This window comes from Rhodococcus sp. ARP2 (assembly GCF_001029585.1).
Classification (GTDB): domain Bacteria; phylum Actinomycetota; class Actinomycetes; order Mycobacteriales; family Mycobacteriaceae; genus Rhodococcus_F; species Rhodococcus_F erythropolis.
This window is the reverse complement of the sequence record NZ_LEKE01000089.1, coordinates 1-223521: the sequence shown is the minus strand read 5'-3', so window position 1 is coordinate 223521 and position 223521 is coordinate 1. Positions and strand designations below refer to the sequence as shown.

Genomic DNA, 223521 nt, shown 5'->3' with positions numbered 1-223521 from the left:
CGGCCGCGCTCGGCATGATGGTGCTCAGTAAATCGTTCTCGGTACTCAAGAGTGCGGTGACACCACGCGTCCTACCACCGGAAATAGACCTGGTGCGCGTCAATTCGCGTCTAACGGTCTTCGGGTTGATCGGCGGAACGATCGGCGCCGGCGCCGTCGCGGGTGCGCTCGCGCTCGCTTTCGGTTCCACCGGAGCCTTGTGGTTCGCCGTCGCCGTCACCGTCTTCGGCGCATATCTGAGCATGCGAATCCCGTCGTGGGTCGAAGTCACCGAGGGTGAGGTTCCCGCGACCATCACCTACCACCCGGACGAGGCGCACCACGCCGGCAGCGCCCCACCACAGCCGAACGCGAAACCGGCCAAGGTCCGACAGCCTCTCGGACGCGCCGTGATCATCGGACTCTGGGGCAACGGCACCATTCGCGTGCTCACCGGCTTCCTGACGCTCTACATCGCGTTCGTCGCCAAATCACGCACCGATCACGAGCCGCTCCAGCAGGCCATGATGCTCGGCCTGGTCGGCGCAGCGGCCGGTCTGGGAAACTTCGCCGGAAATGCCACGGGTGCGCGCCTCAAGCTCGGCCGGCCCGCACTGATCGTGCTCCGGTGCACTGCGTCGGTCTGGATCATCGCGGTGATCGCAGCGCTGACGGACAACCTGATGACCGCTGCGCTGGCCACACTCGTAGCCTCCGCAGCCAGCGCACTCGCAAAGGTCTCACTCGACGCGTCACTCCAGCACGACCTGCCCGAGGAATCGATCGCGTCCGGATTCGGCAGATCCGAGACGGTTCTGCAGTTGAGCTGGGTACTCGGCGGCGCATTGGGGGTTCTGCTTCCGACCGAATACTGGATCGGGTTCACTGTTGTATCGGTGTTCCTGACGATCGGGCTTCTACAGACCTTCCTGAGCTACCGAGGAAGCAGCCTCCTGCCCGGCCTCGGCGGGAAGCGACCCGATCTGGCCGAACAAGAAGTGACCGAAGTGATTTACACCGGTAAATCCAACCGAGGACAAGGAAGTACTCCGCAGTGATGATGCGCTCGAGAACAAAGAAGATCGTGGCAGCGATCAGTGTCCTGATGGTGGTGGCACTAGTTGCTTACGTCTCCGTTCTTTTCGTGATCATCAAGAACATCAACGACGACCCCGAAAAGCTACCGGTCATCACTGCATACGCACACGGCAAGACGATCGAGACGAACCCTGCCGGGTTCTGCACCATCGATCTGTCCCAGTGCGCCCAGGTGGGCGACATCTATGCCCTCGACGTTCCCGCGGGCTACCCGCTGCAGCTGTCGTTGTCGACGGACGTCTCCGATGCGCAGTGGGCCCTGCTGGCGGTCTACGAGGATGCCGACGGCAACCAGACCGGCGAACCCCGAGTCTTCGAGCCCGGCGAGGCCCTGGCAGTGACGGTCGAATCTTCGAGCGATCCCGTCAAGCAACTCGTCGGCGTCGAAATCCACCTCGCCGTCGGTGAGGGAAGCGAACAAGGACTACTGATCTGGTCGATCAAGACCGCCTGATCCCCGGAAGAACGAAAATGCCCTGCACACCGATTGGTGTGCAGGGCATTTTGTTTCGAAGCCGTGTACGGCAGCTCGAATCGAGCGATCAGGTATCGAGCTCGCGAGCGACGGCTCGGACGACCTCGGAGATCCGCTGAGCGGTCTTGCGGTCCGGGTACTTGCCGTTGCGCAGATCCGGCTGGACCTTCGCCTCGAGCAACGTGATCATGTCCTCGACCATGCCGTGCAGCTGGTCAGGGGTGTGCTTACGCTCGACGGGCTCACGACGCGTCGCCGTAGCGCCCCGCAACGACGGCGCCGGCTCCAGCACCTTCAGGCTCAGCGCCTGCGGACCGCGGCGGCCCGCAGCCATGCCGAACTCGACGCGCTGGCCGGCCTTCAAGCCTTCGACGCCCTCGGGGAGAGCGGAAGCACGGACGTAGACGTCCTCGCCCTCTTCCTGCGACAGAAAGCCGAAACCCTTTTCGACGTCGTACCACTTCACCTTGCCGGTCGGCACCGCGTTCACCTGCTCATCACTCGACTGGGGCATCTGCCCCAATGTGCTCGGGAGGCTCTCGGAAGAGCCTCATGGCCTTGCTCGCATCGCTTCCGGTGGAAGAATGCAAAAGAACGCGCCCCACACTTGCTTCAGCGGGGCGCGCAGTCTGTTAACAGTCTACCTGTGACGAACCCGGGTCGGCACCCAGGTTTACAGGCACTATCCTCGTAGGTGTGGACCCTCAACCGAACCCGCGCACTTCCGGCACCGGAAACGGTCTGTTCCGTACGGCGATGGCACTGTTCATCGTCGGATTCCTGGCGATCGTGGCCATCTTCGCAGTCCACATCTTCAGCGACACCCCGCCCGGCCTGGCGTTGTACCTGGTGGCACTCGCGTGCCCGATCGGCTTCCTTCTGGCCATCGTCTACACGCTCAGATCCGGTCGACGCGTGCGCTGATCACTCCCGCCTCCAACCGAAAGGTCACTGACCATGAGAATCCTCCTGAACGTGATCTGGCTGGTGTTCGGCGGCTTCTGGCTGGCGTTGGGCTACTTCGCCGCAGGCATCATCTGCTGCATCCTCATCATCACGATTCCCTTCGGAATCGCGGCATTCCGCATCGGCATCTACGCACTGTGGCCGTTCGGTAAGACCGTCGTCGACAAGCCGACCGCTGGCGTCGGTTCGATGATCGGCAATGTCATCTGGGTGATCATCGCCGGTATCTGGTTGGCGATCGGACACATCGTCACCGCCGTCGCGATGGCGATCACGATCATCGGAATTCCGCTCGCGGTCGCGAACCTGAAGATGATTCCGATCTCGCTGATGCCGCTCGGCAAGGAGATCGTCGACGTGGACCGCGTCAATTACGCATAGCCGTGGACCGCGTCAATTACGCATAGCCGTGGACCGGGTGAATTACGCGTAAGCGGGCCCGGAGACAGAAGAACCCGACCACAGCAGGTGCTGTGGTCGGGTTCTCTCGTATCAGGTCGGATCAGCGGCCGAGGCTACCGAGTCCGGGGAGGTTACCGAGCGAACCGGTACCCGTTCCCGGGTTGCCCGGATCAACGGGGCCGACCGGACCCTCGGAGACCACGATGGTCACACTCGAAGCGCGCGAAAGCACGCTCTTCGCAGTGATCTCGACGGTGACGCTGCCGACGGCCGTGGGGGTTCCCGAGATGGTGCCGTCCTGTGCGAGGGACAGTCCGCCGGGCAGAGTGCCGTTGGTGAGCGCAAAGGCTGCCCGGGTATCAGCGGCAGTGAGCTTCTGCGAATACGCCTTACCGACCTGAGCGGCAGGCAGTTCGACGGTCGCGGGTAGCGGGTACGCAGCAACGACGGTCACCTTGCCCCCGTTGGTCGTCGACGCGATGGCGCCGGTCGAGGTGTCGAGCGCGAGGTTTTTGACCTTCTCCAGTGCCGGAACCTTGGTATCGGTCAGAGCGGTGGTGGCGCGGGTCGTCAGATCGACCGACCACAGGTGTCCGTTCATGACGTCCGCGACATATGCAATGCCTGCAGCAGCGTCGACGACCACGCCGTTGGGAATCGCGGTCGGAGACAGCGTGGTCTTCGACAGAACCGCGCCGGCCGGGGTGATCGCCCACAGGTTGGTTGCCCGGGTGTCGGTCATGTAGATGTTGCCGGTCTTCGTGTCGACATCGACGTCGACCGGGTAGAGGTTGTCGGCACGCACGATCGACTTGAGTGCTCCGCCCTTGCGTACGTCCGCCTGCCACAGCGTGCGGCCGTAATTCTCGTCGAAGAAGTTGGTGTCCGCGATGTAGAGGAAGCCGCGGACACTGTCGAAGGCGAGCTTGGTCGGCGTTGCCGACTTGTCGACCAGAATGCTCGACACGGCGTCGGCGGCGTTGGGGTCGACGACTCGGATGTTGCCGGACTTGTAGTCCGAGAAGTACGCGCGGTGTGTTGTGGGGTCGACGACGACATCGTTGATCTGCGGCCGCGAGCCGTCGGGGTTCTTCTCGCTCAGCGTGACCGTCTTTTCGACCTTGCCGGTCTTCGTGTCGACAATCGAGATCGCGCCGCCGTAGGAGGAGGACACGTATGCGCGTCCGAGGTCCGAGTCCACGGCAAGTGCCGACGGGTAACCGACGACACCGTCGATGGTGCCGACGGACTTGCCGGTCTTCGTGTCGACGACGGACAACGAGCTGGTCGGTCCGCCGTACTGCGTGATGTATCCGCGGTGGGTTGCCGAGTCGACGACGATGTCACCGGGCTGGGTTGCGGAATAGCTTCCGACAACACCGTGTGTCGGATCCTCGGGTGAGGCGTGTGCAGCGGGAGCAGTGACGGCCAGGCCGACAGCAGCAGCGGCGACGGCGAGTGACGCGGTGACCGCACGCCGACGGTATTGCAGTTTCATGAGGGGTGCCCTACTTCTTTGGAAGACTCTGCGAACCCTGCCCATTCGGGGCAAGTCAGGCAAACCTAACCTAAGTTTCAATCTCGATGTTGAGATGCAGGACACATCTTCGACCTGGATCGGCACACCTCTCACTCGGCCGGAATTCCATTTCCACATAACGTGTGACCTTGCTCACATTACGGATGGATAACGGAACGGACACAACCGGACATTCACTCAGGCACCCCCACCTACCTGGGAAGAGTCTCCTGCGCTTTGTGTGACGCGTTGTACGTCCTTCGCCACGCCGCGTTATCAAATGGTGACACGAGAGACTCGAGCCGTTACCGTCGTTTTCGGCCGGGAAACTCGGCCACCTCCGGCCCGCCGCGCCAAGCCTTGTCCCGCGGGTACCGGACTTCCGACAGAGCATTCCAGGGACGAGGACGGGGGACCCAAAGTCCTCTGTGAGAACAGAAAAGTTCTCCAGTGGACACCGGTTCGATCGCAAGACCGAATCTTGGGGTGAAGCCAGACCCTTTCCAGCCAGGAAAGGCGAGGCCGGGCGACCTCTCAGCCCGAACCCGACAGCTGACCTCGCAGGCGCGTGTGGAGAGGATTTCGACCATCATGAGCGGACGCCATCGCAAGCCCACCACCACCGGTCGCACTGTCGCCAAGGTCGCCGTCACCGGCGCCATCATGGGCGTAGCAGGAATTGCAGCCACCGGAACCGCAAGCGCTGCCCCCGACTCCGACTGGGATCGTCTCGCCCAGTGTGAGGCCGGCGGAAACTGGGCCATCAACACCGGCAACGGTTACCAGGGCGGACTGCAGTTCTCCCCCAGCACGTGGAACGCACACGGCGGCGGACAGTACGCAGCCACCGCAAACCAGGCCACCCGCGAGCAGCAGATCGTTGTTGCCGAGCGTGTTCTCGCAAACCAGGGTTGGGGCGCATGGCCGTCCTGCTCCTCCAGCCTCGGACTGAGCAGCGGCGCCACCGAGCGTTCCGCTCCGGCCACCACGGCTCCTCAGGCAGCTCCGGCTCCGGCACAGCAGGTCGCTCAGACCGTTGCACACCCGGTCGCTGACGCCATCGATCAGGCAATCGCGTTCGCCAAGGCCAACGGCATCCCGGTCGACCCGCAGATCCTCGCAGTCGCCGACACCGCGAAGACGTTCCTCAAGTAACACCGGTAAGACTGTCCGCTCGGACGCTCGAACATCAAGAAGGCCCGCACCGAATCGGTGCGGGCCTTCTTCGTGTCGAGTTGTTATCGGTTGATGACGGTGTGCGGGTGTACGTAAGGAAGTGACTCCACCGGAACCGGAAAGGTGGTGTCCTCGCCGAAGGGTGAAAGTCCACCTGCGCGGGTCGATGACAATTCGGTCACTGCGTGATCTCCGTCTGCAGTTTCCGGCCATCCTGGATCTACATAGTGTTGCTTCGAATTGTTGGCCACGAAGTCATTTTGACAGGACGCCGTTACGCCGTACAGACCAGGTCTCTAATCTGATACCTGATGACCGAAACACGTGGCACCCCGGCGGGCAGTTCCGCAGCCGAAAGTCTGACCGATTGGCTCTCGGCGCGCAGTGACGCCGAGTTGACGGAGTTGCTGCGTCTGCGCCCCGATCTGGCCGTACCGCCGCCGAGCACGATGGTGGTTCTCAGTGGTCGGGCGCAGCAACGCGCGTCGGTCAGCCGAGCGGCGGACGAACTCGACACCCTGGATTTCGGTCTTCTCGAATTGTTGGCACTGGCCGGCGCCGAGGAAACTCCGATGACGCGGGCGGAGCTCAACAGTGCAATCGCCGAACGCGCCCTGACCGGCAAGGGCAAGGTCACCAAGAAGGCCGTCGACAAGTCACTGTCGAAGATGCGTGAGTCCGCCCTCGTCTGGGGTGTCGATCCCATCAGCGTCGTCCCGGCAGTCATCGGGATGATTCCGTGGCGTGTGGGGCGAGCCCTCGAACCTGCCGAGGCGATGACCGAGACCGAGATCTCGGCAGCCCTCGACGCTCTGGACACCCGCGAGCGGGATCTCCTCGAGACTCTCGCCAACTCCAGCCCGATCGGTCGCACCCGCGACGCCGCCCCCGGAACGCCGCCTGAGCGCCCGGTTCAGCGACTGCTGGCGGCCGGTCTGCTGCGGTGGCTCGACGAGCAGACCGTCGAGCTTCCGGCGACGGTTCGTCAGGTCATCCGCGGCGAGCCGGTATTCGATCCGACGACGCTGACCGCACCCGTCATCGGGGGCGACAAACTCAAACCCGCGGACGTGAACGCCGCAGCGGCCGGCGAGGCACTCGAGTTGGTACGCCAATGCGAGAGCGTGATCGCTGTTCTGGGCGCAGCACCGGCCCCAGCACTGCGAGCCGGTGGACTCGGTGTTCGAGAACTACGACGCGTGGCCAAGACGGCCGATCTCGACGAAGCGCGAGTGAGCCTGCTCGTCGAATTGCTCTCGGCAGCCGGACTCATCGCCAGTGGAACGCCCGACCCGGCGCCGGTCTCGGACAACGCGGACGAATACTGGACGCCCACACTCGCCGTCGACGGCTGGCTCAACGCGTCCACAGCGCGTCGGTGGGAGGTGCTGGCGTCCGCCTGGGTCGACGTACCGCGAGTTCCGTGGATGATCGGGCTGAGGGATTCCACCGACAAGCCCATCGCGGCGCTGTCCGAGGAAGGCCGGGCCCCGGCGGCTCCGCGCGATCGCCAGGCCATTCTGGGACTACTCTCCGAACTCGACAGTGGCCAGACTGCATCGGCCGTCGAGGTAAGTCGACTACTGGCGTGGCGACGCCCGCGATGGAGCGGGCGCCTACGGACGTTCGCAATCGAGCGGACTCTGGACGAGGCCGCCGCGCTCGGGCTGGTGGCCCGCGGCGCGTTGTCGTCACCTGGACGAGCTTTGCTGCACGGCGGGGACGCCGAAGCCGAAATGCAGTCCGCCCTACCCGAGCCCATCGACTACATCCTGGTCCAGGCAGATCTGACTCTGGTTGCGCCCGGCCCGCTCGTACCGGACCTGCTCGAGCAGGTGAGCCTGGTCGCGGACATCGAGTCGGCAGGATCGGCGTCCATGTACCGCATCAGCGAGGACAGCGTGCGGCGTGCGCTCGACGCCGGTCTGACGGCCACCGAACTGCATGCGATGTTCGCCTCGAAATCGAAGACGCCTGTTCCCCAATCACTTTCGTATCTGATCGACGATGTCGCCCGTCGACACGGGCGACTGCGTGCCGGAGTGGCAGCGTCGTTCATTCGGTGTGAGGACGCGTCACTGCTGGCGGAGGTCCTCGCTTCGGCGGTGGCGGAGCCCCTGGCATTGCGCGCCTTGGCTCCCACAGTCGCGATTTCGCAGGCCCCACTGCGCGAGGTCCTGGCCGAGCTGCGCGCAGCCGGATTCGCGCCGGCAGGTGAGGACTCCTCGGGCACGTTGGTCGATCTCCGCCCACGCGGGGCGCGTGTACCGAACCGTCGCAGCCGACCGCAGTCGCGAATGCCCGCAAGCCCGTCGGCGGATCAATTGGCGTCGTTGGTACGCACGATGCGAGCAGGTGACCGCGCTTCCGCCCCGGGCCGTGGTGGTGTCCGGACGGACGGTTCGAGGGAGAACAATGCCGCCACCATCGCATTACTGGCCACAGCGGCCCGGGACAATTCGAGCGTCAACATCGGCTATGTCGACGCTCAGGGGGTAGCGACTCATCGCATCGTCGACCCCGTCAGCGTGGGCGGCGGACAGCTGGACGCCTTCGACCCGGCAAGTGGTGCCGTACGCCGTTTCACGTTGCACCGCATTACTTCCGTCAGCCCCGTCGACTCCGGAAAAAAGTAGCAGAAAAGAAGCAACTGGCTTTTTTCTGTAAATGAAGTATGGTCGAGGTCAGTTTGTGATTGCCACTTCGAAAAATGAGGAGCGACAATGGCTGACAAGGCGCCGGGAAAGAACATGAAGAAACCCGCTCAGTCGATCAAGGAACGCCGCGCGGAAAAGCGGGCGAAAACTACGGAGTCTTCCGAGTTCATTCGTAAGCGGAAGCGGAGCTGACAGCACAGTCCAGAGGAAGACGAGCTGACTGCGAAGCTGACCAATGCCTGCCTCCACCGACACCCTCGTGCACCTGCACGAAACATTCAACCTGTTCAAGTCACGTAGTCGAGGAACTGATGCACGCTCGCGCGGCTACGCAGCGGGCATGACCCTGGCTTCACTGTGTGTCCTCGACGAACACGCTCGGCAATCCGGAATACTTCTTTCGGATTTACCGCAGAAAGAGAATCAACCATCGTGAAAAGAACAATCCACACCCTGGACCGTATTCAAACGAGACTCGAATCGGAGCTTGATTCCACTCCGGGTGATTCCGAAAAGAATATCGGCTATAGATCCGGAATTTCCGAAGCTATTACTCATGTAATGGAAATGCGGAAGTCAGTGGTCGCGCAGAAATAGGAGGCGTATCAATTAGGCGCTCATCCCAATAACTGCCGCACTCCACCCACCAGAAAGACGACCTGGTCCTCGTAGAAGTCGGCAAGTCGCTCCGGCGTGAGCGGCTTGCTGCTTCCGCTCCAATCGTCCGCCCGGCTCAACGCCTGGAGGAAGCCCATCAAGGCAACCGCCCAGCGAGTCTCGAGCCTTTCGGGATCGGTAGCAGGAAAGGTACGACGGACCTGGTCGAGAAGATGATCACGAAGGTGCATCTCGGTCGCCTCGAGGGCTGGATGGCCCGGTCGTGACATCTGCGGCTGCGAAATCTGCGTGACGATTCTGATCCATCGCATTCCCCGCGTGCGATGGCGAAGAAGCAGTGTCTTGTATGGCGCCGTGACGGCCCGCACCAACGCTTCGACCGTCGGCGGCTCCTTGTCGGCGGCTAGGGCGTCCACGTTCGCGCTGATCTGATCTCGCACCGACGTTCCCATGTCCAACAGCACCGCGGCGACCAGATCCTCCTTGGTGCCGAAATGGTAGTGGACGGACGACGGTCCGAGACCGGCCGCCGCGTTGACCGCGCGCAGCGAAACTGCATCCAATCCCTCTGTCGCGAAAAGCCGTTCAGCAGTTTTGAGCAAACGCAGACGTGTCACGTCGCCTTGACGGTTCTGCCGGGAGTCGGTCATACGAACGAGCTTCGCACGGGCTCGCCGAACTTCTCCGAAGCGCTGACCGCGGAGTCAGAGTGATTCACGGTGTGCTCGCACCCTGTTGTCGCGATCGACCCAGCCGTGGGCGCGCGCGTAGTCCACCATCGCGGAGAACTTCTGCTTCCACTGCGCGTTTCCGACCTGGGTCGCGACGGCTTGTTCCAGGTGAGCAATGTCGAGCCAGACATGATCGTCCTCGAGTTCCCCCCACGGTTCCAATGCCCGACTCAGAGTCTCGGATTGATCGTCGCCGCCTACGACGACCGAGAGACTGGTGAAGTCGTCGACCCCGTTCAGTTCGACGGTCGAGGAGGTGGGGGTGATTGTGACGTCCAGTCGCATGACCTCTTCAACGCTCCTTCTCAAAATGCCTGGTTCAGTTGATCGACTTGAAACAACCTTAGACGACATGACTGCGCCAGATAGCGTTGAGCTACAAGTGATTACAAACCTCCCACTGTGCGGGAGGCTCAACTTATTGGATCAGTTGATCCATGTTAGACATCTCCATCAGAGAGAGTGATCCAAATCACTCCCCTGTCGACAGGAGATGTCATCGTGTGGTCCGCATCGTCCATCCGCTTCGGAGCCTTCCTCGCCCCGTACCATCCGCTCGACGCCGATCCCGCCCTGCAACTCAGACGCGATATCGACCTCATGACACACCTGGACCACCTCGGATTCGAAGAAGCGTGGATGGGTGAGCATCATTCGACCGGCGCCGAGATCGTGCCTGCCCCGGACATGTTCATCGCGGCCGCCGCAGAGCGAACCGAGCGCATCCAGTTCGGCACAGGCGTGACGTCCCTGCCCTATCACCACCCGCTGATCACGGCCGACCGCATCACTCAGCTCGATCTGCAGACCCGCGGACGGCTCATCTTCGGCACCGGCCCGGGCAAGATCCCCCTCGATGCACACATGATGGGCATCAACCCGTCGGACCAGCGTCGTCGCCAGGGCGAAGCGCTCGAGGCCATTCTCGCGTTGCTCCGCGGCGAGGTCGTCAACATGGAAACCGACTGGTTCACGTTGCGTGACGCACGCGCACAGCTGCCCACATACCGTGCGGACGGCATCGAGACCGTGACAGCGTCGACGATTTCCCCCAACGGTTCGGTGCTCGCCGGCAAGAACGGGCTCTCCCTGCTCTCACTCGCGGCGAGTTCACCCAGCGGATTCGACGCACTGGACCGCAACTGGGATGTGTACGAGAAGGTCTCGGCCGAGCACGGCCACCACGCCGACCGGGCGACGTGGCGTGTGGTCAATCCGATGTTCATCGCCGAGACCCGAGCCGAGGCCGAGCGCGCCGTGAGCCGACGGATCGGATCGATGGCCTCCTACGTGAATCGACAGACCGGCCAGAACCCGGCCTGGGCAGATACACCTGCCGGAATCATCGACCAGTGGCGCAACGACACGCTCGGCGAGTTCGGTCAGGCGATCATCGGTACGCCCGAAGATGCGATTGCTCAGATCGAGCGTCTGATCGAGAAGACAGGAGGGTTCGGCACGTTCCTGATCCTTCACGTGGACATGGCGAGCTGGGAGGACACCAAACGCAGCTACGAATTGTTCGCCTCCGAGGTGGTCCCGCACTTCCGGAAGCGGAATGTCGGACGTCAGGCGAGCATGCAGTTCGCCGAGGACAACCGCGAATACCTGATCGGCGGGCTGGTCGGAGCGATCACCAAAGCCCATACCGACTACTACGGCCAACCGGCCGAGACGGGAGCCGTGCGCGCATGAGGGCCGTCCGATTTCAACAGGGAGAATTCGCCGTCGCCGAGATGGCCGACGCGCCGCCGTTGGCACCCCATCAGATCCGCATCGACGTCGTCGCCTGCGGAATCTGCGGCAGCGACCTGAGCATGTCGAAGGACCCGTGCCGATTCGTCGAGGTCGCACACAACGGTGGCTACCCGCTCGCCACCTTCGATCCAGACGCACCCGTGGTGCTGGGCCACGAATACGCGGGTATCGTCGCCGAGACCGGTTCGGCAGTAGACGATTTCATGATCGGTGATCGGGTGGCCGGCATCGGCTTGGCCACCGACACGGCTACCGGGATCCCGACGATCATCGGTTACTCGAACGAATACCACGGTGCGTTCGGCGATCACATCGTTGTCGACGCATTCTGGGTCCGCAAGGTTCCCGACCATCTGTCACTCGAGCACGCCACACTGGCCGAACCTCTACACGTCGGCGAGATGCATCTCCAGCAGTCCGGCCTCACCTCGGCCGATTCAGCGCTCGTCGTCGGTTGCGGGACGATCGGACTGGGTGCCATCGTCGCGGCGAAAGCGAGAGGGGCACAGATCGTCATCGCGTCCGAACCCTCCCCCAAACGCCGCGAGCTCGCCAAGAAGATGGGCGCGGACATCGTCGTCGACCCCTTCACACAGGATCCGATCGAACTGTGGAATCAGATGGTCGCCGAAGGCAACCCGCTCGTGGGCCAGGCCGCGAACGGCATCCTGATCGCCTACGAATGCAGCGGCCGGGCGGGGGTCATCGGCGAACTGATGCGCACCCTGCCGTTCAACTCGCGGATTCAGGTCCTGGCTGCGCCGTTCGGCGACGAGACCATCGTTCCCGTCATCGGGCAGTTCCGAAGGATCTCGATCAACTTCGGTCATGGCCCCTACGAGAACGCGTACGACATCACCCTTGCTCGGTTGGCCGCCGGCGAGATCGACGCCGAAGCGATCATTACCGGCCGTGTCGGGCTCGACGGAGTTTCGGACGCTTTTGCGGCTCTTCGCGCACCCGACGAGCACGTGAAGATCCTCGTCCTGCCCGCTGCAGGTCGTCCGGAATAGCGGTTGGTCCTGCTCTGTTGACGTAGGGGTGCCCGAACTCGGGCACCTCTACTTCTGGCTGTGCGAGCGTCGCCTGTTGGCGTATGCGCTCCGATACCAGGACAATGGCAGGGTTGGCGTCAGCCGACAACGCGGTGCAACGCTCTGTGGCTGCTGCGTTTGTTTCACTAGGAGGCTTCCGTGACCGACGGACCGTTGATCGTCCAATCCGACAAGACGCTGCTGTTGGAGGTCGACCACGAGCGCGCCGGCGATGCCAGGCAGGCAATCGCCCCCTTCGCGGAACTCGAACGCGCCCCCGAGCACGTCCACACGTATCGCATCACTCCCCTGGCCTTGTGGAATGCCCGCGCCGCCGGTCACGACGCCGAGCAGGTTGTCGACGCTCTGGTTTCGTTCTCACGATTCGCTGTTCCGCAACCGCTGCTGGTCGACATCGTCGACACGATGGCCAGGTACGGACGCTTGCAGCTGGTCAAGAGCCCGGTGCACGGCCTCATCCTGGTCAGCCTCGACCGGGCAGTCCTCACCGAGGTGATGCGACACAAGAAGATCTCACCGATGCTCGGTGAGAAGGTCGACGACGACACGGTGATCGTCCACCCGAGCGAACGCGGCCGCCTCAAGCAGATGTTGCTCAAGGTGGGCTGGCCGGCCGAGGACCTCGCCGGCTATGTGGACGGCGAAGCGCACCCGATCGATCTCGCTTTCGAAGAGGGCCACTGGGAACTGCGCGACTACCAGCAGATGGCAGCGGATTCGTTCTGGGCCGGCGGCTCGGGCGTCGTCGTGCTGCCATGTGGCGCCGGCAAGACGATGGTGGGCGCAGCAGCCATGGCAAAGGCCAAAGCCACCACACTCATCCTCGTCACCAATACCGTCGCCGGTCGTCAGTGGAAGCGTGAGCTCATCGCCCGCACGTCGTTGACCGAGGAAGAAATCGGCGAATACTCCGGCGAGCGCAAGGAGATTCGGCCGGTCACGATCGCGACCTACCAGGTGATCACGCGTCGTACGAAGGGCGAGTACAAGCATCTCGAACTCTTCGACTCCCGCGACTGGGGACTGGTGATCTACGACGAGGTCCACTTGCTGCCCGCGCCCGTCTTCCGGATGACGGCAGACCTGCAGTCGCGCCGCCGTCTCGGCCTGACCGCAACGCTGGTTCGTGAGGACGGCCGCGAAGGCGACGTCTTCTCGCTCATCGGGCCCAAGCGCTACGACGCTCCGTGGAAGGACATCGAAGCGCAGGGCTGGATCGCGCCGGCAGACTGCGTCGAGGTGCGAGTGACGATGACGGACGCCGAGCGCATGTCCTATGCCGTCGCCGAACCGGAGGAGCGCTACAAACTGTGCTCCACGGCGCACACCAAAATTGCTGTCGTGAAGTCCATTCTGGCGAAGCACCCCGATTCCCCGACCTTGGTGATCGGTGCGTATCTCGATCAGCTCGACGAACTCGGCGAAGCCCTGAACGCGCCGGTGATCAAGGGATCCACCAAGAACAAGGAACGTGAGATCCTGTTCGATCAGTTCCGTAACGGTGAGATCCAGACGCTGGTGGTGAGTAAGGTCGCGAACTTCTCGATCGACCTTCCGGAGGCGTCTGTCGCCGTGCAGGTTTCGGGAACCTTCGGATCGAGACAGGAAGAAGCTCAGCGGCTCGGACGACTGTTGCGACCCAAGCACGACGGCGGTCAGGCCCACTTCTATTCGGTGGTTTCCCGCGACACTCTCGATGCGGAATACGCGGCACATCGTCAGCGATTCCTCGCCGAACAGGGCTACGCCTACCGGATCACCGACGCCGATGACCTGCTCGGACCTGCAATCGGCTGAGCATTTCTGCAACACGTTGCAGAATCAAATGGACATACGTCCAGTTACCTGTAGAGTGTCCCCTGTCACAGTCGTGTCCATCGGCCGGGGGTCACCAGCACCATGCGCTCAGTTCCACGTCTACGGGGTCGGCTCGCCGGAACCATCTCGCTGCTGACTGCCGCCGTCGTCGTCGCCACGACAGGCGTCAGCGCCGCGGCACCGAGTCCTGCTCCTACCGCGCAGAACTCGGTGTACGCACTTGCGAACGGTTGCTTCGCGCTGCGCACCGAGTCTGGTGATTTCGTCCGTCGTGACGGGTCGGCGTACCTCACCGACGTAACGAAAGCCGCAGACGCCGAACCGTTCCGGCTACATGCGGCCCAGTTGGGTCGTTTCATGCTGTACGGCCCGGACGGGTCGATGCTCTCGCACGACGGCGCGGACTCGGTACTCGCCACTTCCGAAGCAACTCCCTCCACCGACTGGACCGTGATGTCCACCGGTGAATCGTTCGTTCTGACCGCGACCTCGAACGGCCGTCAACTGATCTCGCGAGATTTGATGCTCACGATGTCCGATCCCGGTGACGTTCCCGAATCTGCGTTCACGCTGATCCCGCGCGACGGCTGCGCCGACTTCCCCGAAGCGGAGGTGGGCGCAAACGGCGTTCCAGCAGAAATCGGACCGAACGGTGAAGTCACCGGATTCATCGACACACACGTGCACATGAACGCTTCCGAGTTCATGGGCGGAAACCTGCACTGCGGCCGACCTTTCGACCCTCAGGGCGTCACCGCAGCGCTCGTCGACTGCCCGGACCATCAACCCGACGGGATACCTGCGCTCCTCGAAAACGTTCTGTCGTACGGCAATCCCTTCGAAACTCACGACACCACCGGCTGGCCGAGTTTCGCCGACTGGCCGTCGCACGATTCACTGACACACGAGCAGACGTACTACAAGTGGGTCGAGCGTGCCTGGCGTGGTGGTCTGCGAATCTTCACCAATCTCTTTGTCGCCAACCGTGTGCTGTGCGAGCTGTATCCGAGTAAGCGAAATCCCTGTGACGAGATGGAGACCGTCCGGATCCAGGCGCAGCAGACACGCGAACTCCAGGACTACATCGACGCCCAGTACGGCGGTCCCGGCCGGGGTTGGTTCCGCATCGTGAGCTCCCCTGAACAGGCCAGGCAGGTGGCCGCCGATGGAAAGCTGGCCGTCACCCTCGGGGTGGAGGTGTCCGAACCCTTCGGTTGCTCTGTGCGCAACGGTATTCCGCAGTGCACCGAGGACGACATCGACCGCGGCCTGGACGAGTTGTACGACCTCGGTGTTCGGCAGATGATCGTCACGCACAAGTTCGACAACGCCCTTGGCGGTGCCCGTTTCGACGGCGGCGTCACCGGAGTGGCCGTCAATATCGGCAACTACCTGGGCACCGGGGAGTTCTGGCAGTCGGAACCATGCACCGGCGTTGCCGAGGACAATGTGCTGCCCACCAAGGTCGACGGCGCACAGAATCTTCTCGCGGTACTCCCACCCGGAGTGATGCTTCCGGTGTACCCCTCTGGTCCGCAATGCAATTCGCACGGCCTGACCGACCTCGGCGCATACACGATCCGAGGTTTGATGGACCGAGGGATGATCGTGGACATCGATCACATGAGCGTCAAGACCGCCGAAGAAGCCCTCGACATTCTCGAAGCAGCGAACTATTCCGGTGTTGTTTCCAGTCACAGCTGGAGCGACCCGAGCCTCTACAAGCGGATCTACGCGCTCGGCGGATTTGTCGCCCTGTACGCCGGGCAACTGGACGCATCGGACGACAAGCCCGAGGAGCGTGGGTTCATCGACCAGTGGCGCGACGCACGGGCAATGCGAAGCGAGAACTACTACTTCGGTTTCGGCTACGGCGCAGACACCAACGGCTTCGGGCCGCAGGCCGCACCGCGCGGTGACGCCGCCGAAAATCCGCTCCAATATCCGTACACCGCCTTCGACGGCACCGTCATGGACCAGCAGCGCGCCGGCACCAGGGTTTTCGACGTGAACACCGACGGTGTTGCCCAGTACGGGATGATTCCCGACTGGATCGCGGACATGCGTATTGCTGCGGGCGCCGACGGTGACACGATCATCGAGGACATGAGCCGTGGCGCCGAGGCTTACCTGCAGATGTGGGAGCGCGCGCGAAACTAGCTACGCTGGTGGACGGCTCCCGGGAGATCGGGGGCCGGTCCTAGATCGTCCGGCACCACCCGAAGGATTTTTTCGTGGCTGACTTCCAGTTCACCGTCGACAAGGCCCACGCCAAGTCGGTCAACGACACACTGGCCGACGTACGCCGCCTGCAGATTTCTGCGGTGATTTTCGCGATCGTCCTCGCCGCGGTCGGAGCCTGGCTGATCAGCATGGGTGAGGTGTGGTCCATCATCATCGGCGCGGTCCTCGCCATCGGTGCGGCCAGTTCACTGTGGGTCGCCTTGTGGGCACCTCGCAAGGTGGGAAGCGTCGAATCTCTGTATGCGGACAACCCACTGGTTCCCGCGATCGTCACCGAGGTTCACCCTCGAGCGGCGACCCTGACGGCACTGATCGACATCGCGAAGCCGGCGGCCGGAGCACCGAAGTACGCGCTCGTCAGCCGCAATGTTCGACTCAATCCGAAGTGGCGAGTCGGCGACCGCATTCCGTCGGTGGCACTGCGTTCGGATCGTTCCACCCGCAGCAAGGCTGACACGTGGCAGATGGTCAGCCCCATGCCGATCGAGTGGGGAACCAAGGACTCGGCAGTGCTGGCACGCGCGATCGCAGCTGTCAGTGCGAGCGAGTGGAACTTCCTGCAGAGCCGGATCCCCGACTCCGAAGAAGTTCGCACCCACCCCGATCGCCGGGTTCTGATCAACCCGGCCGATCTTCCTGACTCCCTGCGCTAGCCCTAACGGTTACGCAAGCGCGGGCAGCACTTCCTTCTCGAACATCTCGATTCCCGACGTGTCGTACGCGGCCTCGGGGAAGTAGAAGATTCCGTACTCGAGTCCCTGCGCCTTGAGCGCCGACAGGTTCTCGATGATCTGCTCGGGTGTACCGACGGCAGGCATTCCGCGGAACGCATCGAGCGACGCATCGGCGGCAGCTTCGCCGACCAACGGCGTCAGTCTGTCCTTCAGTGTCTCCAACCGCTGAGCCACCTCGGATTCCGTCGCGCCGATGGCCACGTTGTAGTTGGCCGAACGGACGATGGCGTCGAAATCGGTACCGACGGTGTCGCAGTGCTTCTTCAGGATCTCGGACTTGTGCGCGAAGCCGGCCGGGGTGCCGTCGAAGTTTGTGTACTGCGCGTACTTGGCCGCGATCTTGAGTGTGACCTTCTCGCCGCCACCGGCAACCCAGATGGGAATTCCGCCCTCTTGCAACGGAAGTGGACGGCACAGCGCTCCGTCGACCTGGTAGTACTTGCCGTCGAGCGTCGAGCTGCCGGTCGACCACGCCTGCTGCATGATCTGGATTCCTTCGTCGAGGCGGCCCAGACGCTCACCGGCAGAGGGGAAACCGTAGCCGTACGCGCGCCACTCCTGCTCGTACCAACCGCCGCCGATGCCCATCTCGACGCGTCCACCCGTGATCAGGTCGGTGGTCGCGGCGACCTTGGCGAGGTACGCCGGGTTTCGGTAACTCATGGCGGTACACATCTGGCCCAGTCGGATACGCGAGGTCGACGCACCGAGTGCGGCCATCAACGTCCACGCCTCGTGAGTCGCTTCTTCCGTCGGTTGGGGAACGGTGTGAAAGTGGTCGTAGACCCACACCGACTCCCACGGCCCTGCCTCCGCGCGCAGCGTGAAGTCTCGCATCACCTCCCACTGCTTCGCGGGGTCGATGCCGACCAGGTCCAGACGCCAGCCTTGAGGTACGAACAGTCCGAATCGCATGTAGCGAGCCTACCTACAGTTTCCCGACGCGCGACCGGGGTGACACCCGCGGAGAATAGACCGGAATGAAGCGGAACATCATCGCCGCGCCGGCGAACGAAGTCGCGCCCAGTGCGGCAAATGCCCACCCGAGCGGGAACACCGCGGCGAGAAGACCGATCGCGAGCGGCCCACCGAACATGCCCGTGTCGTGCGTCAATCGCCATGCAGCGAGGAACTCGGCGCGCTCTTCGGGCGGGGCGATATCAGCGCCGAGAGTCATGATCACGCCGTTGCCCAGTCCGTTGCCGATCCCCATCACGACAGCGACCACGGTCAATCCCACTGCACCCGTCGAAAACGGCAACATCAGGTACGACACACCGATCACCGTCAGCGAAGGCACCGCGACCAACCTACGGCCGTATCGGTCCATGATGTGTCCGGCCGGATACGAGCACAGCAGGTCCACGGCCGCACCGATACCGAAGATCACACTCACCTGGGCTGCATCCAACCCGAGGTGCAATGCCCACAATGGAAGAACGGCCTCACGCGAAGCGCGGGCGGCGCCCATCAGAAGGGAGCCTGTCCCGAGCGTCGACAGAGCGGCACGATGACGGCGAAGGATCTCCGGGAGGGTGACGTGCCCGTGATCGCTGTTGCCCGCCTGCACCTTTCGTGGCGGGTCGGGAACGCGGGCCATCAGCGCCCCGGCGAGCACGACGCCCACCAACTGGACGAGGAATCCTCCGCGCGCTCCCACCAGGAGAATCACGCCGGCACCGATGAGCGGTCCCAGGAAGAAACCCAACCGCCACATCGCGGCGAACGACGACATTGCTCGGGCCCGAAGACCGAGTGGCACGGTCTCGGCGAGGTAGCTCTGCCGCGCAAGGCCCCACACCGCATTCGCCAGTCCGGTCAACAGTGCGCCGATACCGAGCATCCACGGAGTCTGTGCAAGCAGACAGATCACCACTCCTGTTGCACCCAAAGAACTTCCGCCGATGATCGACCTGCGCTCACCGAAACGCGACACTATCCGGCCGGCAGGGAGGTCACCGAGTACGGCACCCAAGCCACCGAGCGCAACGATCAGGCCGGCGACGGCGACCGATGCACCCAGGTCGCGCGCGGTGACGGCCATGATGGGGGCAGCCGCACCCTGACCGATCCCGAAGATGGCCGCCGGCACGAAAACCGTTGTGACCAGTGGCTTGAGTCCGGCAATCGCCGGCTGTTCCTTGGGCAGTGTTTCCGTCACGCGCTCACTTCTGCCGCGTCAGCGGCCCGCGAGAACCGGTTCGCCGGACGATCGAGGCCGTAGTGGCCCCGCAGGGTCGATTCGGTGTACTCGGTTCGGAAGAGCCCACGCGCCTGCAGAATCGGCACGACCCGGTCGACGAACACCTCGAGCCCTCCGGGCAGATAGGGCGGCATGATGTTGAAGCCGTCCGCTGCGCCCTTGTCGAACCATTCGGTCAACTCGTCCGCGACCTGCTCCGGCGTCCCGGCAAAAGTCCGATGCCCACGGCCACCGCCGAGTTTGCCGATCAATTCACGGACGGTGAGGTTTTCGCTCTCTGCAAGATCTTTGACGAGCTGGTATCGACTCTTGTTCCCTTGGATGCGATCGATGTCCGGCAACGGTGGCAGCGGGGCATCCAGAGAATGCTCGGTGAGATCGACACCCACCATGTTCGAGAGCTGGCGCAGCGAATACTCCGGAGAGATCAGGTCCGTGAATGACTGCTCCAGAGCCTTCGCTTCTTCTTCCGTATCCGCGATGAAGGGCACGATGCCCGGCAGCACCTTGATCTCGTCGGGACTACGCCCGTACTTGATCAGCCGCGCTTTGAGATCGTTGTAGAAATCCTGCCCCTGCTCGAGGGTTCGTTGAGCGGTGAACACGGCTTCGGCATACCTCGCCGCGAAATCCTTACCGCTCTCGGAGGAACCGGCCTGTACAAGCAGCGGACGTCCCTGTGGAGACCTCGGCGAATTGAGCGGGCCAGCCACCGTGAATCGTTGACCGTCATGGTCGATGCGATGGACACGATCAGGATCGGCGAAGATTCCGGTCTCTTCGTCCAGGACAACTGCCCCCTCTTCCCAGCTGTCCCAGAGTCCGAGCGTCACGTCGAGAAACTCCTCGGCGCGCTCGTAACGACCGCTGTGCGTCGGTACCGCATCGAGGCCGAAGTTCGCGGCCTCGTCGGCGCCGGCCGACGTCACGATGTTCCACCCGCCTCGTCCGCCACTGATGTGATCGAGGGAAGCGAACTTCCTTGCAAGAGTGTACGGATCGCTGTAACTGGTCGACGCGGTTGCAATCAACCCCACCTTCTCGGTGGCCGCAGCGATCGCCGACAGCAAGGTGACGGGTTCGAAGATCGCCTGAGTGTTGTATTTGACCCGCGGGCCGACTGCTAGACCGTCGGCGAAGAACACCGAGTCCAACCTTCCACGCTCGGCGATTCTCCCCAGTTCCTGGAAGTGCTTGACGTCCAGAAGGTTGGCCGCATTTGTGCGTGGGTGGCGCCACGCCGCCTCATGATGGCCGACGCCCATCAGGAAGGCGTTCAGATGAAATTGTCGTTCGGACATGAGTTCGCAGAATCTTTCCGTGAAAGTGTGGTCAGGTGGTGACGCGCCAGCGCGAGAGCCGACGTTCGATCAGGACCAGAATCGCGTTGATTGTCAGACCCAACAACGAGATCGCGACGATGCCCGCATACATGTTCGGGATCTGGAAGTTGAGTTGGGAAGCGGTGATCAGATACCCGAGACCGGCTTTGGCCCCGACCATTTCGGCGGCGATCAGCACGAGAATCGACGACGCGGCGGCCATGCGGATACCCGTGAAGATCGTGGGAACCGCGGCGGGCAGAACCACCTTCTGGAACAGCCGAATCGAGGAGAACCCCAGCGAGGCAGCGGACTTGATCAGCAGGGGGTCCACTGTCCGCACACCGGAGATCGTGTTGAGCAGAATCGGGAAGGTGCAGGCGTAGATCACCAGGGCGATCTTCGATTCCTCACCGATTCCGAGAATCAGCACGAAGACGGGAAGCAGAGCCAAGGCTGCTGTGTTGCGGAACAATTCGAGAATCGGGTTGAGGAAGTCGGAGACCGGGCGGTACCAGGCGATCGCGATTCCCAACGGAATCGCGATCGCGATGGCCACGAAGAATCCGGTCAGCGCACGCGTCAGACTGGCCGAAACATGCTCTTGCAATTGTCCGTTCTCGGCGAGAGTGAAGAATGCGGACACAACTTCGGTGAAGGGCGGGAGGAAGACCTTGTCCACCAGCCCGAGCCGAGGTGCCGCTTCCCAGATACCGAGGAAGATCGCGATCGCAATCGACGGCTTGGCAATCCGCCAGGCGGTGGAACCAATGTAGCGCGCCGCCTTGCCGCCGGCCTGGCTCCGCTGCGCAATGTCAGGTGTTTTGTCGGCCAACGGTTTCGGGGTGGCGACCACCTCCGGCGTCGCCAATGCGCTAGACATGTGCAACCTCCTTGGCAGGATCGAGTTCGCCGGCCCGAGCGCGCTCGACTTCACCGTGCAGCAGCGTCCAGATCCGGTGCCTGAACACTCGGAACTCCTCACCTGATCGCACGTCGTCGCCGGACCGGTCGATGTCGATGTCGACGATCGTCTTGACGCGCCCCGGGCGCGAAGTCAGTACTGCGACACGTTGCCCGAGGTAGATGGCCTCGTCGATTCCGTGGGTGATGAACAGGATGGTCTTGCCGGTGGCCTTCCAGATGCGCAGAAGCTCGTCCTGCAGCGACTCTCGCGTCTGTGCGTCCAGCGCAGCAAATGGTTCGTCCATCAGCAACACTTCGGGATCGAAGGCCAAGCTGCGGGCGATCGCGACTCGCTGCTTCATTCCACCGGACAACTCGTGCGGATAGCGATCCGCGAAACCTTGCAGACCGACCAGTTCGAGGTAATGCTCGGCGAGTTCGCGTCGCTCGCTCTTCTTCACGCCCTTCGCCTCGAGTCCGAACTCGATATTGTGACGTGCAGTTCGCCATGGAAGTAACGCGTATTGCTGGAAGACGATTCCCCGATCCAAGCCTGGGCCCGTGATCTGCTTGCCGTCCAGAAGGATTCGACCGGAAGTGGGTGAACTGAGTCCTCCGAGGAGGTCCAGCAGAGTCGACTTGCCGCAACCACTCGGCCCGACGAGGACCAGGAACTCCCCCGGCGCCACGTCGATGTTGATGTCCTCGACCGCGGTGAAAACTTCGTCGGTCCCACGAATGTCGAACTGTTTGGTGACGTGCTCGAGCCGTAGTTTCGGTTCTGTGCTCATTTTGCTGCCTCCAGTGCCTGTCCGTCAGCGCCGCTGTCGGGTGAATACGTTCCGTTGGCGTACGGGTTGAATTCGTTGGTGTAGATGTCCGACGGCTTCAACTTTCCTTCTTCGAGTTCACCGTTACGGGTGAGCCAGTCGATCCACGTGCTGATCTCGGTATCGGTGATCGTTCCGCCGGGACCGGCAACTCCTGGGCTCTTCCAGTAGCTGATGAGCTTGGTGTCCTCGTTGCGTCCGCGGCTGTTGATGATCGACGTCAGCTTCGCGATCACTTCTTCTCGTGGGTGCGTCTGGGTCCAGCGAATGGCCCGCGCTGTTCCCTGTACGAAATCGGCGACCGCCTCCTTGTTCTGCGCGATGTAGTCGTCACGGAACACCAACGTGCCGTAGGTGAACGAGCCGAACAGCGATTCGTCGGTGAACAGCTCGCGAAGACCACCGCGTTCGAGCGCTGAGTCACGGAAGACCGAGCCGAGGGTGGCGACATCGATCTGTCCCTGCCGCAGCGCCTGTTCCGTGTTGACCGGCGGAACGACGATCAATTCAACCTGCTTGATCTCGTCAGGCGTAAGTCCCTGCCGCGCAAGCCATTCACGGACGACGAACTCGTGGTGCGCACCGAGGGTGTTCATCCCGACCTTCTTGCCGATCAAGTCCTTCGCCGACTTGATCGGACTGTCGTCGAGTACGTAGTACCCGTTGAAGCTCTCCTTGTCGGAGCCGTAGTACCCGATGACCGAGGTGATCGGCGAACCCGCGGAAGCCAACTTCACCACCGCACCGTTGAACGCTCCGCCGAACTCGGTTTGACCGGTCGCTGCGTTCTGAATGCTCTGAGGGCCGCTGGTCGTATCGCCGATCCAGTTGAGCTCCACGTCGTTGAAGTAGCCGAGGTCAGCGGCCAGTTCGGGGTAGATGACCTGTCCGGTGCTGCCCTCGTACCGCAGGACGGTCTTGCCGTCGGCGGTCTTGACGACTTCGTCGGAGGAGCCCGAGCAGGCAACGGCAAGGCTGGACAGAGTGACAAAGGCGACGGCCGCGGCTACCGAGCGCGCGAAACGAGGGCGAATCATGAAGTTGCTTCCTGTAGAAGATGATTGGTTCAGTTCTCGGCTACACCTGTCCGGAGCGCCGTGTGCGGCACTCGGCACAGGCAGGTGTGGGGAATGTCAGTTCAACGACAACAGTTGAGCGACATGAGCGGGAAAGACCGAAACACGTGAGACTCCAATGAATGTGAAGACAGAATCGAGCCGTTAGCAGTGCCGAAACCATACGTCGGCACCCACTACCTGGGTCAACGGTTACATTCATGCCGGATTTAATGTGTGAGGTCCGTATCATGAGGGCATGCTTTCGCCGACGACTGCGCAGGACTTCGAGCAACACCGTGGCCACCTGACGTCGGTGGCCTACCGTCTCACCGGAAGTTTCAGCGACGCTCAGGATGCGGTGCAGGAGGCATGGATACGCTTGCAAGTCGCACAATCGAGACAAGGAAGCGACCTCGAGATCCGGGAGCTGCGCGGATGGCTCACCACTGTTGTCGGTCGGATCTGCCTCGATCATCTCAAATCGGCCGCAGTCAGAAGAGAAAGCTATGTCGGACAGTGGCTTCCGGAGCCGATCGTCACGCCCGTCGACGCCACCGCGGGCACACCCTCAGCGACACCCGATCCGCTGGAGTACGTCGTGACGCAGGAACAGAATCGTTTTGCGGCCCTCGTCGTCCTGGACACCCTTACTCCCGCTCAGCGCGTTGCCTTCGTCCTGCATGACGGCTTCGACGTGCCCTTCGCCGAGGTTGCACGCATCCTCGACATCGAAGTAGCCACTGCCCGTCAGTTGGCCTCGCGGGCCCGTAAAGCCGCAGCGTCGGCGCCGGTCCCGGTCAGTAGCGAGGAGCATGCTGCCGCCGTCGAGCGATTGGTGACGGCTATCGCGAGTGGAGATCTGAACGCCGTGATCGATGCACTCGATCCCGATGCCGTCCTGATCGGTGACGCAGGCGGAACGACCCGCACGGCTGTCAACATTGTGCGCGGCAGCGATCGTGTGGCGCGGTTCTACCTGGGATTGGCCCGCAAGTACGGACCGGCAGCGGTGTTCTCGATGTCACCGGTTCTCGTCAACGGACGGCTCGGCGGTGTATTCGCCGGCTCACCAGGGGATGACCAGTACCCGCAGTTCGCCGCTCGCGTTGCCGGCTTCACTGTCCGCGACGGAGTTGTGTGCGCAGCCTACGATATTGCGAATCCAGCCAAGTTCAGCGCTGTGCCGATGCTCGATCACACCGAACCCGAACGCAAGTAACGAGACTCCCATTCCTCGAGGTGTGATCTGGACACCTGCGTTCCGAACCACAGTCGGTGCAGTACATCCGATCCCAGATGATGCAATTCGGTGTGCGTCCTCCACTGCTGCGACGCCCACTCGGGTTCGTTGTGGGCGGCGTCGATCCCGGCCATCGCGCTACCTCGCAGTTCGAAGTCCAGGTCCCGTCGAAGCTCCGAAAGCTCCGACCAATTCGCCTGTGGTGCATAGTGCCTCGCGCGGATTTCGGTCAGCAGCTTGAACAGGACGCTACTCGCCCGTTCGTCGACCCAGATCAGAGTGCGTCGATGCGCACCGCGCCCCACCGTCCACAGGACCACCAACGCCACGACGACGCCGATTGCCGTCTCGAGCATGCGGCTGAGGATCAGATGTTGGACGGTCCCGTGCGCACCACCGGCCGCGCCGAGGAGAATCGCGAGGGCGGTGATGAAGATGACGGCTATCCCGTAATTCCGCACCAGGAACAGCTCGATCCCGGCCATCAGGACTGCAAGTACCGCCACCAACCACAGACCGGTCGGACTCCAGGCGTAGATGGCACCCAACAGAATCAACCCGAGGACGGTTCCGCCGATGCGGTGAATTCCGCGATAGGTGCCCAGTATTCGATCCGGTCCTTGATGAAGGACCATCGCCGCGGCGATCACCGCCCAGTCCGGGCGATCGATGCCGAGCAGGACGGTGAGGGTTCCCGCGGCCATGCAGGCAATGGACAGCCGAAGTGCCGTGACCGACGCTCGGCTGGACGGATTGCAGGCGCGGAGGAACCGATATCGGATCGTCGGATCGGGCAGAGGCGGGTGAGCCCCGACCTCGTCGACGTCGAACGCGGGGTCCGCCATGAGCTCCGGATCGTGGTCGTCGGAGATCGCTCTGGCCATCGAGATCTGCGCTCGTTCGAGTTCACGGGTCAACGGGTGGTCTTTCCCGACGATTGCGCCGCGGTAAAGGCACTGCCACGCGTCGTGCAGCCGAAGTGCTGCAGCGTGGCGTTTGTCTCGTGTGAGTTCGGGTGGGGCGTACGCCGCCTGAGCGTCCGTGTACTCCGCAACGGCCGATACGGCTGCCTGTACAGCGCTGCGTTCGACAGCTCTCGGTGCCCACACGATTCCCGTCATCGAGACGACCACCGCGCTGATCCCACCGATTGCCGTCCACATCGCGACCTCGACCGGCGGCTGGCCGGGAGTGGCGATCACGGAGCTGATCTCGGTGGTGAGCAACAGAAAGAACGCGCCCGGTGGACCCAATCGAAGCGCGTCGACGGTGAAGGCGCAGGTCGACACCACGACGGCCATGATCAGCACGACAAAGACGAGCAGCACCGTCGGCGCTCCCTCGGCGATGGCTCGGTGGACGGGCTCACCCACTGATGCCCCGATGAAGGACAGGATCGTCAGCGCCGTCGCGGCGATACCGACTGCCTTCCACCTGCTCCGGTACGGACGACCCTCACCGTAGATCGATGCAAATGCACCGAGGCCGACCAGGAGCGAAGCAGACCCGAATCCGAGCAGTGTGGCGATGGCCGCCGGAATCGCCAGGGCGAGGGCGACGCGAACCGCTCCGGGGTACCTGTTTCCCACCGGCGGCAATCCGAACAGGACGCTGCGCGCCGGCCGCGGAGCCGGGAGGTTGGACTCGTGACCCGCTGATGTTTCTTCGGGGTCCACTGCCCATCCTTCGCGCCGGCCTGTTCGTGTCTGTGTCCTCCCATTCTTGCGGGCGGCCGACGTGGAATTCGAGGCGGGTCCGGAGGTCGATTCGACCACCCTGTTATTGACACTCTGTCAACAGTGTGGATGATAGGTGGAGTCGGATCCGCTCGCGGGTCGCACTTCATCGATCGGGAGAATCACGATGACGCAAGGATCTACCGCAACCCGAACCACCGAACGCCGGTCCCCGTGGATGGACGACGAATTGGAGGCCGTGGCCGACCTGGCAAGGAACTTCTTCGCCAAACACGTCACACCGCATCAGAAACGCTTCGCGTCCCAGGGTTTTCCCGACAAATCCGCATATCGGGAACTCGGGACGCTCGGGCTCGCCGGCATGTCGATCCCCACCGAGTACGGCGGCGGAGGAGGAACGTTTGCGCACGACGCCGTGCTGTTCCACGAGCAGGTCATGGCGGGCGATCATTCACTCCAACTCGGCGTGCACTCGGGAATCGTGCCGCACTACCTCAATGCCTACGCCGATCACGAGCACAAACTGCGCTGGCTACCGAAGCTGGTGAGTGGCGAGTGGGTGGGCGCAATCGCCATGACCGAGCCCGGCACCGGATCCGACTTGCAGAACATCACCACCCGCGCCGTCCGCGACGGTGACGACTACCTGATCAGCGGCGCAAAGACATTCATCTCGAACGGTCGCAATTGTGATCTGGTGATCATTGCCGCCAAGACCGATCCCGGTCTCGGAGCGCGTGGAGTGTCGCTCATCGTGGCCGAGGTCGATGACAACACACCGGGTTTCGAGCGCGGGCGAATACTCGAGAAGGTCGGACAGAAGGGCCAGGACACCACCGAGCTGTTCTTCGACCGCTTGCGGGTGCCTGCAACAAACCTGCTCGGGGACCGCGAAGGCACAGGGTTTGCCCAGCTGATGCAGCAGCTACTGCCCGAACGATTGATCTGTGGGGTTGCAGCCACTGCGGCAATGGAGCGTGCCGTCGCCCTCACCGTCGAGTACACCAAATCCCGAAACATGTTCGGACAAATGCTCTTCGATCTGCAGAACACCCGCTTCGAACTTGCCGAGTGTGCGTCCATCGCTCGTATCTCACGAACGTTCATCGACGACTGCATCGTCAAATATCTTGCCGGGCAACTCGATGCGACTACCGCCGCGATGGCCAAGTACTGGCTCACCGATCAGCAGTGCGCCGTGATCGACCGCTGCGTGCAACTACACGGCGGGTACGGCTACATACTCGAATATCCCATCGCTCAGATGTACGCCGACGCTCGTATTCAGCGAATCTACGCCGGATCGAACGAAGTCATGAAGGACCTCGTGGCGAGATCACTCTGAGCAATCAGGAATCCGCCTCGCACGCCGGCAGAACGTCACGCACGATGGCGAGCAAACTGCGTACCAGCAGAAGGTGCACCTGTTCGCGGTCGAGCGCTCCCGTCACCAACCACTGCTTACTGGCGGCCTTCGCCAATCCTCCGTACGCCACGATCATCGAATGAACAGCAGCCTCGCTGCCTTCACTCGGTCGAATCTCGAGCGCATCCATCATCCGTCGCGCAGCAACGTCGTCAGCGTCCTGCAGGATCCGGTCCATCTCGGGATCACGGCGGAGGTCGTCGGACATGACTGTCGAGATCCACATGTCTCGATGACGCCAGGCGACGTCGAGCCACCGATCGATCACGGCGCCGATCCGCTTCTCCTGGCTCGCCGATCGCGGAATGCGGTCCACCGCCACTTCGGGAATGAAGACGAATCGCCGCACGACGTCGAGGTACAACTCCCGCTTGGAGCCGAAGTAATGATTGAGCAGCGGACGACCGACCCCGGCCGCCTTGGCCAACTCGGTCATCGAGACGTCGGCAAAAGACTTCTCCTCGAAAACCTTTGCCGCGCTGACAATGATCTGCTCACGTCGGTCTTCGGGACCGAGACGCTTTCCGCCTGTGGCCGACGCGGACGTCATTCTTTTCTCGCGGGCGTGCTGTTGACCGTCGCCTGCGCTTCGACCATGAGCGAAATGTGTTCCACCAAACGCTTTCGAGAGATCTTGGAGGACGGGGTGTGCGCCTGATAGATGAACGCGAGGGCACCGAACAGCCCCACCGAATTGAGTTCGGAGTTCGCGGAGTCGGTTGCCTCGCCGCCGTACATCAGCTCGAGCGACGCGGAGATCGGATTGGTGAACTCCGCCATCAATTCTCGCCCTCGATCCCACAGCGCAGGTTCCGCCTGGGATTCGACGAACATGATGCGTCCACGGCGCGGATCCTTGAATACGTAGGTGGTGAAGGCCTTCACCACGTGACGGATCAGCGCCGACGGTTCGGAAGGTGCCGCCTCGAGAGCGTCCAGAATAGTGTCACGCGCCCCGAGAACGACCTCGTCGAGCACGGCGACCAGCAGTTCGTCACGATTGGCGAAGCTCTCGTAGAAGTACCGTTCGGTCAGCGCAGCCTCGCGGCAGGTCGCACGCATGGTCGCGGCGGCCGCACCCTCGGTGCCCATGATCTGCAGCCCGGCTTCGATCAGCTGTGCCCGGCGCGCGGCGCGGCGATCTTCTGGTTCCTGCCCACGCCACCTGCGCGGGCCGGTGCGCCGAGCCTCGGTATCCGTCATCTCCCCATGTTCTCACTGACCGGCAGTGCTCTCGACCTCAGGTTATCGCGGCGACCTCGGCAAGCGAACTGACATCGCACGATGTCAATCAATTCAATTCTGACATCAATCGCTGTTGACATCACTTGATGTCAGACTTACTCTTCGTTCAGTTGTTCACGCACCAATCAGGAGGCGTCACACATGGTCGACATCGACCCAACCTCGGGGCCATCGGCCGGTGACGAGGAAACTCGAACTCGCCGAACACGAGTCGTCGTCATCGGAGCCGGTTTCGGCGGCATCGGAACGGCTGTCCGCTTGAAGCAGTCCGGGATCGACGACTTCGTCGTTCTGGAACGTGCCGCGGAGCCCGGGGGGACCTGGCAGGTCAATACCTACCCCGGTGCACAGTGCGACATCCCGTCGATTCTGTACTCGTTCTCGTTTGCGCCCAATCCGAACTGGACGCGGCTGTATCCGCTACAGCCCGAGATCTACGACTATCTCCGGGATTGCGTCCATCGCTTCGGACTGGCCGGTCATTTCCACTGCAACCAGGACGTGACAGAAGCTTCGTGGGACGAGCAAGCCCAGATCTGGCGAGTACACACTGCGGAAACCGTCTGGGAGGCACAGTTCCTGGTCGCGGCCACCGGCCCGTTCAGTGCCCCCGCCACACCCGACCTTCCCGGGCTCGAATCGTTTCGTGGTCAGATGTTCCACACCGCGGACTGGAACCACGACCACGACCTTCGCGGTGAGCGGATAGCCGTGGTCGGCACCGGCGCCTCTGCGGTGCAGATCATCCCCAGACTGCAACCGCTCGCGGACACGTTGACCGTGTTCCAACGGACACCGACGTGGATCCTGCCGCATCCGGATCAGCCGATGACCGGCTGGCCAAGCGCTCTCTTCGAGCGGGTGCCGCTCACCCAACGACTGGCACGCAAGGGACTCGACCTGCTTCAAGAAGCCCTGGTACCCGGATTCGTGTACAAGCCGTCACTTCTCAAAGGGCTGGCCGCACTCGGCCGAGCACACCTTCGCCGGCAGGTGCGGGACCCGGAGCTTCGCGCAAAGCTGCTCCCCCACTACGCATTCGGATGCAAGCGTCCGACGTTCTCGAACACCTACTATCCCGCGCTGGCGTCACCCAATGTGGAGGTGGTGACGGACGGAATCGTCGAGGTGCAGGAGCGCGGAGTTCTCACCGCGGACGGAACCTTCCGGGAAGTCGACACCATAGTCATGGGAACCGGCTTTCGGATGGGAGACAACCCGTCTTTCGACATCATCCGAGGCCAGGACGGCCGCAGCCTCGCACAGACGTGGAACGGCAGTGCCGAGGCCTTCCTCGGCACCACTATCAGCGGTTTTCCGAACTTCTTCATGATCCTCGGCCCCAATTCCGTGGTCTACACCTCGCAGGTCGTCACGATCGAAGCCCAGGTCGAGTACATCGTGAGCTGCATTCTTCAAATGGACGAGCGCGGCATCGGCAGCATCGACGTCCGCGCAGACGTGCAACGCGAGTTCGTACGCGCAACAGACCGCCGACTCGCCACCAGCGTGTGGAACGCCGGGGGGTGCAGTAGTTACTACCTCGTCGACGGCGGCCGCAACTACACCTTCTATCCCGGATTCAACCGATCATTCCGCGCCAGGACCAAACGAGCCGACCTCGCTCACTACGCGCAGGTACAACCCGTCTCGTCCGCAGCACTCACCACTGCTCGAGAAACCGTGAGGAGCCGATAATGCTCGGCATCAACGCCTTTCGAGGCACACCCGTCGTCGCACCGTCCGGCGCTCGCCGCTACACCGACGAAGCACATGCGATCGCCGCCCGTGACGTCGATTTCGACTGGGACGGCGTACCACTGCATTACGTGCCGAACGAACCGATGGTCACCCACGTCATCAACTTCATGCATCTCGTGTTACCCGAGGGAGAGCGGGCCATGTCCGCAACGCTCGCCGAAGCACTCCCGCTCATCGAGGACACCCGCCTGCACGAAGAGGTGGTGGGATTCGTCGGCCAGGAAGCAACACACGCGTCGTCGCACAAAGGTGCACGCGAGCATCTTGCGGACCTCGGCATGGACATGAAACCGATGTCACGCCGGATGGACTGGCTCGTGGACAAGATATTGGGCGACAAAGGATTGACCGGAAAAGCCAAGCACGCCTGGCTCTGTGAACGTCTCGGCTTGTTTGCCGCCATGGAGCACTACACGGCAGTGGTCGGGGAATGGCTGCTCACCGATCCCGCCCTCGAAGATGCCGGCATGCACCCGATGATGCTCGACATGGTCAAGTGGCACGGCGCCGAGGAAGTCGAACACCGCAACGTAGCCTTCGACGCCTACATGTACGTGGACGGCAGCTACGCCAGACGCGTTCGCACGGCGCTGCTGGCCAGCTTCACGTTGTTCGTGCTGTTCATCGCCTCGATGAACTACCTGTTCCGACAGGACCCGTCCACGACGAAAGGCCGACTGTGGCCTCTCCAACTGATAAGCGCCACCCGTCGTGGCCTGGTACCCAACATGAAATTCCTGATCACCGAGATTCCTCCGTATCTGCGGCCGAGCTTCCATCCTTCCCAGATCGGGGACATGGACATCGCCATGCGTTACCTCGCTCGCTCGCCTGCTGCCAATCGTTCTTCCGAAGCGAGCGCAGGATGAACAAGACGACTGCCGACAGTTCCCACGACGCACCCGACTTCACACCGACCCGGTCGTTGAGGTTTGCCGCGCAAGCCACCGGCGCATACCGCCGAATCTTTGCAGCAAGTCCAGCAGCGCACATACTTTCGCGCCCCAGCCCGGTCCGCTACAGCGGGTTCGACATGACTCTGGACGTGAAGTCCGTCCGGTCAGAGTGCGACGACGTCCTGAGTGTCACCTTGACCCCGAGGGAAGGAATCACCCTTCCGTCGTGGATTCCCGGCGCCCACCTCGACATCTTTCTCCCCTCGGGAAGGCAACGACAGTATTCGCTGTGCGGCGACCCCGACGACTTGTCCTCGTATCGGATCGCCGTCCGGAGGATCGACGAGGGTGGGGGCGGCTCGCGCGAGATACACGAGTCGCTGAAACCCGGCATGGTTGTGGACGTTCGAGGGCCACGCAATGCATTTCCGTTTGTCGCTGCTCCGTCGTACCTCTTCGTTGCGGGCGGAATCGGGATCACTCCGCTCCTTCCCATGGTGCAACGTTGTCACCGCCGCGGAATCCCGTGGCGTTTGGATTATCTCGGACGAACTCGGACGGCCATGCCATTTCTCGACGAGATCGAGGAATACTCCAGCGGCCGGGTAACCATCCGACCGGACGACGAGTTGGGCCCGACGGATATCGAAACACTGGTCGCTGCTGCGGATCCCGGTGCCGCGGTGTACACGTGCGGACCGGCGCCGCTGATGAACATGGTGCGCGCGGCGACCTTCGCCGGCAATCCGACCGGATCGGTGCACAGCGAGAGGTTCTCCCCACTCCCGGTAGTCGACGGCAAGGAGTTCACGGTGCATCTGGCGCGCACCGGTCTCACCGTCGATGTGGGCGAGTCCGAAAGTGCTTTGGCTGCGATACGACGTGCACTTCCCGGAGTCGCTTATTCCTGCCAACAGGGCTTCTGCGGTACGTGCAAGGTTCGGGTGCTCTCAGGGAGCGTCGATCATCGAGACACCTTGCTCACCGAATCCGAACGTACAGATTCGATGTTGACCTGTCGATCACGTTCCACCGGTGCATCTTTGGTGGTGGACCTGTGAGGGGAGAATTCTCTCTTGCGGCCGCCGACGCAGACTTCGTCCGATCCGCGCCGCTGGTGATCACTCACCGGATCGAATCCGAAGCGACGTGCGAAAGCTTATGGCAGACGTTGACCTCGGACGGAGCGCTCACGTCGTGGGCGCGCGGGATCACCGGCGCCGACTGGACCTCGGCCAGACCATTCGGCATCGGGACTACGCGAACCGTGCGCGCCGGCGCTTTTGCTGCACTGAACGAGAGATTCTTCCGCTGGGACGAGGGGCACCGGATGACGTTCTACGTGGAGTCGGCGTCACTGCCGGGGTTCAAACGCTTCGCCGAAGATCTGGTGCTGGAACCGACTTCGACTGGCAGCCGCCTCACCTGGACGTTCGCTGTACAAGCGCAGCCGTGGTTCGCCCCGATTCTGGCTCTGTCCCGACCGATCCTCGAACGCGTCACTCGCAGCTGGGCCGACGGCGCCGTCCACCACACACTTCAAGGAACTCCACAATGACGGCGACCGAGATCGACACGACCACACAGGCGTCCGACGACACGGTGACACAGGCAGTGCGCGACGCCCGAACTGCTTCCGAGTGGTGGGCAGAACTGACATTCGAGCAACGCGCTCGTCGACTGGATCGGTGGCGTGGAATCATCGCTCGTCGAGCATCCGAACTCGCCGACGTCGTGCACCGGGACATGGGCAAGCCGCACCCTGACGCGATGCTCGAAATCGCCATGGCACTCGAACATCTCGCGTGGGCGTCGAAGAATGCCCGAAAGGTATTGGGCAGGCGCAGCGTCCGCTCCAGTTTGTTGACGATCAATCAGGCCGCCTCGGTGGAGTATCGACCTCTCGGGGTGATCGGTGTGATCGGTCCGTGGAACTATCCGGTCTTCACCCCACTCGGTTCGCTCTCGTTCTCGCTGGCTGCAGGCAACGCCGTGGTCTACAAGCCGAGTGAGTTCGCGCCGGCAGTCGGGCAATGGTTGGTCCGAGCGTTTGCCGAGGTCGTCCCTGAACATCCTGTGCTGCAAGTTGTCACAGGCGACGGTTCGGTCGGCGCGGCACTGTGCCTGGCCGGTGTCGACAAGATCGGGTTCACCGGATCGACCGCGACGGGCAAGAAAGTCATGGCAGCGTGCGCCGAGACCCTCACACCGGTGTTGATGGAATGTGGCGGTAAGGACGCGCTCATCCTTGATGCCGACGGAAATGTTGGTGCCGCCGCGGATGCTGCGGTGTGGGGCGCATTGTCCAACTCCGGTCAAACCTGTCTGGGCGTCGAGCGTGTATACGTGCACGAACAGGTCTACGACGAGTTTATCGACAAGACAATCACTTTGGCTGCCCGAGTTCATGCGGGTCCGGGGGCCGAAGACAAGATCGGTCCGATCACCATGCCCGCGCAAGTGGCTGTAATCCGGCGCCACATCGACGACGCGGTGTCTCGAGGTGGACGTGTCGTTCTCGGAGGGCTCGGCTCGATCTCCGGCCAGTATGTGCAACCGACCATCATGGTCGACGTCCCCGAAGACAGCCTCGCCGTCACGGAGGAAACTTTCGGCCCGACGATGACGATCACCAAGGTCGCCTCGATGGACGAGGCGGTGGAGTTGGTCAATGCGTCGCCATATGCATTGGGAGCAAGCGTGTTCGGCAAGGATGGAGTGGCTGTTGCCGATCGGCTCCGATCCGGAGGAGCGTCGGTGAACTCTTACGTGATGTATGCCGCGGTTCCCAACCTGCCACTGGGTGGGGTCGGAGCATCTGGTTTCGGACGCGTTCACGGCCCAGATGGTCTGAAGGAGTTCACCTATGCCCGGTCGATGACCAGGCAACGATTCCGTTCGCCCCTACCACTGACGACGTTTCGACGGACCGCCCGAATCGACTGGCTGGTCAAGGTTCTCATCCGCGCTCTACACGGAAGGCACTGAAGCAATGACGGGACGCATGTCCGCAATTGCGGGAACAGTCCGCGATCTGGGCATTCCACTGCCCGGACGCCGAATCGACTACGACGTCGCCGGAAAGGTCGTGCTGATCACCGGCGGAGGCGACGGTATCGGTTCCGCGCTGGCGCGCACTCTCCACCGGCGTGGGGCCACCGTGGCGCTGGTCGACGTCAACGAAAGTTCATTGGCAACGGCCGAGCGCTCATTCGAGTCACAGCGAGTCGTGACGGTGACGGCCGATGTCCGAGATCGGGACGGCATGACCGCAGCCGTGCAAACGATCATCGAGCAGCTGGGCAGAATCGACGTCGTGGTGGCCAACGCCGGAATCACCCCTCCCCCGGCAACATTGCGCCAGATCGATCCCGACGCCTTCGATCGTGTGCTCGACGTCAATCTCACCGGCGTCTTCAACACCGTGCATCCGACCATCGACGAGGTGATCCGCAACAGTGGGCACATCGTCGTCGTGTCATCGGCGGCGTCGTTCGCCCCCGGTTTGGGCGGCGCTTCGTACATGATCAGCAAGGCTGGGGTCGAAGCGCTCGGCCGGGCGCTGCGTCTCGAGATTGCCGGCTACGGCGCCACTGCCGGCATCGCGTACTTCGGGATGGTGGATACACAACTTGCACGCGCCACACTCGACGACGACGAGATCGGGCGCAAACTCGACGCTCGACTACCCGGTCCCCTCCGTCATCGAATCTCCCCGGACCGTGCCGCCACGGTGATCGCAGACGCGATCGCGCGCCGCGCCGCGCGGACCCTTGCCCCCGCTGCCTGGGAACCCTGGGCGTGGGGACGCGGATTCATCAATGTCCTGGCCGACGGCTATCTGGCCAGGGACAAACAGGCACACGACCTGATCCGCGAACTCGAAGACAGAACCACCGCTGCGGCCCCGACGAATGCATCAGCCCTGACAAAGGCATCCAGGAGAACATCATGACCACGTTGTGTGCAGCCTTCCAGCGAGTGTCGGCGGTAGCGCCCGACGCGGTGGCCCTGCGAGACATCGGCGATGCGCGAACACTGACGTGGCGCGAGTACGCCGAACAGGTCCGCGAGGTTGCCGCGGGATTGGCCGGAATCGGCGTGGGACACGGCGATACGGTTGCCCTGATGATGAGTAACCGCATCGAGTTCTATCCGATCGACGTCGGTGCCCAACATCTCGGCGCGACGTCCTTCTCCATCTACAACACGTCGGCACCCGAAGCCATCCGTTACATCCTCGCCAATTCCGGTGCACGGGTTCTCGTCTGCGAAGACCGGTACGTGGATACGGTCCGCCGCTCGGGCGCCACACTCGAGACGATCGTCGTCGTCGACGCGCAATCGCATGTCCACCAGCCCTGCACCGTGACCCTGGGGCAGATGAAGAATTCTGCCGCATCGGATTTCGATTTCGAGGGCACCTGGCGTGCGGTGAAACCGAACGACGTCGCCACGTTGATCTACACCTCCGGCACGACCGGCAACCCCAAGGGCGTCGAGACGACTCATGCATGCCTGTTGTTCGAAACCAACGCCGTAAGCGCTGTACTCCCCGTCGAATTCGGTGACCGCATCACCTCGTACATGCCGTCGGCGCACATCGCCGATCGGCTCACCTGCCTGTACATGCAAATGGTGTTCGGCACCCAGATCACTGTCGTACCGGATCCGAGCCAGGTAGCGGCCGCGCTTCCGGACTGTCGCCCCACGATCTGGGGCAGCGTCCCCCGTGTGTGGGAAAAGCTGAAAGTTGCAGTCGAATCGGCTGTCGCCAACGAACCGGACGACGCGCGGCGAGCGGCGTTGCAGTGGGCACTCGACGTCGGTCGCACTCGTCTCGCACACTTGCGAGCCGGTGAAACAGTCCCCGTCGAACTGGAAGCGGACTACGCCCGAGCCGATACGATGGTCCTGTCCGCTCTGCGTGCGAAACTCGGCTTTGCCGAACTGAAGTGGGCCATCTCTGGCGCCGCACCGATTCCGCCGGACACGTTGGCATTCTTTGCGGCCCTGGGAGTTCCGATCTCGGAGATCTGGGGAATGTCCGAGCTGACATGCATCGCGAGCACCGCGCCGGCCGAGCCGACCAAGCTCGGAACGGTCGGAAAGTTACTCCCAGGCATGGAAATGCGCATCGAGGCGGACGGCGAGCTACTGGTTCGAGGCCCGTTGGTCATGAAGGGGTACCGCGGCGAACCGGCAAAAACGGCCGAAGCGATCAGTGCAGACGGGTGGCTCTCGACCGGAGATGTCGTCACCGCCGACGCGGACGGCTACCTCACGGTGATCGATCGCAAGAAGGAGTTGATCATCAACGCGTCGGGAAAGAACATGTCACCGGCCGCCATCGAGACGGCAGTGAAGACGTCGTCGTCGTTGATCGGTGAGGTCGTGACGATCGGAGACGGCCGAAAGTTCAACACAGCGTTGATCACACTCAGCGCCGACGCCGCGGTCGGAGCGGCACGCTCACTGGGACTTGCGGCCGAGGCCGCGGTACTCGCCAAGGACGCTCGGATCGTCGACATCGTTGCAACTGCTGTCTCCGAGGGAAACTCGCGTCTGTCGAGGGCCGAGCAGATCAAGCGGTTTCACGTACTCACCATGTTCTGGGAGCCAGGCGGCGACGAGCTGACACCGACGATGAAGCTCAGGCGCAAGCCGATAGCCGAGAAGTACGCATCCGAAATTGCAGCCCTCTATGCGGATTCGGTCGTAGAGGACGTCTACGAGCCTGCGCCCTGCGCATAGATCAGCGTCTCGGTGGCCTTGACCACAAACGTAGCGGCCGATCCCGGAACCAGATCGAGTTCGGCCGCTGCGCTCGCCGTGATGTCGGCAGACAAGCCCGGCTGGCCGGCTTCGTCCTCCGCTCGCACTCGGACGACATCGCCTCGGTTTTCGATCTCCGCGATCGTGACCGCAAACGCATTTCGTGGGCTGCCGTGCGGCGGATCCAGGTAGACCGACACTGCTCGCGGCTCGAAGACCGCCACGGCGGCACTGCCGGCCGGTAGGTCGGTCTCCGTCTGGCCCGCGATATCCACCCCGACCGGACTTCTGAGCACTCCGTCTCCGGCCATCGTGCCGCTGCGCAAGTTGATCCCGGCGATCCGTGCTGCAAATGCACTACGCGGGCGGGTCAGAACTGTTCGTACGTCACCACGTTCGACGACCCGGCCACCGTCGATGACGACAACCGTGTCGGCCAGCGCAAGTGCGTCCAGAGCGTCGTGCGTGACGAGTACGGCAGTGCGATCGCCGGTCCTGAGCACTCGGCGCAGTAACGACCGCAGCGCGGGGGCGGAGACGACATCGAGCGCGGACATCGGTTCGTCGAGCAGAAGCAGTTCGGGTTCAGCAGCCAATGCCCTCGCCACTGCAACCCGTTGCGCTTGGCCGCCGGAGAGCTGTGAAGGCCTGCGGTCAGCCAAATCGCCGGCGTCGACTGCCTCCAGCCAATGGCGCGCGGACTCGGCGGAATCGCGACGCGACCGCCCTGCACTGCGCGGCGCGAACGCCACGTTCGCAGCCGCACTGAGATGGGGAAAGAGAAGTGCCTCTTGCGCGAGTAGGGCAGTGCCGCGCCGATGGGGTGCCAACACGACTCCCCTACGGGTATCGGTGAGAACGCGGGAATTGAGTTCGATCAATCCGCGCCGCGGATGATGCAGTCCGGCAACCGCCGCCAGTACCGTCGACTTGCCGGCGCCGTTCGGCCCGAGGATGGCGGTCACCTCGCCCGCCGCGACGTCGAACGTCGCAACGACGTCGCGCTCCGGAATCTCGATGTCGACGTGGAGGCCACTCACAACGAACCCGCCGATCCGCGTCCGCGCACCGCAACCACGATGACCACCGCGACTACGACCAACACCAGCGAAAGCGCTACCGCTGCATCCGGATCGGTCTCGCGCTGGAGATAGATTTCCAGCGGCAGGGTACGCGTCACCCCTTGCAGACTCCCCGCGAAGGTCAGCGTCGCACCGAATTCCCCCAGTGCGCGAGCGAAAGCCAGAACTGCCCCTGACACCAGACCGGGAAGCACCAGCGGCAGAGTCACCCGGCGAAGCACGGTGGTCGGGCGGGCTCCGAGCGTCGAGGCAACGGCCTCGTATCTTGTACCCGCAGTGCGTAGTGCACCTTCGAGGCTGACGACGAGGAACGGTAGCGCAACAAACGTCTGCGCCAGGACCACCGCGGTTGTCGAGAATGCTATCTGGATGCCGAGCACTTCCAACTGCTCACCGATCAACCCTTTGCGCCCGAACGTGTACAGCAACGCGATACCGCCCACCACGGGCGGCAGAACCAGCGGGAGCAGAATCAAGGATCGAAGAACGGACAGTCCCCGAAAATGACTGCGCGCCAACACCGCGGCCATCGGTACCCCGAACAGGATGCACAGCAGCGTGCTCATTGCCGCTGTCTTCAAACTCAGTTTCAACGCGGCAACCGACGATTCGGAAGTCACGAGTTCCCAGAACTGCGACCACGGCACGGTGGCCAGCATCGCCGCCAAGGGCGCGATGACAAACGCTCCGCCGATCAGCGCCGGAAGGTAAATCCATACCGGCAACCCGAGCGGAGCCCGGGCTGCCGGTCTTAGGTGTGTCACGGGGCAGCGAATCCCGCGTCACTCAGAACTGCCAGGCCCTTGGGCCCCTTCACGAGATCGACGAATTTGGTTGCCGTTTCCGAATTCTTCGAATCTTTCAGCACCGCAATCTGGTACAGGTTGACCACCGTGGTGGCTTCCGGGAACGCGACCGTCTGCACCTTGTCACCCGCGGACTTCGCGTCGGTGACGTAAACGATGCCGGCATCGGCCTGCCCGGACGTCACCTTGTTGAGAACGTCCGTCACCGACGATTCCTCACTGACGGGCGAGAGGGTCTCACCTGTGGCCGTCTCGACCTTCTTCGTAGCCGCGCCGCACGGGACCTGCGGAGCGCAGATCACCAGTTGTGTCCCCTCCTTTGCCAGATCTGCGAAGGACGCGATGCCCTTCGGATTGCCAGGCGGTACAACGATCGTCAAGGTATTGCTCGCGAAATCCGAGGGCGACCCCGCGACGACACCGGCATCGGTGGCCTTGGTCATGTTGGCGGCGTCAGCCGAGGCGAACACGTCAGCCGGTGCGCCCTGGGTGATCTGGGCGACGAGATCCGAGGACCCGGCAAAGCTGAATGTGACCGATGAACCGGGGTTCTCGGACTCGAACTCCTTGCCGAGTTCGGTGAAGCTGTTCTTGAGTGACGCCGCCGCGAAGACGGTGATGCTTCCCGTGGCACTGTCACTGGAAGTGGTCGTGGTCGGAGCGGCCGACGACGTCTCCGACGACGAATTGTCGGAGGAACTACAACCGGTCACCAGGGCAAGCGAAAAGGCACCTGCTGCAACAAGTCCGACTACACGCTTCACGAATTTCCTCCAGTATGTTCAGAACTACGGCGTTTCCACGATGACCGTGGTGGCCTTCACGATTGCGACTCCGATACTCCCGACCTCGAGTCCGAGCTCCCGAACCGCGTCGGTACTCATCAACGAGACGACAGTGAAGGGCCCACACTGCATTTCGACCTGGGCCATCACCTTGTCGGTGACGACCTTGGTGACGAGGCCGGCGAACCGGTTGCGGGCCGAACTCGCACCCGTGAGCGGATCGGCCGGTGCGGGTCCGGCGTTGGACCGGGCGAAGCCCGCCAACTCGGCACCGTCGATGACCTTGCGGCCGGAGTCGTCCGTCGTCGCGGTGAGAAGCCCACCGTCGACCCACCGTCGAACGGTGTCGTCACTGACACCGAGCAGACCGGCAGCTTCGCGGATTCGAATGTTGGGCACCAGGTGATCGTAGGTCGCAAGTGCGGACCTAACAAGCCGAAATACTCCGCAGATGCGTGAACTAGTCAATCATGATCACGTATCTGCGGAGCATTGTCGATAGTTGCCGTAGACGAGTCAGCGCATCATTCTTCGGCCCAGGGCACGCGGCAGGAGTCGGTGCTGAACCCTTGCTCGGTGATCCCCAACGCCGAATACATCCGGGCGCGCATGTTTTCGAGCCCGATCTGATAGGTCAGTTCCACGACGCCCGCTCGCCCGAACCTGCGCTCGAGATCCGCGACCTGCTCGTCCGTCACCCCGTTCTCCCCGTGCGGGTCACCGGTCATGGCATCGGCGTAGGCGATCGCGGCCCGCTCGTCCTCGCTGTACTTCGGTGAATCCCGGTAATTCGCGATCCCTTTCAGCTTGTCGATGTCCAAACCGTCCAGGCGCGAGAGCATCGTCCCGAAGTCGACACACCACGAGCAGCCGACAGTCCAGGCGACGCGATAGACGGCCAGTTCACGAATGCTCGACGGCAGCACCTTCGACGCCTTCTGCACCGCCATCTCGTGACGGGCAGCCGCGACGAACAATTTCCGATGGTTGGCCAGGACGGCAAAGGGCTCGGGGACTTCGTCGTACTGCCTGGCGGCGAATTTGTATGCCACTTTGATCAACGGACTGGCTTCTGACGGTGTCACTGCGGGAATGCGAGTCATGGCAAGCCTCCGTATGTTCTGGGGCACCGGATTCGATGCTCTCTACAGAGTTGGACGATGGCGGCGATTCAAACGTGACAAGCACCGCGTCCGAGCGGATGTGAGGATGCGGTGTCAGCCGACTAAGCTGCAAAGATGCCTTCGACGCCCCGCAACCGCACCGTCTCGCGTCTGCAGCCGTTCGCATCCACGATCTTCGCCGAGATGACAGCGTTGGCCACACTTCACGACGCGGTCAACCTCGGTCAAGGCTTTCCGGATACCGACGGTCCCGCGGCCATGCTCGAAGTAGCGCGTCGAGCCATCGCCGAAGGCGTCAATCAATACCCGCCCGGTCCGGGCATGCCCGTCTTGCGCCAAGCCATCGCGGAGGATCGGCGCATCCGCTACGGACTCGACAGCGATCCCGACTCCGAAGTTCTGGTCACCGTCGGCGCCACCGAGGCGATCAGTGCTGCAATTCTCGGACTGGTCGAACCCGGCGAAGAAGTAGTGCTGATCGAGCCGTACTACGACTCCTACGCTGCATCCGTCGCATTGGCAGGCGCTGTGCGTCGGACTGTTCCGCTGGTCGCCGCCGGAGACGGATTCGCGGTCGATCTCGATGCATTGCGCGGCGCGATCACCGCCAAGACGAAGATGATGATCGTCAACAGTCCTCACAACCCCACCGGCACCGTATTCACCGATCACGAACTTCGAGCGATCGCCGAACTCGCGTGCGAACGCGACCTGATCGTGTTGAGTGACGAGGTCTACGAGCACTTGGTCTTCGACGGCCTCACCCACACACCGATGGCGTCGCTCCCGGGCATGCGTGAGCGCACCGTCACTGTGTCCAGTGCCGCAAAGACTTTCAATGTCACCGGCTGGAAGACCGGCTGGGCGATCGGCCCCCGAGAACTCATCGACGGAGTCCGTGCCGCCAAGCAGTTCATGTCATTTGTTGCCGGTGCACCATTCCAACCGGCCGTTGCCTACGCGCTGACCAACGAACAGCCGTGGGTCGTCGAACTTCGACAGAGCTTGCAAGGCAAACGGGACGTACTCGGAAAAGCTCTGACCGAGGCCGGTTTCACGGTGCATTCCGGCGGCGGCACGTACTTCCTCCTTGCCGACATCAGACCGTTGGGTGAAACCGACGCGGGAGATTTCTGTCGCGCCCTACCCGAGCGTATCGGCGTCGCGGCCGTACCGGTCGACGTGTTCGCGGACAACCGCGACGATTGGAAGCACCTGGTGCGCTTCGCCTTCTGCAAGCAGGACCACATTCTTTCCGAAGCTGCACGCCGTCTCCACCTGCTCCAAGGAGCAGCGCACCCATGACAGCGCGGACCATCCCGACCGCATTCGTCCACCGCTACCTCGCGTTCTCGCCGGACAACGACGTCGATTTGTCTGGTGCACTGCGAGCTGCTGGGATCGACCTGGAGACATTGTCGGACGCTCGCGCGCGGCTGACCCCAACTCAGGTCACCACCTTCATTCAAACCACCTGGCAGATCACCGACGACGAATTGTTCGGCCTCGGATCCGCCCCGGTCCCCCGTGGCACTTTCCGATTGATCTGCCTGACGTTGATCCATTGCCCCGACCTCGGATCAGCGTTCGCTCGAATGTCCGACGTGATCCGTGCGCTACCGGCTCTGGCCCCACTGGCGATCGAAAAGGGCGAGGAAAGCACGCGGGTGAGCTTCGCAGTCCGAGCTCGCGAAGGCGTCGCCGAACCTGATGTCGCAGAACGTGTCACAACCGATTTTGTCCTGATCTTGCTGCACCGATTTTCCGCGTGGTTGATCGGAAAGCGCGTCCGACTTCGGGCAGTCGAATTTCCGTACTCGGCACCGGATGCGCGGTTGGCGCAGGACTACGACTACATCTTCGGAGCGCCGGTCACCTTCGGCGCGCAGCGAGCGGCACTGGAGTTCGACAACTCGGCCATGCGCGCACCGATCATCCAAACCGAGGAGACGTTGGAGGAGTACCTCCGAGAATCTCCGATTCAGCTCATGTCCGAACGCGATTACGACAGCACTGCGTCGGCGCAGGTGCGACGGGTCCTGGAACTTGGGGTGAAGGGGCGAACCTCCACGGCCGAGGAGATCGCCGAGATGCTCTCGATCAGCGTTCCCCATCTGCGTCGACTGCTGCGGCGTGACGGAACATCACTGAATCAACTACGCGAGGAAGTGCTCCGCGACGTAGCCATCGCTGGTTTGCGGCGCGGAGAATCCGTCGAAGTACTCTCGGCGCGATTGGGGTTCTCCGAGCCCAGCGCCTTCCGTCGGGCCTTCAAACGATGGACCGGCGACACTCCGAGTTCGTACCGCTAGCTGACGCAGAACTCGTTTCCTTCGGGATCGGTCATCGTGATCCACACGCTCGGCCCCTGCGCTCCCCGGTGCAGGATCGTCGCCCCCACCGTCTCGAGGTGCGCTGCGACATCCTCGCGCTTGTCGCCCACTCGTATGTCGAAATGGAGCCGGTTCTTCACCGTCTTCGATTCCGGAACCAGTTGGAACAGAACGCGGGGACGTTCGGGATGCTCCGGATCGCTGATGGCTGCACCTTCGCGCCAGACGAGAACTCCCTCGAAGGTCGTGGTGTCAGATTCCTTGGCGTGACCAGCAGCGACGAGGCCCCTGATGAAGTCTTCGTCGCTGGGCTCCGCTGCCCACCCGAGTGCTGCGGCCCACCACTTCGCCTGTTCGTGCGGATGTGCCGAATCTACTGTGACTTGAAATTCGTATCCCATGTTCCGACGTTAACGCCGACCACCGACACCTAGTGAAGGTTCAGCCGAGCCCGGGCATCAGTCGACACTCTTGATGGTCTTCATGGTGATCAGCGATGTCACCCGCGAGACAGCCGGAAGCCCGCTGAGCTTGGTGACCATGAAGTTCTCGTACGTCGCGAGATCTTTCACCGCGACCCGAATGAAGTAGTCGGGAATTCCGAACAACCGCCGACATTCGATCACTTCGTCGAAGGCGGCGACCTGGGATTCGAAGTCCTCGATGGTCGCCTGGTCGTTGACTCCGATCTCGGCGGTGACGATCACTTGAAATCCTCGGCCAAGCGCTTCCTGACTGACGATCGCGCGGTACCCGGTGATGATTCCGTCGGCTTCGAGCTTTTTCACGCGGCGCAGGCAAGGGGACGGTGTCAGACCCACCAGATCCGCCAATTCCGTGTTCGTCAGACTCGAGTCCTGACGGAGGTGAAACAAAATTGCGTCATCCATGGCATCCATCGCACTATTATTGCGCACTGTTCAATATGTAGGCTTTCTGAGCAATCGATCACCTCGATCTTTGTTATAGATTTGCGTCGTGATCGAACCAGCATCGTCGACGGCCGCGCCTGCCGTCGAACTCTCGCCGCGAACCCCGGCGTGGCGGCATGCCTTCCAACTGTCGCTGCCGGTCGGATTCGGCCTGCTCCCACTCGGGATAGCCCTGGGCGTTCTTGTGGTCCAACAGGGCCTCAACCCTTGGTGGGCAGTCGCTTTCACCTCGCTGATCTACGCCGGATCGCTGGAGTTTCTCGCCGTCGGAATGGTCGCGGCCATGACACCACTGCCGTACGTCGCTCTGACCGCACTGCTGGTCAACTTTCGACATGTGTTCTACGCCTTGAGTTTTCCGCTGGAAAAGATTCGCAACCCCTTCGCCCGCTTCTACAGCATGTTCGCGCTGACCGACGAGGCCTATGCGATGTCGGTAACTGCCGATCCCAAGGCACTCACCGGACGCGTCATCGTCTACTCCCAGCTGTACCTCCACGGCTACTGGATCGGTGGCGCGATCCTGGGCGCGACGGCAGGACAGTGGATTCCAGATTCGATAGTCGGTCTCGACTTCGCTCTGACCGCACTGTTCGTCGTCCTCTCGATCGAGGCAATTCGCGCACAAAACGGATTCGCGGTGCCGGTCGCTGCGGTCACCTGCGCTCTGGTCGCCCGGCTCGCAGCCCCGGATCACATGCTGCCAATTGCAATGGGCGCCTTCGTGCTCTTCCTGATCGGCCGCTTTGTCTACGACTCACGAAAGGCGAAGATCGATGCCTGACACCTCGTACATCTTTGCGGCGGTCGCAGTCATGGCCGTGGTCACCTTCGCGCTGCGCGCAATCCCCTTCGCCGCGCTCATGCCGCTGCGCTCCTCCGCCCTGGTCGGCTACCTCGGCATCTACATGCCGGCCGGCGTCATGCTGATCCTCGTGATGTATTCACTCAAAGGGGTGTCGATCACCGCCCCGTCTCACGGCCTCCCCGAACTGATTGCAGTGTGTGCCACAATCGCCGCGCACCTGTGGCGAAAGAATGCCGTCCTGAGCATCGTTGTCGGAACGACGATCTACGTCGCGCTGGTCAATACCGTGTTTGCCTGAGCGTTTCCCATCCGGGAGCAAAGCAGTTTTACTACCGGATGGGTGATTTGTAACCTCCAGGCGCTTATCTGAACAGTTGAACACTTATACGATTTCAGTAGGGTGGCCGCCGGCCGCGACTGAAAGATCGGTGAGGTTCGATGTCCACGACAATGACCACGACGGGCACCCGAATCGCCGGCGCTTGGCACAGTCTGGATCGAGGCCAGCGTCGAAGCATCATCGGAATGACCGTCACCGTCGTAGCACTCAACGTCGTCGGGTGGGCAGTTCTGCTCGGTCTGGTTGTCCCCGGCCACTACACGATCGAAGGCAGTGTCTTCGGCATCGGACTCGGTGTCACGGCGTACACGCTCGGCATGCGCCATGCTTTCGACGCCGATCACATCGCCGCCATCGACAACACCACTCGGAAGTTGGTGGCGGACGGCAAGAAACCGATGTCCGTCGGTTTCTGGTTTTCACTCGGACACTCCACCATCGTCTTTGTTCTCGTCGCACTTCTGGCGTTGGGTGTGCGGCAACTTGCCACCAGCCTTTCCGACGACAACTCCGATCTGGAAAAGTGGACCGGCTTGTTCGGCACCACCATTTCCGGAACGTTCCTGATCTTGATCGGCCTCCTGAATCTTTTCTCTCTCATCGGGATTCATCGGGTGTACACGAAGTACAAGGCCGGAACCTTCGACGAGGAGCAACTCGAGAAGGAACTCGACAGCCGCGGCGCCCTCAACAAGATCCTGGGCCCGGTGATGAAGATGGTTCGCAAGCCCTGGCATATGTACCCGGTCGGCCTACTGTTCGGACTGGGATTCGACACCGTCACCGAAGTGGGACTGTTGGTGATCGCCGGCGGCGCGGCAGCGACAGGGCTCCCGTGGTATTCGATCCTCGTTCTACCGATACTCTTCTGCGCCGGGATGTCTCTGTTCGACTCGATCGACGGATCGTTCATGAACTTCGCTTACGGTTGGGCATTTGCCCAGCCGGTACGAAAGATCTACTACAACATGGTGATCACCGGACTCTCGGTGGCAGTGGCACTGCTGATCGGGACCCAGGAAATCATCTCGATCTTCACCGACAAACTCGACATCCACGACGGGATTCTCGGCGCCATCGGGAACTTGGATCTCGGCGCGATGGGCTTCATCATCGTCGGACTCTTCGTCGTCACATGGATGATCGCCCTCCTCGTGTGGCGGTACGGCCGCATCGAAGAACGGTGGCAAGCGCAGTCCGGTGCAGCAGTAGCACGACGAGCGACAGCAGACGAAGCGATGTGAGTTCGACTCGGCCTACGCAGAATCATGGGCCACCCGAAAGCGAATAGCTGATGTACGTCTCGCCCCATTTCAGGTACGCGCTCGACGTCGCCTGGCCGCGGATCTGGTCGTTCTGCCACTGGTAGACAGCGCGCCACGGAAATACGGAACTCACTTGTTCCAAGGTGTACTGCTCACGGTGGCCTTGCGCGTATCGCTGTTCGAGGTCTTCACGAGTGCGCGGCGGGAAATTACTGATCAGATAGGTCCGGCCGAGAGACTCGATGCGTCCTGGCGGCGCAAAGACATCAGCGCTGCGATAAGTGAAGGCCGCATACAGGTAGGCCGCCACCACAATCGTTGCCAGCGCTACCGCGCCGATCTTGAATGCACGTCGAAGCAGGGTCGGCATGGCTCACAGTACAACGACTGCGTCCCGATCTGATGCGGGTCGGCGGCAGCTGCACCTCCCGATTTCCTCGAGCCCAGACCACCTTCCGACTAGTACGGTGAGATCACCGGCAACCGATCTACGGCAACGATGGCGGACTCGCTCGACAACCCAGCGCCCTCTGCCACAGGTGAGGGCACATCGCGGCCAATCATTGCGGGCACCACGCACCAGTGCGGTCCATACGAGGGTCCCCCATGGGAAATCAGTTTCCGTCGCACAGCCTCCACGACCGAAGCCTTCCGCCCCTGCGTCTGGTCGCTATGAGCCAACCCGCTGCGAAAGCTCGACGAGCCGGTTCGAGAATCCCCATTCGTTGTCGTACCAGGCGAAAACCTTCACTTGTTCGCCGACGACCTGTGTGAGGGGCGCATCGAAGATTGCCGAGTGGGGATTGCCGACTATGTCGGCAGAGACAAGTGGCGCCTCCGAATAGGCAAGGTAAGACGAGAGTTCGGGAGTCTGCGATGCGACGCGAAACGCTTCGTTGATCTCCACGACAGTCGCCGGTCGTGAGAGATGGGCAGTGAGGTCGGTGATAGAACCGACTGGCACGGGGACGCGCAGCGAGAGTCCGGTCAATTTTCCGTCCAGCTCTGGGATGATCCGCCCGATGGTGGCGGCGGCGCCGGAGGAAGTCGGGATCGTAGACAATGCCGCGGCGCGGGCGCGCCGGAGATCGCTGTGAGGAGCATCGTGGAGGCGCTGGTCGCTGGTGTAGGCGTGGATCGTCGTCATCAGTCCGGACTCGATGCCGAACGCCTCGTGCAGCACCTTAACCATCGGTGCGAGGCAGTTGGTCGTGCAGGATCCGTTCGAGAATACGTCCTCCGACATGTCGAGGACGTCGTCGTTTACTCCGAGTACAACTGCAGGGACATCACTGTCGGCGGGAGCCGAAATGATCACCTTTCGCGCTCCCGCTGTCAGGTGTTGGCGAGCGTTGACCGAGTCCGTGAATCGGCCGGTCGACTCTATGACGACATCGACGCGTTCGGCTCTCCAGGGGATGAGGGACGGCTCGCGCTCAGAGGTGACGCGAATGCGCTTTCCTGCAACGAGAATCGCGTCCCCGTCGACCTCGACGCCGTCCAGATGACCGGACACCGAGTCCCACTCCAGGAGCGAAGCGAGGGTTGCGGCGTCGGCGATGTCGTTGATCGCGACGATCTCGACATCCGCATCGCTGCGTAGCGCAGCCCGCAGGTAGCTGCGACCGATACGGCCGAAGCCGTTGATTCCGATACGAACGGACATTGATTTCTCTTTCTCGAGTTGGTCAGTGATCGGTGCTGAGAGCGGACTGGGCGGCGTCGAGCAGGGAAATGGCTCCACGAACCGCCGCGTCCATCGGGCCCTGTTCACCCTGCGCGCGGGCAAGTACATAGCCGCCCTGCAGGACGGCTGCCAGCGTTCGCGCGAGATCCGCCGGGACGATGCTCGTCGGAAGTTCTCCTGCAGCAATCGCGGCAGTGATCGCCCGCTCCCAATGGTTCAGCATGGTGTCGAAGGCATTCGCAACGACTGCGATCAGTTCTGCATCCGTGACCACTTCCGGGTCCTGGGTCATCCGACCCACCCGGCACCCCCGAGTACCCGGCCGCGGCAACGAAAGGTAGCGCTTCATCTGTTCGAGGGGCGAGCCTTCTCCACCCAACGGAGATGACTCGCCCGTCATTTCTCGGGTAACTGCAGACAGCGCCTCTACCGCGAGTTCGTGCTTTCCACTGAAATGGTGATACATGCTGCCCTGGCCAACCCCGGCACGTGTCATCACGTCGCGTGGGCTCGTCGCTGCATAGCCGCGCTCCCACAACAGCTCTGCCATCGCACCCGTCAGCTGGTCCTTTGAGTTCACCAATCGACTGTAACAACTAGTATGTACAACCTCAACGTAGGTTCGACCAACAGGCCGGCCGGGCGATTGTGCGGTGATCGACCAGAGCATCGTTGCCGTTCTGGACGTGGCATCTGCAAGACTCCTGAAATGAAGCACGTCGGGCGCGAGGCAGCGGCACTGCTCAACGGGGCCGGGATCGAACTCAGCGAGGGCCTGACCGACGCAGAGTTCGATTCCGTCCACGAACGCTTTGGATTTCACTTCAACCCAGACCACCGCAGCCTTCTTGCCACTGCGTTACCACTTGGCGACCGTTGGCCGAACTGGCGTAGCGCCGACGACCTCGAGTTGGGTACTTGGCTAGATACAGTCACCGAAGGTTTCATTTGGGATGCACTGCATCAACAACCACCGTTCTGGCCGGCATCGTGGGGCAGAATGCCCGCCTCACCCGAGGACGTCACCACAATCGTGCGTCAACAGATCGGAGCGTGGCCGCGCCTTGTCCCGATCTTCGGACACCGCTTCACGCCCGCCGCACCCTCCCCCTCGGGATCGCCGGTGATCTCCGTGTGGCAGACCGATATCGTCTACTACGGGGCAAACCTCCTCGAATATCTCGCCAATGAGTTCCCCCTCGGACAGGGCCGAAAGACACTCTCTCCCATTAGCGTCCGCGTACCGTTCTGGTCCCGATTCATCGAGGCGGCCAACCGCGCGGAATCGATCTGACCGGCCAAAGGTCCTGTTCTGCCTGCCAATAGTTTCGCAGACGAATTTCGCGGGTATTGATCACTTGCGGCGGCGATTTCCAGAGCGAGGGGTCAGCCGCGCAAGGTCTGCCCCCGGCTGTCACTCGCCGGGTGGCGGGCCGCCAAAACCAGCGGGCCGCCGAAAACAATCTGTGCCAGGCGATGATTTCGATGCAAACGACACGACTCGACACCATCCTGATTCTGATCGTCGGGACGGCAATCGGACTGAGCGTCTGGCTGGCCACGCAGGAACCATTCGCGTCGATCGGACTCGGAATCGCAACGGTGGTGATCTGCTGGATCTCTTGCTCGATGATCCACGGCTTCCCACACCGATCGACGAAGGACATGCGTCCGCGCGAGAAACAGGATCGCGAGTCACCGAAACGGCGCTGACGCCGCGTAGGGATGAGGCCGACCGTGGAGGCCCGGACACAGCGAAGTGAGTGGTTCACCTGTCGCAGGTGAACCACTCACTTCGGTCAGAGGATCACACCTCGTCAGGTCGCCAGGTCGCGACGGCCCAGATCACGGCGACGTCGAGGGCGATGATCACGATCGACCACAGCGGGTAGTACGGCATCCACAGGAAATTCGCCACGATCGAGAGCGCCGCGATCACGAAGGCCATGCCGCGGGCCCACGTCATGCCGACGAACAATCCCAGCGACACCGCGATGCCGATGATTCCGAGCACGATGTGGATCCAACCCCATGTCGTGACATCGAATTCGAAGGTGTAGTTGACTCCGACGATCAGCAGGTCGTTGTCTGCGAGAGCCGCGATGCCCTGGAGCAACGCGACGATTCCCGCGACGAAGAGCAGGCAGGCTGCCGCCACCGTGGTCCCGATGGCAAAGCCCTGTCGGACAGGATGGTTCGCATGAGATTGGTGCGGAGCAGTCATGACGTCCCCTTCTTCGGCGAAATAGCGTGAGAACAGTATTCAAAGGTTCACGCCGACGGACATCACCCAGCAAGGATGAACAGCCGTCCAGCACTCCAATCAAAATTCATGGGAACATATGTTCGATTTCGGTGTACGGTGGAGCCTATGACCGCCACGATGCAACCGTCTCTGTTCGACAACGGTGACCTCGGCGTTTCTTTGGCCGATCTCGACGGCACGGTGCAGCGACGTATTCTCACCGCCGGCGCATGGGTCGACCATCGCCCGGCCTGGCTGACCGGATCGGAGGCCGTGTTCGACAATCTGGAGGCTACGGTGCCGTGGCGTTCCGAACGGCGTCAGATGTACGACCGCGTTGTCGACGTCCCTCGTCTGGTGTGTTTCTACGCAGAGAATCAACCACTGCCGGACGCGCTTCTCACCGAAGCCAAAGACGCGCTGAGCAGTCACTACTTCGACGAACTCGGTGAACCATTCGCCACGTCGGGTCTGTGTTTCTATCGCGACGGTTCCGACAGCGTTGCCTGGCACGGGGACGACACGGGACGAAGTCGCACCGAGGACACGATGGTGGCCATCCTGTCTCTCGGTGCGGCTCGCCCGCTCCTATTGCGCCCTCGTGGGGGCGGCGAATCCATCCGCTTCAATCTCGGACACGGAGATCTACTCGTCATGGGCGGATCCTGCCAACGCACGTGGGAACACTGTGTCCCGAAGAGTGCGCGGGCCCTCGGGCCGAGAATCAGCGTTCAATTCCGCACTCGCGGAGTTAGATAGCGTCGCGGAGTTCGTCTCGCAGCGCCTTCCGATTGAGCTTGCCGACGGCCGTCTTCGGTATGGATTCTGCGAAAACAACCCGACGCGGTTTCTTGTACGACGCCAGTCGTTCGCCGACGTGCGCGACCAATGATGCTTGCAGTGCGTCGTTTTCGACGGTCCCGTCCTCGAGTACCACCACAGCCGTGACCGCCTCCACCCACTTGGCGTCGGCGGTACCCACCACGGCGACCTCACGGACAGACGGATGCGTCAGGAGTGCATCCTCGACTTCACGGGGGTAGACGTTGTATCCGCCGCTGATGATCATGTCCGAAGCTCGGTCCTTCAAGAACAAGAATCCTTCGGCGTCGAACTGACCGATGTCACGGGTGTGAACCCAGCCGTCTTCGGTGAAGGTGTCCGCATTCAGTTCCGGTGCATTGAAGTATCCGGCGATCGCCGATGGCGAGCGGATCACGATTTCACCCGGTTCTCCCTGGGGCACTTCGTTTCCCTCGCCGTCGAGCAGCCTGATCTCGACGTCGATGGCCGGCTGACCACAGGACAGCAGGCGATCTTCCGTGTGATCTTCGGGCCGTAAGACTGCAATACACAGCGGTGCCTCGGTCTGCCCGTAGTACTGGAGAAAACGGTGTTGCCCCCACGCCTGCATTGCACGTTCGATGGTGGCCAGCGGCATCGGCGACGCACCGTAGATCACGGATTTCAGACTCGAGATGTCTGCGCTCGCAAAATCAGGGCGTTCGAGGAGCATCTGAATCATCGTCGGCACCAGATTGATTGCCGTAGCCCGATGCTCGGTTATCGAGTCCAAGAAGGTCGACGGGTCGAATCCGGGAAGGATGACGGTCTTGCCGCCACGCAGCCAGAACGGAAGCACGAAGACACCGCTGGCATGAATCAGTGATGCCGCGTGCAGCATCGTATCGTCCTGAGTCGCCGGAAGCAGATTGAGCAGAACATTGCGGCAGATGCCGGCGTAGCTGCGCTGAGTGTGCTGCGCGGCCTTCAATGTTCCCGTGGTCCCGGAGGTGAACAGCGTCAGGATCACATCGTCGGGAGCTAACTCGACGTCCGGTGTGTCCGAAGGCATGCTCTGTGCTTGGTCGAGCAGCGAACGCTGCCGCGCCGAACCTGTTTCCAGCCCGATGAACGTACGTTCGGGGAACCTGGCGGACAGTTCAGCGGCGCGGTCGGCGAGGTCACTACCGAAGACGACGTGCGAGGTGTCGGTGTCCTCGAGCATTCTCGCGTGCTCGTCGAGCGAGAGACGCGAGTTGAGCGGAACCCTGTTGATGCCGGCTTTGACACAGGCAAAATCGACGGGGACGCTGGCAAGAGAGTTGTTGACCAGCAATGCAACCCGTGCACCACGCCCGATACCGAGGGCGATGAATGTGTGCGCCAATCGGCTGCTGAGTTCGTCCACTTCCGTGAACGTCATCGATCGATCGCCGAAAACGACGGCTGTTCGCGATCCGTGCTGTCGCGCACCACGGGCGATCAGGTCTCTGGTTATGGGCATCATGGTTCAGTTTCCTCGTTCGAATTCGGGTTGTTCTCGAACCGGCCGTGCCGGCCGGCGCCCGCGGCGAACGCAGCAGCGCCGCGCACACCTTCAGCGATGACAATGGGATTTCCCGCGACGCCCTCGGCCCGCAGTGCTTCGGCAAGTGGTAGATCAAAAGATCGGTAGGCCGACGCGCGATCCGCGAGCATGCAGAGTTGAGGGAAAGCGGACAACTGGTGCGCAAGCTCCTTGGCTGCCTGGAGTGACTGCCCCACTGGAACAACACGATTGGCCAGCCCGAAGGCCAGCGCCTCCGGAGCGTCGACCGGGCGACCGGTCAAGATCATGTCGAGCGCTCGCCCCTGCCCGACGATTCGCGGCAGTCGCACGGTCCCGCCATCGATGAGAGGAACTCCCCAGCGCCGGCAGAAGACTCCGAACACGGAATTCTCCTCGCAGATCCTCAGGTCCGCGAGCAATGAAAGCTCGAGCCCTCCTGCAACCGCGTATCCGCTGACGGCGGCGATCAATGGCTTGGACAACACCAACCGACTCGGCCCCATCGGGCCGGTGCCGCCGCCTTCCGGATGCAACTCGTGCACGCGGGCGGGGTCGGAGACTGCGGTCAAATCCGCACCGGCACAAAATGTGCCGCCCGCGCCCCACAGAATCGCCACCTTCTGACTCTCGTCCGATTCGAACTCCAGGAAGGCATCACGCAACTGCGCCGCCATCGGCCCGTCCACCGCATTCTTGCGATCAGGGCGATTCATCACGATGACGGTGACGCCACCGTCACGCTCCACATAGACATCGCCACCTGGTCGATCGGAGTCGGTCACGATATTTCCTCACTGCTCGCGGATAAGGTTTCCCGGTACCCACCATGCCACTTGTAACAGAATTTGTCAGGAGTTGTTCAAAAGTTGTTACAAACTGATCGAGGAATGTCCGCAACCCGAGTTGTGCTGGACCTCGCAACGGCGAGTCCGGACACCGAGTTCAGCACTGCAGTGCTGACCCGGGCCGGCGAGATCGTCGGTGTCAGCGCATCGAGCGTTCGCGTGGCAACGGGCCGCCTGTGCCGCGAGAACAAACTGCGTCGCACCGCTCGTGGAACGTACGTCCTCAACCCGGACGGCATCCCCACCTACAGCGAGGTCGAGGGGTGGCGAACTCGTACCGATCGCATACGCCCCTGGGACGGCATGTGGATAGCCGTCGAGCACTCAGCGCTCAAACGAAGCGACCGCACCGCCGCACGAAGACACGATCAGGCGCTGCGCCTGGCGGGCTACGAGGAGTGGAAGCCCACACTCGCCGTCCGCCCGAACAATCTGCTCGGCGGCACGGACAGCGCCCGCCGCACTCTCCGCCGACTCGGCGCCGCCCCCGAATCGGCTGTCATGGAAATCGCTCACCTTGCCCCCGAGGATGATTCGACAATCCGCACACTCTGGAACTCGGAAGCACTGTTGGTCGACATCGCCGAGGCCCGTGAAGCACTCACACAGGCGCAAACACGCCTGGCGACAATCAGTCGCGAGGAGGCTGCCCGTGAATCACTTGCCTTGGGCAGCGCGGTGATCGCGGTCATCGTGCGCAATCCGCTCCTTCCGGAAGAACTCGAACCGACGCAGCCACTACGTGAACTGATCTCGCACATGCTCGAGTACCAGGACGCATCTCGCGAACTGTGGCAGTCACTGCTCCAGTTCTGATCGACTTCTTCCAGAAGGTAATTCAGTACGTTGCGCGGCCACCGCTGGCGTCGTACACAGCACCCGTCGAGTAACTCACCGCCGACGACGACAGCCAGGAGATCAATTCGGCGATCTCGTCGGCCCGCCCCATCCGTGCCATCGGCGTCAAAGACTGCGAACGAGCGAGGATGGCCGGATCGGTGCCGGCATTCATAGGACTTTCCACGGCCGCGGGAGCAATCGCGTTGACCAGCACACCGGTGGTGGCGACCTCTTTGCCGAGCGACTTCGTCAGCGCGACGACTGCCGCTTTGGACGCGGAATATGCACTCTGATTCGGGTTTCCGTCCTTGGCAGCAATACTCGCGAGATTGACGACCCGCCCCCACCCGGACGCAACCATCCCCGGCACGAACGCCCGGCACATCAGGAATGTCCCTTCGACGTTGATGCGGAACGTACGCCGCCAAGCCGCGAGGTCGACGTCGACGAGTGGCGCTGATGGTCCTACGATTCCCGCACTGTTGATCAAGATGTCGACTCTGCCGAGTCTGGTTCGAAGCGCATCGACTGCTGTCGGATCACTCACGTCGAGTTGTTCGTCCGCACCCTCGGCAAGATCTGCCGTTACCACCCGAACTCCCCTCTCCGTCAACATCTTTGCACTGGCGGCGCCGATTCCGCTCGCACCGCCGGTAACGAGCGCGGTGACACCCTCTGGATAGCCCTGCATCATCTTCACTCCCGAGTTTCTGTGCGCTACGCACTCAATTTATGTTGCAAACAGGCATAATTGCCGTCACACTGTGTAGAAATTCTGAATATATGGCGTTTGCTGTCGACGTCAAATACCTGGAGGCCTTGCCGATGGAAACCCGCTGGTTGCACGCGTTTGTCGCGGTTGCGGAAGAACTTCACTTCGGGCGGGCCGCATCACGGCTCCAGATGGCTCAGTCGCCGCTCAGCCAGATGATCCGAAAGCTCGAAAAGGACATCGGCGTCAAGTTGTTCGAACGAAGCACTCGCAGCGTCGCACTCACGTCCGGCGGACATGCCTTTCTCCCCCACGCCTATCGCGTCATCGAGAACATGGAGACGGCACGACACGCTACGCGTGCGTCGTCGGGAGGCGTATACGGACGAGTCACGATCGGGTTCACCGGAGTGCTCAACTATCAAGCACTTCCGCCGCTCACCCGCGCGTTGCGTCAGCGCTATCCGGAAGTCGAACTGACACTCCTCGGCCGAATCATGACGCGCGACGCGATCATTCAACTCGAGAGCGGCGCCCTCGACCTCGCCTTCGTCGGACTACCGGTGGAATCCGCATCACTGTCTACCCGGCTGATCCGACGGGAGGCGTTCGGCGCCGTACTTCCGATCGACCATCCCCTTGCCGAGAGGGACGCGATCGATCTCCGCGAATTGGCCGACGACGGATTCGTGACCACCCCGCTCTCGGCCGGCTCGGCCCTCCAGGAAACCGCGATGCGCGCCTGCATGAACGCAGACTTCAGGCCTCGCGTCGTCCAGGAAATCACCGATCCGTACATGATCCTGATGCTCGTTGCCGCCGGCGTCGGTGTAGCGCTGATGACGTCCGGCATGGCTGCTATCACCCCACCTGGCAGTGTGTTCGTCCCACTCACCGGCGAGCCGACGTTCATGAATCACGGAATTGCCTGGTCACCCCGGCATATGACCGATGCACTCGCCGTCGCACTGGAGACGTCCGAGGAGATTCTGCCGACGCCGGAGATTGAGACCAAAAACGTCATTATCTGAGACTCATTTAGTGTTGGACGCGCCATAGTCCTTCGTGGCACTGTCGTCTCAGCCGCCGAAAGGTGAGGGACGTCACCGATGCGTGGTGCATCACCAAACGTGCCGCCACGGTCGGCCCATCGGGACGAAAGGACTTCACATGGCACCACCGATCAACTCCACCGGGTCCACGCACTCCACTGCGGAGCACCCGAATTCGAATGCGCGCCGCGCCGCCGTTTCGGGCTTCCTCGGCAGCACCCTCGAGTACTACGACTTCTTCATCTACGGCTCCGCAGCCGCGCTCGTGTTCCCCAAGATCTTCTTTCCTGGCGGCGGCTCGACGGCAACGCTGCTCTCGATCAGCACCCTGGGCGTGGCCTACGTCGCCCGCCCACTCGGCGCAGTGCTGTGGGGACACCTCGGCGATCGGTACGGACGCAAGAACGCGCTTCTCGCCTGCCTGCTCCTCATGGGTGTTGCGACGGTCATCGTCGGTTGCCTGCCGACCTACGACCAGATCGGCATCGCCGCGCCGATCATTCTCGTCTTGCTTCGCCTTCTTCAAGGGCTCTCTGCCGGCGGTGAATCACCCGGCTCTTCGGCACTGACGCTCGAACACGCGCCGGATCACCGTCGTTCGTTCTTCACCTCGTTCACCATGAGCGGGATCATGTTCGGCATCGTCGTCTCCAGCCTGGTATTCATCCCAGTGGCGAGCCTGCCCGACGAAGACCTCTATTCGTGGGGTTGGCGAGTTCCCTTCTGGCTCAGCATCATCGTGACCGTCGTTGCGCTGTGGCTACGTCGCGCCCTGGATGAGCCCGAGGTATTCGAAGAACTCAAGGAACAGGACGAGACGGCCGGAATTCCCGTCGTCGAGATGTTCCGCTCGCACTGGCGCACCGTGATCCGTATCAGCATGAGCTCGACCTTCGCGATGATCAACACCATCGTCAACGTCTTCGCCCTGGCGTACGCCGTCGAATCCGGCTTCGAACGCTCCACGATGCTGTGGGCCATCGCGACCGCCAATTTTGTTGCCGTACTGACTCAGCCGCTGTTCGGCATTCTCTCGGATCGCCACGGGCGTAAGCCCATCTTCGTCGTCGGCGCCATCGGAGCCGGCTTGATGATCTTCGTGTTCTTCCATTCGATCGGAACCCAAAGCGTCCCCATGGTCTTCGCTTCGGGAATCGTCATGATCGGAATCTTCTACGCGATGCCCAACGGCACATACCCGGCATACTTCCCGGAGCAGTTCCCCGCGAAGGTCCGATACACCGGAATGGCCGTCAGCCTCATGCTCGGACTCCTTGTCGCCGGCTTCACACCGGCTATCGCCCAGGCGATTTCGGCCGGAGACAAGAGCAACTGGACGCCGGTTGCATGGATGTGCCTGGGCTTCGCCGTCATCTCCGCCATCGCGGCAATGACCGGACCGGAAACGTACCGCACGCCCACAGCAGAACTGGGCCAACCGAAGTCGAGCCTGCCGATCAAGCAGGACTCAGAGCTCACCAGCAACAACGCTTGACCGGACCGGCCCCTCGCGATGAATTGCCGCGAGGGGCCGTCCCCACTTATGCAGGAGAATGTCATGACTACCGAATACACACGTCACCGTATCGGCCTTGTCGGGTCGGGTATCGCCACCTCACTCTCGCCCGCGTTGCACGCACACGAAGCAGCAGCACTCGGACTCGACGATTACAGCTACGAACTGATCGATCTCGAGAACCTGAACATCTCGGTCGAGAAAACCGGTGAGGTGGTGCGTGGCGCCGTCGCGGGCGATTTCACCGGACTGAACATCACCCACCCGTGCAAGCAGGTTGTCGTGGACGCGCTCGACGAGCTGTCCGGCAACGCGCGGTTGCTCGGTGCCGTCAACACGGTTGTGGTCGACAACGGCCGTTTGATCGGCCACAACACTGACCACAGCGGATTCCTCACAGCACTGCAGCGCGGTTTGCCCGACGCCGCCTTGGACCGAGTGGTGCTTGCCGGGGCAGGAGGGGCGGGTTCCGCTGTGGCATACGCACTCGCCGCCGCCGGCACCACGGATCTTCGCATCGCAGATATTGATCCCGATCGCGCTGCCGATGTGTGTTCTCGCGTCGCCTCGGCCTTCCCTGGCACGCGCACAACGGCTTTGGCGATCGATGAGATCGCCGTCAACCTGACGACGTGCGACGGCGTCGTCAACGCATCTCCGATCGGCATGGTGGGTCACCCCGGAACTCCATTCGACCCTGCGGCGTTGCATTCCGGATTGTGGGTCGCTGACATCGTTTATCGACCGATGCGCACCGAATTGCTCGACGCTGCAGCTGCTCTCGGATGCGCGGTTCTCGACGGTGGGCAGATGCTGGTGGCTCAAGCCTCTGACACCTTCACACTCCTGACCGGTGTCGAAGCCGATACGGATCGCATGCGCAGCCATCTGAGCGAGCTGCTCTCCGAGACGGCATGCGCATGAGCACAACCGAACACCTACTTTCTCGCGAAGTACCAGGAGCACTGATGAAGGTGACTGCGCCTTTCGCCGAACCTCTCGACATGGGCAGCGTCCGCCTCCGGAACCGGTTCGTGTCCGCCCCGATGGAACGCAACTACTGCGAAGTCGACGGCACCATGACGGACGAGTACATCGCGTACCTCGCCCGCCGCGCCGAAGGTGGTGCTGCACTGATCTTCACCGAAGCGAGCTACGTGCGTGCCGACGGCAAGGGACGCATCCGGCAGATGGGCGTCGACGTCGACGAACGGATTCCCGGCATCAAGAAGATGGTCGACGCGATCCACGCACACGGCGCCCTCGTCGGAGTCGAACTCAACCACGGTGGACGCACGGCGCAGGGGTCGGTCAGTGGATTTGTTCCCGTTGCCCCGACACCGATTCCGTGTTTGGTTGTCGGCGGCGAGATGCCCGAACAACTCGACGGCGACGACATCGAGCACATCATCGAGTGTTTCGGTGAAGCTGCGGCGCGCTGCCAGCAGGCGGGCGTCGACGTCATCTCCCTGCACGGTGGCCACGGGTACTTGATCCACCAGTTCCTCTCCCCTGCTTACAATCACCGCGACGACGAGTGGGCCGACCCCACCTTGTTCGTCAACAAGGTCATCGCCTCCGTCCACGAGCATGCTCCGGGAATCACTCTGGGACTTCGATTCTCAGCCTTCGAAGGCATTGACGGCGGACTCGACGCCGAGACGACCCGCTCTCGCATCGACGCCATCGACACTGACCGACTCGATTTTCTCGACGTCTCGGCCGGCAACTACGAAGCGGGACAGTGGATCATCCAGCCCGGTGAATGGTCCCGCGGACTCCTCGCGCCGTACTCCGAGCAGTACCAGCGCGACTTCGACATCCCGGTGGGTGTGGCCGGACGCATCACGTCGCCGGAGATCGCCGCGCAGATCATCGATTCCGGGCAGGCGAACTTCGTCAGCATGGCCCGTACGTTGCACGCCGATCCGGACTTTCCGAATCGCGCTGTCGACGGTGGCCGGTACCGGCCGTGCATCGCCTGCAACTACTGCATCGACAGCCTGGCCGCCGGCCCCATTCCCTGTTCCGTCAACCCGTGGGTCGGACGTGAACTGGATCAGCCCACGAAGCCGGCTGATGCCACCGTGCGGGTCGCCGTCATCGGTGCCGGTCCGTCCGGAATGGCCGCTGCCCGCGACCTCGCACTTGCCGGTCATCGCGTCGACCTGTACGACGAACGACCCAGCCTCGGTGGCGACTTCGCTCTGGCATCGAAGCTGCACGAGTATCCTGAATACGGGCGGATCGTGGACTGGTACCTCGCGGAACTGGCCGAACTCGGGGTGCAGTTCCACAGCTCGACCAGAGCTGACGCAGCATTGCTCGCAAACAGTGACTTCGACGCGATCGTCCTTGCTGCCGGTGGGCACGGTCCCGCGACTGACCTCCCCGGCGCGCAGACCCGAACCGTCCGTGACGTGCGCGAGTTCCTGGTTTCCGGAGATCCGGCCCCCGAAGCAATCACCATTTTCGGCGCCGACCGCGAGGCTGCTGCCGTCGCAGACGATCTGCTCCAGAAGGGCACCCAGGTCGTCATGATCGGGCCGCAGGAAACCATCGCGCACGACGTCGGCCGACGCGGCAAGATCGTACTGCTGCCGCGCCTGGCCTCAAGTGAGAACCTCACGACCTACCTGAGCTCGATCGTCACCAAAGTCGACGCCGATCGGGTCACGATCTCGACAGGCGGTGTACTGAGCGAAGTCGACGCCCCCGGCGAGCTGCTGATTTCACAGGGCGTCGAGCCGCGCTCGGAACTTCTGGCCGAACTACGTTCACTGGCACCACGACTCGGGGTCCATACCGTCGGCGACGCGAGCGGTGACGGCGGATCCATCCATGCCGCACTCGTGACCGCAGCCGACGTTGCCGTCACCATCACCGCCGCCGCTGCGGCCCGTCAGGAGGTTCACGCATGAGCGCACACACAGCCGCACCGGTGGCAACTGCGTTGCCACCCATCGGACTCGGAACCTGGCCACTGGTCGGTGCCGACGCCACGAAGTCGGTACTCTCCGGAATCGAGGCCGGGTACCGCCTCATCGACACCGCCGCGATCTACGGCAACGAGGACGCCGTCGGCGTAGCGTTGGCGGAGTCGGGCCTACCGCGAGAAGAACTGTTTGTCACCACCAAACTTCGTGGAAACGACCAGGTTTCCGGTGACATCCGCGGAGCGCTCGAGCAGAGCCTGGAACGACTGGGACTGGATCAACTCGATCTGTTCCTGATCCACTGGCCGCTCCCGCGAATCGATCGTTACGTTGCGTCGTTCGAGGCGATGCTGGCCTGCCGCGACGCCGGACTGGTTCGGTACGTGGGTGTGTCGAACTTCCTCGAGCACCACCTGCGCCGCGTCGTCGCCGAAACCGGCGAGGCACCGGCAGTCAACCAGATTCAGATGGACCCGTCGCTCGCGCGAATTCCGGTGCGCCGCGCCAACGACGAACTCGGAATCTTCACGCAGTCGTGGAGCCCGCTCGGCCGCGGCGATGTGCTCGACAACGCCGTGGTCGGGGAGATCGCCGGTCGAAACGGTTGCACACCAGCTCAAGTGGTCCTCGCGTGGCACGTCGCGCAGGGTGTGGTTCCGGTCGCGCGATCAGCGAACCCGACGCGTCAGGCCGAGAACCTGGCAGCACTCGACGTGACCCTCTCCGGCGAGGACATCGAAGCACTGAACAGTCTCGACCGCGGCGAGTCTGCGGCGCGGGACGTCGAAGCAGAGGAACATTTCTGATGACGTTGAAAGTCGGAATCGTCGGCTGCGGCAAGATCGCCGGCAACCATGCCCGAGCCCTGCAGCAAGTCCCCGGCGTCGAGGTAATCGGCTGCTGCGATCCCGATCTCGGACGCGCCCAGGAGTTCGCGGCAGCGCACGGCATTCCCGCAGCCGTGAGTTCAGTGGAGCACCTTCTCGCCCTCGGACTCGACGCCTGCACCGTTTGCACGCCGCACCCGGTACATGAAGAGGTAGTCGTGGCCGCTGCCGAAGCGGGTGTACATGTGTTGTGCGAGAAGCCCATCGCGGTCGATGTTGCTGCCGCCGACCGCATGATCGAGGCCGCCGACCGCGCCGGTATCACGTTCGGGGTGCTCTTCCAACGCCGCTTCTGGCCGGCCGCGCGTCGGATCCGGGACGCCATCGACGACGGCCGGATCGGACTGCCCACGCTCGGCGAGGCGTCGGTGATCCTGCACCGCCCGTCGAGTTACTACTCGGCCGACGCGTGGCGCGGACGCTGGGACACCGACGGCGGTGGCGTGCTCATGACGCAGGCGGTGCACCAGATCGACATGCTGGCCTGGTTCATGGGCGAGGCCGTCTCGGTCAGCGGCTTCATACGCACCCACACCCACGGTGAGCACATCGAGACCGAGGACAGTGCGTCAGCTGTAATTTCCTTTGCTTCGGGCGGCACCGCCACCGTCACCGCGACTACCGGTGCCAATCACAATCTGGGCAACCGCGTGACAGTGATTGGGCGCACCGGCGCCATCGCCAGCGTCCTCGAATTTCCTGAAGGGCACGAGGGTGTCAACGAAATCTGGACCGTGCCGGGCGAAGTCGAGTTCCAGTCGCCGTATTCCGCCGACATAGACGCCAATCTCGATGTGGGAGCGGTCAATGCGGCACTCACCGATTTCCACACCTTGCAGGTTCAGGACTTCGCCGACGCGGTCCTGACCGGGCGCGAACCCGCCGTCACCGGACGAGACGCCCGCGCGTCACTTGCCATCATCGCCGCAATCTACGAATCGTCACGAACCGGGAAGGTTGTCGATCTGACATCGACACCGACCCTCGCAACAACTGCCAAGGAGCAGAAATGAGTAGCACTACCCCCCTCACCTACGACGTAGTTGTCGTGGGCTCCGGCGCAGGCGGGCTTTCCACAGCAATTGCCGCAGCACATGGCGGCGCGTCGGTACTCGTTGTCGAGAAGGCCGACACCTGCGGCGGCGCAACGGCCTGGTCGGGCGGGTGGATGTGGACCCCGCGCAACATGTTTGCCATCGCCGACGGGGTTGTGGAGGATCGTTCGGCGCCGCGGACATATCTGGAGAACCGACTCGGCGACAACTTCGACGCTGCCAAGGTGGATGCACTCCTCGACGGTGCACCGGAGATGGTCGAGTTCTTCGAACGCAAGACTGCACTGAAGTTCGTTCCCGGAGCCAAGATCGCCGACATTCACGGCGACACACCGGGAGCCGGCACGGGTCATCGTTCCGTCGGACCGAAACCGGTGAGCTTGCGAAAGCTCGGCCCCGACGTCGCGGCGCTGCTCCGTCGACAGTTGTACGAGACGTCATTCCTCGGAATGGGCATCATGGCCGGCCCCGACCTGCAGGCATTCCTGCACTCGACTCGATCGCCGAAAGCATTTGTGCACTGTGGCGTTCGCGTGACAAAGCACATGTTCGATCTCGCCACCAAGCGTCGTGGCCAGCAACTCGTCAACGGCACCGCGCTTGTCGGCATGATGCTTCGCTCAGCGCTCGATCTCGGCGTCGAGATTCGGGTGAAAACGTCGGCAACATCGCTGCAGACTGACGATGACGGTCGCGTTGTCGGTGTCCGCCTCGAAGGTCCGGATGGTGCGTACTCGGTAACTGCCACGCGCGGCGTCGTACTGGCCACCGGCGGCTTCGCCCAGGACATCGACCGCCGACGTGAACTGTTCCCTCGCACCCCCACCGGAAACGAGCACTGGTCACTCACTCCGAAGACAACCACCGGCGACGGCATCACCCTCGGCGAATCCGTGGGTGGTCGCCTCGACCGCACTCTTGCCTCCCCCGTCGCGTACTGCCCCGTCTCCATCGTTCGCTACCGCAACGGCAAGGAAGGGGTGTTCCCGCACATCCTCGACCGCGGAAAGCCCGGTGTCATCGGAGTTCTCGCGAACGGCAAGCGTTTTGTCAACGAGGCACTCGGCTACCACGACTACACACTCGCGATGGTCGAGCAGGTTCCTGAGGGCGAAGAAGTGTGCTCGTGGTTGATCGCCGATCAGCAGTATGTGCGCTATCTCCCGCTGGGCATGGCCAAGCCCCTGCCGATCCCGATCCAGCCGTACCTGCGCTCGGGATACCTGACACGGGGTCGCACTGTTCGCGAACTGGCGGAGAAGATCGGCGTTGATCCGACGCAGTTGGAAAAGACAATCGAGGCATTCAATGTCGGGGCCGTGGCCGGTGAAGACCCCGAGTTCGGTCGCGGCACAACGCCGTTCAACCGGGGATCCGGCGATACCGCCAACCCCTGGCCGAACCCGTCGCTTGCACCCTTACAGAAGGGTCCGTACTACGCGGTGAAAGTGGTGCCAGGGAGTTTCGGGACCTTCGCCGGACTGGTGACGGACTCGTCGTCGCATGTGCTCGACGACAACGACCGCCCCATCGAGGGATTGCTCGCCGTCGGCGTCGATCAGGCCAGCGTGATGGGCGGGCACTACCCGTCCGGCGGCATCAACCTCGGCCCGGCTATGACGTTCGGTTATCTGGCAGGTCGGGAACTGGCCGGAGCCAAGACAGTTGGAGCGCACGCATGACACTCTCACTCGGACTGGCAGCCCTCACAGTGCTCGATACCGCACCGATGCAGCACGTCGACTTGGCGGAAAAACACGGCTTCGACACCATCGGCATCCGCCTGATGCCCGCGGCACCAGGTACGACGGCCTACCCGCTGCACGAGGACAAGCAGGGGTTGAACGAATTGGTGCGTCGACTAGGCGATTCACCCGTTGAGGTATTCGACCTCGAAATCATCCGCCTTGCAGCCGACTTCGACCCCGCCGACTATGTTCCGCTTCTCGAAGCGGGTGCACAGCTCGGAGCCAAAGCCGTTCTGGTGGGCGGCGACGACCGCGACCGCGCTCGGCTCACGGACTCCTATGCCTGCCTCGCGGAACTGTGCGCCAACTACGGCATCGTCGCCTCGCTCGAATTCATGCCGTGGACTGCGGTGCCCGATGCGCGTGCTGCCATCGAGATCGTCTCGGCGGCAGACGGTCCGGCTCGTAGTGTCCTGGTCGACGCACTCCACACCGACCGCTCGGCGACCACACTGGAGGATCTTGCGTCCATCCCGCGCGAGTGGCTTCACTACGCCCAGATGTGTGACGGTTCGATCCCTTTTCCCACGGAGGACGCAGAGCTGATCCGTCACGCCCGAGAGGAGCGTCTGGTGCCAGGCACCGGCGGCATCGCCCTGGCCGACATCTGGTCGACCCTGCCTTCCGGACTGCCGGTCAGCATCGAATTGCCCAACGAGCCGCTGCGTCAGGCCGTCGGCACGGACGCCTGGCTGAAGCGCCTGGTCGAGGCCACGCGAGCAGTGTTGGCCTAGCGGCCCTGTGCGCGTTTAGCGAGTCCAGGCACTCCCTAAACGCGCACGGGGGCGTCAGCCCCTCCGAGCCGCAACGGCCTGCGCCAGACGGTCCAACTGCGCTGCGGTGGTGGACCAGTCGATGCACGCGTCGGTGATCGACTGACCGTAGGTGAGCTCGTCCGCCTTACCCAAGGTCAGGTCCTGACGGCCGGCCTCGATGAAACTCTCCAACATGACGCCGGCGATTCCCTGCTCGCCCTCGGTCAGACGTCGGGCAATGTCGTCCAGCACGACGACCTGACGCTCGTGGTCCTTGCTGCTGTTACCGTGGCTCGCGTCGATGACCACGCGCTCGGGCAGGTTCGACTTACGCAGGCGAGCAAGGGTATCCGAGACGGTCTCGGCATCGTAGTTCGGTCCGTCGCTGCCGCCACGAAGAATCACATGGCAGTCCGGGTTGCCCGCGGTCCGAATCAAGGCAGCCTGGCCGTCGAGATCCGTTCCGGGGAACACATGGCTCGCCGCCGCAGCGCGGGTACCGTCGACGGCTACCTGCACATCACCTTCGGTGGAATTCTTGATGCCGACGGGCATGGACAGCGCGCTGCACAGCTGACGGTGAACCTGACTGGCGGCGGTCCGGGCGCCGATCGCACCGTAGCTGACCAGGTCGGCGATGTACTGCGGCATGATCGGATCAAGGAACTCGCAGCCGACAGGCAGGCCCAGACTCGACACGTCGAGAAGCAACTTGCGGCCGATGCCGAGCCCGGTGTTGATGTCGAACGTGCCGTCGAGGTGGGGGTCGTTGAGCAGGCCCTTCCACCCGAGAGTGGTGCGCGGCTTTTCGAAGTAGACGCGCATCACGATGTGCAGGTCGTCCCGCAGTTCTTCGGCCTTGGCAGCCAACCGACGGGCGTAGTCCATCGCAGCTTCCGGATCGTGTACCGAGCACGGTCCGACAACAACGATCAAACGGTCGTCGTCACCGTTGAGGATGTTGATCGTGTCGGCACGGCCGGTCCGCACGGTTGCGGCCGCGACCTCGTCCGGAGCGTGCTGAGCACGAACAGTCGCCGGTGACACGAGCGGACTGATACTCACAGTGCGCTGATCGTCGAGGCTGTCCGAAGCTGCGGTGGTGTCGATGGTGACAGTCATGGGGTTTTCGGTTTCCTGTTCTCAGGCCGACCCCAGAGATGAAGAGAAACTCCAGCGAGCCGGTCTGTAGTCCGGCTCTTGGGTGGAGGTTGTCAGCGCGTGGTTACGCCGGCAGGCCCACCCGGGGCCGGCCTGCTAAACCAGAAATAGACGCGCTGCATGACGGCCACGATACCTCGAGTTCGGATCAGATGGGCGCGCCCGTCCACAACAAGCCGAATCCGAGGGGCGAGTCCCGTGGCACGAGTCCGTGAAGAATGGCCAAATCCGCTGAGCGGTTGGCGCTTTCGAGTAAGGCTCCGGCTGCGAAGTTCGAATACGTTGGTTAGGCACCTGCCAATGCCCGGAACATCAGATGGAGCTGCGCCTTCTCATGCCTGTGATCGAATCGACCAAAACCTTCCACCCGACGGTGTCCCCTTCTGCGACCGAAACCCCCTTGCAGTCGACAAAAGATGTGGACGACGAATTCACCCGTCTGATCGATTCCTTGACACGACGCGGGTTCCTGACCGGTGCGGCGGCGCTCGGTGCACTGGGCGCACTGTCTGCATGTTCGAGCGAATCCAGCGGCACCGAAGCCTCGGACGAGTGGGTCGACATCGTCGTCGCGGACCAGACCTACCGCCTCCCGCGGGACCCCAAGCGTGTCGTGGTGCTCGAAGCCCGAGGCGCCCTCGATTTTGCACTACTGGCCGAGTACCCGATCGTCGCGACCAATTGGGATCCGAAGTCTCAACTCATGCAGAAGGTACCCGCCGGCGCAGCTCGCCTCGGTGGGACGAACAACGAACCGAACGCCGAATCGATCCTGAGCTACGACCCCGATCTGTTGGTTGTCGGGAAAGGCTGGTGGGATTACTACCAGGACAGGGGCCTGCTCGGCACTGACATCGCCCCGGTGCTCGTCGTCGACGAGGGCACGAGGGGCTCGTCCTGGAAACAGGCCATGACCGCGCAGCTCACGGCGCTCGATCGCCGCGAAGTCGCCGAACGCGTCATCGCCCGATACAACGCCGAACTTGCTCGAGCGCGGGCCAAGATCGGTGGTCTCCTCGAAGGCAAGTCGATTGCGATCGCCGGCGCCGACAGCGGTCAGATCTGGCTGCAGAACAACACGTTCGCCGTGTCGGTTGCACAGGACCTCGGCCTGAACGTCTTGACCGACGCCGCCCATGCGGCACCCGATCGGAAGGATTCGACTTTCTACAGCCTCGAGGAGCTCGCGATCTTCGACCAGGCCGACTTCGTGTTGCTACAGAACCCCGACGCCGTCGAAGCCGAGTCGCCGACGTGGAAACGAGTCCGCGCTGTCCAGGACGGCCATGTCGGGCATCTACGATATGACCTCAACAACGGCCTCGCTCTGACTGCGATGGCCCTGGCCGCTGACATCGCCGAGCAGGTACAGGTCATGCGCTGACGTCTGTGCGGGCATTGGATCGGCGCGTGAGTGACCGGTGGGGTCACTCACGCGTCCAAACGGAATACACCTCGCACCTGGCGTACGCCGTTGATCTGCACCTCGACGGCATGTTCGCCGGCGTAGTACTTCCGGGTGCTGATCGGTTTGAAGGAATGCCTCTTCGCGATGCGGGCCGGCACCCCAGGCTCGAGCGTTCGTGTTGTCAGTTTGAAGACCTTCGGCGTCGTGGTCCCGTTGGCCTTCACGTGGTGGACGATGTAATCGATCACGACGGTGACGGACTCGCTGCCGTTGTTCGTGACAGCGAAGTCGAAGGTGAGTTCTCCACCCGCATCGACTATTTCGCGGTCGATGACGAACCCTTCGACCACGACGTCGGTGGGCGGCGAGAACCCCAGAAGAGACAGAGCATCTGGGTCGCCGGCCTTGATCAACGTCCGCAATGCATGTTTGACGATTTTCAGTGTGTTGGAATCCGGTGTCTGTAACCAACGCTTCGCAGTCGACACGGCGAGCGCTGCGTCAGCACGACTGAGATCGTTGAGATGGTTTGCGACCGAACGTCGTACGTATTCCGAATCATCCCGATACAGCTCGTCGAGAATGGCGATTGTCGACTCGGGACGCGCCGTCAATTCTTTCACTCGTCTTCCCCAGGGCAAACGAGTACGAGTGCCTTCGGTCGCCAAGCGCCGGACGTGTTCGTCTTCATGGCCGGTCCAGGTGAGTGCGATCGCCAGCGAACGGTCAAGGTTCGTTTCGAGAAATGTGCGAATTGCGAATTCGGCCGTCAGACGCGACGTCAGCTCGGCAAGGAGAGCCATTCCCTCGTCGAAGTCCGACTCGGAGCCACTTCGTGTCGCCGTGACGGCGACGGCTTCGGTCACCGGCCAGATCATCCAACCAGTGAAGGTCTCCTCTGAAAGCGCACGGCGGATGATCTCGGCGAAGGCCGGAAGATCCTGAGGCAGTTCGGCAGTCATCGCGTCCCGCACAACGCGGGTACGTTCGCCGAGACTCATACCGTCGAATTCGGATGTACTACCCCGAACGAGGGCGAGGCGTGTGTGACCGGAGGCTCGCTCGAGACAGCCTGCCAGATCGGCGACGACGGATTTCCCGAGCAGTTCGTCAGCGGTGGGCATCAGGGGCACACCGTGAGAGCGGAAATCCGATCACCGTCGAGAGAAAAATGGTGATGTAACTGGACGGGGCTTCCGGGAAAATCACCCTCGACCTTCACCGACACGACAACGGCCGAGCCTGGGGTGTTGACCGACTCGATCTTCTGGGTGAAGGTGAACGCCGTCGACACAGCGGACTTCCACGCCACGATTTCTTCGATGCCGACATACGTCCGGCCGTCGTCACGCACCACCGCGTCTTCGGTGAACACGTCACGGACGTCTCCGCCGTCGAAATATGCGCGCGCTGCGCCTGGCACCTTCGCTGAGTCGATCATTCGCGAAGAGTACTGCTGGGGTCCGACAGGTTCGGCGAACTCACTGCGCGAGCGGACGCCGCCAACTGAATCTCCATCAACAGCCTCGTCGAGGGCTCGGACAGGTCGGTATCTGTTATCTCCTCGACCCTTTTGATCCGATACCTGAGTGTGTTCGGGTGAATGCGAAGCTGCTCGGACGCGCGTCGGACATCGCCCGAATGCGCGAGGTAAACGGAGACGCTTTCACGCATGTTCGACCCGTTACGCCTGTCGTAGACGTCGAGCGCGTCGATTCTCGGATCGTGCAGTTGCTCGTCGGCCGCAATCGCGTCCATGATTTCGCCCAGCAGCACCGGAGTGCGCGAGTCCGCGAGGGTGGTCACTCGAACATCCCCCGACGTTCCGTCCAAGACCCGATCCACTTCGGCGCGGGCCCTAGCCACCTCAGTGAGCGTCGAAACCGGCGACGAGACTGCGGCCCGTAAACCCGAGGGCGACACCTTTTCCAAACGCGCGACAACTTCACGGGTCCACGAGACTGTGGATTTCACGGATTGGGTTCGCGGAAACAGCACATAGATCCGGGCGCCGAATGCACTCACCAGCGATTCACGGTGAAAGGCACTGGCGTGCAGGCGCAACGACGACACGAGCTCACCCGAAGCCGACAACACGCTGCCCCCGACACTCGCCACGCCGATCACCATCGCGGGTCCGGACATCGGGATGGACAACGAGGCCGCCAGAGAAGGAACATCGACGCCGCCGCCGAGAACCCCGAGCAAGCGCTGAACCTGTATCGCCTCGTTACTCGGCGCGTCTCGGATGCGCGAAATCAGCCGAGCTGCAATGGCCGCGGCACCGCGGAGCACTCTGTCGGCATCGCCGGCGATGGGAAGCGGGCCTTCCTGAACCCAGATCGTGCCGAGCAGATCAGAACTGAAACCGCTCTCCCCCTTGATGTTCTCGGAGATTCTGCGAATCGGAACCACCAACCTTCGCCTGATAGCGAGGTCTTCGTGCGCAGGCACCTCGACCACGTCGTCGCTTCGCCGCAAGCTTTCGAAGACGCCCCACTCCTGCAGCTTCCGGAGGTATTCCCGAGGTCCTTCACGGCCGAGGATCGACTGCCGGCGGAGCTCGTCCGCAGCATCTCCTGATGCCGAATAAGCCATGACGTGGGAACGCTCGTCCTCGATGCTGACCATCCCCCGGGTGAGTGACGCGACGTTCTGCGCCAGCTCGAACAAATCTGTGTCACTGCCGAATACAACGTCCTCCGAATCCTGACGGGATACCGAATGATCGAGCACGCCCCGGATCGTGCTGAACAATCGATCCCAACGAGCGTCCGGATGGACTGCCATCAAGGCGATCCCGGCGCGCTGTGCCGCCGCGCGCACCGACGTGTCCGAGGCCTCCTTCGACATGACGGCCCGAGGCGCTGATCCCTTCTGATCGACGCGGTTCAGCCAGGCCGCCAATTCGGCTGCGCCGATACCCACAGCGAGCCAGAGCTCAGAGGATTCGACGTCCGCGGTTCCGGGGCGTGTGAGGTCCCCGACCTCCGCGAACACCACGGAGTCGACGAAGACGTCATCACCTGACGGCGCGAAGACGAGCTCGACAAAGGCTCCGCCCAGCGCCCGAAGGACCGCGTCGAGCCTGACCTCACGGATAGGCACGTACCACCCACTTTCCGGACCGTTCCAACGCCTCAATTTCGAGAATAGTGCATTTTCCTGCGGAAATGGTTCAGCCGATCGAACAAACAGCGTCCGAGAAGTTTGGCCGATCAGCGGATTACTCGCCGACTCGTTTCGGCTTGACTGATGACGACACGACAACTGCCCCACCCATCAGTCTGCCGAAGGATCGTCATGGACGCCGTCACCAATGTCCCCCACCCCTCCAACGAGCCGGTCAACAATTACGGACCGGGAAGCCCGGAACGATCACGCCTACGCACCAAACTTTCCGAACTGGCCGAGACACCCACCGACATCCGACAGGTCATCGGGGGCGTCCACCGAACTGCGGAAGGCAAGCGGGAGAACGTAGTTCAACCACACCGTCACAGCTCGGTCATCGGATCGTTTGCGGGCGCAACGCACTCGGATGTTCGTGATGCCATCGACGCCGCTACGCTCGCCGCCCCGGCCTGGCGCGACCTCTCGTTCGACGACCGCGCGGCGGTCTTCCTCCGCGCCGCCGATCTACTTTCCGGCCCGTGGCGCGAAACCATCGCCGCCGCAACAATGCTCGGTCAGTCGAAGACCGCATATCAGGCCGAGATCGATGCCCCGTGCGAACTGATAGATTTCTGGCGTTTCAACGTCGCGTTCGCACGTCAGATACTCGCCGACCAACCCGTTTCCGCTCCGGGAGTGTGGAATCGCGTCGAATATCGACCACTCGAAGGTTTTGTCTATGCGATCACCCCCTTCAATTTCACCGCCATCGCCGGAAATCTCCCCACCGCACCGGCCCTGATGGGCAACACCGTGATCTGGAAGCCGTCACCGACGCAGGCCGTCGCGGCGTACCTGACGATGCAACTACTCGAAGCCGCCGGCCTCCCACCCGGGGTGATCAATCTTGTTCTCGGCGAAGGACCCACGGTGTCGGAGGTCGCGCTGGCCGACCCGCGCTTGGCGGGCATCCACTTCACCGGATCGACCGCAACGTTCCAGCGTTTGTGGCGTGAGGTCGGAGCCAACATCTCGAACTACCGGACGTATCCGCGTCTCGTCGGCGAAACCGGCGGCAAAGATTTTGTACTCGCACACAGTTCCGCAGACCCCGACGTACTCACGACGGCATTGATCCGCGGGGCCTTCGATTATCAGGGACAGAAATGCTCGGCCGCGTCACGGGCATTCGTCCCGAAATCGGTGTGGGCCAAGATGGGCGACACGTTCATCGACACAGTGTCGTCACTGAAGTACGGCGACGTCACCGACCTGACGAACTTCGGCGGCGCCGTCATCGACCAGCGTTCCTTCGACCGCAATGCCGCCGCGATCGTCCGAGCCAAGTCGACCGGCAGCCTCACCATCGCAGCAGGCGGCGACTACGACGACCGCGAAGGATTCTTCATCTCGCCGACGGTCCTGCTCGGTGACGACCCCAGTGACGAGGCCTTCAGCACCGAGTACTTCGGCCCCATACTCTCCCTGCACGTCTACGACGACTCCGCACCGAATGCCTACGCCGACATCCTCGCTCGTATCGACAGCGGATCCGCGTACGCCCTGACCGGTGCCGTGATCGCCACCGACCGTGCGGCCGTCGATCAAGCTCACCACGGTCTGCGGTTCGCCGCCGGAAACTTCTACGTCAACGACAAGCCGACGGGCGCGGTAGTCGGACAACAGCCCTTCGGCGGTGCGCGGGCTTCCGGTACCAACGACAAGGCCGGTTCACCGCAGAACCTGCTCCGTTGGACGTCGACACGCACCGTCAAGGAAACCTTCGTTCCTCCCACCGATCATCGCTACCCCCACCAGGACGTCGATCCAGCCGAGAGCGAGAACCGTTGATGAGTGCCGTCTCGCTGAGCAACCCGCTGCGCCCGGTACTCCTCGCGGCGGCACGCTCGTCGCGGCTGGAGAAGACAGTCTCCGGGATGACCTTGACCCGCAAGCTGGTAGACAGGTTCGTCGCCGGGGACGCGGAACCCGCAGCGGTCTCTGCCGTACGCGACATCCTCACCAGTGGCCGGTTCGTGACGGTCGACTACCTCGGCGAGGACACTACCGATCCAGCTCAGGCAACAGCTACCGTCGACGCCTATCTCTCCCTTCTCCGCTCGTACGCAACGCTTTCCGAAGCGGCTGGGACGCAACACACCCTCGAGGTTTCGCTCAAGCTCTCAGCGTTAGGGCAGTCACTTCCCGGTGACGGCGAGAAGATCGCCCTGGCGAACGCTCACCGAATCGTCACAGCGGCAGACGAAGTGGGCGCGTGGGTCACCGTCGATGCGGAGGATCACACCACCACCGACTCGACACTGTCCATCGTCGAAGAGTTGCGCCGCGACTTCCCGACGCTCGGCACGGTCCTGCAGGCGTATCTGCACCGCACCGAGGCCGACTGCCGGCACTTCTCCGGATCAGGTTCACGAATTCGGCTGTGCAAGGGTGCATACAAGGAACCGGCCGACGTTGCGTTCCAAAAGCCCGGCGAAGTCGACGCGTCGTACCTGCGTTGCCTGAAGGTCTTGATGGAAGGTGACGGGTACCCGATGGTCGCCTCCCACGATCCCACCATGATCGACGCCGCCCTCGAACTCGCCACATTGACCGAACGGACAGCCGAGGATTTCGAGTTTCAGATGCTCTACGGCATCCGCGACGGCGAACAACGCAGATTGGTAGCCGAAGGCAATCACCTGCGGGTCTACGTTCCCTACGGCAGCCAGTGGTACGGCTACTTCATGCGTCGCCTGGCGGAACGGCCGGCCAACCTCATGTTCTTCATGCGCTCACTCGCCTCCAACAACTAGGTGCTGGAAACCGGTGGTAGCGGTGGCAACTCGAGGTTCTCACGGAAGGTACCCCCGACGTAATCTGTTCCCACGATTCTGCGCTTGCGTAGTTCCGGCAGCAGTCCGTTCGTGACGAAATCGCGTGTACGCGGATCGGCAAGGTCACCGAGCGTGATGACGTCGAGTACGCCCGCGTCGTATCGTTCCTCGATCGCGTCCGCGAGCTGTTCCGGGGTGCCCGCCGCTGCCCAGTGGCCGGTGTCCTTGGACGCGATGATCAACTCACGCAGAGTCTTTCCTTGTGATGCGAGCTTGCCGAAGATCTCGACCCGGCCCCGTCGTCGATTCACCGACGACGGGTCCGGCAACAACGACTCCGGGATCGGCCGATCCAGCGGCAATTCCGAGAAATCCACGTCACCGCCGAACATGTCGGCAAGCCTCGTGCGACCGGCGTCGAAGTCCGTCGATTCCTCGGCTTCTCTGACCAATCGTTCGACTTCGGTTTCGGTAGCGCCGTACGTTGCGTGGAACGAGCTGAAAATCAGTGGCAGTTCGTCCCCACGCCCCAACTCTGCCGCCCGGGCGCGGATCGTCTTCGTGTAGGTGACCGCGTCCTCGAAGGTTGCGAGAGAAGTGAATACGACCTCCGCGAAGCGAGCACCCAGTTCGATACCTCCGGCAGATTGGCCGGCCTGGAATTGGACCGGACGACGCTGCGGCAGGGAGGGGATGTTCAGCGGCCCCTGCACCGTGAAGTACTTGCCTCGATGCTCGATGGGGACCACCCTCGACGGATCGAGCACGGCTGAGCCCTCTCCCCGGGTCAGGGCGCCGGGCTTCCAGCTGTCGAAGAGTGCGTTGACCACCTCGAGCGATTCGGCCGCTCGGGCGTACCGCTCCTCCGGACTCGGCAGGTCCAGGTCGCTGTAGTTCTCTTCTCCGAGTGAGGAAGTGACGGCATTCCATGCGGCTCGACCATTGCTGACGTGGTCCAGGGTGCCGAACAACCGTGCCAGGTTGAAAGGGTGATGAAATGTTGTCGTGACGGTGGCGATCAGCCCCACATGGGTGGTGACCGCACTCAGCGCGGCAAGGAAGATCAACGGCTCCTGCGCACCGATCGCGCCCTGCGCGCCGAAACTCAGCAGGTCGGCGGCAAACAGTCCGTCGATCTTGTTCGCCTCGGCCGTCTTTGCGACGTCGATCGCGGACGCGACCGTCGAAGTCGTCGGATCGATCGCGGCGTCGTAGATACTCACCGCCCCGCTGACACCGGTCACCGTCTTGAGTGGACGCCTACGATCGGCCACCGACCATCCTCCTGGCTTCGCGAAATCTGTTCCGAATTCACAACGCTAGACCGATCCTGGCTCCCGACAAGGTATTCACTCAGCCTGGTTCTATCCCTCCGAGCACCGCTTGGTCACGCACCGGATTTACGGGCCCGATAGGCGGCGACGTGCGCCCTGTTCCCACAGTTTCCGGTGTCGCAGTATCGCTTCGAACGATTGCGCGACAAATCCACGAAGACCGCTTCGCAGTCCGGGGCCTCGCACCATCGCAACCGCGAGAATTCGTCGGTTCGGATCAGATCGAGCACACCCATCGCCGCTTCTGCGGCCATCCGGTCCACCAGTGGCGAATCGTCAGCGGTGACGTGCAGATGCCAGCCGAGGTCGTCGTGCCTGGTGAGCCGCGGCCTCGCGCCGGATTCGAGTAGCAGCGTGTTCACCACCTCGACGGCGTCGTCCACTCCCGCGGCTTCCCAGAACTTTCGCAGTCGTGGACGCAGCGCACGAACCGCCGTCAATTCCTCCCGCGTGCCGTCCCGCCTGCCGGTCCAATGATCCGCGTCGAGAAACCGTGTCAGCTCCTCTTGATCCGGAAGCAGTTCAGCCCCGCCGCGGGCCGTGTTGACCAACGACGCGGCGAAGACGAGCGCCGATTCCGTGTCACCAGCAAAATGCACTTTGACTCCTGAGCTCTATCAACCTAATGTCAGCATCGTAATCGCTTTTACTCCTGACGGGTGACGACGTGAACTCTCGCAACGGCTTGATCTTCGCTCTGCTGTCCGCGGCAACGTTCGGCGTCTCGGGCCCGTTCGCGAAGTCTCTCATCGAATCGGGGTGGTCCCCCGGCGGCGCAGTGTTCGCGCGCGTTGCCGGCGGCGCACTGGTGATGATGGCGATCGCCGTAGCCACCCAATGGCCTCGCCTACGACAGGTGAGCGCCAACACGCGAACGGTACTGCTGTACGGGGTGTTCGCGATCTCGGGCGTTCAACTGTGCTTCTTCAATGCCGTGCAACATCTTTCGGTCGGCGTCGCATTGCTTCTCGAGTACCTTGCACCGATCATCGTCATCGGATGGGTGTGGATAACCAAGGGCGCGCGTCCGAGCGTGCAGACGCTTCTCGGTGCGGCGGTTGCCATGATCGGCGCCGCCGTGGTGATCGACGTCTTCGGATCGGCAGAGATCAGTGCCGTCGGAGTCGCCTGGGGACTGGCCGCCGCGGCATGCCTTGCAGTCTATTTCGTCATTTCCGAACGTGCGGACGGTGATCTCCATCCTGTTGTGCTCGCGGCATCGGGGCTCACGGTCAGTGCAGTGGTCATCGGCGCGCTCGGACTCGTCGGCGTCCTCCCCCTCCAGTTCTCGGCCTCGAACGCCGTCGTGGCAGACCATTCGGTGAACGTATGGCTGCCGGTGGTGGTCCTGGTCCTGGTCAGCACTGTCATTGCCTATCTCACCGGCATCGCCGCAATCACGCTGCTGGGGCCGACAATCGGATCTCTCGTAGCGCTGACCGAAGTGCTGTGCGCGGTCCTCGCCGCGTGGATCCTGGTCGGGGAATCCGTCACTGCACTCCAAGCTGTGGGTGGCGCAGCAATCATCGCGGGGTTGGTCCTCGCGCGCCTCGGCCAGGTTGCACCGAATCAGATACCGGCCGACCCGATGACAAATGTCATGGCAGAAGAATGACGGACGGACGAGGGATTACGACCTCGAAGCGAGCAGATTCTATGTATGACCTCAGCACAGGCACAGCATTCACCACAGGCACTGCACACACTCACTGAAGGATCGGCACACGACGCCGTCCGGTTGACCGGACTTCGCAAGAGTTTCGGAACCGTCGACGCCGTCAAGGGTATCGACCTGAGCATCCGCCCCGGCGAGATCGTCGCGTTCCTCGGCCCGAACGGCGCAGGCAAGACGACAACCATCGACATGATCCTCGGCCTGTCCCGGCCGACGTCGGGCGACGTGAGCGTCTTCGGAATGTCACCGCGATCGGCGATCGCCCGCGGACTCGTCTCCGCAGTCATGCAGACCGGCGGACTACTGAAAGAGCTGACGGTTGCCGAGACGGTGCAGCTGACCGCCAGCCTGTACGCCCAATCCCGTCCGGTCGACGAAGTGCTGGGGAGAGCCGGAATCCTCGACATCTCCGATCGCCTGGTCAGCAAATGCTCAGGCGGACAACAACAGCGGTTGCGATTTGCGATGGCGTTGCTGTCGAACCCGCAATTGCTCATTCTCGACGAGCCCACCACCGGCATGGACGTCGAAGGGCGTCGGGACTTTTGGTCCGCCATCCGCGCCGACGCAGATCACGGTCGCACTGTGCTTTTTGCGACGCACTACCTCGAAGAGGCCGATGTCTACGCCGACCGCATCATCCTGGTCAGGCAAGGCACCGTGGTCGCAGACGGGACCACCGCCGAGGTCAAGGCGATGGCGTCCGGGCGCACCCTGCGCGCGACTGTTCCAGGCATCACCGACGAACTTCTGCGAGCCATACCGAACTCCGACGCCGTCGAGGTGCGCGGTGAGTCACTGCTCGTGCACTCGGGTGACACCGATGCCGTTGCACGGTTCCTGTTGACCAATACCCAGGCTCGCGATCTCGAAATCGTCTCGCGTGGCCTCGAAGACGCATTCATCGCACTCACGTCGAACAACTCCGAAGGACAGAAGTGATGACCACTGCAACCGAAGCGAACACCTACGGAGCCGAGCGAACCGTCGTACCTCTCGGCGGATTCAACACGACGCTACTGCGACTGGAATTTCGTCGCCTGACCCGCAATCGGCGCACGATGATCTTCACGCTCGTCATGCCGGTTGTCTTCTTCCTCGTCTTCGGTCTCGGTCAAGGCGACGACGACCACGGGATCGGGCACGGCAATGTCGCCGCGTACATCATGATCAGCATGGCTCTCTACGGCGCGATGCTGGCCACCACCAGCGGCGGAGCGATGGTCTCGATCGAACGAGCGTCCGGATGGAGCCGACAACTTCGGCTGACTCCCCTGACCCCGGTCGCCTACATCGCCGTCAAACTGATCATGGCGATGCTGCTCGGTCTCGTCTCTATCCTTGTCGTCTACGTCGTCGGCGCGTTCACCTCGGCGCAGATGGACGGATCACTCTGGTTCACAACGGCATTGATCGCCTGGTTGGGATCGTCGATCTTCGCGGCCTTCGGCCTGTTCATGGGGTATCTACTCCCCAGTGAGAACGTCATGCAGTTGCTCGGACCGGGACTGGCTCTGCTCGCCTTCGGCGGCGGACTCTTCGTACCGCTCACCGACGGTTCCGTATGGGCGACCATCGCACAGTTCACCCCGATGTTCGGCATCAACGCCCTCGCCCACGCACCGTTGACGGGCAATAGCATTCACTGGACCTGGATCGTCAATATCCTGGTGTGGTTCGCCATCTTCGCCGGCGGAGCGATCTGGCGGTTCCAACGAGATACGGAGCGTGTGTAGTTGTCGCAAACGACTGACCGAGAAGATTCCGTCGCGCTCCCGCGGCGGAATCGTTTCGGCGTTCTCTTCGCGGCGGTCTGGATGGTATTTCTCGGCGGGCCGCTGATCGAGGGATGGAATCTGCGCGACGAACTGCGCGGCTGGACAGGGATTCTCGCGACGGTCGCCTTCGGTGCGCTCTATCTCTACACGTTCGCCACAACACAGCAGCGGCGTCGAATGACAATGACTCGGCCGACGATTCGCGAAGCTGCACTGGCTTTGGCCGCCTTGACCGCGTTGGCCGCCGTGATGATCGTCAGCGTCGGGCCGACTGGTTTGGCAGCCGCACCGTATCTCGCGGTGACAGCGGTGACGCTGCTGCCGACCGTCGCGGGCGGCATTCTCGCCTTGGTGTTCGCGGCCTCCGTGGAGATAGTCAGCCTCTCGTCCGGGTGGGGGAACTACTCCGGACTCTCGCTCGGAGTCTGCGCGGCCGCATTCGCGACCTGGGGCATCATGTCCCTGATCAGCCGCAACTTCGCCATGCTCCATGAACGCGAAGAGCAGGAGCAGCGGGCAATCATGGAGGAGCGAACGAGGATGGCGCGCGATCTGCACGACATCCTCGGACACTCGCTGACCGTCATCACGATCAAAGCCGAACTGGCCAATCGCCTACTCGATGTCGATATCGAACGTGCGCGCAACGAACTCGACGACCTCGAAAGACTTTCGCGTGACGCGTTGGCAGACGTGCGCTCGGCCGTCGAAGGATTTCGTGGGATTTCTCTTCCCGTCGAAATAGCCCGAGCACGAGAGGCATTGCGTGCGGCTGGCATCGAGGACGAGGTGCCGAGCAGTACCGACATGGTTCCCACGCGTCTTCGCGAACTCTTTGCATGGACGATCCGTGAGGGCGTCACCAACGTCGTTCGACACAGCGGTGCGACCCACTGCCGGATCACGGTCGACGAAAAAAGTGCGTCGGTCGTCGACGACGGGCAAGGGGCCGGGTCGACGTCTTCCGGCAACGGTCTGATCGGATTACGCGAGCGCGCCGGAGCGTCGGGCGCACGAGTGATCATCACTCATCCCCAGCCGCAGGGGTTTGCACTTCAGGTAGTCGAACAGGAGACAGAGTGAACAGCCAGGGCGATCGAGCAACCATACGGCTGCTCTTGGCGGACGACCAGGCGCTCGTGCGAGGAGCGTTGGCCGCACTACTCGATCTGGAATCCGACCTCTCCGTGGTGGCCGAGGTCGGTCGCGGCGACGAGGTTGTGGCCGCTGTTCTCGAACACCGCCCGGATGTCGCGCTTCTGGACGTCGAGATGCCCGGCATGGACGGAATCGCCGCGACGGCGGCCCTTCGCGAGGCAGCACCCGACACCCGAGTCCTGATCGTCACCACGTTCGGACGTCCCGGATTTCTTCGCAAAGCCCTGCACGCCGGGGCCGGCGGGTTCGTCGTCAAGGACACACCCGCCAGGCAGTTGGCCGACGCAGTCAGGCGTGTCCACGCCGGACTGCGCGTCGTCGATCCCACCCTTGCGGCCGACAGCCTCGTCAGCGGCGAGTCGCCCCTGACGGAGCGTGAGACCCAAGTACTGCGCGCCGCTCACGACGGCGCACCCGTGGCAGCCATCGCAGGGGCGCTCTTCTTGTCCGCAGGGACAGTTCGAAATCATCTGTCATCCGCGATGGGCAAGACAGGTGCGTCGACGCGCGCGGAAGCCGTCAGAATCGCCGAGTCGAACGGCTGGCTCTGATCCGCATGGCCGGAATCCACTTCCCCGGCAAATAGTTCGCCGTTCGATTCTTGACGGCGATTTGTCCAGATCACTCAAAGTAGGGACCTTCTACCCTAGGGATTTTCCCTGCAAACAACCCCCTTCGCGAGAATCCAAAACAGCTAATCGTTCGATAACTGGCTATGATGCAGTTAATTGAATCGACGGAGCCTGTGCGTAACGGGGGAAGGGACGTCTCATGTCGAACCAGTTCAACGATCGCTTGAACTCGCTGTTCGAGACTGCCGACTTTCACGTCACCAACGCGATGGTCGTTCGCGGCATGACCGAGTTCGGCTGCCGCATCTCGACGCCGTACCTGTCCCAACTGCGCACCGGCGTCCGAACCAACCCGTCACCCGAAGTGGTTGCCGCCCTCGCCCACTTCTTCAACGTCCATCCGGACTACTTCTACGCCCCGTCCGATCAAACTCCGCCCGCGATCTCGGGCGGCGAGGCGGACCTCTCTCTCCTCGAACAGCTGCACAACGTGCGCCTGCGAAACCTCACCTCTCGCGTCGTCGATCTATCGCCGTCTTCGCAGGATCTGCTTGTCGAAATGGCGGAGAATCTACGTTCCTCCGAGAATCTTCCGCGCGTACCACCGGACTCGAATTCCTACATGTCACGCGCGTAGCGCCCTTCGCCGACTCTCCTTGACTGCTCAGGGAGGGTTGGCCTTATGCTGGTCGATGCAGCTGGTTCGCCCGGCGCGGTCATGAGGAGCCCCGAAGACCGTTCCCGGCGTCGAAGCCCCGTCAGCGCAAGCTGTCGGAGTGAGAGGGAACCCGGTGAAAATCCGGGACTGTCCCGCAGCGGTAAGCAGGAACGACCGCCGTTTATGTGCACTGGGCATCCGCCTGGGAAGCGACGGCCAGTAGGTTCGATCCAACTCGATCGAGTGCCCGCGAGTCCGAAGACCTGCCGACTGTGTCGGGCACGCCGTGCCCGACGGTCCACCGCCTCGTGGAATGGGCGTGTAGATCTCCATCGGACCTCGTGTGCGGTGCGGGCAGTACTGTCCGCCGAAACTCGAGGTCTCGTGAGGTGTACCCGTCTGCCGGCAGTGGCCATCAATGCATTGGCAATCTGGAGAAACTCCGTGACAACAACATTCACTTCGACCGTGCTGGGCTCACCGCGCATCGGTCCTCATCGAGAACTCAAGCGGGCAACCGAAAGCTACTGGGCAGGGCGCATCGACGCCGACGCCCTGCAGGCTGTCGCCCGTGACCTCCGTCGGCAGGGCTTGGCCGACCTCCGTGACCTGGGCCTCGACTCCATCCCGGTCAATACCTTCTCCTTCTACGACCAGATGCTCGACACCGCAGTTCTTCTCGGCGCGCTGCCCGACCGCGTCGCGTCGGTCGCCGATCCGTTGGACCGCTACTTTGCCGCTGCCCGTGGGACGGACACCATCGCGCCACTCGAAATGACGAAGTGGTTCGACACCAACTACCACTACCTGGTGCCGGAGATTTCACCGTCCACCACGTTCGCACTCGACCCGTCCAAAGTCTTGTCCGAACTGGCAGAAGCACTTTCCGACGGCATTGCAGCCCGCCCGGTCGTCATCGGACCGGTCACCTTCCTGCTGCTCTCGAAGGCTGTCGGCACAGACGAGCCGCTGCTCTCGCGGCTCGACGAACTACTCCCCCTCTACGCGGATCTACTCGGTCGGCTCGCGAAGGCCGGTGCGAGCTGGGTTCAGTTCGACGAACCCGCCCTCGTGGGCGATCGCACCGATGAGGAAATCGAAGCGGCACGCGCTGCGTACGAACAGCTTTCAGCGCTGTCCAAGCGGCCGTCGATCCTGTTGGCGTCGTACTTCGGTTCGCTGCGTGACGCGTTGCCCGCGCTTGCGTCCACCGGCGTCGAAGGATTTGCCGTCGACCTGGTGGCCGGTCAGGATTCGATCGGCTCCGTACCTGAACTCGCCCGCAAACTAATCGTCGCCGGAGTGGTCGACGGACGAAACATCTGGCGGTCCGATCTGGACTCGGCACTGAGCACTTTGGGTGCCTTGCTCGGCAGCGTGGACACGCTTGCCGTCTCCACGTCATGCTCCCTGCTGCACGTTCCGTACACACTCGACGCTGAGTCCGATGTCGACAAGGCCCTGCGCTCGTGGCTCGCGTTCGGCACCGAGAAGGTCAAGGAAGTAGTAACTCTCGCAACCGCTCTCACACAGGGCCGAGAGTCGGTGGAGGACGAGTTCGCTCTGGCACGAGCGGCCGCGTCGACCCGCAAGGACGATCGCAGACTCAATGATGCGAGTGTTCGAGGCCGTCTGGACGCGGTGCTGAACTCGGCGACCGGTCGCGCGCCCGCCGCCGAACGTCGCGCTGCCCAGGACGAGCTGCTTTCTCTGCCGCCGCTGCCCACGACGACCATCGGTTCATACCCGCAAACCTCGAAGATCCGCATCGCTCGCGCAGCACTGCGCAAAGGTGAGATCGACGAAGCCGAGTACGTCAACCGTATGCGCGCCGAGATCGCCGAAGTTGTTGCGCTCCAGGAAAAGCTGGACCTGGACGTGCTTGTTCACGGTGAGCCGGAACGCAACGACATGGTCCAGTACTTCGCGGAGCAGTTGGACGGATTCTTCGCCACCGCCAACGGTTGGGTCCAGTCGTACGGCACCCGCTGCGTGCGTCCGCCGATTCTGTACGGCGACGTCTCGCGCCCGAAGCAGATGACCGTCGACTGGATCACGTACGCACAGTCCCTGACCGACAAGCCGGTCAAGGGCATGCTCACCGGACCCGTCACCATTCTGGCCTGGTCGTTCGTCCGCGACGACCAACCCCTCGCCGACTCGGCAAATCAAGTCGCACTGGCCATTCGAGACGAGACCGTCGACCTGCAGGCCGCCGGAATCGGAATCATCCAGGTCGACGAACCGGCTCTGCGAGAACTGCTCCCACTGCGTGCCGAGGATCAGCGCGCCTACCTGGACTGGTCGGTCGGCGCCTTCCGGTTGGCCACCTCGGGCGTCGCGGATTCCACTGCGATCCACACGCACCTGTGCTACTCCGAGTTCGGAGCGGTGATCGGCGCCATCGCCGGCCTCGACGCGGACGTCACGTCCATCGAGGCGGCACGCTCACACATGGAGGTCCTCGACGATCTCAGTTCGGTCGGGTTCGATCTCGGCGTCGGCCCCGGTGTCTACGACATCCACTCGCCGCGGGTGCCGAGCGTCGACGAGATCGCGGAGTCGCTACGCGAAGCACTCAAAGCTGTTCCAGTCGAACGATTGTGGGTCAATCCGGACTGCGGATTGAAGACACGGGGGCCGATCGAGGTCGAAGCGTCGCTTCGTAACCTCGTCGAGGCCGCGAAGGTGGTACGAGCGGAGCTTTAGGGGCGAAGCCCCGGTGCGCCTTTTTGGTAGTGGGCACTACCAAAAAGGCGCACGGGGGTCAGCTCAACCACGTGTTGCCGAAGAGCAGAATCCCGTCCGCACTCGGCATCACTCCGTGCACGTTCTCGCGCCACGGGATGAAAACCTTGCCGGAGTTGACCACGGCCATCGGCGCCGTCTCGTTGACCACGGTCTGAATATCGTCGATGACGGCTCGCCGCTCATCCTCGCCCGACGCTGTTTGCAGCTTGCCGAGCAACTCGTCCATCCGAGCGTTCTTGTAGCCGAGAATGTTCGACGGCGATTCGCTGAACAGGTTGCCGTACATACGCACGAACGGTGACTCTTCCAGCACGTTGAACGCGAAGTAGGACACGTCGTAGTCATGCTTCGCGTACAGCATGGAAATCAGATCGTTGATGCTGGTTGCGTAGGTGATGTCGACCGTGAAACCCACTGCCTGCAAGAGCGACTGAAACGTCAGTGCGCTGCGCTGCGTCGCCGGATCGTTCATACCGACGTACGTCAGTTTTCCGTCGTAACCGTCGGCCTTCGCCTCGGCGAGATACTTCTTCGCCGCCTCGGGGTCGAAGCCGTTCCCGGCCACCGATCCGTGCCACTGCGACCACGACGCGAACATGTCGGTGCCGGGTTCGCCGAAGCCGCCCTGAACTCGCTCGTTGAACGTAGTCGGGTCCACCGCAGCGACAATCGCCTTACGCACGCGCTCGTCCTTCGCTGCCCGATCGTCGCGCTGATTGATTGCCAGAACGCCGGCCATGCTGGCCGAGTACACAAATCCTGGATCACCGGCTTCGAAAGCCTCGTGTATGAAATCGGGAGACTTCAGATAGGCGACCTGAATTCCGTCGGTGTGCAATCCCTCGAGTTTGCTCTTCTCGTTGACGATTGCAGGAAAGCGCAACTTCTCGAGGTACGGTGCCCCGTCCCAGTACGTCGGACGGGCAGCGAGCACCAATTCGTCCTGGGAGGCGAACTTCTCGACGGTGAACGGACCTGCCCCGATCGGGGTGAACGTGCCGGTAGCCATCGACGAGGGCGCGACGATCATGCCGGGACCGGTGGTGAACATGATCGGGAACTCGTCCCACGGCTGCGCCAATGTGAAGACGACCGTACTCGGATCCGGTGAATTCGTCTCGCGCACAGTGGTCTTCCACACCAGCGCGTGAGTGCCCTTCTTCTGCAGATAGTGATCGATACTCCACAGGACTGCCGCACTGTCCATCGGAGTGCCGTCGCTGAAGGTGACGCCGTCGCGCAATTTCAGTGTCCACACCGTGTTGTCGCCGTTGGCCGACAAAGACTGCGCCAAGTGGGGAACGTATTCGCCCGCCGCCGTATCGAAGCGCATCAGAAGGTCGTAGATGGCTGCCATTTCGCTACCACCGGTAGCGCCGCCGTCCTGACGGTCAGCCGGATCGAGACTGCTGATCCCGTTGTAGGTGGCAAACGACACGGTGCCACCCGAGCGCGGCTCTCCCCCGTTGTTCTGGTCACCGACAACTCCGACCGTCACGTCCGATGCATCCGTGGTCGTACCTTGGCTGCTACCGGCGCACCCCGTCACCACCAGTGTCGCCGACGCCAGGACAACCATCCAGATTCGAGAGCGAGCTCGGTACGAGCGCTTCATTGCGACTCACTTTCACAGTTCACGGACACGTCGATCCTTGGATCGGACATCCCGGCAGTTTTGTAAGTGAATTCTAGGTAAGGACGTTCCCTGCGTCTTCGTTTTCACAAAGCTGCAGCGATGATTCGCATTCACAGCGACAGAAACAAGAACTGAATTCTAGAGTGACACCGTTCAGCGAAGTACCAGTCCGATGACGTCTTCGACGTTCCGCTGGGCCTCTGCGAATCCGATCCGGCCACTGGTCCACAGTGCAAGGGCCGTCAACATCGTGCCGCCCATTGCCACGGCCGCAACCCGCGCCGTCTCGGCCGGAATACCGTCCATCAATTCGAACAGCATTCTCCGATGGGCAGCCGCGCGCTGATCCAACGACTCGATCACGAACTGATCCGAGGACGAATGGAGTTCGATCTCGAGTCGAGCGAAGTGAGGCCTACGCTCGAATGCCTTCATCTCGCGGCGATGAAGTGCCAGAACCCGTTCGTACGCATTGCTCTCTTCGCCGCCTGTTCGCGACTCCTCAGGACGACGAGCCGATTCGAGCCCGCTCCACGCCGTCATCGCCGCAGCAAGAAGTTGCTGTTTGGTCGGAAAGTAGCGATAGAGAGTGCCTAGCGCCACGCCTGAACGCTCCGACACTTCTTTCATCTGGATTCGATCCGACGGCATCGCTGCAAGCATCTCGACCACCGCCGTGGTCAATCGTCGTCTCCGCTCGAGTTGCCCCACCGACATGAGGTCGGTATCCAGGGGAAACTCGTCGCTGCGCACAGTCACGCGCGTCACGATAGTTCAGAACCTCGACCGCAGTGCCAGGTTGCGAAGTTTCATCAGAACCCCGAAATCTAGTACATAGATTAATCACCTGCCGATCGCGCTAGGGTTAGTCCATGAATGACCGGACAACCGATGACCAGTCAACCGTCGGCGAACTCAATTTCTGGTCGTTCATCGAACTGGCCAACAAAAAGCTGGCCACCGAACACGGCTTTCGCGATCAGCTCGCCACCGAGGTTCTCCTGACGCTCAACCGAGCCTCCAACGTCGTCACGTACGATCTCGAGTCGTCGATCCACCGCCCTCGAGGCTGGTCATGGTCCTCCTTCCGACTGTTGTTCGTCACCTGGCTGGCCGGTCCGATCGAGCCGAAGGCTGCCGCCGAGCTCACCGGAATGAGTAGGGCAGCGGTCTCCAATCTGTCCAAGTCGCTGTTGGCAGACGGATTGATCGATCGCCGGCCCACCGAGAACGACGGCCGTTCGGTCCAGCTGTACCTGACCGACAAAGGCCGAGAAGCCATGGTCGAAGCGTTTCGCGAGCAGAACGAACGCGAACACGCCTGGGTCAGCGTCCTGAGCGAGGCCGAACAGCGAATTCTTGTCATGCTCCTGGACAAACTGATCACCAACCGCAGCCAGTTCGACGTACGCGGACGTAACTGACATAGACCCGAACCCCCTTGAAGGGTTGCGCCCATCACATCATTTTAGTTAATGTATTTACTATCTGGTGGAGGTGAGCCAGGCAGAACAGCACAGAAGGAGCCCCGTCATGGCGTTCTATCGACAACTCGGCAACATCCCACCGAAGCGTCACACCCAACACCGTGACGAGTCCGGCAACCTCTACTACGAAGAACTGATGGGAGAGGAAGGTTTCTCCTCGGATTCTTCGTTGCTCTACCACCGCGAGATCCCGTCGGCCATCGTCGACGCAACGGTCTGGGAACTGCGCGATCAGAGCACAACCCCCAACCATCCCCTCAAACCGCGCCATCTGAAACTCCACACGCTGTTTCCCGAAAGCACCTGGAACGAGACCGACGTGGTAACCGGCCGTCGTCTCATCCTCGGAAATGCCGACGTGCGACTGTCCTACGTCGTTGCGGCGGCGCCATCTCCCCTGTACCGCAATGCAATCGGCGACGAGATGGTCTACATCGAATCTGGCGAGGCGACCGTCGAGACTGTCTTCGGCACACTCGAGGCCTGTGAAGGTGACTACGTCCTGATCCCGATGTCCACAACGCATCGATGGATCCCCAAGGGTGACAAACCACTTCGTGCCTACGCCATCGAAGCGAACAGTCACATCGTCCCGCCCAAGCGCTATCTTTCCCGCTTCGGCCAGCTACTCGAGAACGCACCGTTCTGTGAACGAGACCTGCACGGACCGACCGCGCCCATGATCGCCGAAGGCACCGACATCGAGGTACTGGTCAAGCACCGCACGTCGGCGGGCATCGTCGGCACCCGAATGGTTTATCCCACGCACCCTTTCGATGTCGTCGGTTGGGACGGATGCCTGTACCCGTACACCTTCAACATCTCCGACTACGAGCCGATCACGGGCCGTGTTCACCAACCGCCGCCCGCGCATCAGGCATTCGAGGGGAACAACTTCGTGATCTGCAACTTCGTGCCCCGCAAGGTCGACTACCACCCCCTGTCGATCCCCGTGCCGTACTACCACTCGAACGTCGACTCGGACGAGATCATGTTCTACTGCGGCGGAGACTACGAGGCACGCAAGGGTTCCGGCATCGGGCAGGGTTCGATATCGATTCATCCCGGCGGCCACGCCCACGGCCCACAACCCGGCGCATACGAGCGAAGCATCGGCGCCGAGTTCTTCGACGAGCTGGCCGTGATGGTCGATACGTTCCGGCCCCTCGAATTGGGTGAGGGAGCCTTGGCCTGTGAAGACGAAGCGTACGCCTGGAGTTGGGCAGGGCGGGGGCCTCAGCAATGACGATCATCTCCGCACTCCTGCGCGGCCTGTGCGACGACGCAGCACTCTTCCCACCCGGCAATGCTCCTCTCGCCGAGGCAGTTCCGGCCCACGCGGCCTACCAGCAGGCGGACTATGACGCACTGGTCGGGCCCTTCGTCTTTCCCGCGCCGCGATTGAGCGAACTGGCCGCGTACGTTTCAGCTGACAACCCGGTGACGCTGAGTCTGACTGTGCCGGCCGGTCCAGCCGATACGGCGGCGGCACTGTCGAACGCGCTCGCTATCCCCGGTGTCAGCGTCGCCGCCGTCGAAGTGGGAATTCCTGACGGGTTGGACGCCGAAGCCGCCTTCGAGGAACTCGCTCCCGTCCATGCCGCTCATCCCGACCTGGACATTTTTGTCGAGGTACCCCGCGGTGATCGACGCATGGACTTTCTGACGGCGCTCGAAACCGCCGGGTATTCCGCGAAGTTTCGCACCGGAGGAATTGTCGCCGAAGCGTACCCGGACGAGGACGAGCTCGCCGACGCCGTGATATCCGTTGTCCGAGCGGGTATCCCGTTCAAGGCGACCGCGGGACTGCATCACGGCGTGCGCAATACCGATCCGGAGACAGGTTTCGAGCAGCACGGCTTCCTCAACATCATGGTGGCCGTCAACGCTGTGAGGCGGGGCGCCGACCGCTCGGAAGTTGTTGCTGCTCTGGCGCAACGCGATGGCGAATCGATCGCGCAAGCCCTGGCCGAACTGACCGCGGACGAGGCCGGCGAGGTGCGTCGCCGCTTCCTCTCGTTCGGGACTTGTAGCATTTCGGACCCTCTCACCGAGCTCGAAGGTCTCGGATTGATCGTCCGCTCCGACAAAACCGAAGGAACACTCGTATGACCGTCACGACCATCGACATTCCCGCCGACTCGTTGTTCGGGATCGACAATCTGCCATACGGCATCTTCTCCCCCGCCGGAGGATCACCGCGTGTTGGTGTTCGGGTCGCCGACTCGGTGGTCGATCTCGCAGCGACACTGGGAGATTCCGTCTTCGCCGAACCGACTCTGAATGCGTTCATGGCGCTGGGCCGAGATCAGTGGGTATCGGTGCGTAATCGGATCACGGATCTAGTGAACGGCGAAATAGACTCGGACGCAGTGTTTCCCGTCGACTCAGTCACAATGCACTTGCCGATCGCGGTGGCCGACTACGTGGATTTCTACGCGTCGGAAAATCATGCGACCAACCTCGGACGCCTGTTCCGACCCGACGCTGCCCCCTTGATGCCGAACTGGAAGCACCTTCCGGTCGGATACCACGGGCGCTCGAGCACCATCGTCGTCTCCGGCACCGATATCGTTCGCCCCTGCGGACAGCGCAAGTCACCCGATCAGGAGAACCCGGATTTCGGACCGTCCCGCCGCCTCGACATCGAGGCTGAAATGGGCTTCATCGTCGGAACTCCTTCGAAGATGGGCGATTCCATCACCCCGGACGACTTTGCCGAGCACGTCTTCGGCGCCGTCGTCGTGAACGACTGGTCCGCCCGGGACATCCAGGCGTGGGAATACGTCCCTCTCGGGCCGAATCTCGGGAAGAGCTTCGCGACGTCCATCTCTGCGTGGGTTGTTCCGTTGCTCGCGCTCGAAGCTGCCCGAATCGATACGCCGGTGCAGGACCCCGAACCGCTCTCTTACCTGCGCGGCGAGGAGAAGTGGGGGTTGGACATCGACCTGGCCGTCGAATGGAACGGTCACGTCGTCTCCCGGCCGCCCTACGCCCAGATGTACTGGTCGCCGGCGCAGATGCTCGCGCACACCACCATCAACGGCGCAGCAGCGAGCACCGGCGATCTCTTTGCATCCGGAACCATTTCCGGACCGGACAAGGATCAGCGCGGCGCCTTCATCGAACTGACCTGGGGTGGCAAGGAACCCGTGACTGTGGGCTCCGAGACTCGAACCTTTCTCGAAGACGGCGACACCATCGCCATCTCAGCCACCGCTCCCGGCGTCGGCGGATCACGAATCGGCTTCGGGGATGTTCACGCTCGGATCCTGCCGGCAACGCAAACCGAAAGATAACGATTGACAACTGTTTGATTCACGCTGATCTGATGTCCGGAATTCCTTGCCTCACGATTCTCCGAAGATAAGCTGGACTAACCATCCAGAGCGATCGAGAGTCCTGGCTCCGTGACGTCGCAGCAACCCCCTCTGCTGAGGTGCGGGTGCTTTCTGCCAGGTCCGATGGAGGACTCGTGCCAGGCGATCGACCCCGTACCTCAGTGGGGACAGCAGCTGTCGTCGTGATCGTGGGCGGTGGCCCCCGCGGGACCGGCGTACTCGAGCGAATCCTCGCTCACGAATCGGTGAACGCCGATCCCATACCGATCGACATTCACGTCGTCGACCCGTATCCGGCAGGCGCCGGCCGCATTTGGCGAGGCAGCCAGGCGCCGCTTCTGTGGATGAATTCGACAACCGCGGACGTCACGATGTTCACCGACGAGACCACCGCCGTGACCGGCCCGGTGCTGCCGGGTCCGACCCTCGCGGAATGGGTCGCCGAGCACTCGACTGAACTTGCCGAATTTCCCGAAATCGCGGCAGAAGTTCCGATGATCACCCCGTCGTCGTTTGCATCGAGGTCACTGCAGAGCCGATACCTGAACTGGGTGTTCCAGACCGCGGTCGACTCTGCACCAGCGCACGTCGACGTTCGGGTTCATCGACGATCCGTGGTCGACATCGTGAACGTCGGCGAGATACAGACGGTTCATCTGGACGACGGAGTTGTCATCGAAGCCGCGGCCGTCCTTCTCGCGCAAGGGCACCCCGATGCGTTGGCTGCCCCGCGTGAAACCGCGCTGACCAGCTTCGCGTCCGAGCACGGGTTGACCTACGTAGGTCCGGGATACACTGCCGACCTCGACGCCGATGTCATTCCCGAACGCGAACCGGTTCTGATCGCCGGGCTCGGGCTGGCTTTCATCGACTGGATGGTTCTCCTCGCCGAGAGCCGCGGCGGCGTCTTCGAACGCGGTGAGGACGGCACCCTCACTTACACTCCCTCGGGTCGGGAACCTCTGTTGTACGCCGGATCTCGTCGAGGCGTGCCGTACCACTCCAAGATTTCGTACTCGATCGCCGACGCGCGGCCACCGCTACCCCGGTTCTTCACCGCTGATCTTGTGCCCGGCGACGGGCCGTTGGATTTCCGAAACGACATCTGGCCGCTGGCGTCGAAAGAATTGGCAGGCGCCCACTATCACGAACTGTTCGCGTCGCACCCGGATCGGACGGTGGGCACCTGGGAGGAGTTCGACGCCGAATTCGCCTCGCTGGCTTGGGGATCGTCTCGATTGCAGGAACTGGTCGAGAACGCAGTTCCGAAGCCGGAAGACCGTATCGATCTCGAGCGACTGAACCGCCCACTCGGCGGTGAGCGATACGACGGACTTGCCGAGGTCCAATCCCGGATCAACGAATACATCTCGGCAGACGTCGCGCGGAGGTCGGACCCGTATTTCAGCGCCGACGCCGCTGTCTTCTCAGCGCTGCTGTCGACGTACATGACTGTCGGAGAATTGCTGCGGCGCGGCAGAATCCCGGCCGAATCCGTCGCCAAGGACGTCGAGGGTTGGCTTCATTCGTTCTTCAGCTTCATCGCCAGTGGTCCGCCACCCGAGCGACTGGAACAGTTGATCGCGCTCAACGAGGCCGGCATCGTCCAGTTCCTCGGGCCGGATTCGGCGTTCTCCACCGAAATCGACCCGGTAACGGGGGCTGGGATCTTTGTCGTTCGTAGTGCGTCGCACACCGACATCGTGGCCGCGAACACCCTCGTCGAAGCACGCTTGCCGGTTGCGTCCATCAGCGCGAGCGGTGACTCGCTCCTGCGGACGCTTCACGGTCGGGGCGAGGCAGTCGAACTTCGTGCGACCGTCGACAGTTCGGCGAAGCTCGCCGTCGACGGTACTTCACGAATTCTCGACCAGGACAACACAGCTCATCCTCGCCGCTTCGCGGCCGGGCCGTGGGTTGCAGGCCACAACTGGTCGGCGGCTTTCCCTCGTCCCCGTACCAATGCGGGGTTCTTCCGGCACAACGACGCCCTGGCGGCGGAGATTTTGGGCGCTGCGCGCCTGTGAGCGGTTAGGGAGTCCAGAGACTCCCTAACCGCTCACGGGGGCTGTGCCCCTCCTAGCTGAACACCAACTCACCCTCGTCAACCGCGACGGTGATACTGCCGCCCTCTTCGAGGAGATCGTCGAGCAGCATGTCGGCGATCTTGTCGTCGACCACACGCTGAATCGAACGTCGCAACGGGCGAGCCCCGAACTCGGGTTGATGCCCGTGCTCGGCAATCCAGTCCACTGCGTCGGCGGTGAACTCGATGTCGATGCCCTTGGACTGCAACCGCTTCCGGCTGTCGTCGAGCAACAGATCAGTGATCCGGTGCAGTTGCTCGGTGTCGAGCTTGCGGAAGATCACGATCTCGTCGATACGGTTGAGGAACTCCGGCCGCATCGATTCGCGCAACCTGGCCATCACGCGGTCGCGCAGTGGCTTCTCCGCCGACTCTGCATCGCCTGTGGTGAAGCCGAGTCCACCGGACTTGCTCGAGATGATGTCCGAGCCGAGGTTGCTGGTCATGATCACGACGGTGTTCTTGAAGTCCACCGTTCGACCCTGGCCGTCGGTCAGACGCCCGTCGTCGAGCACCTGGAGCAAGGTGTTGAACACGTCCGGGTGTGCCTTTTCGATCTCGTCGAGCAGGATCACCGAGTACGGGTTACGACGCACCTGTTCCGTGAGCTGTCCGGCCTCGCCGTAGCCGACATATCCGGGAGGAGCACCGACCAATCGGCTTACCGTATGCCTCTCACCGAACTCACTCATGTCGAAGCGCAGCATCTTGTTCTCGTCACCGAAGAGTGTGGCAGCCAGAGCTTTTGCGAGCTCCGTCTTGCCGACACCGGTAGGTCCGAGGAACAGGAAGCTACCGACGGGACGATCCGGATCGCTCATACCGGTCCGGCTACGACGCACCGCACGCGCGATTGCGCGAACGGCGTCATCTTGCCCGATGACACGACCGTGCAGTTCCTCTTCCAGACGGCGCAGGCGATCTTTCTCCTCTTGAGTCATCTGACTGGCCGGAATACCCGTGGCACGGGCGACAACTTCGGCGATCTGTTCAGCAGTCACATCCGGAGTTTCCTCGGAAGGAACCGAGGACCCTGCCTTCTCGAGACGCTTTGCGACGCCGTTGATCTCGTCACGCAGGGTCGACGCCTTCTCGTACAATTCGTCGGCGACGGCTTTCTCCTTGTCGCTCTCGAGCTGCTCGAGACGTTGCTGCAGAGCAGCGGTGTCTACCGTGGCAGTCTTCAAACGAAGCCTGGCGCCGGCCTGGTCGATCAAGTCGATTGCCTTGTCCGGCAAGAACCTGTCGCCGATGTAACGTGCCGACAGCTCCACCGCAGCGGTGATCGCCTCGTCGGTGTAGTGGACCTTGTGGTGATCCTCGTACCGACTGCGCAGTCCGCTCAAGATGGCGATCGCGTCCTCGATCGACGGCTCTCCGACCTGTACGGGCTGGAAGCGCCGCTCGAGCGCGGGATCCTTCTCGATGTTCTTGCGGTATTCGTCGAGCGTGGTGGCGCCGACGATGTGCAGTTCACCGCGAGCGAGCTTGGGCTTGAGGATGTTTCCGGCATCCATCGCACCTTCGGCGCCGCCTCCGGCACCGGCGATGGTGTGCATCTCGTCGATGAAGACGATCAGCTCGTCCTTGTGTGCGGTGATCTCGTCGATCACCTTGGTCAGCCGTTCCTCGAAGTCTCCGCGGTAGCGAGTACCCGAGACCATGCTCGAGAGTTCGAGCTGGACTATCCTCTTGCCCATCAACGATTCCGGGACATCCCCGTCGACGATGCGCTGGGCGAGACCTTCGACGATGGCAGTCTTGCCGACGCCGGCCTCACCCACCAGGACGGGGTTGTTCTTGGTGCGGCGGGAGAGGATCTCGATGGTCTGTTCGATCTCGTCGGCGCGGCCGATCACCGGATCGACGCCGCCGTTGCGTGCGCGATCGGTGAGATCGACGCCGTACTTGTCGAGCGTCGGTGTGGTGGACTCGTCTTCGACTGGACCGGCTGCAGGATTCTGAACCGCTGCCTGCAGCTTCTCCGGCGTGATGCCGGCCGAAGCGAGCAGACGACCCGGAACATGATCGGGGTCACCAGCCAATGCGATGAAGAGGTGTTCGGGATCGATGTACGTCGATCCCAGGGCTCGGGCCAGTTGATGAGCCTCGAGTAGAGCGGTTTTCACGGCGCTGCTGAGCGCAGGAGCAGAGTAGGCCCCCTGCTCACGGCCTTGTGGCAGCCGCAGGTCGACGGCGTCGACCACGGATTTCGGGTCGGCTCCGGCGCGCTGCATGAGCGTGCGGACCGGATCCTGCTCCGCCATGACGCGGAGAACGTGCAGTGCATCGAGATCCGAATCACCGCGAGCAGCCGCTACACGTGCAGCGTCAGCCATGAGTTGCTGGGTGGCCCTGCTCATGAGCCGGGAAATATCGATGCGACCGGGACCCTCGGGCCCGAAGAATGCTGGCATTCCGAAGCCTCCTTGCAGAAAGTTGAGCGTTACTGACTCAATTAACGTGCATGGGGCTCGATCAATTCCCGCGGGCTCAGATTTGCTTCAACACCTTCGGGCCACAGATCGTTCTCAACTACCGAAGGATCCGGTAGATCGACCGACCGGGTACGCCTCGACGTGCATGATCACCGATCCCTCGCAGGGACCACTCGCGATGTCGGTACGCCACGAACCTTTCAGACTGCCATCGGGCTGAGGTGTGTAATACGCCTCGGAGTGCGCCGGTGCCCACACCTTGGGCACGCCTTCCCCCTGGTAGCAATCCCACTCCCAGTCATAGGGGTGCACCCAACTGGTTCCGTCCCAGGTGTATCGCGCAGGCTGCGGCAACGTCGGATTGGCGGGAGCCGGACCGCCGACCACTGTGGCGATACAGACTCCGCTCGAGCAATCCGTCTCGAACGTGTATGTATCGGAGAAATCCGGCTCCCACTGGCTGGCGGCCAGACTTGTGCCCGTCTTGGTCGCGGCGAAACGCTTGAGCGAGTAATCACCGGACCAGTTCGCATCCGCAGCCCCCGCGGGCATCGCTCCGGCGACAAACCACGTAGCAACGAGAGCAACCACCAGCAATGACTTTCGCATGCGTGAAGTGAATCACAAGCTATGTCCGAATTGTCGGATACTGACCACAAGAACACCGACGACGATCAGCACCAGCGAAACCAACGGCAACGCTCCCGCACCCCTGTCCGCCAAGATCAGCCCGCCCACGACGCCGCCCGCTGCGATCGCCGCATTGAAGATCGTCACGAAAACCGATTGCGCAGTGTCCACAGCGTCGCCCGTCGTGTCGGCGAGCGCAGTCTGAAGGACAGTGGGAGCGCCTCCGAATGCCACGCCCCATACCGCAACGCTGAGTGCGATCACTGCGAAGCTGTCACCGCCGACGCCCAACGCGGTCAAAGCTGCGGCAAAGACCACCAAGCTCAGCACGGTGAGACTTCGAAGGGCCCGGTCGACAAACACCCCGACCACACCGATGCCCACGAAGGCGAAAAGTCCGAACACGAACAAGACGATTCCCAACCGATCGCCGAAACCGATGCGATCCAGAAACGCCGCCAGGTACGTGTACACGATGTTGTGCGCGAAGATCCACAAGAACGCGACAAACAGAATCGGTCGTACGCCCGGCAGGACCAGGACTTTCCGCACCGACAGCTGCCGATCCGCTTGTTGCCCGGGAAAGTCCGGCATCACCGTGAGTATCCACACGACCAGAAGTAGCGCAGCAACCGACATCACGGCGAAGACTACGCGCCAATCGGCCAGGGTCCCGAGCCACGCACCCATCGGAACGCCGATTGCCAGCGCGATCGGCTGTCCGACGGAGGCAACCGCAACGGCCCGCCCCTGCAGACGAAGGGGCGCCATCCTGCGTGCGTACCCAGCAAGCAACCCCACACCACACCTGCTGCCATGCCCGCCAGAAACCGAACACCCAAGGTGAGAACAAGATTCGACGACAGCGCTGTCACCAGATTGAAGACACCGAATCCAACAGTCGCCGACACCAGGACAGCACGCCGTCGCAGTCCTCGGGTCAATGCGATCAGTGGTACCGCCCCGACGACAGAGCCCAACGCGTATGCAGTGACCAATTGCCCGGCGCCGGAGACAGATACGGACAGTCCTGACCCGATCTGCACCAGTAGTCCGGCCGGCATGGTTTCGGTTGTGATTGCTATGAAACCTGCCATTGCGAGTGCCGACAACCCGGCCAGCGGTAGTGTCCGGACGGAATCGGTCTCCGCCAGCGCCGAAGTCGCAGTCCCGTCAGAGCTCGCGCTCACCTCGTCGGCGTTTCGGGACTGCCTTCACCCGGCTGGCCGGAACGGACCAGTTCTGCAATCGACGCCCAGTCCATCTCGCCCTGACCGTTCGCCAGAGCCTGAGCGAGCGCGCCTCGAAGTACGCCGCCGAACGGCAAATCCAGATCGACGCTGTCGGCGGCGTCGAGCGCAAGCCTCAAATCCTTGAGGCCCAGAGCGGTGGTGAATCCTGCAGGCTCGTACTGACGCGTCGCGACGAGGTTCCCGTAGCTCGAGTAGACCGGCCCCGGGAAGATCGTCGAGGTCAGCAGTTCTACGAGTTGGCTTCCGTCCACACCTGACCTCTCCCCCAATGTGATTGCCTCACCCAAGGATTGAATCGCGGCGAGGATGAGGTAGTTACCGATGATCTTGACGATGTTGGCCTGCTCCGGACGCTCACCTTGTGGCCACGTGCGAGCCCCGATGACGTCGAGGAAGGGTTGCACTCGCTCGAGGAGGGAACTGTCGCCGCCGGCGATGATGTTCAACTGGCCAGCCTGAGCAACAGAAACGCGTCCGAATACCGGCGCCGCGATGTACCCGATGCCGTACTCGGCGTGCAGTGCGGCGGCGCGCTTGGCAAGGCCGACGCTGACGGTGGCCATGTTGACGTGCACGGTTCCAGTCGGAACGGATGCGAGTACGGCGGGATCCAGAATGGCCGCAGACACGGCCGAATCATCCGCCAACATCGACAGCACAACACCGGACTGGAATGCCTCGGCAACGGTTTTCGCGCCGGTCGCCCCTTCCGCGACCAATTCGGCTACCGCTTCAGTGCTGCGATTCCACACCGTCACGTCGAAGCCTGCACCCATCAGATTTCGAGCGATGGGACAACCCATCGCACCCAAACCGACCACGGAAACAGAAGTCATGGAATTCCCTCTCGAAAGTGTTGAACCGTCTAAGACGGTTCAACACTCTCACACGGGTACAGTTACTGTCGAACCGGTTGAGATGGTTCGCCACAAAGGAGGATGAAAGTGAACGAAGCAGGAGCTGATCAATCCGCTCGGGACGTGTTTCGACTCGACAACGACACGCTCGCCTTCCGCTTCACCGCCACCCTCACCAATCGGAACGGCTCGAGGTTCGAACGACTCACGAACCCGCAGCGACTCGAATTATGGTTACGCGCCAACGATCTGATGGACACCCCAGCAACCGCGACAGAAGACGACCTCCGCGGCGCGCAGGATTTACGTGAGGCCATTCATCGCATCGGAACCGCCGTATGCGAGGACCGCCGCGCCTCACGCGCCGATGTCGGGATCGTCAACACCGCATCCGAACTCGGTGATGCCCACCTCGTCCTCGAGAGTGGCCGGGCCCTCTGGAAATCAGCCGGAGACAATCCGATCCGCGACGCTTTGTCGATAGTGGCTGCCGACGCGATCGCGGTGCTCGGTGGACCCGACCACGACCGCGTCAAAGCCTGCCAGGGCGACGGGTGCACCGGCCTCTACGTCGACACCAGCCGCGGCAACAACCGACGCTGGTGCTCGATGAACATCTGCGGAAACAAAGCCAAGAAATCCGCGATGACCGCTCGCGCCGACTAGCTCATCTCACCTTCACCGCGACTCCATTTCGCCGCCACTCGGTTCCACAGCTTCTCGATCGGCGTCGACAGCAGGAGAAGAAACAGCGGGAAGTACGACGTCACCGGAACGAGCACACTGACGAGCAGCGCCACAACCATGATCAGGAAAGTGACGATTTCAGCGGTGAAATGCGGCTTCGCATTCTCTTCGCTCAACGAAGGGTTGCGAACCAGACCCCACGCGACCACCGCCAGGCACGCAGCACTGGCTGCCATTGTCCCGATGTAGAGAGCCCTGGTTCCGAGATCCTGCGACGGCGCCGCAACGAGCGCAGTCGGGAACGGCAAGAACACGATGGTCATCACCCACAACCCCAGCCCGCGCACAACCACCTTGTCTCCGTCGACCACGAAACGAAGCAGCCGATGCTGCGACCACCAGAGACGGAAGATCACCAGAAAGCTCAGGGCGAACGAATAGAACTGCGCAGCGTGATCGCGCAGGAGTTCCGACGTGGTGCCGTGGTGGTCACTGGTGAGTTCAACCAGCGGCAGGACGAGCAGCGTGATCGCAATGGCGACAATCGCGTCGACGAAAGTGACGTAGCGCTCGAAGTAGCGGGTGCGTTCCGCAATCTCAGCCATTGCGGAAGCATAAGCCTCACAACAAGAAACAGACCGGCGACGCCACTTTGCGGGAGGCGGTATCCCGAAACATACAATTAACGAATCAAATTCGTTATACCTCTTGACCGACGCAGGGCCCATCCCCATACTTAACGAATCACATTCATTAAGTGACTCGCATCACGCCATCAGGGGTCGGTTCCGCCACCCCCTTCAGGACATGGGGTTGCCCTAGTGCCAATCAACGCTTCTGCGATTACGCAGTCCGACCGGGTTCCACTCACCGCCAACCGCGGTATTGCCGTCTTCAGCATCGGTGTCATGGGATTCATCACCGCGAACCTCATCCCCCTGATGATCGTGGCAATGGTCGAGGACCTCGGTGTCACCGAATCCGCCGCCGGTGCCGTCCTGACCGCATCGCTGCTGGTCTGCGCGTTCACCTGCCTCGCCACCACTCGTATCGCATCGGGTCGGCATCGTCATCTCCTCGGCCGCGTCAGCCTGATGGCAATGGCAGCCGCATTCGGCGTTGCGGCCATCGCACCGTCCACGATGATCGCGTGTACCGCGATCATCGTCGGCGGCATCGGCGCTGGTGGATCTGCATCCGTTGGTGGAGCGGCACTGGCCGCGCTCACGAACCCGGACCGGGCGTCAAGCATCAGCGGCCTCGTGAACCGTGTCGTCGTCACAGCCGTCCTCGCTCTCATACCCATCCTCGGCACACACATGACCAACGCATTCGGCATCGTCGCAGTCCTGGCACTGGCTACCGCAGCAACGGTCACCTGGTTGCCGTCATCCCCGGTGAAAGAGTCGCCGGAGACGGCGAAGTCCGCCAAGACGACCACCACTCTCCCCGTCGGGGTAAGCGCGAAACGACTCACTTTTGCCGGAACCGCATTTCTCGCGATGCTTGCAGTCTGGGCGATCAGCGAAGACTCACTGTGGGCAGTACTCGGCATCATGGGTTCCGAGCACGCCGGACTCTCGGATCAACAAATGAGTCTCGCGCTGAGCGCATCAACGGCGGGTGGCGTGCTCGCGGCTGTTACTTTGACCGCGTTGGGTTCTCGGGTCAGTCGGACAGTATCGATCTCCGTGCTACTGATACTCGGGGCAATCCTGAAGCTGTCTGCCAGCCTCACCACCGATCCCACGATCTACCTGGTACTGGTCATCGCCTGGAACACTGTCTACGCGGCCACGTTCATCGTCTTGGTTGCCATCTCGGCCGCGCTCGACGCCGCCGGCCGATGGTCGGCCCCACTACTGGGCACCTACCTCATCGGCTCCGCGTTCGCGCCACTGTTCGGCACTTCGGTGACGGCCAGCCTCGGGTATCCGACCTTCGGAGTCATCATCTCCGGGATCAGCTTCGTTCTATTAGTCCCGTTCGCCTTGATTTCCCGACTCTCCGCACGTACCGAGGGTGCGTATCGTCACCACAGCGCCGCCATCACTACTACCGTCATCGCGTAAGGATCACGTAGAAGTCATGAATGACAGCATCACTCACTACCGCAACGGAAAGATCTTCACGGCTGCCGACGACGGATGGGCCGAATCGATAGTCGTCGAGAACCACAAGCTCAGATTCGTGGGCGAAACCGTCTATGCCGATATCCTGGCTCCCGACGCCGAGGTGATCGATCTCCAAGGCGCCGTCGTGCTACCCGGTTTCGTCGACGCCCATACACATTTGGTCATGATGGGATTCGCGCTGCAGAAGTTGGATCTGCGTGATGCCACCGATCTCGCCGACATTCAGTCCAGCATCAAGCAATTCGCGGAATCGAACCCGGACGCACCACGTCTGCTGGGTCGCAGTTGGTTGTTCTCCGCGCTGGATGGAGGGCACCCGACGCGAGAGATGATCGACGCCGTCGTGCCCGATCGCCCGGTGTACCTCGACGCCAACGACGTACATTCGGTCTGGGTGAACACTGCAGCACTGCGAGAACTCGGCATCGACGCGGGCACGCCCGATCCGATCGGCGGTCGTATCGGCCGGGATCCGGACACCGGAGAAGCCACCGGAATGCTGTACGAGACCGCCATGATGCTCTACGTCTGGCCGAAACTGGCGGAGCTCGCATCCGACGAGGACCGGGACGCCGCCCTCGCGCTCGCGTTCCGCCACTATCTCGAGGACGGCGTGACCGGCGCGGTCGACATGGCTCTCGGCGCGGACGAATTAGCTTCGCTGGAAAGAGCATTGGGTGCAGGAGACGGCACATTGCCGCTGCGCGTCGCGGCTCACTGGCTGATGACCCGCGAGGACAACGAGGCTGACAACGTCCGACAAGTTCACGACGTGATCGAACTCCACGAGCGCGTCCAAGGTCCGTGGCTCCGTATCGCCGGAATCAAGATCATCATCGACGGTGTGATCGACAGCTGCACTGCCGCAATGAAAGAGCCGTACTCTGACGGCACCAACGCCGAGCCCGTCTGGGATCTCGAGTCCTTGATCCCCGTCGTGACAGCCGCTGACGCCGCAGGCCTGCAGATCGCGATGCACGCGATCGGCGACGAGGCGTCGGAGATCGGATTGACGGCACTCGAGTACGCGATCGCCGCCAACGGAGACATTCCCCGCAGGCACCGAATGGAACACTTGGAGTCCATCACCCGGGACAACGTCGAAAGGCTTGCCCGCCTGGGAATCATCGCCTCGATGCAACCGGTTCACGCTGACCCTGCTATCCAAGAGAACTGGCAGGCGATGCTCGGCGACTACCGGGTGAATCGCGCGTACCCCTGGCCCGAATTCACCGAGGCCGGAGCGGTTCTGGCGTTGGGTTCGGACGCTCCGACGGCGCCCCACCCGCCGCTGCCGAACATGTTCATCGCCACCACCCGTCGATCCGCAATCGATCCGTCACTGGCACCCAACCTGCCGGGGTACGCACTCCCCCTCGCGGACGCGCTGGCTCACGCAACCCGCGACGCTGCCTACTCGTGCCGGTGGGAAGATGTGACCGGCCAACTGGTTCGGGGAAAAGCAGCCGATTTTGTCGTACTGAAACAAGATCCGTTCACCGAAGGGGTCGATTCTCTCCTGACCACGGAAATCGCGATGACCGTGGTTGCCGGATCCGTGCGATACGACTCCGCTCGAGCCACAAACACCGAAGCCGTCAACACCGAAGCCCGATAGCTGATCGTTATCAGTTGTTCGATAACGCACGCATGCGGCCCGGCGACAGAACGAGGGAGGGACTTGAACACGTGAACCCACACTCTCTGGAGGACGCATGCGCAGGAAAGCTCCGATTTCGGCCGCCGTCGCTGTCTCGGCACTGGTGACGGCCACTGCCCTGATGGTCGCCGGTTGCGGGTCGACCGAGGGAACACCCGAGGCGGCGGCTAGTTCAACAGCGTCAAGCTCAACGGCGTCGGCGACCTCGACGGCAAACGAATCCGGGACGACGGTAACGAGTTCTCCCCCGCCGCAATCGGGCACCCCAGCAAGCGAATCCGTGCCGGCGACGACGCCTGCAGTCCCGGCTTCAGGTCCCTGTGTCGACGTCGACTCCCCGGTCGTCACGGACGCAATCGGCACCTTGGGAACCGACGTCAACGGCGGCAGCTGGATACCGAGATCCGCGAGCGAGGAGCAGATCGGTAATTGTCCTGACATGCTCTGGGTTTCGGTCGATGGTGACGGCGTGGGCGATGCGACGTATCAGTCACACGTCCTGTTCTTCCACGACGGGACTTACCTGGGCACGGCTACCAGCAAGCCGTACTCGTACACACACGTCATCGACAGCAACAGGAATTCGGTGTCCGTCCAATACCGATGGTTGCTCGACGACGACGCATTCTGCTGCCCTCAAGGCGGACCGAATATCGTGAATTTCACGTGGAACGGCAGCGCTGTGGTCGCCGACGGCCAGTTCCCGCCCTCCTGAACCCGTTTCCGTACGATACAGCTCTGAATACAACTGTGCCCCAGCGACAACGGTCGCTGGGGCACAGTCTTCTTCGATCTACTCGCCGGCGCTCCTACTACCGACACCGAGTTCGCGCAGGCGAGTCTTGTACAGCTCGATGTTGCCGAGCTTGATGTCCTCGTAGCCGCGAACCACGTCCGGCAGCGCCGCGATCTCGACGGCGCGATCGTATCCGTCGGTTGCGAGCGTACGAGAGAGATCAGCGATCATGGCCTCGTACTCGGCGAGCAGTTCACGCTCGACCTTGCGGACGTGCATGTAGCCGAAGGGATCGAGCTTGGTACCGCGCAGCTTCTTGCCCTTGGCCAGAACCTTCAGTGCAACATGCGACTTGGGCCCGAGGCCGATCTTCTTCTTGCGGCCCATCACTCGGAGGATCGGGGGGTGGAGCTTGTAGGTCAGGTTCTCCCCGGCCGGCACCTGCGACTTGACGTCTTCGATGAAGGCAGGATCGACCAGCATGCGAGCAACTTCGTACTCGTCCTTGTACGCGGTGAACTTGAACAGGCCGCGGGCGACCGCTTCACTGAAATCGGTCCGCTCGGTTGCGGCACGTTCAGCAGTCCAGACTGCCTGAACCTGATCGATGTAGCGCTGGGCGATCTTGACGGACTGGAACTCGATGAGCTGTGCCGCACGCAGTTCGACCAGTCGCAGGGTTTCACCGGTGAAGGTGGTTCCGGCGAACATGTGAGCCGGTGCGACAACGGGTTCGCGGACGGACTTGGCCAGCGTGGTGACGGCCGAGAACGCTGCAGTGTCGGCAATTGCTGCACGGCCCCAACGGAATGCCGCGATGTTCGCGTCCACGGCAACGCCGTTGATGCCGATCGCTTCTTCGATGGCCTCGGCCGGCAGACGAAGTCCACCGCTCTGGTAGGCAGCACCGATCAGCAGGAAGTTGGCGGCTGCGGTGTTACCGAACAACTCCTGTGCCGCGGCGAGTGCGTCGAACGAGCGCAGGGTGCGCGACACCTTGTCGAGACGGGCGAGGAGTGACGTCTCCTCGGGGTAGCGAACAGCCTTGTCGTAGACCATGTCTCCGGTCGGCGTCTGCGACGTCGATGCGATGGAGACCGTCTTCTCGGCGTTGCCGTAGTCGAGGTTCTTGTTGTCCGTCGCGGTCAGCAGGTCGAAGGCGACGATGCAATCCGCGCTGCCCGGGGTGAGGCGGTTGGACGGCTCGAGCGCGCTGGAGCTGAAACGCAGGTGCGAGACAACCGGTCCGGCCTTCTGGCTCAGGCCGATCTGGTCAAGGCTCTCCACCTCGAGGCCGGCGCGCAGTGCCGCCGTTGCGAGCACCTGGTTGACGGTCACGATACCGGTGCCGCCGATGCCCGCGAGGAACACGTTCTGCGTGCTGGTGAGCGGTCCGAAATCGGGATCTGCGACGACGGGCGGGACGGGACGTGCGGCCTTGGGAGCCTTCTTGCCGGGCACCAGTTCGACGGTCACGAACGAAGGGCAATCGCCGTCCATGCAGGTGTAGTCCGTGTTGCAGGACGTCTGGTCGATCTTCGTCTTGCGACCGTACTCGGTGTCCACGGGCTGGACCGAGAGGCAGTTCGACTTCACACCGCAGTCACCGCAGCCCTCGCACACTGCCTCGTTGATGACGACGCGAGTGTTGCGAGTGGGCAGCGTGCCACGCTTGCGCTGGCGACGAGCGTCGGCCGCACAGTGCTGGTCGTAGATCAGTACGGTGACGCCCTTGATCTCGCGAAGCTCCTTCTGAGCCTCGTCGAGGCGATCGCGGTGCCAGAGCTTGGTGCCCTTGGCGAGGGCGCGCTTGTTGTGGCGCGAAGGCTCGTCGGCGCAGATGATGATCTGCTTGACGCCCTCGGTGGTCAGCTTGTGGCTGAGTTGAGCAACGGAGAGGGCACCTTCTGCGTCCTGTGCACCGGTCATCGCTACTACTTCGTTGTAGAGCAACTTGTAGGTGATGTTCACGCCTGCGGCGATGCATGCCTGGACAGCCAACTGACCGGAGTGGAAGAAGGTGCCGTCGCCGATGTTCTGGAACAGGTGAGGCACGTCGGTGAACGGTGCCTGCCCGATCCACTGGCTGCCCTCGCCGCCCATCTGCGTCAGGCCGGTGACAGCGCTGTCCTCACGGCCGGACATGGTGACGAGTGTGTGGCAACCGATTCCGCCGCCGCCGATTGAACCCTCGGGGATAGCGGTGGAACGGTTGTGGGGGCACCCACTGCAGAAGTACGCGGTTCGCTTGGCGGAGAGCACGTTCAGTGACAGCGGTGCCGGGAGGGTGCGCTTGAGCTCGACGTGCGGCTTCAGTACGCGCCGCAACGGGGCGAGCAGCCGGCCTGCGGTCAGTTCACCACTGGCAGGCATGAGCAGACGGCCCTGGCCGTCACGCTTGCCGATGATGCGAGGAGCATCGTCGGTGCCGTACAGGACTTCCCGGATCTGAGCTTCGATGAACGCGGTCTTGTCCTCGACCACGACGATCTGCTCGAGACCTTCGGCGAACTCCCTGATCTTCTCGCCCACGACGGGGTAGCACATTCCGATGCGAAGGAGACGGATCCCGGCGCGGTGCAGCGCCGCATCATCGACGCCGAGGTCTGCCAGAGCTTGGCGGACGGAGTCGAAAGTTGTACCGGTGGCGGCGATACCGATCTTCGCACCGGAGGGGTTGACCTCGATCACATCGAGGTTGTTGGCAGTTCCGTACGCGTGAACAAGATCCCATCGCGGGCCGTACAGATCGGCCTCGGCGATGACACTGTCCGGCGGCGCAGCCATCTGACGCTGCTTGTAGACGAAGGGCTTGCCCTCGAACTGCACTTCCGGAACCACGATGTCGAAGTCCGCGATGCTGCCGTCGATCGTCCAGGCACCGTCGGCGACGTCGGCGACGATCTTCAGCGCTACGACGCAACCGGACACCCGCGAGAGTGCAACGGCGTGCATACCCATCGTGATGATCTCTTCGGCATTGCGCGGAAAGAGAACCGGCACACCCATCGCGGCAAGCGAGCGCTCGCTGACGGCCGGAACCGTGGAGGACTTCGACGCCGGGTCGTCGCCCACCAGCAGGACGACGCCGCCCTTGGGGTTCACGCCGTACATGTTGGCGTGGCGAATGGTGTCGGTAGCGCGGTCGACGCCGGGGCCCTTGCCGTACCAGACGCCGGTCACGCCGTCGTGGGTCGCGGTTCCGGCCGGGAGATCCGTCTGGCTTCCCCATACCGCGGTGGCAGCGAGCTCCTCGTTGAAGCCGGGGATGAAGGTGATGTCGTGTTCCGCGAGAACCTTGGGCATGCCGTGGAGCATCTTGTCGACGCCGCCGAGGGGGCTGCCCTGGTAACCGGAGACAAAAGTGGCAATACGCTTACCAGCCCGGATGTCGCGAACGTGCTGCTCGACGAAACCGCGTGCGATTGCCTGAACACCGGTCAGCAACACCGGTCCCGATCCCGACCGGTACCGATCATCGAGGTCATAGGGCTTGGCCTGGGCTACGCCCGACACCAGTTCAGTCATCGTGGACCACCGTTCCGTCTGCAGTGCATTTCAACTACCGTGCATTTTCAACAACCGCGTAACTCGATCTGTTCAGATGATCGTGGTCGAGGTATGTGAAAGCGTCAACAGAGGCTTGTTCAACTATTCAAATTAGCAATTTGTGAGCCAAATCACGTGACCTAGGTCATCGAATCAATCAGTTGGAGACCCGTTCGTGGCGATACGGCGAAACGGACATAAAACGTTCCCGACAATGCACACCGAGAACTTTCTTGACATTGACGCAACGTCAACTTGCATGCTGAATGAGCACAACCGATCCGAGAGTAGGAACTCCACGTGAGCGAATGGTCCATCCAAGAACTCGCCAAATCCGCCGGTACCACCAGCAGAACGCTGCGCCATTACGGCGATCTCGGACTCCTGGAACCAAGCCGCATCGGCGCCAACGGCTACCGCTTCTACGACGAAGACGCCCTGGTGCGACTGCAACGCATCCTGCTGCTTCGGGAACTCGGACTCGGATTGCCGGCCATCGCCGAAGTCCTCACCGGTGAACGCGACACGGCCGCCGCGCTGCGTACGCACCTCGAACTCCTCGAGCAAGAGCGCACGCGGATCTCGAGACAGATCGAATCGGTCAACAGGACGTTGAACAAGACGAAGAAAGGTGAATCACTCATGCCGGAAGATGTTTTCGACGGGTTCGACCACACCCGATACAAGGACGAGGTCATCGAGCGTTGGGGCAAGGACGCCTATACCAGCGGCGACAACTGGTGGCGGTCGATGTCCGAGCAGGACCGGAAAGCACATCTGCAAGCTCAAGCTGACATCGCAGCGGCATTCGGAAAAGCACTGACAGCGGGCCTACCCGCGGAAAGCGACGACGTCCAGACGATTACCCAGAGACAGTTCGAGTGGATAAAAATCGGTTGGCAGGGAAGGACTCCCAGCGCCGACGCCTTCACCGGACTCGGCCAGATGTACGTCGACGATCCCCGCTTCACTGCAAACTACGACAAGTACGGAGAAGGCACCGCTTCGCTGGTCCGTGACGCGATGAAGATCTACTCCGAGCGCAATTTGCACTGACGTCGATCAGTCCTGCCCACTGCCGAGGAGGTTGTGTCGGTGCGCTGCCGCGACGGCCTCTTCGCGGGAATGCGCACCGAGTTTGCGATACAGGGCTCGCAGGTGACTCTTCAATGTGTTGTTGGATACGAACAACTTTCGCGCTATCTCGCCGATCGGAATGCCGAGACCCAGTTCCACGAGAACGTCCATCTCCCGCTTCGTCAATTGGACTTGAACGATAGCCGCCGGATACATCTGCGGCACTTCGGATTCGAGAAAGCTTGCGACGGCACTGCTCGGGCCCTCGGCCTGCTCTTCCAGTTGCCTGATCAGATCACGCGGTATGGTCGCCAGCGCCGACAGGACACCTGAGGTTTCGAGCAGTCCGCGAGCCTCCTCCCACGGACTGGCGGCAGCGGGGATTCTCCCCAGTTCGCACAGCGCAGCGCATTCGATCAGCAGGGACTCGAGCCGAAACCTCGTGAGATACTGCTCGCTCCAGTCGATTTCGCGACACAATTCCAATGTCTGTGACGGAGCCCCCGTCAGGAGATGCGCACGAGCGACAGAAACCGTGACAACAGCAAACGTATGTGACGCAGCGACTGATTCCTCCAGCGCCTTGGTACCCTCCCCGGACGCCAACAGAAGATCGATACGCGCCGCGGCGAGAAGTGCGTCACCGAGTGATCGTTCACACGGATTCACGTGCCCGTGCGTTGCCACTGCGCGCTGGAGCGAAATCAGACCCGAGAACGGATCCGATTGCAGCAGTGCAAATCTGGTGTAAGTGTAGGCCGCGAACGCCCACAGGTCGCCCGGCGGTGTGATCTCGGCGAGCGCGTCCATCGCGGCAGCGCCGGCATTCAGGTCCACGCGATCGCACGCCACCATTGCCCGCGCGATCGCTCCCCCCATGTGCGAGGGCGGTCCCAACCATCCCGAAACGTCCGGGTGTGTGCTTTCGAGGTGAAGCCAGTCTGTCGCGTGCGCGACGTCCCCGATCAGCGCGGAGTTGAGCGCGGCATTGCCAGCGGCGTGCCGCAGGACGAACTCCGGACCGTATTCCATCGCACCCTGATAGGCGAGTCGCAATTCCACCGCGGCATCACCGAGGTCACCGGTCAGTTGATGCGAAACACCCCAGATCAGGCGCAGGGCGGGCAGTTGAGACCCCAACGCGCCCAACGACTCGTCACCGAGTCCGTACACGACGTGAGCCAACTTGCGCGTGATCTCGGTAGAGCGTTGGTACTTACCGGATGTTCTCAGCACAACCGATTGGACTGTCCCGACGTTCAACAAGCTGTGCGCATGCGAACTACCACCTATCGCACGCAATTCCGCCGGTTCCGTCGGCAACGAATCGCCGTTGACCAACTGCGGCCGCAGGCGTGATTCGAGCAGGTCACGGCCCACCAGAATCGAAGAGTTCGAACTGAGTACGTCGCCGGGTATGGATTGCAACGCAGTCCGGACCAATCCGGTGTGATCGACCAGAAGATCGGCCCAGTGACGCTCGAGTATGTCGAGCACCCTGGTCCAATGGCGTCCGTCCAAGGCGTAGTGAACGGCACCGGCTATATCCGAAGTCCCGAGAGCGTGATCGACGAGAACCTGGAAGGGATCGTCGAATCCATCCCCTTGTTCGGTCCGTATCTGCATGAATGCCAGTCGAACTGACGGCGCAAAGTACCAGGATGCTTCTCCCTCGGGACCGTCCCGGAATATCAGACCGAAAGACTCGAGCAAGTCCAGTTTGCCCTCCACGTCAAGATCGTCGGACAAGACACGAGCGATCTCTGGTGTGACGGTGCGGGCGGCGGCGATCGTAGTCGCGAAGTCGAACAACTCGAGCGACTTGCCCGATCGAGGAGCGGTCCGACTGACGTACGCGTGGATCGCCTGGTCCACTCGCTGCTGAACGCGTTCGCGCCCACGACTCGGTTCACTCAGCCCCGCAACCGCACTCAGAGCAACCTTCATCAGCACAGGAACGCCGGCAACACGCTCGCAGATCGAATGGACGATGCCCGAGGGAAGGTGGATCCCTGCCTCCGCGAACAGAACTGTGGACTCGTCGAGCGTGTACCTGAGGTCGTTCGCGCACAGGTACTCGTCCACGCGGACGTCCTCGAGTAAGTCCGTCGCAGACCGATCCTGCAGCGTGACGATTACTTTCAATCCGGGAAGCAGCACGATCAGATCCACGATTCGGCGTCCCACCTCGTCACCCTCAACCAGGTCGATGCGGTTGAACACCAACACGAATGGGGTGGGCGACGAGTCGAGTAGTGATTCGATTGCCCCCACCGGATCCTCGCGCATTCGTGGCGGGGCCTCGAGTGATTCCAGAGAATCTTGAATCACTGCGAGCGCAGTGTTCCAGTACTCGAGGGGGGTCATCCGATTCGATGGCGCCGGCACCCAGACAACTGGTCTGATGGGCATGTGCCCGAGAGTCGTGAGCCACAACGCGGCGAGGTCCGTCTTCCCGAACCCACGCGGCGAATCGATGACCGTCAATCCCGCCGAGCGTTCCATCAACCCGAGCAGACGAGGACGAATCGCCGTGGCTCCACGCCCGGCGAGCCGTCTTTGCAGCGTGCCCCTTCCTCGAGGATTTCGCTTTTCTCGAGATAGCTGCGACCGATTCGAAGTGGATGTCATGATGGCCGACAAACGAGCAGTCGATCCCCGCCGAACTCGAGATTTCGTTCGAGCATCGAACTCCCAACCTGTCCACCCATAACGAACAACATAGACAGAATCACCGCGACACGCGAGCACTGGCCGTCTCACAAATACGCCCGATTTGTCTCATTATGTGGGCTCGGTCACTATTGACGTTTATTTGCGGGAGAGTGACTGCGACCTGCGGGATCTGACATATCATGCCCGCGTGCCGATGAATTCCGCCCGCATTCGCGTGTCGACTCGATCGGTGGACCCTGCGGACGCCAACGACTTCTGGCGTGTCGTCACGCGTCCGTTCTTCGTCACCGAGCCGATAGGCGCCGACACGCCCCTCCAAGGCTCGATCTCCGCCCTGCCTATCGGGACCTCGCTGATCGGTGAAACGACCTTCAACGCGCAGAAGTACAACCGCAGCAAAGTTGTGATCGCCGAGAGCGGACTCGACGATCAGTACATGATCCAGGTCGTCCTCGGCGGACAGGTCAGTGGTGACGCCGACGGAGTGGATTTTGTCGCCCGCCCTGGGGACATCGCGTTCTTCGACCTCGGGCGAACCTGGACTGCTGACGTCGAAACCGAGGCGACCGGACGCACCATCACACTCCTGGCGCCGCGCTCCCTCGTCGAAGCGGAGTCGAAGGGTCGTTCTCTACACGGGACGGTACTGCGCGGAGTTCCTGCCGTCGTGCTCGCTCAGTGCATGCAATCGGTCGTACTCGCGCTACCGCATCTCGATCCCGATGCTGCGGCCGGCTACGAGGACGTCGTCGCTTCCCTCCTGCGTGTCAGTTTGGGTATCGCCGAACCTGATCTGTCGCCGCGGCCCGATCACTCGCTCCGCGATCGTGCGTACGCCTACATCGCCGAGCATCTCTCGGAGACCTGGCTCGGCCCGACGAGCATGTGCGCAGCATTGTCGGTCTCCCGAGCACAGCTCTACCGCGCATTCGCATCCGACGGCGGAATTGCTCTTGTCATACGGCGCAAGCGCCTCGAACTCGTCTACCGCGAGTTGACCAGAGCCGAGATGCCGAACGAAACGATCGACGCGTTGGCCCTGCGATGTGGCTTCACCTCGAAATCCCAATTGGCGCGCGCGTTCAAAAACTTCTACGGGATGACTCCGAGCCAAGCTCGTACCGATGGCAGGCGCACGATCGGGGACCCGTCGATCGCACGGCTGCACCGTCGACTCGAGTTCTTCAGCCCCTGAATCCGAAATACTCCACAGCCTCGGGATCGCGCCTGTGTTCTAGTTGATCCATGAGCTGGGTCGACAAGGATTTCCGACGTCCTTGATCGTACTGGCGGTCATCGCCGCAGTTACGTACGTGTTCTCCTACCTGCTCGCCCCCGCCCAGGCCTCCCAGACCCCGTAAGAACCTCTGCTTCATCACGATTCGGCCTCCGAACCGCGGTGGAGATCAATAACTCCTTGCCAGGCAGCGAGCTCAGATCACTTCAGCTGGAAATGAACCGGAGAACAAACTGCTCGATGCCTTCCGAAATGACTTTGGTCAGCGCAGTGAAGTCGTTCGACCAACGTTGAATATCCAAGCTGCTCATCACTTTCCTCCGTTCTTTGTGCCGTTGTCCGCACGAGACATGCGAGGCATCGGTCGCGCACTAGAACTATCCGCAAGAACGCGGCTTCCGTTACCGCTCGACCGATCGAACAGCGACGCAGGTTCACTCGAACCTGATATTGCAAATTCGTCGAACGGTTGCAACAACGCCGAGCAGAGTTCGAGCGAAAAGCACTATCCACCAAAAGTATTAGCTTGAAAGAACTACGATTCACTCGATCCCTGGACACACGACACTCGACGCGCCGACTTGCGATAGGGGCGAGTTGGCAGGCAACAACCGGGACAAAGCCATCCGACGATCATGCACGAAATACGGCCACGCCACTGCAGGAATTATTCGAAGTCTCCCAAGGGATCGGCTCTGCTCACTCACTTCGCTGATTTCGCCTGGCGACGATGGCGAAGTTCAAAGGGATCCGCGGAGAGTGGCTCGGCAGAGTCCATCCGTTGGCGCATGGAACGAGTTCGGGGAAGGCCGGCCAGTCCATGTAGGGAAGTTCCGAAACTGATTCGATATGAAGACCCACATCCAGCAAGGAACCAATGACCTCGCCTAGGTCGTGGCGCCATTCGTGGTTGGCGGTGTGCGCTATCTGTCTGTCGGAGTTCCCGGTATAGGTCGCCGAGTCTTCGTACGATCGCATGCCGCCTCCGGAGAGGTAGTCGTCGGTGATCATCCACGGCTCGAATGCCATTGCGCCGAGGATCGGATGATCGTCCCGGATCTGAAACACCCCACCCGGCTCGAGGAGGTCGTGGATCGACTGGGCCCAGGTGGCGAGTTCCGGCAACCAGACGATTGTCCCGGCGCTGGTGACGATCGTGTCGAAACGTCGGTCGATCAGCGTCGAGGCGAATCGCGCATCACCTTCCACCCACGTGATCTCGCGGTCGTCGGCCTTCGCGATACGCGCTGCGTGGCGCAGAGAGTTGGGCGAAAGATCGAGCCCGTGCACCTCCACCGCACCAAGGCGCGCCCAGGAAATGGTGTCGATACCAATGTGACACTGCAAGTGCAGGAGCGAGCGATCCCGCACTCCCGACGCCGGCAGATGCGTAGACAGACTCGACAGATCGTTCTGCACGACTCTAGAAATGACCGCTCTGTCGGCGAGAAACCCTCCGACGTCATACATTTCGGAGCGCACATGCACCTCGGCACGATCGTCCCAATTCGACCGGTTGCCGGCGATGGCTTCTGCCTCGTGCTTCGCTTGGCCCTCGTGCACCATTGACCCTCCGCCATCGACTTGAAGTGTCTTTTTAACACGTCTGTGTTCGTGTTCGCGTTCCAGTTTTCGAAGGGCTGTGGTTTTCGCATCAGACGGTCACTTCTTCGGCAGGTTTCCCCTCGTGGCTCGCCGCGCCGAAGACGGCTACGGCGACGGCGCCCGCGATCGCTCCGACGAATCCGACGATGGCAAGCCATTCCAGGCCCGGTCGCGACGCATCGCCGAGCACCACGACGCCGACGATTCCCGGAACGACCGTCTCGCCGACAACCAGTGCCGCTGTCGCTCCGTTGACGGATCCCAGTTGCAACGCCACCGTGTGCAGATAGAAACCACCCAGGCCCGAGACGAGGATTGCCCAGCCGGCCGGATCGCGGAGCATCGTGCCGATTTCGAACGGATCGATTCCGTAGACCACGCGTACGGCAATGGCCAGACAGCCGAACAACACACCGGAGATCAACCCGGCGACGACTGCTGCGCGTGAGCCCAACCATCGGATCAAACCGATACCGATCGACAAGATCAACGCCGAGCCCACCAGGACACCCCAGTGGACGACGTCGTTGGAACTCCCGCCGCCCGCGTGACCCGAAGACAAACCGAGCAGCAGGAGCGATCCGATCACCGCGGCGATCGCGAACCAGTCGCGACGATGCAACTGGATGCCCAGGACCACGGTCCCCAGCACTGCCGTGATGACGAGATTGGCACTGACCACTGTCTGCGACAAGAACAGTGGAATGAGCCGCGCGGAGATGGCACTACCGGCGAATCCGACCGCATCGAGCACGGTGCCCAGGATGAACGACGCCGTCAGCGCTGCGGCGAACGTCGAACGCAAGGTCGGTCCACCCGTCGCCGTCACGTGTCCGGCCTCGCCTCGCTGCTCGGCGGCAGCTGCCGACTTGCGCGCGCCGTACGCCTGCAACACCGACGCCACGCCGTATCCGACGCACGCCACGATCGCGGCAATCAGTCCGATCAGCATCGAAATTCCACACGAAGTTCATGGGCAATGGTCATAGAGATAGACCCTGCCCTATTTTCCCAGGCCTGACATCACCCTCAGGTATTCGAACAAGTGCTACCCGAGAAGTACACCGACCGACCCTGACCGGTACCTGGGGACACCCCGACCCCTAGTGGAATTGCTTGAGAGCCCTGATCTTGTTCATGACGTCGAGCGCCGCCACCTTGTACGCCTCGGACAGTGTCGGATAGTTGAAGACGGCGTCGACAAGGTATTCGACGGTCCCGCCGCACCCCATCACCGCTTGGCCGATATGCACGAGATCCGTTGCACCCGAGCCGAAGATATGAACGCCGAGCAGTTTCAGGTCATCCGTCGACACCAGGATCTTGAGCATCCCGTAGGTGTCGCCTGCGATCTGCCCGCGCGCGAGTTCACGGTATCGGGAAACCCCGACCTCGTACGGCACCGATTCCTTGGTCAGATCGACCTCGGTGGCGCCTACGTACGACACCTCGGGAATCGAGTAGATGCCGATCGGCTGCAGATCCATCAGCTTCGCGCCTGGTTCGTCGAAGGCGTGGTAGGCCGCGAGTCGACCTTGATCCATCGACGTCGCCGCCAACGCCGGGAAGCCGATGACGTCACCGACGGCGTAGATGTGTTCGACCTTGGTGCGAAAATTGTCGTCGACGTAGATACGGCCACGTTCGTCGGCTTCGAGCCCGGCGTTCTCCAGCGCGAGTGGCGCTGTGAGGCCTTGCCGTCCCGCCGAGTACATCACGGTCTCGGCGGGAATCTGCTTGCCGCTGCGCAGCGTCGTAAGCGTTCCGTTCGCCCCGACGTCGACGGCCGTCACTTCTTCACCGAATCGGAAAGTGACCGCCAGATCGCGTAAATGGAACCGAAGCGATTCGATGACCTCGGGGTCACAGAAGTCCAGCATCGACGTTCTCTTCTCGACGACGGTGACCTTGGTGCCGAGTGCCGCGAACATCGACGCGTACTCGATACCGATCACTCCCGCGCCCACCACGACCATGGTGGTCGGGATGGAGGTCAGATCGAGGATTCCGTCGGAGTCGAGCACCCGGTGACTGTCGAAGGACACCCCCGCCGGGCGGGCAGGCAACGTTCCGGTCGCGATCACAACGAATTTTGCCGTGATCGTCATCTTGTCTCCGCGCGAGGCGTCCTCGACGAGGATGGTGTGCTCGTCGACGAACGAGCCGACCCCTACCAGCAATTCGACGCGGTTACGCAGGAGCTGAGATCGCACGACTTCGATTTCTTTGGTGATGACATGCTGGGTTCGCGCCAGCAGGTCGGCCGGAGTGATGTTCTCCTTGACGCGGTAACTTGCGCCGTACAGTTCGCGTTGGTTCATCCCGGTGAGGTAGAGAACCGCCTCGCGCAACGTCTTCGACGGAATGGTGCCGGTGTTGACGCACACTCCCCCGAGCATGTTGCCCTTCTCGACCATCGCTACCCGTTTACCCAGCTTGGCCGCCGCGATGGCAGCCTTCTGACCACCCGGGCCGGAGCCGATCACAACCAGGTCGTATTCCATCGGATCAGTCATCGCTTACAAATACCGTCTGCATACGACCGGCAGATGCCGAGCATGTCAATACTCGGTGAACACTCCGCGCGCCGAACGGGCACGACGGCTGTACACGAACCCTGTTGCAATTAAAAGAGATACAGTCAAACCCTTACGGAAATTGCTACACACAAACATATTCCGACATTCGCATGCGCACATTCTTCGCCGTCCGACGGAGTTCACAACGGTCTGTTGAAATTTGTTTCACCCCAGAGTGATTGATCGATCAACTGACAGGTGACCAGGGCAGTAAACCGGATGTCCAGTATTCGAATTGTCCGAAATAACGAGCAGAATGTTCCTCGTCACATCCCGGACCGAAGCAGTTGCGCGGAGCCTCAGGTCGCGTTCTACTTGCCTTGACTAATCATCTGTCACTCTCGGTTACAAACATCCGCCCCGTTCACGATCCCCACCTTTCGCCATCTCGAGAGATCAGGTTTCCCAATGGAATTCACGGAACTTGCCGACTATCCCCTACCTCCTGGGACCGTCACCGAGTGGACTCCTGCCGCAGTGAATCCGCCCGAACTGTGGCCTGTCGACCAGCGTCCCGCCAGCTACATACACGAGGCACACTTGAAACATGCCGAGCAGGCGAAACGGCAGGCGCACCATCACAACGACGGATGCACTCCGTCGTGGCTGGGTACCTCGTTTCGTATCCACGACCGACTCGACCGAAGGATCTGGGCGGCCACTCTCGATCATTGGATCGATCGCCACGAAGTGCTCCGGACACGAGTCGCCATGGAGGGCGAAGCGATAGTCCGACGCACCGCGGGTCCTGGAGACGTCCGAATTCTGGGTAACGAAGTCGGACATCTTGCGTCCTCGATGTCCGTCTTCACGCATCTGCAGCAACTGCTCGACCGGTCGACCGATCCACTTGTGTGGCCTGCGTACCAGTTCGCGACAATTGAAGGTCCCAACCATTTCACCGTGGTCTTTGCCGCTGATCATGCTCTGCTGGACGGATATTCGGTGGCGTTGACCGCGCACGAACTGCAGACGATCTACCGTTCGTCGAGCGAGGGAAGCCCTCCCTCGCCGCCGGAGACCGGAAGCTACATCGACTTCGGCACCAGGGAACGAGATCTCGTGGGACACGCGGACTGCTCTCACCCGGCGGTGCAGACGTGGCGCGAGTTCTACGCGCAGGGCGAGGCTCCGCGCTTTCCAGCGCTGCCCGAACCGGTCGCCGGACGCCGAGGCCCTCAGCAGAGCCTGTCCGCCTGGCTTCTGAGCGCCCGGGGAGCCGAACGCCTGGCAGAAGCGAGCAAGCGCAGCAACCAAGGATTCCTGGCCGCGATACTCGCGTGCGCGGCCAAGGTGACCGGTGATCTCACCGGTGCAGACGAATTCCGCGTCGTGGTGCCGCAACACACCCGTTCGGAGCTTCGATGGGCCGCGTCGCTGGGATGGTTCATCGGTGTTGTGCCGGTGAGGATCCCGATTGCTCCCGCAGCAACCGTGAGCGATCTGGCCAAGGTTGCCGGCACGGAGATGCGACGCGTCCGCCCCGCAGCGGCCCTGCCGTACTCGAAAGTGTGCGAGCTGATCGACTCCCCGCAGCACCTGCCGTTCGTGCTCTCGTACATGGACGTTCGTCACGTTCCTGGTGCCGAGCAATGGACGAGCTGGCAGACCAGAGGCCTTCGTAGTCGCGATCATTCGGGAACCGACGTCTACATCTGGCTCACACGGACTCCCGAAGGGCTCAATCTGGCCATACGCCACCCAGGCAACGCGCGCACAAGCCGCCACATCCATCAGTTCGCGGGACTCCTACGCCGCGAAATGGAGGACTTTGCCTTCTCGACCGACACATGCTCACCTCCGACCAACACCGCTGTACCGATCAACACCGCTGTACCGATCAATACCGCTGCACCGATCGAGGAGAACTCTCATGGAAATGACACCCATCGATCTCTGGGCACCGAAAGCCGGGACGCTCACCGAGTTCAGGCCTACTGAGCAGTCCCTGACGGCAGCATCTCGAGCACCACTGAGCGACCAACCTCTCTCGTTCCTCCAAGAGGGACACATTCGTACCGCCGATCACAAGCGCGCACAAGGCGTCGACTGGTCACCGTGGATCGGATTCACGTTCACTCTGCCCGGTGATCTCGATCGGGAGGCACTGCGTCGGGCTGTCCAGGCGTTTGTCTTGCGGCACAACACACTTCACAGTTGGTTCGAGGTGAGACCATCCGAAGATCCTGGCGGCAGCGGGGTCATCGACCGTCACGTGGTGGATGAATCGACGATCGAACTCGCGCCGCACAGCGTCGGTTCCCTGAACACGACCGATGCGGTTCGCGAGCATGTCAGCCGAAGTTTCGCAGGCGATACCAGCCCACTGCAATGGCCTTCGTTCACCAGTGGCGCCGTCGAGCACGGCACCGGCGCCGGTTTCACCATCTACTACGGCGTCGATCACTCGCACACCGACGGCCTGTCGCTGATGTTGGGCGTCGAAGAACTTCGTGCGCTGTACATCGCCGAAAGCGCCGGCATCGACGCTCAACTTCCCTCTCCCGGCAGCTACGTCGAGTACAGCGGCGAAGAACGGGCAGCGGCGAAGAACCTCGACCTAGCCGCAGAACCTGTGCAGCAATGGATTTCGATTCTCGCCGCCAACGCCGGACAACTCCCGACGTTCCCCCTCGACCTCGGCGTCGCGCAGGGCGAACAGACCCGGTCGACCCGCACACATATCGACGTTCTCGACAGCGACGAGTCAGCCGCGTTCGCAGCGCTGTGCAAGTCCAATGGCGTCGGATTCTCCACGGGGATCTTCGCAGCCCTCGCCCTCACCGAGATCGAGGTTGCTGACAGAGCGAACTACTTCGCGCTCAACGCAGTCGGTACTCGTTCCGATCCGAGATACCTGTTTTCTCAAGGCTGGTTCATCAATCTCGTCCCGGTCTCGTTCACGCTGAGTGGTGTCACCACCTTCACCGATGCACTCCCCCTTGCTCACGCTGCTCGCGCAGCCGTGAAGGGACTCGCGGACGTGTCCATTCACTCGGTGATCGCCCAGGTGTCGAAGTTGACCGGATCCGACATCGGCGGAACCTCGGTCCCGCCGATGGTGTCGTACATCGACATGCGCCTGATTCCAGGTGCCGAGCACCACGACGAACTCGAAGCGCGCGCACTCGGTGGGCCAGGAACGACGGGTGATCTGTCGATGTGGATCAACCGGAAGGAAGACCGTACGTACGTGATGGTCAGTTTCCCCGATACCGAGCAAGCGCACACATCGGTGGATCGGTACCTTCGACACCTCCGCAACGTCCTGAGAACGGTCGCCGATACCGGCGACTACCGTGTCGTTCGTCAGGCGGATGCACGTCAGGAAGTGGAGACCGCCTGATGCACATCACCTTTCTCGACAGGTTCGAGGCACGGCCGGGCCGCATCCTGCAGTGGACGCCGAGCGAAATCTCCACCGGATCGACGTATCCGGTTCCTCCGACCTCGAATCAGCAGCTGCATCTTGCCGGGAGCCGCGGCGATACGACTTGGCTCGCTGCCACTTTCGACGTTCCCGGCCCGATCGACACGGACGCACTCCGGGCCAGCTTCGAGGAATGGACGTCCCGTCACGACGCCCTGTCGTGCTCGTTCTCCCAGGCCGAAGAAGCGGATGAATCCTCGGCGCTGTTCGTCGACGTCACCGATGTCGCCGGTCTGCGCCTCCGTGAGGAAACAGTGGCGGATGCGCGAACGCCGGAACAGGTGCGAGAACTCTTGGGCGAGCGCTTGGATCGATGGTGCAATCCTTTTGCGTTTCCCGCCTACTTTCTCGGGGCCATCACCCGCGAGGACCAGTCGACAGTGATCTGCGGATTCGACCATGCCATCTGCGACGGCTGGTCCATGAGCATCGCAATTACCGAGATCAGCACTCTGTACCGTGAATACACGCAGGCGGACCGTAATCCGATCGCGTCGGATCTCTTGCCCGAGCCCGGGAGTTTCCTCAACTACTGCTTCCATGAATCGGCAACCGCGGATCCAGAGCCCGGCGACCACCGCATTGCGGGGTGGCGGTCTTTCCTTCGATCATGTGGGGGTGACACTCCCCATTTTCCCGTAGATCTGGGACTGCCCGCCGGGACCATGTCGCCCCAGGGCACAGACACCCGAATGCTCCTCGACGCCGACGAAGCAGAGCTGTTCGACCAGAACTGCGCCGATCATCGACACTCGTCGTTCGGTGCGATTCTTGCGTCGATCGGTTTGGCCACAACACAATTGACCGAAAAGCGAGACACACGCCTTCTATTCCCTGTTCACACGCGTCGGGAACCGCGGCACAACCACACCTTCGGCTGGCTGGTGGCCAATGCACCCATGACCGTGACAAGCATGGATGATCTTCACAGCACTGCTCGGGCAGTCAATCTCGCTTTCCACGAGGCACTTTCACTGTCGTCCGTGTCGTCGAGACAAGTGTTGAGGAGCTTGGGACCCGAGGTTTCACCCACTCGCCGAGACATCTTCTCGGTGTCCTACGCCGACTACCGGACCATGCCCGGTGGATCTCGCCCCCGCGAATCACGGCCCGGCGACTCACAACCTGCGCCGATCAATCCGCAGCAACTCAGTCGCGTGTCGAGCGCCGACGACGTTCAGTTCTGGTTCTCACGCACCCACGACGGGCTGGCAGTGCGCACCCGATTTCCAGCACCCGCGGCCCAGACAGTGTTCACCTTCCTCGGGTGCGTATCCGAGATTCTGTCGACGCCGTAACCAGACGGCTGTGCATCCGCAGATCTATTTGACACTTCTTTGTTGTGCACAACTTAACTGTGCGCTACAGTTGTTCTCGTGACCAATCCACTCGCTCTCGAACGCCAGGTCTGCTTCGCCCTCTATTCGGCGTCGCGGGCCACTACGGCCGTGTACCGGGCAATGCTCGACGACCTGGGAATCACGTATCCCCAGTACCTCGTCCTGTTGACACTCTGGGAACGAGACGGCCGGGGCGTGCGTGAGATCTGTGAGGCACTCGATCTCGATACCGGAACTCTGTCGCCGCTGCTCAAGAGGCTGGAGGGTCTGGGATTCATCGAGCGCCGACGCCTCACCACGGACGAGCGTCGCGTCGAGATTCACCTGACCGAGGCGGGTTCCACCTTGCGCAGCAAGGCCGAGGACATCCCGGCCAAGCTCGCAGGCGCCACTGGTCTGAGTAACGACGAACTCACCGAACTTCGAGACGTTCTCACTCGTCTCGGTGAGTCACTTCAAGCATCCAACGCCCACTCCGACGGAAAGAAGAAGTCATGAACATCGTCTACACCGCAGAAGCACTTGCCACCGGCGAAGGCCGCAACGGTCACGCTCGCACCTCGGACGGACGCCTCGATCTCGGCCTCGCCATTCCCAAGGAAATGGGTGGCAGTGGCGAAGGCACCAACCCCGAGCAGCTCTTTGCCGCCGGATACGCAGCATGCTTCCACTCCGCTCTGCAGATGGTCGCCCGCGCCGAGAAGGCCAACGTGGCTGATTCCGCAGTCGGCGCGCGGGTCGGCATCGGCCCCAACGGTGCAGGAGGCTTCGGACTCGCTGTGACGCTGGAGGTTTCACTCCCCCATCTGCCCCATGATCAGGCCGTCGAGCTGACGGAGAAGGCGCACCAGGTGTGCCCGTACTCCAATGCAACTCGCGGCAACATCGAGGTCACCCTCGAAGTAAGTAAGGACGACGAATGAGCACCACCACTGTCAGCCGGGAAATCCGTCTCGCTTCACGCCCGAACGGTTGGCCCACCTCGGAGAACTTCGCCACCGCCGAAGTAGAACTCCCCGAACTCGAAGACGGCCAGATCCTGGTCCGCAACATCGCCATCTCCGTCGACCCGTACATGCGCGGCCGAATGAACGACGTGAAGTCCTACCTTCCGCCGTTCCAGGTCGGTGCGCCGCTCGACGGTGGTGCTGTCGGCGAGGTCGTCGAATCCAAGTCGGCTGATCGCGCTGTGGGCGACGTTGTCGTCCACGGCCTCGGATGGCGTGAATACGCCATCCTCGACGGATCCGCAGTGACTCCGGCCGACACGTCCATCGCGCCGGCGACGGCCTACCTGGGTGCCCTCGGCATGACTGGCCTCACCGCGTATGCCGGCCTCACCGCGGTTGCGGAGTTCAAGGAAGGCGATACCGTATTCGTCTCCGGCGCAGCCGGTGCCGTCGGATCGCTCGTCGGTCAGATCGCCAAGTTGCTCGGAGCGAAGCGAGTAATCGGTAGCGCCGGTTCACCGGCGAAGGTTGCCCGACTTCTCGAACTCGGATTCGATGCGGCATTCGACTACCACGACGGCCCGATCACCGAACTGCTCGCCGCTGCCGCCCCTGAGGGCATCGACGTGTACTTCGACAACGTCGGTGGCGAGCATCTCGAAGCCGCCATCGATGCCATGAACCAGGGTGGCCGGATTGCCCTGTGCGGAGCCATCGCTCAGTACAACACCACCGAGAAGCCCACCGCTCCCCACAACCTGGCACTGGTGATCGGCAAGCAGCTCACACTGCGCGGATTCCTCGTAGGCGGCTACCGTCACCTCGGTGGCGAATTCCGCACCCACATGGCAGGGTGGCTCGCCGACAACAAGATTCAGTGGGACGAGACCATCGTCGAAGGCCTGGAGAATGCACCGCAAGCGTTCATCGACCTGATGCGCGGCGCGAACACCGGCAAGATGGTTGTCACGCTGTAACCCGAACAACATCTGGCTCGAACGAATATGAAGGTGGCCGCGAACTTCTCGAAGTTCGCGGCCACCTTCATATCTGAATCAGATCCCGAACGAGACTCCGGTCAACTTCTCCGACAGCGTCCATAAACCCGAGGCTGTCTTCGAATCGTGTGACTTCTTGTTCGACCCCACGACCTTCGGATAACCTCGCTGCTCGAACGGACCGTCCGGTCCGATGTAACTGCCGCCGAAGGCATCCGACGCGGTTGCCGCCCACAGTTCGGGAAGGGCACCCATCTCCGCGGACTGCGCGAAGATCGAATTGCCGATTCCCATCAGCTTGTCCTGGATCGACTCGGTGTGACCCTGCAGGTTCGTCGACGCGTATCCCGGATGCGAAGCAAGCGCTTTGAGCGAAGATCCCGAGGCCGCAAGCCTGCGTTGAAGTTCGTACGTGAACAACAAATTGGCAAGCTTGGACTGCCCGTAGGCCAACCAGCGGTTGTACTTCCGACGCTCGAAATTGAGATCGTCCAGATCGACAGTTCCGAGCTGATGCAGGGCACTGGACATCGTCACGACACGGTCGGTGAGCTTGTCCTTCAGCAATCCGGTCAACGCGAAGTGCCCGAGATGGTTTGTGCCGATCTGCATTTCGAATCCATCGACAGTCCGGCGAAACGGAACCGCCATCACGCCGGCGTTGTTCACCAGGACGTCGACCTTCTCCGTTGCGTCGGCAAAGGCTCGTACCGACGACAGATCCGAGAGGTCCAATTTGCGGACAACCGCATTGGGTCCGATCTCGGCGGCCACGGCGTCGGCCTTCGTGGTGTCACGACAGGCGAGGACGACGTCGGCCCCGGCTTTGCCAAGCGCCCGTGCGACTACCTCACCCAGTCCGCTGTTCGCCCCCGTGACGACAAATGTGCGGCCGGTCTGATCGACTACGTCTTCTGCGGTCCATTTGGTCATGCATTCCAGCGTACGTGCCTTACCCGCCGGTAGGGAGGGGTCGCTTTTCTGTCATCGCTTGCGTTTGGCGCGGATCGGCTTTACACCCGGCAGCGGCGGTGCTGCAGCCACCCTGGGCAACGGGGGCGCAGTCACTCCGGGTGTCGGCGACGATTCAGCTTCCTTCTGCTCCGCCGCGATCCGGCCGTAGACCAAATGCTGTTGTCCCAGCGTCCAGCAGTTGTTACTCACGAAATACAGCAGGATCGCCACGGGCGCGAAAGCACCGAAAGCGATCACACCCACCGGAAACACCCATAATGCGAGCTTGTTCATGATCGCTGTTTGAGGGTTGACGGTTCCGGTGTCCACTTGGCGCGCGATGGACGCCCGCGACGTGAAATGTGTAGCGACGGCGGCGAAGATCATCAGCGGTACGGCAACCAAAATGATGGAGATACGGCTGACGTCGCCGAACGCTTCCAGTTGCGCTGCCGGACTCGAAATCATGGCGGACAACGGCGCGCCGAACAGTTTGGCGTCGAGAAACGACTGCACGTCCGAGGCACTGAAGAAGTAGTTGGCCGTATTCGCGTTGTCCGCCACCGACATCGGTTCGGTCGGGCTCAGAAACGGGACGTGCGATGCCGCTCCAGTCCGATTGAACGATCGCAGGACGTGATAAAGGCCGATGAACACCGGCGCCTGAACGAGCATCGGCAGACAGCCGAGCAACGGACTGTAGTGGTGTTCCTTCTGCAGCTTGGCCATCTCGACAGTGAGTTTCTGCCGGTCACCCGAATACTTCTTCTGCAACGCCTTGATCTGAGGTTGCAGCTTCTGCATTACCAGTTGGGTGCGGACCTGCTTGACGAAGGGTTTGAACAGCAAAGCCTTGAGCGTGAAGACCAGAAATACGACCGACAACGCCCATACGACGCCATTGTCGGGTGATCCGGAGATCAGCGAGAAGACCTTGTGCCAGAACCAGAGGATTCCGGACACGGGGTAGTAGACAAAATCGAGCATGACGAATGAACCTCACCGAGAGGCACGCTCAGAGGAGATGAGAGCGCGGGAATGGTCGTGGACGCAAGACGTCTGACCGACCTACGACGAGTTCACACCCGCCGACGGCCGATCTACAGACCGATTCCCGGAGCTCGAGGCTGTGGACGGCCGGGCGCGTCCGGGCTGCTCTGCCTGCGGAAAGCGCCACGCAGGCAGCGTTCGTCATCAGAGGGGCCAGTGGCCGAAACCGCGCACAGCTGCAGAAGTTCGTACTTCGACGACGTTGCGAGGGCTGCGACCACGAAGACGGCAATCGCAGTTCCCAGCACCGCGGCGCTACCCGACGATCCAAGCGGAGGCACGGCGAGAAGAGCGATGAACGGCAGCAGAAGCAGCAACAGTGACCGTGTCACCGTTCCCGTGCTCCGCTGTTGCATGACTGCGAGAGTACAGAACGTCTGCCGAATCCAGCTAGACGCTTGCCTCACGTACCTGTTTGCGCAGCCATTTGTGCGCAGGATCGTGGTCCAGCCGACCGTGCCACTGTTGGTGGATGGTGACGGCCGGTAGTTCGGTCGGCACCGCAAACCAGGCGACATCGAGGCGAGCGGCAAAGTATCGGGCGAGCCTTTCCGGCACCAGTGCAACGAGATCGCTGTCGGCCGCCATGAGCGTCGCGGCAACGGGCGAGGCAACCACCGCGATCACCCGCCGGCGCATTCCGACTGCGGACAACGCGTCGTCGATCGGTCCGTGTGTCCGGCCACGTCTGGATGTCGAGACATGTGGATGCTCACACAACTGCGCGAATGTCGGCTGAGCCGTGCGGGCCAACGGCGACGACTTCGATACCAAGCCCACATGACGCTCTCGGTAGAGAATCTCACTGCACACATCCGACGACGGCAACGGATCAGCGCCGATATCGAGATCGATCGAACCGTTCCGCAGCGAGTCGACGTCCTCGTTTCCCTCTCCGACACAACGGATTACAGCGTTCGGCGCTTCCGCCGCGAAACGCCTGACCAGAGCCGGGGTGAGGCTGGCCGCCGTGCCCTCGTTGATTCGGATCACGAAAGTCCGCTCGAGCTCTGCTGGTTCGAAGTTCTTGCGGTCGATCAACAGGCCTTGCGCCCCTTCCAGGAGCGATCGGACCTGAGGTGCTGCACGCAACGCAAAGGGCGTCGGTACCAACCCACGCCCGGCACGAACAAAGATCGGGTCATCCATCGCACGCCGGAGACGCCCCAAAGCCCTACTGGTTGCCGGTATCGACAAGTTCAATCGCTCGGCCGCGCCGGTGACACTGCCCTCCGCTACCAGAGCGTCGAACACTCTCAAAAGATTGAGGTCCATATCCATCGCCATAGTTGCACCATACGCAACTATCTACTGCAATCTTTGCAGTAGACGCACGTTACCGAGATCCCTACTGTCGTTTCAGTAGCCGAATTGGCTGTCGATCAACAACTCCCGCAATAGAACAAATTTCCGCAAAGAGGTGCGTCTTGTCCACAAATACTTCGATACCGACGGAGGGTCGGGCGAACTCGGACGCGCGACAAGGATTGGTGCTCGCAACGTTGTGCGCGGTCACCGTCCTCGTTATTGCGTTCGTCGCGGCCATCAACCTGGCAGTTCCGCTCCTGACGTCCGGGTCTCTGCATCCTTCCTCGACGCAGCTTCTATGGATCGTCGATTCCTACGTCACGGTCTTCGCCTGTCTGGTGATCCCCTGCGGGGCACTCGGTGATCGCTTCGGACGCAAAGGGGTGCTGACCATCGGGTTGATCCTCTTCGCAGCAGGCGCCGCCGTGTCCGCGAGTTCCCCCACAGTGGCGGTGATGCTGATCGGCCGCTGCGTCACCGGAGTCGGAGCCGCCTGTGTTCTGTCGAACAGCCTCGCAATCCTCATGCACGCGACTCCCCCACAGAAGCGTCCTCGCGCAATTGCCATTTGGGCATCGTCGACCGGATTCGGCGGCGTGGCAGGGAATGTCGGTGGTGGCGCGCTTCTGCAGACCGGGTCCTGGCGCTGGTTGTTCGTCGCCGTCGTACCCATCGCGTTGGCAGGTGCTGCCGCAGTCGCCTATCTCGCTCCTCGCACCCCTCGAAATCACCGCGGTCTCGACCCTGTCGGAACCGTCTTGCTGACGGCGGCGACGTTCGGGTTGCTGGTCGGTGTCATCGAAGGACCCGAAAGTGGTTGGGGCAGCATCACGGTGATCTCAGCATTCGTCGCGTCGGCGACGCTTTATGCGGCATGGATCATCGTCGAGCTCCGCATCGAGCAACCCTTGCTGGATCCGCGGTTGTTCCGCCTTCCTCTGCTGCGCGCGGGATGCCTGGGAATGACCGTCGCGTTCTTCGGTCTGTTCGCACTGTTCTACGTCAACGCATCATTTCTGCAGTACGCCAAGGGATTCAGCGTTCTCACCACCGGCCTGGCGGTGATACCGCTGACCATTCCACTGCTGTTCGGTGCTCGCTTCGTGCCGCTGATCTCGGCTCGTCTGGGTTCCACCATCACCGTGGCGGCAGCGTTCGCGTTCATCGGGGTCGGCATGTTCGGGCTGTCGACCAGCACAGCCCACACTCCCTATTTCGCCTACGCGTTGTGGCTCGTCGTCATCGGCATCGGCGCGGCAGCCGCGCTCCCCGTATTGACTCACGACATCGCGGACTCGCTGCCCCTCGAACAGGCAGGCGTCGGTTCAGGACTGCAGGCGACGGCACGAGAATTCGGCAGCGCCTTGGGCGTCGCCGTCATCGGCACCATCTTGACCAGCCGTTTCATCAGCGCATTGCCCGACTCGATGCGCGACGGAGACGGCGCCGCGCCACGCACGGTCGCAGACGGACTCGAGATGGCCGACACTCCCCTCGCTCACGACGCCGTCCTGAGTGCCTTCACCACCGGCGCGGACAGCGCCGTGCGCGTCATCGCGATCATCACCCTGATCGCCGGCTGCCTGGTCACTGCGCAATCCGCGTGGTCGAACAGAACACGAACGAAGGAGACAGAACAGGTGCACTGACAGCTCGTCCGGCCTGTGATTCCGTCAACACCTGGCCGAACAACTCCGCATCGTCGATAAGCCAATTGTGATTGCCAGGAACCTCGCGAACCTCGGGATCACCCAAGGCGGCGCAGACAGCATGAAAACTCGTTCGCGGAATCACATGATCATCAGCTCCCCACAACACGACAACAGGCATCGCGCGGACTGCGATCTCTTCGAGTGCATCGATGAGATCCGCAGTCCGCGCGAGGTTGCCCGTTTGCCACACTCCACGGGCGTTGCGAAGCGCGTTGAACGCGAACTCGTCGAGTCGAAACTGCGGGATTCTGCGAGCGTGTACCGACTCGGCAGCCTCGACCATCGCCGACCCACACCAGTTCCACCACGGACGTTCACGAATCGGGCGCTCCTGACCACCAGCACTCGACCACACGCCACCACCAACCGAGTTCACCAGAACCAAGCGCGAGACTCGCGTGGGGAAGTCCCGCGCCACTGCTGTCGCTACACCGCCGCCGAACGAATGCCCGACGACGGTCACCGGACCGGTAACTCCGGCCGCGTCGAGAAACCGCGTCACCCACGCCGCATAACCTTCGAAGTTGCGATCGGCTCGGTCTAGTTCAGCCGTACCGCCAAGTCTCGGAAGCGCAGGCGCAATCACCCTGGATCCCCGGTGAACGACGGCAGCAAGCGCAGATCCATAGGCGCGAGGGGACAACCCCCAACCGTGCAGAAACAGCACTGTCTCGCCGTGCCCACCGACGCCGAAGTCGACAGGTCGAGAATCGACCACGGCGGTGCGCCACTCGATGAATGCATCGGTTCGACTTGCGGAGACAATCATGATCAAATCCCAGTTCAGGTGAGGTTTTTCTCCGGGTGAAGTATCGAACTCGATGTTGCCGCGCACGCACCGGCGCGGCGACGACCGTAGTACCTGCATCGGTACCTACTTCTTTCTTCTGCCACTTCGCGAGACGTCACGATTGCCGACACGCCACTCGAAAACAGGTATGCATCCCGTCCAACTGACCGGCGCGAACACGTCGAGGCGAAACCAGGCTGTGTGTCACAAGCCGAAGCCCGATCACGCCCAGCCGGATACCTGCTTCGGGACGCACCGACGCGAAGGCAACACGAGAAATGTCGCACCACCGATTCACCAGCCCCAGCACGACGAAGAACGCACTCGGAAGGGCGCTTGTCATCGGCGCTCTTTCACTGACAACCCTTGCCGTCAGTATCGACACCGCGAACGCTCAGGCCCCCTTGCTTCCGGACTGGAACACCGCCGGAGTTTCCGTCGTCACGAATCCGGCGAAAGTGTCAGCTTTCGATTCCTCGGATGGAGGCCGCGCATTGGCAGCCGCAGAGTCCAAGATCGGCGCACCGTACGTCTGGGGCGCGACCGGACCGGACTCGTTCGACTGCTCCGGCCTCGTTCAATGGGCCTATGCACAAGCGGGCGTTTCAATTCCGCGAACTACCTACGACCAGGCGGTCGGCGGAGCTCCGATTTCCCGGGACGATCTCCAGCCAGGTGACGTAGTCCTGTACTACGGCGGGGAACATGTGGGGATCTATGCCGGAGGCGGTGAGGTCCTTCACGCCCCGACGTCCGGGGAGTCGGTCAAACGCGCACCCGTGGACTCGATGCCATACTATCTCGCCCGGCGCTACTGACATGTATCACGTCAACTTGACAAAAAGTCTTGTATCGCAACGATATTCGGGCCGTTCATCACGATCCGAATGCTTGACACTCCCCCAATGCGCGGAATGTGATGCCATCCTCTCCCCCGCGAGCGCGGTCTGCACCAGGTGTCGCGGAGCGCGGTTGGACGTAACGCGGTGTTGCGGAGACGGCACTGTCGCGTCCTGGCGAACGGTTCACGGCGACCCCACGACCGTTCTCGCCATCGTCGAATTGGACGAGGGGCCGTGGCTGTACACGTTGCTCACGGAATCCCCGCGCGCGGATGCGTCCGGACCGCTGCGAGTATTGTTTCAACGGCGAGAACTAGGTAAGCGGTACCCGGTGTTCTGCCTGTGCGGCGACGATCGGGGAGAACTGCAATCGGACTTCAGCTCCGATCTGCTGAACCATTGACCTCGCGCGAGTCACGCTCCTGCGCAGTCGATACCACCCACGCCGCGATCTGCGCTCTGGAGGTGAAACCCAATTTCGTCAGCACGTGCTCCACGTGCCCCTGTGCTGTCCGCGGCGAAATGACGAGATGCTCTGCGACAGCGCGATTGGTCAGGCCCTGCGCAACCAGTTCCGCAACCTGCAGTTCACGACGAGTAAGTCGAATCGCCTCGGTCGACGATGTGTCCGGGACTCTGTGATGCTCGTCGAGCGCGTACGCGACAGCTTCACCCTCGGTCATCACAATTCCCCGGTGAAACTGCTTGTCGAAAGCACCCTTACCCAATGCCTTTTGAGCATCGTTTGCCGCCTTGTCATGGTGGGGTGACAAGATCGGAAGCCCCGCGAGCCGACTCCCGACCTTCTGCCAGTACATCGCCGCAGCGCCGAGTAGAACCGCCGATTGCTTCCAATCACGTTGCGCTGCAGCAATCCACGCCAACTGTTCGATACACCACGCCGAGTTCATTGAAGCGGCCGTGGCCCGCAGACTTCGCGCCAAATGGTCACGTGCGCGCTCGAGGTCACCTCGAAACCAGTCCACAAGCCCTAGATTGCTAAGCGCCGACGCCTGATACATCACTTCGTGCGGCGGTCCGGTGATGGCAAGGGACTCGTCGAAACACTCCACCGATCGCTCCAGCGCGCCGGTAAAGATGCAAGCGAGCCCGAGGGTAATCAAGCCGGCCACTTTGTGCTCTAGATTCTCAGCTGATTGGAAAAGCGATACGGCAGCCTCCAACTTCCTGGCGTCAGTGTCGAATTCGCCGTTGAACGTGTCGACATATCCGTCCGCCCATCCAGCCAAGCCTCGAGAGCGTACATCTCCCACGACCTCGGCAAGGCGCCAACTCTCCTCTACCTGTCCGCGCGCCCGGACGAGGTCACCCTGCATCCCATGCGCTACGGCGTCGATACACAGAATTTCCACGCGATAAGTGTCCGGCTCCCCATCGGAAGCTCTCAGGGTTCGATCCGCCCAGTGCCGCGCCGAAGCGATCCGACCGCCGAGAACCCAGAATCGGTACAGCGCCGCGACCATTCGCGTCGCTGATCGCGTCTGACCCGGCGTCGAGATCGAAAACTCCAGCGCGTCGTAGACGTTGTGCAGTTCACGACCCAGCCTTGCGATCCACGCAGCTTGCTGGTCGCTGATCCACTCGGCTTCCGCACGAACGACCAGCGCTTCGAACCAATCACGGTGGCGCCATCGAAGTTCCACGTAGTCGTTCGAGAACTCGGCCTTCTCTCGTCCGTACTCCCGGAGTAGATCGAGAAGGTGGTATCTGACTGAGCCGTCGATCTCCTCACGAATGAGGATGGACTTCTCGACCAGCGCAGTGACGAGATCGAGCACTTCCGTCGAACTCGAATCCTGCCCGCAAACACCCTCGGCAGCATCGAGATCGAACCCACCCGAGAACACCGACAGCCTCGCCCACAACCGTTGTTCACGCGGTGAGCACAAGTCGTAACTCCAATCGATCGACAATCGCAGGGTCTGCTGACGACTGGGAACATCACGCCCACCGGAAGTCAAAAGGCTGTAACGATCAGAAAGCCGATACATGATCTGCTCCGCCGACATAGATCGCAGCCGAGCAGCAGCCAACTCGATCGGCAACGGCAATCCGTCCAGATCGTGGCAGATACGGGCAACGGCATTCCGGTTCCCTTCGGTCAACACGAAACCCGGCACCACAGTCGCAGCTCTTTCTGCGAACAACAAAACAGACTCGTACCGAGCCAGCCCATCGAAAGCGCGCGGCCCCCGCAGTTCCGGCGTAGTGAGAGAAGGAACCCGCATCACCACCTCACCGCCCACACCCAGAGACTCTCGCGACGTCGCCAGAATCTTCACACCGGCACACCGACGCAAGATCGCCCCGGCAAGCCGGGCAACCGAATCCACCAGGTGTTCACAGTTGTCGAACACCAACAGCAGACTCCGATCGGCGCAAAATTCGATCAAAGCGCGCAGCGGATCAGACGACGAAACCGGCCGCACCCCCAAAGTCACGGCGACATAATCCGCGAGCAGATCCGGATCCGACAACTCCCCCAACTCCACCAACCAGGTACCGTCGCTGAACACCCGCTGCAGCGCACCCGCAAGCCGAATCGCGAGACGTGTCTTGCCCACGCCCCCGACGCCGGTCAGCGTCAACAAACGGGACGACTCGAACAATCTTCTGGCATCGGCCAACTCACGCCGCCGACCGACAAAACTCGTCAACTCCAACGGCAAGTTACCGACAACCCGATGATCGGCTTCTGCACGCACAGCGGATGCCATCGACCGACTCGCTTTCTGCGATTCCACTCCAAAACCAACGCTACCCCCGCGAACTGCACCCGAGAAGCGCTCACCACTGCCCGCGATCTCAGCCTCGGGAGTCGGTCTCCTGCTCGGTCGACACGAACCACGCCGCGATCTGCGCTCTGGAGGTGAAACCCAATTTGGTCAGCACATGCTCCACATGACCCTGAGCCGTACGAAGCGAGATCACGAGATGTTCCGCGATAGCGCGATTGGTCAGGCCCCGCGCAACGAGTTCCGCAACTTGCTGCTCACGACGAGTCAGGTGAGGTGCCTCAGTTGACGATGAACCCGGAACACTGCGACGCTCGTCGAGCGCATACGCGACAGCTTCACTCTCGGACATCACAAATCCGTTGCGAAACGACTTGTCGAAAGCACTCTTACCCATAGCCCTACGAGCAGTCTCTGCCGCAGTGTCGTGATGCGGCGACAAACCCGGCAGGCCCGCCAGCCGACCCCCGACCTTCTGCCAATACATGGCTGCCGCGCCGAGCAGAACCGCGGAATTCTTCCAATCACGTTGCGCTGCAGCAATCCACGCCAGTGGTTCGATACACCACGCCGAGTTCATCGGGGCATCGAGAATTCTCAGACTTCGCGTCAAATAATCACGTGCGTCATCTAATTCACCTCGGAGCCAGCCCACGAGCCCGAGGGTTCCCAACGCAAAAGCCTGGAACATGACTTCGTTGGCGGGCACGGTGATCGCGAGAGTCTCTTCGTTGCACTCCACCGAGCGATCGAGGGCCCCGGAAAGAAAGTACGCGATCCCCAGGGTGTCCAGGCCGATCACCACATGCAGCAGATTTTCGTCCAATCGAAACAGCGTCAACGCGGATTCCAACTTGGCTGTAGCGGTATCGAAGTTGCCTCTGAACGTATCGACGTATCCGTCACCCCATGCCGCGAGACCGCGTGAGCGTACGTCCGCCAAGGCATTCGCCAGGTGCCAACTCTCGTCGACCAGCGCTTGTGCCCGTTCGAGTTCCCCCTGCATCGCGTGATTCACAGCGTCGATGGCCAAGACATCAACGCGGAACGGGTCGAGCTCCCGATCCTCTGTATTCAGAGCTCGATCCGTCCAATACCGTGCCTGCACAAGCAATCCACCAGAAAGCCAGAATCTGTACAACGCACCGACCATTCGCGTTGCAGATCGCGCCTCCCCGGCAGTGGAAATCGAAAACTCCAGCGCGTCGTAGACGTTGTGCTGTTCACGACCCAGCCGTGCGATCCACGCTGCTTGCCGGTCACTGATCCACTCGGCTTCCGCACGAACAACCAGCGCTTCGAACCAATCACGTTGGCGCCGTCGAAGTTCCACGTAGTCGTTCGAGAACTCGGCCTTCTCTCGTCCGTACTCCCGCAGGAGGTCGAGCAGGTGATAGCGAACGGTGCCGTCGATCTCCTCACGAATGAGGATGGATTTCTCGACCAACGCAGTGACGAGATCGAGCACTTCCGTCGAACTCGATTCCTGCCCGCACACTCCCTCGGCTGCGTCAAGCTCGAACCCGCCGGAAAACACGGTCAGCCGACCCCACAGCTGCTGCTCCGGAGGCGAGCACAAGTCGTAACTCCAATCGATCGACAATCGGAGAGTCTGCTGACGACTCGGTACGTCGCGTCCACCAGAAGTCAAAAGGCGGTAACGATCCGAGAGCCGATCCATGATCTGCTCCGCCGACATACCGCGCAGGCGAGCGGCCGCCAACTCGATCGGAAGCGGGAGTCCATCCAGGTCGTGACAGATATGAGCAACGGCGCGCTTGTTCTCCTCAGTGAGGGTGAAACCGGGGACGACTGAAGCCGCACGCTCGGTGAACAACGACACGGATTCGTACTGGGCAAGTCCCTCGAATTCGCGCGGCTGTTGCTGCGGCGTGGTGAGCGAGGGAACGCGCATCGTCACCTCACCGCCCATTCCCAGCGATTCTCTGCTCGTCGCCAAGATCTTGACACCGGCACATCGCCGTAGGATCGCACCGGCAAACAGAGCGACGGCATCGACCAGATGTTCGCAGTTGTCGAGTACCAACAGCAGACTGCGATCGGAGCAGTAGTCGATCACAGTGTGCAGCGGGTCCGACGAGGACACCGGCCGCACCCCCAAAATCACGGCGACGTAATCCTCGAGGAGTTCTGGATCCGTCTGCTCCCCCAACTCCACCAACCACGCGCCGTCTCGGAACACCCGCTGGAGCGCACTCGCAAGCCGGATCGCGAGCCGCGTCTTGCCGACACCTCCGATACCGGTGAGCGTCAATAAACGGGACGACTCGAACAATCTTCTGGCTTCGGCCAACTCACGCCGTCGGCCGACAAAACTCGTCAGCTCCAAGGGCAAGTTGCCGACAACTCGCTGGTCGGCTTCTGATCGCACAACGGATGCCATCGACCGACTCGCTTTCTGCCAACCACTACAAATCAACGCTACCCCCGTGTTCGTCGCCCTGAGCAGCGCTCACTTGTGCTTCGTCATCGCAGTCGAAATGACGGCCCCTCACAGATGCGATTCACGACGGCCATGCCGGTGTCACGCGCCCGAAACAACGGATTTCTACCCTGGCAGCGACGAGAAGGGAGACCGACATGCCACCGCGCCGTAGATCGGTACTACTGACGCAACTGGTAATCGATGCTCCCGGCAGTCCACAACAAACGATCCTCGACGAACTGCGCCGAGTGATTCTGTCGGGTTCGGCGCCTCCGGGTACCCCGATCCCTCTCGGCGACGTGGCTGATGTGTTCGGGGTCAGCCGAATACCAGTGCGGGAATCGCTGAAGACCCTGGTCGGAGAGTCGTTGGTCGACCACCGCCACCAATTCGGCTACACCGTTGCTCAGTTGACGCCGGCAGAACTGCGCGAGATGTACATCGTCCGCGAAACTCTCGAATCAGCTGCATTGGCCGTCGCCGTCGAGCGGGCCACCGAAGAGGATCACGAACACGCCGTCGAGGTGAATTCCCGTCTGGAGATCGCGTTGCGCTACGACGACTCTCAGTCCTATCACTGTGAGAGCCGAAACTTTCACCTCGCACTGACCCGACCGTCGCAAATGCTTCGACTTCTGCACATGTTCGAAGCTGCCTGGAACATCACCGAACCGGTACAGCCGATGGTCCATGTTGCCGGCGTCGATCGCCGGGTTCTGCACTCCGATCACACCGCGATGCTGGACGCATTCCTGCGTCGGGACGCAGCCGCTCTTCTGAGTGCTTCCGAAATCCATCATCGCCGACTCAACACCGTGATCGCGACTCTGCCGACAGACACCGGCCTACTGGCCGAGAAAGATATACCGATTGCGCAATAGCTGTGCAACACAGCGTCGATACCTTTCTCTCAACACAGTTTTCATCACTGACGCTGAGAGCTCGTGCACTGTCCGCTGATTTCCTGCACTGATGCACAGGAGCTGTCATGACCGACATTCTTCCGTCCCGAACGACCACTGCCCCAACTCCCCCAAAGGAAACCGGCTCGGCCGACCTCGTCGAAGCCGCGGGCCACCCGGTCGGCGGCGGACTGATCAAACCGGGCTACGACCCTCGTTTGACCAACGAGGATCTGGCGCCGCTTCGCAAGCAGACCTGGTCGTCGTACAACATCTTCGCCTTCTGGATGTCCGACGTACACAGCGTCGGCGGATATGTCACTGCCGGTAGTCTTTTCGCACTGGGATTGGCCAGCTGGCAAGTACTCGTCGCCCTGCTGGTCGGTATCACGATCGTTTACTTCTTCTGCAATCTCGTCGCCAAGCCCAGCCAAGTTACCGGCGTACCGTATCCGGTGATCTGCCGCAGCGTGTTCGGTGTCCTCGGCGCGAACATCCCGGCAATCATTCGTGGCCTGATTGCCGTGGCCTGGTACGGGATTCAAACCTTCCTCGCTTCGGCAGCCCTCGATGTCGTACTGATCAAACTCTTTCCGTCACTCGCACCGTATGCCGTCGTCGAAGACTACGGATTCGCCGGACTCTCCGCACTGGGCTGGGGAAGTTTCATGCTCCTGTGGGTACTTCAGGCCTGCGTCTTCTGGCGAGGCATGGAATCGATCCGCCGCTTCATCGACTTCTGCGGGCCGGCTGTGTACGTCGTGATGTTCATGCTGTGCGGGTACCTCATCTACCAGGCAGGCTGGAGCGCTGTCGATCTCACACTCGGCGACGTCAAATACTCCGGTTACGACGCCGTGCCGGTCATGCTCGGTGCGATCGCTCTGGTTGTCTCGTACTTCTCCGGACCGATGCTCAACTTCGGTGACTTCTCCCGCTACGGGAAGTCGTTCGCTGCAGTCAAGAAGGGCAACTTCCTCGGTTTGCCGTTGAACTTCCTCGTATTCTCGGTGTTGGTCGTCGTCACGGCGTCGTTGACACTGCCGGTGTACGGCGAACTGATCACCGATCCCGTCGCAACAGTGGCACGAATCGACAGCACCTTCGCCATCGTCCTCGGCGCACTCACCTTCACCATCGCCACGATCGGCATCAACATCGTGGCCAACTTCATTTCCCCGGCCTTCGACTTCTCCAACGTGAGCCCGCAGAAGATCAGCTGGCGGGCCGGCGGGATGATCGCGGCGATCGGCTCGATCCTCATCACCCCGTGGAACCTCTACAACAATCCCGACGTCATCCACTACACGCTCGAAACCCTCGGAGCCTTCATCGGTCCGCTGTTCGGAATCCTGATTGCCGACTACTACCTCGTGCGCAAGCAGAAGGTGATCGTCGACGAACTGTTCAGCATGTCGCCGACCGGAACCTACTGGTACAGCAAGGGATACAATCCTGCTGCAGTGATCGCCACCGTGGTGGGAGCCGTCGTCGCGATGGTCCCGGTCCTGGGCAAGGACCTCACCGGGATGTACACCGCAGCGCAGTACAGCTGGTTCATCGGTTGCGGGCTCGGATTTGCCGTCTACTACCTACTCGCCACGCGCACTTCCCTGGCTGTCCGGAATGCTTCTTCTCCCGACACTGTGACGGTCGACTGATCGTCATGAGAATCAAGGTGATCAACCCCAACACCACGTGGGCGATGACCGCCAAGATCGAGGAATGTGCCCGGGGTGTCGCGGGCTCGGGCACATTCGTCGAGGCAGTCAGCCCTGCGATGGGTCCCGCGTCGATCGAAAGCCACTACGACGAAGCTCTCAGCATCCCCGGAATCCTGGCCGAGATCGCCGCCGGAGAAAAGAACGAAGTCGACGGCTACGTCATTGCTTGCTTCGGTGACCCAGGTCTAGATGCAGCCAGAGAGCTGGCCAAGGGCCCCGTCGTAGCTGTTGCCGAAGCGGCAATGAACTACGCAAGTTTCCTGGGACGCGGATTCAGCATCGTGACCACCCTCGGTCGAACCCGCGGCCGCGCAGCCGATCTGGTGGACCGGTACGGCATGCAGGCTCGGTGCCGGGGTATCCACTCCTGCGAGATTCCGGTTCTGGAACTCGATCGTGATCCCGACGCGCGAAAGGTGATCTTGGAAGCCTGTTTCGACGCATTGGAGCAAGATAACTCGGACGTTCTCGTGCTGGGTTGCGCCGGCATGGCGGACCTGTGCCAGGACTTGTCCGACGAACTGTGTGTCCCGGTAGTCGACGGCGTTGCCGCTGGGGTCACGATGGTTCAATCGTTGGTCACCCTCGGACTGTCGACCAGTGCGCGCGGCGAGTTCGCACGGCCACTGCCCAAAACCTACACCGGCACACTGACACCGTTCTCGCTGTGAACGTGCCCGAGCGAGAGTCGAGCACCAATCGTCACCAGTGCCAGGACCGCGAACAATACTCCGGCCCAAACTAATTGGCGGGTTTCGAAATGCGCGAGAAACAGTCCACCGACCGCAGTTCCAAGCGTGATCCCCAAGTTGGAGAACGAGATGAAAAGGCTGTTGCCGAATTCAGGCGCGTCGACTGCGTCTCGCCCCATCCAACTCTGCGAAACCACCAGACCACCGGAATGCACTACACCCCAAACCAACACGGCTACAACCATCGCACCGAAGTACGGGCCTGCCAGATAGAGCATCACGTAGACGACGATGTACAGCAAGGGAAAAGCCACAACCGTGCGCACCACACTCTTGGCGAGCACCGCCCCGAAGACGAAGTTGCCGAAGATCATCACGACACCGAAAGCCAAGAGCATCGCGCTGATCCACGATCCGCTCATGCCCGTCACTCCGCCGAGGTATTCGGCGAAGTATCCGTACACCGAGAACATGGCTGCGAAGACGAAGGTGACGGAAAGGATGGTCAACCACACGCGCGGCCGGCGAAGGATCCCGACCTGTGCGCCGTACGACAGGCGTTGTGTCACCGGAGCCGAGGGCAGAAGTACGACAATCCCGAGAAACGCGAGAATGTTGACCACTGCACCGAAAACGAAAGCCGTGGACACCGAGAAGTTCTCGGCCAGATACGACGTCAGCGGTACACCGAATGCGAATCCTACTGTGACACCCGCAAATACTTTCGTCACAGCTGCAGTTGCTTCCTCCGGTGGCACCAGTCGAACTGCACTCGCGAGTGCGAGCGCGAAGAAGACCGGGTGAACCACGGCGGGAATGATCCGAAACACAAACATCACCTCGAAACTCGACGTGCTCGCGTACACCATGTTGGAGACCGCAAAGACTGCAATCGCCACCAACAGAACGGTTTTCCTGTTGATTCCCGAGGTGATCAGCGTCGTGAACGGACCGGTCACCGCCACGACGAGCGCAAACACACCGACCAACCATCCGGCAGTGGACGCGGTGATACCGAACTTTTCGCTGACCTGAGGCAGAACCCCGATAATGCCCATCTCCGTAGTGATGATTCCGAATACACCCAACGCCAGAACCGGTATCAACAATTTCGACTTCACGACACACTCCTCCTACTACGCCACACAAAACAGATACATATCTAGATATATAGATATGTTTGATTTAGCAAAACCAGCCGACGAGGGCAATCCGACCGCTACAGCTTTTCGCGAACGAATTCCCTGAACTCTCCGATCACGGTTTCGTTTCGTCGGTAGTACGTCCACTTCCCGATGCGCTCGGACTCGAGCAGACCTACATCTTTCATGCCCTGCAGGTACCCCGAGATCACCGACTGGGCAAGTCCCGATCGCCCCTGAATATCACCGACACAGACTCCGATGTGAAACCCGAGATCCTGTTGCGTGTACGAGTCCTCGTCGAAATACTTCGCCGGATGCGCGAGCCACTCCAAGATCTGCAGACGAGTCGGGTTGGACAGCGCCTTGAAGATCGCCAAAGCATCCATGGACCGCACCCCTTCTCCTCGCCAACCGGAACGCATCTACTTTTATGGATATGTTTGGCGAAGTCAAGCCCGATTCGGGCGCAAAGCTACGTACGTCACATCCATGCATTTGAAGTGAGCTGTGCCACTTACGTTTCGACGACCTGCGGAAATCTCAGCGCCGACTTTCTATCTGTGACGACTTGTTTATAGTTATCGCCAACAACGAATTGCCGGAAGTTTCCGGTTCGCCCGAGAATGCTCGCGGGTGAACACAATTCGCTCAACACCAGCCGTACCCGGCTAGTCATTCGGGAGTCGAACCATGAACACACCGCATCAGTTCAGGGCCGTCCCCACATGGTGATGTCGAAGCTCGCCAAGTGGCAGCTGGTCGCCCTCGTCGTGGTTGCACTCCTGGGTTTGATCTACGTCGGAGCGAAATACGTACGGCTGGACAATCTTCTGGGATTCGGCCAATACACGGTCAAAACCGAACTGGCGACGTCCGGTGGCATCTTCACCAACGCCGAAGTGACCTATCGCGGTGTACCCGTCGGACGCGTCGGCGACATGTCGCTCACGTCCGACGGAATCGAAGTCGACCTGTTGATCGACAGCAATGCTCCACAGATTCCCGCATCCGCGCGAGCCGTGGTGGCCAATCGCTCAGCCATCGGTGAACAGTACGTCGACCTTCAGCCCGATACCGACCAGGGCCCGTTCCTCGAAGACGGCTCGGTGATCGCCGTGGGCGACACCACCACGCCGATCCCCATCGAGAACGTCTTGACCAGCGCCAACGGTCTGGTGCACTCCGTTCCGGTAGACGCACTCCACACCGTCGCGAAGGAACTCGGCGCGGCATTCAACGGCAAGGGCGAAGATCTGCAAGTCCTTGCCGACTCGCTGTCGGGGATTTCCCAGTCGGGCCTCGACACCCTTCCCCAGACCCTCGGACTGATCCGCGACAGCCAGACGGTACTCACGACCCAGTCCGATCAATCGTCGGCGATCAAGCAGTTCAGCACCGACCTCGACGCACTGACTGCGCAATTGCGCACCAGCGACCCCGACATCCGACGCGTGATCGACAACGGCATACCGGCCAGCGAACAAGTCGGCTCTCTCGTCACCGAAGCCGGCCCCGCGCTCACGACCAACCTCTCCAACCTCTCCGCCGTTGCAGCGGCAGCCGCCCCGACACTGCCCTCGCTGCAGCCCTTCCTGCTCTTCCTGCCTGCCCTCGCCGGGGCGGCGCCCACCGTTGCACCGGGAGACGGCACAGTACATCTGGGCTTGGTACTCGAGACCAACAACCCGCTCTCGTGCACCGTCGGTTACGAAGGGACCATGGCGATCCTCGACGAGATGAAGCGCAAGGACCCGAACTTCGACGACACGACGCAGAACTTCCCGTTGAACACAGCCGCCAACTGCCAGGCACCCCAGGGCAGCGAAACGGGAGTTCGGAGCGCCAACCGCATCGCGTTCGCCGACCCGAACACCTCGCAACCGTGGGACAGCAAGCCCAAGGTGGACCCGGACAAGCTCAACCTGAACCCGATTGCCACACAACTCGCACCGATGCTCGGTGCCACCCCGAAGTAGCCGTAAAAAACTGGCACCGTCGACGCTCCGCGACGATGATGATGTGATGTCGCAAGGAACGCCTGAGAGGACGTCACGAAGTTTCGAGGAACTTGTCGCCGAAGCCGAATCCGCCTCCGTCGACGGGTGGGACTTCTCGTGGCTCGACGGGCGCGCCACGGAGCAGCGTCCGTCGTGGGGGTATCAGAGGTTGATGGGTGAACGTCTCGGTGGTGCCGGCGCTGCGCTGGACATCCAGACCGGCGGCGGCGAAGTCCTCGCCGCTGCACCGACACTCCCGCCGGTGATGGCGGCAACCGAATCCTGGCCACCGAACGTAACCAAGGCCACCGCGCTTCTGCGTCCCCGAGGTGTGGTGGTGGTCGCGGATCCGGACGAGCCACCGCTACCGTTTGCCGATTCGGCTTTCGATCTGGTGACCAGTCGACACCCTGCGACGGTGTGGTGGGCCGAGATCGCTCGGGTACTCGAACCGGGAGGAACGTACTTCGCTCAACATGTCGGTCACGCCAGCGTGTTCGAACTCGTCGAGTTCTTCCTCGGTCCTCAGCCGCAGGCTCGTCGCGGACGGCACTACGAGGACGAAAGCGCCGACGCGATTTCGGCCGGGCTCACCGTCGTCGACCTTCGTTTCGAGCGTCTGCGCATGGAATTCTTCGATATCGGCGCCGTTGTCTACTTCTTACGCAAGGTGATCTGGATGGTTCCGGGATTCACCGTCGCGCAGTATCTGGACCGGCTCCGGGAACTCGATCAGCAGATCCGTCGAGACGGATCTTTTGTCGCGTACTCGAGTCGATTTCTGATCGAGGCGCGCAAATAGCCCCGCATTACGCGGGGTGAATGGTCTTCCAGTGCTCGGCGATGTCGATTCGCCGCGAGATCCAGACCTTTTCGTGTGACTGCACATGGTCCAGGAAACGCTCGAGGGCGGCAGCTCGGGCAGGGCGTCCGACTATGCGGCAGTGCAACCCGACGGAGAGCATCTTCGGTGATCCGGCCGTTCCCTCCGCATACAGCACGTCGAAGGCGTCACGTAGGTGCGCAAAGAACTGATCGCCGCTGGGAAATCCTGCTGGAGAGGCGAAACGCATGTCGTTGGTATCGAGCGTGTACGGAACGACGAGATGCTTCACCGACTCTGTGCCACGCGGAACGTCTACCCAGTACGGCAGATCGTCGGCGTACGAATCGGAGTCGTAGACGAAGCCGCCGTGCTCGACCACCAATTCGCGGGTGTTCGGTGAATCGCGTCCGGTATACCAACCGAGAGGCGCCGAACCCGTCAGATCTTGCAGAATCTGGACTGCCTCGGCCATGTCGGCGCGTTCACGCTCGATGTCCACGGATTGGTAAGACTTCCAACGTAATCCGTGACACGCGATCTCGTGACCCAACTCCTGAAAAGCACTGACTGCTTCCGGGTTACGCTGCATTGCCCGCGCCACCGCAAAGACTGTGAGAGGCAGGTTTCGCCGCTCGAAGGTCCGCAGGACACGCCACAACCCGGCCCGGGAGCCGTACTCGTACAGCGATTCCATGCTCATGTGTCGATTCGGAAATGCTTCCGCCGGAGTCATTTCCGACAGAAAAGTCTCCGAAGCCGCGTCCCCGTCGAGGACGTTGTTCTCGGCTCCCTCTTCGTAGTTGAGTACGAACTGAACCGCTATCCGCGCGTCGCCGGGCCAGTGCGGATGCGGCGGATGAGGGCCGTACCCCACCATGTCCCGGGGATAGTCGTCGCGCGGATAGTCGCTCATGGCAACAACTTTACCGTCAGCGCCCGGAGATCACAGCGCGAGCAGCGTCGGTGAGTACGCCGAATACTCTCAGCCGCGCCAGGCCACCGTCCGGGAAGATGTCCAGACGAACATCGGTGACCGGAACTTCGGAATCGATCGGAAAGCGATGGCGCGTGTCCGGACGCAGCGTCGTACGCGGCAACAGTTCGAACCACTCCCCTTCCGGAGTTCGGCCGGTCAGAGCGCCCTCACCTGGACTGTTTCCGAGGAAGTACGAGGTGTCGATCTCGACGAAACTCAACACGCCTTCACCCGCGAGTTGTACTTGCACCCAGTCGTTTCCGTCGTCGCGGCGCCTGGCGGTCTCCCACCCGTCCCCCATCGAAGCAGCGCGTCCGGGGAACAGAATGTTCTGCGGTGAGCTGTAGAACATGTTGGAGCAATCGGTCACGCGGCCACCGTTTTCGAGTGCTGCAAGGTCCAACGGCCCGGCATCGAGGAAACGCGGGTCTGGCCGTGCTTCACCGTGAACACGGAATCTCGCAACGCCGCCGTCCGGATAAATGGTCAGCTTGACGTGCGTCCATCGATCCTCCGAAACCACCGAGAACGGATTCTCCGAGTCACCGTGCACGGTCGAGCGTTCGACGATGGTTGTCCACTCGCTGGATCCGGCCAGGTCGACGGGATCCGGATACCCGTCGACGGAGATTGCTTCCACCGAGATCTCGGGCGGGTAATTGCCCTTGAACCACGCGGTGTCGACCACGACGCCTCGCACCACTCCAGGAACACCGAGGCGCACGATCGCCTCGTCATGGCCTGCCACACGGCGACGACGCGTCTCCCAACCGTCGTACACCTGCCCCTTGTGTCCGAACGTCGCCGGCTGGTATCCGGCTTTACCTGGTCGGATCAGGGCCTCGCGCTCGGCGAATGCCTCGTCGTTCGCCCAGATGACGGCTCCGCCGAGGGTGCGCAGTGCCAGGTCGGGCAGCAAGGTGAATTCGGTGGTGCTCATCGGTCAGTGTTCTCCTGTGATCGGTGTGGTGCGTCCTACGAGGTGGTGGAGTGCGTTGGTGTCCGCGCTCGGGGCGAGCCGGAGAACGTCGGATTCTGGATAAGCCCCCGCGTCGAGCCCACGCAGTACCACCGCTGCCAGCGCCTGGGCAGTTGCAGGTTCGTCCATCACGTCGCCACCTTGGCGCCCCAGGTACGACTGGATGCGCGGGGCAGCGGCGCCGAGCGCGTTGCGGTAGAAGCCGAACGTGGCGAGCCAGCGGGTGACCAGATGCCCGGGGTGCATGTCCCACCCCTGGTAGTAACCGCGTTCCAGGGACCGCGTGACGAGGCGATGGTGCCGAGTGATCGCGTCGCGGATCGCCGTGGCGCTCCCGACGGGCGCGACCTGAGTTGACCCGTCGCACACCCAGACGCCGGTCTGCGCGGCAGCAGCCAACATGAGAGCCTTTGCGTGGTCTGCCACCGGATGTTCGAGCGACTGATGACGCGATGCAATTCCGCAAGCCGCACTGTAATCGTAAGTGCCGTAATGCAAACCGGTCAGACGGCCGGCACCGCGATGGATGGCCTGAGCAACTGCCACAGTTCCGTCGGCAGCGATGACCGCCTGCGGGCTCTCGATCTGCAGCTCGAACCGAAGCGAACCGGTCTCGAGTCCGTGCGCCTTCTCCAGTTCTTCGCAGAGCACCGCCGTCGCCGTGACCTGCTCCACCGCGCGCAGTTTGGGAACGGTGAAGACAAATCCGTCCGGCACTCCGCCGGCCGCGTCGAGCACAAGCTCGAGCGTCCTGATCGAGCGTCGACGCTCACCGGCCGGCAGCCCTTTGAACCTGATGCCGCCCCAGTTCGGCCCGGCAGGATCAGCGCTCAACGCTGCAAGTGTCCGCCCGGCCGACGTCGCTGCTGTGTCTTCTTCTTCGTCGCTGCGGCGTCCGTACCCGTCCTCGAAATCGATCCGAAAGTCTTGGACCGGCTTGCGGCCGAGTTGAACTCGCACATCTGCGAGCGCATTCTCCGTGTCGAGATCGGCGAACACATGCGCATGGGAATCGAGAAGCGCGATCGCCTGCTCACCCCAGAGACGAGGGGTGTCGACGGTTGCATCCGCGGCACTGACGTAAATCGTGTGCACGGGCTGGATCTCGTCACGGTTTCCCGGGTACTGCGCCGCGAGCCGCTCGTCCACCGGATCCAGAAGTCCGTCCAGACGATCGTGGACGGCGGCGGAGAGTCGGGATTCTGTCATCGGACGATCTTCGCAGAACGTCCGCCAGCCCGCAGGTTCTCACGCCGCCGATCCAGTCCGGGTCAGCGACCCCCTACGAACGGAACGTTGACGAAGCTCGGCCGATCCGCAGCCAATTCGATGTGCTGCGGCTTCAGTTGGCTGTCGGCAAGCATCGGCCCGAGCGCCAGGTATCGCGGCACGCTGGCAGCGTAGACGTCGACGCGGAGCCGGTGACCGGGTTGTAGCACTGCGTCGGTCGGGAGCATGTTGATGTCGACGGCGGTGACCTCACCGGGAACCACCGGCTGACGCGTGTCGATCGTCAGATAGTGGTGCGGTTCACTGTAGTCACCGTTGGCCGAGCGAGTGCTCTTGGAATCGTCGACCGCCCGGAGCGACGCAGTCAGAGCGCCGTTCGTGATCGGTGTCGATGTTCCGTCCGGCGCTACGTCGTTGACCGTCGCTGCCCAGAATCCGTCCGTCGCGTCCAGGACTGTCTCGAGGTGGACGTTGATCGGGCCCGAGAGTGAGGTCGGCTCCGTGACTGCCTCACCGGTGAACGTCAGACCCTCCGCTTCCTGGAATCGGGAATCCTTGGAACACGACGCACCGAGCACCACGGAGATCCCGGCAGTGCCCTGAGTTCCGTCACCGGAGCAGAAGCCTCGCAGTCCGGGTGCGACTGTCAATCGCGCTGCGGCACTGGGCTGGTCACTGGTCAGTGAACCGTCGTAGGCCGCGTGTGCGGCAGTTCCGCTGGGCGCGGAGTTCAGATACATACGTTCGTACGTCGCGCCCGCTCGCGGGAACTGATCATCCGTGATCCATCCGCCACCTTGCTGGAACATCGTCACCGGACCGTATCGCTCGATTCCGTTGTCGATGCCCTTGAGCCACTTGTCGAACCACGCGCGTTCGAGTACGTCGAGGCGAGGCGGCGCACCGTCCTTGCCGAATCCTCCACCGGGAGTGACGTGATAGCCGTTGCCCATGATCAACTGCTTCTGCCCGGCCGGCAGATCGATTCCGTTGTAGATCCGCGGCTCGCTGTTGGCGAAGATGTCGTGCCAACCGCCGTAGACCATCGTCGGAACAGTGATGTTGCCGACGTCAGCGGATCGGTCCTGATAGAACTGACCGTCCTGTGCGACTTGCAGAGTCGACGGTGACACGTCCTCGATTCTCTGGGCCGTCATCGCTTGTACCAGTTCAGGAATCAGGGTGCCGGGATCCTCGAGGCGGCTCGCCAACCACAGTGGATCGAAGTTGCCTTGCAGGATGTCCTGAACGTTCGGAATGAGTTTGAGCCCGTTGACCGCGGTCAGCCACAACGGCATGAACCCGACTCCGAGTCCGCCACCGGTTCCGACGATGTCGCGTAGCAGATCGTTGCCTGGTTCGACCGGGAAGATTGCCTTCAACGCAGGCGGATTGTTACTCGCGGCCTGTACGGAGTTGATCGCGGAGTACGAGATTCCGGCCATCCCCACTTTGCCGTCGGACCACCCCTGCTTGCTCATCCAATCGATGACTTCGACCGAATCCTGTTGCTCGCGCTTGCCGAGCACGTCCCAATTACCTTGGGAGAAGCCGGTTCCACGTGCGTCGACCACTACCTGCGTGTATCCGTTCTGGACCAGATCACGGTTGACGCCGAGAACCCTGGCGCCTCCGCCGGCAATGACGCCCGTCAACTCCGAGACTCCGTCGAACGGCGCCGCGAGGTCGAGCGAGTTCGCCACGTCCATCAACGTCTCACCCACCTGCGGGATCGACAGAGCTGAATCCACCAACGTGTCCAGCAGTTTCGTGTACGGAGTTATGTTGAGAACCGAAGGCGCCTTCGATTCCACAGCGCGCCCGGACGCATCCGCCGGTCGGTACACATTTGCCTGCAGAACCGTGCCGTCACTCATCGTGATGGGTACGTCCCACTCGACGGAGACGCCCGGATACTGCGGCGCAGTCTCCGTGGCCGCGAGCCAGGTCTGTCCGTCCGACCCTCCCGTCGGATCCGCGGAAGCGACGGCGCTCGGCACCGTCAATCCCACGACGCACAGCCCCACCGCAATCGTTGTCGACCTTCGACGTAGAAGTCGTGTCCTCACGAAAACCCCAATTTTCTGTTGTGATGACCCAGCCCTGCCCCCACGACAGTGACCGGCGTCACGAACTTACCGGATAGTAACTTTCGTCCCATATGTCGTCAATAGGTCTCGATGCCGCCCGGACGGCTAGCTTTGAAGATGTGTCACGATCTCCCCTTCCCGTCCGCGACGGCCTGAACCCGAGTCGCATCCGTCAGCCAGACGACGGCATGTGGGCGACGACGCTCGACTACCTGCTCGAACGGTTTCCCCAGGACGCCGTCCGCCTACGGGAGAAAGTCGCAGCCGGGGAGGTCGTCGACGAGAAGGGCGTCGCGATCACCGAGACGAGCGGTTTCGCCCCCCGGCGTTTCGTCTACCTGTACCGCGACGCTCCCGTCGAAGCGCGGGTGCCGTTCGAGATCGACATCCTCTACCGGGACGAAAACATCCTGGTCGTGGACAAGCCGCACTTTCTCGCGAGCACGCCCCGCGGGCGATACATCGCCGAATCGGCCTTGGTGCGGTTGCGTCGGGATCTCGATCTGCCGGAGTTGAGTCCAGCGCATCGCCTCGACCGCGTCACGGCAGGACTGCTGCTGTTCACCGTGCATCAGGCGGCCCGGCGCGGCTATCAGACCATGTTCGCCGAGCGTCGCGTCACCAAGGAATACGAGGCCATCGCGCGTTACGACGCGCAGGTGAGCACTCCCGTGATCGTGCGCAGTCGCATCGTGAAAGAACGCGGCGTGCTCAAGGCCGCGGAGATCGAGGGCGAACCCAACAGCGAGTCGCGGATCGAACTGATCGAGACGCGAGACGGCTTCGCGCGGTACCGGTTGACTCCCCATACCGGCAAGACCCATCAACTTCGCCTGCACATGACCTCGCTCGGGCTCCCGATCCACGGCGACAACTTCTATCCCGACTTCTACGACGTTGCCGCAGAGGATTATTCGAACCCGCTGCGCCTGCTGTCGAAGGTTCTCGAGTTCGAGGATCCCACGACCGGCCGGCTGCAACGGTTCGAAAGTCGGCGGACCCTGTCCTGGCCGGACGAATCAGGCCGTGGCGACTCGCCGTAGGGACCCCGGACCCTTCCACTGCGCCTCCGATACCGGGAGGATGGAAGCGCAGACCGCACCGCAAGAGGAGACCAGATGAGCAAGACCGCCGTCGTACCCGAAGCCGTACGGGAGATCGAGCGCAAGTACGAGGCGCCGGCCGAGCAGGAAGTTCCCGCGCTGGGTGGACTTCCCGGTGTCGTCGGCGAACCGGTCCACGACTCGATACAGCTCTCTGCCACCTACTTCGACACCACCGACTACCGGTTGCTCGCCGAGAAGATCACGCTGCGCAAGCGTGAGGGCGGCGATGACGCGGGGTGGCACATGAAACTTCCCGCAGGCGAGGACACTAGAACCGAAATCCAGCTTCCCCCGGACGAGAGCACCGATGTGCCCTCGCCGCTGGCGAGTCTGATCCGGGCGGTCATCCGCGGTCACGATCTGGTGCCGGTCGCCCTGATCATCACCGATCGGGAGCGCACCAGACTCAACGGCGAAAACGGCGTTCTGCTTGCCGAAGTGGTCTCCGACACCGTCATCGCCTGCAAGGCAGACGGTTCCGGTGAGTCGACGTGGCAGGAAGTCGAGGTCGAACAAGGCGCAGGCGGGCAAGCCCTGGCCGATGCAATCGAGTCGGTTCTACTGGACGCGGGGCTCGAGCGTTCTGCGAGTCCGTCCAAACTCAAACGAGCACTGGGCACTTCGGTCACTCCATACGTCGGCCACGAGGTCACCACTGGCAAAGCGTCGAATCCGCGAATTCTGTTGCGTAATTATCTCATCGAACAACTACGCGCACTGGTCGCCGCGGATCTCGGAACGCGCCGCTCCGACGACGAAGCAGTTCACGACTTCCGGGTCGCAGCACGTCGCATTCGCAGCGCTCTACAGTCGTACGCCGGTCGCTCCCCCAAGACCGACGATCTCATCACGGATCTTCGGTGGATCGGTGGAAAGTTCGGTGACGCCCGCGACGTCGAGGTCCAGTGGGAGCGTCTCGTGGAACGACTCGGTGAAATCGACGAGATGCCCGAGCGAGAAGCAGTGCGCGCTCGAATCGACGAGCACTTCTCGGCCCGCGGTGAAACCGCACAGGAAACCGCCCTCGAAGCGCTCGATTCCGAGCGCTACACCACACTGCTCGATCGACTCGACGAGTACGTCGGCGACCTCGAATTCGACACCGCCGCCCACCGTGTAGGAAAAAAGGCGTCGGCACGAGAGCTGGCGCATACCCTGCGCCATCTAGCTCACAAGGTCGGTAAGCGGGTCGATCACGTCTTCGATGCCGATACCCGCACCGAGCGTGACGAGCGAATGCACCGCGCACGCAAGGGCGCCAAGCGGATGAAGTACGCGATCGAGGTCATGGAACCGGTGTCGAAGAGCCGGGCCAAGCGCGCCTTGAAGCATTTCAGCCACTTCCAGGATGTTCTCGGCGAGCATCAGGATTCCGTTGTAGCCCAACATCACCTGCTCGAAATTGCTGCGGAGCAGGAGCACACCTCGCTCACCAGTTTCGGATTGGGCATGGCCTACCGACGAGAACTGGAAATCGCCGACGGGCAATCAACACTGCTCCGCAAGACGTGGAAGGAAGCCGTCAAATCAGCGTCGTCACTCTGGTGACCAGGCTGCAACCAGTCGACCGATCTCGATCATTTCAGAGGAGTAGACATGAACACACTTGCAGGACACCAGGACGTCGTCGCCGGTATCGACGGATCCGAGGCCTCGACGGCGGCGGCCCGGTGGGCAGCCTCGGTCGCGAACGCGGTGAACTCACGACTGATTCTGGCGCATGCCCTGCCGCAGGAGGGTCCGATTTACAGTCCCGCTGCAGTGATGTTGCAGTCGCAGTTCCTCAGCCAGATCCGCGAAGACGGCGAAGCGATCATCGATGCCGCCGCCGCGGTGATTTCAGCTGAATTCCCGGAACTGACCATCGAATCCGAGATCGCACCGGGCCCGGCGTCGACGCACATCCTCGAATCCTCGGGTACCGCACGCCTGATCGTGATGGGGTCGACCGGATCCGGCGCACTGCGCTCGCGGCTACTCGGATCGACCGCACTGAAGGTGGCAAATCACGCAACCTGTCCGGTCACCGTCTGGCGTGGTTCGGCGGAGAATCCCGGTCCGGATCAACGTCCCGTCATCGTCGGAGTCGACGGAAGTGCGTTGAGCAAGAAGGCCGTCGAGTACGCGTTTCGTTATGCCGATCAGTTCGACGCGCCGCTTATCGCGGTCCACACCTGGCAGGGCTCGTCCACCTTCCGCGAAGGCGGAGCGGGAATCCTCATCGACTGGGAGGCCGTCGAGCAGGAGGAATCAGCACTGCTGGCAGAGAACCTGGCCGGCATGGCCGATCAGTACCCGGACGTGCCGGTCACCCGCATCAGTGAACCCGGCGCCGCCGCCCCCGTCATGCTCAAGTACGCCGACGATGCGCAGTTGATAGTTGTCGGAAGCCACGGCCGCAGTGCGATGGCCGCCGCCGTGATGGGCTCGACCAGCCAGAATCTGCTGCACCATGCGCCAGGGCCGGTCATGATCTGTCGCACCTGAATTGCTGTGCGCCTTTATTAACCCCCCGCGGTTAATAAAGGCGCACAGCAGGGGTCAGGCGAGGCCCGTCCCCACCAGCTGACCTACTCCGTACGTCACAGCCATCGCGAGCGCGCCGCCGATCACCACTCTCAGCACCGCTCTGGTCTTGCGGGCTCCGCCGAGCGTCGCGCTGATCGTCCCCGTCAGTGCAAGTGCGATCAGCACTGCAAAGAAGGCGATGGGGACGCGGATACCCGTCGGCGGCAACAGAATTGCGACCAACGGGATCGCCGCACCGATCGTGAACGAGATTGCCGACGAAATCGCCGCATGCCATGGATTGGTGAGATCGTCCGGGTCGATACCCAATTCGACTTCGACGTGTGCCGCAAAAGCATCGTGCTCGGTCAATTCTTCGGCGACGCGGCGGGCCGTCTCCGGACTCAATCCCTTGTTCTCGTAGATCTCGGTCAGTTCCTGGAGTTCCGCCTCCGGTGTCTCGAGGAGTTCCTTCTTCTCCTTCTGCAGGAGTGCGCGTTCGGTGTCTCGCTGAGCGCTGACCGAGACGTACTCACCCAACGCCATGGACACAGCACCGGCAACCAGACCAGCGAAACCGGCCGTGAAGATCGCGGAGCGCTCGGTTGTGGCTGCCGCGACACCGACCACGAGGCCTGCGGTCGAGACGATTCCGTCGTTTGCCCCCAGAACACCTGCACGCAGCCAATTCAGGCGATTGTTCAAACTCGGTGCGTGAGGTTCCGATTCCCCACCGGGCGCCCCGTCGGTCAACTGCACACTGTCTCCGGACATGGCAACAGATTAGGACGATCAGTCCGGTTGCGATAGCAATCTGAGCCTGTCCTTCGCGTACTGATATATTCCCAGACAGAACCCAACCAAGCATTTGCTAGGTTATGAACGGCACACCTCTGGAGGCATTGTGAGCGCAGCACGCACCGCTTTTGTCAGCGGCGGAACCGGTGGAATCGGGTCGGCGATCGCCCTGACTCTCGCCGAACGCGGGCACGACGTCGCCTTCACCTACCGAAACAACAAGAACGCTGCCGAGCAACTGAGCGAGCAGATTCGAGCGCATGGCGTGCTCGTCCACTCGTATTCTCTCGACTTGACCGACGAGCTGTCGATCAGCGCCGCCGTCCGCGATGCGGTCAGTGATCTGGGCGCATTGACGACCCTCGTCCACGCTGCGGGACCGCACGTCCCGATGACGCACCTCTCGCGCGTGACGCCGGCGTTCTTCACCGAACAACTGAACCAGGAAGCCGCGGCGTTCTTCACACTCGTCCACACCGCCCTGCCTGCGCTGCGGGCATCTTCGGGTTCGGTGGTAGCGGTGACAACCGCGGCAACGGATCGTTTTCCCGTGCGCGACGGACTCTCCGCAGGCACCAAAGGGGCTGTCGAACAACTTGTTCGCGGATTCGCCGCAGAGGAAGGACGCTACGGCGTTCGGTTCAACGCGGTAGGACCAGGCATGTTGACGGACGGAATGGCGGAGCGACTGATCAACTCCGCCGAACTCGACCAGAGCGCACTCGACGTGACGATGAGCCGAATTCCGTTGAAGCGCTTCGGATCAGCTGCCGACATCGCCGAAGCAGTATGTTTCCTCGCAAGCGACGCGGCCGGATTCATCAGCGGTCAAAAGCTCAACGTCGACGGCGGCTACACCGTCTGAGCGCTATCCACCCAACTTGCGAAAGACCAGTCGCACGGCAAGTTCGAGGTGCGCCATCACCTCGTCCGTCGTCATCCGGCCGGCAACCCACGAGACCAGACTCGACATCCAGACGTCGTCGATGACCTTCACCGCATCCATCTGCTGTTGCGAGACTTCCTCGACGCCGATCGCCTTCGCGAACATCTCGGTCACGACCCCACCGAGCGCGTTGAGTTCCGGAGTCGCCGACGCGTCCGCGAACATGTACGCCCGAACCAACGCTTCGTAACGGAGGTGATCGGTCTCGAGGACCTCCGTATTCTTGCGCAGCACAAACAGAATTCGGTCCGACGGAGTCTCACCCGGGATTACAAAGTCCTGGAATCTGTCACGCAAACCCTCGAACATCCACAACAATGCGACGACAAGCATGTGGTTCTTGGACGGGAAATACCGGTAAACAGTGCCGATCGCGACGCCGGCGCGATCGGCCACCGATCGCATCTGCACCGCGTCGTAGCCGCCTTCGGAGGCGGATTCCATTGCGGCGTCGACAATCCGGCGAAAACGCGCTCGTTGCGACGGCGTCGTACGACGTCCGGTCACCGAGCTACGTTCGACCACCGACTGGTCTGCCTTGTCGCCACCTGCCATGTCCACAACCCTAATTAGACGTCGTTTTGCCGACTCCCAATGTAGCCGCCCAACGCAATCGTCGGGTGCATGACTGCCCGCTTCCGAGCTGGCCGCCAGTAAGACTGGCCGAGATCAGGAAGCGCGCCGCGGCCGATCGGATCGGCCGCGTCTACGTGGATCTTCCGACCAGTCGCGCGACGGTGCGCGTCGGCCCGGCGCTTGAGTCCGGCGCCGGTCGGGTTGCGGCGCCCGTCGCTCCGGTCGGCGTTGACCAGTAGGGGCCGGCTGGGCGCGGCGAGCAGGCGGCCGACGTCGGTCAGTCTGTGGCTTCTTGGCAATGCCGAACCGAGGCTTGCCGAAGACCAGCGGAATCCAACCGCGACCGCTGCTCTCGGCAGAGGCGACAGCCTCGGGCTCACGGAAGGCTGCGTGCGCGATGAGCCCGAACATCAGCAAGGTGGTGATCATCGACGTTCCGCCCGCCGAGATGAGCGGTAGTTGCAGACCGGTCACCGGAATCAGGCCAACGACGTAGGCGATGTTGATGAACGCCTGCACGACGATCAACGTCGTTGCCGTCGCCGTCATGACCTTGAGGAACGGATCGGTCGACCGCTTCGCGATTCGCAGTCCGACGATCAGAACCGCGGCGAAGAGAGCAACGACGATCAGCGCACCGACCAGACCCAATTCTTCACCGATCACGGCAAAAATGAAGTCGTTGTGCGCCTGAGGGAGGTAACTCCATTTGGCGTCGGACTGCCCCAGACCGCGACCGAAGATGCCGCCGTTCGCCAATGCGTACTTGGCCTGAGTGCTCTGGAAGTTCAAGCCTTGCGGGTCGAGATCAGGATTGAGGAAAGCCTTGATGCGATCCGAGCGGTAACCAGCAGTAAGCCCGAGCACGAGAAATGCGACTGCGGAACCGAGCGTGAGGCTGATGAACGTCTTCATCCGGAACAGCCCGAACCACAGCACCGACATGAAGATGATGCCGATGGTGATCGTGGTTCCGAGGTCCTTCTCCAACACCACCAGAACCAGAACCAGCAGCGTCGTCCCGCCGATCACCGGCAGCGCGCGGTTGACATCCATCCGCGCGTTCATGAACGACGCAACCGTCGCCGCGGACCAGATCGCCAGAGCAAGTTTGGCCAGCTCCGACGGCTGGAAGGAAATACCCGCGATCACAAACCAGCTGCGAGCACCCATCTGTTCCGAGCCGATACCTGGAATCAGCACCAGGACAAGCAGAACAAGACACAGGATCAGCAGCCATGGTGAGGCTCTACGCATCGTTTCGGTCGGCAACCGCACGACCGCCACGAACATCACCAAACCGATCGCTGCGAACATGCACTGCGGCCAGAAGCGGGCGTAGGACGTCCCGGACAGAACATAGGATTCGACGCCCGAAGACGACAGCACCATCAGCAGTCCGAACGCGACGATCAGCACGACCAGACCGACGATCATATGGAAATCGAACAGTGGCCGATTCGTCCACATCGCCGTTCGAGCGCGGAAGGGTGTCGATGTGCGGTCACGTTTGTCCGACGATCCACGGGGTGAGTTAACTGGCTCTCCACTCCCGCGACCGTTGGGCTTGTCTTCACTGCGACCGGTCACCACACAAGTATCGTCCCACGACTCCTAACCCATGGGTAACACAAGTCCCATGAGTCACACGGGCTCGGCCTCCCGAGGTCCATGTAGACCCACGAAATACCAGGTCACGTCCTTCGCCGGCGTCGGTCTGCCACCGCTCCCGCCAACGAGAGCGTCAACATGACCACGCAGACGGCAAGCGCGATCCCGAACGCACGTCCGTATCCGTCGGGCGACGATCCGAGCACACCGAGATACAACCCCGATACCGCGGCCAGCGAGATGGTCGCTGACAGGCGCTGAGACAGTTGAAGGAAACCCGCCGCAACACCGTTCGCGCCCGGCGGTGCATATTCGAGAGTCAGCACCCGATTGGGCGCGTCGACCAAACCGCTGGCAACTCCCGACAACACCGCCAGGACCACCAGCACCGGGATCAGATGTTCCCGCGGAATCAGATTGACCGCTGCGATGTAGCCGAGGATGACAAGGATCTCGCCGACTATGGCAAAAACCACCGCACTTCGGCCGAACCTGGCAACCAGCCGCCATCCGAAAGCCGACGTCAATGCCATCGCGAGTGAGCTACCGGTCATGATCAACGCCGCACTCAGCGGGGCGAAGCCCAAACCCTCGATCAGATAGAGGCTGAGCACCGCGTTGACGGCGAGGATGGATCCGAACCAGAAGAGTGCAACCGTCGTACCCAACCGGAAGCCCCGTGAGGCGATCAACGACGGAAGCAGTACCGGCGTCCCGCCGCGCTCGGCGTACCGACGTTCCCAGAACCAGAAGGCAACGGCAGCGCCGAACGCACCGATCAGGAAAGCCGCAGCCACAGTGACACTGGTTCGGGTCACGATGGGCCACAACAGGAGCCCGGTCGTAGTCGCCAGCAGACACAGCCCAACCGGATCGATCGATGCGCCTGATCGGGTAGTTCGATCACGGCGCAGAAAGCGAAACGCCAAAATCAGAGTGATCACGGCAAACGGCACGTTGAGAACGAGAAGCAACCGCCATCCGAAGTCGGCGTCAGAATACTTCAGCAGAACGCCACCGAGGATCGGTCCGGAAACGCCGGCCAGACCACCCGCGGTGCTGTACGCGCCTAACGCCTTCGCCCGAGCCTTTCCGGACACCCGGTCGGTGATGATGCCGAGCACCTGCGAACTGATGGTGCCTGCGCCGATCCCCTGCCCAAGACGAGCCAACACGATCATCGACGGATCCGACGCACATGCTCCGAGGATTCCCATCACAGCGAAAATGCTCAGCCCCGCCAAGAACAAGCGTCGACGCCCGACGACGTCACCGAGTCGGCCCGCCGGCACAAGGGCCAAGCCGAAAGTCAGCGAATAGCTCGCAAGGATCCACTGCACCTCGGAGGTCGACGCGCCCAGCGACGCCCGGATCGACGGAACCCCGATTCCGAGCACCGCCGAATCGAGAAGGGTGGTGAAGCCCGCGGCTACGCAGACGATGATCTCCCAGCGGACGGCCGAATCGAGCTTGGTGGATTCGGCCGCCGCTGTGACCGTGTGGGACAGGACCCGTTACCCCGCAACTTCAGACGCGGCCCGACGCGTGAGCGGCGGTCGCAACCCCAAGTGCTCTCGCAGCGTCGACGTGGAGTACTCGGTGCGGTACGCCCCACGCTCCTGCAGTTCCGGGATCAACCAGTCCACGATCTCGTCGAGCCCGGTCGGCACCAGGTACGGCGAGATATTGAAGCCGTCCGAAGCTCCGTTGCGCACCCAATGGACCAACTGATCTGCGACCTGCCCCGGGGTGCCCGCAAAACCCGAACGCTGCGAGGTCTCGATGGCGACCTGACGTAGCGACAGGTTCTTTGCCTCGGCGAGAGCCCGCCATTCACGTGCAATCGCAATGGGGTCGTTGCCGTCTCGCGCGGAACCGCGAGTCTCGGACACCGGGCGCGCAACCGGATCTTCCTCCGGTAGTGGACCGTCCGGGTCTCGGTCGGAAAGGTCCTTCCCCCAAACCAATCCGACGAGGGACAGTGCGGTTTGGCCGGTGAACTGACCTTCGAGGACCCACCGCGCCTTCTCTTCGACCTCGGACTCGTTCTCCGCCAACACGATCTGCGTGCTGGGCAGGATCTTGACGTCGTCCTCCGGTCGCCCGACGCTACGCAACCGAGCCCGAATGTCGTCGGCGAAGTCGAGCGCGCCGTCGAAATGCGTCCCGTGTCGCGAGAAGATGACGTCGGCGTGCGTCGCCGCGAAATCGCGTCCAGTCGGCGAATCGCCCGCTTGAAAGATGACTGGATGTCCCTGTCTGCTGCGAGGAAGCGTCGGCGTCACGGAGATGTCGAACTGCGAAGTCTGGCGGCGTACGTCGCTCACGGCTCCCGGAGTCGACCAGTTCTCGGACGTGCGAGAGTCCGAGATCGCGTCGTCCGCCCACGAATCCCACAGTGCCCGTGCAGTTTCGATGAACTGTCCGGCACGCTCGTAACGCAGGGCGTGGTCGAGGAAACCACCGCGACGGAAATTCTCTCCCGTCCAAGCGTTGTCGGTGGTCACCGCGTTCCAGCCGGCCCGTCCGTCGGAAAGTAGATCGAGGCCGGAGAGTCGACGGGTGAGGTCGGCCGGTTCGTTGTACGTGGTGTTCTGTGTCGCGACCAGCCCGATCTTGTCGGTGATACCGGCGAGGGCGGCCAACTGCGCAATGGCGTCGGGGCGGCCGGCGATATCCAGATCGAGAATCTTGCCGTTCTGCTCGCGAAGACGAAGGCCCTCACCGAGGAAGAAGGCGTCGAACAGACCTCGCTCGGCGGTGAGTACCAACCGCCGAAACGTCTCGAAGTCGATCTGGGATCCGCTCGAGGAATCGGACCAGATGGTGGTGTGGTTGACCCCTTGGAAGAAGACGCCGAAGTGAACGTGAGCGTCGGGTCGAGGTACGGCGGAGCGTGATGCAGTCATAGCCGAAATGTCCTTAGCGCGAAGTCAAGTCAGGAGGAGTGGACGAATCGATTTGCGGGCCGCTGCAGGCCGAGGTTGCCCCTCAGAGTCGATCCCGGAACCGGGCGTCGCGTCAATCCGGACTTCGACAGCGCCGGAAGCACGAATTTGGCCAGCACCGGAAGGTCCTCGTCGATCACGAGAGCGTGGAAATGAACACCGTCGAGGTGTCCGGCCAATTCCTTCAGAACCACGGCCGCTTCCCCCGGATCTGCAGCCAGGAGCAGTCGGCCAGTGACGACGGCATTCCCGTACGAGTTCAGCTCGATCAACCGCTGCGCCGCAGACAGATTCGGCGTATCGAATGCCACATCGACCTCGGCGACCACCAATGACGCGCCCTCATCGCGCGCCTTGGCAGCCGACTGTGCAATGGCCTCCACCGAATCACCGGAAACGAGAACAACATCGGCCTGGTGTGGTTCGATGGCGCCGTAGCGGCCGAACACCACCAACTGGCCTTGCGGCGGCCGCGGAACGATTGACGGCCCCTTCACCGAGAAGGTGTCGCCCTCGAAATTGACGTAATGCAGACGATCACGCTCGAGGAAACGCCCACTGAGATAGTCACGGACGACGGCGTCGTCCTCCCACGAATCCCATAGATCTGTCACGACGGTAACCGAATCCCGCTGCTCCTGCTGACGCGCCGACTCCGTCGTTACCGGAGCCCTCCCCCACGCCCTCGCCGCGGCATCGTCTTCGACCGGAACAGCAAGCCAGCCGCCACGCCCACGCGAGGAGTAGTCCAATGTCGCCAATTGCGAAGAGGTGTGGAACGGTTCGGCGTAAGTGGTCCCGACGACGGGGACCAGTCCGATCGTGCTGGTCGTCGCTGCCACGTATGACGCCCTGGAGACGGCATCGATGCGGCCGACAACGTCACCACTCGGAGGGAGGATGGAATCGTCGAACGTCGCGAAGGTGAAGCCCGCATTCTCGGCAGCCGCGACGCGATCGCGCACGGCCTTACCCGTGAGCAACTGATCCGGGCGGTGTGAGCTTCGGCGCCAGGCAGCGGGGTGAGTGCCCTCGCCGTCCAGTTCGATACCCACGGCAAATACAGTCATGTGTCCTCCATCGGTCCTGGCGGTAGCACCCACACTGCGCAAACGAAGCGGGTTGCTGCGGCATCATCGAGCCAGGTCTCTCAGCCACTCTGGATGGTGGATGCAATCTATGCGGGCGACGCTGAACAAGTCAAATCACGATCGGCGAATCATATTGACCAACAACATATTTCAATACAATCATCCTGATCGAAAGGGTTGCGCAACGCTAGCCGACGTAGACACCAAAGAGCCCCGCCCGACTCGCGTCGGACGGGGCTCTCGGTGTGCGCTGGAACGCTACTTCGCTCCCATCCATGCCTGATCGAACAGCATGATGCCGGTTGCAGTCGGAACCACACCGTGCACGTTCTTCTGCCAAGCCCAGAACGACGTGAGCCCGCCGATCGGCGCCGACGGAACCGTCTCGTTCCACAGCGTCTGAATCTTGCCGATGATCGCCAGGGTCGACGAATTATCCTTGGCTTGTTGTAGATCTGCGATCAGCTGATCCATCGCCGGGTTCGCATATCCAGCAGTATTCGCCATCGAGGTGCTGTTGGTCGTGGAGAACAATCCGAGATCGAGAATCGACTCGTACATTCCGATGCCCGCGTGCGCGAGGTCGAAATCGTGCTTGACGTAGACGTTCTGCACGATGTCGCCGGCGTTGTTGGCCAAGATCAAGTTCACCTCGAACCCGACGGCCTGCAACAGTGACTGCACGGCGAGGCCGATCGCGTGGTCCTTGGGCTCACTGAGCACGACGTAGTCGAGCGTGCCGTCGTATCCGTCTGCCTTCGCCTGATTCAGAAGCTCCTTGGCCTTTTCGGGGTCGTAGGCAATACCCGGTGTGTCTACGTGCCATTGCGACGTCGGACCGAACAACTCCGAGCCAGGCAGTCCCTCACCGTTTTCCACGCGCTGATCGATCAATGTCGTGTCCAGCGCGTAGCCGATAGCCTGTCGAACGCGAACATCCGAGCCCGGTCGGCCTTCACGATTGTTGACAATCTCGGCACTACCGGCGTTGAGCACGTCGATGTAGCCGGGGTAACCAGCGGACTTGGCGGAATTGATCGCCGAAGTAAGGCCGCGAATGTAGGCAACATCGAGCTGACCGCTGTTCAATGATTCGAGATTGGCCTGCGGACCGTTGAGTGCAACCATCCGCAGTTTGTCCAGCTTGGGAGCACCGCCGTAGTAGGACGGGTTGGCCTTGAAGATTCGCTCGACACTCGGTGTGAAGAGATCTTCGGTGAAGGGTCCGGCACCCACCGCGGTGAACTTGTCGCCTTGCTGCGAACTCGGGGCGACGATCATCCCGTGCCCGAGAGCGAGCATCGACGGAAAGCGCATCCACGGCGTTTTCAGCTTGAAGTCGACCGTCGTGGGACCGCTTGCCTGCGCCGATTCCACCGAAGCCAGCCACAACTCGGCGCCATTGCCCTTGCCCGCGTTGTACCGATCGATGCTTGTGATCACGGCGTTGGCGTCGAGCGCGGAACCGTCGCTGAACTTCACACCGTCGCGAAGTTTCAACGTCCACGTGCTTCCGTCGTCGCTGGTATCGAGCGATTGAGCCAACTTGGGCTCGAACTCGCCGCTCGCAGTGTCGTAACTCATCAGGACGTCGTACACAGCAGCGAAGGCCTCACCGCCGGAACCGCCGCGCGCTGCCGTCTTGGTCGGGTCGAGTGAGGGAACGAGCACCTGCACGCCGTACGTCATGGTCCCGCCGGCGACCGCGTCGCCTGGGTCCGGTTGCTCGTTGACCATGCCGGTCACGACGTCCCCCGACGTGTTCGTCGTATCGGTCCCGCTGTCGTCACCGTTGCTCGCGCAGCCCACCAACAGAACCCCGGTACCGAGCAACGCGACGGCGACCCGGCTGACTTTCCCGATGCGCCAAGATCTCGAGTGCGACACGGAGATTCCACCTCACTTCCAGTAGACGCAGCCACGGATCGGCCGCAATCGGCTAATAGTGATGTCCTCTGTGGAGTGACGCCCAGCACGTTCCCGGTGACCGGAAATATTCACGCAGACAAAGGATGCGCACAACTGAGATGATCGGGCCGAGTGGTTGACGGCGACTGACATCCGAACACGAAAAAGCTCCAACCTTATGTTCGAAGAACATGAGATTGGAGCTTGTCGATAAGAATTATGGTGGCCAGGGCCGGGATCGAACCGGCGACCTTCCGCTTTTCAGGCGGACGCTCGTACCAACTGAGCTACCTGGCCGGACGGCACCCGAACCGAATGCCTATCGCATTGCTTTGTTCTCAACCAATTGATTGAGAACAAAGCTTTGCGACCCTGACGGGACTCGAACCCGCGACCTCCGCCGTGACAGGGCGGCGCGCTAACCAACTGCGCCACAGGGCCTTGCTTTTTCCTTGCTGTGAAACCGTACTACATCTTCGAGCCGCTCCCAAACCACTGTCCTGGCCTGGCATTTGTGCATCTCAAAGCGTGTCGTGCGGGTCAAACCATACTGCATCGTTTCGCTTTCGCAAAACGTACCCCCTACGGGATTCGAACCCGCGCTACCGCCTTGAAAGGGCGGCGTCCTAGGCCGCTAGACGAAGGGGGCCCGCCGGATCTCTCCGAACTAGTACCCCAACGGCGTTCCGTTGGGAGCTTGGATAGCTTATGGCACAGCGTTCGGAAATCACAAATCGCCTGGTCATGGGCAAAAAGTGGACTATTCCGCGTCGGGGAACTCCACTTGTGGCCAGCCGTCGCGATGAAACTTCTCCAACCACTCCGGTGTGGCCATGGCTTCGAGCACCACTTCGAGGGACTCCTCGAACCACACACCCAGATCGCCACTCGAGGCAATCAGGTCCGCCATGTACCGCTGGCCGGCAAGGCTCGCTGCCAGTACGCGCGTGAATTTCTCCGGGTCCACGTCTTCGCGGAGCAAACCGTCGTCCTTGGCGCGCAATGCCAACTCGTAGGCGGTCTTTCCCCAGACCTGCCCGCCACCAGATTGCACATCCTTGTAGAACTCCGGCTCGATGATCAGCCGGAATTCCGCCTGCACGATTACCTCGGTACGGAAGACCTCGGCAATGTCGAGCACGAGCCCGTGCAATGCGACGAATGGATCGAGGTCTGTTCTCTTGGCCCAACGATCAGTGATTCCAGTGAAGGTTTCGATAGCCGAGGTCAGAACCGCTCGCGCCAACTCTTCCTTGGACTGGAAATGGAAATACATGGCGCCTTTGGTGGCGCGGGAGCCCTCGAGGATCGTGTTCACCGACGCAGCTGCATAGCCGCGCTTGGCGAATTCGACTGCAGCCGCTTCGACCAGGGCGGCGCGGGTACGCCGCGCACGCTCTTGTTGACGTGCCATTTACGGTGTTGTGCCTCTCGCAGAGTTGGTACGCAGAATCGCCGTGATCGGCGCCTGTCATCCCCCGAAACCTCACAATATCCCCTCCAACACACCCTACGTAAGGACTAGAGCGATACCCGCCAAAAGTACTAGAGGCAATCGGCTGTTCGGGGGACAACAACCGACTTTATGCCCAAAAGACACCAAGTGGTATGGTTTTGGCCGCTCGGGTGCGCTGCAGGGGGTGCGCATCCGAGCTTTTTCGTGTCCGAGATTCCGATAATCCGACCTCGCAGACGGAACTGCTTCGCCGACGGATGAACGGCAATCCCAAGGTTTTAAACAACTAATGCGATTGTTTATTCCCCAGTTTTTGTCGAAACCGTGCTGGCAGCATCGAAATAACACAGTTAGACTGTCTAAATGAACGATGGCGAGGGTCGCATCAAGACTCGGGACGAGATCGACGTACTTTGGGACGATCTGGGTGCCTTCGTCCGGCGTCTTCGCACCAAACGCCACGACCACAAACTCACGCCGAGCCAGATCCAAGCTCTCGGCCACCTCGACCGACAAGGTCCGTTGACCGCAAAAGCGTTGGCGAAATTCGAGCGCGTCACACCGCAATCCATCGCCAAGACCGTGGCCGCGCTCGAGGAACAGGGCATGGTGACGCGAAGGGCGGATCCATCGGACGGCCGCGCGGCCCTGGTCACGATGACCGAACTAGGCACATCGACCCTTCACGAAGACCGAACGAAACGCACGCAGTGGCTGGCCGAGGTCATCGACGCCGAGTGCACCGAAGCCGAGCGTGACTTGCTGCTGATCGCCGGCCGCATCCTGCGCACACTAGGCCAGGACGCTTCCCCGCCATCAGCATCGACACCGATATCAGAGGAGTCACTGATGAACCCGTGACCGCCGTCGCCGAAACGTCGACACCCCAAGCCTCCGTTCCCCTGAAACTGAGTCTTGCTCTCGGTTCGGGAACCGTCCTTCAGGCACTGAACTCGTCGATGATTGCGGTGGCAATCGTCCCGATCGCTACATACTTCGGTTCCAGTTCGGGCACAGCGTGGGTCATCTCGGCTCTCTACATCGCGACTGCAGTCACGGCACCGGCGGCTGGCCGACTCGGATCGATCCTCGGCGCCAAACGCGTCTATCTGGCGGGATTGGGTCTGATCGCTGCCGGATCGATCCTCGGCTCGCTCGCCCCGTCACTGGGTTGGCTTATCGCGGCGCGAATTCTGCTCGGAATCGGCACGGCGACACAGTATCCGAATGCGATGACCGTCATCCGCGAATACGCTGACCGTCACCGGGCTCAAACCCGTTCAGCTATAGCAACACTCACCATTTGCGCTCAATCGGTCGTCGCGCTGGGGCCTACTCTCGGCGGGCTGCTGGTCGGCACACTCGGTTGGCAGTCGATCATGTGGGTGAACCTCCCGCTTGTCGTCGTCACTGCCGTATGGGTCTTCTTCGCCGCTCCGAGCGACTCCGCCCTGCCCGACCGGGCCGGCGCCACTGCGTTGTTCAAGTCTCTCGACCCACTCGGTATCACGCTGTTTCTAGCCCTGACGACGTCGACGATGCTCTTCCTCCTCTCTCTCGCCGAGCACGCGAAGTGGTATCTCGTCCCGTCGACGGCCCTCTTCGCGTTCCTGTTCGTCTGGTGGGAACGTCGAACCACCTCGGCGTTCATCGACGTCCGTGCCATCGCCCGAAACCGCGCACTGAGCATGACTCTCGGCCGGACCCTGCTGACTTACACAGCGTTCTACTGCATCTTCTTCGGACTCCCCCAGTGGCTACAGGTAGCCCGCGGAATGTCACCGATCAGCGCCGGGCTCTTCATGCTGCCCGTCGCTGCGGTCGGGATCTTCGCGACCATGTCCGCGTCCAGGGTGTACGGGAAATTCGGCGCACGAATCACCCTCCTGATCGGCACCGCCGCGTTGGCTGTCGGCGGGATTCTGATCGCCTTTGTCGAATCCAGTTCGACTCCCCTTGTGGCACTCCTGCTGATAGCGGCGATCCTGGGCATCCCCAACGGCTTCAACAACATGGGAAACCAGAACCTGATCAACTCGGTGACCACCTCCGCCGACGTCGGGACCGCGATCGGCCTTTACCGAACAATCCAGTACATCGGCGCCAACCTTGCGGCCGTCGTCATCGAGCTGACCATGCGCGGAACCATCGACGACGCGGGTCTGCATCGCACGGGCGGGACCATCGCCGTCATCGGAATCGCCCTTCTGGTGGGGGTGGTGTTTTCACGGACTCTGCGGTCCCGTTAGACTCTGCGCCGCGCCCCTATAGCTCAGTTGGTAGAGCTACGGACTTTTAATCCGCAGGTCGTAGGTTCGAGTCCTACTGGGGGCACAAACACAGACCCGGCGCCTCATTCAGAGGCGCCGGGTCTTGTGCGTTCATGCCACATCAATTCGTGCCACATCAATGCATCAGCAGGTCATCGAAGCAGGAACTCGAGGGTCACGCGCTCGAATGCCTCCTTGGCTTCGATCATCACCCAGTGCCCGCAGTTCGGGAATACATGCAGTTCGGCGTTCGGAATCAGTCGCATCGGAATCATCGGCATGTCCGGTGGACACTGCCTGTCGTCGAGCCCCCATGTCAGCAAGGTCGGGCATTGCACCTTGTGCATCATCGACCAGTACGGCGGCACATCCGAGTTGGACATCATCTGCTGCTGAGCGGCAAAGGCTTTGGATCCGTACATCGCGGTCAATGCCTGGTGCGAGGCCGGATCGTTGGCCGTTTCCCATCGTTCCTCGATCCGCGCCTCGGTGACGACAGTCTTGTCGTACACCATGCATTCGAGCCATCGAACCAACTTCTCACGGCTGGGAGCGTCGGCGAAGTCCTGCAGGAGACGGGTACCTTCACTTGGATTCTGACTGAAGATGTTCGGGCCGACGCCACCGATGGTGACCAGCCTGCAGACACGCTCCGGGAACCTCATCGCGACGTTGACGCCGACTACCCCACCCATCGAATTGCCGATCATCGCAGCCGATTCGATTCCCAGCGCGTCCATGAATCGGATCACCGACGACGCTGCCGTGATCACCGGATGGCCGTCGACGGGATCGCTCACGCCGAAACCCGGGAACTCGAGGATGTAGCAGTGGAAATGCTTCGCGAATACCTCGAGGTTCCCCCGATAGTTCCGCCAACCACTCACACCGATCCCTGAGCCGTGCAACAGGATCAACGGCGGACCATCGCCCGCCTCGTGATAGCGCAAAGTCCCCTTGTCGGTAGCGACTTCGCGTTTGGTCCCCTCATAGGTCACGTCCATCACGCAAGATTAGAACGTGTTACAGATTCAGGACGGCTGATTGCGGAACTTCGCAACCACCGTCAGAAGCATCCCCCGCCACCTCGACGCCCACTGCGATTCGTGGACTTCTGCTCGCTCGGTTTCGACTTCCCCGGCCCAGCCTTCACACATCGGTTGGGGCGCCGCACTTGCTCGAAGTGTCCGGCGCTCACAACATGACCGGCCACACTCACCCGGACAGACGTGTCTGCGCGGGCGGTTCCGACTTCCGCCGAACCCAACGTCAACGCGAATGCAGCCACCAGCACCAGGGCTACCTTCTTCGAGATCTTCATTGGCACGGCCACTGAGACACGGTTCCACTCCAGATACTGAACAGGTGCGCGCGCCGAAGGAACACGCTGAGTGTCGACGATATTCAGTACGGGTGGCCGGCCGCGATCCTTTAGCTCACCAGTATCTGAACAGTCGACAACAAAAGTTTGGGCGGCACGTCAACATCCCGAGGGCGTCAACGAGCCAACGACCAAGCTACGCACCAATACTGAGAATCACGTAAACATCGTGCAGACGCCGGGGCCGGCGCCTTTCGAAACTCCCCCAAAGCGATGTCCAGGTTCACGTCCTGCCTGAATCGTTCTGTTTGGTACTTTTACCCCCTGAGACGCACTCCTCAGATTCGCTGTCGACCCAGCACAAACGGCGTGCAGTACAAATCGGATACTGCGGCCCGCGAACGCCTTACCAAGCACTCACGAAAGCCCGGGCAAACATGACCGAAACGGAAACCACAGTGCGGGACGACCCGCCGCGGACGCCATTCGAACCCGAGGATCGCTGGGTTCCCGTCGACCGTAGATGGTTCGGCCTGGACCGAGCGACCATCATCCCGGCAGCGATAGTGCTGGCCGTTGCGATAGTCATGAGCATCCTCATCCCGGCCGTCAACAACTCTGTCGCCTACGACGACGAAGTCGTGGCCGGGGATGTCATGGAACTCAAAGACGGCATCACCTTCGTTCCCGCCGTCGGCTGGGGAATCACAGACGGGGTCCGCGAAACTGATGCTCCCGTCTCCGGTTCGTTCCCGCAGCGCGCAACTCTGGTGAACAGCGGTGCACTGTTCACCGTCTACACGGCACCCTTCGCCGGTGACGCGAACGCTCTACTCGAACAGATCAAGAAGACCTCGGACGCCCTGGCAACAGCAGAGTCTTTGCGCGTCAGCGGCGACTCTTCCTCGATCACCACGGCGAGCGGCATTCGTGGTGTTATCACCAGCTACTCGAACTCGACTGCCGACGGCGTGATCGCAGCATTTGTCGTCGACGGAAAAGGCATCGAAGTTGTCTCCACCGGGCCGAGCGATGTGGCTCCGACCATCACGGACGACATTGCTCACATGATCGTGAGCATCAGCCACCGAGCCGGAGAGGGTTCCTGATGAGCACGCCCACAACACAACCCGCAAACGATCTCCTCACCCGCGCCGGTGCGATCGAGAACTCCGGTTGGGGTAGGTCGTTCACGTTCTACCAGCCGCGCAACGCCGCTTTCTGGGTTTACCTCGCTTTGGTGGTGAGCGGCGCCTTCAAATTCTTCTCGCTGCTGTCGTCGTCCGCCGGCGCTTACGGAGAAGCCATCGCGCTTTCGCTGGTGCTGTTCGGTGTGTACGGCGCCATCTTCTGGTGGTTCACGCAGCACATCGACAGGTACGCGCGCCAACCGGTCAAACTGATCGTCGTTGCGTTCCTGTGGGGCAGCTTCGCCGCTACATGGGTGATGGCCGCAAACGCCAACGACGCCATCTTGTCCTTGTACGCCAAGACATTCGGACAGGCGTGGGCATCGGACTGGGGCCCCGGCCTGACAGCTCCGTTCACCGAAGAAATCGCCAAGGGCATCGGGGTGCTCCTGCTCATCGCACTGGCATCTCGATTGGTGCGCACCGCATTCGACGGATTCATCCTCGGCGCCTTCATCGGACTCGGCTTCCAGATCTTCGAAGACGTTCTGTACGCCTTGAACTCGGCCGCGTCGCAGTTCGGAGCCGATCCGGTCGGCGCTGCGATGCCGACGATCATCCTCCGCATGGTATTCGGAGTGGCCGCACACACTCTGTACAGTGCGATCTTCGGTGCCGGACTCGTCTATCTACTGGGACGGCCGGCGGAACCGCGTCGTGTGGGGCGCGGACTCGCGCTGATGGCGACCGCGATGCTGCTCCACGGCCTGTGGGATTCCGCCGGTGCCTTGACACAAGGCAAGAATGCTCTCCTCTTTCCGCTCTTCTTTGTCATGGTCGCCGCTGCATTGACCCTCGTGGTCCGCGTGTTTCGAATGACGGTTCCACGTGAACGCCAGTTCCTGAGCGACATCCTGGCACCGGAAGTCGACCGTGGTGTCATCACGGACGAAGAATTCGTCGCTCTGTGCGGCGACCACAAGGCACGCAGGGCTTTCCGCAAATCTGCAGGCGGACACGCGGCCCGTAAACGCGCCGAATACGTCCTCGAAGCCGCGGCAGACCTCGCCGACGCTCTGGCAGACTCCCACGGAACCAACACCGGCCGAGTCGAATTCGCTCGATCCGAGGTAAGTCGTATCAGGAGTGGTCAGCCGTCGGTCAAGCTCTGACCCGCTCCGAACTGGAATTCAACGCCGCGTTCCCTCGTGCGAGAGCACAAGGGAACGCGGCGTTGGCCATTGATCACGTTGCACATCCGGTTCGTCACGTCGCGATCAACCGCTGAACCGCCCCGACCGCAGCCTCGCGACGCTGAGCGACGGGACGGGACGACTTGAGCGCGAACATCCGGGCAATGTCGGTGATCAACAGAATCAACTCCGCGGGATTCCACTCGGGGTCGATGTGTCCCTCGAGTTGGCCTTTGCGAATCTCGGCTACCTTCGGCCGGAACGTATTGCTTCGTATGTCGTCCTCGCTCATGACGTCCGGTGCTTCGAGATCCGCCCATTGCTGCAATCGAGCGTTCTCGGGATGCGCGACGTAGTTGTCGAAAAGTCGACCTGCATACCCCGGCAAATCATCACCTCGTAGCGCTGTCTCCGCTGTGGTTTCGGACGTCCATTGCTCAGTGACGGCAGAAAACAACTCTTCCTTGCTCGCGAAGTACGCGTAGAGACGGTCCTTGCTGGCACGCGCTTGCGCGGCGATCCGATTGATCCGCGCGCCGGCCAGGCCGTACGTCGCAAATTCGTCCTTTGCGGCCGCCAGAATGCGGTCTCTCGTGGCTTCCCCTGCTGAGCGCATGTTCACAGCCTAGAACGAATCGACCGTTGCCGAACCATCCGGTTCGGCGTAGCGTGCAGAGTTGACGAACAATTTGGTTCGCGAACTTCGGCCAACTCACCCGCCGACGCAAGGAGAGACATGAATCTCGATGACGCTCGAACCGCATTCACCCGGCTCCGTGGATCGGAAAGTGGTGTTTCACCAGCAGAACTCGACGAAGTGTGGGCCGCGCTGGAAACCGTTGCCGCCGAAGAAATCCTCGGCGAATGGAAGGGCGACGACTTCGCCACCGGTCATCGTCTGCACGAAAAACTGTTCGCGAGCCGCTGGTACGGCAAGACTTTCAATTCCGTCGAGGATGCCAAGCCGTTGATCTGCCGAGACGAAGACGGCAACCTCTACTCCGACGTCAAGAGCGGCAATGGCGAGGCAAGCCTGTGGAACATCGAGTTTCGTGGCGAAGTCACGGCGACGATGGTCTACGACGGCGCGCCGATCTTCGACCACTTCAAGAAAGTCGACGATTCGACGCTCATGGGCATCATGAACGGAAAATCGGCGTTGGTTCTCGACGGCGGACAGCACTACTACTTCCTGCTCGAGCGAGCGTGATTCGCGCCGAACAGAATTCGACGTCCGCCATGCAGATGACAGCGGCGCTCTCACACGGCCCGCACTCCCCCTTCACCCTCGACACCGTCGAGATCGACGAACCCCGCGCAGACGAGATCCTGGTTCGCATCGTCGCGACAGGCCTGTGCCACACGGATCTGTTCACGAAGACGGTGCTACCGGAAAAGCTCGGGCCCTGCGTGTTCGGACACGAAGGCGCCGGCGTGGTGCAAGCGGTTGGCTCGTCGATCGACAACATCGCGGCTGGTGATCACGTATTGCTGAGCTACCGCAGTTGCGGTGTATGCAGGCAATGTCTCAGCGGCCATCGGGCGTACTGCGAAAGCTCACACGGGCTCAACAGCTCTGGCGCACGCACCGACGGCTCGACGCCGGTCCGGCGAAACGGAACTCCGATACGGTCCGCATTCTTCGGCCAGTCCAGCTTCGCGGAATACGTCATAGCCTCTGCCGACAACACCGTCGTCGTCGATCCTGCAGTGGACCTGACCGTCGCGGCTCCGCTCGGCTGCGGGTTTCAAACCGGCGCGGGTGCCGTGCTGAATCTACTTCGCCCCGAGCCCGACTCGACGTTTGTCGTTTTCGGGGCAGGCAGCGTCGGACTCGCAGCGCTGCTGGCGGCGAGGGCTGCCGGCGTTTCCACCCTGATCGCCGTGGACCCCGTTGCACAGCGGCGCGAACTCGCCGAGGAATTCGGCGCCGTCACCGTCGACCCGACCACCAAGGACGCGGTTGAAGCAGTACGCGCCGCCACCGACGGAGGTTCGACACATTCCCTCGACACCACCGGAATCGGCTCCGTGATCAATCAAGCCGTCACATCACTTCGAGCACGGGGAACACTGGCAGTAGTCGGACTCGGAGCATCCACGGTCGAGGTGAACATGGCCGACATCATGCTGAGCGGAAAGACAATTCGAGGATGCATCGAAGGAGAGTCGGAAGTCTCGACGTTCATCCCCGAACTCGTCGAACTCTTCACTGGTGGCCGGTTTCCGATCGACCGCTTGGTGACGCGCTACGCATTCGCCGACATCAACAAAGCCGTCGAAGATCACGCGTCGGGGCGCGTCATCAAACCCGTTCTCGTGTGGTGAGGGGCGAAATGTCTCATTCGTCGACCCGACGGAATTCGCCCTAGACTGCGCTCCTGCACTAGACGTCGGAGCAAGGTGGGGACGATGACAGAACACACCAGTACAGGCGCGGGCCACGGCCGGGCCGTTATGCCGATCATCCGGATGCGCGCACGCAGCCGCGACGAGAACCATCGCGCATCGACGCCACTCGAACTGTTCTTCGACCTGTGTTTCGTGGTTGCGGCCGCACAGGCCGGAGTTCAACTGGTGCATGCTGTTGCCGAGGGCCACTACGTCGACGGCATCGCCGGTTATATGTTCGTCTTCTTCGCGCTGTGGTGGGCGTGGGTGAACTTCACCTGGTTCGCGTCTGCCTACGACACGGACGACGTCCCCTACCGGGTCGCGACCTTCGTACAGATTTGTGGCGTGCTCGTCTTCGCCGCCGGAATCCCCGACGCATTCGACGGAACCGACCGTACGACGGCCATCGTCGGCTACCTCATCATGCGAATTGCGCTCACCTGCCAATGGCTTCGAGCCGCCAGCGGTGAATCCGGTGCAGCGCGAACCACTGCTCTGCAATACGCCGCCGGGCTCGTGATCGTCCAGGCCGGCTGGATCGTGCTGCTCCTGATGCCGGCGTCGGCGTGGATACCGGGCTTCTTCGTTCTCATGATCGCCGAACTCGCGGTGCCGGCAATCGCCGAGCGCAACCATCAGAGTCCGTGGCACCCGCAACACATCGCCGAACGCTACGGCCTCTTCACCATCATCATGCTCGGCGAAACCATTGCTGCCGCCACCATCGCGGTCCAATCCGGCATTCGTGATTTCGACGCCGCCGACCTATTGATTCCGATTGCTGTCGGCGGAGTTCTGATCGTGTTCTCCGCGTTGTGGATCTACTTCGCCGTCCCGATCCACGATTACCTCGCAGACCAGGGCAATCGCGCCGTCCTGTTGTGGGGATACGGGCACTACTTCGTATTCGGATCCGCTGCGGCCATCGGCGCCGGCATCGAAGTAGCCGTCGAGGAAGCAGTTGGCGAGGCGCACATTTCGACGTTCGCAGCATCTGCCGCGGTCACGATCCCGGCCGCGATGTTCCTGATCTTCGTGTGGCTCATGCACTCACGCCACTTCAAGCGCGACAGGATCGAGCAGGCTGTTCTACCGGTGAGCGCAATCCTGGTTCTCGCCTGCACATTTGCCGGACACTGGGCGGTCCCGCTCGCCGGACTGGTGGCGGCGGGAACCGTCGGAGTCGGTGTCGGCCTGAGCACTCGGTCGAAGAGCTGACTCAGATTTCCGGGGCTGGAGCCTCGCCCTTGCTCTGCGGCTCGTGTTGCTTGAGCTCACCGCGCATCTTATCGAGATCCTTGCCACGCTTTTTGTACATGTAGCCGAGCGCGACAAGACCCAGGAACAACGCAACGCCCAGGACTGCACCGACAACGGAGGCTCCGCGGAAACCGGGGCCGTCGACGTCGAGGATCCGCTCGCCCGCATGCGCTGCATTGTTGTTGCCGAGAACAACTGTCAGAGAGAGAAGATTCGGCAGCGCGAAGATCACACCCAACGCGAGAGCCGTGATCTGGATGATTCGAGCATGCTTGCGCTTGCGCACCTGCCAGACCGCTCGGAAGAAGATGAGCGGGACCAGGGTGCAGACGAGACCGAACAGCAGTCCCCACGCGATTCCGGCGCTGAAGCTGCCGTTCGCCAACGACGCAATTCGCTGCGCCCACCAACGCGGAAGGAAGGCGGCAAGGATGAAGTAAGCGATGACCAGGACCACCGCCATCACTGCGATCCCGATGGCCTTCTTCGCCCACGGCGGCATGCCCGGCTTTGCGGTGGCCGGTGAAGTTTCCGGTGTCGTCATGACAAATCCTCGTCTAGTCGGCGTCTGTACTGACGAATCTATCCGTTACGGGCGTTCCTCATCCGCATCGAGAACGATCCGGGCAAGCCGCTTCGGAGCAACGAGGGTGAACGAGGTGTAGATCCACTCCTCCAGTTGCGACCATTTCTCCTCGGAAACGTCGGTGCCGATGTCGAGCGAAACCCACCCGTGACGACCGAGACCGTAGCCGGCAGCGCTTGCGCCTGGTTCGGTGGCCACCACCGCTTCGGCTTCCTCCTTGCTCAACTTGACGGTCAAGGAGGTGGCTTCGAGGTTGCAGAACACGAAGTTCTTGCCGCGGACCCGGAAGGTCGGGTGGCCGTCCCACGCTTCGATGTCGACGCGCTCCGCCTCCGGCAGCGACAGCGAGATCTCTTCGAGTCGACGCATGTTGTCGGGCATGGAGACGATTCTGCACGCTCGATACCGAGCTTGACACCCGCGACACAGCTAGGCTCGGCGACGACCGCGTTACCGAACTCCGAACACAGGGAGAGTGGCATGCGCACGTTAGTTCATCTGGTTCTGCTCATTTGTGGAATCGCCGTTGCCGTCGGCTCGTTCATGTACGTACTGGCCGGGGTCAAACCCAACAACGTTCGCCTCGAGGACCTGCGGGACGGTTTTCCGGCCGGGTGGGCAATCGAGCAACTCGGCGATCAGTCCGTGACCTTCTACCGTTCGATGGCGATACTTCTGCTCGCTGCCGCCGTATTGATTCTGATCGCCGCTTTGTTCGGTTCTCGTATTTCAGCGTGGATCGGAATCATCGTGGGATTGGGAACTCTGGGCACGTTCTACTACCGAGTGAACGATCAATTCGACAATGTCATCAGGGAAAACTACTCCACGATCCTGACAAATCAGACAGGATTCATCTTGACGGCCGGCGGACTGATTCTCGCTCTCCTAGCGTGTCTGGTCCCCCGCGAGAAGACCCGAGCCTGACCGCTCGGCAACCGGAGGGTTACCGTCGACGCCGACATTCACTAGTGTCTGCAACAGCCGGGTACTGACGAGTAGTACCCCAGAAGAGGTAGGGCATCAATGGCATCGCTTGACGACCTTCTATCCCAGATCCCCATCGACCAGATCGCGCAGCAACTCGGCGTGGACCAGGCAACTGCCGAATCGGCGGTCAAGACTGCACTTCCGACCCTCGTCGGTGGCCTCGGCGCCAACGCTCAGGATCCCGCAGGCGCAGCCTCACTCGAAAGTGCGCTGCAGTCGCACGCTGACACCAGCCTTCTCGACGACGGCGTCGACATCAGCAAAGTCGACACCGCTGACGGTCAGAAGATCGTCTCGAACATCTTCGGCGGCAACACCGATCAGGTCGCCAGCGCACTGGGCGGTGTCGGTGGCGGCGGTGGAAACGATCTGGTGAAGCAGTTGCTGCCGATCCTCGCTCCCATCGTCCTGGCCTACCTCGCCAAGCAGTTCACCGGTGGCGGCGCCGGCGCGCAGACCCAGGCCTCCGGTGGCGGCGGGCTCGGGGATCTCCTCGGCGGAATTCTCGGCGGTGGCGGCAATTCCGGCGGCGGCATCGGCGGCGCACTCGGCGGCATCCTGGGTGGATCCGGTGGCGGCGGCCTCGGAGACCTGCTCGGCGGCCTCCTCGGCGGCGGCAAGAAGTAAAACGCTAGACAGAACGCACTGCGGCGATCCCGTTCGGGGTCGCCGCAGTGCTCTGTTCAGTCAACCGTCGAAGATCGAAACATCCTCAGCGACAACGCAAACGCAACCAACAGCAGCGCGCCCACAAAGGCACTGACCCCACCCCAACCGCCGCCCGCGTACGCGAGACCAGCGAGGGCGCCCGCCACGGACGAACCCGCGTAATAGGCAAACAGATACAACGCCGACGCCTCGGCCCGGTGATCGGTCGCGATCAGCCCCACCCAACCGCTGGCCACCGAATGCGCCGCGAAGAATCCTCCGGTGAAGAGCAGCATCCCCACGAGAGTCAACGCCAGATTGTCCGGAACGGTCAGTGCCAGCCCGATACCGATGACAACAACCGAGCCGAGCAGAACACTGCGCCTACCCAGCCGGTCCGAGGCCCCGCCGGCTACCGCTGAGGTGAAAGTTCCGGCGAGGTAGAAAAGAAAGACCAGGCCGACAAGTGCTTCGGGAAGTCCGAAAGGTGCTGCCGTGAGCCGAAACCCGAGGAAGTTGTAGATCGAGACGAATCCGCCCATGAGGATGAACCCCAAGGCGAAAAGCGTGCGCAGCGACGGGTTCGCAAGGTGGCGTCGTAGATTCGATGCGATCGCACGCACCGACACCGGTTGCGGGCGAAAGAACTTCGACGCGGGAAGCTTCCGGATCATGTTGAGCGCGAACAACGCTGACAGCAAGGCTGCGGTCAACAATGCCCAGCGCCACGTACTGAAATCGACGACGGCCGACGGAACCAGCCGTCCGATCAGCCCACCGATCGTCGTGCCGGCTACGTACCTTCCCATCGCTGCACCGAGGTCCTTCCGATCGACCTCCTCGGCCAGATAGGCCATCGCTACCGCCGGGACCCCCGCCAGAGCCAAGCCTTGTGCCGCGCGTCCGATCAGCAGAACCTCGATCGTCGGACTGAGTGGCAGAAGCAAACCGATCACACAGGATGCCGACGCCGACGCGATCATCACCCGTGTGCGACCGAACCGCTCGGAGAGCGCACTGGCCGGAATGATCGCCAACGCCAACATGCCCGTCGTCGCCGAGACCGAAAGTGCAGACACCGCGGGCGAGACGTCGAAGCCTTCGGCGAACGCAGGCAGCAATGCCTGTGCCGCGTACATCGAGATGAATGTCGACAGCCCGGCCGCGAACAGCGCAACGGTCACCGTGCGATACCCCGATGTTCCGCGGCGAAGCGGCACCACTTCGGATTCGATCACATTCTCGACAGTCACCACATACCTCCAGGCATCACTTACCTCCGGTAAGAATCCTCCCGCCGCGCTTCGACAAAAGAAAATGCATAAACTTGGAGTTCTATATGCGTCATAGGTATATAGATTGGGTTCGTGATGCTGACCGAAGACCTCGAATGGTTTGTCGTTCTCGCCGAAACCCAACAGGTGACCGCTACCGCGGATCTGACTCACCTGTCGCAGCCGACACTCTCGCGCAAACTCGCACGCCTCGAACGACAGATCGGAGTGACGCTCTTCGACCGTCAGGGACGCCGGCTCGAACTGAACCGGTACGGCGAGATCCTCTACCGACACGCTCGCACCGCTCTTCACTCACTCGACGCGGCGCAGAGCGAAATCCAGTCGCTGGCGAGCCCCGAAAGCGGCACGGTCCGGCTCGACTTCCTCCACTCGTTCGGCACCTGGTTGGTGCCGCACATGCTGCGCGGATACCGCGTCGAGCATCCCGGAGTGCGATTCGAACTGCATCAGGACAGTGCGCAGTTCCTGGTCGACAGAATTGCCGCCGGCACGTCCGACCTGGCCGTCGTCTCGCCGCAGCCGCGTGATCCGCAGGTGGCATGGATGCAGATCGCCCAGCAGTCACTGGCATTGGCTGTTCCGGCTGATCATCGCTTTGCGAAGTTGCATTCGGTCGAGCTCGCGGACGCGGCCGACGAACCGTTCATCGGTATGCATCCGAACTTCGGGATGCGAAGAATTCTCGATGAACTGTGCGCGGCCGCAGGATTCACTCCGAATTTCGTCTTCGAGAGCAGCGAGCTGGCAACGGTCGGCGGACTGGTCTCCGCGTCCTTCGGTGTCTCGGTCATGCCGGTGCAGGATCCACCGATCTGGGCCGAAGGAGTCGTCTACGTACCGATCGAAGGAGCACAGCGAAAAATAGGGCTGATCTGGTCGAAGAGCCGCGAGCTGTCCGATCCCGCCCTGACGTTCCGCGACTACGTCGAAAGAACGACTTGGTCGTGAAAGTGCCCCCGGATAACTACGGATCGGTAACATCCCTCGAGGGGAGCAATTTTCATGCCATTCTTTTCAAACCTACGGTGCCGTAGGCTGGGGCGAAGTCGCGCATTCACTCAACATGGAGGCAAGAAATGACGAGGATTCTGACGCAGCTGGAGCTGCTACAAGAGCTGCAGCCGGTTGCCGAGGAGAACGTCAACCGCCACATCTCCATGGCCAAGGAATGGCATCCACACGACTACGTTCCGTGGGACGAGGGTCGTAACTTCGCAGCCATGGGCGGCGAAGACTGGAGCCTCGAGCAGTCACAGCTCGGCGAGGTAGCTCGCGCCGCGATGATCACCAACCTGCTCACCGAGGACAACCTGCCCTCGTACCACCGCGAGATCGCCGAGAACTTTTCGCAGGACGGCGCCTGGGGAACGTGGGTCGGCCGGTGGACCGCCGAGGAGAACCGTCACGGCATCGTGATGCGTGACTACCTCGTCGTCACGCGCGCAGTCGACCCCGTCGAGCTCGAGCGCTTCCGCATGGAACACATGACAAACGGTTACAGCGCGCCCATCGACGAGGGCGACGCCGGCCTGCTGCACTCGGTCGCCTACGTGACCTTCCAGGAACTCGCGACGCGCGTCAGCCACCGCAACACCGGCAAGGCTTGCGACGAGCCGATTGCCGACAAGATGCTTCAGCGCATCGCCGCTGATGAGAACCTGCACATGATCTTCTACCGCAACATTTGCGCCGCCGCGCTCGATCTTGCTCCCGATCAGGCTCTCAAGGCTGTGGCGAACATCGTCCAGAACTTCCAGATGCCGGGCGCCGGCATGCCGAACTTCCGTCGTAACGGCGCTCTCATGGCCAAGCACGGCATCTACGACCTTCGCCAGCACCTCGACGAGGTCGTCTGGCCCGTCTTGCGCAAGTGGAACATCTTCGAGCGCAACGATTTCAGCGCCGAAGGCGAGAACACGCGCGAAGAGTTGGCGGCCTTCCTCGAGACCCTTGCCGCCAACGCGACGAAGTTCGAGGAACAGCGCGATCGCATGCTCGCACGCGAAGCCGCCAAACGCGAACAGCAGGCTTCTTAGTTTCACCAGCTATTCTGTGCCCGGTACCGGATTCGGTACCGGGCACTTCCAATTGTCACAAGTATTTGTTCAGAGGTAGACATGTCATCCCTACGTATCGGTTCACTCGAGCTGCACAGCCCCGTGGTCCTCGCCCCCATGGCGGGCGTCACCAACGTCGCCTTCCGCACGCTGTGCCGTGAACTCGAACTCGAACGTGCAGGCAGCACGTCCGGCCTCTACGTCTGCGAGATGGTCACGGCACGTGCGCTCGTCGAGCGCCAGCCGGCCACGATGCACATGACCACGTTCGGCCCGACCGAAACGCCCCGGTCGCTGCAGCTGTACACAGTCGACCCGGATACGACCTACGCCGCGGCCAAGATGATCGTCGACGAGAACATGGCCGATCACATCGACATGAACTTCGGCTGCCCCGTCCCGAAGGTGACCCGCAAGGGCGGTGGCTCCGCGCTGCCGTACAAGCGTCGGCTGTTCGGACAGATCGTCGCGGCTGCTGTGCGCGCCACCGAGGGCACCGATATTCCGGTCACTGTGAAGATGCGCGTCGGCATCGACCCCGAACATCACACGCACCTCGACGCCGGCCGGATCGCCGCAGCTGAAGGCGCTGCTGCCGTCGCACTTCACGCACGTACCGCGTCGCAGCGCTACTCCGGCACTGCTGACTGGAACGAGATCACGCGTCTCAAGGAACACGTCACCGACGTTCCGATCCTCGGCAACGGTGACATCTTCGATGCTTCGGATGCTGCCCGGATGATGAACGAGACCGGCTGCGACGGCGTCGTCGTCGGACGTGGCTGCCTCGGACGGCCATGGCTGTTCGCGGAACTCAGCGCAGCTCTCAACGGACAACAGATCGCCACGCCGCCGACGCTCGGCGAAGTCACCAAGATCATCGCCCGTCACGCCCAGCTGCTCGCCGCACACCACGGTGAGATGAAGGGCTTGCGCGAACTTCGCAAGCACGTCTCCTGGTACATGCGTGGGTTCCCGGTCGGATCGGATCTGCGGGTCTCGATGGCGTTGGTCAGCACGTTGTCCGAACTGGACGACCTGCTCGGACAGCTCGATCACGACGTCCCGTTCCCCAAGGACGCCGAAGGCCCGCGGGGTCGCCAAGGCTCGCCCGGTCAGGTAGCACTTCCGGAAGGTTGGCTCGACGATCCCGAGGACGATCTTGTGCCGGTGGGGGCTGACATGATGCACTCCGGTGGCTAGCGAGAACACGCCGTCGGATTACTCTCATCACTTTCTGAGTGAAGCACTCAGGATTCACCAGTAATATGGCTCCAGCTTCGTCGACAACCGGTTGACGCCGGCATCTGAATGACGAGTTACTGACAGTCGACGACGGGACAGGTTGCATCGGTGGGTGATGATCACGATTCGGGCCCACCTCCGCCCGAGAGCCGCGCCCCCTGGGAACGTCCGCTCGCAGACAAGCGGTTCCGCAACGCCCGCCCGGACCAACCGGCAGCTCCCCAGCGTCCTGCCACACCCCAGCGACCAGCACCGCAACCACCCAGTCCCCCGGAGCGTCGCAGCAGTGGACGGACCGGCCGCCGGGATTCGCCTCCGACCGACGACTCTGTTTCGGTCGCCGAGTTGGTCCGTCGGGTAGGCGACAAGAAGCCGCCACCTGCCGCGGCTGCGCCGCCCAAGGCAGCGCCGACCAAATCCGCGCCACCCAGGACTCCACCTCCATCAGCGTCCGCGCCGCCCCCGGCCCGGCCGATTCCCGCGCGTCCGACAGTCCCGCCCGCCGCTGCGGACTGGATCACCGAAGAACATCCCGTCACCTCCGCAGTGCCGCGGGTAGTCGGTGACACCGGCGCTACCCGTCTGGCGCAAAGCAAGATTCGCCGCCGCCATCGCGCAAAAGTGATCGGCCGATCGGCAGTAGCGTTCCTGGCCGTCATGTCTCTCGCGTTGACCGGCGTCGTCTGGGGTTATCTGCGGTCAGTCGAAGGCGGTTTCGATCAGATTGCGGCACTCGACACCGAGTCCGACGACATCATCGACGCCGGGGGCCAGCTCGGCGACGAGACGTACTTGATCATCGGCACCGATACCCGCGCCGGTGCGAGCGGTGAGATCGGCGCCGGAACCGTCGAAGACGCCGAGGGCGCGCGCGCCGACACGGTCATGCTGGTGAACATTCCCGCCGACCGAAGCCGCGTCGTCGCCGTCTCCTTCCCGCGTGACCTCGACGTCGAACGTCCGATCTGCCAGGGCTGGGACAACGACGCCGGCAAGTACACCAGCGAAACCTTCCCGGCAGCCAGTGGCGACAAGCTCAATGCGACGTATGCACTCGGTGGTCCCAAGTGCCTGGTCAAGGTCATCCAGAAGATGTCCGGCCTGAAAATCGGGCACTTCGTCGGAATGGACTTCGCCGGTTTCGAGCGCATGGTCGACACCGTCGGCGGCGTGAACGTCTGCTCCCCCGGACCGATCGAGGACGGCATCCTCGGAACCGTCCTCGCATCCGGCGGAACACAGATGCTCGACGGCCGTACCGCCCTCAACTATGTGCGTGCGCGCCACGTCGAAGCCGAGGGTAACGGCGACTACGGACGCATCACCCGTCAGCAGAAGTTCCTGTCGGCGCTGCTCCGCTCGGCCCTGTCCAACCAGGTCCTCCTGAATCCGAGCAAGCTCAACGGATTCATCAACGCCTTCACCAGCGACACGTTCGTCGAGAACATCGACACGAAGTCGCTGGTCACCCTCGGCCGTTCGCTGCAGAACGTCGACGCGGGCGCGGTCACGTTCTTGACGGTCCCCACGGACGGCACCAACGACTGGGGCAACGAGATTCCTCGCACCGACGAGATCAAGTCCCTCTTCCAGGCGATCATCGACGACGAACCGCTTCCGGGTGAAGAGCGCGAGGACACCACACCGTCGTCGACCAGTTCCACGACAACCCCTCCTACGTCCAGCACGCCGCCCGCCGCCACTTCCGTCGAAGCGATGAGCGCCTACAACATCTCGGTCGACGTCTCCAACGCGTCGGGAATCGCCGGGCAGGCCGCGACGATCGCCGACAGCCTCGCTGCTTACGGTTTCCAGATCTCCACGGTCGGCAACTTCAGCGCAGCCACCGGCCTGGCGAATGCTCAAGCGTCGACCACCGTCGTGCGTTACGCAGCAGGTTACGAGGCTGAAGCGGTCACTGTCGCGTCGTCGATTCCCGGTGCGGTTCTCGTTCTCGCTCCGAGCATGGGAGACATGATCGAGGTCGTCGTCGGAAGCAATTTCGCCGGCACCGTCGTCGCCCCCGCGGACCCGGGGACCATCCTGGCGGCAAATCCGACATCGGTCGACACCAGCACCTCGACGGCTCTGCCCGCCGACATCGCGAGCGTCAACGCAGGCGACACCACCTGCGACTGACACGCGTTCATTCACCTTGCGTTCACCTGGTGCTTGTGACTTGGTCTTTCACGGCACGTAGGCTCTGACCTCATGCGCGTGGCTTACAACGAACAGATGACCGAGCTTGCGGACACGCTCGGCGAGATGGCAGGACTGGCAGGTGCCGCTATGGAGCGCGCCACCCAGTCCCTGCTCCAGGCAGACCTGTCCCTGGCAGAACAAGTAATCGGCGAACACGACAAGATCACCGAACTCAGCACCATTTGCGAGGAGCGCGCGTTTGCGCTGCTCGCCCTGCAGGCTCCCGTTGCCGGAGATCTGCGCTCGGTGGTCAGTGGAATCCAGATCGTCGCCGACATCGACCGCATGGGTGCACTCGCCCTGCACGTCGCGAAGATCGCGCGCCGCCGACATCCCAACCACGTGCTTCCCGAAGAGGTCAACGGCTACTTCGCCGAGATGGGACGCATCGCTGTCTCCATCGGTGCGGCCGCCAAGGTCGTCCTCGAGACCCGCGACCCCGAGCGCGCTGCCCGCCTGCGCGAAGAAGACGAAGCGATGGACGACCTCCACCGCCACCTCTTCACCGTCCTCATGGACCGCGAGTGGAAGCACGGCGTTGCCGCCGCAGTCGACGTCACGCTGCTCGGCCGCTTCTACGAGCGGTTCGCCGACCACGCCGTCGAGGTCGGCCGACGCGTCATCTTCCTGGTGACCGGCAAGCTGCCCGAAGAGCCGGAAACCACCGAGAAGGTCGACAACCTCACCTCGTACCCGGATCTCTGAACTACCCGGATCTCTGAACCCAACCGTCCACGTGAGTAAAAGGCGGCCGCGCACTTGCGCGGCCGCCTTTCCTATTCAGTTCTCGTGTAACCAGGTCTTCAACGTGGGTCCTGCAGTTGTGGATCCCGGCCCGGGCAGCAGCGCCCCACCCTTCATCGCCTTACCCGCTCCCGGCATCGAGATCGGGATCAGCCACTTGCGTCGGCCACGGTATTTCAAAATCTCACGCGTCATGGCCGGGATCTCGAGGACCTCAGGCCCGGCGAGATCTGGAGCCCTCCCGGTCGGACCGTTCTGAGCGCACGTCACCAGAGCCTCGGCGACGGTCTTCGCCGCTATCGGTTGGGAGCGCATCCGGGGAACCATCGCGACCGGCCCCAGTCCGAAGAGCGCGATGGTCTTCTCGCCGAACTCGAACCACTGAGTGGATCGCAGAATCGTGAAGGGAATGCCCGACGCTTCCACCGCGCGTTCCTGCGCGGCCTTTCCCTGGTAGTACCCGAAGGACTTCAACTGCGGATCGTCGCAGTTCACGATCGAGAGCAGCACGTGATGCTTAACGCCCGCTCTGGCTTCGGCCGCGGCGATGTTCTTCGCTGCCGTCTCGAAGAACTCGATCGCCTTCTTGGCACTGTTGGTGACGTGATCACTCACGTCGATGACAACGTCGGCACCGACAAATGCTTCGTCCAACCCCGCACCCGTGGAGATGTCGACTCCCGTCGATCGAGCGGCGGCGACGACGTCATGGCCCCCGATTTTCGCCTGCTCGACGACCAGCTTTCCCATCTGGCCGGTTCCGCCCAGAACAACAATCTGCATGATGCCTCCGTCAAACCCGTGCGCCCGGCTCTCTTCGGCCTGGTCACATACTGGACGACGCAGCCTCCCGAAGTGTGACGGTCGGGCGAATCAGTCGCTGTACTTCTGCGAAACCCGCCCACGCCACTGCGACCAGATCGGATCCAACGCTGCGCTCGCCTCGTGTGCGTGATCGGCCACGGCCCGTGCCAGCATCCCTGCTCCCGCCAGCGGCGTCACGTGCCCTTCGACCACGTCGGAAGTCTTGATCCCCAACAGCATGGTCGTACCGAGCACGCGATGGCCACCGAGAATTCCCGGCAGCGAACGGCCCGGCACGCTACGCAGGTCGAGTGTTTCCACGAGCAGCGCGTCACCGTCGACGGTAATGCGCTGATCCGAGCGAAGGGCACCGCCGGTTTCGCCGGTCCGGCCGAACACGATCATCTCGTCGAGCAGCGCAACCGCATCGGATTCCAGTGAAATATCCACGCGCCTGGTCACATCCGCGCCGCCCGCGACGACAAACGGTGCCGCGCGCCAGATCAGCGCCGCACCGGCGCCGACGCTCGCCGAAGCCGACCACGACGCCCGGCCGCCACGCGCGTTGTACGCGACGGTCCCCGACGGCTCGATCACCTCGAGGCACGTACCCGGAGCGACTACGAATTCGATACGCAGGTCGTCGCCGGCCAGCAGCGTTGCACTGTGCCCTACCAAGGCAATTCGCACGGTGAGCCCGCGAGCGTCGACGAACCGCGGGGCCAGGAAGTCGCCCGAGATCAGCTCTCGCGCAACAGCGGTGTCACCCACTCTCTCGACGACGACCCGCGTAGCTCCGGTGCGCATCAGTGAGCGTGAGAGTGGCTGTGCCCGTGACCGTGTCCGTGGTCTTCTTCATCGGCATGGAAGTGCGGCGCCATCGGGCCCGGATCCTGCGGGGTGTGACTACCCGCGCGGTGAGCTGCGATGACCTGGCGAAGCCACGCACTGAGCTGGTCGATCGTCGCGTGATCCTTCTGGCTGAGCGCGAGCACGGGAAGTCCGTCTCGCGCGGCCGTGGCATCGGCAACCATCTGGACCGCGTCGACGTCGACGTACGGGGCCAGGTCGATCTTGTTGACCACCAACAGATCTGCCCGCTCGATTCCGGGACCACCCTTACGTGCGACGTCTCCGCCGCCCGCGACGTCGATGCAGAAGATCTGGGCGTCGACCAGTGCCGGGCTGAACGTGGCGGTCAGGTTGTCACCGCCGCTTTCCACGATCACCATGTCGAGGGGATGGAACTGACGCTCGAGGTCTTCGACCGCAATGAGGTTCGGCGTCACGTCGTCACGGATGGCCGTGTGCGGGCACGCTCCGGTCTCGACTGCGACGATGCGCTCGATCGGAAGTACGTTGGCCGCGCGCAACAGTCGCGCGTCCTCGTCGGTGTAGATGTCGTTGGTGACCACCGCGATCTCGTACTCCGACGCGAGCTCGCGGCAGATGGTGGCGATGAGGGTACTTTTGCCGGTGCCGACGGGGCCGGCAACGCCGAGCCTCAAACCTCTTGCAGCAGTGGTGGTGTTGTTCAGGTTGTCAAGCACGGAAAATCCTCCTGGATCGAGCGTGGTGTTCGAGTGACCATTGTTCGACCAACGGTCCTGTTGTTGCGGGTATATCTGTGACGCCCTCGACTGCTACGGCAGCCGCGGCGACGGTTTCGATGGTCGGGGCTGCTCGGAGCAACCATTCGACCGGTTCTGCCGGATCCACCGGCAGTAGCTTCAGTGCCGCCGACGCCACCGTTTGAGCGTCGTCGTACAAACAAGATCTAGCTGCCTGTAGGTCATCCATCCCGGAGATCGCCGTGAAGACTCCCAACGCGAGCGGACGCATCGGATGCCCAGGCAGCGCCATGAGCATCTGCACCGCGGGGTGCTGCGGCCACAATCGCGACGCCAGCCTGGCCAGCCCACGTCCGAGCTGAATCGACGCCTCACGCAGCGGCGCGCTGGGCGTCCGAGCGAGCAGTTCCCTCGAGATGTCCTCGAGTTCGCCTGCACCACCGGCACTTACGGCCCAGCGGCGCGTGACCACCGTTGCAGCGGCCTCGACAAGTCCCACTGTTTCGAGTCGACCGCGAATGAAGTCGGGGACCTGACTCTGTAGGAGTCCGCCCGCCAGTGCCGGTTCCAACCCCGACGAGTGCGCGTGACCGCCGGTAGGCAGACGCCCGTCTGCCAAGAGCATCGATGCTATCTCGGCAGACGCCATCTCGATTGACATGGTTTCAGAACAGCATGTAGCGCTGAGCCATCGGCACTACGTCAACGGGGTTGGGCGCGATCAGGTCGCCGTTGACCTTGATGGCAAACGTCTCCGGATCGACGTCGATGGACGGCAGTGCCGTGTTGTTCGGCATATCCGCCTTGGTGAGGTGCCTCGTCGGACGAACACCGGTAAGGGTGCGCGTGAGACCGAGACGACCGGCCAGACCGTCCTCGATCGCCATCGGCGAGACGAACGTCGTGGACAGGTGCGGGGCTGATCCCGGAGTCGCCGCGATGGCCGGCCGAACGAACACCGGCTGCGGGGTCGGGATAGCAGCATTCGGATCACCCAGCGGCGCAGCAACAATCGCCCCACCCTTGATCACGGCAGAAGGACGGACACCGAAGAACGCGGGATCCCACAGCACCAGGTCCGCCATCTTCCCGGCCTCGACCGATCCGATCTCGTGATCGATACCGTGAGCCACCGCGGGGCAGATCGTGTACTTGGCGACGTAACGGCGCGCACGCTCGTTGTCGGCCGGCATGCTGGTACCCAGCTTGCCGTACTGGGCCTTCATGACGTGGGCGACCTGCCACGTCCGCAGGGTCACCTCACCGATACGGCCCATCGCCTGGGCGTCGGACGAGGTGATGGAGATGGCACCGATGTCGTGCAGAAAGTCTTCCGCTGCAATAGTTGTCGGCCGGATCCGGGACTCGGCAAAGGCAAGATCCTCCGGAACCCGGGGATTGAGCGCATGACACACGATGAGCATGTCGAGGTGCTCGGCAACCGTGTTTACGGTGTGCGGCAACGTCGGATTGGTCGATGCCGGAAGAACGTTCGGCTCACCTGCCGTCACGATGATGTCCGGAGCGTGCCCGCCGCCGGCGCCTTCCGCATGGAACACGTGGATCCCGCGTCCGGCGATCGCGTCCAAAGTGTGCTGTACGTAGCCGGTTTCGTTGAGGCTGTCGGCGTGCAGCGCCACCTGGAGCCCGAACTCGTCGGCTGCTCGCAGAGCTGCGTCGATTGCCGCCGGAGTGGAACCCCAGTCCTCGTGGACCTTGAATCCACCTGCGCCGGCGAGAGCTTCCTGACGCATGGCCTCATGGCTGACGGTGCTGCCCTTGCCGAGGAGAAGAACGTTGAGCGGGATGTGGTCGAGGGCCCGGTGCATCATCGTCAGTGACCAGGCGCCGGGCGTGACGGTGGTTGCCTTGCTTCCCTCGGTTGGGCCCGTTCCGCCGCCCGCCACCGTCGTCGTACCGGTCGCGAGCGCTTCCATCATCTCGATTTCACTGAGGAAGTGCACGTGAGTGTCGATCGCACCCGCGGTGAGGATCTTTCCCTCGCCGGCGATCACGTCGGTGCTCGGCCCGATGAGCAACTTGGGGTGCACGCCATCCATGATGTCGGGGTTACCGGACTTGCCGATCGCAACGATGCGTCCGTCGCGAATTCCGACGTCTGCCCGGACGATTCCCCAGTGATCGAGGATCACCGTGTTGGTGATGACGACGTCGAGAGCGCCCTGGTCGCGAGTGGTCAGGCCCTGGCCCATCGACTCGCGGATGCTCTTGCCGCCGCCGAAGACCATCTCGTCGCCGGTCGCGGTGTAGTCGTGCTCGATCTCGATCCACAGATCTGTGTCGGCCAAACGGATCTGGTCGCCAGCGGTCGGGCCGTACAAGGAGGCGTAACCGCGTCGATCGATCCTGCTCATTCGGCTGTCCTCTCAACTGGCGTCGCGACGTCGTCCGGTGAATCCGCCTCGACTGGAACATCACTCACACGAACGTTCACCGAAGAGGCTCGCAAAGGTTCTTCGACCTCGACGCCGGGCGTGCCGAACGGCATCACGGTCTTGGGCTCACGCGCATGCGTCGGTAGGTCTTCGTCCGGCACGATCTGCAGGCCCGGAACCCTTTTGAGTCCGCCGAGCGCGATCAGTGTCACCGTCCTGCTTACCCCGGGTTCGAACCGAACCGACGTTCCCGAGGGGATGTCGAGCCGGAAGCCGTCTGCCGCTTCGCGATCGAAGGTCAACGCCGGGTTGGCCGCTGGAAGGTGGAGATGTGAACCGATCTGAATGGGGCGATCGCCGTCGTTGACGACGACCATCGTGATCTTTTCCGCGTCAGTGCCGAACTCGAGCGGTTCGGTGGACACACGTACCTCACCGGGGATCATCGAATGGGCTCCGTCACGGTGACCAGCTTGCGACCGTCCGGGAAAGTGGCCTCCACCTGGACGTTTGCAATCATCTCGGGTACCCCTTCCATCACGTCGTCGCGGGTGAGCACTTGCCGACCGGCGTTCATCAGTTCCGCAACCGTCATTCCGTCACGCGCACGCTCGAGAATCCAACACGAGATCAGGGCCATCGCTTCGGGGTAGTTCAGCAGTACCCCGCGCTCGCGGCGGTCGCGGGCGACCATGCCCGCAACGCTCAGGAGGAGCTTTTCGGTATCTGAAGGGGTGAGGTGCACTGACAAGCCCTTCCGGTTGTGAAACGACATCGATCGACAGCGTGCTGTCGGGCCGAGATTAGCATTGCCCGAAGCGTCGTCAGTATCCACGAGATTCACATCGTCGGCTACTTCAGCGCGCACTCGGCGCACTTGCGCTGCTCATCGAATTATTCGGGCGCCCAACGACGCTCAGCTCTGCGCCCCGGAGTGGGAACTATCACCACAACCAAAAGTTTCACCCCCGTCTCCTGTTGGAAACGGGGGTGAAACATGATCGTGCAGTGTGCAATCCCAGGGGCTATCCGAAGCGGCCGGAGATATAGTCCTCGGTGGCCTTCTGCGTCGGGTTCGAGAAGATCTTCTCGGTGTCGTCGATCTCGACGAGCTGACCGGGCTTACCGGTTGCCTCGAGGTTGAAGAATGCCGTCTGGTCACTCACACGCGCAGCCTGCTGCATGTTGTGCGTGACGATGACGATCGTGAAGTCCTTCTTCAGCTCGGTGATCAGGTCCTCGATCGCGAGAGTCGAGATCGGGTCGAGCGCGGAGCACGGCTCGTCCATGAGCAGAACGTCGGGCGAGACGGCGATGGCACGCGCGATGCACAGACGCTGCTGCTGACCGCCTGAGAGGCCGCCACCGGGCTTGTCGAGGCGATCCTTGACCTCGGTCCACAGGTTGGCACCGCGCAGCGAACGCTCGGCCACCTCGTCGAGCTTCTTCTTGCTGCGCTCGCCCTGCAACTTCAAGCCCGCGACGACGTTGTCCTTGATGGACATGGTCGGGAAGGGGTTGGGTCGCTGGAACACCATGCCGATGGTCTTGCGGACGCCGACAGGATCGACGTTCGAGCCGTAGATGTCCTCGCCGTCGAGCAGGACCGAACCCTCGACGCGCGCACCGGGAATCACTTCGTGCATGCGGTTGAGTGAACGGAGAACGGTGGACTTGCCGCAACCGGACGGGCCGATGAAGGCGGTGACGCTCCGGGGCGGGACGGACAGGCCCACATCGGCGACGGCGTGGAACTTGCCGTAGTAGATGTTGACGTCCTTGAGATCCAGACGCTTGGCCATTACCGGCTCCCTACTGAGTTGTTGACGCTGTTGAGTACGAACATGTTCCGAGGCCGCATCACTTGCTTCTGACCTGTGAGAAGTGACCGATCAGCTTCGCGACGATGTTGAGGATCGCGATCAGCAGGATCAGGGTCAGTGCTGCGCCCCAGATGCGGTTGGTGCCGGCGTCGGTGGGGTTGTTCATCTCGGCGACCATGACGGAAGGCAGAGTGCCCATTTCGCCGTTGAACAGGTCGAAGTTGATGAACGGCGCGTAGCCGACGAGGATCAGCAGCGGCGCGGTCTCACCGAGCACGCGGGCCAGGGCCAGCATGACGCCGGTGATGATGCCGGGAAGCGCCGTCGGCAGAACGATTTTCGAGATGGTCTTCCACTTCGGCACACCGAGCGCGTACGACGCCTCGCGCAGATCCATCGGGACGATGCGCAGCATTTCCTCGGTGGAGCGGATGACGACCGGGACCATCAGGAGGACCAGAGCCAGAGATACAGCGAACGCGGACTTGGGGAAGCCGAAGGTCGCGATCCACAGTGCGTAGATGAACAGCGCGGCCACGATCGACGGAACACCGCTGAGGATGTCGACCATGAACGTGGTGAGCTTGCCCAGCTTCGACTTCCGGTCGGCGTACTCCACCAGGTAGATCGCGACGAAGATGCCGAGCGGGATGGAGAAGACCGCACACACGATGCCTTGCAGCAGGGTGCCGATCAATGCGTGATAGATACCGCCGCCGTCGGCCGACGCCGTCAATCCGCTCAGTGAGTTGGTGAACCACGTGGGCGACGTCAGAGCGGGCAGGCCCTTTGCGATGACCGTGAAGAGCACCCAGACCAACGGGATGAGCGCGATGACGACTGCCAGGCTCACCAGGATGGTCGCGATGACGTCCTTGGCACGACGGCGGGCGCCGACGCCTTGGAAAGTGGGGGCCTTGACCGGCCGGTCCAGAGTGGAGGTCATGGGTCAGTCCTTCTTTCCGGCGATCACTGCGCGGGCAGCCGCGTTGACGACGAAGGTCAGTACGAACAGCACCAGTCCGGCCGCGATGTACGCGCCTGCCTGGATGTCGTTGTTGAACTCCGCGTAGCCGAGGGCGATCTTGGAGGCGATGGTCGAGCCGCCGTCGAACAGCGACCAGCCGAAGGCCTGAGAGGTGGTGCGCAGGATCAGGTACAGCGCCATCGTCTCGCCGAGTGCGCGTCCGAGACCGAGCATCGAGCCGCTGATGTAGCCGGACTTACCGAACGGGATGACCGTGGTGCGCACAACTTCCCAGCGCGTGGCGCCGAGAGCGAGTGCAGCTTCGATCTGTGAGCGCGGGGTCTGGATGAACACCTCGCGGGTCACTGCGGTGATGACCGGAAGGATCATCACGGCGAGGACGATGCCTGCGGTGAAGATGGTGCCGCCGCCGGTGATCGATCCGCTGCCGTCGGCGAAGAGCGGGAACCAGCCGAGAGTGTCGTTGAGCCACACCGCGACCGGGGTGATCGCCGGAGCGAACACGAGAAGTCCCCACAGGCCGTAGACGATGGACGGCACGGCCGCGAGAAGGTCGATCGTGTACGACAGTGGCCGCGTGAGCCACTTGGGTGAGTACGAAGTCAGGAAGATCGCGATGCCCAGTGCGATCGGCATCGCGAGCACCAGTGCGAACAGCGAGACCAACACCGTGACCTGGAAAAGATCGAGGACACCGAACGCCATCGCGTTGATGTTCTGCGTCACCCATTCACGGCTGGTCAGGAAGTTGACCTGGTTCCGGCTCAAAGCAGGAACAGCACGCCAGATCAGGAACGCGCCGATCGCCGCGATGACAACCGTGATGAAGATTGCCGAACCGGATGCGAGCGAGCTGAAGATGCGGTCACCCGGACGGGTCACCGTCTTGCTGTTGCCGCTTCCCGGACCGTCACCCTTCGGAGGATGCTCGGTTTCTGGAGCCTTGGTGGAAGTAATCGTGTCCTCCGTGGTGCCGTTCGGACCGCCCACCCCGGCCCCGCTGGTTGCGGGGCCGGGAGAACGAGATGTCGAGGTGATGGGCGCGTCACTCATGTGCGCTCACTTCCTTCACGTCTGAATGTAGATCCATGAGCTTGTCCGCACGAGTCTCTAGGTCAGCTGATTGCCGTGATGGACGCGTTGAGGCGATCCTGGACGTTGGCCGGCAGCGGGACGTAACCCTGCTCGGCCAGGTTGGCCTGACCCTCGTTGGCCGCGCTCGTCAGGAACGACTTCACTGCTGCGGTGGTGTCCGCGTCGTAGCCCTTGGAGCAGACGATCGAGTACGTGGCGAGAACCAGCGGGTATGCGCCGGCTTCGTTGGTCTTGAAGATCGACGCGAGGTCGAGCGTCAGGTCGCCGGTTGCGTCGGACTTGAACTTCGCGCCTGCGATCGACTTTGCGGCCGAGTCGTTGGTCAATGCGACTGCCTCGGAGCCGGTGTTGATTTCTGCAACCGAGAGCTTGTTCTGATCGGCGAACGACTTCTCGACGTAGGTGATCGAACCCGGTGCCGTGGCAACTGCCTGTGCAACGCCCGCCGAACCCTTGGCGCCCTCACCGACGCCACCGGTGAAGTCGGACCCTGCGCCCGACGTCCAAGCACCGTTCGATGCCGCGTCGAGGTACTTCTGGAAGTTGTCGGTGGTGCCCGAGGAATCGGAGCGGATCACGGTGGTGATCTTCTCGTCGGGAAGCGAAGCACCGGAGTTGAGCGCGGCGATTGCCGGATCGTTCCACTTGGTGATGCCACCGTTGAAGATCTTCGCGAGAACTTCTGCGTTGAGAACGAGCTTGTCGACGCCGTCGAGGTTGTATGCAACTGCGATCGGGCCGAAGACGAGGGGAAGGTTCCAGGCTTCGCCGCCGACGCAACGCTCCTTGGCCTTGTCGGCCTGCTCGTCCTTGATGGCCGAGTCGGAGCCGGCGAAGTCGATCTGGCCGGCGATGAACTGCGTGCGACCGTCGCCCGAACCGCTGGGGTTGTAGGCGACGTTGACGGTCTTGCCCTTTTCCTGGCACACGGAGATGTAGGTGGCGACGAACTGGTCCATGGCATTCTTCTGTGCCGAGGAACCAGCGGCAGAGAGGTTGCTCTTGCCTTCGCACGTTGCGTTCGATGCGGACGCGTCCACACCCGTCGACGACGAGTTGTTGTCGCTGCCACATGCGGCCAAGGTCATGGCGCCCACGGCCACTACACCGAGCAGGGCACCACTGCGCTTGAGATTCACCAAGATCCTCCGGAAATCGCTACCGCCACGCCCACGATCGGGCGGCGACATGAGATGCAAAATGATTGAAATCTGCATCAGGCAACACGGCGCTGCCCACAGAGAAAAGTAGGCGGGCGCGGTGTCCGGTTGGACCACACATGGTTAACAGAGAATGAACAGACTGGACATTTCTGCGTGTTCGACTGTGACGTCAGAGCGCGCGAGCGTAAGCCATGTCCACGTGGAACCGATCGAAGCCGAGTCGCTCGTACGTGTGGAGGGCGGCAGTGTTGTCACCTTCGACGTACAGAAGGACCGTTCCGAGGCCGCGATCTCGCAGGTAATGCATGCCTGCGAGAGTCAGCACTCGGCCGAGACCACGTCCCTGCGCCGCGGGATCGATACCCACGACGTACACCTCCCCCAGCTCGGGATCGTCACCTTCGGGTGCGTGCACCTTGGTCCAGTGAAAGCCGAGAAGAGTATCGGGATCGGTGTCCGCGAACGCCATGAACAGACCGGCCGGGTCGAACCAACCTTCGGCCGTTCTCTCGTCGATCTCCGCCTGGGTCCAGCCACCCTGCTCGGGATGCCAGGAGAAGGCCGCGTTGTTGACGCGAAGGATCTCGGAATCGTCTTCGGGCCCACGGTACGTCCGCATCGTTATACCTTCGGGCACAACGATTTCCGGAAGCTGCGCAGCATCGAGCGGTCGACGCAGCTGGAGGAGTTCACGAACGCTGACCAGATCGAGGCTCTTGGCGAATTCCACTGCGGCGTCGACGTTTCCGTGCGCCCAGACTCGCGTGCCCGGCCGACCTTCGTCGAATACCGCTGCGGCAAGCCTGGTTCCGATACCACGGCGCCGCGCCTGCGGGTCGACCACCAACTCGGCCATGTCGGGATGCTCGTCCGAACCGGCTTGCAGCTGTGCATAACCGACGACCGTATCGCCGTCGAGTTCGACAAAGTGTCGTGCTGCGCCGCGCCCGGCAACGGCATGGCGCCCCTGTTCCGACACGGGCGCCTTGCCGTCGAACTCGGTCGCGCGATCGAGAAGCGCGGAAACCTGCTCGGCGGATCCGGCCTGCAGTGAATCTGCCCAACCCACGTCAGACCACCGATCCGTCGGCCGCGTCGTAGTCGACGTCTTCGTCGTCCTCGAACTGAACGGGAGCAGCTGCGCCGCCCTTGGCCCTCGTCGGACGCACTGCCTTGTATCCGACATTTCGGACTGTACCGATCAAGGACTCGTATTCGGTGCCGAGTTTCGCCCGCAGACGACGCACGTGGACGTCGACCGTCCTGGTGCCGCCGAAGAAGTCGTAGCCCCACACTTCCTGCAACAGCTGTGCCCGGGTGAATACCCGACCGGCATGCTGCGCGAGGTACTTGAGCAGCTCGAATTCCTTGTAAGTCAAATCAAGGGGCCGTCCACGCAGTCGTGCCGTGTACGTCCCCTCGTCGATAACCAGTTCGCCCAGCGTGATCTTTCCCGACGCTTCCGGACTGGCGACACCGCCGCTGCGGGCGACCAACAACCGCAATCGGGCGTCCACCTCAGCCGGACCGGTACCGGGAAGCAGGATGTCGTCCAACCCCCAGTCGGCGTTGACGGCAACGAGTCCGCCTTCGGTGAGGACGGCGACCACAGGTACTGCGGATCCTGTGCTTCCGAGCAATCGACACAACCCGCGTGCGGCAGCTAGATCAGTGCGCGCATCCACCAATGCCACGTCCGCGGAACTTGCCTCGAGTAGCGAGGAAACCTCTGTGGGGGCAGGCCGAACCGAGTGCGCCAGCAACGCCAACGCCGGTAGTACAGCTTCCGGGTTGGGGTCGGAGGTGAGGAGGAGCAGTTCCACACGGCCTCCTATCTAGTAGCCCGCGCAACCCGTGAGGGCAACGCTCGAGTAGTTCGACGCTTTTGGTCGGTCCCTACATTAGCGTGCCTGGTACCGGGGCCGTCGCATCGAACCCCGACCGGAGTCCGTCACAATGGTGCAGTGCGCAAACTGATCATCGGCATCGTCTTTCTCCTCGGCCTCGGACTGGTGGCCGATTTCGGCGCTGCCGCGTACGCCGAGTACCGGGTTTCCCGCGAGCTCCGAACCGGCGCATCACTCGAGTCGGATCCGGAGGTCACCTTCAACGGGTTCCCCTTCCTCACCCAAGCACTCGGCGGGAAATACAAGGACGTCTACGTCAGAGCTACCGGCGTCCAGAGCGACGTGGTCGGCGAAGTGACCGTCGAAGCCGACCTGCGCGGGGTCACCGTTCCCTTCTCCGACATCGTGAACGGCAATGTCACCCAGCTCCCCGTCGACAAACTCGACGGCCGGATGGGAATCAACGCCACCGACCTCGGAAAGCTGCTCAACATCCCTGACCTGCAGGTATCTTCACCGCCGGCCAACAAGTCGGATGGCACCGGGGGCAGCGGTGGAACGGGCGCGAGCACCGCGGGGGCCGTCGTGCTGACCGGAACGGTTGCCGTCGGTCCGGTCGAGACTGCAGTGAGCGTCCAGGCCAACCTGGTTCTGGAAGGTGGGCAGGTCAAGATCGTCGCAAGCAACCTGTACTTCGGTCCGGAGGGCAAAGCCGATTTCTCGATCCCCGCAGCACTCGAACCCGTCGTCCTCGGATTGTTCAGCTACACGATCGATCCGCAGGCACTCCCCTACGGAATTCAGCCGAGCCTGGTCTACGCGGAAGGCGGAAGAATCGTGATCGAAGGCAGCGCCGAAAACACGACGATCGATCTCGCAGAGCTGCAGAACCGATGACCGGGATCACAATTCTGCTGGTCGCCCTCGTCGCCGTCGTCGCGGTCGGGCTCTTTCTCAAGTCACGCAACGGGAAGGTCCGAGTCACCACGCCTGCCGCAGCCGGCGCCGCTGACAGCCGCCTCGAACTGCTGAGTTCTGCCGGAGTGTCTTCGCCGAACGGCGGGCCCGTCGTACTGCATTTCTCCGCCGACTGGTGCGGACCGTGCGCGGCAGTACGCCGCGTCGTCGGCCAGGTTGTGGTTTCGATGGCGGACGCTCCCCGTCCGCCGGTGGAGATCGAGCTCGACATCGACAAGGAACCGGCTCTGGCACGCGAAATGAGCGTCCTGTCGCTGCCCACCACGTTCATCCTCGACGGTGGCCTGGAGGAACAGTTCCGAGTGTCCGGAGTGCCGTCCGCAGCCGATCTGAAAGCTGCGCTCGTACCACTATCCGGACCCCACGAGCCAAAATCCGAGAATTCGGGGTAAACTCGCCGACGTGCAAACCCGCCACGAGCTGATGCTCACCCGACGCCGCGCAGTAGACCTGTGCCGCCTCGGGGGCTGTTGCTGTACCTGTTGCTGATCACCACATCCGTCAGATCTCTCTGACCTTCGAGCTTTCGCTCACGTGATCAATCCACCGAGTGGGACTTTTGCGTCCCCTTTTCTCGGTCCAGGCAAGCACCATGCAATCCAGCGCAGGAGCACTCCCGATGTCCACAACCACAGCCCAGCTCGAGCAAGTCGACGTCCGCGGACCTCGGTTCGCCGCGTGGGTCACCACCGGCGTTCTCGTTCTCACGCTCATCTTCTCGACCTTCTCTCTGCCCGCCGCCACCGTCGTTCTCGCATTGCAGGCGATCGTCTTCGCAGTCGGAGCGGTACTCGGCCCCAAGCGCAGCCCGTACGGCCAGATCTTCGGCAAGCTCGTCGCCCACCGACTCTCGCCGGTCAGCGAACGCGAACCCGTGGCGCCGCTGCGCTTCGCTCAGTTCGTCGGCTTCGTCTTCGCCTTGGCAGGCACGGTCGGTTTCCTGGCCGGGTCGACGATCGTCGGCACCGTTGCCACCGGCTTCGCCCTGTTCGCGGCCCTGCTCAACGCCGCGTTCGGCATCTGCCTCGGCTGCCAGATCTACCCACTCGTCGCCAGGCTGCGAAATACCGGCCGCGCGACCACCGCATGAAAACGCTTGCCACACAACCCCGCTGAACCCCTGCTAGATATCGACCGATGCAAGACCACATCGAAAGGAACACCATGGCTCGCTCCGACGTCCTAGTCTCCGCTGACTGGGCTGAGCAGAACCTCAACACCCCCAAGACCGTTTTTGTCGAGGTGGACGAGGACACCAGCGCATACGACGGCGGCCACATCGAGGGTGCAGTCAAGCTCGACTGGCGCAAGGACCTCCAGGACGGCGTCCGACGCGACTTCCTGAACCAGGAGCAGTTCTCGGACCTGCTCTCCGCCAAGGGCATTGCGAACGACGACACCGTCGTTCTCTACGGTGGCAACAACAACTGGTTCGCCGCTTACGCGTACTGGTACTTCAAGCTGTACGGCCACCAGGACATCAAGCTGATCGACGGCGGCCGCAAGAAGTGGGAACTCGACGGACGCCCGCTCTCCAAGGACGCAGTCAACCGCGAAGCCACGCAGTACAAGGCCGAGACCCCCGACTTCTCGATCCGCGCATTCCGCGACGAGGTCATCGACGCCATCGGCAGCAAGAACCTCGTCGACGTTCGCAGCCCTGACGAGTTCTCCGGCAAGATCCTCGCTCCCGCCCACCTTCCGCAGGAGCAGGCGCAGCAGCGTGGCCACGTCCCCGGAGCCATCAACATTCCGTGGAGCACCACCGCCAACGAGGACGGCACCTTCAAGTCGGACGACGACCTCACCAAGCTGTACGCGGAGAAGGGCTTCGACGACACCAAGGAAACGATCGCCTACTGCCGCATCGGCGAGCGCTCGAGCCACACCTGGTTCGTACTGCAGGAGATCCTCGGCAAGAACAACGTCAAGAACTACGACGGCAGCTGGGTCGAATACGGCTCACTCGTCGGCGCACCGATCGAATTGGGAGCCTGATCATGTGTGGAGCACCTACCCAGGGGCAGACCCTGCCTGCCGGCGTCGACGTCGAGAAGGAAACGGTCATCACCGGCCGCGTTCTCGCCGCTGACGGCCAGCCCATCGGCGGCGCATTCGTGCGTCTGCTCGACGGCTCCGGAGAGTTCACGGCCGAGGTCGTGGCATCGGGAACCGGCGATTTCCGCTTCTTCGCCGCTCCGGGCGAGTGGACCGTGCGTGCACTGTCCAGCTCGGGCAACGGCACATCCACCATCGCTCCCGAGGGCTCGGGCGTGCACAACGTGGACGTGACCGTCAGCAAGTAATTCCTGCTTTTTCAGGCGGCCCCGCACCCCTTCGGTGCGGGGCCTTCTGCATTCCGGCTCCCGATTTTTCCGGTCGGTCGCCGCGGTCTAAGATGTACCCGTGGTCATTTTCTTCGAGGTACTCCTCGCACTCGCATCCGTCATGATCGCTTGGTTCTCCGTGTACGTCGTGTACCGCTTGGTCACCGACGAGTCGTGAGTCAGGCTCCGGATTCAGGGTCCGACGCGACCGCTGACGATTCCGCCGCTGCAGGTGCCGTGAGGCGCGGCAGCGGGGACGAAGCTGTCGCCATCGCCGTCGAGCGCTCCAAGTCGACGGCGTCGCTCAACATTCCGACCCTGCCGGACCTTCCGTTGCCAGAGGACACCGCAAACCTGCGCCTCGGCCCGGACATCAATCCCGAACTCCTCGCACTGCTCCCCCTCGTCGGCGTCTGGCGCGGCGAAGGTGAAGGGCACGACGAGACCGGCGACTACGCCTTCGGTCAGCAGATCGTCATCTCTCACGACGGCGGCCCCTACCTCAATTGGGAGTCCAGATCTTGGCGTCTTGACGCCGACGGCAAGTACGTGAGCCCTGATCTGCGCGAGAGCGGTTACTGGCGCATGGGCGGCGACGGCATCCCCGGCAGCGTCAACCAGGAAGTCGTCGAACTCCTGCTCAGCCACAGCTCCGGCGTCGTCGAAATGTACTACGGCCGTGCGCTTACCCAGGCGTCGTGGGAACTTGCCACCGACGTGGTGATCCGCAGCCAGTCCGGTGCACTGTACGGCGGCGCGAAGCGCCTCTACGGCATCGTCGAAGGCGGCGACCTCGCGTACGTCGAAGAGCGGATCATGTCTGACGGTGGCCTGGAACCGCGCCTCTCGGCGCGGCTGACCCGTTACATCGGCTAGTTCTGCTGTGCGCCTTTATTAACCCCCGGCGGTTAATAAAGGCGCACAGCAGATCCATCCACAGGCACCGACAAATTCCACAGGCGGGCTCTGGAGCGGCAGTTTCGACCGATTCCTGTCGGACCGCGATCTCACGGTATTCGCATGAACTGCGACTACATCGATCCTGATCTCCGAAGACTCTTCGACTTCCAGCACGGGCTCGCGACCAATAAACAGCTGCGCCCTTTCGGCTATTCACCGCGGCGCATCCAACATCTGGTCGAATCGGGTCAATGGACTTCCGTCCTCCACGGCGTTCAATCCAGCACCAACGGCCCACTCAACCGAGCAATGATTCTCGAGGCCGCCCTTCTCTTCGGCGGCGGAGAGACCTACCTGAGTCACCGGACTGCAGCTGAAGAGTGGGGGCTCACGCACATCGAGTCCGAACTGCCGGTCCACATCACGGTCCGATACGGCAGATCCTCACGCTGTCAGAGGCCGACGGTCAGACCCGAACGCTCCCCGGCGCGCCCCGTTCCGTTGGGGTGGTCCACTGCCCATCCCGGAGTGATCGTTCATCGTTCACGCGCTCAGGCCCACATCGGCGTTGCCACTCAGCCTGCTCGTACTTCGCTGGCCGACACCGCAATTGACCTGGCGGTTGCAGAGCCGTCGGCTCGCGACGCCGCTCGTTCTCTGGTCCGCTCCGCCACGGCGTGCAAGGTGTCCCGGATGGAACTACGCACCCGAATGGAGTGCCGCCGGCCGAGGCGATATGTCAAAGCGCTGTCCTCGACATTGGACCTCTTGGATCGCGGCGTCCAGTCGGTACTCGAACATCGCTACGCAATCGAAGTCGAGCGAGCACACGGTTTGCCGGAAGCACGACGGCAATCGCCGGTCATCGTCGATGGGAGAACTCTCTACGAGGACGTCGACTACCGCAATTGCGGTGTCGCACTGATCGTTCGACTCGACGGTTTTGCCTTCCACTCTTCTCGGGCGACTGCACTGCGGGATCGGCGGCGAGGTAACGCATCCGAACTGTCAGGCAACGCCACATTGGTCTTCGGTTGGGAGGAGGTGGAGGGGGCCTCGTGCCGAACTGCAGCCGAGGTCAGAGCGATCCTCGAGCGCGGTGGTTGGTGGGGGCCTAATCCTTGTCCACGCTGTGCGCCTTTATTAACCGCCGGGGGTTAATAAAGGCGCACGGCACGAAGCGACCCCCGAGCCACACCCACGCTTTCGCGCGGATCCCGGTCGGACTGATCGGGGGCTCGGGGGTCGGGTGGCTGCCTGGGATTCGCCGGCCGCTCACGCGGTAAGTGAATTCCATCAGCGATTGCGGCTAGCTGGCAGCCACCTCACGCGTCCGTCTGTACTTCAATTTCAGACCACCTCCTTCCTTGTGTAAAGGAGAAAGTACGCCCACTTCACGACGACGGCAACGTATTTTCCACAGAAACTTTTCCGACGCATATCACCTGGTCAGCTGCTGCGCCGTCCGGAAGTTGGTGGGTGACGACAACAACGGTTCGCGAAGAATCGACCAGCGTTGCGTCGCGACTGAGCAACTCGCGGAGCAACTGAGCGCCTGCCTCCGCGTCCATGTGCTCGGTCGGCTCGTCGAGCAGCAGCACCTCCGCAGGCGAGACGATCGCGCGTGCCAACAGCAACCGACGACGCTCACCGCCCGAAACCGCTCGCATGCCGCCGACCAGGTAGGTATCGAGCCCTTCCGGCAGTTCCGACAACCAGTCGCCGAGACCAACTGCGGCAAGTGCCTTCTCCGCGTCCTCGGCGGTGAGGTCACCCCGCGCAACGCGCAGGTTCTCGAGTACCGACGTCTCGAAGAGGTGTGCGTCTTCGGCGAAGTACCCGACGTGCCTGCGCAGGTCGGCCGGATCGATATCCGAAATATCCACTCCGCCAACGCGAACTGTTCCCGCGACGGGCGGCAGCAACCCCGCCATCGTCATCAGTGCGGTGGTCTTTCCGGATCCGCTCTCCCCGACGACGGCAACGCGGGCACCGCGAGGAAGATCCACGGAGGGCGGTTCGGTCACCTTTCCCCCGGGCCAACCCGCCTGCAATGCATGCACGCTGAGAATCCAGTTCTCCGGCCACGCACGATTTCCTTCGACGTGTTCCGCGTCGGCTCGATCGAGTACCGCCATGATGCGAGCCGACGCCAGCCGCGCCTTGGTCAGTGCCACCGCCGCACTGGGCAGTATCGCGGTTCCCTCGAAAGCCGACAGTGGAAGCAGTACAAGGATTCCCATGGACATCGGTGACATGTCGGTGGTTCCGTACAGCGTAATTCCGATCAGCAGGGCACCAAGGACGCTCACGCCGATTGCCAGGGGCGTCGCAGCGGCGCCAAAGGCACTCGGTACCGCCGCGCGATCGGTTGCATCGACCACCTCGTTCTCGGCGGACACAGCCTCGCTCACCGCCTGATCCAAGCGACCTGATACTCGAAGCTCAGCGGAATGGTCGAGCGCGGTCACCGCTGACGCACTGAATCGCGCTGCGGCAGCTGAACTGTCGGCCTCCGCAAGTCGAGCAGCTCGCGCCGACAGCCAGGGCGCCGCAATCCCGGACACCGCCAGCGCAACAGCCAGAATGAGTGCGGCCGGAATCGAGATGAACAACAGGATTCCCACCGCGGCGAAGGCGAGGACAACCGAAACAGCAATCGGGATCAGCGCTTTGACGACGACGTCGCCCAGCGCGTCCACGTCGGAGCCCGTACGGGAGAGCAGGTCACCGCGTCGTAGTCCGGCGGCGGCCGCGGGATCTCCCGCCGCCAACTGCTGGTAGATCCTCGACCGCGCTGCGGTGGTGCCGCGCAATGCGACGTCGTGCGTCGTCAATCGCTCGAGGTAACGGAAGACACCACGCGAGATTCCTAACGCGCGTACGGCAACCACGGCGACGCTGAGATCGAGAACGGGTGGCATCTCCCACGCGCGCGTGATCAACCATGCGGACAGCGCCGCCAAGGCGAGTGCGCTACCGAGTGTTGCCACACCGGCGGCCACCGCAGTCAGTACGCGTCGTGGTCGAAGTTCCAGTAGCCGAAGAGCACGCAGAAGCGGATCGTGAGCGTCACTTCTCATGAGCGCGCACCTCGACGATCCGGTCAGCTGCGGCGAGCACACTCGGACGGTGGCCGATCACGACAACAGTGTCGCCGCGCTCCGCCCGTGCTCTCAGAGAAGCCAACACTGTCCCTTCCGAATCGGAATCGAGGTGAGCGGTGGGTTCGTCCAGGACAAGAAGTGCGCGGTCGGAGGCGAGCACGCGTGTCAGCGCCAGTCGTTGTCGCTGCCCCAGCGACAAACCTGTGCCGCCGACGCCGATAACGGTCTCGACACCCGCAGGCAGCTCGGCCAATACCGCGTCGAATCCCGTCGCAGCAGCGGCGCGAGCCAATGCTTGCGCATCGACGACCCCGGTGAGATCGAGATTTTCACGAACGGTGCCGGGTAGGAGGACCGGATGCTGGGGAAGCCATGCCAACTGACTCCACCACGCGTGCTCGTCCAGGTCTCGGACATCGACGCCGGCGACCGTCACGCGGCCACTGCTCGGTTCGATCAGTCCGAGTAGCGCGTGCACTGCCGTCGACTTGCCGCAGCCGTTGGGACCGGTGAGCACGGTGATCGCCCCTGACAACGCCACGGCGGAAAGTTGAGACGGTGCGACTCCCCCACGAGAGGTCACGCCGAGTCCGTCGAAGACGATGTCGGCACCGCGAGCGACCACCGTCGTGCTACCACCCTCCGGTGCGGCAGAATCCGCCTCGATCACCTCGAATGCCTTGTCGGCTGCCGCCATTCCGTCCTCGGCGGCGTGGAACTGGGTTCCCACCATCCGAAGCGGCAGATACACCTCGGGTGCGAGGATCAACGCGACTATCCCCGGCTCGAGTGACATGTCCCCGTACACGAGTCGCAAGCCGATGCTCACGGCCACCAATGCGACGCAGAGTGTTGCGAGCAGTTCAAGCACCATCGAGGACAGGAACGCTACGCGCAGAGCAGACATGGTCGTTCGCCGATGGGCGTCACCGAGTTCACGGACTCGCTCGGCAGGGCCTTGCTGACGACCGAGCGCTCGTAGCGTCGGCAAACCGGCAAGTAGATCGAGCAGCTGCGAAGACAGCGTGGTCATCGCTGCCAACGTCTTCTCCGATTTTCCCTTTGTCAGCAAGCCGATCAGAATCATGAAGATCGGGATCAGCGGCAGCGTCACGAAAATGATGACCGCAGACGTCATGTCCTGCACCGCAATGACTATCAGGGTGATAGGCGTCAGTGTCACCGACAGAACCAGAGCCGGAAGGTATCCCGTCAGGTACGGGCCGAGGCCGTCGACACCGCGGGTGACCACGGTCGCGATCTCGTCACGCCGAGGATCCAGATCGCGCGGACTCATCGCCGTCGCCGACGTCAGCACGCCGTTCTTGATCTCGGCAACGACGCGAGTCGACGCCCGGTGCGCATACCTGGTCTGCAGCCAGGTCCCCAGAACCCTGACCGTCACAGCTGCGGCCAGAACAACCAATTCGGTTGTCCACGAAGAAACATCCACAGTTCGAGTGGTGATCACTCCGGCCAGGACTCGGCCGATCATGAGCGCCGCGACGATGACCATCACGACGTTCACCATCGACAGAGCGACCGTCAGGATCAGATAGCCGCGCGCAGAAGCGGAATGTCGCCACAGCCGCGGGTCGATCGGCCCCCGGCGACGCTCCCGAGTGGTGGGAGCGTCGCCTACTTCGATAGTCACGTGAATTCGACCGTCAGTTCTTTCGTCATTCGAATGTTTCGTGATTCAAGGTTGGTGACTACCACGTCTTCTCCTTGAATCGCAGACCGATCGACGCCGGAATCTGCTTGGAGGAGATGCGCTGTCGGAACACCCAGTACGTCCAACCCTGGTAGATGATCACCACCGGCGTCATGAATGCCGCGGCCCACGTCATCACCTTGAGCGTGTACGGACTCGACGACGCGTTCTCGATGGTCAGGCTGTACGCCGGATCGAGCGTCGACGGCATGACGTTCGGGAACAGCGAGGCGAACAGCAGCACGACGGTGGCGATGACGGCCACACAGGTGAGAACGAAGGCCCAGCCTTCGCGCTCGGCCCGCGTCAGGAAGACGACGCCGATCAGTGCAGCAGCAGCGGCGGCTACCAGAATCCACGTCCATCCCTTGCCGTAGGCGAGCTGCGTCCACAGGACGAATCCGCCGGCGACGGGAATAGCCGGAATTGCGAGTCGTGCAGCAATTTTCACTGCGTCTTCACGAACCTCGTCGGCACTCTTGAGTGCCAGGAACACAGCGCCGTGGAGAGCGAACACCAGCGCGGTGGTCAGACCGCCGAGCAGTGCGTACGGGTTGAGCAGATCGAAGAATCCCGACTCGACCTGCTTGTCGGCGTTGATCGCCACGCCCCGAACGATGTTCGCGAAAGCCACGCCCCAGAGAATTGCCGGGACCCAGGAGCCGAAGATGATGCCCCAGTCGCAGCGCTGACGCCATTTGTCGTCGTCGATCTTGCTTCGCCATTCGATGGCACAGATTCGAACGATCAAGGCCACCAGGATGATCAGCAGCGGCAGATAGAACCCGGAGAACAATGTCGCGTACCATTCCGGGAATGCCGCGAACATCGCGCCACCGGCGGTGATCAGCCACACCTCGTTGCCGTCCCACACCGGGCCTATCGTGTTGAGCGCCACCCGTCGACGCGTATCGGCCGGGAGGTCACTGCCTCTGCCGACGATCGGCATGAGCATTCCGACACCGAAGTCGAACCCTTCGAGGACGAAGTAACCGATGAAGAGCACTGCGACGAGCACGAACCATACTTCTTGAAGTCCCATGATCGCCTCCTAGTACGCGAACGACAGTTGTTTGGGCTTGTCCGGATCTTCCGGCTCGTCATGATCCGTATCGCCCGGTGGATGCATGTCGTGTTCCAACGGACCTTCCTTCGCGTACCGCACGATCAGCTTGAACCAGACGACACCCAGCGCTCCGTACAGGAGGGTGAAGGTGATCAGCGAAGCCCAGACGGTAGCCGACGCGTGGTCCGAAACACCTTGGTCGACAGTCAGTCTGATCATGTCGACGCCGGTTGGATTGGGATGCACCACCCAGGGCTGACGGCCCATCTCGGTGAAGATCCAGCCCGCGCTGTTCGCCATGAAGGGAGTGGGAATCGCGACGAGACTGAGGATTCCGAACCACTTCTGGTCCGGGACCCGCCCCTTACGTGTGACCCACAGTCCCGCGAGAGCCAGTGCTGCCGAACCGGCGGCGAGGCCGATCATGGCGCGGAAAGACCAGTACGTGACAAAGAGATTCGGTCGGTAGTTGCCCGGTCCGAAGTCCTGCTCCGCCTGCTCCTGCAGTTGGTTCACGCCTTGCAGTTCGACGCCGGTGAACTTGCCCTCGGCCAACCACGGTAGAACGAACGGCACCTTCAGAACGTGCGTCACGCTGTCACAGTTGTTGTGTGTACCGATGGTGAGAATCGAGAAATCCGGATCCATCTCGGTGTCGCACAGCGACTCTGCCGACGCCATCTTCATGGGTTGCTGCTGGAACATGAGCTTGCCTTGAACGTCACCGGTGTAGATGATGCCGATTCCGGCCACGATCATGACGAGCAAGGCGAATCGTGTTGCCGGGCGGTACATCGTTCGTGCGTCGGTTTCGAGACGCTCGGCTTCGGCGGCCTCAGCCTGCTTGGCGCGGCGCATGTTCCGCACCATCCACCAACCACTGATGCCGGCAACAAACGTCGCCGCCGTCAGGAAGGCGCCGGCAACCGCGTGCGGGAAGGCAGCAAGAGCGGTGTTGTTGGTCAACAACTCCCAGATGCTGGTGAGTTCGGCACGACCCGTTTCAGGGTTGTACGTCGCACCGACCGGATGCTGCATGAACGAGTTGGCCGCGATGATGAAGAACGCCGACGCGTTGACGCCGATCGCCACGAGCCAAATGCACGCCAGGTGTACAAGTTTGGGCAGCCTGCCCCAACCGAAGATCCAGAGTCCGATGAAGACGGACTCCATGAAGAAGGCGACAAGGCCTTCCAATGCGAGCGGAGCTCCGAAGACGTCGCCGACGAATCGCGAGTACTCGCTCCAGTTCATTCCGAACTGGAACTCCTGCACGATGCCGGTGGCTACACCGAGTGCGAAGTTGATGAGAAAGAGCTTGCCGAAAAACTTGGTGAGCCGATACCAGTGGTCCTTTTTGGTGACCACCCACATCGTCTGCATGATCGCGATCATCGGTGCAAGTCCGATGGTCAGCGGAACAAGGATGAAGTGGTAGACGGTAGTGATACCGAACTGCCACCTGGAGACGTCCAAAGTATCCATTGGCTACTCCGAGAGTAGGGCCCTGGGACAGGCTTCGGGGTTCGAGACGCGGGCAGTCGCTCGGCCCCTGCGGACACGGTACTGCTGTCCGGTTTGGACCGCAGGACTTTGCTACTACCAAATGTAGTAGAGACCTGTCGCGATTCCTATTCGCCTATCGCCCTGCTGAATCCGAATCAATTGCACGTTCAACCAATTCCGCGAATTCCTCGGAGACCTTCGGCTCTGGCAATGCGAGCCCGTCGAGTGTATGGACGCGCGCGGCCAGCGTGACGCTCGAAACCATCCACACTCCGTCGGCCGCAATCAAATCCGCAGGTCGGAGGGTTTCGTATCGGCAATCGAAGCGAGCACTGCCGGCAACGTCGAAGAGGGCACGCTGCGTCGTACCCATCAAAATGCCCTGTGCGGGAGGCGGTGTGATCAAAGTCCTGTCCCGAACGATCACCACCGTCGAGCGTGGCCCCTCCAACACATTGCCCTCGGAACTGACGAAGATCACATCGTCGGCACCCAAATTCGCCGCATATCGGAGCGCTGCCATGTTGGTTGCGTAGGACAACGTCTTCGCGCCCAGTAGCTGCCAGGGTGCCCGGGCAGAGAGATCGACCGAGAAACCTCGCTCGAGAGTCATCACCGAAAGCCCCGATTCGCGGACCTGTCTGACCCGATCGGCCACCGGACCGACCATCACGAAGGCTGTGGGCTTGTCGCCGCTCTCCCTGCCGCGAGTCAGAACGAGACGAAGCGCGCCTTCCTTCTCTGTCCCCCACTCCTCGGCTGCCATCTCGATCGCCAGACGCCAGTCATCGAGAACGGGGGCGGGCAGACCCAGTGCCCGCGCGCTCAGAACCAGTCGACTCAGATGTCCCTCGACCACCCGCGCCCTACCGTCGCGTACCAACAGCGTCTCGAAGACTCCGTCGCCGCGCACCACCGCCAGGTCGTCGGCGTGCAGAAACGGTGCGTCAGCATCGAGCACCTCATGGTCGAGAGTCACCAATACGCGATCAGGCATGCCATCAACCCTAACGATCCGCCAAGCCGCCGGGGCCGCCCTGTAACCGCGATCCCGCCCACACTCCTAGACTGGTCTTGTGGTCGACAACGCTCTTGTGCCCAACAGCCCACTTCTGACTTCCCCCGGCGCGGTCACCGCACCGGACGGTTCGGCCGACATCGGTGTCGCATGGCACTACGGCGATCCCCTCGGTGAACAGCGAACCGCGCAGCGCGCAGCAGCGGTGGTCGACCGCAGTCACAGATTCGTGATCGCCATTCCCGGCGACGAACGCCTCACGTGGCTGCACACGATTTCGAGCCAGCACATCGCCGCGCTCCCCGACGGCAAGAGTGCCGAGAACCTGAGCCTGGATGTCAACGGACGCGTCGAGCACCACTTCGTGCAGACGGACCTGGCCGGTGTCACCTGGATCGACACCGAAGCCGACCGCGGACCCGACCTCCTCTCCTTCTTGAAGAAGATGGTGTTCTGGTCCAAGGCCGAACCTCGAGACGGCAACGAACTCGCGGTCCTGAGCCTGGTCGGTCCCGAATCCCCGGCTGTCCTCTCCGCGATCGGCGTGCAGACACCAACCGATGCCTACGACGCTCTCGCGCTGTCCGACGGCGGGTTCGTCCGCCGCATGCCGTGGCCCACCGAGGACTCTTTCGATCTGCTCGTCCCACGGGAGCAACTGGCGGTGTGGTGGACCAAGCTGACCGATGCCGGTGCCAAGCCCGCCGGAAGTTGGGCCTTCGAGGCGCTCCGCGTCGAAGCGAGGAGGCCCCGCCTCGGACTGGACACCGACGAGCGGACGATCCCGCACGAGGTCCACTGGATCGGCGGGCCGGCCGAACACGGCGCCGTCCACCTCGACAAGGGCTGCTACCGCGGTCAGGAAACCGTCGCCCGGGTTCACAATCTCGGCAAGCCCCCGCGCCATCTCGTCATGTTGCACCTCGACGGCAGCGCCGAAGCGGTCCCGGAACCGGGTGACCCGATCACGGCGGGCGGACGAGCAGTCGGACGTGTCGGGACCGTCGTCAATCATCACGAACTCGGCCCGATCGCGCTCGCTCTGATCAAGCGCAACATTCCGGTCGACACCGAACTGATGGCCGGCCCCAGCGCTGCGTCCATCGATCCGGATTCGATCGTCGCGGACGACGCACCCCAGGCCGGACGTGAGGCTGTCAACCGATTGCGCGGAAAGTGACGGGCATGGTCGACGCGGTCTGCGTCGTCCACACCGAACGTGACAGTGGCGTCAGGCGAGTCCCCCGGACCGCGATCGACAAGCGTCCCGTCGACGGCCGCGTCGCGGTCGGCCGACTCGGCCTGGGTGGCGACTACGTCTGCGACACCGAGTTCCACGGCGGCGCCTTCCAAGCTGTCTACGCGTATCAGCGCGACGAAGCGCAGCGATGGTCGGACGAGTTGGGCCGACCGCTCGCCCCGGGGTGGTTCGGCGAGAACCTCCACATCAGCGGAATGCTCGTCACGGACGCCGTGATCGGCGAGCGTTGGCACATCACCGGAGCCGAGGCGTCGGACGTTCTCGAACTCGAGGTAACCGCTCCCCGCGTCCCGTGCGGCACGTTCGGCATCTGGGCCGCGGAAAAGGGCTGGGTCAAAAGATTCACCGAGCGGACCGACGTCGGCGCCTACCTTCGCGTCAACCGGACCGGCACGATCGCCGCGGGCGACTCGGTCACCCGAGTCCACGTACCGGATCACGGAGTGACTGTTCGAGAAGTCTTTGCCGGAACCGACCCCGAGAGACTCCGACGGCTCCTCGCAGAACACACCGATCTTGCACCGAACGTCGCCGCGCGCGTCCAGAGGTTCATCGAACAAGCAGAAGCGCAGGTGCACTCGTGAGTATCGAATTGGTGGAAGTGGTCCGCTCCGGATTCCGCGAATGCGTGCATCGCGGATCGGCCGTCATTCTCGGCGCCGACGGCGAGGTCGTTGTCGGACTCGGGGAGATTCACACACCCATCTACCCACGCTCGGCGAACAAGCCGCTGCAAGCCGTCGCTGCGCTTCGTAACGGCTTTGCACCCACCAGTCCGGAAGAGTTGGCCGTCGCGTCGTCCTCACATGCGGGCGAGGCCGATCACATCGAACTGGTCGCCGCGCTTCTCGCTCGCTACCAACTCGGTGTCGACCAGTTGCAGTGCCCCTCCGATCTGCCGGGCAACGAACTGGCCCGAGCCGAACTGATCGCAGCGGGCGAGCTTCCCAGTCCGATCTACATGACCTGCTCGGGCAAGCACTCCGCGATGCTCGCGACGTGCGTCGTGAACGACTGGCCGCTCGAGACGTACATGGAGCCGACCCATCCCCTCCAACTCGCGATCCAGGAGACGATCTTCGATCTCAGCGGCGAGGAAGAGCAGGAACTCGGCATCGACGGTTGTGGGCTCCCGATCGTCCCGCTTTCGCTCACGAACCTGTCTCGGGCATTCGGACGCCTGCCCTCGGCTGAGCCGGACTCCCCCGAACGGGCTGTGGCCGACGCGGTCCGCGAAAACCCCTTCCTCGTCTCGGGCACGGGCCGCAACGATCAGCGCCTGATGTCGGCCGTGCCGGGTCTGTTCTCCAAGACCGGATACGACGGCATCTACGCCGGAGCGCTTCCCGACGGTTCCGCTTTCGCCCTCAAGATCGACGACGGCCACGAGCGGGCGCTCCTGCCCTTGGCGGCAGCTCTGCTCAAGCGAATGAACACCGAGTGGACCGAGGAATTGGCGGCTCTCGCATCCGCTCCGGTCTTCGGCGGCGACGCCCGAGTGGGGACGATTCGCGCAATTCCCGGAAACTTCTGAGCAGTTCTCACAAAGTTCTGACGAGTTCTTTCAGCATCCTGGCAGCTCGCGGCCATAGTGAGAGCAATCAGACACGGCGGTGAGGCGTTCGTGGAAGCGGAAGCGACTTTTCCACGCTAGAGTGTGTGTCAGGAAACTTACACACTCAAACGGGGCCGCCAAATTCCCCAGGCCGCCCCGCGAAAGCGCGAGGGGGTCAGCCATGGGCCGCGGCCGGGCTAAGGCAAAGCAGACCAAGGTTGCACGCGAATTGAAGTACAGCGTACCGACCACGGATTTCGACAGCCTGCAAAGAGAGCTCGCAGGTGGATCGACCAACTCGCATCGGAGCAGTGTCCGATCGGACCAGACTTCCGATAGGGAAGGGCATGCGCGAGAGGACGACTACGACGACTGGCGGCGTTGACCGCGCACTGCCACCGCGCAGACTGTGAAATGAGGAAGAGCTGATCGCTCTTCCTCATTTTTGCGTTCCATTTTCTGCCTCGCGCCTGCTTGTACGGACACACAAAACTGCCCCACCGGATCTCTCCGATGGGGCAGCTGACGTTGCGGTCTAGAAGCGCGGGTGGTCTCCGGCCAGGAACGCACGCTCTGCAGCGGCGTCCGACGCCTTCTTGACGCTACCGAGCGTCCAGCAGTCGATGTGGCGTGCAGTCAGGACGGCAAGTGCGCGGTCGACGTCCTCGGGCGCCACGACGGCAACCATGCCGACGCCCATGTTGAAGGTCTGCTCCATCTCGGCGCGCTCGACGCGTCCGCGCTGCGCGATCATCGCGAACACCGGAGCGGGGCTCCAGGTTCCGCGATCGAGTTCGGCGACCAAGCCCTTGGGCATGACGCGTGCAAGGTTGTTGGCGAGGCCGCCACCGGTGACGTGGCAGAAGGTGCGCACGTCGGTCTCGGCAGCGAGTGCCAGGCAGTCCTTGGCGTAGATCTTCGTGGGCTCGAGCAGTTCCTCACCGAGCGTGCGGCCGAACTCGTCGACGTGTGCGCTCAGGTTCATGCGGTCGATCTCGAGCAGGACCTTGCGGGCCAGGGAGTAACCGTTGGAGTGAAGTCCCGACGAGCCCATGGCGATGACGACGTCGCCGGGGCGAACGCGGTCCGGTCCGAGCAGCTTCTCGGCCTCCACGACACCGACGCCGGTGGCGGAGAGGTCGTAGTCACCGTCAGCCATGATGCCGGGGTGCTCGGCGGTCTCGCCTCCGAGGAGAGCGCAACCGGCCTGGATGCAGCCCTCGGCGATGCCGCTGACCAATTCCGCGACGCGCTCGGGGATGACCCGGCCGACAGCGATGTAGTCCTGAAGGAACAGCGGCTCGGCGCCACAGACGACGAGGTCGTCGACAACCATGGCGACGAGGTCGAGTCCGACCGTGTCGTGCTTGTCCATCGCCTGCGCGACAGCGAGCTTGGTTCCGACGCCGTCGGTCGATGCGGCGAGCAGCGGCTCCTTGTAGTCACCCTTGAGGGAGAACAAGCCGGCGAAACCACCGAGGCCACCCATGACCTCGGGGCGGCTGGCCTTCTTGGCCAGAGGGGCGAAGAGTTCCACCGCCCGGTCGCCTGCGGCGATATCGACTCCTGCTGCCGCGTAGGAGGCGCCTGCGGTGCGGTGACTGTCCTCGGTCATCGGGTTACTACTCCAGCCTTGTATTTCTCGCGAGCACGTATTGCTCGTGCACAGGTAAGTGGTCTTGCAATGTGAAGTGTTTGCAATCCTCGTGACGCGAGATGGATCGTTCGACTCGAGACCCAGAGCGCGCACACAAATACCGACGATTACGCCCATACGCTACCGGACCGGCCCCCTCGGTGAGACCTCGCGTACCCCGAGACGTCAGTTCTGCAGCCGCGCACCGATCGAGGAGTGCAGCGCTCGCAGACTGTTCTGCCCGAGTGCAACGGTCTCGGATTCGATGTGTTTGAGGAGGTGCCCGTCGTGGACGACCTTCTCGCTCGACTGGATCAGCACCGTGCCGGCTCCGGTGAAATCGAACTGGCGTTCTTCACCGGTATTCGCGCCGAACATGCTTCCCCGAACCGCGCCCAGGAAGCTCTGCATCCAGTCCGCATCGAAGTGATGGGACGGCGACGGGCAGTCGGCCCAACCCACCAACGCCTGCGGGTCGATGCGCAGCGGCGGCTCCGCGAACATGACCGGGCCGTTGGACGACGCCAGGAACTTGCCCGTTCCCAGCAGCGTCAAAAAGCCTGGGACGATGGACTGTTTGAGGTCCAGGCTCGTCTCGAAGGCGAGGAGATTGGCCGCGCGAATCGTGAGGTTGCCGTCGTCGAGGTCGTAGGAATTGATGTTGAATCCGCGGTCGCCGAGGATCAACTTGCCCTGCCCCTGGGCGAGCACCCAGTCGTCCGCGTAGAGCGGCGAAGAGAACCTGGCCGCGACGATCGCCGTCATGCTCGTGCGCCCGAGCGGCTCGAAGTTGATGTTTCCGTAGTACGCGATCATCGCGCCCTTGGACGTGAACCACGGTTGTCCGGCCATCTCGACGCAGAAGGCGTAGTCGTTGCCCGGGACGTTGTCGTTGGCGGGCAGAGTTGCCGGATTGTGAATTTCGATACCCATGCTCTTTGCCCTCTCAGAACTTCTGCTCGGACGCCTGGACCCAGACGGTGCCGGCGCCGGTCATCTTCAGCTGGATGGACTCCCCCGAGCCTTTGCCGACTGCCTCGCGCCAGCCGACGTTCGCGGAGATGTCGACGTTGATCTGACCGATATGGCACACGTATGCCTGCGGGTCGACGACGACCTGAGGATTGTTCGGACCGACCTGCAACGGAATCGCGCCCCCGTGCGAGAGAACCGCGACGCTTCCCTGGCCGTGCAACTGCGTCGTGAACAGTCCTTGACCGGTCATCGCTCCGCGTACCGCTCCGCGCACACCGCCCTGCGACGTGAGAGCGACTATCGAACTCTGGAGGTAACCGTCGTGTGCGAGGAGTCGGTCGGCTTCGACCGTGAGCATCGACGAACCGTCGAGGTGGATGACCTCGACATACAAGCCGGCGTGCCCGTAGAAGACCTCACCGTTTCCCTCGGCCGCCATCATGCGTGCATGCTCGCCGGACATCATGCGGCCGGCCATCCCGGCGATACCGCCCATGTTCGGCATGGCGCCTGGCCCACCGCCCATGCTGTGCGGGACGAAGCGGACGTCACCGGTGTAGTAGAGCATCGACCCGGTGCGGGCAAGCACGTTCTGGCCAGGCGCGAGGGTCGACTTGACGACCTTGCTGTTCACCAATTCCAACGGCATGGTTCAGCGCTCCTCGGGCTGGATGTAGACGACTCCGGATCCGTCGAATCGCAGCGAGAACGCTTCACCGCTGCCACCGCCGATCGCGGAGCGCCAGGTGACGTCGGTGACGAAGCTCTGGTTGAGCTGGCCACGGTGAGCGACGAATGCGTCGGGATCGGCAACCAGCGGATACTGCGGGCTGACTTCGAGCGCGATGATCGGTCCGCCCTTCGACAGCACGGCCACCAGACCGGTGCCGCTGACGACCGTCGTGAACAAGCCCTGTCCGGAACCTGCGCCGCGGAGGCCGGCAAATTTCACATCGGTTCGCAGCTGTCCGACCAGTGCGAGCAACTGTGACGCTTCCACGTGCAGAGCGTCGTTGTCGAGTTCGATGATCGTGATGTCCTGGGCGTCGACCGCGAAGTAGACGGTGCCTTGTCCGCTGACTTCCATCAGGGACAGTGATTCACCTGCCGCCTTCTGTTTCAGCGCGGCACGTAACCCTCCGCCACCGCCCATACCGGCGTTCTTGAAGGTGATCGCACCCTCGTACGCCACCATCGAACCGTTGATCGCTTTGATGGTGTCCCCCACCAGGTCTGCGACCAGTACCCGGTGCCCATCCATTCTCAGTTGCGCCACGGAGGGCACTATGCCAGATGCTCACGACGTATGCCGTGTCGTCGAACGGAAAGTCGTGGAACAGAAAATCTGCCGCCCACATGTTGTGGACGGCAGATTCTCGGCTATCGATTTTCGGCGCTTTTGCAGCTTTCGGTGTTCAGGGGCGGCTGAGCGCGCTCGCGTTGTCGTTGTCGCGAGTGGCCGTCGAACCTGCGGTGCTCTCGAGCATCCCCTCGAGGACGTTCTTGCCGATCGACGTTTCCTTGGGAAGCGCGATCGGGTAGGTCCCGTCGAAGCAGGCGGCGCACAGACGGCTGGCCGGCTGCTCGGTCGCGGCGATCATGCCTTCGGTAGAGATGTATCCGAGCGTGTCCGCTCCGATGGAACGACGCACACCGTCGAGCATTTCCTCGAACGTCGCATCCTGTCCGCCTGCTCCGTTGGCGATCAATTCGGCCGGTGAGGCGAAGTCGATGCCGTAGAAGCAGGGCCACTTGACCGGCGGCGAGGCGATACGGACGTGAATTTCGAGGGCGCCGGCTTCGCGGAGCATCCGGATGAGCGCACGCTGAGTGTTACCGCGGACGATCGAATCGTCCACCACCACAAGCCGCTTGCCGCGGATGACTTCCTTGAGCGGGTTGAGCTTGAGCCTGATACCGAGCTGACGGATCGTCTGCGACGGCTGGATGAAGGTACGGCCGACGTAGGCGTTCTTCATCAAACCCTGGCCGTAAGGAATGCCCGAACCCTGGGCGTACCCGACGGCTGCGGGGGTGCCGGACTCGGGAACGGGGATGACCAGATCGCCTTCGGCGGGGTGCTCGCTGGCGAGCAGACGGCCGATCTCGACGCGGGTCGAGTGGACCGAACGGCCACCGATGACGCTGTCGGGACGCGCGAGGTAGACGTACTCGAAGACACAACCCTTGGGAGTCGGGTTCGCGAAACGCGAGGAGCGGACGCCGTCTGCGTCGATCGCGAGTAGCTCACCGGGTTCGATGTCGCGAACGAACGACGCGCCGACGATGTCGAGGGCTGCGGTCTCGCTGGCGACTACCCAACCGCGGTCGAGTCGACCGAGGCATAGCGGGCGGATGCCGTGCGGATCGCGCGCTGCGTACAGCGTGTGCTCGTCCATGAAGGTGAGGCAGAACGCGCCCTCCAACGTGGGAAGCAATTCCATCGCGGCCTGTTCGATGGTGCTGTCGCCGGCAGCGTGTGCCAGGAGACCACCGATGAGGTCGGAGTCGGAAGTCGCGGCATTGGGGCGCTTGTCGTTGACCAGGCCGGCGGCACGGGTGCGGCTCGCGAGTTCAGCGGTGTTGACCAGGTTGCCGTTGTGGCCGAGCGCGATGCCGGTACCGGCAGTGGTCGTACGGAAGATGGGCTGCGCGTTCTCCCACGTCGTGGAACCGGTGGTGGAGTAACGGCAATGTCCGACGGCGACATGTCCTGGCATCGCTGCGAGAGTCTGCTCGTCGAATACCTGGCTGACCAGGCCGAGATCCTTGAACACCAACACCTGGGAGCCGTCGGCTACCGCAATGCCGGCAGCTTCTTGACCACGGTGCTGAAGTGCGTACAGGCCGTAATAAGTGAGCTTCGCCACATCCTCTCCCGGCGCCCAGACGCCGAATACACCGCATTCTTCGCGGGGCTCGTTCTCGTCCTCGTCGGACGGGTTCGAAGCGAGGAGATTTGGACTGTTGACCGACAGATCGGCACGAGTCACCGGGCGCTCCCTTGTGGGCAGGGGTTGGGGGGCATCCACAGTCTACGGCCATTTTGGGACACACTTCCCCTGAGGGCAGCCTTGGGCCTCAGATCACGCCGAAGCGAACCGGATGGTCTCTGTCACTACGCCAACCGGAGCAGTGGGAGCCAGTGCGCAATTTCGGGGGCGCGGCTACCTGAGGCGTCGACTCGCCCGTCCCCTGCGGCCTCAGAAAACTCGAGCAGTCCGGTGACCATCTGCAACCACGTGCGAGCGTCCGTCTCGACGACGTTTGGCGGGGTTCCGCGCGTATGACGTGGACCTTCGATGCATTGCACGGCGACAAACGGCGGCACCCGCACCTCGACGCTCGATCCGGGGGCGATCTGTTCGAGAGTGCGCGCACTCATCTTCACTGCGGCGCCGAGTTCAGCGCGAGAAGGCTTCGGAAGTTCCGGATCGCGAAGCCACGGGCCGACAGCCAGGACTGCGGCACGGAATTCGGCGGGGTCGACGGCGCGGCGGGGCGGCATCAGTTCACTCCCTGTCTGCGAGTAGCGATACGAACGGCAAGTGCGCCACCGGCATTGGTCGCGAGGTGCAGCAATGCCGGTGCGAGGACGCTGCCACCCCTGCGATGCAGCCACTCGAACAGCAGTGCCGACGCGCCGGTGAATGCCACTGCAGCGGGAACGTTGTCGCCGGCGCCGCGGGCGGGGGCGACGTGCCACAACCCGAAAGTCAGTGCATGAACAGCCTGCGCGGTGGGACGGTTCAGCTCACGATTCCAGACTGCGGACATCGCGCTACGGAACAGCAGTTCCTCGGAAAGCACCGTGCCGAAGGGGATGTGCAAGATGATCCATTCGAGGAAGTCCTCACGGCCGTCTGCTCGCTCGTCGGCAGCGAGTGTCGCACGCAAGGACGGGACAACCAGAGCGGCGCTGTAGCCGGTGAGGACCGCCCCGGCCGCGGCTCCGCCGAACTGGGCACCACCACGAATTCCGGTGTGCGCCAATCCGAGTTCCTCGCGGGTGTAACCACGCGCGAGTAAGACTCCGATGGCCGACAGACCGGCTGCGGTGTTGACCACGGCGCGAGCGCGAGGCGAAAGACCGAATGCCGGAAGCACGACGTTGCTCCAGGTGATCGCGGCGGCGGAGAGCGCGATCGAGGCGACTCCCCTCACTTCTCGGGGCCCTCGGATTTCACGGCGACAACCAACGCCGACCGCACCCGCTCGGTTTCTGCGGCCGTCCATCCCTCAGGCTGGGCGACGCTGATCCAGGCGTCCAGAACGGAGGTTCCGTAATTGTGACCGTGACCGTCCGGAACTCCCGCGGCGTTACCGAGGTCTGCGGACACCTGCCAGAACGTCACGACCGGGAACCATTTCATCGACGGTGAGCGGTCGAATCCCGGTACTTCCTTGAGCCACTCGGGCCGGTTGAACATGAGGTCGGGTGACCACCACACCACCGGATCGGAAGGATGCTGGACAAACAGAACTCGCGGCTGCGGCCACGTCATACCGTCGGTCGGAATGTCTTCGGAGCGATCCGCGAACCGGACTCCGGCCAGACCGTCCGCGTACACGGGCGCCACTTCGGGAGTGCCGGGATCGCGCCTCTTCTCGATCGAACGCCACAACTGCGTCGCGTTCGGTGGACCTACCCACAGAATTCCGTCGGCGGTATCGCGCGCCGCTTGCAGTGTGTCGAATGCCCCCGCGCCGGCCATGACGCCGAGGCTCTCGCCGTAGACCATGAACTTCGGTCTGGTGGCTTCCGGTTCCTGAAGCCATCTTTCGTGTACCCGCTCGATCAAAAGGCGACCGGCAGCTTGCGCCTTCTCCTGGTCTGCGAGGAACGAGATCCAACTCGGCAGGTACGAGTACTGGCTGGCGACAAGAGTAGTGTCGCCGCCATGTACAAGCTCGATTGCCTGTGCCGCAGTGGGATTGACCCACCCCGTACCTGTCGTCGGAATGACCACAAGGACCTTACGTTGGAAGGCGCCGGTTCGCTCCAGTTCCTTGATGACCAGATCCATGCGCTCTTCGGGATCTTCGGCGCTTTCGAGTCCGGCATACACGCGAATCGGATCCATCGCAGGCTTACCGGTTGCCGCTTCGAGTTCCTGGGCGTCCAGTCCACGCGAGACGAAGTTTCGTCCCTCGAACCCCAATGTGTCCCAGGGAGCAGCAGATTCGGGGCTACCCGATTTCATCGGATCCTGCGGTTCGACGACGCCGTCTCGAGTGGTCGAGTTCTGCAGACTGAAGATCGAGTTGGTCGCGGCATAGATTCCGCGGACCAGGACGCCGTCGACCAACATGAAGAACAGGACGGTGACAACCAGGACGCCGACACCATTGGCCACAGACCGCGACCAGTGGAACCGCCGCATCAGCTGTCGGGCAATCAGTTTCACCAGATCGTGGAGGACCCGCCAGATCGAGATGAGCAGGCCGCCGATGAAGAGGCTCAATCCGAGGGTTCGGATGTAGCCGGAGGTGGTCGTGCCTTCGGCGTCGGTCAGCGCCGCAATTTCGCGTTGCCACCCGGCGGCGTAGACCAACATGATGATCGCCGCGACGATGGATGCGACCGGTACGAAGACCTTGATCGCGGAAGGCACCGGCTCGGGAAGGGGCCACCACCGTCGACCGCTGAGCAGGTATCGCTCCACAGCCCAACCGATCGCGGTGCCGACGCCGTAGCCGATGGCCGAGTTGATGCCGCCGATCAGACCCTGGAAGAGCCAATCGCGCGGCAGCAACGACGGCGTCAGAGACCAGCAGAAGAAGAACGCGGCAAACGCGATGCCGGTGAAGTCGAGTTTGAGGAGCCCCCACGCCCACTCGGTGAAGCGGTTGTCGAACTTCTCGAGAGATGCGGGAACAGCCAGCCGCAGGTGGTGTTCCTGCGGCTGGCTGTCAGAAGAAGTCAGTTCTCCGGAATCGACCATCTATCACCCGAACAGTGCGGGCAGCGTTCCCTCGAAGGCCTCACGGAGCTTGGCCATCGTGACGGAGAAGTGTCCCTGGACCTCGACGGAGTCGCTGCCCTCGTCGACGACCCCGATACGCGTCCACGGCAAGCCGCGAGCGGTGCACATACCGGTGAAGCGGGTCTCCTCGGTGCGAGGAACCGCAACCAGGACGCGTCCGGACGATTCCGAGAACAGGGTCACGAACGGATCTGCGCCCTCGGGAATCAGGATGCGGCAACCGGTTTCGCCGGCCAGCGCGGCTTCGACGACAGCCTGGGCCAGTCCACCCTCGGAGAGGTCGTGAGCTGCGGTGACCAGTCCGTCACGCGAGGAGGCGAGCAGGATGTCCGCAAGCAGCTGCTCACGGGCGAGGTCGACCTTCGGCGGCACGCCACCGAGGTGACCGTGCTCGACCTGCGACCAGATGGAACCGTCGAACTCGTCGTGGGTGTCGCCGAGCAGGATCAGCGTCTCGCCAGGCTCGAGTCCGAGGCCCGTCGGGATACGGCGGTGAACGTCGTCGATCACACCGAGGACGGCAACCACCGGCGTCGGCAGGATGGCCGTGGATCCGGTCTGGTTGTAGAAGCTGACGTTGCCGCCGGTGACGGGGATGCCGAGGGTGGCGCAGCCGTCGGCGAGGCCGCGAACGGCCTGCTGGAACTGCCACATGACACCCGGGTCCTCGGGAGAACCGAAGTTCAGGCAGTTGGAGACGGCCTTGGGCGTTGCGCCCGTGACTGCCACGTTGCGGAAAGCCTCGGCCAATGCGAGCTGCGCACCGGTGTACGGATCGAGCGCGGTGTAGCGGCCCGAAGCGTCGGTGGACAGTGCGATTCCGCGTCCGGTCTTCTCGTCGATGCGGATGACACCGCCGTCGGCGTTCTCGGCCAGGACGGTGTTACCGCGGACGTAGCGGTCGTACTGCTCGGTGATCCACTTGCGGCTGCACAGGGCAGGCGAGGCGATCATCTTCAGCAGGGTCGCTTCGAGCTCGGCGTCGGTTTCGGGACGCTTCAGTCCGGCGGTCGTGTTCGCGATCAACGCGTCCTGGCTTGCCGGGCGCTCGACGGGACGGTTGTAGACCGGGCCCTCGTGAGCGACGGTGCGCGGGGGAACGTCGACGACGGTCTCGCCGTGCCAGGAGATGGTGAGGTGCTCACCGTCGGTGACCTCGCCGATGTCGGTGGCCAGGACGTCCCACTTCTTGCAGACCTCCATGAACGCATCGACGTTCTCGGGCGTGACCACGGCGCACATGCGCTCCTGCGATTCGCTCGAGAGCACCTCGGCGGGGGTCATGCCGGTGGCGCGCATCGGAACCTTCTCGAGGTTGATGTGCATGCCGCCGTCGCCGGCCGCAGCCAACTCGGAGGTGGCGCAGGACAGTCCGGCGCCGCCGAGGTCCTGGATGCCGACAACGAGGCCGGCCTTGTAGAGGTCGAGACAGCACTCGATGAGCACCTTCTCGGTGAAGGGGTCGCCAACCTGAACCGCAGGGAGCTTCTTACGTCCGCCGGTGTCTCCACCCTCGTCGTCGAACGTCGCCGACGCGAGGACCGAGACGCCGCCGATGCCGTCGAGACCGGTGCGTGCGCCGAACAGGATGATCTTGTTGCCTGCACCCGAAGCGAAGGCCAGATGCAGATCCTCGACGCGCATGACGCCGGCTGCCAGTGCGTTGACCAGCGGGTTGCCTGCGTAGGACTCGTCGAAGACCGTCTCGCCGCCGATGTTGGGGAGGCCGAGGGAGTTTCCGTATCCACCGACACCACGCACGACACCGTCGACGACGCGACGGGTATCGGGGGCGTCAGCAGCGCCGAACCGAAGCTGATCCATGACGGCGATCGGACGAGCACCCATGGCCATGATGTCGCGGACGATGCCGCCGACACCGGTTGCCGCACCCTGGTAGGGCTCGACGTACGAGGGGTGGTTGTGGCTCTCGACCTTGAACGTGACTGCCCAGCCGTCACCGATGTCGACGACGCCGGCGTTCTCGCCGATACCGGCCAGCATGTTGGCGCGCATCTCGTCGGTGGTGGTCTTGCCGAAGTATCCGAGGTGGACCTTCGAGGACTTGTACGAGCAGTGCTCGCTCCACATCACCGAGTACATCGCCAGTTCGGCGTCCGTGGGACGGCGGCCCAGGATCTCCTTGATGCGTGCGTATTCGTCGTCCTTGAGACCGAGCTCCTTGAACGGCTGAGCGGCATCGGGATCAGCCGATGCGTGCGTGACGGTATCGACCTGGTGAGCAGACACTGGAGAGTGGTCCCTTCCCTACGGGAGTCAAGAGGCAAGCCGGCGCGGAGCGGGACACCACGAATGTGCCCAACGAAAGAACGTGCCGGGGGACAGTCTATCGGTGTGGGCCGACGACTTCCGCAGACGGCAGCACCCGCAACACCTCCGGGCCTGCGAAGTATCGCCCGTCACACCCGCCCCGGTTTGGGTAATCCGGTCGGTTTTCTTAAGGTCAGGCCGGTTCATTCTTTCCCTCGAAAGGTCTCGCATGCCCCAGGATGTTCGTCAAGCCGACCTCACGGCACAGTCCCAGTCAGTGACCACTCCCCTCACTCCGGCTGCAATTTTCCTGGTCGCGACCGTGAATCCGGGTGGCGAGAACACCACACGAGAACTGCTCGCCGATGTCGCCGGCCTGCAGCGGGCTGTGGGGCTGCGCGTCCCTGGATCGGGTTTGGACGTCGTGACGAGCATCGGTTCGCTGGCCTGGGATCGACTGTTCGCCGGTCAGCGCCCTGCGCTGCTGCACCCGTTCACCGCTTTGCAGGGTGACGTTCACTCGGCGCCGTCGACTCCCGGTGATCTGCTCTTCCACATCCGCGCGATGAGTATGGACGCGTGTTTCGAGGTGGCTCGGCAGATCACGAAGCGACTGCACGGCGCGGCCACGGTGGTCGACGAGGTTCACGGCTTCCAGTACTTCGAGAACCGCGACCTCATCGGCTTCGTCGACGGCACCGAGAATCCGGTCGGCCGCGACGCCGTCGCTGCAGTGACGGTCGGCGACGAGGATCCTGCGTTCACCGGCGGCAGCTACGTCCATATCCAGCGCTACATCCACAAGATGCGCGATTGGGAAGCAATCACCGTCGACGAGCAGGAGGGTGTGATCGGGCGCAGCAAGCTCGAGGACATCGAGATGACGTCCGACGTGAAGCCGGCCAACTCGCACGTCGCGCTCAACGCAATCAAGGACGAGAACGGCAAGGCTCTCGAGATCCTGCGTGCCAACATGCCGTACGGGCGCCTCGGTGACGACGAGATCGGCACCTTTTTCATCGGCTACTGCCGCACGCCTGCGATCACCGAACGGATGCTGGAGAACATGTTTCTCGGCGACCCCCGCGGCAACTACGACCGACTACTCGACTTCTCGACGGCCGTGACGGGCTCGATGTTCTTCACACCGAGCGCCGACTTCTTCGAGGGTCTCCCGGCCGCACCCGCCGGGCTCTCAGCACTTTAACTACGCGACCTCTAACTTCGAGGCGTGAGGAAGGCACCGAGCGCGTCGGCATACATGCGGACGTCTGCCGCGCCCATCAACTCGCGGGCAGAGTGCATCGCGAGCTGGGGTGCGCCGACGTCGACGGTGGACAGTCCGGTCCGTGATGCCGTGATGGGTCCGATGGTGGAGCCGCACGGCAGATCGGCGCGGTGGACGTAGCGCTGCATCGGCACTCCCGCCTGATCGCACGCGAGCGCGAATTCGCCTGCACCGGCCGCATCGGTGGCGTATCGCAGGTTCTGGTTCACCTTGAGTACAGGCCCACCGTTGATCTCGATCCGATGAGCGGGCTCATGGCGGTCCGGGTAGTTGGGGTGCGTCGCGTGAGCCATGTCGCCCGACGCACACACCGAGCCCGCCATCGCCTGCAGGAATTCTTCGCGGCCACCACCGCGCCCCAACACGATCCGTTCGAGCACGGTGTTCAGCAGATCTGAGAAAGCTCCACGGTCGGACATGCTGCCGACCTCTTCATGATCGAAGAGTGCGAGCACCGGGACCTGCTGACCAGGTGACTCGACTGCGGCCAGAAGTGCTTGTGTCCCTGCATAACACGTGCCCTGATTGTCCAGCCGAGGGGCGCTGACCAATTCCTTGTCCACCCCCACGACTGCGCTGGGCGCAAGATCGTGTGTCATCAATTCCCAGCCGAGAACCGACGACGCGGCTACACCCGCACGCTCGGCGACAAATCCGATGAACGACTTGGGTTTCGAACCCACTCCCCAGATTCCGTTGAGGTGCCGCTGCGGATCCAGCGTCACGCCCTTGCGATCTTCGGACAGGTGGATAGCCAACTGCGGAACACGCAGAATCGGGTCGTCGATGCGAACCAGCTTCTGCTCCACCGTGTTTCCCACCCGGACACTCAATCGGCCGGAGATACCGAGATCGCGGTCGAGCCAGGAGTTCAGCCACGCACCGCCATACGGTTCGAGGCCCACCATCTGCCACCCGGCCGAAGTGAGGTCGGGATGCTGTTTGACCCGCAGATTCGGGCTGTCGGTGTGACCTCCGACGATCCGGAACGGAGCGGCGTTTTCCACGCCCTCGGTGCTCCAGGCAATCAGCGAACCACCGCGCACGAGGAAGTACCGTCCGGGCTCGGCGGGCCACGACTGCGTTTCGTGGACTTCGACGAACCCACCGGCCGTCAGCTCGGTCGCCACCGTCGCGCACACATGGAACGGCGACGGTGACGAATCGACGAAGCTGCACAGGCCGACTGCGTCGGCCCCGGTCCGAGAAGTCTGAGAAGTCATGCCCCTCATCATGCCCGAATCGGTGCCCGCGAAATCAGTGGGCACGAAATCAGTGGGCGCGAATCGGGTGAGCTCAGAACCTGTCAGCTCAGGCGTGAGGACCGGACACGCAGAACTGGTTCCCATCAGGATCGAGGAGCGTCACCCAGCGGAAACCGTCCATGTTCTCCCGGTGGTGCTCGGTTGCTCCGGCCTCGACGAGCCGCGCCACCTCGGCGTCGAGATCCGGACTCCCCAAATCGAGATGGATGCGATTCTTGCCGGCAGTGGGGTCCGGGACCTTCTGGAATGCGAAGTTGGTGGCGCTGTCAGGGACCGCGACGATGTAGAACCAACCGTCGTTCTCCTCGACGATGTTTCCGCCCAACTGCGCCGCCCACCACGTTGCGAGCGGACCGGGATCGAGACTGTCGAAAGTGATCATGCCGAGTGTGAGAGTCATGCGCACAAGCTAATGCAAGCCACCGACAAAGAGTCTCGATCTCGGGCTGAGATGAGACGATCCTCGAATGCGACTCACTACGCTTCGCAACCGCGTTGCAGAACCACTCTTCGCAGTTTTCATCGCGACCGGATTACTCCTGAGCGTCCTCGGAGTGCTCGCCTGGCGATTTGCCACGCCATCCACGCGGACAGAACATATCGGCATCCAACCTCCACCACCGCCGCCGATAGAGGACGGCAAGACGGGGTACATGTGGGTGATCGACGGCTACAGCTACTCCGACGCACCACATTGGTTCCCCGCGGCCGCTTGGTTCCTGATGGTCGGAACGGCTGTCGCCGTTGTCGTCTCGGCGATACTGAACGCGACGGGATGGCGACTGGCCCGCGACGCGCACGGTAGAAAATTTGCTCTTCCGCTTGCCCTTTCAGCTTTCGGCGCAGCCTACGGACTCGCGGTTGCCGTTGTCGGACGAATCTGGCCGCCCACCTTCTATTCGGTGGTCCTTCCCGAACCGCGCGACCCTCAGAACCCCTACCCGGCATCGGCCGTTATCCACTTCGACCTCGAGCCGAACCTGATCACCTTCACCGCAACAGGTCTTGCCGTCGGCCTTCTCGCGGCCGCCCTGCTTTATGTCCGGAACTACTCGCTCACACGAACGAACTAGCGGGCGCGGAGATCACTCGACCGCTTCGAGTTCCGCGACACTACCGTCCGAGATCACTCGGACGTGGCGGGTGATCTTCTCGATCGGCCAGTCCCACCACGCAATTCGCACCAACTTCTCGATGTCTTCAGCGCTGAAGCGGCGCTTGATCTCCATCGCCGGGTTGCCGCCGACAATTGCGTAGTCCGGGACGTCGCGTGTTACGACTGCGCCGGTGGACACGATCGACCCGTGGCCGATCCGGACACCGGGCATGACTGTCACGTTCCCGCCGAACCACACGTCGTTCCCCACGACGGTGTCACCGCGCGACGGCAGATCCTGCACCAAATCCATGTGCCGGGCCCAATCGCCGCCCATGATCGGGAACGGGTAAGTGGAGACACCGTTCATACGATGGTTCGCGCCGTTCATGATGAAGGTGACACCGGTGGCCAGGGCGCAGAACTTTCCGATCACCAGTTTGTCGGGACCGTAGTGATGCAACACGTTTCGAGTCTCGAACTCTTCGGCGAACTCCGGATCGTCGTAGTAGGTGTACTCCCCTACCTCGATCAACGGGTTGTCGATCAACGGCTTCAGCAACACCACTCGTGGTTGCCCGGCCATCGGATGAACATTTGTGGGATCTGGCGCGTTCACTGCTTACTCCGATCCGTCGGCGCGGTGTCGCCGACCGCAGCAAGACTATCCGG

At 62.4% G+C, this 223521-nt stretch carries 207 protein-coding genes, 4 tRNA genes, 1 pseudogene and 3 riboswitches; of the genes and pseudogenes, 106 read left to right on the top strand and 106 right to left on the bottom strand.

Annotation, left to right across the window (positions count from 1 at the left end):
- Both ABX74_RS24925 and ABX74_RS24920 read left to right on the top strand, forming a co-directional pair.
- Positions 1 to 1037, top strand: a 1037-nt coding sequence (locus ABX74_RS24925) for an MFS transporter (protein WP_047889924.1), incomplete at its 5' end; no start/stop codon positions are given.
- A complete protein-coding gene (locus ABX74_RS24920) occupies positions 1037 to 1531 on the top strand; it encodes a DUF2771 domain-containing protein (RefSeq protein WP_019744935.1) in 495 nt (164 codons plus the stop codon). The genes ABX74_RS24925 and ABX74_RS24920, both read left to right, overlap by 1 nt.
- A gap of 88 nt (positions 1532 to 1619) precedes the next feature.
- On the opposite strand, the gene ABX74_RS24915 is transcribed toward ABX74_RS24920, so the two are convergent.
- Positions 1620 to 2033 carry a cold-shock protein gene (locus ABX74_RS24915; RefSeq protein WP_007733502.1) on the bottom strand — a complete coding sequence of 138 codons (414 nt, stop codon included), beginning with the start codon at positions 2031 to 2033 and terminating at the stop codon, positions 1620 to 1622.
- Between the two features lie 215 nt (positions 2034 to 2248).
- Between ABX74_RS24915 and ABX74_RS24910 the strand changes: the two genes are divergently transcribed.
- A complete protein-coding gene (locus ABX74_RS24910; protein WP_003940194.1) occupies positions 2249 to 2476 on the top strand; it encodes a hypothetical protein in 228 nt (75 codons plus the stop codon).
- A gap of 33 nt (positions 2477 to 2509) precedes the next feature.
- Positions 2510 to 2899: a YccF domain-containing protein gene (locus ABX74_RS24905; protein WP_003939919.1), complete on the top strand. Its 390-nt coding sequence runs from the start codon at positions 2510 to 2512 to the stop codon at positions 2897 to 2899.
- Between the two features lie 121 nt (positions 2900 to 3020).
- On the opposite strand, the gene ABX74_RS24900 is transcribed toward ABX74_RS24905, so the two are convergent.
- Positions 3021 to 4418, bottom strand: coding sequence for a YncE family protein (locus ABX74_RS24900; protein WP_041815176.1), 1398 nt, complete (start codon positions 4416 to 4418; stop codon positions 3021 to 3023).
- A gap of 383 nt (positions 4419 to 4801) precedes the next feature.
- A riboswitch (cyclic di-AMP (ydaO/yuaA leader) is annotated at positions 4802 to 5022 on the top strand.
- 8 nt (positions 5023 to 5030) lie between these two features.
- Between ABX74_RS24900 and ABX74_RS24895 the strand changes: the two genes are divergently transcribed.
- Complete coding sequence (locus ABX74_RS24895; RefSeq protein ID WP_019744938.1) at positions 5031 to 5594, top strand: transglycosylase family protein; 564 nt, start codon at positions 5031 to 5033, stop codon at positions 5592 to 5594.
- Between the two features lie 83 nt (positions 5595 to 5677).
- Here ABX74_RS24895 and ABX74_RS24890 read toward each other — a convergent pair whose 3' ends face one another.
- Entirely contained in the window at positions 5678 to 5866 is a 189-nt protein-coding gene (locus ABX74_RS24890) for a hypothetical protein (RefSeq protein ID WP_019744939.1), read from the bottom strand.
- 60 nt (positions 5867 to 5926) lie between these two features.
- On the opposite strand from ABX74_RS24890, the gene ABX74_RS24885 reads away from it, so the two are divergent.
- Together ABX74_RS24885 and ABX74_RS30790 are read left to right on the top strand one after the other, a co-directional pair.
- Complete coding sequence (locus tag ABX74_RS24885) at positions 5927 to 8251, top strand: helicase-associated domain-containing protein (protein WP_047889908.1); 2325 nt, start codon at positions 5927 to 5929, stop codon at positions 8249 to 8251.
- A gap of 87 nt (positions 8252 to 8338) precedes the next feature.
- Positions 8339 to 8464, top strand: coding sequence for a hypothetical protein (locus ABX74_RS30790; protein ID WP_019744941.1), 126 nt, complete (start codon positions 8339 to 8341; stop codon positions 8462 to 8464).
- Positions 8465 to 8889: 425 nt separating this feature from the next.
- Here the strand turns inward: ABX74_RS30790 and ABX74_RS24880 are convergent, their stop codons facing one another.
- Positions 8890 to 9540 carry a TetR/AcrR family transcriptional regulator gene (locus ABX74_RS24880; protein ID WP_047889907.1) on the bottom strand — a complete coding sequence of 217 codons (651 nt, stop codon included), beginning with the start codon at positions 9538 to 9540 and terminating at the stop codon, positions 8890 to 8892.
- 54 nt (positions 9541 to 9594) lie between these two features.
- On the bottom strand, positions 9595 to 9906 hold the full coding sequence (locus ABX74_RS24875; protein ID WP_047889906.1) for a hypothetical protein: 312 nt from the start codon (positions 9904 to 9906) through the stop codon (positions 9595 to 9597).
- Between the two features lie 216 nt (positions 9907 to 10122).
- Here ABX74_RS24875 and ABX74_RS24870 point away from each other — a divergent pair, with 216 nt between their 5' ends.
- The 5 genes from ABX74_RS24870 to ABX74_RS24850 all read left to right on the top strand — a co-directional run bounded on the left by ABX74_RS24870 (position 10123) and on the right by ABX74_RS24850 (position 17149).
- Positions 10123 to 11316, top strand: a complete 1194-nt coding sequence (locus ABX74_RS24870) for an LLM class flavin-dependent oxidoreductase (RefSeq protein ID WP_020908805.1) — start codon at positions 10123 to 10125, stop codon at positions 11314 to 11316.
- Positions 11313 to 12392, top strand: a complete 1080-nt coding sequence (locus ABX74_RS24865) for an alcohol dehydrogenase catalytic domain-containing protein (protein WP_020970498.1) — start codon at positions 11313 to 11315, stop codon at positions 12390 to 12392. The genes ABX74_RS24870 and ABX74_RS24865 overlap by 4 nt, the downstream gene beginning before the upstream one ends.
- A 180-nt stretch (positions 12393 to 12572) precedes the next feature.
- Entirely contained in the window at positions 12573 to 14231 is a 1659-nt protein-coding gene (locus ABX74_RS24860; protein WP_019744947.1) for a DNA repair helicase XPB, read from the top strand.
- Between the two features lie 102 nt (positions 14232 to 14333).
- On the top strand, positions 14334 to 16412 hold the full coding sequence (locus ABX74_RS24855; RefSeq protein ID WP_047889905.1) for a peptidase: 2079 nt from the start codon (positions 14334 to 14336) through the stop codon (positions 16410 to 16412).
- 74 nt (positions 16413 to 16486) lie between these two features.
- Positions 16487 to 17149 carry a DUF3239 domain-containing protein gene (locus ABX74_RS24850; protein ID WP_020970500.1) on the top strand — a complete coding sequence of 221 codons (663 nt, stop codon included), beginning with the start codon at positions 16487 to 16489 and terminating at the stop codon, positions 17147 to 17149.
- 9 nt (positions 17150 to 17158) lie between these two features.
- Here ABX74_RS24850 and ABX74_RS24845 read toward each other — a convergent pair whose 3' ends face one another.
- The 6 genes from ABX74_RS24845 to ABX74_RS24820 are packed head-to-tail and all read right to left on the bottom strand — an operon-like array spanning position 17159 to position 23528.
- Positions 17159 to 18145: an LLM class F420-dependent oxidoreductase gene (locus tag ABX74_RS24845; RefSeq protein WP_021345292.1), complete on the bottom strand. Its 987-nt coding sequence runs from the start codon at positions 18143 to 18145 to the stop codon at positions 17159 to 17161.
- A gap of 13 nt (positions 18146 to 18158) precedes the next feature.
- On the bottom strand, positions 18159 to 19391 hold the full coding sequence (locus tag ABX74_RS24840) for an MFS transporter (RefSeq protein ID WP_021332205.1): 1233 nt from the start codon (positions 19389 to 19391) through the stop codon (positions 18159 to 18161).
- Positions 19388 to 20734, bottom strand: a complete 1347-nt coding sequence (locus ABX74_RS24835; protein WP_047889904.1) for an LLM class flavin-dependent oxidoreductase — start codon at positions 20732 to 20734, stop codon at positions 19388 to 19390. Before ABX74_RS24835 ends, ABX74_RS24840 begins: the two co-directional genes overlap by 4 nt.
- A gap of 31 nt (positions 20735 to 20765) precedes the next feature.
- Positions 20766 to 21638 carry an ABC transporter permease gene (locus ABX74_RS24830; RefSeq protein WP_030535349.1) on the bottom strand — a complete coding sequence of 291 codons (873 nt, stop codon included), beginning with the start codon at positions 21636 to 21638 and terminating at the stop codon, positions 20766 to 20768.
- Entirely contained in the window at positions 21631 to 22452 is an 822-nt protein-coding gene (locus ABX74_RS24825) for an ABC transporter ATP-binding protein (protein WP_003940477.1), read from the bottom strand. The genes ABX74_RS24830 and ABX74_RS24825 overlap by 8 nt, the downstream gene beginning before the upstream one ends.
- A complete protein-coding gene (locus tag ABX74_RS24820) occupies positions 22449 to 23528 on the bottom strand; it encodes an ABC transporter substrate-binding protein (protein ID WP_019744955.1) in 1080 nt (359 codons plus the stop codon). Before ABX74_RS24820 ends, ABX74_RS24825 begins: the two co-directional genes overlap by 4 nt.
- A 277-nt stretch (positions 23529 to 23805) precedes the next feature.
- Here ABX74_RS24820 and ABX74_RS24815 point away from each other — a divergent pair, with 277 nt between their 5' ends.
- The gene (locus ABX74_RS24815) at positions 23806 to 24768 is read left to right on the top strand and encodes a sigma-70 family RNA polymerase sigma factor (RefSeq protein WP_019744956.1); all 963 of its coding nucleotides are present in this window, start codon (positions 23806 to 23808) and stop codon (positions 24766 to 24768) included.
- Here ABX74_RS24815 and ABX74_RS24810 read toward each other — a convergent pair.
- Positions 24744 to 26465: an FUSC family protein gene (locus tag ABX74_RS24810; RefSeq protein ID WP_047889903.1), complete on the bottom strand. Its 1722-nt coding sequence runs from the start codon at positions 26463 to 26465 to the stop codon at positions 24744 to 24746. The two genes, ABX74_RS24815 and ABX74_RS24810, sit on opposite strands and share 25 nt — an antisense overlap.
- 187 nt (positions 26466 to 26652) lie before the next feature.
- Between ABX74_RS24810 and ABX74_RS24805 the strand changes: the two genes are divergently transcribed.
- The gene (locus ABX74_RS24805) at positions 26653 to 27831 is read left to right on the top strand and encodes an acyl-CoA dehydrogenase family protein (RefSeq protein ID WP_047889923.1); all 1179 of its coding nucleotides are present in this window, start codon (positions 26653 to 26655) and stop codon (positions 27829 to 27831) included.
- A 4-nt stretch (positions 27832 to 27835) separates the two neighbouring features.
- On the opposite strand, the gene ABX74_RS24800 is transcribed toward ABX74_RS24805, so the two are convergent.
- Together ABX74_RS24800 and ABX74_RS24795 are read right to left on the bottom strand one after the other, a co-directional pair.
- The gene (locus ABX74_RS24800) at positions 27836 to 28462 is read right to left on the bottom strand and encodes a TetR/AcrR family transcriptional regulator (protein ID WP_020970505.1); all 627 of its coding nucleotides are present in this window, start codon (positions 28460 to 28462) and stop codon (positions 27836 to 27838) included.
- A complete protein-coding gene (locus tag ABX74_RS24795) occupies positions 28459 to 29115 on the bottom strand; it encodes a TetR/AcrR family transcriptional regulator (RefSeq protein ID WP_020908817.1) in 657 nt (218 codons plus the stop codon). The genes ABX74_RS24800 and ABX74_RS24795 overlap by 4 nt, the downstream gene beginning before the upstream one ends.
- A gap of 183 nt (positions 29116 to 29298) precedes the next feature.
- Between ABX74_RS24795 and ABX74_RS24790 the strand changes: the two genes are divergently transcribed.
- From ABX74_RS24790 to fadD11, 7 genes are read left to right on the top strand one after another with little or no spacing between them, the layout of a single operon-like run.
- Positions 29299 to 30855 carry a flavin-containing monooxygenase gene (locus tag ABX74_RS24790; RefSeq protein ID WP_047889902.1) on the top strand — a complete coding sequence of 519 codons (1557 nt, stop codon included), beginning with the start codon at positions 29299 to 29301 and terminating at the stop codon, positions 30853 to 30855.
- Positions 30855 to 31787: a metal-dependent hydrolase gene (locus ABX74_RS24785; protein WP_047889901.1), complete on the top strand. Its 933-nt coding sequence runs from the start codon at positions 30855 to 30857 to the stop codon at positions 31785 to 31787. Before ABX74_RS24790 ends, ABX74_RS24785 begins: the two co-directional genes overlap by 1 nt.
- A complete protein-coding gene (locus ABX74_RS24780; RefSeq protein ID WP_019744963.1) occupies positions 31784 to 32875 on the top strand; it encodes a PDR/VanB family oxidoreductase in 1092 nt (363 codons plus the stop codon). The genes ABX74_RS24785 and ABX74_RS24780 overlap by 4 nt, the downstream gene beginning before the upstream one ends.
- Positions 32872 to 33372 (top strand): SRPBCC family protein, encoded by a 501-nt coding sequence (locus ABX74_RS24775; RefSeq protein WP_046379077.1) that lies wholly within the window; start codon positions 32872 to 32874, stop codon positions 33370 to 33372. Before ABX74_RS24780 ends, ABX74_RS24775 begins: the two co-directional genes overlap by 4 nt.
- Positions 33369 to 34802 (top strand): aldehyde dehydrogenase family protein, encoded by a 1434-nt coding sequence (locus tag ABX74_RS24770; protein WP_047889900.1) that lies wholly within the window; start codon positions 33369 to 33371, stop codon positions 34800 to 34802. The genes ABX74_RS24775 and ABX74_RS24770 overlap by 4 nt, the downstream gene beginning before the upstream one ends.
- Before the next feature lie 4 nt (positions 34803 to 34806).
- Positions 34807 to 35769, top strand: coding sequence for an SDR family oxidoreductase (locus tag ABX74_RS24765; RefSeq protein ID WP_047889899.1), 963 nt, complete (start codon positions 34807 to 34809; stop codon positions 35767 to 35769).
- Positions 35766 to 37568 (top strand): fatty acid--CoA ligase FadD11, encoded by a 1803-nt coding sequence (fadD11, locus tag ABX74_RS24760; protein WP_047889898.1) that lies wholly within the window; start codon positions 35766 to 35768, stop codon positions 37566 to 37568. The genes ABX74_RS24765 and fadD11 overlap by 4 nt, the downstream gene beginning before the upstream one ends.
- On the opposite strand, the gene ABX74_RS24755 is transcribed toward fadD11, so the two are convergent.
- The 5 genes from ABX74_RS24755 to ABX74_RS24735 all read right to left on the bottom strand — a co-directional run bounded on the left by ABX74_RS24755 (position 37544) and on the right by ABX74_RS24735 (position 41365).
- Positions 37544 to 38629: a sulfate/molybdate ABC transporter ATP-binding protein gene (locus ABX74_RS24755; RefSeq protein WP_047889897.1), complete on the bottom strand. Its 1086-nt coding sequence runs from the start codon at positions 38627 to 38629 to the stop codon at positions 37544 to 37546. The genes fadD11 and ABX74_RS24755 overlap by 25 nt on opposite strands.
- Entirely contained in the window at positions 38626 to 39435 is an 810-nt protein-coding gene (locus ABX74_RS24750; RefSeq protein WP_047889896.1) for an ABC transporter permease, read from the bottom strand. Before ABX74_RS24750 ends, ABX74_RS24755 begins: the two co-directional genes overlap by 4 nt.
- Positions 39432 to 40241, bottom strand: coding sequence for a molybdate ABC transporter substrate-binding protein (modA, locus tag ABX74_RS24745; protein ID WP_019744970.1), 810 nt, complete (start codon positions 40239 to 40241; stop codon positions 39432 to 39434). Before modA ends, ABX74_RS24750 begins: the two co-directional genes overlap by 4 nt.
- A gap of 24 nt (positions 40242 to 40265) precedes the next feature.
- On the bottom strand, positions 40266 to 40661 hold the full coding sequence (locus tag ABX74_RS24740; protein ID WP_003940157.1) for a molybdopterin-binding protein: 396 nt from the start codon (positions 40659 to 40661) through the stop codon (positions 40266 to 40268).
- Between the two features lie 125 nt (positions 40662 to 40786).
- Positions 40787 to 41365: a carboxymuconolactone decarboxylase family protein gene (locus tag ABX74_RS24735; RefSeq protein WP_047889895.1), complete on the bottom strand. Its 579-nt coding sequence runs from the start codon at positions 41363 to 41365 to the stop codon at positions 40787 to 40789.
- A 135-nt stretch (positions 41366 to 41500) separates the two neighbouring features.
- On the opposite strand from ABX74_RS24735, the gene ABX74_RS24730 reads away from it, so the two are divergent.
- Positions 41501 to 42691: a pyridoxal phosphate-dependent aminotransferase gene (locus ABX74_RS24730; protein ID WP_047889894.1), complete on the top strand. Its 1191-nt coding sequence runs from the start codon at positions 41501 to 41503 to the stop codon at positions 42689 to 42691.
- Positions 42688 to 43698, top strand: a complete 1011-nt coding sequence (locus tag ABX74_RS24725) for an AraC family transcriptional regulator (RefSeq protein ID WP_019744973.1) — start codon at positions 42688 to 42690, stop codon at positions 43696 to 43698. The genes ABX74_RS24730 and ABX74_RS24725 overlap by 4 nt, the downstream gene beginning before the upstream one ends.
- On the opposite strand, the gene ABX74_RS24720 is transcribed toward ABX74_RS24725, so the two are convergent.
- Positions 43695 to 44120 carry a VOC family protein gene (locus ABX74_RS24720; protein WP_003940409.1) on the bottom strand — a complete coding sequence of 142 codons (426 nt, stop codon included), beginning with the start codon at positions 44118 to 44120 and terminating at the stop codon, positions 43695 to 43697. The two genes, ABX74_RS24725 and ABX74_RS24720, sit on opposite strands and share 4 nt — an antisense overlap.
- A 57-nt stretch (positions 44121 to 44177) precedes the next feature.
- Positions 44178 to 44618, bottom strand: a complete 441-nt coding sequence (locus ABX74_RS24715) for an Lrp/AsnC family transcriptional regulator (protein WP_020970517.1) — start codon at positions 44616 to 44618, stop codon at positions 44178 to 44180.
- Between the two features lie 79 nt (positions 44619 to 44697).
- Between ABX74_RS24715 and ABX74_RS24710 the strand changes: the two genes are divergently transcribed.
- From ABX74_RS24710 to ABX74_RS24700, 3 genes are all read left to right on the top strand, one after another.
- A complete protein-coding gene (locus ABX74_RS24710; protein WP_020970518.1) occupies positions 44698 to 45435 on the top strand; it encodes an AzlC family ABC transporter permease in 738 nt (245 codons plus the stop codon).
- Entirely contained in the window at positions 45428 to 45757 is a 330-nt protein-coding gene (locus tag ABX74_RS24705) for a branched-chain amino acid transporter permease (RefSeq protein ID WP_003940007.1), read from the top strand. Before ABX74_RS24710 ends, ABX74_RS24705 begins: the two co-directional genes overlap by 8 nt.
- A gap of 140 nt (positions 45758 to 45897) precedes the next feature.
- Positions 45898 to 47043 (top strand): HoxN/HupN/NixA family nickel/cobalt transporter, encoded by a 1146-nt coding sequence (locus ABX74_RS24700; RefSeq protein WP_082148555.1) that lies wholly within the window; start codon positions 45898 to 45900, stop codon positions 47041 to 47043.
- Positions 47044 to 47065: 22 nt separating this feature from the next.
- On the opposite strand, the gene ABX74_RS24695 is transcribed toward ABX74_RS24700, so the two are convergent.
- The 3 genes from ABX74_RS24695 to ABX74_RS24685 all read right to left on the bottom strand — a co-directional run bounded on the left by ABX74_RS24695 (position 47066) and on the right by ABX74_RS24685 (position 49331).
- Complete coding sequence (locus tag ABX74_RS24695) at positions 47066 to 47434, bottom strand: hypothetical protein (protein ID WP_042952746.1); 369 nt, start codon at positions 47432 to 47434, stop codon at positions 47066 to 47068.
- 300 nt (positions 47435 to 47734) lie between these two features.
- Positions 47735 to 48730 (bottom strand): type I glyceraldehyde-3-phosphate dehydrogenase, encoded by a 996-nt coding sequence (gene gap / locus ABX74_RS24690; RefSeq protein WP_047889893.1) that lies wholly within the window; start codon positions 48728 to 48730, stop codon positions 47735 to 47737.
- Positions 48731 to 48752: 22 nt separating this feature from the next.
- Positions 48753 to 49331 carry a TetR/AcrR family transcriptional regulator gene (locus tag ABX74_RS24685; protein ID WP_053062076.1) on the bottom strand — a complete coding sequence of 193 codons (579 nt, stop codon included), beginning with the start codon at positions 49329 to 49331 and terminating at the stop codon, positions 48753 to 48755.
- Positions 49332 to 49460: 129 nt separating this feature from the next.
- Here ABX74_RS24685 and ABX74_RS24680 point away from each other — a divergent pair, with 129 nt between their 5' ends.
- Positions 49461 to 50045: a hypothetical protein gene (locus ABX74_RS24680; protein ID WP_053062078.1), complete on the top strand. Its 585-nt coding sequence runs from the start codon at positions 49461 to 49463 to the stop codon at positions 50043 to 50045.
- A 191-nt stretch (positions 50046 to 50236) separates the two neighbouring features.
- A complete protein-coding gene (locus ABX74_RS24675) occupies positions 50237 to 50464 on the top strand; it encodes a hypothetical protein (protein WP_223257997.1) in 228 nt (75 codons plus the stop codon).
- A gap of 94 nt (positions 50465 to 50558) precedes the next feature.
- Here ABX74_RS24675 and ABX74_RS24670 read toward each other — a convergent pair whose 3' ends face one another.
- Positions 50559 to 50975 (bottom strand): hypothetical protein, encoded by a 417-nt coding sequence (locus ABX74_RS24670; RefSeq protein WP_003940106.1) that lies wholly within the window; start codon positions 50973 to 50975, stop codon positions 50559 to 50561.
- A 147-nt stretch (positions 50976 to 51122) separates the two neighbouring features.
- Here ABX74_RS24670 and ABX74_RS24665 point away from each other — a divergent pair, with 147 nt between their 5' ends.
- The gene (locus ABX74_RS24665) at positions 51123 to 51755 is read left to right on the top strand and encodes an alpha-ketoglutarate-dependent dioxygenase AlkB (RefSeq protein WP_029256052.1); all 633 of its coding nucleotides are present in this window, start codon (positions 51123 to 51125) and stop codon (positions 51753 to 51755) included.
- Here the strand turns inward: ABX74_RS24665 and ABX74_RS24660 are convergent.
- Together ABX74_RS24660 and ABX74_RS24655 are read right to left on the bottom strand one after the other, a co-directional pair.
- A complete protein-coding gene (locus tag ABX74_RS24660) occupies positions 51748 to 53286 on the bottom strand; it encodes an AMP-binding protein (RefSeq protein ID WP_021332179.1) in 1539 nt (512 codons plus the stop codon). The genes ABX74_RS24665 and ABX74_RS24660 overlap by 8 nt on opposite strands.
- Positions 53283 to 54110 carry a crotonase/enoyl-CoA hydratase family protein gene (locus tag ABX74_RS24655; protein ID WP_047889891.1) on the bottom strand — a complete coding sequence of 276 codons (828 nt, stop codon included), beginning with the start codon at positions 54108 to 54110 and terminating at the stop codon, positions 53283 to 53285. Before ABX74_RS24655 ends, ABX74_RS24660 begins: the two co-directional genes overlap by 4 nt.
- Positions 54111 to 54215: 105 nt before the next feature.
- On the opposite strand from ABX74_RS24655, the gene ABX74_RS24650 reads away from it, so the two are divergent.
- Positions 54216 to 54989 carry a hypothetical protein gene (locus tag ABX74_RS24650; protein WP_047889890.1) on the top strand — a complete coding sequence of 258 codons (774 nt, stop codon included), beginning with the start codon at positions 54216 to 54218 and terminating at the stop codon, positions 54987 to 54989.
- 22 nt (positions 54990 to 55011) lie between these two features.
- On the opposite strand, the gene ABX74_RS24645 is transcribed toward ABX74_RS24650, so the two are convergent.
- On the bottom strand, positions 55012 to 55704 hold the full coding sequence (locus tag ABX74_RS24645; protein ID WP_047889919.1) for an SDR family NAD(P)-dependent oxidoreductase: 693 nt from the start codon (positions 55702 to 55704) through the stop codon (positions 55012 to 55014).
- 134 nt (positions 55705 to 55838) lie between these two features.
- Here ABX74_RS24645 and ABX74_RS24640 point away from each other — a divergent pair, with 134 nt between their 5' ends.
- From ABX74_RS24640 to ABX74_RS24605, 8 genes are all read left to right on the top strand, one after another.
- Positions 55839 to 56756, top strand: coding sequence for a LysR family transcriptional regulator (locus ABX74_RS24640; protein WP_047889918.1), 918 nt, complete (start codon positions 55839 to 55841; stop codon positions 56754 to 56756).
- A gap of 139 nt (positions 56757 to 56895) precedes the next feature.
- A complete protein-coding gene (locus ABX74_RS24635) occupies positions 56896 to 58272 on the top strand; it encodes an MFS transporter (RefSeq protein WP_047889889.1) in 1377 nt (458 codons plus the stop codon).
- A gap of 63 nt (positions 58273 to 58335) precedes the next feature.
- Entirely contained in the window at positions 58336 to 59217 is an 882-nt protein-coding gene (locus ABX74_RS24630; RefSeq protein ID WP_047889917.1) for a shikimate dehydrogenase, read from the top strand.
- A 44-nt stretch (positions 59218 to 59261) separates the two neighbouring features.
- Positions 59262 to 61214: an FAD-dependent oxidoreductase gene (locus tag ABX74_RS24625; RefSeq protein WP_047889916.1), complete on the top strand. Its 1953-nt coding sequence runs from the start codon at positions 59262 to 59264 to the stop codon at positions 61212 to 61214.
- Entirely contained in the window at positions 61211 to 62035 is an 825-nt protein-coding gene (locus ABX74_RS24620) for an aldo/keto reductase (RefSeq protein WP_047889888.1), read from the top strand. Before ABX74_RS24625 ends, ABX74_RS24620 begins: the two co-directional genes overlap by 4 nt.
- Positions 62035 to 63129 carry a Gfo/Idh/MocA family protein gene (locus tag ABX74_RS24615; RefSeq protein WP_047889887.1) on the top strand — a complete coding sequence of 365 codons (1095 nt, stop codon included), beginning with the start codon at positions 62035 to 62037 and terminating at the stop codon, positions 63127 to 63129. Before ABX74_RS24620 ends, ABX74_RS24615 begins: the two co-directional genes overlap by 1 nt.
- A complete protein-coding gene (locus ABX74_RS24610; RefSeq protein WP_047889886.1) occupies positions 63126 to 64853 on the top strand; it encodes an FAD-dependent oxidoreductase in 1728 nt (575 codons plus the stop codon). Before ABX74_RS24615 ends, ABX74_RS24610 begins: the two co-directional genes overlap by 4 nt.
- Entirely contained in the window at positions 64850 to 65653 is an 804-nt protein-coding gene (locus tag ABX74_RS24605) for a sugar phosphate isomerase/epimerase family protein (protein ID WP_046379094.1), read from the top strand. Before ABX74_RS24610 ends, ABX74_RS24605 begins: the two co-directional genes overlap by 4 nt.
- 54 nt (positions 65654 to 65707) lie before the next feature.
- Here ABX74_RS24605 and ABX74_RS24600 read toward each other — a convergent pair whose 3' ends face one another.
- The gene (locus ABX74_RS24600) at positions 65708 to 66796 is read right to left on the bottom strand and encodes a 3-deoxy-7-phosphoheptulonate synthase (RefSeq protein WP_047889885.1); all 1089 of its coding nucleotides are present in this window, start codon (positions 66794 to 66796) and stop codon (positions 65708 to 65710) included.
- Between the two features lie 373 nt (positions 66797 to 67169).
- Here ABX74_RS24600 and ABX74_RS24595 point away from each other — a divergent pair, with 373 nt between their 5' ends.
- Positions 67170 to 68219: an ABC transporter substrate-binding protein gene (locus ABX74_RS24595; protein ID WP_047889915.1), complete on the top strand. Its 1050-nt coding sequence runs from the start codon at positions 67170 to 67172 to the stop codon at positions 68217 to 68219.
- Between the two features lie 47 nt (positions 68220 to 68266).
- Here the strand turns inward: ABX74_RS24595 and ABX74_RS24590 are convergent, their stop codons facing one another.
- The 3 genes from ABX74_RS24590 to ABX74_RS24580 are packed head-to-tail and all read right to left on the bottom strand — an operon-like array spanning position 68267 to position 71351.
- Complete coding sequence (locus ABX74_RS24590) at positions 68267 to 69367, bottom strand: DNA alkylation repair protein (RefSeq protein WP_047889884.1); 1101 nt, start codon at positions 69365 to 69367, stop codon at positions 68267 to 68269.
- On the bottom strand, positions 69367 to 69684 hold the full coding sequence (locus ABX74_RS24585) for a nuclear transport factor 2 family protein (protein ID WP_020908852.1): 318 nt from the start codon (positions 69682 to 69684) through the stop codon (positions 69367 to 69369). The genes ABX74_RS24590 and ABX74_RS24585 overlap by 1 nt, the downstream gene beginning before the upstream one ends.
- On the bottom strand, positions 69681 to 71351 hold the full coding sequence (locus ABX74_RS24580; protein ID WP_020908853.1) for a PucR family transcriptional regulator: 1671 nt from the start codon (positions 71349 to 71351) through the stop codon (positions 69681 to 69683). The genes ABX74_RS24585 and ABX74_RS24580 overlap by 4 nt, the downstream gene beginning before the upstream one ends.
- Before the next feature lie 195 nt (positions 71352 to 71546).
- On the opposite strand from ABX74_RS24580, the gene pruA reads away from it, so the two are divergent.
- Together pruA and ABX74_RS24570 are read left to right on the top strand one after the other, a co-directional pair.
- Positions 71547 to 73208: an L-glutamate gamma-semialdehyde dehydrogenase gene (pruA, locus tag ABX74_RS24575; RefSeq protein ID WP_041815188.1), complete on the top strand. Its 1662-nt coding sequence runs from the start codon at positions 71547 to 71549 to the stop codon at positions 73206 to 73208.
- A complete protein-coding gene (locus tag ABX74_RS24570) occupies positions 73208 to 74173 on the top strand; it encodes a proline dehydrogenase family protein (RefSeq protein WP_019745000.1) in 966 nt (321 codons plus the stop codon). Before pruA ends, ABX74_RS24570 begins: the two co-directional genes overlap by 1 nt.
- Here ABX74_RS24570 and ABX74_RS24565 read toward each other — a convergent pair.
- Together ABX74_RS24565 and ABX74_RS24560 are read right to left on the bottom strand one after the other, a co-directional pair.
- The gene (locus tag ABX74_RS24565) at positions 74170 to 75468 is read right to left on the bottom strand and encodes an NtaA/DmoA family FMN-dependent monooxygenase (protein WP_020908855.1); all 1299 of its coding nucleotides are present in this window, start codon (positions 75466 to 75468) and stop codon (positions 74170 to 74172) included. The two genes, ABX74_RS24570 and ABX74_RS24565, sit on opposite strands and share 4 nt — an antisense overlap.
- A gap of 113 nt (positions 75469 to 75581) precedes the next feature.
- A complete protein-coding gene (locus ABX74_RS24560; RefSeq protein WP_020908856.1) occupies positions 75582 to 76127 on the bottom strand; it encodes a CGNR zinc finger domain-containing protein in 546 nt (181 codons plus the stop codon).
- A gap of 68 nt (positions 76128 to 76195) precedes the next feature.
- Between ABX74_RS24560 and ABX74_RS24555 the strand changes: the two genes are divergently transcribed.
- The 7 genes from ABX74_RS24555 (at position 76196) to metE (ending at position 84078) form a co-directional block, all read left to right on the top strand.
- Entirely contained in the window at positions 76196 to 77143 is a 948-nt protein-coding gene (locus ABX74_RS24555) for an EamA family transporter (RefSeq protein ID WP_020908857.1), read from the top strand.
- A 45-nt stretch (positions 77144 to 77188) separates the two neighbouring features.
- Positions 77189 to 78145 (top strand): ABC transporter ATP-binding protein, encoded by a 957-nt coding sequence (locus tag ABX74_RS24550; protein WP_020908858.1) that lies wholly within the window; start codon positions 77189 to 77191, stop codon positions 78143 to 78145.
- Positions 78145 to 78939, top strand: a complete 795-nt coding sequence (locus tag ABX74_RS24545) for an ABC transporter permease (RefSeq protein WP_019745005.1) — start codon at positions 78145 to 78147, stop codon at positions 78937 to 78939. The genes ABX74_RS24550 and ABX74_RS24545 overlap by 1 nt, the downstream gene beginning before the upstream one ends.
- On the top strand, positions 78940 to 80064 hold the full coding sequence (locus ABX74_RS24540) for a sensor histidine kinase (protein ID WP_019745006.1): 1125 nt from the start codon (positions 78940 to 78942) through the stop codon (positions 80062 to 80064).
- Complete coding sequence (locus ABX74_RS24535) at positions 80061 to 80690, top strand: response regulator transcription factor (protein ID WP_019745007.1); 630 nt, start codon at positions 80061 to 80063, stop codon at positions 80688 to 80690. Before ABX74_RS24540 ends, ABX74_RS24535 begins: the two co-directional genes overlap by 4 nt.
- 220 nt (positions 80691 to 80910) lie before the next feature.
- A complete protein-coding gene (locus tag ABX74_RS24530) occupies positions 80911 to 81348 on the top strand; it encodes a helix-turn-helix domain-containing protein (RefSeq protein WP_019745008.1) in 438 nt (145 codons plus the stop codon).
- Positions 81349 to 81453: 105 nt separating this feature from the next.
- A riboswitch (cobalamin riboswitch) is annotated at positions 81454 to 81655 on the top strand.
- A gap of 158 nt (positions 81656 to 81813) precedes the next feature.
- Positions 81814 to 84078 (top strand): 5-methyltetrahydropteroyltriglutamate--homocysteine S-methyltransferase, encoded by a 2265-nt coding sequence (gene metE, locus ABX74_RS24525; RefSeq protein WP_020908859.1) that lies wholly within the window; start codon positions 81814 to 81816, stop codon positions 84076 to 84078.
- A 58-nt stretch (positions 84079 to 84136) separates the two neighbouring features.
- Here metE and ABX74_RS24520 read toward each other — a convergent pair whose 3' ends face one another.
- The gene (locus ABX74_RS24520) at positions 84137 to 85735 is read right to left on the bottom strand and encodes an ABC transporter substrate-binding protein (RefSeq protein WP_020908860.1); all 1599 of its coding nucleotides are present in this window, start codon (positions 85733 to 85735) and stop codon (positions 84137 to 84139) included.
- Positions 85736 to 85909: 174 nt separating this feature from the next.
- Positions 85910 to 86524 carry a TetR/AcrR family transcriptional regulator gene (locus ABX74_RS24515; protein ID WP_041815189.1) on the bottom strand — a complete coding sequence of 205 codons (615 nt, stop codon included), beginning with the start codon at positions 86522 to 86524 and terminating at the stop codon, positions 85910 to 85912.
- A gap of 104 nt (positions 86525 to 86628) precedes the next feature.
- Between ABX74_RS24515 and ABX74_RS24510 the strand changes: the two genes are divergently transcribed.
- The 5 genes from ABX74_RS24510 to ABX74_RS24490 all read left to right on the top strand — a co-directional run bounded on the left by ABX74_RS24510 (position 86629) and on the right by ABX74_RS24490 (position 92611).
- Entirely contained in the window at positions 86629 to 87180 is a 552-nt protein-coding gene (locus ABX74_RS24510; protein ID WP_019745012.1) for a MarR family winged helix-turn-helix transcriptional regulator, read from the top strand.
- Positions 87181 to 87289: 109 nt separating this feature from the next.
- Complete coding sequence (locus ABX74_RS24505; protein WP_019745013.1) at positions 87290 to 88489, top strand: homogentisate 1,2-dioxygenase; 1200 nt, start codon at positions 87290 to 87292, stop codon at positions 88487 to 88489.
- Positions 88486 to 89355, top strand: a complete 870-nt coding sequence (locus ABX74_RS24500) for a hypothetical protein (protein WP_020970550.1) — start codon at positions 88486 to 88488, stop codon at positions 89353 to 89355. Before ABX74_RS24505 ends, ABX74_RS24500 begins: the two co-directional genes overlap by 4 nt.
- Complete coding sequence (fahA, locus tag ABX74_RS24495) at positions 89352 to 90542, top strand: fumarylacetoacetase (RefSeq protein ID WP_047889883.1); 1191 nt, start codon at positions 89352 to 89354, stop codon at positions 90540 to 90542. Before ABX74_RS24500 ends, fahA begins: the two co-directional genes overlap by 4 nt.
- Positions 90543 to 90718: 176 nt before the next feature.
- A complete protein-coding gene (locus tag ABX74_RS24490; protein ID WP_223257996.1) occupies positions 90719 to 92611 on the top strand; it encodes an FAD/NAD(P)-binding protein in 1893 nt (630 codons plus the stop codon).
- A 52-nt stretch (positions 92612 to 92663) separates the two neighbouring features.
- Here ABX74_RS24490 and ABX74_RS24485 read toward each other — a convergent pair whose 3' ends face one another.
- From ABX74_RS24485 to ABX74_RS24470, 4 genes and pseudogenes are all read right to left on the bottom strand, one after another.
- On the bottom strand, positions 92664 to 95087 hold the full coding sequence (locus tag ABX74_RS24485; RefSeq protein ID WP_047889881.1) for an ATP-dependent Clp protease ATP-binding subunit: 2424 nt from the start codon (positions 95085 to 95087) through the stop codon (positions 92664 to 92666).
- Positions 95088 to 95201: 114 nt separating this feature from the next.
- On the bottom strand, positions 95202 to 95717 hold the full coding sequence (locus ABX74_RS24480) for a hypothetical protein (protein WP_019745018.1): 516 nt from the start codon (positions 95715 to 95717) through the stop codon (positions 95202 to 95204).
- A 12-nt stretch (positions 95718 to 95729) separates the two neighbouring features.
- Positions 95730 to 96802, bottom strand: a pseudogene (locus ABX74_RS24475) (MFS transporter).
- 122 nt (positions 96803 to 96924) lie between these two features.
- Complete coding sequence (locus ABX74_RS24470; protein WP_047889880.1) at positions 96925 to 97827, bottom strand: NAD(P)-dependent oxidoreductase; 903 nt, start codon at positions 97825 to 97827, stop codon at positions 96925 to 96927.
- A 102-nt stretch (positions 97828 to 97929) separates the two neighbouring features.
- Here ABX74_RS24470 and ABX74_RS24465 point away from each other — a divergent pair, with 102 nt between their 5' ends.
- Positions 97930 to 98514 carry a CGNR zinc finger domain-containing protein gene (locus ABX74_RS24465; protein ID WP_047889879.1) on the top strand — a complete coding sequence of 195 codons (585 nt, stop codon included), beginning with the start codon at positions 97930 to 97932 and terminating at the stop codon, positions 98512 to 98514.
- Here ABX74_RS24465 and ABX74_RS24460 read toward each other — a convergent pair.
- Positions 98511 to 99140 carry a TMEM175 family protein gene (locus tag ABX74_RS24460; RefSeq protein WP_019745022.1) on the bottom strand — a complete coding sequence of 210 codons (630 nt, stop codon included), beginning with the start codon at positions 99138 to 99140 and terminating at the stop codon, positions 98511 to 98513. The two genes, ABX74_RS24465 and ABX74_RS24460, sit on opposite strands and share 4 nt — an antisense overlap.
- Positions 99141 to 99356: 216 nt before the next feature.
- Here ABX74_RS24460 and ABX74_RS24455 point away from each other — a divergent pair, with 216 nt between their 5' ends.
- From ABX74_RS24455 to ABX74_RS24445, 3 genes are all read left to right on the top strand, one after another.
- Positions 99357 to 100607 carry an MFS transporter gene (locus tag ABX74_RS24455; RefSeq protein WP_082148552.1) on the top strand — a complete coding sequence of 417 codons (1251 nt, stop codon included), beginning with the start codon at positions 99357 to 99359 and terminating at the stop codon, positions 100605 to 100607.
- Positions 100608 to 100623: 16 nt separating this feature from the next.
- A complete protein-coding gene (locus ABX74_RS24450; protein WP_047889878.1) occupies positions 100624 to 102288 on the top strand; it encodes an amidohydrolase in 1665 nt (554 codons plus the stop codon).
- Positions 102289 to 102385: 97 nt separating this feature from the next.
- Positions 102386 to 103045, top strand: a complete 660-nt coding sequence (locus ABX74_RS24445; RefSeq protein ID WP_047889877.1) for an LppP/LprE family lipoprotein — start codon at positions 102386 to 102388, stop codon at positions 103043 to 103045.
- A 78-nt stretch (positions 103046 to 103123) separates the two neighbouring features.
- Here the strand turns inward: ABX74_RS24445 and ABX74_RS24440 are convergent, their stop codons facing one another.
- Positions 103124 to 106594 carry an indolepyruvate ferredoxin oxidoreductase family protein gene (locus tag ABX74_RS24440; protein ID WP_047889876.1) on the bottom strand — a complete coding sequence of 1157 codons (3471 nt, stop codon included), beginning with the start codon at positions 106592 to 106594 and terminating at the stop codon, positions 103124 to 103126.
- 321 nt (positions 106595 to 106915) lie between these two features.
- On the opposite strand from ABX74_RS24440, the gene ABX74_RS24435 reads away from it, so the two are divergent.
- Positions 106916 to 107671, top strand: coding sequence for a MerR family transcriptional regulator (locus ABX74_RS24435; protein ID WP_019745027.1), 756 nt, complete (start codon positions 106916 to 106918; stop codon positions 107669 to 107671).
- 6 nt (positions 107672 to 107677) lie between these two features.
- Here ABX74_RS24435 and ABX74_RS24430 read toward each other — a convergent pair whose 3' ends face one another.
- A complete protein-coding gene (locus ABX74_RS24430) occupies positions 107678 to 110197 on the bottom strand; it encodes a helix-turn-helix transcriptional regulator (RefSeq protein ID WP_047889875.1) in 2520 nt (839 codons plus the stop codon).
- A 364-nt stretch (positions 110198 to 110561) separates the two neighbouring features.
- Here ABX74_RS24430 and ABX74_RS24425 point away from each other — a divergent pair, with 364 nt between their 5' ends.
- Positions 110562 to 111563, top strand: coding sequence for a helix-turn-helix domain-containing protein (locus tag ABX74_RS24425; protein WP_223257998.1), 1002 nt, complete (start codon positions 110562 to 110564; stop codon positions 111561 to 111563).
- 741 nt (positions 111564 to 112304) lie between these two features.
- Here ABX74_RS24425 and ABX74_RS24415 read toward each other — a convergent pair.
- The 3 genes from ABX74_RS24415 to sthA form a co-directional block, all read right to left on the bottom strand.
- Entirely contained in the window at positions 112305 to 113171 is an 867-nt protein-coding gene (locus tag ABX74_RS24415) for a class I SAM-dependent methyltransferase (protein WP_047889873.1), read from the bottom strand.
- A gap of 88 nt (positions 113172 to 113259) precedes the next feature.
- Positions 113260 to 114162: a hypothetical protein gene (locus tag ABX74_RS24410; RefSeq protein ID WP_019745033.1), complete on the bottom strand. Its 903-nt coding sequence runs from the start codon at positions 114160 to 114162 to the stop codon at positions 113260 to 113262.
- Positions 114163 to 114313: 151 nt separating this feature from the next.
- Positions 114314 to 115726: a Si-specific NAD(P)(+) transhydrogenase gene (gene sthA / locus ABX74_RS24405; protein ID WP_007733953.1), complete on the bottom strand. Its 1413-nt coding sequence runs from the start codon at positions 115724 to 115726 to the stop codon at positions 114314 to 114316.
- A 471-nt stretch (positions 115727 to 116197) separates the two neighbouring features.
- Here sthA and ABX74_RS24400 point away from each other — a divergent pair, with 471 nt between their 5' ends.
- The 6 genes from ABX74_RS24400 (at position 116198) to ABX74_RS24375 (ending at position 122486) form a co-directional block, all read left to right on the top strand.
- Complete coding sequence (locus ABX74_RS24400) at positions 116198 to 117730, top strand: condensation domain-containing protein (RefSeq protein ID WP_047889872.1); 1533 nt, start codon at positions 116198 to 116200, stop codon at positions 117728 to 117730.
- Positions 117663 to 119135: a condensation domain-containing protein gene (locus ABX74_RS24395; RefSeq protein ID WP_029536943.1), complete on the top strand. Its 1473-nt coding sequence runs from the start codon at positions 117663 to 117665 to the stop codon at positions 119133 to 119135. Before ABX74_RS24400 ends, ABX74_RS24395 begins: the two co-directional genes overlap by 68 nt.
- Positions 119135 to 120517, top strand: coding sequence for a condensation domain-containing protein (locus ABX74_RS24390; RefSeq protein ID WP_047889871.1), 1383 nt, complete (start codon positions 119135 to 119137; stop codon positions 120515 to 120517). Before ABX74_RS24395 ends, ABX74_RS24390 begins: the two co-directional genes overlap by 1 nt.
- Before the next feature lie 78 nt (positions 120518 to 120595).
- Positions 120596 to 121057, top strand: coding sequence for a MarR family winged helix-turn-helix transcriptional regulator (locus ABX74_RS24385; RefSeq protein ID WP_047889870.1), 462 nt, complete (start codon positions 120596 to 120598; stop codon positions 121055 to 121057).
- Positions 121054 to 121482: an organic hydroperoxide resistance protein gene (locus ABX74_RS24380; protein WP_003939720.1), complete on the top strand. Its 429-nt coding sequence runs from the start codon at positions 121054 to 121056 to the stop codon at positions 121480 to 121482. Before ABX74_RS24385 ends, ABX74_RS24380 begins: the two co-directional genes overlap by 4 nt.
- Positions 121479 to 122486 (top strand): NADP-dependent oxidoreductase, encoded by a 1008-nt coding sequence (locus tag ABX74_RS24375; RefSeq protein WP_020970567.1) that lies wholly within the window; start codon positions 121479 to 121481, stop codon positions 122484 to 122486. The genes ABX74_RS24380 and ABX74_RS24375 overlap by 4 nt, the downstream gene beginning before the upstream one ends.
- Before the next feature lie 78 nt (positions 122487 to 122564).
- On the opposite strand, the gene ABX74_RS24370 is transcribed toward ABX74_RS24375, so the two are convergent.
- From ABX74_RS24370 to ABX74_RS24355, 4 genes are all read right to left on the bottom strand, one after another.
- Entirely contained in the window at positions 122565 to 123440 is an 876-nt protein-coding gene (locus ABX74_RS24370; RefSeq protein WP_047889869.1) for an oxidoreductase, read from the bottom strand.
- Positions 123441 to 123491: 51 nt separating this feature from the next.
- The gene (yidC, locus tag ABX74_RS24365) at positions 123492 to 124448 is read right to left on the bottom strand and encodes a membrane protein insertase YidC (protein ID WP_047889868.1); all 957 of its coding nucleotides are present in this window, start codon (positions 124446 to 124448) and stop codon (positions 123492 to 123494) included.
- Positions 124449 to 124561: 113 nt separating this feature from the next.
- Positions 124562 to 124867, bottom strand: a complete 306-nt coding sequence (locus ABX74_RS24360) for a DUF6412 domain-containing protein (protein WP_029256089.1) — start codon at positions 124865 to 124867, stop codon at positions 124562 to 124564.
- A gap of 34 nt (positions 124868 to 124901) precedes the next feature.
- Entirely contained in the window at positions 124902 to 125798 is an 897-nt protein-coding gene (locus tag ABX74_RS24355; RefSeq protein ID WP_047889867.1) for a LysR family transcriptional regulator, read from the bottom strand.
- A 203-nt stretch (positions 125799 to 126001) separates the two neighbouring features.
- Between ABX74_RS24355 and ABX74_RS24350 the strand changes: the two genes are divergently transcribed.
- The gene (locus tag ABX74_RS24350) at positions 126002 to 127468 is read left to right on the top strand and encodes an MFS transporter (RefSeq protein ID WP_223257995.1); all 1467 of its coding nucleotides are present in this window, start codon (positions 126002 to 126004) and stop codon (positions 127466 to 127468) included.
- On the opposite strand, the gene ABX74_RS24345 is transcribed toward ABX74_RS24350, so the two are convergent.
- Positions 127407 to 128300, bottom strand: a complete 894-nt coding sequence (locus tag ABX74_RS24345; RefSeq protein WP_189637351.1) for an alpha/beta fold hydrolase — start codon at positions 128298 to 128300, stop codon at positions 127407 to 127409. The genes ABX74_RS24350 and ABX74_RS24345 overlap by 62 nt on opposite strands.
- Before the next feature lie 299 nt (positions 128301 to 128599).
- Between ABX74_RS24345 and ABX74_RS24340 the strand changes: the two genes are divergently transcribed.
- Positions 128600 to 129139: a C40 family peptidase gene (locus tag ABX74_RS24340; RefSeq protein ID WP_020970571.1), complete on the top strand. Its 540-nt coding sequence runs from the start codon at positions 128600 to 128602 to the stop codon at positions 129137 to 129139.
- A 154-nt stretch (positions 129140 to 129293) separates the two neighbouring features.
- Positions 129294 to 129566: an OB-fold domain-containing protein gene (locus tag ABX74_RS30055; RefSeq protein ID WP_082148550.1), complete on the top strand. Its 273-nt coding sequence runs from the start codon at positions 129294 to 129296 to the stop codon at positions 129564 to 129566.
- Here ABX74_RS30055 and ABX74_RS24335 read toward each other — a convergent pair.
- Together ABX74_RS24335 and ABX74_RS24330 are read right to left on the bottom strand one after the other, a co-directional pair.
- The gene (locus ABX74_RS24335) at positions 129541 to 131901 is read right to left on the bottom strand and encodes an ATP-binding protein (protein ID WP_047889866.1); all 2361 of its coding nucleotides are present in this window, start codon (positions 131899 to 131901) and stop codon (positions 129541 to 129543) included. The two genes, ABX74_RS30055 and ABX74_RS24335, sit on opposite strands and share 26 nt — an antisense overlap.
- A gap of 88 nt (positions 131902 to 131989) precedes the next feature.
- Positions 131990 to 134323 (bottom strand): ATP-binding protein, encoded by a 2334-nt coding sequence (locus ABX74_RS24330; RefSeq protein WP_047889865.1) that lies wholly within the window; start codon positions 134321 to 134323, stop codon positions 131990 to 131992.
- Positions 134324 to 134520: 197 nt separating this feature from the next.
- Between ABX74_RS24330 and ABX74_RS24325 the strand changes: the two genes are divergently transcribed.
- From ABX74_RS24325 to ABX74_RS24315, 3 genes are all read left to right on the top strand, one after another.
- Complete coding sequence (locus tag ABX74_RS24325; protein ID WP_047889864.1) at positions 134521 to 135246, top strand: GntR family transcriptional regulator; 726 nt, start codon at positions 134521 to 134523, stop codon at positions 135244 to 135246.
- A gap of 107 nt (positions 135247 to 135353) precedes the next feature.
- Complete coding sequence (locus ABX74_RS24320; protein WP_047889863.1) at positions 135354 to 136928, top strand: NCS1 family nucleobase:cation symporter-1; 1575 nt, start codon at positions 135354 to 135356, stop codon at positions 136926 to 136928.
- Positions 136929 to 136933: 5 nt separating this feature from the next.
- Positions 136934 to 137662, top strand: a complete 729-nt coding sequence (locus ABX74_RS24315) for an aspartate/glutamate racemase family protein (RefSeq protein WP_047889862.1) — start codon at positions 136934 to 136936, stop codon at positions 137660 to 137662.
- Here ABX74_RS24315 and ABX74_RS24310 read toward each other — a convergent pair.
- On the bottom strand, positions 137629 to 138804 hold the full coding sequence (locus tag ABX74_RS24310; RefSeq protein ID WP_047889861.1) for an MFS transporter: 1176 nt from the start codon (positions 138802 to 138804) through the stop codon (positions 137629 to 137631). The two genes, ABX74_RS24315 and ABX74_RS24310, sit on opposite strands and share 34 nt — an antisense overlap.
- A gap of 98 nt (positions 138805 to 138902) precedes the next feature.
- Positions 138903 to 139214 (bottom strand): ArsR/SmtB family transcription factor, encoded by a 312-nt coding sequence (locus ABX74_RS24305; protein WP_021345375.1) that lies wholly within the window; start codon positions 139212 to 139214, stop codon positions 138903 to 138905.
- A gap of 339 nt (positions 139215 to 139553) precedes the next feature.
- Here ABX74_RS24305 and ABX74_RS24300 point away from each other — a divergent pair, with 339 nt between their 5' ends.
- Together ABX74_RS24300 and ABX74_RS24295 are read left to right on the top strand one after the other, a co-directional pair.
- The gene (locus tag ABX74_RS24300) at positions 139554 to 140804 is read left to right on the top strand and encodes an MCE family protein (protein ID WP_153211727.1); all 1251 of its coding nucleotides are present in this window, start codon (positions 139554 to 139556) and stop codon (positions 140802 to 140804) included.
- 46 nt (positions 140805 to 140850) lie between these two features.
- Positions 140851 to 141627 carry a class I SAM-dependent methyltransferase gene (locus tag ABX74_RS24295; protein ID WP_019745049.1) on the top strand — a complete coding sequence of 259 codons (777 nt, stop codon included), beginning with the start codon at positions 140851 to 140853 and terminating at the stop codon, positions 141625 to 141627.
- Positions 141628 to 141634: 7 nt separating this feature from the next.
- Here ABX74_RS24295 and puuE read toward each other — a convergent pair whose 3' ends face one another.
- From puuE to ABX74_RS24275, 4 genes are all read right to left on the bottom strand, one after another.
- Positions 141635 to 142564: an allantoinase PuuE gene (puuE, locus tag ABX74_RS24290; RefSeq protein ID WP_020908892.1), complete on the bottom strand. Its 930-nt coding sequence runs from the start codon at positions 142562 to 142564 to the stop codon at positions 141635 to 141637.
- A gap of 16 nt (positions 142565 to 142580) precedes the next feature.
- Positions 142581 to 143567: an allantoicase gene (gene alc, locus ABX74_RS24285; protein WP_047889860.1), complete on the bottom strand. Its 987-nt coding sequence runs from the start codon at positions 143565 to 143567 to the stop codon at positions 142581 to 142583.
- 3 nt (positions 143568 to 143570) lie between these two features.
- Positions 143571 to 144815 carry a DUF6986 family protein gene (locus ABX74_RS24280; RefSeq protein WP_047889859.1) on the bottom strand — a complete coding sequence of 415 codons (1245 nt, stop codon included), beginning with the start codon at positions 144813 to 144815 and terminating at the stop codon, positions 143571 to 143573.
- Between the two features lie 62 nt (positions 144816 to 144877).
- Positions 144878 to 146905, bottom strand: a complete 2028-nt coding sequence (locus ABX74_RS24275) for a CocE/NonD family hydrolase (protein ID WP_047889858.1) — start codon at positions 146903 to 146905, stop codon at positions 144878 to 144880.
- 140 nt (positions 146906 to 147045) lie between these two features.
- Here ABX74_RS24275 and ABX74_RS24270 point away from each other — a divergent pair, with 140 nt between their 5' ends.
- From ABX74_RS24270 to ABX74_RS24260, 3 genes are all read left to right on the top strand, one after another.
- Positions 147046 to 147969 carry a pseudouridine synthase gene (locus tag ABX74_RS24270; protein WP_082148549.1) on the top strand — a complete coding sequence of 308 codons (924 nt, stop codon included), beginning with the start codon at positions 147046 to 147048 and terminating at the stop codon, positions 147967 to 147969.
- Positions 147970 to 148044: 75 nt separating this feature from the next.
- On the top strand, positions 148045 to 149580 hold the full coding sequence (locus tag ABX74_RS24265; RefSeq protein ID WP_047889856.1) for a CYTH and CHAD domain-containing protein: 1536 nt from the start codon (positions 148045 to 148047) through the stop codon (positions 149578 to 149580).
- A gap of 48 nt (positions 149581 to 149628) precedes the next feature.
- Positions 149629 to 150519 (top strand): universal stress protein, encoded by an 891-nt coding sequence (locus tag ABX74_RS24260; RefSeq protein WP_047889855.1) that lies wholly within the window; start codon positions 149629 to 149631, stop codon positions 150517 to 150519.
- 54 nt (positions 150520 to 150573) lie between these two features.
- On the opposite strand, the gene ABX74_RS24255 is transcribed toward ABX74_RS24260, so the two are convergent.
- Positions 150574 to 151314, bottom strand: a complete 741-nt coding sequence (locus ABX74_RS24255) for a VIT family protein (RefSeq protein ID WP_019745057.1) — start codon at positions 151312 to 151314, stop codon at positions 150574 to 150576.
- A 130-nt stretch (positions 151315 to 151444) separates the two neighbouring features.
- Here ABX74_RS24255 and ABX74_RS24250 point away from each other — a divergent pair, with 130 nt between their 5' ends.
- Complete coding sequence (locus tag ABX74_RS24250; protein WP_047889854.1) at positions 151445 to 152203, top strand: SDR family NAD(P)-dependent oxidoreductase; 759 nt, start codon at positions 151445 to 151447, stop codon at positions 152201 to 152203.
- A 3-nt stretch (positions 152204 to 152206) separates the two neighbouring features.
- Here the strand turns inward: ABX74_RS24250 and ABX74_RS24245 are convergent, their stop codons facing one another.
- The 10 genes from ABX74_RS24245 to ABX74_RS24200 form a co-directional block, all read right to left on the bottom strand.
- Complete coding sequence (locus ABX74_RS24245; protein WP_019745059.1) at positions 152207 to 152839, bottom strand: TetR family transcriptional regulator; 633 nt, start codon at positions 152837 to 152839, stop codon at positions 152207 to 152209.
- Positions 152840 to 152953: 114 nt separating this feature from the next.
- Positions 152954 to 154330, bottom strand: coding sequence for a putative lipid II flippase FtsW (gene ftsW / locus ABX74_RS24240; protein ID WP_020908900.1), 1377 nt, complete (start codon positions 154328 to 154330; stop codon positions 152954 to 152956).
- A 224-nt stretch (positions 154331 to 154554) separates the two neighbouring features.
- A complete protein-coding gene (locus ABX74_RS24235) occupies positions 154555 to 155916 on the bottom strand; it encodes an MFS transporter (protein ID WP_164840885.1) in 1362 nt (453 codons plus the stop codon).
- A gap of 69 nt (positions 155917 to 155985) precedes the next feature.
- Entirely contained in the window at positions 155986 to 157380 is a 1395-nt protein-coding gene (locus tag ABX74_RS24230; RefSeq protein ID WP_047889853.1) for an NtaA/DmoA family FMN-dependent monooxygenase, read from the bottom strand.
- A 29-nt stretch (positions 157381 to 157409) separates the two neighbouring features.
- Positions 157410 to 158489 (bottom strand): LLM class flavin-dependent oxidoreductase, encoded by a 1080-nt coding sequence (locus tag ABX74_RS24225; RefSeq protein ID WP_020970591.1) that lies wholly within the window; start codon positions 158487 to 158489, stop codon positions 157410 to 157412.
- 4 nt (positions 158490 to 158493) lie between these two features.
- Positions 158494 to 158589, bottom strand: a riboswitch (SAM riboswitch).
- A 179-nt stretch (positions 158590 to 158768) separates the two neighbouring features.
- Entirely contained in the window at positions 158769 to 160397 is a 1629-nt protein-coding gene (locus ABX74_RS24220) for an ABC transporter substrate-binding protein (protein WP_029256108.1), read from the bottom strand.
- Between the two features lie 241 nt (positions 160398 to 160638).
- A tRNA-Phe gene (locus ABX74_RS24215) sits at positions 160639 to 160715 on the bottom strand.
- A 70-nt stretch (positions 160716 to 160785) separates the two neighbouring features.
- Positions 160786 to 160859 (bottom strand) — tRNA-Asp (locus tag ABX74_RS24210).
- A 135-nt stretch (positions 160860 to 160994) separates the two neighbouring features.
- Positions 160995 to 161067: transfer RNA gene (locus ABX74_RS24205), tRNA-Glu, on the bottom strand.
- Positions 161068 to 161178: 111 nt separating this feature from the next.
- Positions 161179 to 161832, bottom strand: coding sequence for a TetR family transcriptional regulator (locus tag ABX74_RS24200; protein ID WP_019745065.1), 654 nt, complete (start codon positions 161830 to 161832; stop codon positions 161179 to 161181).
- Positions 161833 to 162237: 405 nt separating this feature from the next.
- Between ABX74_RS24200 and ABX74_RS24195 the strand changes: the two genes are divergently transcribed.
- The 3 genes from ABX74_RS24195 (at position 162238) to ABX74_RS24185 (ending at position 164208) form a co-directional block, all read left to right on the top strand.
- Positions 162238 to 162735 (top strand): MarR family winged helix-turn-helix transcriptional regulator, encoded by a 498-nt coding sequence (locus ABX74_RS24195; protein WP_047889852.1) that lies wholly within the window; start codon positions 162238 to 162240, stop codon positions 162733 to 162735.
- Positions 162732 to 164123 carry an MFS transporter gene (locus tag ABX74_RS24190; protein ID WP_047889851.1) on the top strand — a complete coding sequence of 464 codons (1392 nt, stop codon included), beginning with the start codon at positions 162732 to 162734 and terminating at the stop codon, positions 164121 to 164123. Before ABX74_RS24195 ends, ABX74_RS24190 begins: the two co-directional genes overlap by 4 nt.
- 12 nt (positions 164124 to 164135) lie before the next feature.
- Positions 164136 to 164208, top strand: a tRNA-Lys gene (locus tag ABX74_RS24185).
- 88 nt (positions 164209 to 164296) lie between these two features.
- On the opposite strand, the gene ABX74_RS24180 is transcribed toward ABX74_RS24185, so the two are convergent.
- Both ABX74_RS24180 and ABX74_RS30215 read right to left on the bottom strand, forming a co-directional pair.
- On the bottom strand, positions 164297 to 165148 hold the full coding sequence (locus ABX74_RS24180) for an alpha/beta fold hydrolase (protein ID WP_047889850.1): 852 nt from the start codon (positions 165146 to 165148) through the stop codon (positions 164297 to 164299).
- A 62-nt stretch (positions 165149 to 165210) separates the two neighbouring features.
- Positions 165211 to 165477 carry a hypothetical protein gene (locus ABX74_RS30215; RefSeq protein ID WP_133727009.1) on the bottom strand — a complete coding sequence of 89 codons (267 nt, stop codon included), beginning with the start codon at positions 165475 to 165477 and terminating at the stop codon, positions 165211 to 165213.
- A 425-nt stretch (positions 165478 to 165902) separates the two neighbouring features.
- On the opposite strand from ABX74_RS30215, the gene ABX74_RS24175 reads away from it, so the two are divergent.
- Together ABX74_RS24175 and ABX74_RS24170 are read left to right on the top strand one after the other, a co-directional pair.
- Complete coding sequence (locus tag ABX74_RS24175) at positions 165903 to 166574, top strand: hypothetical protein (RefSeq protein ID WP_046379179.1); 672 nt, start codon at positions 165903 to 165905, stop codon at positions 166572 to 166574.
- Positions 166574 to 167767: a PrsW family intramembrane metalloprotease gene (locus ABX74_RS24170; protein WP_047889849.1), complete on the top strand. Its 1194-nt coding sequence runs from the start codon at positions 166574 to 166576 to the stop codon at positions 167765 to 167767. The genes ABX74_RS24175 and ABX74_RS24170 overlap by 1 nt, the downstream gene beginning before the upstream one ends.
- A 94-nt stretch (positions 167768 to 167861) precedes the next feature.
- Here ABX74_RS24170 and ABX74_RS24165 read toward each other — a convergent pair whose 3' ends face one another.
- Complete coding sequence (locus tag ABX74_RS24165; protein ID WP_047889911.1) at positions 167862 to 168404, bottom strand: TetR/AcrR family transcriptional regulator; 543 nt, start codon at positions 168402 to 168404, stop codon at positions 167862 to 167864.
- Between the two features lie 120 nt (positions 168405 to 168524).
- Here ABX74_RS24165 and ABX74_RS24160 point away from each other — a divergent pair, with 120 nt between their 5' ends.
- The 3 genes from ABX74_RS24160 (at position 168525) to ABX74_RS24150 (ending at position 171400) form a co-directional block, all read left to right on the top strand.
- Positions 168525 to 168998, top strand: a complete 474-nt coding sequence (locus ABX74_RS24160; RefSeq protein WP_019745072.1) for a DUF4334 domain-containing protein — start codon at positions 168525 to 168527, stop codon at positions 168996 to 168998.
- Between the two features lie 29 nt (positions 168999 to 169027).
- Positions 169028 to 170116 carry an NAD(P)-dependent alcohol dehydrogenase gene (locus ABX74_RS24155; RefSeq protein WP_047889910.1) on the top strand — a complete coding sequence of 363 codons (1089 nt, stop codon included), beginning with the start codon at positions 169028 to 169030 and terminating at the stop codon, positions 170114 to 170116.
- An 84-nt stretch (positions 170117 to 170200) separates the two neighbouring features.
- Positions 170201 to 171400, top strand: a complete 1200-nt coding sequence (locus ABX74_RS24150; protein WP_082148547.1) for a low temperature requirement protein A — start codon at positions 170201 to 170203, stop codon at positions 171398 to 171400.
- 1 nt (position 171401) lies between these two features.
- Here the strand turns inward: ABX74_RS24150 and ABX74_RS24145 are convergent, their stop codons facing one another.
- Complete coding sequence (locus ABX74_RS24145) at positions 171402 to 171986, bottom strand: hypothetical protein (protein WP_020908915.1); 585 nt, start codon at positions 171984 to 171986, stop codon at positions 171402 to 171404.
- Between the two features lie 45 nt (positions 171987 to 172031).
- Positions 172032 to 172409: an MmcQ/YjbR family DNA-binding protein gene (locus ABX74_RS24140; RefSeq protein WP_047889847.1), complete on the bottom strand. Its 378-nt coding sequence runs from the start codon at positions 172407 to 172409 to the stop codon at positions 172032 to 172034.
- Between the two features lie 99 nt (positions 172410 to 172508).
- On the opposite strand from ABX74_RS24140, the gene ABX74_RS24135 reads away from it, so the two are divergent.
- Both ABX74_RS24135 and ABX74_RS24130 read left to right on the top strand, forming a co-directional pair.
- The gene (locus ABX74_RS24135) at positions 172509 to 172955 is read left to right on the top strand and encodes a hypothetical protein (RefSeq protein WP_020970602.1); all 447 of its coding nucleotides are present in this window, start codon (positions 172509 to 172511) and stop codon (positions 172953 to 172955) included.
- A 99-nt stretch (positions 172956 to 173054) separates the two neighbouring features.
- Positions 173055 to 173645, top strand: coding sequence for a DUF937 domain-containing protein (locus ABX74_RS24130; RefSeq protein WP_003940105.1), 591 nt, complete (start codon positions 173055 to 173057; stop codon positions 173643 to 173645).
- A 56-nt stretch (positions 173646 to 173701) separates the two neighbouring features.
- Here the strand turns inward: ABX74_RS24130 and ABX74_RS24125 are convergent, their stop codons facing one another.
- Entirely contained in the window at positions 173702 to 174919 is a 1218-nt protein-coding gene (locus ABX74_RS24125) for an MFS transporter (protein WP_047889846.1), read from the bottom strand.
- A 114-nt stretch (positions 174920 to 175033) separates the two neighbouring features.
- Between ABX74_RS24125 and ABX74_RS24120 the strand changes: the two genes are divergently transcribed.
- From ABX74_RS24120 to phoU, 5 genes are all read left to right on the top strand, one after another.
- On the top strand, positions 175034 to 175912 hold the full coding sequence (locus ABX74_RS24120) for a LysR family transcriptional regulator (protein WP_047889845.1): 879 nt from the start codon (positions 175034 to 175036) through the stop codon (positions 175910 to 175912).
- Positions 175913 to 176040: 128 nt separating this feature from the next.
- Positions 176041 to 177000, top strand: a complete 960-nt coding sequence (locus tag ABX74_RS24115) for an acyl-ACP desaturase (protein WP_003940492.1) — start codon at positions 176041 to 176043, stop codon at positions 176998 to 177000.
- Between the two features lie 81 nt (positions 177001 to 177081).
- Entirely contained in the window at positions 177082 to 178224 is a 1143-nt protein-coding gene (gene dusB / locus ABX74_RS24110) for a tRNA dihydrouridine synthase DusB (protein WP_003939756.1), read from the top strand.
- 150 nt (positions 178225 to 178374) lie between these two features.
- Positions 178375 to 180405 (top strand): LCP family protein, encoded by a 2031-nt coding sequence (locus ABX74_RS24105; protein WP_047889844.1) that lies wholly within the window; start codon positions 178375 to 178377, stop codon positions 180403 to 180405.
- A 72-nt stretch (positions 180406 to 180477) separates the two neighbouring features.
- The gene (phoU, locus tag ABX74_RS24100; RefSeq protein ID WP_003940130.1) at positions 180478 to 181173 is read left to right on the top strand and encodes a phosphate signaling complex protein PhoU; all 696 of its coding nucleotides are present in this window, start codon (positions 180478 to 180480) and stop codon (positions 181171 to 181173) included.
- A 75-nt stretch (positions 181174 to 181248) separates the two neighbouring features.
- Here phoU and ABX74_RS24095 read toward each other — a convergent pair whose 3' ends face one another.
- From ABX74_RS24095 to ABX74_RS24035, 13 genes are all read right to left on the bottom strand, one after another.
- Positions 181249 to 181995, bottom strand: a complete 747-nt coding sequence (locus ABX74_RS24095) for an SDR family oxidoreductase (protein ID WP_020970607.1) — start codon at positions 181993 to 181995, stop codon at positions 181249 to 181251.
- A 90-nt stretch (positions 181996 to 182085) separates the two neighbouring features.
- Entirely contained in the window at positions 182086 to 182823 is a 738-nt protein-coding gene (locus ABX74_RS24090) for an urease accessory protein UreD (RefSeq protein WP_020970608.1), read from the bottom strand.
- Positions 182823 to 183566, bottom strand: coding sequence for an urease accessory protein UreG (gene ureG, locus ABX74_RS24085; protein WP_020908922.1), 744 nt, complete (start codon positions 183564 to 183566; stop codon positions 182823 to 182825). Before ureG ends, ABX74_RS24090 begins: the two co-directional genes overlap by 1 nt.
- The gene (locus ABX74_RS24080) at positions 183559 to 184248 is read right to left on the bottom strand and encodes an urease accessory protein UreF (RefSeq protein WP_047889843.1); all 690 of its coding nucleotides are present in this window, start codon (positions 184246 to 184248) and stop codon (positions 183559 to 183561) included. The genes ureG and ABX74_RS24080 overlap by 8 nt, the downstream gene beginning before the upstream one ends.
- A gap of 4 nt (positions 184249 to 184252) precedes the next feature.
- Positions 184253 to 185962, bottom strand: coding sequence for an urease subunit alpha (locus ABX74_RS24075; protein WP_019745084.1), 1710 nt, complete (start codon positions 185960 to 185962; stop codon positions 184253 to 184255).
- Positions 185959 to 186429: an urease subunit beta gene (ureB, locus tag ABX74_RS30855; RefSeq protein ID WP_047889842.1), complete on the bottom strand. Its 471-nt coding sequence runs from the start codon at positions 186427 to 186429 to the stop codon at positions 185959 to 185961. Before ureB ends, ABX74_RS24075 begins: the two co-directional genes overlap by 4 nt.
- Positions 186426 to 186728, bottom strand: a complete 303-nt coding sequence (gene ureA, locus ABX74_RS24065; RefSeq protein ID WP_003939800.1) for an urease subunit gamma — start codon at positions 186726 to 186728, stop codon at positions 186426 to 186428. Before ureA ends, ureB begins: the two co-directional genes overlap by 4 nt.
- 280 nt (positions 186729 to 187008) lie before the next feature.
- A complete protein-coding gene (gene pstB, locus ABX74_RS24060; protein WP_019745087.1) occupies positions 187009 to 187785 on the bottom strand; it encodes a phosphate ABC transporter ATP-binding protein PstB in 777 nt (258 codons plus the stop codon).
- Between the two features lie 58 nt (positions 187786 to 187843).
- Positions 187844 to 188752 (bottom strand): phosphate ABC transporter permease PstA, encoded by a 909-nt coding sequence (gene pstA / locus ABX74_RS24055; protein ID WP_003940100.1) that lies wholly within the window; start codon positions 188750 to 188752, stop codon positions 187844 to 187846.
- Between the two features lie 3 nt (positions 188753 to 188755).
- Entirely contained in the window at positions 188756 to 189847 is a 1092-nt protein-coding gene (gene pstC / locus ABX74_RS24050) for a phosphate ABC transporter permease subunit PstC (RefSeq protein ID WP_007733846.1), read from the bottom strand.
- Positions 189848 to 189909: 62 nt separating this feature from the next.
- Positions 189910 to 191028, bottom strand: coding sequence for a phosphate ABC transporter substrate-binding protein PstS (gene pstS, locus ABX74_RS24045; protein WP_019745088.1), 1119 nt, complete (start codon positions 191026 to 191028; stop codon positions 189910 to 189912).
- 193 nt (positions 191029 to 191221) lie between these two features.
- Entirely contained in the window at positions 191222 to 192121 is a 900-nt protein-coding gene (mshD, locus tag ABX74_RS24040; protein ID WP_047889841.1) for a mycothiol synthase, read from the bottom strand.
- A gap of 1 nt (position 192122) precedes the next feature.
- Positions 192123 to 192875, bottom strand: a complete 753-nt coding sequence (locus tag ABX74_RS24035) for a winged-helix domain-containing protein (RefSeq protein ID WP_003939728.1) — start codon at positions 192873 to 192875, stop codon at positions 192123 to 192125.
- A gap of 141 nt (positions 192876 to 193016) precedes the next feature.
- Between ABX74_RS24035 and ABX74_RS24030 the strand changes: the two genes are divergently transcribed.
- From ABX74_RS24030 to ABX74_RS23995, 8 genes are all read left to right on the top strand, one after another.
- On the top strand, positions 193017 to 193796 hold the full coding sequence (locus ABX74_RS24030; protein WP_003939847.1) for an LmeA family phospholipid-binding protein: 780 nt from the start codon (positions 193017 to 193019) through the stop codon (positions 193794 to 193796).
- Positions 193793 to 194269, top strand: a complete 477-nt coding sequence (locus ABX74_RS24025) for a thioredoxin family protein (RefSeq protein WP_020970612.1) — start codon at positions 193793 to 193795, stop codon at positions 194267 to 194269. Before ABX74_RS24030 ends, ABX74_RS24025 begins: the two co-directional genes overlap by 4 nt.
- A gap of 10 nt (positions 194270 to 194279) precedes the next feature.
- The gene (locus tag ABX74_RS30925; protein WP_350318872.1) at positions 194280 to 194366 is read left to right on the top strand and encodes a putative leader peptide; all 87 of its coding nucleotides are present in this window, start codon (positions 194280 to 194282) and stop codon (positions 194364 to 194366) included.
- 130 nt (positions 194367 to 194496) lie between these two features.
- Positions 194497 to 194967, top strand: a complete 471-nt coding sequence (locus ABX74_RS24020; RefSeq protein ID WP_047889909.1) for a DUF4395 domain-containing protein — start codon at positions 194497 to 194499, stop codon at positions 194965 to 194967.
- Between the two features lie 74 nt (positions 194968 to 195041).
- A complete protein-coding gene (locus ABX74_RS24015) occupies positions 195042 to 195875 on the top strand; it encodes a sulfurtransferase (protein ID WP_020908929.1) in 834 nt (277 codons plus the stop codon).
- A gap of 2 nt (positions 195876 to 195877) precedes the next feature.
- Positions 195878 to 196183, top strand: coding sequence for a DUF1416 domain-containing protein (locus tag ABX74_RS24010; RefSeq protein WP_047889840.1), 306 nt, complete (start codon positions 195878 to 195880; stop codon positions 196181 to 196183).
- A 258-nt stretch (positions 196184 to 196441) separates the two neighbouring features.
- On the top strand, positions 196442 to 197080 hold the full coding sequence (locus ABX74_RS24000) for an FABP family protein (RefSeq protein ID WP_172932741.1): 639 nt from the start codon (positions 196442 to 196444) through the stop codon (positions 197078 to 197080).
- A gap of 144 nt (positions 197081 to 197224) precedes the next feature.
- Positions 197225 to 198265 carry a type IV toxin-antitoxin system AbiEi family antitoxin domain-containing protein gene (locus tag ABX74_RS23995; RefSeq protein ID WP_029256123.1) on the top strand — a complete coding sequence of 347 codons (1041 nt, stop codon included), beginning with the start codon at positions 197225 to 197227 and terminating at the stop codon, positions 198263 to 198265.
- A 233-nt stretch (positions 198266 to 198498) separates the two neighbouring features.
- On the opposite strand, the gene cydC is transcribed toward ABX74_RS23995, so the two are convergent.
- From cydC to ABX74_RS23970, 5 genes are all read right to left on the bottom strand, one after another.
- Complete coding sequence (gene cydC / locus ABX74_RS23990; RefSeq protein WP_047889839.1) at positions 198499 to 200187, bottom strand: thiol reductant ABC exporter subunit CydC; 1689 nt, start codon at positions 200185 to 200187, stop codon at positions 198499 to 198501.
- Entirely contained in the window at positions 200177 to 201865 is a 1689-nt protein-coding gene (gene cydD, locus ABX74_RS23985) for a thiol reductant ABC exporter subunit CydD (protein ID WP_047889838.1), read from the bottom strand. Before cydD ends, cydC begins: the two co-directional genes overlap by 11 nt.
- A gap of 58 nt (positions 201866 to 201923) precedes the next feature.
- Positions 201924 to 202967 (bottom strand): cytochrome d ubiquinol oxidase subunit II, encoded by a 1044-nt coding sequence (gene cydB, locus ABX74_RS23980; protein ID WP_019745095.1) that lies wholly within the window; start codon positions 202965 to 202967, stop codon positions 201924 to 201926.
- Positions 202968 to 202976: 9 nt separating this feature from the next.
- A complete protein-coding gene (locus ABX74_RS23975; RefSeq protein WP_020970618.1) occupies positions 202977 to 204476 on the bottom strand; it encodes a cytochrome ubiquinol oxidase subunit I in 1500 nt (499 codons plus the stop codon).
- A 154-nt stretch (positions 204477 to 204630) separates the two neighbouring features.
- Complete coding sequence (locus ABX74_RS23970) at positions 204631 to 205494, bottom strand: aminodeoxychorismate lyase (protein ID WP_019745097.1); 864 nt, start codon at positions 205492 to 205494, stop codon at positions 204631 to 204633.
- 79 nt (positions 205495 to 205573) lie between these two features.
- On the opposite strand from ABX74_RS23970, the gene ABX74_RS23965 reads away from it, so the two are divergent.
- From ABX74_RS23965 to ABX74_RS30050, 4 genes are all read left to right on the top strand, one after another.
- The gene (locus tag ABX74_RS23965) at positions 205574 to 206695 is read left to right on the top strand and encodes a YgfZ/GcvT domain-containing protein (protein ID WP_047889837.1); all 1122 of its coding nucleotides are present in this window, start codon (positions 205574 to 205576) and stop codon (positions 206693 to 206695) included.
- A complete protein-coding gene (locus tag ABX74_RS23960) occupies positions 206692 to 207360 on the top strand; it encodes an MOSC domain-containing protein (RefSeq protein ID WP_019745099.1) in 669 nt (222 codons plus the stop codon). Before ABX74_RS23965 ends, ABX74_RS23960 begins: the two co-directional genes overlap by 4 nt.
- The gene (locus tag ABX74_RS23955; RefSeq protein WP_047889836.1) at positions 207357 to 208310 is read left to right on the top strand and encodes an asparaginase; all 954 of its coding nucleotides are present in this window, start codon (positions 207357 to 207359) and stop codon (positions 208308 to 208310) included. Before ABX74_RS23960 ends, ABX74_RS23955 begins: the two co-directional genes overlap by 4 nt.
- A gap of 202 nt (positions 208311 to 208512) precedes the next feature.
- Complete coding sequence (locus ABX74_RS30050) at positions 208513 to 208716, top strand: DUF3073 domain-containing protein (RefSeq protein ID WP_003940337.1); 204 nt, start codon at positions 208513 to 208515, stop codon at positions 208714 to 208716.
- Positions 208717 to 208866: 150 nt separating this feature from the next.
- Here the strand turns inward: ABX74_RS30050 and purM are convergent, their stop codons facing one another.
- From purM to purL, 9 genes are all read right to left on the bottom strand, one after another.
- Entirely contained in the window at positions 208867 to 209946 is a 1080-nt protein-coding gene (purM, locus tag ABX74_RS23950; RefSeq protein WP_003940225.1) for a phosphoribosylformylglycinamidine cyclo-ligase, read from the bottom strand.
- Positions 209947 to 210153: 207 nt separating this feature from the next.
- Entirely contained in the window at positions 210154 to 210900 is a 747-nt protein-coding gene (locus ABX74_RS23945; protein ID WP_019745100.1) for an AIM24 family protein, read from the bottom strand.
- Positions 210901 to 210913: 13 nt separating this feature from the next.
- Positions 210914 to 211591 (bottom strand): AIM24 family protein, encoded by a 678-nt coding sequence (locus ABX74_RS23940; protein WP_047889835.1) that lies wholly within the window; start codon positions 211589 to 211591, stop codon positions 210914 to 210916.
- A gap of 3 nt (positions 211592 to 211594) precedes the next feature.
- Positions 211595 to 212203 carry an AIM24 family protein gene (locus ABX74_RS23935; protein WP_020970622.1) on the bottom strand — a complete coding sequence of 203 codons (609 nt, stop codon included), beginning with the start codon at positions 212201 to 212203 and terminating at the stop codon, positions 211595 to 211597.
- A 154-nt stretch (positions 212204 to 212357) separates the two neighbouring features.
- Positions 212358 to 213935 carry an amidophosphoribosyltransferase gene (purF, locus tag ABX74_RS23930; protein WP_003940541.1) on the bottom strand — a complete coding sequence of 526 codons (1578 nt, stop codon included), beginning with the start codon at positions 213933 to 213935 and terminating at the stop codon, positions 212358 to 212360.
- A 125-nt stretch (positions 213936 to 214060) separates the two neighbouring features.
- Entirely contained in the window at positions 214061 to 214450 is a 390-nt protein-coding gene (locus tag ABX74_RS23925; RefSeq protein WP_003939745.1) for a sterol carrier family protein, read from the bottom strand.
- Entirely contained in the window at positions 214450 to 215106 is a 657-nt protein-coding gene (locus ABX74_RS23920) for a CPBP family intramembrane glutamic endopeptidase (protein ID WP_019745102.1), read from the bottom strand. The genes ABX74_RS23925 and ABX74_RS23920 overlap by 1 nt, the downstream gene beginning before the upstream one ends.
- A complete protein-coding gene (locus tag ABX74_RS23915) occupies positions 215103 to 216887 on the bottom strand; it encodes an alpha/beta hydrolase (RefSeq protein WP_047889834.1) in 1785 nt (594 codons plus the stop codon). Before ABX74_RS23915 ends, ABX74_RS23920 begins: the two co-directional genes overlap by 4 nt.
- A 3-nt stretch (positions 216888 to 216890) precedes the next feature.
- Complete coding sequence (purL, locus tag ABX74_RS23910; protein ID WP_019745104.1) at positions 216891 to 219179, bottom strand: phosphoribosylformylglycinamidine synthase subunit PurL; 2289 nt, start codon at positions 219177 to 219179, stop codon at positions 216891 to 216893.
- Between the two features lie 250 nt (positions 219180 to 219429).
- Between purL and ABX74_RS23905 the strand changes: the two genes are divergently transcribed.
- Entirely contained in the window at positions 219430 to 220407 is a 978-nt protein-coding gene (locus ABX74_RS23905) for a Dyp-type peroxidase (protein ID WP_029256131.1), read from the top strand.
- 11 nt (positions 220408 to 220418) lie between these two features.
- Here the strand turns inward: ABX74_RS23905 and ABX74_RS23900 are convergent, their stop codons facing one another.
- A complete protein-coding gene (locus tag ABX74_RS23900; protein ID WP_029256132.1) occupies positions 220419 to 221711 on the bottom strand; it encodes a M18 family aminopeptidase in 1293 nt (430 codons plus the stop codon).
- Positions 221712 to 221799: 88 nt separating this feature from the next.
- On the bottom strand, positions 221800 to 222153 hold the full coding sequence (locus ABX74_RS23895; RefSeq protein WP_020970627.1) for a VOC family protein: 354 nt from the start codon (positions 222151 to 222153) through the stop codon (positions 221800 to 221802).
- Positions 222154 to 222220: 67 nt separating this feature from the next.
- Between ABX74_RS23895 and ABX74_RS23890 the strand changes: the two genes are divergently transcribed.
- Positions 222221 to 222826, top strand: a complete 606-nt coding sequence (locus ABX74_RS23890; RefSeq protein ID WP_047889833.1) for a hypothetical protein — start codon at positions 222221 to 222223, stop codon at positions 222824 to 222826.
- Between the two features lie 12 nt (positions 222827 to 222838).
- Here the strand turns inward: ABX74_RS23890 and ABX74_RS23885 are convergent, their stop codons facing one another.
- Positions 222839 to 223435, bottom strand: a complete 597-nt coding sequence (locus tag ABX74_RS23885; RefSeq protein ID WP_070796070.1) for a CatB-related O-acetyltransferase — start codon at positions 223433 to 223435, stop codon at positions 222839 to 222841.
- Positions 223436 to 223521 lie beyond the last annotated feature (86 nt).

Bases quoted from the DNA above. Each gene is read 5' to 3' on its own strand.
- ABX74_RS24795 (WP_020908817.1), bottom strand. From the start codon at position 29,115: ATGACGGATACCGAGGCTCGGCGCACCGGCCCGCGCAGGTGGCGTGGG.
- pruA (WP_041815188.1), top strand. From the start codon at position 71,547: ATGGACGCCGTCACCAATGTCCCCCACCCCTCCAACGAGCCGGTCAAC.
- ABX74_RS24450 (WP_047889878.1), top strand. From the start codon at position 100,624: ATGAATGACAGCATCACTCACTACCGCAACGGAAAGATCTTCACGGCT.
- pstC (WP_007733846.1), bottom strand. From the start codon at position 189,847: ATGAGTGACGCGCCCATCACCTCGACATCTCGTTCTCCCGGCCCCGCA.
- ABX74_RS24470 (WP_047889880.1), bottom strand. From the start codon at position 97,827: ATGACTTCTGTTTCCGTGGTCGGTTTGGGTGCGATGGGTTGTCCCATC.
- ABX74_RS24295 (WP_019745049.1), top strand. From the start codon at position 140,851: ATGTCGCAAGGAACGCCTGAGAGGACGTCACGAAGTTTCGAGGAACTT.
- ABX74_RS23885 (WP_070796070.1), bottom strand. From the start codon at position 223,435: ATGGCCGGGCAACCACGAGTGGTGTTGCTGAAGCCGTTGATCGACAAC.
- ABX74_RS24465 (WP_047889879.1), top strand. From the start codon at position 97,930: ATGAAAGTGAACGAAGCAGGAGCTGATCAATCCGCTCGGGACGTGTTT.
- ABX74_RS24360 (WP_029256089.1), bottom strand. From the start codon at position 124,867: ATGCAACAGCGGAGCACGGGAACGGTGACACGGTCACTGTTGCTGCTT.
- ABX74_RS24020 (WP_047889909.1), top strand. From the start codon at position 194,497: ATGTCCACAACCACAGCCCAGCTCGAGCAAGTCGACGTCCGCGGACCT.
- ABX74_RS24620 (WP_047889888.1), top strand. From the start codon at position 61,211: ATGAGCGCACACACAGCCGCACCGGTGGCAACTGCGTTGCCACCCATC.
- ABX74_RS24665 (WP_029256052.1), top strand. From the start codon at position 51,123: ATGACCGCCACGATGCAACCGTCTCTGTTCGACAACGGTGACCTCGGC.
- ABX74_RS24015 (WP_020908929.1), top strand. From the start codon at position 195,042: ATGGCTCGCTCCGACGTCCTAGTCTCCGCTGACTGGGCTGAGCAGAAC.
- ABX74_RS24815 (WP_019744956.1), top strand. From the start codon at position 23,806: ATGCTTTCGCCGACGACTGCGCAGGACTTCGAGCAACACCGTGGCCAC.
- ABX74_RS24480 (WP_019745018.1), bottom strand. From the start codon at position 95,717: ATGCGAAAGTCATTGCTGGTGGTTGCTCTCGTTGCTACGTGGTTTGTC.
- ABX74_RS24340 (WP_020970571.1), top strand. From the start codon at position 128,600: ATGTCGCACCACCGATTCACCAGCCCCAGCACGACGAAGAACGCACTC.
- ABX74_RS24075 (WP_019745084.1), bottom strand. From the start codon at position 185,962: ATGAGCAGGATCGATCGACGCGGTTACGCCTCCTTGTACGGCCCGACC.
- ABX74_RS24660 (WP_021332179.1), bottom strand. From the start codon at position 53,286: ATGATGCCCATAACCAGAGACCTGATCGCCCGTGGTGCGCGACAGCAC.
- ABX74_RS24400 (WP_047889872.1), top strand. From the start codon at position 116,198: ATGGAATTCACGGAACTTGCCGACTATCCCCTACCTCCTGGGACCGTC.
- ABX74_RS24010 (WP_047889840.1), top strand. From the start codon at position 195,878: ATGTGTGGAGCACCTACCCAGGGGCAGACCCTGCCTGCCGGCGTCGAC.
- ABX74_RS24370 (WP_047889869.1), bottom strand. From the start codon at position 123,440: ATGACCAAATGGACCGCAGAAGACGTAGTCGATCAGACCGGCCGCACA.
- alc (WP_047889860.1), bottom strand. From the start codon at position 143,567: ATGAGCACCACCGAATTCACCTTGCTGCCCGACCTGGCACTGCGCACC.
- ABX74_RS24605 (WP_046379094.1), top strand. From the start codon at position 64,850: ATGACACTCTCACTCGGACTGGCAGCCCTCACAGTGCTCGATACCGCA.
- ABX74_RS24150 (WP_082148547.1), top strand. From the start codon at position 170,201: ATGACAGAACACACCAGTACAGGCGCGGGCCACGGCCGGGCCGTTATG.
- ABX74_RS24640 (WP_047889918.1), top strand. From the start codon at position 55,839: ATGGAAACCCGCTGGTTGCACGCGTTTGTCGCGGTTGCGGAAGAACTT.
- ABX74_RS23935 (WP_020970622.1), bottom strand. From the start codon at position 212,203: ATGGATGGGCACCGGGTACTGGTCGCAGACCTGGTGGGGGACACCATC.
- ABX74_RS24630 (WP_047889917.1), top strand. From the start codon at position 58,336: ATGACTACCGAATACACACGTCACCGTATCGGCCTTGTCGGGTCGGGT.
- ABX74_RS24485 (WP_047889881.1), bottom strand. From the start codon at position 95,087: ATGCCAGCATTCTTCGGGCCCGAGGGTCCCGGTCGCATCGATATTTCC.
- ABX74_RS24720 (WP_003940409.1), bottom strand. From the start codon at position 44,120: ATGGGATACGAATTTCAAGTCACAGTAGATTCGGCACATCCGCACGAA.
- ABX74_RS24080 (WP_047889843.1), bottom strand. From the start codon at position 184,248: ATGTCAATCGAGATGGCGTCTGCCGAGATAGCATCGATGCTCTTGGCA.
- ABX74_RS24200 (WP_019745065.1), bottom strand. From the start codon at position 161,832: ATGGCACGTCAACAAGAGCGTGCGCGGCGTACCCGCGCCGCCCTGGTC.
- ABX74_RS24090 (WP_020970608.1), bottom strand. From the start codon at position 182,823: ATGCGCACCGGAGCTACGCGGGTCGTCGTCGAGAGAGTGGGTGACACC.
- ABX74_RS24320 (WP_047889863.1), top strand. From the start codon at position 135,354: ATGACCGACATTCTTCCGTCCCGAACGACCACTGCCCCAACTCCCCCA.
- ABX74_RS24095 (WP_020970607.1), bottom strand. From the start codon at position 181,995: ATGCAGATTGTTGTTCTGGGCGGAACCGGCCAGATGGGAAAGCTGGTC.
- ABX74_RS24650 (WP_047889890.1), top strand. From the start codon at position 54,216: ATGTCCGCAACCCGAGTTGTGCTGGACCTCGCAACGGCGAGTCCGGAC.
- ABX74_RS24595 (WP_047889915.1), top strand. From the start codon at position 67,170: ATGCCTGTGATCGAATCGACCAAAACCTTCCACCCGACGGTGTCCCCT.
- cydB (WP_019745095.1), bottom strand. From the start codon at position 202,967: ATGGGACTTCAAGAAGTATGGTTCGTGCTCGTCGCAGTGCTCTTCATC.
- ABX74_RS24585 (WP_020908852.1), bottom strand. From the start codon at position 69,684: ATGATCGACTCAGCGAAGGTGCCAGGCGCAGCGCGCGCATATTTCGAC.
- ABX74_RS23995 (WP_029256123.1), top strand. From the start codon at position 197,225: ATGAACTGCGACTACATCGATCCTGATCTCCGAAGACTCTTCGACTTC.
- ABX74_RS30050 (WP_003940337.1), top strand. From the start codon at position 208,513: ATGGGCCGCGGCCGGGCTAAGGCAAAGCAGACCAAGGTTGCACGCGAA.
- ABX74_RS24830 (WP_030535349.1), bottom strand. From the start codon at position 21,638: ATGTCTAGCGCATTGGCGACGCCGGAGGTGGTCGCCACCCCGAAACCG.
- ABX74_RS24180 (WP_047889850.1), bottom strand. From the start codon at position 165,148: ATGGACGTGACCTATGAGGGGACCAAACGCGAAGTCGCTACCGACAAG.
- ABX74_RS24510 (WP_019745012.1), top strand. From the start codon at position 86,629: ATGAATGACCGGACAACCGATGACCAGTCAACCGTCGGCGAACTCAAT.
- ABX74_RS24245 (WP_019745059.1), bottom strand. From the start codon at position 152,839: ATGGCAGGTGGCGACAAGGCAGACCAGTCGGTGGTCGAACGTAGCTCG.
- ABX74_RS24680 (WP_053062078.1), top strand. From the start codon at position 49,461: ATGAAGCACGTCGGGCGCGAGGCAGCGGCACTGCTCAACGGGGCCGGG.
- ABX74_RS24615 (WP_047889887.1), top strand. From the start codon at position 62,035: ATGACGTTGAAAGTCGGAATCGTCGGCTGCGGCAAGATCGCCGGCAAC.
- ABX74_RS24920 (WP_019744935.1), top strand. From the start codon at position 1,037: ATGATGCGCTCGAGAACAAAGAAGATCGTGGCAGCGATCAGTGTCCTG.
- gap (WP_047889893.1), bottom strand. From the start codon at position 48,730: ATGTCCGTTCGTATCGGAATCAACGGCTTCGGCCGTATCGGTCGCAGC.
- ABX74_RS24635 (WP_047889889.1), top strand. From the start codon at position 56,896: ATGGCACCACCGATCAACTCCACCGGGTCCACGCACTCCACTGCGGAG.
- ABX74_RS24900 (WP_041815176.1), bottom strand. From the start codon at position 4,418: ATGAAACTGCAATACCGTCGGCGTGCGGTCACCGCGTCACTCGCCGTC.
- pstB (WP_019745087.1), bottom strand. From the start codon at position 187,785: ATGGCCAAGCGTCTGGATCTCAAGGACGTCAACATCTACTACGGCAAG.
- ABX74_RS24175 (WP_046379179.1), top strand. From the start codon at position 165,903: ATGACCGAAACGGAAACCACAGTGCGGGACGACCCGCCGCGGACGCCA.
- ABX74_RS23945 (WP_019745100.1), bottom strand. From the start codon at position 210,900: ATGGGTATCGAAATTCACAATCCGGCAACTCTGCCCGCCAACGACAAC.
- ABX74_RS24550 (WP_020908858.1), top strand. From the start codon at position 77,189: ATGACCTCAGCACAGGCACAGCATTCACCACAGGCACTGCACACACTC.
- ABX74_RS24130 (WP_003940105.1), top strand. From the start codon at position 173,055: ATGGCATCGCTTGACGACCTTCTATCCCAGATCCCCATCGACCAGATC.
- ABX74_RS24735 (WP_047889895.1), bottom strand. From the start codon at position 41,365: ATGACTCGCATTCCCGCAGTGACACCGTCAGAAGCCAGTCCGTTGATC.
- ABX74_RS24805 (WP_047889923.1), top strand. From the start codon at position 26,653: ATGACGCAAGGATCTACCGCAACCCGAACCACCGAACGCCGGTCCCCG.
- ABX74_RS24265 (WP_047889856.1), top strand. From the start codon at position 148,045: ATGAGCAAGACCGCCGTCGTACCCGAAGCCGTACGGGAGATCGAGCGC.
- ABX74_RS24875 (WP_047889906.1), bottom strand. From the start codon at position 9,906: ATGCGACTGGACGTCACAATCACCCCCACCTCCTCGACCGTCGAACTG.
- ABX74_RS24390 (WP_047889871.1), top strand. From the start codon at position 119,135: ATGCACATCACCTTTCTCGACAGGTTCGAGGCACGGCCGGGCCGCATC.
- sthA (WP_007733953.1), bottom strand. From the start codon at position 115,726: ATGACTGATCCGATGGAATACGACCTGGTTGTGATCGGCTCCGGCCCG.
- ABX74_RS24300 (WP_153211727.1), top strand. From the start codon at position 139,554: ATGGTGATGTCGAAGCTCGCCAAGTGGCAGCTGGTCGCCCTCGTCGTG.
- ABX74_RS24160 (WP_019745072.1), top strand. From the start codon at position 168,525: ATGAATCTCGATGACGCTCGAACCGCATTCACCCGGCTCCGTGGATCG.
- puuE (WP_020908892.1), bottom strand. From the start codon at position 142,564: ATGAGCGACTATCCGCGCGACGACTATCCCCGGGACATGGTGGGGTAC.
- ABX74_RS24670 (WP_003940106.1), bottom strand. From the start codon at position 50,975: ATGACTGCTCCGCACCAATCTCATGCGAACCATCCTGTCCGACAGGGC.
- ABX74_RS24570 (WP_019745000.1), top strand. From the start codon at position 73,208: ATGAGTGCCGTCTCGCTGAGCAACCCGCTGCGCCCGGTACTCCTCGCG.
- ABX74_RS24230 (WP_047889853.1), bottom strand. From the start codon at position 157,380: ATGACTGCATCACGCTCCGCCGTACCTCGACCCGACGCTCACGTTCAC.
- ABX74_RS24835 (WP_047889904.1), bottom strand. From the start codon at position 20,734: ATGTCCGAACGACAATTTCATCTGAACGCCTTCCTGATGGGCGTCGGC.
- ABX74_RS24880 (WP_047889907.1), bottom strand. From the start codon at position 9,540: ATGACCGACTCCCGGCAGAACCGTCAAGGCGACGTGACACGTCTGCGT.
- ABX74_RS24195 (WP_047889852.1), top strand. From the start codon at position 162,238: ATGAACGATGGCGAGGGTCGCATCAAGACTCGGGACGAGATCGACGTA.
- ABX74_RS24785 (WP_047889901.1), top strand. From the start codon at position 30,855: ATGCTCGGCATCAACGCCTTTCGAGGCACACCCGTCGTCGCACCGTCC.
- ABX74_RS24905 (WP_003939919.1), top strand. From the start codon at position 2,510: ATGAGAATCCTCCTGAACGTGATCTGGCTGGTGTTCGGCGGCTTCTGG.
- ABX74_RS24505 (WP_019745013.1), top strand. From the start codon at position 87,290: ATGGCGTTCTATCGACAACTCGGCAACATCCCACCGAAGCGTCACACC.
- ABX74_RS24725 (WP_019744973.1), top strand. From the start codon at position 42,688: ATGACAGCGCGGACCATCCCGACCGCATTCGTCCACCGCTACCTCGCG.
- ABX74_RS24145 (WP_020908915.1), bottom strand. From the start codon at position 171,986: ATGACGACACCGGAAACTTCACCGGCCACCGCAAAGCCGGGCATGCCG.
- ABX74_RS24715 (WP_020970517.1), bottom strand. From the start codon at position 44,618: ATGGATGCCATGGATGACGCAATTTTGTTTCACCTCCGTCAGGACTCG.
- ABX74_RS24885 (WP_047889908.1), top strand. From the start codon at position 5,927: ATGACCGAAACACGTGGCACCCCGGCGGGCAGTTCCGCAGCCGAAAGT.
- ABX74_RS24790 (WP_047889902.1), top strand. From the start codon at position 29,299: ATGGTCGACATCGACCCAACCTCGGGGCCATCGGCCGGTGACGAGGAA.
- ABX74_RS24325 (WP_047889864.1), top strand. From the start codon at position 134,521: ATGCCACCGCGCCGTAGATCGGTACTACTGACGCAACTGGTAATCGAT.
- ABX74_RS24335 (WP_047889866.1), bottom strand. From the start codon at position 131,901: ATGGCATCCGCTGTGCGTGCAGAAGCCGATCATCGGGTTGTCGGTAAC.
- ABX74_RS24895 (WP_019744938.1), top strand. From the start codon at position 5,031: ATGAGCGGACGCCATCGCAAGCCCACCACCACCGGTCGCACTGTCGCC.
- pstA (WP_003940100.1), bottom strand. From the start codon at position 188,752: ATGACCTCCACTCTGGACCGGCCGGTCAAGGCCCCCACTTTCCAAGGC.
- ABX74_RS24135 (WP_020970602.1), top strand. From the start codon at position 172,509: ATGCGCACGTTAGTTCATCTGGTTCTGCTCATTTGTGGAATCGCCGTT.
- ABX74_RS24820 (WP_019744955.1), bottom strand. From the start codon at position 23,528: ATGATTCGCCCTCGTTTCGCGCGCTCGGTAGCCGCGGCCGTCGCCTTT.
- dusB (WP_003939756.1), top strand. From the start codon at position 177,082: ATGTCATCCCTACGTATCGGTTCACTCGAGCTGCACAGCCCCGTGGTC.
- ABX74_RS24445 (WP_047889877.1), top strand. From the start codon at position 102,386: ATGCGCAGGAAAGCTCCGATTTCGGCCGCCGTCGCTGTCTCGGCACTG.
- ABX74_RS24305 (WP_021345375.1), bottom strand. From the start codon at position 139,214: ATGGATGCTTTGGCGATCTTCAAGGCGCTGTCCAACCCGACTCGTCTG.
- ABX74_RS24845 (WP_021345292.1), bottom strand. From the start codon at position 18,145: ATGCGATTCGGACTGTTCGTACCTCAAGGCTGGCGTCTGGACCTGGTC.
- ABX74_RS24855 (WP_047889905.1), top strand. From the start codon at position 14,334: ATGCGCTCAGTTCCACGTCTACGGGGTCGGCTCGCCGGAACCATCTCG.
- ABX74_RS23940 (WP_047889835.1), bottom strand. From the start codon at position 211,591: ATGCCGTTGGAATTGGTGAACAGCAAGGTCGTCAAGTCGACCCTCGCG.
- ABX74_RS23970 (WP_019745097.1), bottom strand. From the start codon at position 205,494: ATGCCTGATCGCGTATTGGTGACTCTCGACCATGAGGTGCTCGATGCT.
- ABX74_RS24415 (WP_047889873.1), bottom strand. From the start codon at position 113,171: ATGGTGCACGAGGGCCAAGCGAAGCACGAGGCAGAAGCCATCGCCGGC.
- ABX74_RS24705 (WP_003940007.1), top strand. From the start codon at position 45,428: ATGCCTGACACCTCGTACATCTTTGCGGCGGTCGCAGTCATGGCCGTG.
- ABX74_RS24225 (WP_020970591.1), bottom strand. From the start codon at position 158,489: ATGACTGTATTTGCCGTGGGTATCGAACTGGACGGCGAGGGCACTCAC.
- ABX74_RS24255 (WP_019745057.1), bottom strand. From the start codon at position 151,314: ATGTCCGGAGACAGTGTGCAGTTGACCGACGGGGCGCCCGGTGGGGAA.
- ABX74_RS24780 (WP_019744963.1), top strand. From the start codon at position 31,784: ATGAACAAGACGACTGCCGACAGTTCCCACGACGCACCCGACTTCACA.
- ABX74_RS23900 (WP_029256132.1), bottom strand. From the start codon at position 221,711: ATGACTTCTCAGACTTCTCGGACCGGGGCCGACGCAGTCGGCCTGTGC.
- ABX74_RS24025 (WP_020970612.1), top strand. From the start codon at position 193,793: ATGACCGGGATCACAATTCTGCTGGTCGCCCTCGTCGCCGTCGTCGCG.
- ABX74_RS30790 (WP_019744941.1), top strand. From the start codon at position 8,339: ATGGCTGACAAGGCGCCGGGAAAGAACATGAAGAAACCCGCTCAGTCG.
- ABX74_RS24315 (WP_047889862.1), top strand. From the start codon at position 136,934: ATGAGAATCAAGGTGATCAACCCCAACACCACGTGGGCGATGACCGCC.
- cydC (WP_047889839.1), bottom strand. From the start codon at position 200,187: ATGAGAAGTGACGCTCACGATCCGCTTCTGCGTGCTCTTCGGCTACTG.
- ABX74_RS24280 (WP_047889859.1), bottom strand. From the start codon at position 144,815: ATGACAGAATCCCGACTCTCCGCCGCCGTCCACGATCGTCTGGACGGA.
- ABX74_RS24610 (WP_047889886.1), top strand. From the start codon at position 63,126: ATGAGTAGCACTACCCCCCTCACCTACGACGTAGTTGTCGTGGGCTCC.
- ABX74_RS24425 (WP_223257998.1), top strand. From the start codon at position 110,562: ATGAATTCCGCCCGCATTCGCGTGTCGACTCGATCGGTGGACCCTGCG.
- ABX74_RS24430 (WP_047889875.1), bottom strand. From the start codon at position 110,197: ATGGAACGCTCGGCGGGATTGACGGTCATCGATTCGCCGCGTGGGTTC.
- ABX74_RS23890 (WP_047889833.1), top strand. From the start codon at position 222,221: ATGCGACTCACTACGCTTCGCAACCGCGTTGCAGAACCACTCTTCGCA.
- ABX74_RS24380 (WP_003939720.1), top strand. From the start codon at position 121,054: ATGAACATCGTCTACACCGCAGAAGCACTTGCCACCGGCGAAGGCCGC.
- ABX74_RS24625 (WP_047889916.1), top strand. From the start codon at position 59,262: ATGAAGGTGACTGCGCCTTTCGCCGAACCTCTCGACATGGGCAGCGTC.
- ABX74_RS24140 (WP_047889847.1), bottom strand. From the start codon at position 172,409: ATGCCCGACAACATGCGTCGACTCGAAGAGATCTCGCTGTCGCTGCCG.
- ABX74_RS24355 (WP_047889867.1), bottom strand. From the start codon at position 125,798: ATGGCGATGGATATGGACCTCAATCTTTTGAGAGTGTTCGACGCTCTG.
- ABX74_RS23975 (WP_020970618.1), bottom strand. From the start codon at position 204,476: ATGGATACTTTGGACGTCTCCAGGTGGCAGTTCGGTATCACTACCGTC.
- ABX74_RS24375 (WP_020970567.1), top strand. From the start codon at position 121,479: ATGAGCACCACCACTGTCAGCCGGGAAATCCGTCTCGCTTCACGCCCG.
- ABX74_RS24590 (WP_047889884.1), bottom strand. From the start codon at position 69,367: ATGCCCACCGCTGACGAACTGCTCGGGAAATCCGTCGTCGCCGATCTG.
- ABX74_RS24115 (WP_003940492.1), top strand. From the start codon at position 176,041: ATGACGAGGATTCTGACGCAGCTGGAGCTGCTACAAGAGCTGCAGCCG.
- ABX74_RS23925 (WP_003939745.1), bottom strand. From the start codon at position 214,450: ATGCCGCCCCGCCGCGCCGTCGACCCCGCCGAATTCCGTGCCGCAGTC.
- ABX74_RS24395 (WP_029536943.1), top strand. From the start codon at position 117,663: ATGGAAATGACACCCATCGATCTCTGGGCACCGAAAGCCGGGACGCTC.
- ftsW (WP_020908900.1), bottom strand. From the start codon at position 154,330: ATGTGGACGAATCGGCCACTGTTCGATTTCCATATGATCGTCGGTCTG.
- ABX74_RS24675 (WP_223257997.1), top strand. From the start codon at position 50,237: ATGCAAACGACACGACTCGACACCATCCTGATTCTGATCGTCGGGACG.
- ABX74_RS24440 (WP_047889876.1), bottom strand. From the start codon at position 106,594: ATGACTGAACTGGTGTCGGGCGTAGCCCAGGCCAAGCCCTATGACCTC.
- ABX74_RS24865 (WP_020970498.1), top strand. From the start codon at position 11,313: ATGAGGGCCGTCCGATTTCAACAGGGAGAATTCGCCGTCGCCGAGATG.
- ABX74_RS23905 (WP_029256131.1), top strand. From the start codon at position 219,430: ATGCCCCAGGATGTTCGTCAAGCCGACCTCACGGCACAGTCCCAGTCA.
- phoU (WP_003940130.1), top strand. From the start codon at position 180,478: ATGCGCGTGGCTTACAACGAACAGATGACCGAGCTTGCGGACACGCTC.
- ABX74_RS24600 (WP_047889885.1), bottom strand. From the start codon at position 66,796: ATGACTGTCACCATCGACACCACCGCAGCTTCGGACAGCCTCGACGAT.
- fahA (WP_047889883.1), top strand. From the start codon at position 89,352: ATGACCGTCACGACCATCGACATTCCCGCCGACTCGTTGTTCGGGATC.
- ABX74_RS24345 (WP_189637351.1), bottom strand. From the start codon at position 128,300: ATGATTGTCTCCGCAAGTCGAACCGATGCATTCATCGAGTGGCGCACC.
- ABX74_RS24170 (WP_047889849.1), top strand. From the start codon at position 166,574: ATGAGCACGCCCACAACACAACCCGCAAACGATCTCCTCACCCGCGCC.
- ABX74_RS24800 (WP_020970505.1), bottom strand. From the start codon at position 28,462: ATGACGTCCGCGTCGGCCACAGGCGGAAAGCGTCTCGGTCCCGAAGAC.
- ABX74_RS24530 (WP_019745008.1), top strand. From the start codon at position 80,911: ATGTCGAACCAGTTCAACGATCGCTTGAACTCGCTGTTCGAGACTGCC.
- ABX74_RS23915 (WP_047889834.1), bottom strand. From the start codon at position 216,887: ATGGTCGATTCCGGAGAACTGACTTCTTCTGACAGCCAGCCGCAGGAA.
- purM (WP_003940225.1), bottom strand. From the start codon at position 209,946: ATGACCGAGGACAGTCACCGCACCGCAGGCGCCTCCTACGCGGCAGCA.
- ABX74_RS24330 (WP_047889865.1), bottom strand. From the start codon at position 134,323: ATGGCATCCGTTGTGCGATCAGAAGCCGACCAGCGAGTTGTCGGCAAC.
- ABX74_RS24460 (WP_019745022.1), bottom strand. From the start codon at position 99,140: ATGGCTGAGATTGCGGAACGCACCCGCTACTTCGAGCGCTACGTCACT.
- ABX74_RS24545 (WP_019745005.1), top strand. From the start codon at position 78,145: ATGACCACTGCAACCGAAGCGAACACCTACGGAGCCGAGCGAACCGTC.
- ABX74_RS24645 (WP_047889919.1), bottom strand. From the start codon at position 55,704: ATGCAGGGCTATCCAGAGGGTGTCACCGCGCTCGTTACCGGCGGTGCG.
- ABX74_RS24700 (WP_082148555.1), top strand. From the start codon at position 45,898: ATGTCCACGACAATGACCACGACGGGCACCCGAATCGCCGGCGCTTGG.
- ABX74_RS24730 (WP_047889894.1), top strand. From the start codon at position 41,501: ATGCCTTCGACGCCCCGCAACCGCACCGTCTCGCGTCTGCAGCCGTTC.
- ABX74_RS24165 (WP_047889911.1), bottom strand. From the start codon at position 168,404: ATGCGCTCAGCAGGGGAAGCCACGAGAGACCGCATTCTGGCGGCCGCA.
- ABX74_RS24520 (WP_020908860.1), bottom strand. From the start codon at position 85,735: ATGAAGCGCTCGTACCGAGCTCGCTCTCGAATCTGGATGGTTGTCCTG.
- ABX74_RS24765 (WP_047889899.1), top strand. From the start codon at position 34,807: ATGACGGGACGCATGTCCGCAATTGCGGGAACAGTCCGCGATCTGGGC.
- ABX74_RS24825 (WP_003940477.1), bottom strand. From the start codon at position 22,452: ATGAGCACAGAACCGAAACTACGGCTCGAGCACGTCACCAAACAGTTC.
- yidC (WP_047889868.1), bottom strand. From the start codon at position 124,448: ATGCTCGATTTTGTCTACTACCCCGTGTCCGGAATCCTCTGGTTCTGG.
- ABX74_RS24260 (WP_047889855.1), top strand. From the start codon at position 149,629: ATGAACACACTTGCAGGACACCAGGACGTCGTCGCCGGTATCGACGGA.
- fadD11 (WP_047889898.1), top strand. From the start codon at position 35,766: ATGACCACGTTGTGTGCAGCCTTCCAGCGAGTGTCGGCGGTAGCGCCC.
- ABX74_RS24695 (WP_042952746.1), bottom strand. From the start codon at position 47,434: ATGCCGACCCTGCTTCGACGTGCATTCAAGATCGGCGCGGTAGCGCTG.
- ureB (WP_047889842.1), bottom strand. From the start codon at position 186,429: ATGATCCCCGGTGAGGTACGTGTGTCCACCGAACCGCTCGAGTTCGGC.
- ABX74_RS24770 (WP_047889900.1), top strand. From the start codon at position 33,369: ATGACGGCGACCGAGATCGACACGACCACACAGGCGTCCGACGACACG.
- ABX74_RS24500 (WP_020970550.1), top strand. From the start codon at position 88,486: ATGACGATCATCTCCGCACTCCTGCGCGGCCTGTGCGACGACGCAGCA.
- ABX74_RS24155 (WP_047889910.1), top strand. From the start codon at position 169,028: ATGCAGATGACAGCGGCGCTCTCACACGGCCCGCACTCCCCCTTCACC.
- ABX74_RS24410 (WP_019745033.1), bottom strand. From the start codon at position 114,162: ATGCTGATCGGACTGATTGCCGCGATCGTGGCGTGCGTCGGATACGGC.
- ABX74_RS23895 (WP_020970627.1), bottom strand. From the start codon at position 222,153: ATGACTCTCACACTCGGCATGATCACTTTCGACAGTCTCGATCCCGGT.